Origin of the sequence: Bradyrhizobium sp. dw_78 (genome assembly GCF_018449525.1) — a bacterium.
GTDB lineage: Bacteria > Pseudomonadota > Alphaproteobacteria > Rhizobiales > Xanthobacteraceae > Bradyrhizobium.
Genome location: NZ_JAAVUS010000001.1, coordinates 169,896 through 400,581, shown reverse-complemented (window position 1 = coordinate 400,581; position 230,686 = coordinate 169,896). Strand labels below are relative to the sequence as shown.

At 63.1% G+C, this 230,686-nt stretch carries 203 protein-coding genes, 2 other RNA genes, 5 pseudogenes and 1 riboswitch (1 of these 211 running past the window's edge); of the genes and pseudogenes, 97 read left to right on the top strand and 113 right to left on the bottom strand.

All coding sequences use genetic code 11. The features are described from left to right. Positions 1–58: 58 nt before the first annotated feature. The 3 genes from HB630_RS01835 to HB630_RS01825 form a co-directional block, all read right to left on the bottom strand. Positions 59–847, bottom strand: coding sequence for an ABC transporter permease (locus HB630_RS01835; RefSeq protein WP_213769687.1), 789 nt, complete (start codon positions 845–847; stop codon positions 59–61). 196 nt (positions 848–1,043) lie between these two features. Continuing rightward, on the bottom strand, positions 1,044–1,610 hold the full coding sequence (locus tag HB630_RS01830; protein ID WP_213769686.1) for a YbhB/YbcL family Raf kinase inhibitor-like protein: 567 nt from the start codon (positions 1,608–1,610) through the stop codon (positions 1,044–1,046). A gap of 83 nt (positions 1,611–1,693) precedes the next feature. After that, positions 1,694–2,512, bottom strand: coding sequence for an ATP-binding cassette domain-containing protein (locus HB630_RS01825; RefSeq protein ID WP_213769685.1), 819 nt, complete (start codon positions 2,510–2,512; stop codon positions 1,694–1,696). A 129-nt stretch (positions 2,513–2,641) separates the two neighbouring features. On the opposite strand from HB630_RS01825, the gene HB630_RS01820 reads away from it, so the two are divergent. Further along, positions 2,642–3,451, top strand: coding sequence for an ATP-binding cassette domain-containing protein (locus HB630_RS01820; RefSeq protein WP_213769684.1), 810 nt, complete (start codon positions 2,642–2,644; stop codon positions 3,449–3,451). After that, positions 3,448–5,010 carry an ABC transporter permease/substrate-binding protein gene (locus HB630_RS01815; protein ID WP_213769682.1) on the top strand — a complete coding sequence of 521 codons (1,563 nt, stop codon included), beginning with the start codon at positions 3,448–3,450 and terminating at the stop codon, positions 5,008–5,010. Before HB630_RS01820 ends, HB630_RS01815 begins: the two co-directional genes overlap by 4 nt. Before the next feature lie 454 nt (positions 5,011–5,464). Here the strand turns inward: HB630_RS01815 and ilvC are convergent, their stop codons facing one another. From ilvC to miaA, 6 genes are all read right to left on the bottom strand, one after another. Continuing rightward, entirely contained in the window at positions 5,465–6,484 is a 1,020-nt protein-coding gene (gene ilvC / locus HB630_RS01810; protein WP_213769680.1) for a ketol-acid reductoisomerase, read from the bottom strand. Between the two features lie 201 nt (positions 6,485–6,685). Next, complete coding sequence (locus tag HB630_RS01805) at positions 6,686–7,381, bottom strand: class I SAM-dependent methyltransferase (RefSeq protein ID WP_213769679.1); 696 nt, start codon at positions 7,379–7,381, stop codon at positions 6,686–6,688. 3 nt (positions 7,382–7,384) lie between these two features. After that, positions 7,385–7,927, bottom strand: coding sequence for an acetolactate synthase small subunit (gene ilvN / locus HB630_RS01800; RefSeq protein ID WP_213769678.1), 543 nt, complete (start codon positions 7,925–7,927; stop codon positions 7,385–7,387). 168 nt (positions 7,928–8,095) lie between these two features. Then, complete coding sequence (locus HB630_RS01795) at positions 8,096–9,085, bottom strand: threonine dehydratase (RefSeq protein ID WP_213769677.1); 990 nt, start codon at positions 9,083–9,085, stop codon at positions 8,096–8,098. A gap of 14 nt (positions 9,086–9,099) precedes the next feature. Beyond that, a complete protein-coding gene (locus HB630_RS01790; RefSeq protein ID WP_213769676.1) occupies positions 9,100–10,875 on the bottom strand; it encodes an acetolactate synthase 3 large subunit in 1,776 nt (591 codons plus the stop codon). 451 nt (positions 10,876–11,326) lie between these two features. After that, on the bottom strand, positions 11,327–12,292 hold the full coding sequence (miaA, locus tag HB630_RS01785; protein WP_249780597.1) for a tRNA (adenosine(37)-N6)-dimethylallyltransferase MiaA: 966 nt from the start codon (positions 12,290–12,292) through the stop codon (positions 11,327–11,329). Here miaA and serB point away from each other — a divergent pair. Then, a complete protein-coding gene (gene serB, locus HB630_RS01780; RefSeq protein WP_213769675.1) occupies positions 12,270–13,163 on the top strand; it encodes a phosphoserine phosphatase SerB in 894 nt (297 codons plus the stop codon). The genes miaA and serB overlap by 23 nt on opposite strands. A gap of 203 nt (positions 13,164–13,366) precedes the next feature. Here the strand turns inward: serB and HB630_RS01775 are convergent, their stop codons facing one another. From HB630_RS01775 to HB630_RS01735, 9 genes are all read right to left on the bottom strand, one after another. Next, a complete protein-coding gene (locus HB630_RS01775) occupies positions 13,367–14,869 on the bottom strand; it encodes a Do family serine endopeptidase (protein ID WP_213769673.1) in 1,503 nt (500 codons plus the stop codon). 222 nt (positions 14,870–15,091) lie between these two features. Then, complete coding sequence (locus HB630_RS01770; RefSeq protein ID WP_213769672.1) at positions 15,092–15,292, bottom strand: DUF2065 domain-containing protein; 201 nt, start codon at positions 15,290–15,292, stop codon at positions 15,092–15,094. Between the two features lie 237 nt (positions 15,293–15,529). Continuing rightward, positions 15,530–16,453, bottom strand: coding sequence for a protease modulator HflC (gene hflC, locus HB630_RS01765; protein ID WP_213769671.1), 924 nt, complete (start codon positions 16,451–16,453; stop codon positions 15,530–15,532). After that, positions 16,450–17,613 (bottom strand): FtsH protease activity modulator HflK, encoded by a 1,164-nt coding sequence (gene hflK, locus HB630_RS01760; protein WP_213769670.1) that lies wholly within the window; start codon positions 17,611–17,613, stop codon positions 16,450–16,452. The genes hflC and hflK overlap by 4 nt, the downstream gene beginning before the upstream one ends. A 170-nt stretch (positions 17,614–17,783) precedes the next feature. Continuing rightward, positions 17,784–18,320 (bottom strand): dihydrofolate reductase, encoded by a 537-nt coding sequence (locus HB630_RS01755; RefSeq protein ID WP_213769669.1) that lies wholly within the window; start codon positions 18,318–18,320, stop codon positions 17,784–17,786. Beyond that, on the bottom strand, positions 18,317–19,111 hold the full coding sequence (locus tag HB630_RS01750; protein ID WP_213769668.1) for a thymidylate synthase: 795 nt from the start codon (positions 19,109–19,111) through the stop codon (positions 18,317–18,319). The genes HB630_RS01755 and HB630_RS01750 overlap by 4 nt, the downstream gene beginning before the upstream one ends. A gap of 137 nt (positions 19,112–19,248) precedes the next feature. Further along, positions 19,249–19,785, bottom strand: a complete 537-nt coding sequence (locus HB630_RS01745) for a chromate transporter (RefSeq protein WP_213769666.1) — start codon at positions 19,783–19,785, stop codon at positions 19,249–19,251. Then, positions 19,782–20,384, bottom strand: coding sequence for a chromate transporter (locus tag HB630_RS01740; RefSeq protein WP_213769665.1), 603 nt, complete (start codon positions 20,382–20,384; stop codon positions 19,782–19,784). Before HB630_RS01740 ends, HB630_RS01745 begins: the two co-directional genes overlap by 4 nt. A 102-nt stretch (positions 20,385–20,486) precedes the next feature. Beyond that, positions 20,487–21,989, bottom strand: a complete 1,503-nt coding sequence (locus HB630_RS01735; RefSeq protein ID WP_213769663.1) for an FAD-dependent oxidoreductase — start codon at positions 21,987–21,989, stop codon at positions 20,487–20,489. Positions 21,990–22,033: 44 nt separating this feature from the next. Here HB630_RS01735 and HB630_RS01730 point away from each other — a divergent pair, with 44 nt between their 5' ends. The 8 genes from HB630_RS01730 to feoB all read left to right on the top strand — a co-directional run bounded on the left by HB630_RS01730 (position 22,034) and on the right by feoB (position 28,420). Continuing rightward, positions 22,034–22,534 carry a MarR family winged helix-turn-helix transcriptional regulator gene (locus HB630_RS01730; protein ID WP_213769662.1) on the top strand — a complete coding sequence of 167 codons (501 nt, stop codon included), beginning with the start codon at positions 22,034–22,036 and terminating at the stop codon, positions 22,532–22,534. A gap of 67 nt (positions 22,535–22,601) precedes the next feature. Continuing rightward, positions 22,602–22,960: a transfer-messenger RNA gene (gene ssrA / locus HB630_RS01725) on the top strand. 219 nt (positions 22,961–23,179) lie between these two features. Further along, positions 23,180–23,704 carry a ClpXP protease specificity-enhancing factor SspB gene (locus HB630_RS01720; protein WP_213769660.1) on the top strand — a complete coding sequence of 175 codons (525 nt, stop codon included), beginning with the start codon at positions 23,180–23,182 and terminating at the stop codon, positions 23,702–23,704. Positions 23,705–23,834: 130 nt separating this feature from the next. Beyond that, positions 23,835–25,247 (top strand): class II fumarate hydratase, encoded by a 1,413-nt coding sequence (fumC, locus tag HB630_RS01715; RefSeq protein ID WP_213769659.1) that lies wholly within the window; start codon positions 23,835–23,837, stop codon positions 25,245–25,247. A 281-nt stretch (positions 25,248–25,528) separates the two neighbouring features. Beyond that, the gene (locus tag HB630_RS01710) at positions 25,529–25,717 is read left to right on the top strand and encodes a DUF4169 family protein (RefSeq protein WP_213769658.1); all 189 of its coding nucleotides are present in this window, start codon (positions 25,529–25,531) and stop codon (positions 25,715–25,717) included. Then, a complete protein-coding gene (locus HB630_RS01705; RefSeq protein ID WP_213769656.1) occupies positions 25,714–25,980 on the top strand; it encodes a ribbon-helix-helix domain-containing protein in 267 nt (88 codons plus the stop codon). Before HB630_RS01710 ends, HB630_RS01705 begins: the two co-directional genes overlap by 4 nt. A 270-nt stretch (positions 25,981–26,250) precedes the next feature. Next, positions 26,251–26,529 (top strand): FeoA family protein, encoded by a 279-nt coding sequence (locus HB630_RS01700; protein ID WP_213769655.1) that lies wholly within the window; start codon positions 26,251–26,253, stop codon positions 26,527–26,529. Positions 26,530–26,545: 16 nt separating this feature from the next. Next, positions 26,546–28,420: a ferrous iron transport protein B gene (gene feoB, locus HB630_RS01695; RefSeq protein WP_213769654.1), complete on the top strand. Its 1,875-nt coding sequence runs from the start codon at positions 26,546–26,548 to the stop codon at positions 28,418–28,420. 22 nt (positions 28,421–28,442) lie between these two features. Here the strand turns inward: feoB and HB630_RS01690 are convergent, their stop codons facing one another. Then, complete coding sequence (locus HB630_RS01690; protein ID WP_346656017.1) at positions 28,443–29,711, bottom strand: arsenic transporter; 1,269 nt, start codon at positions 29,709–29,711, stop codon at positions 28,443–28,445. A gap of 11 nt (positions 29,712–29,722) precedes the next feature. Then, entirely contained in the window at positions 29,723–33,361 is a 3,639-nt protein-coding gene (locus HB630_RS01685) for an AsmA-like C-terminal region-containing protein (RefSeq protein ID WP_213769653.1), read from the bottom strand. Between the two features lie 787 nt (positions 33,362–34,148). Here HB630_RS01685 and HB630_RS01680 point away from each other — a divergent pair. Beyond that, complete coding sequence (locus tag HB630_RS01680; RefSeq protein ID WP_213769652.1) at positions 34,149–35,459, top strand: OpgC domain-containing protein; 1,311 nt, start codon at positions 34,149–34,151, stop codon at positions 35,457–35,459. 38 nt (positions 35,460–35,497) lie between these two features. Here HB630_RS01680 and HB630_RS01675 read toward each other — a convergent pair whose 3' ends face one another. Continuing rightward, positions 35,498–35,809, bottom strand: coding sequence for a hypothetical protein (locus tag HB630_RS01675; RefSeq protein WP_213769651.1), 312 nt, complete (start codon positions 35,807–35,809; stop codon positions 35,498–35,500). A 525-nt stretch (positions 35,810–36,334) separates the two neighbouring features. On the opposite strand from HB630_RS01675, the gene HB630_RS01670 reads away from it, so the two are divergent. The 6 genes from HB630_RS01670 (at position 36,335) to HB630_RS01645 (ending at position 43,667) form a co-directional block, all read left to right on the top strand. Then, positions 36,335–37,258 carry an ABC transporter substrate-binding protein gene (locus HB630_RS01670; RefSeq protein WP_213769649.1) on the top strand — a complete coding sequence of 308 codons (924 nt, stop codon included), beginning with the start codon at positions 36,335–36,337 and terminating at the stop codon, positions 37,256–37,258. Beyond that, complete coding sequence (locus tag HB630_RS01665; RefSeq protein ID WP_213770676.1) at positions 37,258–38,877, top strand: amino acid ABC transporter permease/ATP-binding protein; 1,620 nt, start codon at positions 37,258–37,260, stop codon at positions 38,875–38,877. The genes HB630_RS01670 and HB630_RS01665 overlap by 1 nt, the downstream gene beginning before the upstream one ends. 102 nt (positions 38,878–38,979) lie before the next feature. Next, positions 38,980–40,221: an acetamidase/formamidase family protein gene (locus HB630_RS01660; RefSeq protein ID WP_213769647.1), complete on the top strand. Its 1,242-nt coding sequence runs from the start codon at positions 38,980–38,982 to the stop codon at positions 40,219–40,221. 99 nt (positions 40,222–40,320) lie between these two features. Then, positions 40,321–42,648 carry an acetamidase/formamidase family protein gene (locus tag HB630_RS01655; protein ID WP_213769645.1) on the top strand — a complete coding sequence of 776 codons (2,328 nt, stop codon included), beginning with the start codon at positions 40,321–40,323 and terminating at the stop codon, positions 42,646–42,648. 11 nt (positions 42,649–42,659) lie between these two features. Further along, a complete protein-coding gene (locus HB630_RS01650) occupies positions 42,660–43,049 on the top strand; it encodes a RidA family protein (RefSeq protein WP_213769643.1) in 390 nt (129 codons plus the stop codon). Positions 43,050–43,217: 168 nt separating this feature from the next. Further along, positions 43,218–43,667, top strand: coding sequence for a hypothetical protein (locus HB630_RS01645; protein ID WP_213769642.1), 450 nt, complete (start codon positions 43,218–43,220; stop codon positions 43,665–43,667). Positions 43,668–43,731: 64 nt separating this feature from the next. On the opposite strand, the gene HB630_RS01640 is transcribed toward HB630_RS01645, so the two are convergent. Next, on the bottom strand, positions 43,732–45,150 hold the full coding sequence (locus HB630_RS01640; protein ID WP_213769641.1) for an FAD-linked oxidase C-terminal domain-containing protein: 1,419 nt from the start codon (positions 45,148–45,150) through the stop codon (positions 43,732–43,734). An 84-nt stretch (positions 45,151–45,234) separates the two neighbouring features. Between HB630_RS01640 and HB630_RS01635 the strand changes: the two genes are divergently transcribed. Continuing rightward, positions 45,235–45,747 carry a thioesterase family protein gene (locus HB630_RS01635; protein WP_213769640.1) on the top strand — a complete coding sequence of 171 codons (513 nt, stop codon included), beginning with the start codon at positions 45,235–45,237 and terminating at the stop codon, positions 45,745–45,747. An 83-nt stretch (positions 45,748–45,830) separates the two neighbouring features. Here the strand turns inward: HB630_RS01635 and HB630_RS01630 are convergent, their stop codons facing one another. Continuing rightward, positions 45,831–46,004 carry a DUF1328 domain-containing protein gene (locus HB630_RS01630; RefSeq protein ID WP_213769639.1) on the bottom strand — a complete coding sequence of 58 codons (174 nt, stop codon included), beginning with the start codon at positions 46,002–46,004 and terminating at the stop codon, positions 45,831–45,833. 289 nt (positions 46,005–46,293) lie between these two features. Here HB630_RS01630 and HB630_RS01625 point away from each other — a divergent pair, with 289 nt between their 5' ends. The 5 genes from HB630_RS01625 to HB630_RS01605 all read left to right on the top strand — a co-directional run bounded on the left by HB630_RS01625 (position 46,294) and on the right by HB630_RS01605 (position 52,916). Further along, entirely contained in the window at positions 46,294–48,924 is a 2,631-nt protein-coding gene (locus HB630_RS01625; protein WP_213769638.1) for a UvrD-helicase domain-containing protein, read from the top strand. Positions 48,925–49,277: 353 nt separating this feature from the next. Next, positions 49,278–50,402, top strand: a complete 1,125-nt coding sequence (locus tag HB630_RS01620) for a DUF2336 domain-containing protein (RefSeq protein WP_213769637.1) — start codon at positions 49,278–49,280, stop codon at positions 50,400–50,402. Positions 50,403–50,430: 28 nt separating this feature from the next. Next, positions 50,431–50,652 (top strand): hypothetical protein, encoded by a 222-nt coding sequence (locus tag HB630_RS01615; RefSeq protein WP_218625985.1) that lies wholly within the window; start codon positions 50,431–50,433, stop codon positions 50,650–50,652. Between the two features lie 567 nt (positions 50,653–51,219). Further along, positions 51,220–52,143, top strand: coding sequence for an ABC transporter ATP-binding protein (locus HB630_RS01610; protein WP_213769635.1), 924 nt, complete (start codon positions 51,220–51,222; stop codon positions 52,141–52,143). A gap of 11 nt (positions 52,144–52,154) precedes the next feature. Next, positions 52,155–52,916: an ABC transporter permease gene (locus HB630_RS01605; protein WP_213770672.1), complete on the top strand. Its 762-nt coding sequence runs from the start codon at positions 52,155–52,157 to the stop codon at positions 52,914–52,916. Between the two features lie 83 nt (positions 52,917–52,999). Here the strand turns inward: HB630_RS01605 and HB630_RS01600 are convergent, their stop codons facing one another. Beyond that, positions 53,000–53,323: a hypothetical protein gene (locus HB630_RS01600; protein WP_213769634.1), complete on the bottom strand. Its 324-nt coding sequence runs from the start codon at positions 53,321–53,323 to the stop codon at positions 53,000–53,002. 324 nt (positions 53,324–53,647) lie between these two features. On the opposite strand from HB630_RS01600, the gene HB630_RS01595 reads away from it, so the two are divergent. Continuing rightward, entirely contained in the window at positions 53,648–54,421 is a 774-nt protein-coding gene (locus tag HB630_RS01595) for a L,D-transpeptidase (protein WP_213769633.1), read from the top strand. Positions 54,422–54,502: 81 nt separating this feature from the next. Here HB630_RS01595 and HB630_RS01590 read toward each other — a convergent pair whose 3' ends face one another. Next, positions 54,503–54,751: a hypothetical protein gene (locus HB630_RS01590; RefSeq protein WP_213769632.1), complete on the bottom strand. Its 249-nt coding sequence runs from the start codon at positions 54,749–54,751 to the stop codon at positions 54,503–54,505. A gap of 340 nt (positions 54,752–55,091) precedes the next feature. Here HB630_RS01590 and HB630_RS01585 point away from each other — a divergent pair, with 340 nt between their 5' ends. Then, a complete protein-coding gene (locus HB630_RS01585) occupies positions 55,092–57,500 on the top strand; it encodes an EAL domain-containing protein (RefSeq protein WP_213769631.1) in 2,409 nt (802 codons plus the stop codon). 153 nt (positions 57,501–57,653) lie between these two features. On the opposite strand, the gene HB630_RS01580 is transcribed toward HB630_RS01585, so the two are convergent. After that, the gene (locus tag HB630_RS01580; RefSeq protein WP_213769630.1) at positions 57,654–59,933 is read right to left on the bottom strand and encodes a fused MFS/spermidine synthase; all 2,280 of its coding nucleotides are present in this window, start codon (positions 59,931–59,933) and stop codon (positions 57,654–57,656) included. A gap of 305 nt (positions 59,934–60,238) precedes the next feature. On the opposite strand from HB630_RS01580, the gene HB630_RS01575 reads away from it, so the two are divergent. Continuing rightward, a complete protein-coding gene (locus HB630_RS01575) occupies positions 60,239–61,846 on the top strand; it encodes an NAD(P)/FAD-dependent oxidoreductase (protein ID WP_213769629.1) in 1,608 nt (535 codons plus the stop codon). A gap of 225 nt (positions 61,847–62,071) precedes the next feature. Here HB630_RS01575 and HB630_RS01570 read toward each other — a convergent pair whose 3' ends face one another. Continuing rightward, complete coding sequence (locus tag HB630_RS01570; RefSeq protein WP_213769628.1) at positions 62,072–62,494, bottom strand: GFA family protein; 423 nt, start codon at positions 62,492–62,494, stop codon at positions 62,072–62,074. A gap of 231 nt (positions 62,495–62,725) precedes the next feature. Here HB630_RS01570 and HB630_RS01565 point away from each other — a divergent pair, with 231 nt between their 5' ends. Together HB630_RS01565 and HB630_RS01560 are read left to right on the top strand one after the other, a co-directional pair. Further along, positions 62,726–63,256: a hypothetical protein gene (locus HB630_RS01565; RefSeq protein ID WP_213769626.1), complete on the top strand. Its 531-nt coding sequence runs from the start codon at positions 62,726–62,728 to the stop codon at positions 63,254–63,256. A gap of 59 nt (positions 63,257–63,315) precedes the next feature. Beyond that, entirely contained in the window at positions 63,316–64,206 is an 891-nt protein-coding gene (locus HB630_RS01560; RefSeq protein WP_213770671.1) for a 50S ribosomal protein L11 methyltransferase, read from the top strand. 33 nt (positions 64,207–64,239) lie between these two features. On the opposite strand, the gene HB630_RS01555 is transcribed toward HB630_RS01560, so the two are convergent. Further along, the gene (locus tag HB630_RS01555) at positions 64,240–64,428 is read right to left on the bottom strand and encodes a hypothetical protein (protein WP_213769625.1); all 189 of its coding nucleotides are present in this window, start codon (positions 64,426–64,428) and stop codon (positions 64,240–64,242) included. 397 nt (positions 64,429–64,825) lie between these two features. On the opposite strand from HB630_RS01555, the gene HB630_RS01550 reads away from it, so the two are divergent. Further along, positions 64,826–66,652: an aminopeptidase P family protein gene (locus HB630_RS01550; protein ID WP_213769624.1), complete on the top strand. Its 1,827-nt coding sequence runs from the start codon at positions 64,826–64,828 to the stop codon at positions 66,650–66,652. A 143-nt stretch (positions 66,653–66,795) separates the two neighbouring features. On the opposite strand, the gene ligA is transcribed toward HB630_RS01550, so the two are convergent. The 9 genes from ligA to murB form a co-directional block, all read right to left on the bottom strand. Beyond that, a complete protein-coding gene (gene ligA, locus HB630_RS01545) occupies positions 66,796–68,943 on the bottom strand; it encodes an NAD-dependent DNA ligase LigA (RefSeq protein WP_213769623.1) in 2,148 nt (715 codons plus the stop codon). Between the two features lie 55 nt (positions 68,944–68,998). After that, entirely contained in the window at positions 68,999–70,672 is a 1,674-nt protein-coding gene (recN, locus tag HB630_RS01540; RefSeq protein ID WP_213769621.1) for a DNA repair protein RecN, read from the bottom strand. A gap of 13 nt (positions 70,673–70,685) precedes the next feature. Beyond that, positions 70,686–71,597, bottom strand: coding sequence for an outer membrane protein assembly factor BamD (locus HB630_RS01535; protein WP_213769620.1), 912 nt, complete (start codon positions 71,595–71,597; stop codon positions 70,686–70,688). A 267-nt stretch (positions 71,598–71,864) separates the two neighbouring features. Further along, positions 71,865–72,821: a UDP-3-O-acyl-N-acetylglucosamine deacetylase gene (lpxC, locus tag HB630_RS01530; protein ID WP_213769619.1), complete on the bottom strand. Its 957-nt coding sequence runs from the start codon at positions 72,819–72,821 to the stop codon at positions 71,865–71,867. A 352-nt stretch (positions 72,822–73,173) separates the two neighbouring features. Then, positions 73,174–74,994: a cell division protein FtsZ gene (gene ftsZ, locus HB630_RS01525; RefSeq protein ID WP_213769618.1), complete on the bottom strand. Its 1,821-nt coding sequence runs from the start codon at positions 74,992–74,994 to the stop codon at positions 73,174–73,176. Positions 74,995–75,075: 81 nt separating this feature from the next. Continuing rightward, a complete protein-coding gene (gene ftsA, locus HB630_RS01520; RefSeq protein WP_213769617.1) occupies positions 75,076–76,398 on the bottom strand; it encodes a cell division protein FtsA in 1,323 nt (440 codons plus the stop codon). Beyond that, positions 76,395–77,387, bottom strand: coding sequence for a cell division protein FtsQ/DivIB (locus HB630_RS01515; protein WP_213769616.1), 993 nt, complete (start codon positions 77,385–77,387; stop codon positions 76,395–76,397). The genes ftsA and HB630_RS01515 overlap by 4 nt, the downstream gene beginning before the upstream one ends. A 356-nt stretch (positions 77,388–77,743) precedes the next feature. Continuing rightward, positions 77,744–78,733, bottom strand: a complete 990-nt coding sequence (locus HB630_RS01510) for a D-alanine--D-alanine ligase (RefSeq protein ID WP_213770670.1) — start codon at positions 78,731–78,733, stop codon at positions 77,744–77,746. A gap of 126 nt (positions 78,734–78,859) precedes the next feature. Then, the gene (murB, locus tag HB630_RS01505) at positions 78,860–79,780 is read right to left on the bottom strand and encodes a UDP-N-acetylmuramate dehydrogenase (protein WP_213769615.1); all 921 of its coding nucleotides are present in this window, start codon (positions 79,778–79,780) and stop codon (positions 78,860–78,862) included. A 20-nt stretch (positions 79,781–79,800) separates the two neighbouring features. On the opposite strand from murB, the pseudogene HB630_RS01500 reads away from it, so the two are divergent. After that, positions 79,801–79,929: pseudogene (locus HB630_RS01500) on the top strand (GIY-YIG nuclease family protein); the annotation flags it as partial. Positions 79,930–79,976: 47 nt separating this feature from the next. Here HB630_RS01500 and murC read toward each other — a convergent pair. From murC to rsmH, 10 genes are all read right to left on the bottom strand, one after another. Continuing rightward, on the bottom strand, positions 79,977–81,380 hold the full coding sequence (gene murC, locus HB630_RS01495; protein ID WP_213769612.1) for a UDP-N-acetylmuramate--L-alanine ligase: 1,404 nt from the start codon (positions 81,378–81,380) through the stop codon (positions 79,977–79,979). A 178-nt stretch (positions 81,381–81,558) separates the two neighbouring features. Further along, a complete protein-coding gene (gene murG / locus HB630_RS01490) occupies positions 81,559–82,674 on the bottom strand; it encodes an undecaprenyldiphospho-muramoylpentapeptide beta-N-acetylglucosaminyltransferase (RefSeq protein WP_213769611.1) in 1,116 nt (371 codons plus the stop codon). A 30-nt stretch (positions 82,675–82,704) separates the two neighbouring features. Next, positions 82,705–83,856 carry a putative lipid II flippase FtsW gene (gene ftsW / locus HB630_RS01485; protein WP_213769610.1) on the bottom strand — a complete coding sequence of 384 codons (1,152 nt, stop codon included), beginning with the start codon at positions 83,854–83,856 and terminating at the stop codon, positions 82,705–82,707. Between the two features lie 237 nt (positions 83,857–84,093). Further along, on the bottom strand, positions 84,094–85,494 hold the full coding sequence (murD, locus tag HB630_RS01480) for a UDP-N-acetylmuramoyl-L-alanine--D-glutamate ligase (RefSeq protein WP_213769609.1): 1,401 nt from the start codon (positions 85,492–85,494) through the stop codon (positions 84,094–84,096). 145 nt (positions 85,495–85,639) lie between these two features. Then, the gene (gene mraY, locus HB630_RS01475; protein ID WP_213769608.1) at positions 85,640–86,746 is read right to left on the bottom strand and encodes a phospho-N-acetylmuramoyl-pentapeptide-transferase; all 1,107 of its coding nucleotides are present in this window, start codon (positions 86,744–86,746) and stop codon (positions 85,640–85,642) included. Between the two features lie 9 nt (positions 86,747–86,755). Then, positions 86,756–88,195: a UDP-N-acetylmuramoylalanyl-D-glutamyl-2,6-diaminopimelate--D-alanyl-D-alanine ligase gene (locus HB630_RS01470; protein ID WP_213769607.1), complete on the bottom strand. Its 1,440-nt coding sequence runs from the start codon at positions 88,193–88,195 to the stop codon at positions 86,756–86,758. Then, positions 88,192–89,667 carry a UDP-N-acetylmuramoyl-L-alanyl-D-glutamate--2,6-diaminopimelate ligase gene (locus tag HB630_RS01465; protein ID WP_213769606.1) on the bottom strand — a complete coding sequence of 492 codons (1,476 nt, stop codon included), beginning with the start codon at positions 89,665–89,667 and terminating at the stop codon, positions 88,192–88,194. The genes HB630_RS01470 and HB630_RS01465 overlap by 4 nt, the downstream gene beginning before the upstream one ends. 170 nt (positions 89,668–89,837) lie before the next feature. After that, a complete protein-coding gene (locus tag HB630_RS01460; RefSeq protein WP_213770669.1) occupies positions 89,838–91,574 on the bottom strand; it encodes a penicillin-binding protein 2 in 1,737 nt (578 codons plus the stop codon). 17 nt (positions 91,575–91,591) lie between these two features. After that, the gene (locus tag HB630_RS01455; protein ID WP_213769604.1) at positions 91,592–92,020 is read right to left on the bottom strand and encodes a hypothetical protein; all 429 of its coding nucleotides are present in this window, start codon (positions 92,018–92,020) and stop codon (positions 91,592–91,594) included. A 2-nt stretch (positions 92,021–92,022) separates the two neighbouring features. Then, entirely contained in the window at positions 92,023–93,018 is a 996-nt protein-coding gene (rsmH, locus tag HB630_RS01450; protein WP_213769603.1) for a 16S rRNA (cytosine(1402)-N(4))-methyltransferase RsmH, read from the bottom strand. A 575-nt stretch (positions 93,019–93,593) separates the two neighbouring features. Between rsmH and HB630_RS01445 the strand changes: the two genes are divergently transcribed. The 3 genes from HB630_RS01445 (at position 93,594) to HB630_RS01435 (ending at position 96,515) form a co-directional block, all read left to right on the top strand. Continuing rightward, positions 93,594–94,376, top strand: a complete 783-nt coding sequence (locus HB630_RS01445) for an N-acetylmuramoyl-L-alanine amidase (RefSeq protein WP_249780654.1) — start codon at positions 93,594–93,596, stop codon at positions 94,374–94,376. A gap of 188 nt (positions 94,377–94,564) precedes the next feature. After that, positions 94,565–94,993: RNase P RNA component class A (gene rnpB, locus HB630_RS01440), an RNA gene on the top strand. 268 nt (positions 94,994–95,261) lie between these two features. Further along, positions 95,262–96,515, top strand: a complete 1,254-nt coding sequence (locus tag HB630_RS01435; RefSeq protein WP_213769601.1) for an ABC transporter substrate-binding protein — start codon at positions 95,262–95,264, stop codon at positions 96,513–96,515. Positions 96,516–96,623: 108 nt separating this feature from the next. On the opposite strand, the gene HB630_RS01430 is transcribed toward HB630_RS01435, so the two are convergent. From HB630_RS01430 to HB630_RS01420, 3 genes and pseudogenes are all read right to left on the bottom strand, one after another. Next, on the bottom strand, positions 96,624–96,914 hold the full coding sequence (locus HB630_RS01430) for a hypothetical protein (RefSeq protein WP_213769600.1): 291 nt from the start codon (positions 96,912–96,914) through the stop codon (positions 96,624–96,626). Between the two features lie 305 nt (positions 96,915–97,219). Next, positions 97,220–98,800 carry a DHA2 family efflux MFS transporter permease subunit gene (locus HB630_RS01425; RefSeq protein WP_213769599.1) on the bottom strand — a complete coding sequence of 527 codons (1,581 nt, stop codon included), beginning with the start codon at positions 98,798–98,800 and terminating at the stop codon, positions 97,220–97,222. 46 nt (positions 98,801–98,846) lie between these two features. After that, positions 98,847–100,159: pseudogene (locus HB630_RS01420) on the bottom strand (HlyD family secretion protein). Between the two features lie 187 nt (positions 100,160–100,346). On the opposite strand from HB630_RS01420, the gene HB630_RS01415 reads away from it, so the two are divergent. Next, complete coding sequence (locus HB630_RS01415) at positions 100,347–100,994, top strand: TetR/AcrR family transcriptional regulator (protein ID WP_213769597.1); 648 nt, start codon at positions 100,347–100,349, stop codon at positions 100,992–100,994. A 2-nt stretch (positions 100,995–100,996) separates the two neighbouring features. On the opposite strand, the gene HB630_RS01410 is transcribed toward HB630_RS01415, so the two are convergent. Continuing rightward, positions 100,997–102,259, bottom strand: coding sequence for an extensin family protein (locus tag HB630_RS01410; RefSeq protein ID WP_213769595.1), 1,263 nt, complete (start codon positions 102,257–102,259; stop codon positions 100,997–100,999). A gap of 576 nt (positions 102,260–102,835) precedes the next feature. Here HB630_RS01410 and HB630_RS01405 point away from each other — a divergent pair. Then, positions 102,836–103,873 (top strand): FecR domain-containing protein, encoded by a 1,038-nt coding sequence (locus HB630_RS01405; RefSeq protein ID WP_213769594.1) that lies wholly within the window; start codon positions 102,836–102,838, stop codon positions 103,871–103,873. Between the two features lie 165 nt (positions 103,874–104,038). Here HB630_RS01405 and HB630_RS01400 read toward each other — a convergent pair whose 3' ends face one another. Both HB630_RS01400 and asd read right to left on the bottom strand, forming a co-directional pair. Then, the gene (locus HB630_RS01400) at positions 104,039–104,836 is read right to left on the bottom strand and encodes an NUDIX hydrolase (RefSeq protein WP_213769593.1); all 798 of its coding nucleotides are present in this window, start codon (positions 104,834–104,836) and stop codon (positions 104,039–104,041) included. A gap of 86 nt (positions 104,837–104,922) precedes the next feature. Further along, positions 104,923–105,792, bottom strand: coding sequence for an archaetidylserine decarboxylase (asd, locus tag HB630_RS01395; RefSeq protein WP_213769592.1), 870 nt, complete (start codon positions 105,790–105,792; stop codon positions 104,923–104,925). A 34-nt stretch (positions 105,793–105,826) separates the two neighbouring features. On the opposite strand from asd, the gene HB630_RS01390 reads away from it, so the two are divergent. Beyond that, positions 105,827–107,491, top strand: coding sequence for an aminotransferase class III-fold pyridoxal phosphate-dependent enzyme (locus HB630_RS01390; RefSeq protein ID WP_213769591.1), 1,665 nt, complete (start codon positions 105,827–105,829; stop codon positions 107,489–107,491). 138 nt (positions 107,492–107,629) lie between these two features. On the opposite strand, the gene HB630_RS01385 is transcribed toward HB630_RS01390, so the two are convergent. The 3 genes from HB630_RS01385 to HB630_RS01375 form a co-directional block, all read right to left on the bottom strand. Next, the gene (locus HB630_RS01385) at positions 107,630–108,262 is read right to left on the bottom strand and encodes a hypothetical protein (protein ID WP_213769590.1); all 633 of its coding nucleotides are present in this window, start codon (positions 108,260–108,262) and stop codon (positions 107,630–107,632) included. Positions 108,263–108,391: 129 nt separating this feature from the next. Continuing rightward, the gene (locus HB630_RS01380) at positions 108,392–109,081 is read right to left on the bottom strand and encodes a methyltransferase domain-containing protein (RefSeq protein ID WP_213769589.1); all 690 of its coding nucleotides are present in this window, start codon (positions 109,079–109,081) and stop codon (positions 108,392–108,394) included. 32 nt (positions 109,082–109,113) lie between these two features. Continuing rightward, on the bottom strand, positions 109,114–110,169 hold the full coding sequence (locus HB630_RS01375; RefSeq protein ID WP_213769588.1) for a glycosyltransferase family 1 protein: 1,056 nt from the start codon (positions 110,167–110,169) through the stop codon (positions 109,114–109,116). A 273-nt stretch (positions 110,170–110,442) separates the two neighbouring features. Between HB630_RS01375 and HB630_RS01370 the strand changes: the two genes are divergently transcribed. Continuing rightward, positions 110,443–111,144 (top strand): L,D-transpeptidase, encoded by a 702-nt coding sequence (locus tag HB630_RS01370; protein WP_213769586.1) that lies wholly within the window; start codon positions 110,443–110,445, stop codon positions 111,142–111,144. 264 nt (positions 111,145–111,408) lie between these two features. Continuing rightward, positions 111,409–112,974 (top strand): DUF4403 family protein, encoded by a 1,566-nt coding sequence (locus tag HB630_RS01365; RefSeq protein WP_213769584.1) that lies wholly within the window; start codon positions 111,409–111,411, stop codon positions 112,972–112,974. Here the strand turns inward: HB630_RS01365 and HB630_RS01360 are convergent. Next, a complete protein-coding gene (locus HB630_RS01360; protein ID WP_213769583.1) occupies positions 112,947–114,023 on the bottom strand; it encodes a helix-turn-helix domain-containing protein in 1,077 nt (358 codons plus the stop codon). The two genes, HB630_RS01365 and HB630_RS01360, sit on opposite strands and share 28 nt — an antisense overlap. Positions 114,024–114,275: 252 nt before the next feature. On the opposite strand from HB630_RS01360, the gene HB630_RS01355 reads away from it, so the two are divergent. After that, the gene (locus HB630_RS01355; RefSeq protein ID WP_213769582.1) at positions 114,276–115,748 is read left to right on the top strand and encodes an aldehyde dehydrogenase family protein; all 1,473 of its coding nucleotides are present in this window, start codon (positions 114,276–114,278) and stop codon (positions 115,746–115,748) included. Positions 115,749–115,975: 227 nt separating this feature from the next. Here HB630_RS01355 and HB630_RS01350 read toward each other — a convergent pair whose 3' ends face one another. Further along, complete coding sequence (locus HB630_RS01350; protein ID WP_213770668.1) at positions 115,976–116,707, bottom strand: SDR family NAD(P)-dependent oxidoreductase; 732 nt, start codon at positions 116,705–116,707, stop codon at positions 115,976–115,978. Positions 116,708–116,914: 207 nt separating this feature from the next. Here HB630_RS01350 and HB630_RS01345 point away from each other — a divergent pair, with 207 nt between their 5' ends. From HB630_RS01345 to HB630_RS01335, 3 genes are all read left to right on the top strand, one after another. Further along, positions 116,915–117,421, top strand: a complete 507-nt coding sequence (locus HB630_RS01345; protein ID WP_213769581.1) for a DUF1543 domain-containing protein — start codon at positions 116,915–116,917, stop codon at positions 117,419–117,421. Between the two features lie 67 nt (positions 117,422–117,488). Next, positions 117,489–118,466 (top strand): aldo/keto reductase, encoded by a 978-nt coding sequence (locus HB630_RS01340; RefSeq protein ID WP_213769580.1) that lies wholly within the window; start codon positions 117,489–117,491, stop codon positions 118,464–118,466. Between the two features lie 303 nt (positions 118,467–118,769). Further along, complete coding sequence (locus tag HB630_RS01335) at positions 118,770–119,984, top strand: ABC transporter substrate-binding protein (RefSeq protein WP_213769579.1); 1,215 nt, start codon at positions 118,770–118,772, stop codon at positions 119,982–119,984. 101 nt (positions 119,985–120,085) lie between these two features. On the opposite strand, the gene HB630_RS01330 is transcribed toward HB630_RS01335, so the two are convergent. Both HB630_RS01330 and HB630_RS01325 read right to left on the bottom strand, forming a co-directional pair. Then, positions 120,086–120,607, bottom strand: coding sequence for a PRC-barrel domain-containing protein (locus HB630_RS01330; RefSeq protein WP_213769578.1), 522 nt, complete (start codon positions 120,605–120,607; stop codon positions 120,086–120,088). A 356-nt stretch (positions 120,608–120,963) separates the two neighbouring features. Next, entirely contained in the window at positions 120,964–121,656 is a 693-nt protein-coding gene (locus HB630_RS01325) for a hypothetical protein (RefSeq protein ID WP_213769577.1), read from the bottom strand. A 172-nt stretch (positions 121,657–121,828) separates the two neighbouring features. On the opposite strand from HB630_RS01325, the gene HB630_RS01320 reads away from it, so the two are divergent. Beyond that, positions 121,829–122,575: a response regulator gene (locus tag HB630_RS01320; protein ID WP_213769575.1), complete on the top strand. Its 747-nt coding sequence runs from the start codon at positions 121,829–121,831 to the stop codon at positions 122,573–122,575. Further along, entirely contained in the window at positions 122,572–123,903 is a 1,332-nt protein-coding gene (locus HB630_RS01315; RefSeq protein ID WP_213769574.1) for an ATP-binding protein, read from the top strand. The genes HB630_RS01320 and HB630_RS01315 overlap by 4 nt, the downstream gene beginning before the upstream one ends. 15 nt (positions 123,904–123,918) lie before the next feature. On the opposite strand, the gene HB630_RS01310 is transcribed toward HB630_RS01315, so the two are convergent. Next, a complete protein-coding gene (locus tag HB630_RS01310) occupies positions 123,919–124,110 on the bottom strand; it encodes a hypothetical protein (protein ID WP_213769572.1) in 192 nt (63 codons plus the stop codon). A 217-nt stretch (positions 124,111–124,327) separates the two neighbouring features. Continuing rightward, positions 124,328–125,827: a hypothetical protein gene (locus HB630_RS01305; protein ID WP_213769570.1), complete on the bottom strand. Its 1,500-nt coding sequence runs from the start codon at positions 125,825–125,827 to the stop codon at positions 124,328–124,330. Positions 125,828–126,010: 183 nt separating this feature from the next. Between HB630_RS01305 and HB630_RS01300 the strand changes: the two genes are divergently transcribed. The 7 genes from HB630_RS01300 (at position 126,011) to HB630_RS01270 (ending at position 132,330) form a co-directional block, all read left to right on the top strand. Further along, positions 126,011–126,562 carry a lytic transglycosylase domain-containing protein gene (locus tag HB630_RS01300; RefSeq protein WP_213769569.1) on the top strand — a complete coding sequence of 184 codons (552 nt, stop codon included), beginning with the start codon at positions 126,011–126,013 and terminating at the stop codon, positions 126,560–126,562. Between the two features lie 26 nt (positions 126,563–126,588). Next, positions 126,589–126,723: riboswitch (TPP riboswitch) on the top strand. After that, positions 126,711–127,727, top strand: coding sequence for an FAD-dependent oxidoreductase (locus tag HB630_RS01295; protein WP_213769567.1), 1,017 nt, complete (start codon positions 126,711–126,713; stop codon positions 127,725–127,727). Its footprint overlaps the riboswitch before it by 13 nt. Positions 127,728–127,734: 7 nt before the next feature. Continuing rightward, a complete protein-coding gene (thiS, locus tag HB630_RS01290; RefSeq protein ID WP_213769565.1) occupies positions 127,735–127,932 on the top strand; it encodes a sulfur carrier protein ThiS in 198 nt (65 codons plus the stop codon). Between the two features lie 301 nt (positions 127,933–128,233). Beyond that, positions 128,234–129,016 (top strand): thiazole synthase, encoded by a 783-nt coding sequence (locus HB630_RS01285; protein ID WP_213769564.1) that lies wholly within the window; start codon positions 128,234–128,236, stop codon positions 129,014–129,016. Continuing rightward, positions 129,003–129,611, top strand: coding sequence for a thiamine phosphate synthase (locus HB630_RS01280; protein WP_213769563.1), 609 nt, complete (start codon positions 129,003–129,005; stop codon positions 129,609–129,611). The genes HB630_RS01285 and HB630_RS01280 overlap by 14 nt, the downstream gene beginning before the upstream one ends. 257 nt (positions 129,612–129,868) lie before the next feature. Next, positions 129,869–131,767: a phosphomethylpyrimidine synthase ThiC gene (gene thiC / locus HB630_RS01275; RefSeq protein WP_213769562.1), complete on the top strand. Its 1,899-nt coding sequence runs from the start codon at positions 129,869–129,871 to the stop codon at positions 131,765–131,767. Between the two features lie 8 nt (positions 131,768–131,775). Continuing rightward, positions 131,776–132,330 carry a hypothetical protein gene (locus tag HB630_RS01270; RefSeq protein ID WP_213769561.1) on the top strand — a complete coding sequence of 185 codons (555 nt, stop codon included), beginning with the start codon at positions 131,776–131,778 and terminating at the stop codon, positions 132,328–132,330. 88 nt (positions 132,331–132,418) lie between these two features. On the opposite strand, the gene HB630_RS01265 is transcribed toward HB630_RS01270, so the two are convergent. The 5 genes from HB630_RS01265 to HB630_RS01245 all read right to left on the bottom strand — a co-directional run bounded on the left by HB630_RS01265 (position 132,419) and on the right by HB630_RS01245 (position 135,373). Beyond that, the gene (locus HB630_RS01265) at positions 132,419–132,991 is read right to left on the bottom strand and encodes a Swt1 family HEPN domain-containing protein (RefSeq protein ID WP_213769560.1); all 573 of its coding nucleotides are present in this window, start codon (positions 132,989–132,991) and stop codon (positions 132,419–132,421) included. 2 nt (positions 132,992–132,993) lie between these two features. After that, complete coding sequence (locus tag HB630_RS01260; RefSeq protein WP_213769559.1) at positions 132,994–133,608, bottom strand: DUF5343 domain-containing protein; 615 nt, start codon at positions 133,606–133,608, stop codon at positions 132,994–132,996. A gap of 250 nt (positions 133,609–133,858) precedes the next feature. Then, the gene (locus tag HB630_RS01255) at positions 133,859–134,107 is read right to left on the bottom strand and encodes a hypothetical protein (protein WP_249780596.1); all 249 of its coding nucleotides are present in this window, start codon (positions 134,105–134,107) and stop codon (positions 133,859–133,861) included. A 78-nt stretch (positions 134,108–134,185) separates the two neighbouring features. Then, positions 134,186–134,671, bottom strand: a complete 486-nt coding sequence (locus HB630_RS01250; RefSeq protein WP_213769558.1) for a DUF4262 domain-containing protein — start codon at positions 134,669–134,671, stop codon at positions 134,186–134,188. 261 nt (positions 134,672–134,932) lie between these two features. Then, entirely contained in the window at positions 134,933–135,373 is a 441-nt protein-coding gene (locus HB630_RS01245; RefSeq protein ID WP_213769557.1) for a hypothetical protein, read from the bottom strand. A gap of 32 nt (positions 135,374–135,405) precedes the next feature. On the opposite strand from HB630_RS01245, the gene HB630_RS28230 reads away from it, so the two are divergent. From HB630_RS28230 to HB630_RS01230, 4 genes and pseudogenes are all read left to right on the top strand, one after another. After that, a complete protein-coding gene (locus HB630_RS28230; RefSeq protein WP_249780595.1) occupies positions 135,406–135,606 on the top strand; it encodes a hypothetical protein in 201 nt (66 codons plus the stop codon). A 6-nt stretch (positions 135,607–135,612) separates the two neighbouring features. Continuing rightward, positions 135,613–135,712 (top strand): annotated as a pseudogene (locus HB630_RS28225) (RidA family protein); the annotation flags it as partial. Between the two features lie 173 nt (positions 135,713–135,885). Further along, positions 135,886–136,143 (top strand): hypothetical protein, encoded by a 258-nt coding sequence (locus HB630_RS01235; protein WP_213769553.1) that lies wholly within the window; start codon positions 135,886–135,888, stop codon positions 136,141–136,143. 726 nt (positions 136,144–136,869) lie between these two features. Then, the gene (locus HB630_RS01230) at positions 136,870–137,568 is read left to right on the top strand and encodes a glutathione S-transferase family protein (RefSeq protein ID WP_213769552.1); all 699 of its coding nucleotides are present in this window, start codon (positions 136,870–136,872) and stop codon (positions 137,566–137,568) included. A 13-nt stretch (positions 137,569–137,581) separates the two neighbouring features. On the opposite strand, the gene HB630_RS01225 is transcribed toward HB630_RS01230, so the two are convergent. Then, the gene (locus tag HB630_RS01225) at positions 137,582–138,052 is read right to left on the bottom strand and encodes a hypothetical protein (RefSeq protein ID WP_213769550.1); all 471 of its coding nucleotides are present in this window, start codon (positions 138,050–138,052) and stop codon (positions 137,582–137,584) included. Positions 138,053–138,224: 172 nt separating this feature from the next. Here HB630_RS01225 and HB630_RS01220 point away from each other — a divergent pair. The 5 genes and pseudogenes from HB630_RS01220 to HB630_RS01205 all read left to right on the top strand — a co-directional run. Next, positions 138,225–138,443, top strand: a pseudogene (locus HB630_RS01220) (glutathione S-transferase C-terminal domain-containing protein); the annotation flags it as partial. After that, a complete protein-coding gene (locus HB630_RS01215) occupies positions 138,440–139,066 on the top strand; it encodes a hypothetical protein (protein WP_213769548.1) in 627 nt (208 codons plus the stop codon). The pseudogene HB630_RS01220 and the gene HB630_RS01215, both read left to right, overlap by 4 nt. Positions 139,067–139,093: 27 nt before the next feature. Then, a pseudogene (locus tag HB630_RS28725) lies at positions 139,094–139,159 on the top strand (3-oxoacyl-ACP reductase); the annotation flags it as partial. Positions 139,160–139,419: 260 nt separating this feature from the next. Next, a complete protein-coding gene (locus tag HB630_RS01210; RefSeq protein WP_249780594.1) occupies positions 139,420–139,686 on the top strand; it encodes a helix-turn-helix domain-containing protein in 267 nt (88 codons plus the stop codon). Between the two features lie 316 nt (positions 139,687–140,002). Next, positions 140,003–140,509 carry a collagen-like protein gene (locus HB630_RS01205; protein ID WP_213769547.1) on the top strand — a complete coding sequence of 169 codons (507 nt, stop codon included), beginning with the start codon at positions 140,003–140,005 and terminating at the stop codon, positions 140,507–140,509. A gap of 33 nt (positions 140,510–140,542) precedes the next feature. Here the strand turns inward: HB630_RS01205 and HB630_RS01200 are convergent, their stop codons facing one another. Both HB630_RS01200 and HB630_RS01195 read right to left on the bottom strand, forming a co-directional pair. Further along, the gene (locus HB630_RS01200; RefSeq protein WP_213769545.1) at positions 140,543–140,914 is read right to left on the bottom strand and encodes a hypothetical protein; all 372 of its coding nucleotides are present in this window, start codon (positions 140,912–140,914) and stop codon (positions 140,543–140,545) included. Positions 140,915–141,135: 221 nt separating this feature from the next. After that, the gene (locus tag HB630_RS01195; RefSeq protein WP_213769544.1) at positions 141,136–141,402 is read right to left on the bottom strand and encodes a DUF2277 domain-containing protein; all 267 of its coding nucleotides are present in this window, start codon (positions 141,400–141,402) and stop codon (positions 141,136–141,138) included. Positions 141,403–141,564: 162 nt separating this feature from the next. Here HB630_RS01195 and HB630_RS01190 point away from each other — a divergent pair, with 162 nt between their 5' ends. The 4 genes from HB630_RS01190 to HB630_RS01175 all read left to right on the top strand — a co-directional run bounded on the left by HB630_RS01190 (position 141,565) and on the right by HB630_RS01175 (position 144,282). Further along, complete coding sequence (locus HB630_RS01190; protein ID WP_213769543.1) at positions 141,565–141,810, top strand: DUF2188 domain-containing protein; 246 nt, start codon at positions 141,565–141,567, stop codon at positions 141,808–141,810. Positions 141,811–141,966: 156 nt separating this feature from the next. After that, positions 141,967–143,028 (top strand): alpha/beta fold hydrolase, encoded by a 1,062-nt coding sequence (locus HB630_RS01185; protein WP_213769542.1) that lies wholly within the window; start codon positions 141,967–141,969, stop codon positions 143,026–143,028. A gap of 216 nt (positions 143,029–143,244) precedes the next feature. Then, on the top strand, positions 143,245–143,598 hold the full coding sequence (locus tag HB630_RS01180; RefSeq protein WP_213769541.1) for a hypothetical protein: 354 nt from the start codon (positions 143,245–143,247) through the stop codon (positions 143,596–143,598). Positions 143,599–143,676: 78 nt separating this feature from the next. Beyond that, a complete protein-coding gene (locus HB630_RS01175) occupies positions 143,677–144,282 on the top strand; it encodes an MSMEG_1061 family FMN-dependent PPOX-type flavoprotein (RefSeq protein WP_213769540.1) in 606 nt (201 codons plus the stop codon). A 47-nt stretch (positions 144,283–144,329) separates the two neighbouring features. Here the strand turns inward: HB630_RS01175 and bfr are convergent, their stop codons facing one another. From bfr to HB630_RS28585, 3 genes are all read right to left on the bottom strand, one after another. Next, positions 144,330–144,827 (bottom strand): bacterioferritin, encoded by a 498-nt coding sequence (gene bfr, locus HB630_RS01170; protein ID WP_213769539.1) that lies wholly within the window; start codon positions 144,825–144,827, stop codon positions 144,330–144,332. Positions 144,828–144,976: 149 nt separating this feature from the next. After that, a complete protein-coding gene (locus tag HB630_RS01165; RefSeq protein WP_213769538.1) occupies positions 144,977–145,237 on the bottom strand; it encodes a (2Fe-2S)-binding protein in 261 nt (86 codons plus the stop codon). Between the two features lie 260 nt (positions 145,238–145,497). After that, entirely contained in the window at positions 145,498–145,623 is a 126-nt protein-coding gene (locus HB630_RS28585) for a hypothetical protein (protein WP_276571575.1), read from the bottom strand. 191 nt (positions 145,624–145,814) lie between these two features. Between HB630_RS28585 and HB630_RS01160 the strand changes: the two genes are divergently transcribed. Together HB630_RS01160 and HB630_RS01155 are read left to right on the top strand one after the other, a co-directional pair. Beyond that, a complete protein-coding gene (locus tag HB630_RS01160) occupies positions 145,815–146,129 on the top strand; it encodes a hypothetical protein (RefSeq protein ID WP_213769537.1) in 315 nt (104 codons plus the stop codon). A gap of 235 nt (positions 146,130–146,364) precedes the next feature. Further along, positions 146,365–146,640 carry a hypothetical protein gene (locus tag HB630_RS01155; RefSeq protein ID WP_213769536.1) on the top strand — a complete coding sequence of 92 codons (276 nt, stop codon included), beginning with the start codon at positions 146,365–146,367 and terminating at the stop codon, positions 146,638–146,640. Between the two features lie 71 nt (positions 146,641–146,711). Here the strand turns inward: HB630_RS01155 and HB630_RS01150 are convergent, their stop codons facing one another. The 3 genes from HB630_RS01150 to ettA are packed head-to-tail and all read right to left on the bottom strand — an operon-like array spanning position 146,712 to position 150,450. After that, entirely contained in the window at positions 146,712–147,965 is a 1,254-nt protein-coding gene (locus HB630_RS01150) for a lytic murein transglycosylase (RefSeq protein ID WP_213769535.1), read from the bottom strand. A 48-nt stretch (positions 147,966–148,013) separates the two neighbouring features. Then, the gene (tam, locus tag HB630_RS01145) at positions 148,014–148,784 is read right to left on the bottom strand and encodes a trans-aconitate 2-methyltransferase (RefSeq protein WP_213769534.1); all 771 of its coding nucleotides are present in this window, start codon (positions 148,782–148,784) and stop codon (positions 148,014–148,016) included. Between the two features lie 13 nt (positions 148,785–148,797). After that, a complete protein-coding gene (gene ettA, locus HB630_RS01140) occupies positions 148,798–150,450 on the bottom strand; it encodes an energy-dependent translational throttle protein EttA (RefSeq protein ID WP_213770665.1) in 1,653 nt (550 codons plus the stop codon). A gap of 251 nt (positions 150,451–150,701) precedes the next feature. Between ettA and HB630_RS01135 the strand changes: the two genes are divergently transcribed. Beyond that, positions 150,702–150,956: a hypothetical protein gene (locus HB630_RS01135; RefSeq protein WP_213769532.1), complete on the top strand. Its 255-nt coding sequence runs from the start codon at positions 150,702–150,704 to the stop codon at positions 150,954–150,956. A 134-nt stretch (positions 150,957–151,090) separates the two neighbouring features. After that, positions 151,091–152,050 carry a D-2-hydroxyacid dehydrogenase family protein gene (locus HB630_RS01130; protein WP_213769531.1) on the top strand — a complete coding sequence of 320 codons (960 nt, stop codon included), beginning with the start codon at positions 151,091–151,093 and terminating at the stop codon, positions 152,048–152,050. A 95-nt stretch (positions 152,051–152,145) separates the two neighbouring features. Here HB630_RS01130 and HB630_RS01125 read toward each other — a convergent pair whose 3' ends face one another. Then, complete coding sequence (locus tag HB630_RS01125; protein ID WP_249780593.1) at positions 152,146–153,387, bottom strand: L,D-transpeptidase; 1,242 nt, start codon at positions 153,385–153,387, stop codon at positions 152,146–152,148. Between the two features lie 452 nt (positions 153,388–153,839). Here HB630_RS01125 and HB630_RS01120 point away from each other — a divergent pair, with 452 nt between their 5' ends. Further along, positions 153,840–154,739 (top strand): hypothetical protein, encoded by a 900-nt coding sequence (locus HB630_RS01120; protein ID WP_213769529.1) that lies wholly within the window; start codon positions 153,840–153,842, stop codon positions 154,737–154,739. Here the strand turns inward: HB630_RS01120 and sseA are convergent. The 3 genes from sseA to HB630_RS01105 form a co-directional block, all read right to left on the bottom strand. Then, positions 154,736–155,596, bottom strand: a complete 861-nt coding sequence (gene sseA, locus HB630_RS01115) for a 3-mercaptopyruvate sulfurtransferase (protein ID WP_213769527.1) — start codon at positions 155,594–155,596, stop codon at positions 154,736–154,738. The genes HB630_RS01120 and sseA overlap by 4 nt on opposite strands. 143 nt (positions 155,597–155,739) lie before the next feature. Continuing rightward, complete coding sequence (locus HB630_RS01110; RefSeq protein WP_213769526.1) at positions 155,740–156,156, bottom strand: rhodanese-like domain-containing protein; 417 nt, start codon at positions 156,154–156,156, stop codon at positions 155,740–155,742. A 135-nt stretch (positions 156,157–156,291) separates the two neighbouring features. After that, the gene (locus tag HB630_RS01105) at positions 156,292–157,467 is read right to left on the bottom strand and encodes a VWA domain-containing protein (RefSeq protein WP_213769525.1); all 1,176 of its coding nucleotides are present in this window, start codon (positions 157,465–157,467) and stop codon (positions 156,292–156,294) included. A gap of 204 nt (positions 157,468–157,671) precedes the next feature. On the opposite strand from HB630_RS01105, the gene HB630_RS01100 reads away from it, so the two are divergent. Beyond that, positions 157,672–158,514 (top strand): MoxR family ATPase, encoded by an 843-nt coding sequence (locus HB630_RS01100; protein ID WP_213769523.1) that lies wholly within the window; start codon positions 157,672–157,674, stop codon positions 158,512–158,514. 43 nt (positions 158,515–158,557) lie between these two features. Here HB630_RS01100 and HB630_RS01095 read toward each other — a convergent pair whose 3' ends face one another. The 3 genes from HB630_RS01095 to HB630_RS01085 all read right to left on the bottom strand — a co-directional run bounded on the left by HB630_RS01095 (position 158,558) and on the right by HB630_RS01085 (position 160,721). Then, the gene (locus HB630_RS01095) at positions 158,558–159,151 is read right to left on the bottom strand and encodes a GNAT family N-acetyltransferase (protein ID WP_213769522.1); all 594 of its coding nucleotides are present in this window, start codon (positions 159,149–159,151) and stop codon (positions 158,558–158,560) included. A gap of 86 nt (positions 159,152–159,237) precedes the next feature. After that, complete coding sequence (locus tag HB630_RS01090; protein WP_213769521.1) at positions 159,238–160,164, bottom strand: SMP-30/gluconolactonase/LRE family protein; 927 nt, start codon at positions 160,162–160,164, stop codon at positions 159,238–159,240. 203 nt (positions 160,165–160,367) lie between these two features. After that, positions 160,368–160,721, bottom strand: a complete 354-nt coding sequence (locus tag HB630_RS01085) for a hypothetical protein (RefSeq protein WP_213769519.1) — start codon at positions 160,719–160,721, stop codon at positions 160,368–160,370. Positions 160,722–160,970: 249 nt separating this feature from the next. On the opposite strand from HB630_RS01085, the gene HB630_RS01080 reads away from it, so the two are divergent. Then, a complete protein-coding gene (locus HB630_RS01080) occupies positions 160,971–161,177 on the top strand; it encodes a hypothetical protein (protein WP_213769518.1) in 207 nt (68 codons plus the stop codon). A gap of 355 nt (positions 161,178–161,532) precedes the next feature. On the opposite strand, the gene HB630_RS01075 is transcribed toward HB630_RS01080, so the two are convergent. Next, the gene (locus HB630_RS01075) at positions 161,533–161,967 is read right to left on the bottom strand and encodes a cupin domain-containing protein (protein WP_213769517.1); all 435 of its coding nucleotides are present in this window, start codon (positions 161,965–161,967) and stop codon (positions 161,533–161,535) included. A 323-nt stretch (positions 161,968–162,290) separates the two neighbouring features. Then, positions 162,291–162,944, bottom strand: a complete 654-nt coding sequence (locus HB630_RS01070; protein WP_213769515.1) for a glutathione S-transferase family protein — start codon at positions 162,942–162,944, stop codon at positions 162,291–162,293. A gap of 171 nt (positions 162,945–163,115) precedes the next feature. On the opposite strand from HB630_RS01070, the gene phaZ reads away from it, so the two are divergent. The 3 genes from phaZ to HB630_RS01055 all read left to right on the top strand — a co-directional run bounded on the left by phaZ (position 163,116) and on the right by HB630_RS01055 (position 169,037). Continuing rightward, a complete protein-coding gene (gene phaZ, locus HB630_RS01065; RefSeq protein ID WP_213769514.1) occupies positions 163,116–164,339 on the top strand; it encodes a polyhydroxyalkanoate depolymerase in 1,224 nt (407 codons plus the stop codon). Positions 164,340–165,551: 1,212 nt separating this feature from the next. Next, positions 165,552–166,373 carry a helix-turn-helix transcriptional regulator gene (locus HB630_RS01060; RefSeq protein ID WP_213769513.1) on the top strand — a complete coding sequence of 274 codons (822 nt, stop codon included), beginning with the start codon at positions 165,552–165,554 and terminating at the stop codon, positions 166,371–166,373. A gap of 294 nt (positions 166,374–166,667) precedes the next feature. Then, the gene (locus HB630_RS01055; protein ID WP_213769511.1) at positions 166,668–169,037 is read left to right on the top strand and encodes a TonB-dependent siderophore receptor; all 2,370 of its coding nucleotides are present in this window, start codon (positions 166,668–166,670) and stop codon (positions 169,035–169,037) included. Between the two features lie 232 nt (positions 169,038–169,269). On the opposite strand, the gene HB630_RS01050 is transcribed toward HB630_RS01055, so the two are convergent. Beyond that, the gene (locus tag HB630_RS01050; RefSeq protein ID WP_213769510.1) at positions 169,270–170,169 is read right to left on the bottom strand and encodes an alpha/beta hydrolase; all 900 of its coding nucleotides are present in this window, start codon (positions 170,167–170,169) and stop codon (positions 169,270–169,272) included. A 139-nt stretch (positions 170,170–170,308) separates the two neighbouring features. On the opposite strand from HB630_RS01050, the gene HB630_RS01045 reads away from it, so the two are divergent. Further along, positions 170,309–171,175 carry a LysR family transcriptional regulator gene (locus HB630_RS01045; RefSeq protein ID WP_213769509.1) on the top strand — a complete coding sequence of 289 codons (867 nt, stop codon included), beginning with the start codon at positions 170,309–170,311 and terminating at the stop codon, positions 171,173–171,175. A 1,269-nt stretch (positions 171,176–172,444) separates the two neighbouring features. Here the strand turns inward: HB630_RS01045 and HB630_RS01040 are convergent. The 13 genes from HB630_RS01040 to HB630_RS00980 all read right to left on the bottom strand — a co-directional run bounded on the left by HB630_RS01040 (position 172,445) and on the right by HB630_RS00980 (position 183,842). Next, positions 172,445–172,834: a hypothetical protein gene (locus HB630_RS01040; protein WP_213769508.1), complete on the bottom strand. Its 390-nt coding sequence runs from the start codon at positions 172,832–172,834 to the stop codon at positions 172,445–172,447. A gap of 496 nt (positions 172,835–173,330) precedes the next feature. Beyond that, positions 173,331–173,756 carry a GFA family protein gene (locus tag HB630_RS01035; protein WP_213769506.1) on the bottom strand — a complete coding sequence of 142 codons (426 nt, stop codon included), beginning with the start codon at positions 173,754–173,756 and terminating at the stop codon, positions 173,331–173,333. A gap of 77 nt (positions 173,757–173,833) precedes the next feature. Continuing rightward, positions 173,834–174,646 carry a family 1 encapsulin nanocompartment shell protein gene (locus HB630_RS01030; RefSeq protein WP_213769505.1) on the bottom strand — a complete coding sequence of 271 codons (813 nt, stop codon included), beginning with the start codon at positions 174,644–174,646 and terminating at the stop codon, positions 173,834–173,836. Further along, positions 174,643–175,695, bottom strand: a complete 1,053-nt coding sequence (locus HB630_RS01025) for a Dyp-type peroxidase (RefSeq protein WP_213770663.1) — start codon at positions 175,693–175,695, stop codon at positions 174,643–174,645. The genes HB630_RS01030 and HB630_RS01025 overlap by 4 nt, the downstream gene beginning before the upstream one ends. A gap of 270 nt (positions 175,696–175,965) precedes the next feature. Further along, positions 175,966–176,763, bottom strand: coding sequence for a transporter substrate-binding domain-containing protein (locus HB630_RS01020; RefSeq protein ID WP_213769503.1), 798 nt, complete (start codon positions 176,761–176,763; stop codon positions 175,966–175,968). Positions 176,764–176,896: 133 nt separating this feature from the next. Further along, on the bottom strand, positions 176,897–178,189 hold the full coding sequence (locus tag HB630_RS01015; protein ID WP_213769502.1) for an MSMEG_0569 family flavin-dependent oxidoreductase: 1,293 nt from the start codon (positions 178,187–178,189) through the stop codon (positions 176,897–176,899). 14 nt (positions 178,190–178,203) lie between these two features. After that, the gene (locus tag HB630_RS01010; protein WP_213769501.1) at positions 178,204–178,491 is read right to left on the bottom strand and encodes an MSMEG_0570 family nitrogen starvation response protein; all 288 of its coding nucleotides are present in this window, start codon (positions 178,489–178,491) and stop codon (positions 178,204–178,206) included. Further along, a complete protein-coding gene (locus HB630_RS01005) occupies positions 178,484–179,650 on the bottom strand; it encodes an MSMEG_0565 family glycosyltransferase (protein ID WP_213769500.1) in 1,167 nt (388 codons plus the stop codon). Before HB630_RS01005 ends, HB630_RS01010 begins: the two co-directional genes overlap by 8 nt. After that, positions 179,647–180,648, bottom strand: coding sequence for a sll0787 family AIR synthase-like protein (locus tag HB630_RS01000; protein ID WP_213769499.1), 1,002 nt, complete (start codon positions 180,646–180,648; stop codon positions 179,647–179,649). The genes HB630_RS01005 and HB630_RS01000 overlap by 4 nt, the downstream gene beginning before the upstream one ends. Further along, entirely contained in the window at positions 180,645–181,193 is a 549-nt protein-coding gene (locus HB630_RS00995; protein ID WP_213769498.1) for an MSMEG_0567/Sll0786 family nitrogen starvation N-acetyltransferase, read from the bottom strand. Before HB630_RS00995 ends, HB630_RS01000 begins: the two co-directional genes overlap by 4 nt. Then, positions 181,190–182,326, bottom strand: coding sequence for an MSMEG_0568 family radical SAM protein (locus tag HB630_RS00990; RefSeq protein WP_346656016.1), 1,137 nt, complete (start codon positions 182,324–182,326; stop codon positions 181,190–181,192). Before HB630_RS00990 ends, HB630_RS00995 begins: the two co-directional genes overlap by 4 nt. Next, positions 182,235–183,296, bottom strand: a complete 1,062-nt coding sequence (locus tag HB630_RS00985) for a Nit6803 family nitrilase (protein WP_213769497.1) — start codon at positions 183,294–183,296, stop codon at positions 182,235–182,237. Before HB630_RS00985 ends, HB630_RS00990 begins: the two co-directional genes overlap by 92 nt. Positions 183,297–183,359: 63 nt before the next feature. Further along, a complete protein-coding gene (locus tag HB630_RS00980) occupies positions 183,360–183,842 on the bottom strand; it encodes an MSMEG_0572/Sll0783 family nitrogen starvation response protein (RefSeq protein ID WP_213769496.1) in 483 nt (160 codons plus the stop codon). 343 nt (positions 183,843–184,185) lie between these two features. On the opposite strand from HB630_RS00980, the gene HB630_RS00975 reads away from it, so the two are divergent. Then, a complete protein-coding gene (locus HB630_RS00975) occupies positions 184,186–185,568 on the top strand; it encodes a PLP-dependent aminotransferase family protein (RefSeq protein ID WP_213769495.1) in 1,383 nt (460 codons plus the stop codon). Between the two features lie 292 nt (positions 185,569–185,860). Here HB630_RS00975 and HB630_RS00970 read toward each other — a convergent pair whose 3' ends face one another. From HB630_RS00970 to HB630_RS00960, 3 genes are all read right to left on the bottom strand, one after another. Next, on the bottom strand, positions 185,861–186,505 hold the full coding sequence (locus tag HB630_RS00970) for a DJ-1/PfpI family protein (protein ID WP_213769494.1): 645 nt from the start codon (positions 186,503–186,505) through the stop codon (positions 185,861–185,863). A 3-nt stretch (positions 186,506–186,508) separates the two neighbouring features. Continuing rightward, positions 186,509–187,816, bottom strand: coding sequence for an MFS transporter (locus tag HB630_RS00965; RefSeq protein ID WP_213769493.1), 1,308 nt, complete (start codon positions 187,814–187,816; stop codon positions 186,509–186,511). 118 nt (positions 187,817–187,934) lie between these two features. Further along, entirely contained in the window at positions 187,935–189,113 is a 1,179-nt protein-coding gene (locus tag HB630_RS00960) for an MFS transporter (protein ID WP_213769492.1), read from the bottom strand. Positions 189,114–189,186: 73 nt separating this feature from the next. Here HB630_RS00960 and HB630_RS00955 point away from each other — a divergent pair, with 73 nt between their 5' ends. Beyond that, positions 189,187–189,999 carry a helix-turn-helix transcriptional regulator gene (locus HB630_RS00955; protein ID WP_249780592.1) on the top strand — a complete coding sequence of 271 codons (813 nt, stop codon included), beginning with the start codon at positions 189,187–189,189 and terminating at the stop codon, positions 189,997–189,999. Between the two features lie 241 nt (positions 190,000–190,240). After that, entirely contained in the window at positions 190,241–191,593 is a 1,353-nt protein-coding gene (locus HB630_RS00950; RefSeq protein WP_213769490.1) for a malonyl-CoA decarboxylase, read from the top strand. 233 nt (positions 191,594–191,826) lie between these two features. Here HB630_RS00950 and HB630_RS00945 read toward each other — a convergent pair whose 3' ends face one another. The 6 genes from HB630_RS00945 to HB630_RS00920 all read right to left on the bottom strand — a co-directional run bounded on the left by HB630_RS00945 (position 191,827) and on the right by HB630_RS00920 (position 196,606). Then, positions 191,827–192,087 (bottom strand): DUF3297 family protein, encoded by a 261-nt coding sequence (locus HB630_RS00945; protein ID WP_213770661.1) that lies wholly within the window; start codon positions 192,085–192,087, stop codon positions 191,827–191,829. A gap of 17 nt (positions 192,088–192,104) precedes the next feature. Beyond that, positions 192,105–192,581, bottom strand: a complete 477-nt coding sequence (locus tag HB630_RS00940; RefSeq protein ID WP_213769489.1) for a glutathione peroxidase — start codon at positions 192,579–192,581, stop codon at positions 192,105–192,107. A gap of 28 nt (positions 192,582–192,609) precedes the next feature. Further along, the gene (locus HB630_RS00935; protein ID WP_213769488.1) at positions 192,610–194,007 is read right to left on the bottom strand and encodes an amidase family protein; all 1,398 of its coding nucleotides are present in this window, start codon (positions 194,005–194,007) and stop codon (positions 192,610–192,612) included. Positions 194,008–194,118: 111 nt separating this feature from the next. Beyond that, positions 194,119–194,685, bottom strand: coding sequence for a c-type cytochrome (locus tag HB630_RS00930; protein ID WP_213769487.1), 567 nt, complete (start codon positions 194,683–194,685; stop codon positions 194,119–194,121). 135 nt (positions 194,686–194,820) lie between these two features. Next, on the bottom strand, positions 194,821–196,110 hold the full coding sequence (locus HB630_RS00925; RefSeq protein WP_213769486.1) for a PQQ-dependent sugar dehydrogenase: 1,290 nt from the start codon (positions 196,108–196,110) through the stop codon (positions 194,821–194,823). Positions 196,111–196,348: 238 nt separating this feature from the next. Beyond that, positions 196,349–196,606, bottom strand: coding sequence for a hypothetical protein (locus HB630_RS00920; protein ID WP_213769485.1), 258 nt, complete (start codon positions 196,604–196,606; stop codon positions 196,349–196,351). A gap of 302 nt (positions 196,607–196,908) precedes the next feature. Between HB630_RS00920 and pqqA the strand changes: the two genes are divergently transcribed. From pqqA to HB630_RS00885, 7 genes are all read left to right on the top strand, one after another. After that, entirely contained in the window at positions 196,909–196,989 is an 81-nt protein-coding gene (gene pqqA / locus HB630_RS00915) for a pyrroloquinoline quinone precursor peptide PqqA (protein ID WP_035721241.1), read from the top strand. Between the two features lie 133 nt (positions 196,990–197,122). After that, a complete protein-coding gene (gene pqqB, locus HB630_RS00910) occupies positions 197,123–198,052 on the top strand; it encodes a pyrroloquinoline quinone biosynthesis protein PqqB (RefSeq protein ID WP_213769484.1) in 930 nt (309 codons plus the stop codon). Positions 198,053–198,117: 65 nt separating this feature from the next. Next, entirely contained in the window at positions 198,118–198,873 is a 756-nt protein-coding gene (gene pqqC, locus HB630_RS00905; RefSeq protein WP_213770660.1) for a pyrroloquinoline-quinone synthase PqqC, read from the top strand. Positions 198,874–198,984: 111 nt separating this feature from the next. Next, positions 198,985–199,293: a pyrroloquinoline quinone biosynthesis peptide chaperone PqqD gene (gene pqqD / locus HB630_RS00900; RefSeq protein ID WP_213770659.1), complete on the top strand. Its 309-nt coding sequence runs from the start codon at positions 198,985–198,987 to the stop codon at positions 199,291–199,293. After that, positions 199,290–200,498 carry a pyrroloquinoline quinone biosynthesis protein PqqE gene (gene pqqE, locus HB630_RS00895; protein WP_213769483.1) on the top strand — a complete coding sequence of 403 codons (1,209 nt, stop codon included), beginning with the start codon at positions 199,290–199,292 and terminating at the stop codon, positions 200,496–200,498. Before pqqD ends, pqqE begins: the two co-directional genes overlap by 4 nt. Next, on the top strand, positions 200,488–201,483 hold the full coding sequence (pip, locus tag HB630_RS00890; RefSeq protein WP_213769482.1) for a prolyl aminopeptidase: 996 nt from the start codon (positions 200,488–200,490) through the stop codon (positions 201,481–201,483). The genes pqqE and pip overlap by 11 nt, the downstream gene beginning before the upstream one ends. Positions 201,484–201,488: 5 nt before the next feature. After that, positions 201,489–202,154 carry a DUF4286 family protein gene (locus HB630_RS00885; protein ID WP_213769481.1) on the top strand — a complete coding sequence of 222 codons (666 nt, stop codon included), beginning with the start codon at positions 201,489–201,491 and terminating at the stop codon, positions 202,152–202,154. A 127-nt stretch (positions 202,155–202,281) separates the two neighbouring features. On the opposite strand, the gene HB630_RS00880 is transcribed toward HB630_RS00885, so the two are convergent. Genes HB630_RS00880 through HB630_RS00870 form a run of 3 tightly spaced genes read right to left on the bottom strand, consistent with a single transcriptional unit; the run spans position 202,282 to position 207,063 of the window. Further along, positions 202,282–203,826: a SpoVR family protein gene (locus tag HB630_RS00880; protein ID WP_213769480.1), complete on the bottom strand. Its 1,545-nt coding sequence runs from the start codon at positions 203,824–203,826 to the stop codon at positions 202,282–202,284. Then, positions 203,823–205,106, bottom strand: coding sequence for a YeaH/YhbH family protein (locus HB630_RS00875; protein ID WP_346656015.1), 1,284 nt, complete (start codon positions 205,104–205,106; stop codon positions 203,823–203,825). Before HB630_RS00875 ends, HB630_RS00880 begins: the two co-directional genes overlap by 4 nt. A 13-nt stretch (positions 205,107–205,119) precedes the next feature. Further along, positions 205,120–207,063 (bottom strand): PrkA family serine protein kinase, encoded by a 1,944-nt coding sequence (locus HB630_RS00870; protein WP_213769479.1) that lies wholly within the window; start codon positions 207,061–207,063, stop codon positions 205,120–205,122. 1,099 nt (positions 207,064–208,162) lie between these two features. On the opposite strand from HB630_RS00870, the gene HB630_RS00865 reads away from it, so the two are divergent. The 6 genes from HB630_RS00865 (at position 208,163) to HB630_RS00840 (ending at position 215,754) form a co-directional block, all read left to right on the top strand. Next, positions 208,163–211,009 (top strand): bifunctional transaldolase/phosoglucose isomerase, encoded by a 2,847-nt coding sequence (locus tag HB630_RS00865; RefSeq protein ID WP_213769478.1) that lies wholly within the window; start codon positions 208,163–208,165, stop codon positions 211,007–211,009. 37 nt (positions 211,010–211,046) lie between these two features. After that, positions 211,047–212,024, top strand: coding sequence for a phosphogluconate dehydrogenase (NAD(+)-dependent, decarboxylating) (gene gnd / locus HB630_RS00860; protein WP_213769477.1), 978 nt, complete (start codon positions 211,047–211,049; stop codon positions 212,022–212,024). A 105-nt stretch (positions 212,025–212,129) separates the two neighbouring features. Continuing rightward, complete coding sequence (zwf, locus tag HB630_RS00855; RefSeq protein ID WP_213769476.1) at positions 212,130–213,653, top strand: glucose-6-phosphate dehydrogenase; 1,524 nt, start codon at positions 212,130–212,132, stop codon at positions 213,651–213,653. Beyond that, positions 213,646–214,395, top strand: a complete 750-nt coding sequence (pgl, locus tag HB630_RS00850) for a 6-phosphogluconolactonase (protein ID WP_213769475.1) — start codon at positions 213,646–213,648, stop codon at positions 214,393–214,395. The genes zwf and pgl overlap by 8 nt, the downstream gene beginning before the upstream one ends. Before the next feature lie 31 nt (positions 214,396–214,426). After that, the gene (locus HB630_RS00845; protein WP_213770657.1) at positions 214,427–214,945 is read left to right on the top strand and encodes a gluconokinase; all 519 of its coding nucleotides are present in this window, start codon (positions 214,427–214,429) and stop codon (positions 214,943–214,945) included. Beyond that, the gene (locus HB630_RS00840) at positions 214,942–215,754 is read left to right on the top strand and encodes an HAD family hydrolase (protein ID WP_213769474.1); all 813 of its coding nucleotides are present in this window, start codon (positions 214,942–214,944) and stop codon (positions 215,752–215,754) included. The genes HB630_RS00845 and HB630_RS00840 overlap by 4 nt, the downstream gene beginning before the upstream one ends. Positions 215,755–215,851: 97 nt before the next feature. On the opposite strand, the gene HB630_RS00835 is transcribed toward HB630_RS00840, so the two are convergent. Continuing rightward, complete coding sequence (locus HB630_RS00835; protein ID WP_213769473.1) at positions 215,852–217,657, bottom strand: glycoside hydrolase family 15 protein; 1,806 nt, start codon at positions 217,655–217,657, stop codon at positions 215,852–215,854. 29 nt (positions 217,658–217,686) lie between these two features. Further along, positions 217,687–219,633, bottom strand: coding sequence for a 4-alpha-glucanotransferase (gene malQ, locus HB630_RS00830; protein WP_213769472.1), 1,947 nt, complete (start codon positions 219,631–219,633; stop codon positions 217,687–217,689). Positions 219,634–219,829: 196 nt separating this feature from the next. Here malQ and HB630_RS00825 point away from each other — a divergent pair, with 196 nt between their 5' ends. The 5 genes in view from HB630_RS00825 to treZ are tightly spaced (at most 11 nt apart) and all read left to right on the top strand, a layout consistent with a single transcriptional unit that may run on beyond the window. Further along, a complete protein-coding gene (locus tag HB630_RS00825; protein WP_346656014.1) occupies positions 219,830–221,785 on the top strand; it encodes an alpha-1,4-glucan--maltose-1-phosphate maltosyltransferase in 1,956 nt (651 codons plus the stop codon). Positions 221,786–221,796: 11 nt separating this feature from the next. Beyond that, positions 221,797–225,096, top strand: coding sequence for a maltose alpha-D-glucosyltransferase (gene treS, locus HB630_RS00820; protein WP_213769470.1), 3,300 nt, complete (start codon positions 221,797–221,799; stop codon positions 225,094–225,096). Then, a complete protein-coding gene (gene glgB, locus HB630_RS00815) occupies positions 225,093–227,240 on the top strand; it encodes a 1,4-alpha-glucan branching protein GlgB (RefSeq protein WP_213769469.1) in 2,148 nt (715 codons plus the stop codon). Before treS ends, glgB begins: the two co-directional genes overlap by 4 nt. Position 227,241: 1 nt before the next feature. Beyond that, on the top strand, positions 227,242–229,317 hold the full coding sequence (gene glgX / locus HB630_RS00810; RefSeq protein WP_213769468.1) for a glycogen debranching protein GlgX: 2,076 nt from the start codon (positions 227,242–227,244) through the stop codon (positions 229,315–229,317). Further along, positions 229,314–230,686 carry the 5' portion of a malto-oligosyltrehalose trehalohydrolase gene (gene treZ / locus HB630_RS00805; protein ID WP_213769467.1) on the top strand. Its footprint extends 394 nt past the window's final position, so only the first 1,373 of its 1,767 coding nucleotides appear in the window; its start codon is at positions 229,314–229,316; its stop codon lies off the right edge, out of view. Before glgX ends, treZ begins: the two co-directional genes overlap by 4 nt.

Below are 230,686 nucleotides of genomic sequence, written 5' to 3'. Positions count from 1 at the left end.
CGCTGAACCATGGATTCCGGGTTCGCGTCTTCGACGCGCCCCGGAATGACGTGGGGCCCTACCCCCGCCCGTCCGCGGCCGCCGGCCGCCACACCAGAAGCCGCCGCTCCACCAGCGTCACGCCGATATCGATCAAAATGACGAAAGCCGACAGCACGAACATGCCGGCAAAGACACCGGCCACGTCGAACACGCCTTCGGCCTGCTGGATCAGATAGCCGAGACCGGCGGCGGAGCCGAGATATTCGCCGACCACGGCGCCGACGACGGCGAAGCCGACCGAGGTGTGCAGCGAGGAGAACATCCAGGACAGCGCCGACGGCCAATAGACATGCCGCATCAGTTGCCGCTCGTTCATGCCGAGCATGCGGCCGTTATCGCGCAACGTGGCGCTGACCTCGCGGACGCCCTGATAGACGTTGAAGAACACAATGAAGAACACCAGCGTCACGCCAAGCGCGACCTTGGACCAGATGCCGAGCCCGAGCCATAGCGTGAAGATCGGCGCCAGCACGACGCGCGGCAGCGCGTTGGCCATCTTGACATAGGGGTCGAACACCGCGGCGACGCGGGGCTGGCGCGCGAACCAGAAGCCGATGGCCACGCCGCCGAGCGAGCCGATCACGAAGGCGAGGATCGACTCCCACAGCGTGATCAGCAGATGCTTCCAGATGATGCCGGTCGAGAACCAGTTGACGATCTGGCCGCCGACATCGACCGGATTGGAAAAGAAGAACGGCGGCAGCAGGATGCGGCCAAAGATTGAGACGGTGGCCAGCCCCTGCCACAGCGCGATGCAGACCACCGCGACCAGCACTTGCAGCGACAGAAGCGTCAGGCGCGACATGGTTCGCGCTCTTTCTGCTCCCCTCCCCCTTGCGGGGAGGGATCAGGGGTGGGGGTTACACACGCACCGTGCCGAACGGACCCCCCTCCCCAACCCTCCCCCGCAAGGAGGGAGGGAGTGAGCTGTGCTCGCAGCGCGATCTCGCTTACGAACAATGAAAGCAACACCACCGAATCTTTTGAAATGTCACCAACAATCACGGCTTGGCGAATGTCCCGATCAGGCCGGTCGCGACCTTGGCGTGTCCCTCCAGCGCCTTGATCAGTTCTTCGCGGGTCAGGCCGGGCTTCAGCGCCGACGGATCGAGATCGGTTGCGATCAGGGTGAACGTATAATGATGCGGCGCACCGGCCGGCGTGCATGGGCCGGAATAGCTCGGCAGTTTCTGGGTGCTCTCGCCGCCGACATATTTGTCGCTGGTTTTCGAGACCTCACCCTCGGCAAAGCCGGTGACGGAAGGCGCGATGCCGTAGGCGACCCAGTGGCTGACGCCGTTGGGCGGACGTCCCTCGGGATCGAACATCATCAGCGCGAAACTCTTGGTGCCCTCCGGCGGGTTGCTCCAGGAAAACGCCGGCGAGATATTTTCGCCGACACAATTCGGATTGGACTTGTTGTTGCCGGCATTCTTCACGGCCAGCCGTTCGCCGTCCTTGAAGTCCGGCGACGTCAGCGTGAACGCGCCTTGCGCCTTCGCCGCATGGGAAGCGCTCAAAGCGGCCAGCGCCGCCGCAAGAGCCAGAAATGAACCGCGTCGCAACATGACATCTCCCTGTAACATTTCGTGGGTTGATCCAGGTTCAGCTTTCGATGCATCGGGATCAGGGCCGACGCTGACACGTCGGATCACCCGTCTGCCGATTGCGCATAGCCCTTTAGCACTTGCTCTTTAAGAACGCCCCATATCTCACGATGAAGTGAGTGAAATTTCTGATCGAGCCGCACCTCGAAAATATCGCGCGGGCGCGGCAGCGGCACGCGCCAGTCGCCGATGATGCGCGCGCCGGGCCCCGCCGACATGATCACGACACGGTCGGCCAGCGCGATCGCTTCCTCGAGGTCGTGGGTGACGAACAGCACCGCCTTGCGGTCGGCGGTCCATAATTCCAGCAGCAGATTGCCCATGATCTGCCGGGTCTGGGCATCGAGCGGGCCGAACGGCTCGTCCATCAAAAGGATCTTGGGATCGCGGATCAGGACTTGCGCAAGGCCGATGCGCTTGCGCTGCCCGCCCGACAGCATATGCGGATATCGGCCCGCGAAGGCGCCGAGGCCGACCGTATCCAGCCATTTCCGCGCCCTCACCAAAGCTTCGCCACGGCCGACGCCAGCGACCTCGAGCCCGATCGCGACATTGTCGATCGCGGTCTTCCACGGAAACAGCGCGTCGGCCTGAAACAGATAGCCGGCCTGCCGGTTGAGCCCGGTCAGCGGCGCATCGAAGATCCGCACCGTGCCCGACGCCGGCCGGAGCAGCCCGGCCGCGAGGTTCAACAAGGTCGATTTTCCGCAGCCGGTCGGGCCAACGATGGCGACGAATTCGCCCTGCGCCACCTTGAGTCGCGCCTTCTCGACCGCGGTGTAGACGCGCGCACCGGCGAGACGGAACGCCACCGTCGCATCTTCCAGCACGACCGCCGCTTCCGCGGCATCACCTGCCTGCACGCATTTCCCCCGAACCGATCTAAGTTGGCGCGTGGATAACGCCCCCGTCCCGACAATTCAACCGATGTCAGCCGCGGGCGCGTCGACGCCGGCTTGGTGGCTTCGCCGCGGTGTGATAGTCGAAACGACATGAGCGCCCCGCCCGTGATCGCCTTCGCGCATGTCGGCAAGAGCTTCGACGGCGGCCGGGTAAAGGCCGTCGACGACGTCTCGCTCGAGGTCCATGCCGGCGAATTCCTTACCATCGTCGGCGGCTCCGGCTCCGGCAAGACCACCTTGCTTCGCCTCGCCAACCGGCTGATCGACGCCGACCAGGGCCGCATCAGCATCGAAGGCGAGGACGTACGCGCGGTGGATCCGGTGCAGCTGCGCCGCCGCATCGGCTATGTGTTCCAGAACGGCGGGCTGTTTCCGCATATGAGCGTCGCCGGCAATATCGGGATCACGCCGAAACTCCTGGGCACGCCGGCCGCGGAGATTGCAGCGCGGGTGGACGAGTTGCTCGACCTGGTCCGGCTCGACCGCGCGCAGCATCGCGACCGGCTGCCGCAGGAGCTCTCCGGCGGCCAGCGCCAGCGGGTCGGCGTGGCGCGGGCGCTCGCGGCCAAGCCGCGCATCGTGCTGATGGACGAGCCGTTCGGCGCGCTCGATCCCCTCACCCGCGACGCGCTGAGCCAGGACTACCGCGCCCTGCATGACAGGCTCGGGCTGACCACGATCATGATCACCCACGACATGGCCGAGGCCCTCCTGCTCGCCGACCGCATCGCGGTGATGCACGCCGGCAAACTGCTGGCGCAAGGCACGGCGGCCGAGCTCTCCGGCAGCGGCGATGCCTATGTCGGACAATTGCTGCGCACGCCGCGGCGGCAGGCCGAACGGCTCAATGCGCTGCTGCCCGCGAATCCATCCAGGGATGGCAAGGATGGCGCGGCATGAATCTGTTGTCCGATCCGCGCTGGAGCGACGCGGTTTCGCATCTGCCGGACTATCTCGGCAATCATGTCCGGGTCAGCGTCACGGCGCTGGCGCTCGGGCTCCTGATCAGCCTGCCGCTCGCGATCGCCGCGCGCAACCGCCCGCTGCTGCGCGGCGCGTTGCTCGGATTGGCCAGTGTCGTGCAGACGGTGCCGGGGCTGGCGCTATTGGCGCTGTTCTATCCGCTGCTGCTGGCACTGGCCTCATTGTCGCTGGCCTGGTTCGGATTCGACTTCTCGGCCTTCGGCTTCCTGCCTTCCGTGCTGGCGCTGGCGCTCTATTCGATGCTGCCGGTGCTGCGCAACACCATCACCGGCCTTCGGGGCGTCGATCCCGCGCTGATCGAGGCCGCGCAGGGCGTCGGCATGACGCCGCGCCAGTCGCTGTTCACGGTGGAACTGCCGCTGGCGCTGCCGGTGATGATGGCCGGCATCCGCACCGCGGCGGTCTGGGTGATCGGCACCGCCACGCTGTCGACGCCGATCGGCCAGACCAGCCTCGGCAACTACATCTTCGCCGGATTGCAGACCCAGAACTGGGTGTTCGTGCTGTTCGGCTGCGCGGCGGCGGCGCTGCTGGCGCTGGTCGTCGACCAATTGCTGGCGCTGATCGAGACCGGCATCCGCCTCCGCAGCCGGCTCCGCGTCGCGCTCGGCGCCCTCGGCATCGTGGCGCTGCTGGCGGCCACCCTGGTACCGGCGCTGGCGCGCCCGCCATCAAGCTATATCGTCGGCGCCAAGACCTTCGCCGAGCAATATGTGCTGGCCGCGCTGATCGCCGAGCGGCTGCAGGCGGCGAACCTGTCCGCGGCCTCGCGCGAGGGACTCGGCTCCAACGTGATCTTCGACGCGCTGGTGTCGGGCGATATCGACGTCTATGTCGATTATTCCGGCACCCTCTGGGCCAACCAGTTCCACCATAGCGATATCAGGCCCCGCGAGGTTTTACTCAGCGAATTGAAGACGATACTGGCGCAGCAGAAGGTCACGCTGCTGGGCGAGCTCGGCTTCGAAAACGCCTATGCGCTGGTGATGCCGCGAAAGCGCGCCGAACAGCTCGGGATCCGCACGATCTCCGATCTCGTTCCCTATGCCGGCACGATGTCGATGGCGGCGGACTACGAGTTCTTCTCCCGTCCCGAATGGGCCGGCATCCAGAAGGCCTATGGCCTGAAATTCCGCACGCAGCGGCAGATGCAGCCGGACTTCATGTACGCCGCGGTCGCCTCCGGCGAGGTCGATGTGATCGCGGGCTACACCAGCGACGGACTGATCGCCAAATACGATCTGGTCGTGCTCAACGACGACAGGCACGCCATCCCACCCTACGACGCGATCGTCCTGCTGGCGCCGAAACGCGCCGACGATCAGGCCTTGCGGTCGGCCTTGCAGCCGCTGCTCGGCCGGATCGATATCGCCACGATGCGGGCCGCGAATTTGCGCGCCGCCGGCGGCAACGCCGCCGCGTCCCCGAACGAGGTCGCGCGCTGGCTGTGGAACAGGATCGCCAAACAACCCTAGCTCCGGCCACAACATCCGGGCCATTTCGATCCCTCGATGACATCTGCAAGCGGCCGCTCTCAAGAGTCCGGATGAGATCTCAATCCTTGACGCAGAAGCCTGCCGGGCGACGGTCTCGGCGGCACGATCGAAAGCAAAAGTTTGGATGAGGGATTGTCTGCTTGGCCTTGAGCCTGCAAGACTTTCCCGACCTAAGAATTCACTTGAAGGGCTTCAGATGAAGAATGTGAATGAACTGTCAGTTCTTCGCGCCAGCTCTGCGCTGCGACCGCTTTTCGCGGCACGCCTTCGGCCTAAGAAGATGGATTAAATCGCAGTTCTTCGGCCGGCAAAAACAGCGAGACCGCTTGCGCGATCCCGCTTTGCAATATGCCGATCAGGACTTAATTTTCCGTGTGCCGTCCCGGCGAGATCGCGCCTCGCGCGACCCCGCTATTCCCGGACGAGACCAAGCCTAGTTCTTCGACTTGTCGACCAGGGCGCCCTTCTTGATCCACGGCATCATGTCGCGGAGCTTGGCGCCGACGTCCTCGATCGGATGCGCGGCGAGCTTGGCGCGGGTCGCCTTGAACGAGGTCTGGTTGACCTTGTTCTCCAGCATCCAGTCGCGGGCGAACTTGCCGGACTGGATGTCGTCGAGGACGCGCTTCATCTCCTTCTTGGTCTCTTCGGTCACGATGCGCGGGCCGGTGACGTATTCGCCATATTCGGCGGTGTTGGAGATCGAATAGTTCATGTTGGCGATGCCGCCTTCATAGATCAGGTCGACGATCAGCTTCACCTCATGCAGGCACTCGAAATAGGCCATCTCCGGGGCGTAGCCGGCTTCGACCAGGGTCTCGAACCCGCCCTTGATCAGCTCGACCAGGCCGCCGCACAGCACCACCTGCTCGCCGAACAGGTCGGTTTCGCATTCTTCCTTGAACGAGGTCTCGATGATGCCGGCGCGGCCTCCGCCGATCGCCGAGGCGTAGCTCAAGCCGAGGTCATGGGCGTTACCCGAGACGTCCTTGGCGATCGCGATCAGGCAGGGCACGCCGCCGCCGCGCTGATATTCGGAACGCACGGTATGGCCGGGGCCTTTGGGGGCGATCATCAGCACGTCGAGGTCCGGCCGGGGATCGAGCAGGTTGAAGTGGACGTTGAGGCCGTGCGCGAACACCAGGGCCGCGCCCTTCTTCATATTGTCATGCAGATGGTCGCGGTAGATGTCGCCCTGCAACTCGTCCGGGGTCAGCATCATGACGAGGTCGGCCCATTTCGCGGCGTCGACGACCTCCATCACCTTGAAGCCGGCGGCTTCCGCCTTCTTGACGGAACCGGAGTCCTTGCGCAGCGCGATGGCAACTTCCTTGACGCCGGAATCCTTCAGGTTCAGCGCATGGGCGTGGCCCTGGCTGCCATAGCCGACGATGGCGACCTTCTTGCCCTTGATCAGGTTCAGGTCGGCGTCGCGATCGTAATAAACACGCATAGTCGTTTCCTCTTCGATGGCCGGAAGCGGCCGATTAAGTCAGGCTTTGGGGGGTGGCTTGCTGATTTCGGGGGTTGTCTAGTCCATTTTCGACCTCGTGGAAAACCGGTTTCTGCATCGCTCGGGCGGTCTCCGGCCGCGCTTGCGGCCGCTTCGACAGCATCATGACGGCGAGGCAAAAATCGGCTGGCTTCATCCGATTTAACTTTGCCCGGCCGGGTTGGGCTTGCGCAGCACGTAAGTGCCGTGCAGCGGCGCGTGATAATCGGCGGAGACGAGCGTGAAGCCGACATCGGTCAACATGCGCTCGATCACCCAGCCGAAGGTCGAATGCTCGTCGCGCATATGGGTGACGACGCTGTCGCGCGGGAAACCGTGGTTCTTGATGTTGAAATCCGCCCATTGTTCGATGTCGCGATCGCGGCCGTCGGGCATGCCGACAAAGACGATATCGCGCAGGAAGAAACAGGCGCCCGGCTTCAGCGCGCGGTAGATCCGCGCCATCGCCACCGCCTTCCAGAAATCCGGCAAATGGTGCAGCGTGAACTCGCTGACGATCAGATCGTAGGAATTCGGCTGATAGGCAAAACTCAACAGCCCCGCCGGCCGGGTCCGGATCGCAAGCTTGCGGTCGCGGGCCTGCAGATCCGCCAGCGCCAGCATCGCCGGCGAGATATCGATGGCGTCGACCTCGGCGCCGAGTTCTGCGGCTTCACAGGCCAGCACGCCGTTGCCGCAGCCGATATCGGCCACCCGCCAGCCGCGCTGCACCCCCAGCATGGTCAGCGCCGCGCGGGCGCGAACGTCGCGATCGTCGTCGACGTCGTAGATCGAAGCGACCGCGGAATCGAGACCGATCCGGCGGCGTTCATTATAGTACCAGTCGCGTGCCAGCATGGTTCACATCCCCTCGGGCCCGCGCCCGATCGCGGCAACGCCGGTGCGTGACACCTCGACGAGGCCGAGCGGGCGCATCAGGTCGATGAATTGATTGATCTTGGCGGAATTGCCGGTGATCTCGAACACAAAGCTTTCGACGGTGGCGTCGATCACCCGGGCCCGGAAGGCGTCCGCCAGCCGCAGCGCCTCGACGCGGTTGTCGCCGCCGCCGCGCACCTTGACCATGGCAAGCTCCCGCTCGATCGAACGGCCGCCCAGCGTCATGTCGACGACGCGATAGACCGGAACCATGCGGTCGAGCTGGTGCTTGATCTGCTCGATCACCATCGGCGTGCCGGTGGTGACGATGGTGATGCGGGAGAGATGTTTCTGGTTCTCGGTCTCGGAGACGGTGAGGCTTTCGATGTTGTAGCCGCGCCCCGAAAACAGCCCGATCACGCGCGCGAGCACGCCCGGCTCGTTCTGCACCAGCACGGACAGCGTGTGCGCTTCGGTCGGATCATGGCGGTCGTCCATGAAATAGGCGGATGCGGGCTGGGTCATTGCTTGATTCTCAGGTTGTCGCCATGACTTGATGGTTGTCATTGCCGGGCTTGACCCGGCAATCCATCGTGTTTGTGAAAAGCACTTCATGAAGCGCGATGGATGCGCAGATCAAGTCCGCGCATGACATCCCGAACGTGGTGAGATCCTGGCTGCATCGCTCCGTCATCACGCCGGCTCCCTTTCTCCAGTGCCAGCCGCAACGTCCGATCCGACCCATCTGCGGAACAGGTCGAAGTCGATATTGCCGCCGCTCAGGATCAGGCCGACGCGCTTGCCCTGAATCCTGTGCTTTTCCTGCAAGGCGGCCGCGAGCGGCGCGGCGCCGGCACCTTCGGCGAGATTATGCGTGTCGGTCCAGTAGGCGCGGATGGCGGCGCCGACTTCATCGTCGCTCACCTGCACGATATGCGAGGCGCCCTTGCAGACGATGGCGAGCGCATCAGGATCGGGAATGCGGGTCGCCATGCCGTCCGCCAGCGTGTCGCAGGTCGCGGTCGTCATCACCTTGCCTGCGGCAAAGGACAGCGCGTAGGATGGCGCCAGCGTCGACTGCACGCCGACGATCTCGGTTTTCAATCCGAGCAGATCGCGCGCCAGGATGCAGCCGCAAATGCCGGAACCGAGCCCGATCGGCACATAGATCACGTCAAGGTCCGGCGCCTTGCGCAGCAATTCGAGCGCATAGGTGGCGACGCCCAGCACCAGATCGGGATGGAACGACGGCACCATTTCGAACCCCAGCGCTGCGGCGCGGCGGGCGGCTTCTTCGCGGGCGTCCTGAAAATCGTCGCCATGCTCGACCAGATCGGCGCCGAAGGCCCGCATCGCCCGGTTCTTCTCGACCGAATTGCCGTGCGGCACCACGATCGTCACCGACAGGCCATAGCGGCCCGCCGCAAAGGCGATGCTCTGGCCGTGATTGCCGCGCGTCGCCGAGATCAGGCCGGCGACGCCTGCCCGCTCGCGCTTGAGGCGATCGACATAAACGAGCCCGCCGCGCACCTTGAAGGCGCCGGTCGGGGTGTGGTTCTCATGCTTGACGACAATGGAAGCGCCCAGCCGCTGCGACAACAGCGGCCAGCCATGCGCCGGCGTCGGCGGCATCGCATGGCCGACGACCGCTAGCGCCCGCTCCAATTGTCCGAGGTCAAACATGGCGCGATCTCACCTCACACCAGCGCCTTGCCGCCGGCGAAGGCGGTCGCGGTCGCCTCGTCATTGGCGTCGGCCGGCAGCAGCATTTCGTTATGCGCCTTGCCGGAGGGAATCATCGGGAAGCAATTCTCCAGCGCCGCCACCCGGCAGTCGAACAGCACCGGGCGCTTGACCGCGATCATTTCCTTGATCGCGCCGTCGAGATCGGAAGGCTTGATCACCTGGAAGCCGACGCCGCCATAGGCTTCCGCCAGCTTGACGAAATCCGGCAGCGCTTCGGAATAGCTGTGCGACAGCCGGTTGCCGTGCAGGAGCTGCTGCCACTGCCGCACCATGCCCATGTACTGGTTGTTGAGGATGAAGATCTTGACCGGCAGTTCGTGCTGTACCGCCGTCGCCATCTCCTGCATCGTCATCTGCACCGAGGCGTCGCCGGCGATATCGATCACCAGGCTGTCGGGATGCGCGACCTGGACGCCGATCGCCGCCGGCAGGCCGTAGCCCATGGTGCCGAGGCCGCCCGAGGTCATCCAGTGGTGCGGCTCCTCGAAGCCGAAGAACTGCGCCGCCCACATCTGGTGCTGGCCGACTTCGGTGGTGATGTAGGTGTCCTTGCCGCGCGTCAGTTCGAACAGCCGCTGGATCGCATATTGCGGCAGGATGATATCGTTGTTCTTCCTGTAGGACAGCGAATTGCGCGCGCGCCATTTCGCGATCTGCTGCCACCACGGCTTGATGTCGGGCTTCTTCGCTTCCGCCTTCAACACCTGCAACAGATCGCCAAGAATGTTGCCGGCGTCGCCGATGATCGGCACGTCGACGCGGATGTTCTTGTTGATCGACGAAGGGTCGATGTCGATATGGATCTTCTTCGAGCCCGGCGAGAACGCGTCGGTGCGGCCGGTGATGCGGTCATCGAACCGCGCCCCGACGCACAGCATGACGTCGCAGCCATGCATGGTCATGTTGGCTTCGTAAGTGCCGTGCATGCCGAGCATGCCGAGCCAGTTCTTGCCCGACGCCGGATAAGCGCCCAGCCCCATCAGGGTCGAGGTGATGGGAAAGCCGGTAAATTCCACCAGCTCACGCAGCAGCCTTGACGCCTCGGGCCCCGAATTGATGACGCCGCCGCCGCTATAGATCACCGGGCGCCTGGCCGAGGCGAGCAGCGCCACCGCCTTGCGGATCTGCGCCGCGTCGCCCTTGACCCGCGGCGTGTAGGAAACATGCACGTCGGATTTGCGCGGCGGATGATAGGTGCCGACCGCGAACTGCACGTCCTTCGGCACGTCGACCACGACCGGCCCCGGCCGTCCGGTGGTCGCGACATAGAACGCCTCGTGCAACACCTTGGCCAGATCGTTGACGTCGCGCACCAGCCAGTTGTGCTTGGTGCAGGGCCGCGTGATGCCGATGGTGTCGCATTCCTGGAACGCGTCGTTGCCGATCAGATGGGTGGGAACCTGCCCGGTGATGCATACCAGCGGAATCGAATCCATCAGCGCGTCGGCGAGCGGCGTCACCATGTTGGTGGCGCCCGGCCCCGACGTCACCAGCACCACGCCGGGCTTGCCGGTGGAGCGGGCATAGCCTTCCGCGGCATGGCCGGCACCCTGCTCGTGCCGGACCAGGATGTGCTCGACCTCACTCTGCTGGAAGATCTCGTCATAGATCGGCAGCACCGCGCCGCCGGGATAGCCGAACATGTGCTGGACGCCATGATCGATCAGCGCCCGCACGATCATGGCGGCTCCCGTCATCTGGTTCGGGTCGTGGCTGTTGTCGCTCATGGCTGGCTCCGGATTTCGCTATCGTCTGCTGCTTGGTGGTTGGGAAAATAAAAAGGGGCCTCAAGAGGCCCCATGCGCACCGCCCGAATGTGGATGGCCCTAGCCATCCCCGGCGATGCGCCTGGGTACGACCACGATAATAAGGAGTTTGGTAATAATATTACGCATGTGAGCACTCAGGCTTCCCAAAGGTTGCGCGCGGACCATACCCAGCAGCCCCGAAAAGTCAAGGGAAACTGGCCAAGCCGCGCTATCCGATAAGCTAGCGGGGTTCCGGACATTCGGCGAGGGTAAAATTATTGCTTCCTGCCATGCGTACCGCTGTTACCGCCGTCATTCCGGGATGGCTCCACCGGGTCGGCACTCCGCGCCGCCCGATGACAGGCTCCGAGCCAGACCCGGAATCTCGAGATTCCGGGCTCGCGCCTACGTGCGCCCTCAGCGACAAGCGCTACGCGCTTGCGCGGGGAATGACGGCCGAGAGCCACTCCCTCGCCGCTTCCGGCGCTACCCACTCGAATTCCGGCAATTGATGCCGGAACCAGGTGAATTGCCGCTTTGCATAGTGGCGGGTATCGGCGCGGCCGATTTCGGCGGCCTGCTGCAGCGTGAGTTCGCCGTTGAGATGCCGGATCAGCGCCGGCACGCCATGCGCCTTCATCGCCGGCAGCAGCGGATCGAGACGCCGCGCCGCCAGGGCTATGACTTCTTGCAAGGCGCTTGCGGCCAGCATCGCCTCGAAGCGCGCGTCGATCCGCGCATAGAGCGCCTCGCGTTCCGGCGCCAGGAACAGCGCGGTGAATTCACCGGGCGGCAACAGCGGCGGCAGGCCGTCGCGATGCCAGTCGGTCAGCGAACGCCCGGTGGCCTCGACCACTTCGAGCGCGCGGGCGATGCGGGTGCGGTCGCGCGGCTTCAATCGCTCGGCGGATTCCGGATCGCGCTTTCTGAGTTCGGCATGCAGGGCCTCGACGCCGTTTTGTTCCAGCCGCGCCCGCACGCCGTCGCGGATGTCGGCCGGGATCGGCGGCACCGCCGACAGCCCGCGCGTCAGCGCCTTAAAATAGAGGCCGGAACCACCGACAAAAATCGGCAAGCGGTTTTCCGCGCACGCTTCCGACAACGCCGCCGCCGCGTCGCTCACCCAGCTTCCGGCGGAAAAATTGACGGCCGCATCGACATGGCCGTAGAGCCGGTGCGACACCCGCGCTTCCTCATCCGCGGTCGGCCGCGCCGTGATGATGCGGAGGTCGCGGTACACCTGCATGGAATCGGTATTGATGACGACGCCGCCGACCTGTTCCGCAAGCGCGAGCGCCAGCGCCGACTTGCCGCTGGCGGTCGGCCCTGCGATAAGCAGGGCTTGGTTCCCTGATCGAGGCGAATGCACCGCCATGTCTCTCGTCGCCACGCTCATCTGTAATCCTGCCGATCCTGCGCTCGATAGCACGGTGGTCGACGGCGCGCGCGCCATTCTTCCCTCGCCCGGCCCTGCGCAATGGCTGTTCGACGAGGTCGCCGTCGACATTCCCTTTACCGGCAGCGAGGACATCGCCGCCATCACCGCCCGGTTGCGCGAAGCCAGGGGCGATCTGCCGATCGACGTCGTGGTGCAGCCGCAACTCGACCGCCGCAAGAAGCTTTTTCTCGCCGACATGGATTCCACCATGATCAGCCAGGAATGCGTCGACGAACTGGCCGATTTCGCCGGCCTGAAGGCGCATGTCGCCGGGATCACCGAGCGCGCGATGCGCGGCGAGATCGCGTTCGAACCGGCGCTGCGCGAGCGCGTCGCGCTGCTGAAGGGCCTGCCGGTCGGTGTCATCGACGAGGTCCTGAAAACGCGCATCACGCCGACGCCGGGCGGCCGCGAACTGGTCGCGACCATGCGCGCGCATGGCGCCTATACCTGCCTGATCTCGGGCGGCTTCACGCTGTTCACCAACGCGGTCGCGACCATGATCGGATTTCACGAAAGCCGCGCCAATGAACTCAAGGTCGAGGACGGCAAGCTGAGCGGCGAAGTCGCCGAGCCGATTCTGGGCCGCGCCGCCAAGCTCGCCGCGCTGATCGAACTGCGCGAATCCTTCGACCTCGACAATCTCGACACGCTCGTGGTCGGCGATGGCGCCAACGATCTCGGCATGATCGGGGCGGCGGGCTTAGGCATAGCCTACCACGCCAAGCCCGCAGTCGCCGCCGCCGCGCATGTGCGGATCGACCATGGCGACCTCACCGCGCTGCTGTACCTGCAGGGCTACCGGCGGGACGAGTTCGTGGGCAACTGAATAATCATCAACTCGTCATTCCGGGATGCGCCTCTCGGCGCAGGCCCGGAATCCATACTCCCGGCGAGGGTTATAGATTCCGGGTTCGCGCTAACGCGCGCCCCGGAATGACGGGCAATGATCCAGATTGCCGGATCGTCAGCTGTAAAGACGCGCTTCGTGCTTTTGCCGGGCAATGACGCGTTGGTTGCGGCGATGCGGACCTACTGCAGACTCAGCGCCACGAAGCGCAGTTCGCCATCGGAATTGGCGACCAGCAGCAGCACGGATTTCTTGCCGTCCTTCTTGAGCTGATCGACGCGCTTCTTGATGTCGGCGGCGTTGCTCACCGCCTCCTGCGCCACTTCGACGATGACCTCGCCGGCGCTCAGGCGCTTGTCGGCGGCGTCGGAACTGTCATCGACATTGGTGATGACGACGCCCTTGACGCTGTCCTTGACCTTGTAGCGGCTGCGCAGATCCTTGCTGAGGGCCGCAAGATCGAGGCCGAGCATCTTCTGCGTCACCGTTTTCTCAGCCGGCTCCGGCGCCTTGTTGTTGGAAACCTGCACCGGCTTGTCGCCGTCGTCGAGCCGGCCGAGCGTGACTTTCTTGGTCTGCTCCTCGCCCTTGCGGATGACGACGACATCGACCTCCTTGCCAACAGCGGTATCGGCGACGATGCGCGACAGGTCCTTCGGCTCCTTGATGTCCTTGCCGTCGAATTTGACGACGACGTCGCCGGGCTCGATGCCGGCCGGCTTGGCCGGGCCCTTGTCGTCGACGCCCGCGACCAGCGCGCCGCGCGCGGGCTTGATGTTGAGGCTCTCGGCGATTTCGTCGGTGACCTGCTGGATCCGGACGCCGAGCCAGCCGCGATGCAGTTCGCCGAACTGCCGGAGCTGGTCGACCACGCCGGCCACGGTCTTCGAGGGCACCGCAAAGCCGATACCGATCGAGCCGCCGGTCGGCGAGATGATCAGCGTGTTGACGCCGATCACTTCGCCGTCGAGGTTGAACAGCGGACCGCCGGAATTGCCGCGGTTGATGGCGGCGTCGGTCTGGATGTAGTTGTCGTAGGGGCCGGAAGCGAAGTCGCGGTTCTTGGCCGAAACGATGCCGGCGGTGACGGTGCCGCCGAGGCTGAACGGGTTGCCGATCGCGACCACCCATTCGCCGAGCCGCAGCTTGTCGGAGTCACCGAACTTGACCGACGTCAGCGGCTTGGAGGGCGTGAACTTCAGGACCGCGAGATCGGTCTTCTTGTCGACGCCGACCAGATCGGCCTTGAACTTGCTGCCGTCGTTCATGATCACGTTGATCTCGTCGGCGCCGTCGATGACGTGATTGTTGGTCACGACGATGCCGGCGGTGTCGATGATGAAGCCGGAACCGAGCGAGACCGTCTTGTGCGGCGTCAGGTCGAGGCCCTTGTCGCCGCCGTGACGGTTCTTGAAATCGTCGAAGAACTCCTCGAACGGCGAGCCCGGCGGCAATTTCGGCGCAGCCCCCTTGCTGTCGCCGGCGGCAGGACCGCCCTTGGCCTCGACGGTCTGCGAGGTCGAAATGTTGACCACGGCATCGATCACCTTTTCGGCAACATCGGCAATCGCCTCGGGGCCGCGCGCGAAAGCGGGCTGGGCCATGACAACACTGGTGGCGCCGAGGCAGATGGCGGCCACCAAGGGGCGCAGCCGGCTGCTCAAGGCTGGGATCGCGCTGGTCATGTCAAATCTCTCTCTTAAGAACGGATCAATTGCATCTACAGTGCGCCCGAACGGGGCAATGGCGCAAGCAGATGCAGTACATTTCGTCGTTATGAGCGCCAGTCAAATACGGCGAAAGACCGTCGCCACTCAATTTGGCGTTGGTCCGCCGCACGGCCCGGCAAGTGCCGCCGATCGTCATTCCGGGATGGAGCATCAGCACTAGACCGGCGTGGCCGAGGATCAGCGCCGGACGATCCAGATCAGGATCAGGCCGCCAATTGCCGATCCGATGCCGACGGCGCGCAGGACATTGTCGGGCGTCGCCAACGCGCTTTTCATCGCCCGGCGCATCCAGGCCGGGCTCGCCGCGAACAACAGGCCTTCCAGAAAAAACAGGATGCCCACACCGATGAGGAAGTCGGCGAACGCTATGGACCTCATCGGATCGGAACCTCCCGTTTGACGTTGTTCTGCTTCGGCATCGGAACCACGGCGAAACGCCGCCGGGGCCCTTGGTGACGGTTCAATCCAGACGCGCCTTCCAGAGCATGACTCAACTGAGTTGAATCATGCCCGTCGTTCATCTTCCTGTTTGAGCATGATCTCCGCGCAAACGCGTTCCGCGTTTGTCGCAAAGGAAAACCGGTACCCACTTTTCCGGATCATGCTCTGGGACCTTTAGGGCTTCGGCGCCGCCGGAGAGGCGGCCGCTATTCCGGGCGCGGCCTGCGGCTTGCCGGACGGACTGCCGAAATATTTGAAGAAATCGGAGTCCGGCTGCAACAGGAACCTGGTGTCGCCGTTCTTCAGCCCGTTCTCATAGGCCGTCATCGAGCGGTAGAACGCGAAGAAGTCCGGATCCTTGCCATAGGCCTCGGCGAACAGCCGGTTGCGCTCGCCGTCGCCCTCGCCGCGCACCTGCTCGGCGGTCGAGTTGGCTTCGGCGACGATCACGGTGGATTCGCGATCGGCGTTGGATTTGATCTCCTGCGCCTTCTGCGCGCCCTGGGCACGGAACTCGGCGGCCTCGCGCTGCCGCTCGGTCTGCATCCGCTGATAGACCGCCTGGCTGTTCTGCTCCGGCAGGTCGGCGCGGCGGATCCTGACATCGACCACCTGGATGCCGTAGGCGTCGGCCTCCTTGTCGAGCTGATCGCGAATCCGCGCCATCAAGGCCTCGCGCTCGTCGCGCACCACCTGGATGAAGGTGACTTCGCCGAGCACGCGGCGCAGCGACGCGTTCAACAGCGTCGTCAACTGGATGTTGGCGGCCTGGATCGAACCGACGCTCTGGTAGAACCGCAGCGCGTTCTTGATGCGGTAACGCGCGAAGGCGTCGACCACGAGCCGCTTCTGGTCCGAGGCGATGACTTCCTGCGACGGATTTTCCAGATCGAGAATGCGCTTGTCGACCGGGATCACGGTGTCGATGAAGGGCGCCTTGAAATGCAGACCGGCGTCGGTGACGACATCGACGGGATCGCCGAGCCGCACCACCAGCGCCTGTTCGGTCTGATCGACCGTGAACACCGAACTATAGGCGATGACGGCCGCGATCAGCAGCAGGATCAGCGTGACGATGCCTGTAACGGGGGATCTCATCGCGTGCTCCCGTTCTGCGGTTGCGCCTGGCTCGTTGTCGGCCCCGGCGCGCGCCGCGGCGCCAGTTCGTTCAAGGGCAGATAGGGCACGACGCCCTGGCCCGAGGAACCGCCGCTATAAATCAGCTTTTCCGAGCCGCCGAGAACGCGCTCCATCGTCTCCAGATAAATCCGCTCCCGCGTCACTTCGGGCGCCTTCTTGTATTCGTCGTAGACCTGGAGGAAGCGCGCGCTCTGGCCCTTGGCCTCGGCGACGGCCTGCTGCTTGTAGCCTTCGGCGGCCTGAATGATCTGCGAGGCGCGTCCGCGCGCCTCGGGAACGACGCGATTGGCGTAGGTCTGCGCCTCGTTCTGCAACCGTTCGAGATCGGCGCGCGCGGCCTGCACATCGCGGAACGAGTCGATCACCTGCGACGGCGGATCGACCTTCTGCATCTGCACCTGCTGGACCAGGATGCCCGAGCCGTAGCTGTCGAGCGTCTTCTGCATCGTTTCCTGCACCCCCTGTTCGATCGAGGTGCGAGCGCCGGTGAGGATCGGCTGGATGCTGGAGCGGCCGACGACTTCGCGCATCGCGCTTTCGGCGACCGCTTTCACGGTGCCCTCCGGGTTCTGGATATTGAACAGGAAGTTGGCGACGCCCTTGGGGTCGACGGAGTTCGGCTTGATGCGCCACAATACCGTGAAATCGACGTCGACGATGTTCTCGTCGCCGGTCAGCATCAGGCTTTCCTCGGGCACGTCGCGCATGGTCCGGCCACGTCGCGCCGGATCGTCGATCAGCGTCATGCCGATGCTCAAGGTCGACACGCGCAGAGCTTTCGGCAACAGCACCGTCTCGATCGGATAAGGCCAGTGATATCGGAGGCCGGGCTCGGCGTCGCGAACATATTTGCCGAAGCGCAGCACCACGCCGACCTCTTCGGATTGCACGCGAAAGAATCCCGACATCAGCCAGATCAGCGCGACGGCGACCAGCACCAGCACGATGCCGGCGCTGCTGAAATGACCGCCCGGCAGCAATTGCTGCAGCCGGTCCTGCGCGCGGCGCAGAAGGTCTTCAAGATCGGGCGGCCTCGGTCCCACCGGTTGCGGACCTGAGCCCCAGGGTCCTTTCGGACCCGAGCCCCAAGGGCCTCCGCCTTGATTCTTCCACGGCATCAACAATCTCCTCTGCGGGCTCAAGGGGCCAAGAACTCAACGACCAGGACGCCCAGCCTCGCAATCCGTCGGCTTTATAGGCGACGGCTCAAGCGCTTACAACGCGGCTTATGGCTCGAAGCAGCTAAGCCTGAGGCCACATTTGTCAATGTGAACATCGGATAATGCGGTTAATGCGGCTTTCGCCGTATATAAGTCACATAGGAAAAGCTGGCGCTGTCGTCCGGACCGGCCGGATTCCGCACCCGCGCCGCTTCCTGCCAGTGAGCCGCATCGATGGCAGGAAAACAGGTATCGCCTTCAGGACGGGCATGGACTTCGGTCACTTCCAGACGATCGGCATGATCGATCCATTGCATATAAATGTCCGCACCGCCGATCACCGCGATCGCGGTGGCGAAACGCCGCAGCGCGTCGCCGGTCGCAACCGCGCGGGCATCGTCGAGCGACGTCGTCACCACCGCACCGGCCGCGGAAAAATCCGCATCGCGCGTCAGCACGATATTGGTCCGGCCGGGCAGCGGCCGGCGCAGCGAGACAAAGGTCTTGCGGCCCATCACCACGGGCTTTGCCATCGTCATCGCCTTGAAGCGCTGCATGTCGGATTTCAGCCGCCACGGAATCGCGCCGCCGGCGCCGATCACGCCATTGTCGGCGATCGCGACGATGAGGACGATTTCAGGACGCGCGTTGAGGGCAGCGGTCACACCGCGACCTCAGCCTTGATATGCGGGTGCGGGTCGTAGCCTTCGAGCGCGAAATCCTCGTAGCGGAAGCCGAAAATATCCTTCACCTCGGAATTGATCTTCATCACCGGCAACGGGCGCGTCGGCCGCGTCAATTGCAGCCGCGCCTGTTCGAGGTGGTTCGAATAAAGGTGCGCGTCGCCGAGCGAATGCACGAAATCGCCGGGCTTCAATCCCGTCACCTGCGCGACCATCATCGTCAGCAGCGCATAGGAGGCGATGTTGAAGGGCACGCCGAGGAACACATCGCCCGAGCGCTGATAGAGCTGGCACGACAATTTGCCGTTGGCGACATAGAACTGGAACAGACAGTGGCAGGGCGGCAGCGCCATCCGATCGACATCGGCCGGGTTCCAGGCGCTGACGATCAGGCGCCGCGAATCCGGATTGCGCCTAATCATGTCGACGACATTGGCAATCTGGTCGATGCTGCGTCCGTCCGGCGCCGGCCAGGAACGCCATTGCGATCCATAGACCGGGCCGAGATCGCCATTGGCGTCGGCCCATTCGTCCCAGATCGTGACGCCATTGTCCCTGAGATATTTGACGTTGGTGTCGCCCTTCAGGAACCACAACAGCTCATGCACGATCGCCTTCAGCGGCAGGCGCTTGGTCGTCAGCATCGGGAATCCGGCCGACAGGTTGAAGCGCATCTGATGGCCGAAGATCGACAGCGTGCCGGTGCCGGTACGGTCGTGCTTCTCCGCGCCGTCGGAGAGAATCCGTTCGAGCAGATCGTGATATTGATTCATGACGTGCAGTCCTCAAGAGGACAATCTCTTAACGGCCGGACCGGGCAACCGGCACAATGATTCGGCCGCAAACCGTAATTATACCCGGAAAAATGAGCATCCGCCCCGCTTCCGGCAAGGCCGGATCACGCATGGCCTCATCCCAAAAGGCCGGCGAAACCGACGCATCCTCCGGCCAGCAGCAGCCAGAGCGGATTAAGCCGGGTGGTGGCGGCCAGCACCGCGGCGCCGGCCGTCACCAGGATCGCGGCCCAGGTCCGGTCCGAGGTCTGCGCCAGAATGAAACCGCTCGCGGCCATCAGCCCGATCGACAACGGAACCAGCGCGGCCTGGATGATCGAGGGCCAGCGCGAGCGGGTTGAGCGGGTGAGAAAGCGGCTGACGCAATAAGCCAGCACCGCGGTCGGAAGGCACATCGCAACCGTTGCGACCAGCGCGCCGCCGAGGCCGGCGACGGCATAACCGATCAGCGTCACGATCAAGACGTTCGGCCCAGGCGAGAGCTGCGAGATCGCGAACAAATCGGTGAACTGCTTGTCGCTCATCCAGTGATGAACGTCGACCGCGACCCGGTGCATTTCGGGAATCGCCGAATTCGCCCCGCCGACCGCGAACAGCGACATCACGGCGAAGGTCCACGCCAGTGTCAGGATCGGACTGCCCTGCGGATTCATATGGCTGCCCGCCGGCGCATGACGAGGGTGACGGCGATGCTGGCCGGCACAGCCACCAGCAGCACCGCCGGCAACGGCAACCGCACCAGCCCGATCGCGACGAACACCGCCAGCAGGACGATGAGCCCCACGGCATCGCGCCGCTTGAACAGCGGCAGCATCATCCTGAACATCACCGAGAACAAAAGGCCCACGGCGGCGCAGGACACGCCGGCCAGAATCCGCCGCAGCGCATCGACATCGCCGAACCGTGAATACAGCGTCGCCAGAGTCGTCATGATCACGAGCGGAGGGCCCAGCAGCCCGGCAAAGGCCGCGATGCCGCCGGCGATCCCGCGAAACCGCGAACCGAACACCATCGACAGGTTGACGATGTTGGGACCCGGCAGGAAATGACACAGCGCGAAGGTCTCGTTGAATTCGTCCGCCGTCATCCAGCGATGCTGTTCGACGATGGCGCGCCGCGCGAACACCAGCACGCCGCCGAACCCCGCCAGCGACATTTTGGCGAACGCGACAAACAGCGCGATCAGGCTGGGAGGCGGCGATGTCAAATGATCCGGCGCCGGAACGGCGGCCAGGGAGGAATCCGCAGGCATGGTTTGAGGTGTAGAATGGCGACCGCCCGAGGCCAACCCATATTCCGCTCTATCCACCCATGCGGCTATTTCCGACCGGAACCGTCTCGCGCCGCTCCCGGTTCAAGACCCCGGTTCAAGACCGATGTCCCGAAAATATCTCTCCAGGGCGCCGGTCTCGCCGGCCGAGACGATCGCCCCGACATAGCCGTCGGGACGCACCAGCACCCAATCACCGGATGCCAAAGCATAGGCCTGGCGCAGATAGCCGCCCTCATCAGACATATCGCCGCGCGGACCGAACATATGGATGTGCAGTCCCGGGCGCGGCGGCACGGCATCGCGCACGGCCTCATAGCCCAACAGCGTCCAGTGTGGACCCTTGAACAGTTCGAACAGGCGTATTGGCTGTCCGGCAGCGCCGCGAAGCGGCGCGTCGGGCGCGCGATCGCCCGCGAGCAGGCCGCCGCTGCGTTCCGGCTGTTCCAGCGCAAGCGATGAATCGGGATAACCGAGGTCGAGCTGGTGGACTTCGCGGCCGCGCCGCATCTCGCCTTGTCTGGCGGCATCGAGCAGTTTGGTGGCGAGACCAAGCATGCCCGCCGCAACCGGCCGGCGTTCTTCCTCGTAGCTGTCGAGCAGTGCGCCGGGGGCGCCGGCGAGGACCGCCGCCAGTTTCCAGCCGAGATTATAGGCGTCCTGAACGCTGGTGTTGAGACCCTGGCCGCCGGTCGGCGGATGGATATGGGCGGCGTCACCGACCAGGAACACGCGGCCGACGCGGTAGCGATCCGCCAGCCGCGCGTTCATGGTGAAGGCCGATGCCCAGGACACCGATTGGATGCGAATATCATCGCGGCCGGTGCGCTCGGCCACCATGGTCGAAAGCCCTTCGGCGGAGAGATCGACCTCGCCTTCGAGCGCAACCGGCGCCTGCAGCTGGAACAGTTCGGTTCCGGCCAGCGGGCATAGCGACATCTGCCGGTCCATCGCGCCTTCGTTGAAGCGGTGCCATGCATCGCGTCCCAACCCGGTCAGGACGACATCGGCCACCACGGCGCGGACACCGAGCGTCTTGCCCGGAAAGCCGATGCCGAGCGCGTGGCGCACGAAGCTGCGGCCGCCATCGGCGCCGGCCAGATAGCGCACGCGAACGACCTCCTCGCCGGCAGGGCCGACCAGCCGCGCCGTCACGCCATCCTGGTCCTGCTCTATTCCGACCAGTTCGCATCCGAACTCCGGCCGGTGCCCGAGTTCGACAAGGCGTTCGCGCATCACGCGTTCGGTCAGGAACTGCGGCACCATCAGCGGGATTTGAAAGGGCTCGGCCGATGTCGGATCCTGGCGCTCGACGACATCGGACTCAGCGAAGCTGCCGTCCGCGCGGTATTCCCGTTGCGGCGGATAGAAACCTCCGGCCGCGACAACCCGGTCGAGAATGCCGAGATCCTCGAACACCTCCTGGGTGCGCGGCTGGATGCCCTTGCCCCGCGAGCCGCGGAAGGGATCGTCCATCTTCTCGATCAGGCGGAAGGAAACGCCCCGCCGCGCCAGATCTATCGCCAGCGTCAAGCCCGCGGCTCCGGCGCCGCAGACCAATACGTCGCATGCGAAATCCTCTGTCATCGCCATCTCCATATGTGTATTATGCACATAATTGGAGATAAGGCATGCCGTCAAGGAAAAATGTGCAAAATACACATATATCGGAACAGATCCGGGCGCTTCACGAGGCGTTGATCGATATCGTCAGTGTCATGAACCGCCCCCAGCGCGACGAGATGATGGTCCGGGAAGCCGGCATATCGCTCGACCGCGCCCTGTTTCCGCTGCTTGTCGGCATCGAACGGCTCGGCCCGATCGGAATCGTCGATCTCGCCGACCGGGTCGGGCGCGACTACACCACCGTCAGCCGGCAGGTCTCGAAATTGGAGGGTCTCGGCCTTGTCGAACGCCAGGCCGGCGCCGCCGATCGTCGTGTCCGGGAAGCGATCGTGACGCCAAAGGGCAAGGCCATGACCGACGCCGTCGATACGGCACGGGAACGGATCGGCAGCGCTATTTTCGCGACCTGGGATGAACGCGACGTCGAGGAGTTGATACGGCTGATGCGAAAATTCGCCGACGCCGTGACCGCCGACCCGCCCAGCGATCCGGCAAGCCCCCCGTGACCTGTAATTAAAGGCAGCAAATCAGAGGCGGCCCATCGCAGATAGGCCGGCCCCTGCCCGCATTCAGGCTCTATTTTTCCCGATCTTTGCACCCTATATTGAGGGTGCCGGCTTGCCGGCTATGGAAATAAATGGCCGTCGCAATAAACCATTCGGACCCGGGGGCAGCACCCGGCGCCTCCACCAAAGCCCGCGATCAGTCCTGGCGGGTTTTGGCGGGGGCGAAACAGGATCGACGAGGGCGTAAAGGGCGTGTTTTTTCTCGGTATGGTTCCGCCGTTATCGGGCTATGCAATAGTTGCAAACGACAACTATGCTCCGGTTGCTCAGGCTGCGTAACGCAGTTTGAAAAACCACTTTAAAGCCCTGGCGGGTTAAGCTCCGTCAGGCGGGGTTCGGAGGCACCTGGCAACAGAAGCCTCCACTTTATCCGCCTTGTTCCGGTCCGTTTCCGCCGTCATTTACACCGGCCTTGGCTGCTGACCTCGGCCCGTGGCAGGAGTAATATGCAGGCGAGTCGGACGTTCGGCGCCGCGGCTGACCAGCCGGCGGCCCTTGATGGGATGCGGCCCTGACGGGACTTCCCGGGGGCAGGATCGCAATCGAGGATCAACGTACGGGATCAAAGGACAGGATCGAAACGACATGCCGACCGATCACATCCGATATGACGTGCTGGCGCGCGACGCGCTGCGTGGCGTGCTGCGCCGCGTCCTGACCGACGCCGCCGAGCATGGCCTGCCCGGAGAACATCATTTCTTCATTACCTTCGTTTCCACCGCCGACGGCGTGAAGATCTCGCCGCGGCTGCTGGCGCAATATCCCGAAGAGATGACCATCATCCTGCAACATCAGTTCTGGGATCTTGCGGTGCTCGAGGATCGCTTCGAAGTCGGCCTGTCATTCGGCGGCATTCCCGAACGTCTGGTGGTCCCTTTCAATGCCATCAAGAACTTCTTCGATCCGTCGGTGAAGTTCGGCTTGACGTTCGAAACCTCCGATGAGCCGGAAGAAGAAGGCTCGGCAGAAAAACTGCCTGCGATCGCCACACCCGCGCCGGTCCCGGCACCGATTTCGGCCTCTGAAACCGATGCCGAACAAGAGGACGAGCCCGCAAAGCCGAGCGAAGGCGCCGAGGTCGTCCGGCTGGACCGTTTTCGCAAGAAATAGTTCCGCGAAACAATCTGCGCGCAAAGAAAAAGCATCAAAACAAAATGTGAGAGCCCGGTTCTGATTCAATCGGAACCGATAAGGTTCTAGGATATCCGCTCGCCACTCACGGCGCGACGGATATTCACGCATGGCTCGATCATCAACTTCAGCACCATCCACCCGGTCGGAGACCGACAGCTTCGGCCCGATCGACGTTCCCGCCGACCGTTACTGGGGCGCGCAGACCGAACGGTCGCGGCGAAACTTTCGCATCGGGCAGGACCGGATGCCGCTGCCGATCATTCGCGCGCTCGGCATCGTCAAGCTGGCTGCGGCTGAAACCAATCGCGAACTAGGGCTGCTCGACCAGCGCCGCGCCCGCGCCATCATCCGCGCCGCGCGCGAGGTGATCGACGGCGAACTCGACGATCATTTTCCGCTGGTCGTATGGCAGACCGGATCCGGCACCCAGAGCAACATGAATCTCAACGAGGTGATCGCCAACCGCGCCAATGAACTGCTCGGCGGCAAACTGGGCGCCAAACAGCCGGTTCATCCCAACGACCACGTCAATATGAGCCAGTCCTCGAACGACTCATTTCCGACCGCGATGCATATTGCGGCGGCCACGCATATTCTCGGCGATCTTGTTCCCGCGCTCGATATGCTTCGCCGCACCCTGCGCCAGAAGGAAAAGGCCTTCGCCGCAATCGTCAAAATCGGCCGGACCCATACCCAGGACGCGACGCCGCTCACGCTCGGGCAGGAGTTTTCCGGCTATGCCGCGCAGGTCGAAAGCGCCATCGCGCGGCTCAACGCCGCCGTGAAAGATTTATATCCGCTGGCGCAAGGCGGCACCGCGGTGGGAACCGGGCTCAATTCGAAGCCGAAATTCGCAAGATCGTTCGCAAAGCATGCCGCCGCGATCACCAAACTGCCGTTCACCAGCGCCGCCAACAAATTCGAGGCGCTGGCCTCCAATGACGCCTATGTTTTCGTCCACGGCGCCATCAATTCGGCGGCGACCGGCCTGTTCAAGATCGCCAACGACATTCGCCTGCTCGGGTCGGGCCCGCGTTCCGGCCTTGGCGAACTAATTCTGCCCGAAAACGAGCCGGGTTCCTCGATCATGCCTGGTAAGGTCAATCCGACTCAGTGCGAAGCGATGACCATGGTATGCTGTCAGGTATTCGGCAATCACACCGCCATCACGGTGGCCGGCAGCCAGGGACATTTCGAACTTAATGTCTATAAGCCGGTACTGGCATATTGTATGATGCATTCCATACAATTGCTGTCCGACGTCGTCCGTTCGTTTACGGAGAACTGCGTCAAAGGAATACGCGCCGACGAAAAACGCATCCGGGAACTCATGGAGCGTTCGCTGATGCTGGTGACCGCGCTTGCGCCCAAAATTGGCTACGACAACGCAGCAAAAGTCGCCAAATCCGCCCACACCCGCGGAACCACCTTGAAAGAAGAGGCGGTGCGCCTCGGATTCGTCTCCGAAGCGGAGTTCGACCGGCTGGTCCAGCCGAGCAAAATGACGCACCCCGGCTGATCACGGTACGGCGATCTCCGGGAAACTACCGGTACTAAGATAAGTATGATGCATAATACCTAAAGACTGAGGCGCATCCCGCTGTTAGCACCGCGCTTTCGCATGTTAGAGCACAACTTATTTTGGTTTTCGCAGAGCGAAGCTTATTCTTTGATGCTATCAGAGAGTCATCATGGGGATTTCCTTAAATGACAATTGAACAGGCCCTTGCCCAAGGCGAAAGCTCACGCCTTCGTGAAAAGATCACACGCCTGCCATTTGCTGGATGATGGAGGGCGAGCATGGGGGATGTGGTCAATCTGAAGCGATTTAAGAAACGAAGCGAACGCGAGCAGACGGCGAAGCAAGCCGAAACCAACAGGATGCGGTTCGGCCGAACCAAATCCGAACGCGCGCGCGACGAACAGCATGCCAGCCGCGCCAGCGATTTTCTCGACCGACACCATATCGACGGCGAGGACGCTTCATGAAATCGCCCGTCGTCAAACGATCAATCGTGGTCGCAGGCCACAAGACCAGCGTCAGCCTCGAAGAAGCGTTCTGGAACGGCATGAAAGAAATTTCAGGCCTTCGCGACATGACGCTGTCGGAACTGGTGGGCGAGATCGACAGCAACCGCCAGCAAGGCAACCTGTCTTCGGCGATTAGGCTTTTCGTGCTCGACTATTTCCGCACGCGGGCGCTTGCCGTGACGCCACCCGCCGCCATGGCGGAGTCCAAACCGCAAGCCTGAGCGGGATGACTTTTCTTCGAATCTTCATCCGGCTCCGGCTCTGACTCCATTTGAGCATGATCTTCCGCGCAAACGCGTTCCGCGTTTGTCAGGAGGAAAAACCGATCCCCGGTTTTCCGGATCATGCCTGGCCGCCTCCCATCGCTTCGATCACGGTGCGAGCGGCCTGTTTGTCCCCGCTTTATCCCTACAGTTTATAATCGCTCTAAGGTAAAGCCTCATTGCGGTCGCTGCGCTTGACCTATCAGCCGCCCGCGGGAAAGACAGAGCATGGCCAATAACGGACATGATGATCGCCCTCACCTGCCGCTAGGGTTGGCCAAGCGCGGCTATGCGGGCGTGATCCACCATATCGCCGCCGGTGACGCCAGCTCCGCTTTGTCGGCCGTTGAACTCGAAAGCCGGTTGATCGAACTCGGCTTCGTCGAGGGCGCCAGGGTCCAGGTGCTGCACGAGGGCGTGATCGGGCGCGATCCCATCGCGGTCCGCGTCGAGAACGTTACCATCGCGGTGCGCCGGCGCGAGGCGATGGCCATCATCGTGGCCTGACGAACGGTAAAGTGCGATGGAAGCCCCGTTGATGCATCTTGCCCTGGTGGGCACGCCGAACAGCGGCAAGACCTCGCTTTTCAACGCCCTCACCGGCAGCCGTCAGAAGGTCGCGAACTATCCCGGCGTCACCGTCGAGCGCAAGGAAGGCTCGTTCGTCACCCCGCTGGGACGCCAGATTTCGCTGGTCGATTTGCCCGGCACCTACTCGTTGCGCGGCCGCAGCCCGGATGAAGAGATCACCCGCGATGTCGTGCTCGGCCGCACCGCCGGCGAAGCCATGCCGGACCTCGTGCTCTGCGTGGCCGACTCCACCAATCTGCGGCTGACGATTCGCCTCGTGCTCGAGCTCAAGAGCACCGGCCGGCCGCTGATGCTGGTGCTCAACATGTTCGACATCGCCACCCGCCGCGGCGTCACGGTGGATGTGGCGAAACTGTCCGAGGCGCTCGGCGTGCCGGTCGTCACCTCGATCGCGGTGCGCAAGGGCGGCACCGCCGATCTGTTGCGCCGGACCGACGAGATCATCGCCGCGCAGGCGCCGGTCGCGTTCCAGCAAAATCGCTGGCAGCCGCTGACGGTCGCGCAATTGCGCGCCACCCAGCGCGAGGCCGACCGCATCATCGCGGCGACCATCAGCCTGCCGACCAAACCCGATACCTGGACGGCGCGGGTCGATGCCTGGGTGCTGCACCCCATCGCCGGACTTCTGATCCTGCTGCTGCTGCTGTTCGTGATGTTCCAGGCGGTGTTTGCATGGGCCCAGCCGCTGATGGACCTGCTGCAAGCGGCCTTCGACGCCGTAGGCCAACTGGTCCAGGACACGCTGCCCGCGGGCCTGCTGCAAAGCTTCCTGCAAAACGGCGTGATCTCCGGCGTCGGCAGCGTCATCGTGTTCCTGCCGCAGATCGTCATCATCTTCCTGTTCATCCTGCTCCTGGAAGATTTCGGCTACATGGCGCGGGCGGCGTTCCTGATGGACCGCATCATGGGCGGCGCCGGCCTGCACGGCCGCGCCTTCATTCCGCTGCTCTCCAGTTTCGCCTGCGCCATCCCCGGCATCATGGCGACGCGGGTGATCGACAACCGCCGCGACCGGCTGACCACGATCCTGATCGCGCCGCTGATGACCTGTTCGGCGCGCATTCCGGTCTATACGCTGATCATCTCGGCCTTCATTCCATCCAGACTGATCTGGGGCTGGATCAATCTGCAAGGTCTGGTGATGTTCGGCCTCTACGCGGTCGGCATCGCCAGCGCCTTGGGGGTGTCGTTCCTGATCAAATTCTTCATGCTGCGCGACTACGCGCCGGCGCCGTTCATGCTGGAATTGCCGGACTACAAATTGCCGCGCGCACGCAGCGTCGCGATCGGCGTCTACACCCGCGCGAAGATGTTCCTGCAGCGCGCCGGCACCACGATCTTCTCGATGATGGTACTGATCTGGTTCCTGGCGTCGTTTCCGACCGCCCCGGCCAGCGCGACCGATCCGGCCATCAACTACAGTTTCGCCGCCATGATCGGCAAGGCGATCGCGCCGCTGCTGGCGCCGATCGGCTTCAACTGGCAGATCGCGGTGGCGCTGATCCCGGGCATGGCGGCGCGGGAAGTCGCGGTCGCAGCCCTCGGCACCGTCTATGCCATCGAGGGCGGCAAGGAAGCGGCCGACCAGATCGGACAGGTGCTCGCCACCAAATGGAGCCTGGCGACGGCGCTGTCGCTGTTGGCCTGGTATATCTTCGCGCCGCAATGCGCCTCCACGCTGGCCGTCATCCGCCGCGAGACCGGAAGCTCGAAATGGATGGCGGTGACGTTCGCCTATATGCTCGTCCTCGCCTACCTTGCGAGCCTCTCCACCTACAACATCGCCTGCGCCCTCGGCGCCGGGTGAAGTGTTCGTTCGCGTAATCCGTTTACGGCGACACGGCCGATAGCGCGAGCAGCGACAGCAACAGCGCCGGCGGCATCACCACCAGGCCGAGCCTGAGAAATTGCACGGCGCCGACATGCTCGCCCTCGCGCCGCAACACGATCAGCCAGAGAATGGTGGCGAGCGACCCCGTCACCGACAGGTTCGGGCCGAGATCGACGCCGATCAGGATCGCGCCGGTGACATGCGCCGGCACCTGCGCGGCCTGGCTGGTGGTCGCGGCGATCAATCCCATCGGCAGATTGTTCAGGACGTTGGAGGCGACCGCGACCAGCACGCCTGACAGCCACGGCGTCAGCTGCGGCGCCGCGGCCGCGGCCTGTTTCAGGATCGTGGCCAAGGCCGGCAGCACGCCGGTCCGGTTCAGGCCCTCGACCAGGATGAACAGGCCGGCGACCAGCGGCAGCACCGACCACGAAATATCCTGCAAGACCGGAACGGGCGACCGGCGGCCGATCAGCAGCACCAGCGCCGCCACCGCGACGCCGGCGACGAAGGTCGGCAGTCCGAGATCCCGATCCATCGCCGAGGCCGCGATCAGCACCGCCGCCGTCAGCAGGATGCCAAACGCCGCCAATTTTCCGGCCGGCGCCAGCGGGGAAATCTCACCGATCCCGGCGACGGACGCCTTGAGCGCACCGCGCTGCGTCCATCTCAGCGCCAGGTAAGTTACGACGATCGCCGCCACCGACGGCAACCCAAAGAGGCGCAGCCAAGTCAGGAGCGGCGGCATCTGTTGGCCGAACACGACGAGGTTGGCGGGATTGGAGATCGGCAGCACGAAGCTTGCGGCATTGGCGATGAAAGCGCAGACGAACAGATAGGGCAGCGGCTCGACCTTCGCGGCGCGCGCCGCCGCATAGACCGCCGGCGTCAGCACCACCGCGGTGGCGTCGTTCGACAGCAGAACCGTCACCAGGATGCCGACGGCATAGACGATCAGAAACAGCCGTTTCGCCTGACCATGCGCATGCCGCACCGCCTGCGCCGCAAGCCAGTCGAACAGGCCTTCCTGGCGCGCCACTTCGGCCAGCATCATCGTGCCGATCAGGAACAGATAGACATCGGTGCCCTTGCCGGCGGCGGCCAGCGCGTCGCGCCAGGGCAGCAGATCGAACAGCACCAGCAACACGGCCCCAGTGACCGCCCAGATGAATTCCGGCAGGCGCCAGGGACGCGCGATCACGCCGAAGGTGGCGAGCGCGGCGATGCCCCAGGTCGCGGCGTCGGTCTCCGATATCGTCGCCGTCACGCCAAATCCGGTCACTGCGAAACGGCGGCCGGGGGCGTCAAGGGCAGCGGCGGACGCAGTTTCGGCGGGTGCGCCGCACCGGGCGCGGGGCGGATCTCGATCGGCGGCGGCAGCGGCGCGACCTGCTGACTGACAACCGGCGGAGGCGGAGCAGGCGGTGCCGGACGCGGCGCGGTGATCCTGGGCCGCAACGGAATCCGATGCGGCTCGCGGCCGGGCGAGGGCACGACGGAGGTCTGATCCGGCGGGTTCGCTGCAGCCGGCGGCCGCTCGCCGCGCTCGATCGCATCGAGCCGCCGGGTTTCGCGATCGATCGTGCGCACCGCGAGCCAGGACGACAGCGCCGAGACATCGATCGTGCGATCGAGCCTGTCAGGCGAGCCGGCGGCGAACAACTGGATTTCCGGATGACCGGTGGCGAAGCCCGCCGCCGTCGGCGCGAGGCTGGCGCGGATGTCGGCCTGGTCGGCGGGAATATCATAGCCGCCCGAAATGATCGCGCGCGCCCCCGGGGTGTCGAGCGTGGTGGCTTCGACGCGAAGCCGGCCGTCCCGGATCGTGAACGGAATTTGCGCCGAGTGGACCGGCAACGCGCCGCTCGACAGGATGGGATCGACGATCGGCCGCAGCCGGGCATCGTCGGTCGCCTGCCCGCTATCGCTGGCGCGGGCGGCGGCATCGAAGACGCGCGGATCCAGACCTGCGATGGTGGCGGAATCCAGCGTCACGGTGCCGTTGCCCGATAGCGCGCTCGCCAGCGCCGCGGCGCTGCGCCCCTGGGCCATCAGCGCCATCTGTAACGACACGCGGCCTGCCGGCATCGCCAACCCGCGGTAATGCAGCGCCGCGCCGTCGACGCCGTTGAGTTGGACCCGTGCGTTCAGCGCAATGCCGTCCGCGCCCGGTCTGGCGTCGATGGCGGCGGTCGCATCGCCGCCGCCGATCTTGCCTTTGATGGCATCGACGGTCAGCGACTGGCCATCGCTCTTGACGGTGCCGCTGACGGGACGCAACTCACCGCCACCGGGAAGCACGCCGCGCAACACCTCGAACGCGACGCGGCCTTGCCAGCCCTTCAGCAATCCGGCACCGAGCGGATCGGCGGCATCGCGCCCCTCGCTCCCGATCGCAAGCCGGAAGACCGGCACGAGATCGAGCGTGTCGAGGCCGAGCTCGCCGTCCACGTTCCTGGCATCGCCAAAGGTCACGGCCAGATGGCCACGCCACCGGGCTCCCGCAAGCGCGCCGTCGAGATCGTCGAAACTCAATCTGCGGCCGACGAGCGAGACCCGCGACGACAGGCTGGCGTTCTGCGCCAGCGGATCCGACGGCTTGAGGTCGAACAGCGGCGTCAGATTGACATGGCGGACCGTCAGGTTGACAGCGGCCCTGGCGTCCTTCCCGGGCTCTTGGGCCCAAGGTTCGGCGGTGCCCTGGGCTTCGGCATCGAGCCCTGAACCCGACAGCTTCGCCTTGAGCCGCAACGGCGCACCGAAAGTGCCCGCGATCGAGCCTTGGAATTGCAGCGGGCCATCGCCGGCCGCGACCGCACGATCGAGCCCCAACAGCGCCAGCAAGTCGCCGCCCCGCTGCGACGACAATTTCGATTCCAGACCAAACTCGCTCTGTTCGATCTGATCGAGATTCATCCCGCGCAAGGCTGCGACGGCGGGCGCGGCATTGAAGGTGATGGTGCCGCCGAACTGTGGCGCATCGAGATCGAGAACGGCACGCGCGCTGGCGCGGTCGGCGTGGCCGGTGTCCTTATCGAGATCGAGCGCAAGCTTCAGATGCGCGGCGCCATTGCCGCCCATCGCATCGAGTCGCGAGGCCAGCGCCGGCGCGAATGGCTTGATCGCTTCCGTGATCTGGCCGAGCGACGCCGCCGTCGAATTGAGCGCCAGCCGTCCGGTTGCGTTGACGCGATCGAAGCTGCCGGCGCCTTCCAGCAGCAGATGGCTCTCATCGCCGATCTTCAATCGATCGAGCGAGAACGTCTTCGGGCCGTAGCTGAACTTGGCCAGCAGCGGATGCAATTCCTGCCCGGCCGACACGGCGCGATCGATATCGAGCGAGATCGCGGCCTGGTCAGGCCACTCGCCTTGCGGTCCTGCGATCGAACGCAGCAAGGCGGTCGCGGCATCGAGGTCGAGACGGTCGGCCTTCAGCTCCGCCTCGAACCGCGAGCCGCCGCCTGCCGACGGGTTTGAGAACGCGGCCCGTCCTTCGACGGCGCCGCCGTCGATCTCGGCCTTCATGGCTTCGATGGCGATGCGGTCGGCGGCCGCGCTGACCTCGCCGTGCAGGCGCAGCGGCTTCTGGCTGCGGAAGGCGATGTCGCTGCGGCCTTGCAGCCAGGCCGCCAGCGTATCCGGATCGGACGATTCGACATCGAGCTGTTCCCTGAAGCCGCCGGCCGCACCGGCCGGCGCATCGATGCCGCTCAGCGAAACCTGGGTCGCGCCGGGCGCGCGGAAATTCAGCCGGTCGATGGTCCAGGAATCCGCTCCGGCGTCGGCATGCACTTCGCCGGTGATATTCTGCAACGGCCGTCCGCTCAGCATGATCTGCTCGGCGCTGAACTCGATCTGCGCCGGAATCGGCAGTTGCGGGACGGCGGCGACCAGCGCGCGCAGCCCGGGAAGCAGACGGAGCGGCGCGGCGGCCTTGTCGCTGTCCTTGTCTTTCGCCATCAGCCTGTCGGCGTCGAGCTGCCGCGCCGACAGCGAGACGTGCAGCAGAGGCGAGGCGCCGAAACGGATGTCGCCGAGGCCGATCAGTTTCAGCGCGCGATCCTCGGTGCCGTAGCCGGCCTCGATCTGCTCCAGCGTCGCGCCGGCCGGATCGGCCTTGACCTTGGCGACGATGCGCCAGGGCGTCTGCGACGATTCAGAGCCGGCAGGTTTCGCATCGGGTTTGGCGACGGCGGGCGTCGACAGCGTGAGCGCGCCGTCAAATTTCGGCGCGCGCGCGTCGAACCCCAATACGCCTTCGAGGTCGGCGGCGATGGCGCGGGCGCCGGGATCGATATTGAGATGAATGCGGGTGCCGTTGCCGTCCGGCGTCAGGCCGGACGACACCCGGAACGGATAGCGATCGCCATTGATCGTGACATTGCCGTCGCCGCGCACTGAACCGGCCAGCGAGCGCACATCGCCGCTGAAGGCGATATCGTTCAATTCGAGGGTGCTGCGGCTTGCGGCGTCATGCAGCGCGGCGCGGCCGGTGAGGTTCAAGCGGTCGATCGACAGCGCGCCCAAGCTGAACGCGCCGGTCGAGGCCGGCCAGTCGATCCGCCCCTGCCGGTCGAGCCCGAGATCGAGCGCCACGCCGTCGATGGTCAGTTCGGTCGCGCGCCATTGCCCGCGCATCAGATCGCCAAGGCTGAACTCGACGTCGAGCTTGTCGGCGCGAACCTTGCCGAGATCATTGGCGCCGCCGACCGTCACCGAGCGCAGCCGCAGCGACGGCGCCGGCAGCAGGCGTGCATCAAGCTCGCCGCCGACCCGTACCGGCGCGCCGATCACCCGCGTGGCCTCCGCCTCGAATTGCGGCCGGAACCTGTTCCAGTCGATGAAAAACGGCCCGACCAGGGCCGCCACCAGCGCAATGATCAAGGCAATCGCCAGTCCGAGCAGCGTCGTCTGCACGGCTTCTCCCCTTCCGCACGCTCCAGCGTTGTATCGCGTTTTCAAGCGAAGCGGGTACCGGTTCGCATGAAGAAAACGCGCCGAAACAAACCGAGGGCCGGTCTGGCCCCGCTCCTGCCCGGCGCCGCCCACCCGCCAGAGACTGTACGGCATAGTGCGCGGTCCCGCGCAGGATCATCCATCCGCGGCCACGCCGAAATCAATGCCGGAACACCGTTATATATAGAGATAAGTGTGGCGAAGTCACAGCCATGTGGCGTGACCGCTTGCCGCTGTCACCGGCGTACCGGCTGCGCCTTGAGGCTGCGAAGCGCGAAAGCCGGCCGCCATTCCGGATGGTCGGGATGCTCCAGCCGCAGGTCCGGAAGCCGCCGCAGCAGGGTCGCATTCGGGGGCCGACCGGAGACCTCCCGAATGCGTGACTGCCAAAATGCGTAACCGCTATCGGCAGATCGACCGGACAGAAACAACACTCTTTTTCACGATATTTCTATTTCCCCTGCTCGGCATATCGCCATACCTTCAAATGCAAACTATATGATTGCTGATTCCAGCCTGGTCTGGCCTTTTACGATTTTAATCAACGGAAAGCCTCTCAGTCTCCCAGCCTGTAATTCTCTTGGCCTGTCATTTTCCGGCTTGTGAGAGCGGTTCGGGAATCGATGACGTGATTGGTTATCGGAACAGTCCATCACGCGGTAACCGGCCGGGGCAATCCGCGTAACGCCTGCTCCGATAGCGAACAGGACAGCCGCGTGACGCGCCGCCGCAACAACATAAAAAGATCATGAACATCGACGCGAAGCGTGTGGCCGACAGCCACGACATCCGGCTCAATCTGTTTCTGGGATTGGCAAACTGGTCCCTCTTCCTCGATCACATCCCCAACGATGTGGTGAACCGGATCACGGCGAGGAATTACGGATTCAGCGGCGCGTCCGATCTGTTCATCTTTATCTCGGGCTATACCGCGGCAATCATCTACGCAAAGATCATGCTGGAGCGCGGCTTCATTATCGGCGCGACGCGGATCATCAAGCAGCTCGCGCATCTCTATGCCGCCTATATCGTGCTGTTCGTCACCTACATCGCCGCGATCGGATATGTCGCGGCCCAGTATTCTGCGCCAGACATCCTCAACGAATTCAACATCGCCGGCATCGTCGACCAGCCGATCCGGATCCTGGCGCACGGCCTGTTGCTGCAAGCCAAGCCGCTCAATCTCGACGTGCTTCAGCTATACGTCATGATGACGGCGATCCTCGTGCCGGTGATGTGGCTGCTGCTGCGCGCGCCCGACCTGACGATGGCCGAATCGGTCGCGCTCTATCTCGCCGCGCGCTGGTTCGAGTGGAATTTGTCGTCGTTTCCGGACGGAGACTGGTACTTCAACCCGTTCTGCTGGCAGTTGCTGTTCGTGCTCGGCGGCTGGCTCGCGCTGGGCGGCGCAAGGCGGCTGGCCCCCATGCTGAAATCGCCGTTCTTTCTTTATGCGGGGGTCGCGTATCTGATATTTGCGCTGGCCATGACGATGGCGGCGCGTTTTCCGGATTTCGGACGGATATTCCCGGCATGGCTGGTTGACGCGTTCAACCCGAACGACAAGGTCAATCTCGCGCCGTATCGCCTGCTGCACTTCCTGGTGCTGGCCTTCATCGTCACCCGCTTCGTCCGTAAGGACTCCCCGGCGTTGAAATCGCCGATCTTCAACCCGTTGATCAAATGCGGCGAGCAATCGCTGGCAGTGTTCTGCGTCGGCGTGCTTCTGTCCTTCCTCGGCAATTTTGCCTTGACGCTCAGCGCGGGCTCGTTGATCGAGCAGATCCTGGTGAGCATCAGCGGCATCGCGTGCATGACCTTTGTCGCCTATTATGTTTCCTGGTCCAAACAGCAGGACGTCTGGAAAGCAGCGGCCGCGCCTCACCCGCAGGCAGGTCCGCACCGCGGGCTGGATACGAGAGTTCCCGATGCGGGCGTTGCCGTTGGGGTTGTCTCCCACGGCGTTTTCGAACCAAAACCCGTCCCGGACCCGATCGAAGTCGATGCCGGTTCGCTCAACGAAACCGCGACAAAGCAAAACAGGAGGGCCCGGCTCTGATTCCATCAGAACCGGCAAGCCCGTTCCCGGCCTCAGCCTTAGTACACGCCGCCGAAGCAATGCAGCTCGATCCACGGCCCGCCATAATAGGTGCTGCCATTGATGTCGCCGATGCCGCCCCCGGTATAGGGGCCGTTGCAATAAGGCGGATTATAGAGCCGGGAATAGCGATAAGAGCGGTGGTGGTGTGCGCTTCGATAGGGCCGGGCCTGAAGGTCGAGATCGGCGGCCTCGGCGGAGGTGACGGATACGGATAATGGCATGCCGTTGCCCTGCGACCCATGCAGCGAGAATGGCGCCGTACACAGCAAGGCCGCAATCGCAAAGGTACCGATGCTCGAAATTTTCATGACTTTCTCCGTGTCAGGGCAACATCGTCAGGTTCTGGAATAGATCGGATCATCCCACCCATAGCATCCGACCGCAAGCGGCGGCGTCCCGGACGATCAGCAGGGCGCAAGCCCGAGTAACTTCACGACATTTTGGCGTGCAGGCGCATCCAGGGCGCAATGGTCCCGATACGCCATCTCATCCAGGCGGGCCCGGCACAAGACCTGCTAGAGCCTCGGTTCTGATGGAATCAGAACCGAGGCTCTATGTTTTTGTTTTGACGCGTTTTCTTCACGCGAACCGGAAGCCACTTCGCTCGAAAACGCTATCAGCGCAGATCGCAGCAGCCGCTGCGGCGCGAACCAATGATCGCCCTTTATGCATGCAGCCTATGAAAGGCGCGACCGATGCCCAAAAATTGGAGCGCTGACGGCAAGGGTTTGTGCGCCCCCAGACAAGCTTTCCTGTCCCGCCCATCCTAGCGTTGAATACCCGTCAGCTCTTGTCGAGCGCGTCTGCTCGTCAGCAACAGAGGAGTCCGTTCCATGATAGCAAGAAATCCGTTCGGTCACGTGGGCAACTTCCGAAGCACAATCGGATGGGCCCGCTGGTCCCGCAACATCGCGTTCATCGCGGCCTGTTTGATCGCCATTGGCCTTCCGGGATACGCGAAAGCGGCAGCCCCGGCCGGATGCACGGAGTTGCAGGCGAAATACCCGGCCTGGAAAGGCAAGACGCTGGTCAACGCGATCAATCCGCACACGCCCGGCTATGAAGCGATCGATCCGAAGGACCCGGACAAATATGTCGGCTTCGACATCGATCTCGGCGAGGCGATCGGCGAATGCCTCGGCTTCAAGCTGACCTACAAGCCGGTGACGTTCGCCGCCTTGCTGACGACGCTGGCCAGCGGACAGGCCGATATCGTGATCTCGGATATCTACGCCACCGAAGAACGCGCCAAGGCGGCCGACTTCATCACCTATTCGAAAGTGTTCGACGGCGTTCTGGTCGCCAAGGGCAATCCGAAGAAGATCGACGGCATCAACATGTCGATGTGCGGCGCTGCGGCCGCAGAAAATACCGGCTTCGTCGAAGTGCCTCTGGTCCAGGACCTCGCGCCGAAATGCAAGGCCGCCGGCAAGCCCGAACCGACGCTCCAGCTCTACGACAACAACGCCAACTGCATCCAGGCGATCCTCGCCGGCCGCGCCGACACCTATGTCAACGACGTCAACACCGTCGACCAGGCGGTGAAGGCCAATCCCGACAAACTGGAAAAGGCGATCGCGGTGACGATCCCCTATTCGGTCGGCATCGGCGTGCCAAAGGACAAGCCTGAATTCCGCGACGCGGTGCTGGCGGCGCTGATCCTGGTGCAGAAGGCCGGCACGCATATGGCCCTGCTCAAGAAGTGGGATCTCGACGTCAACAACTTCAAGGAACCGGACATTCTCTCGGTCAAATGATGTCGCTGTTTCTTCACTATCTCAGCCTGCCGTACCTGATCACGGGCATCTGGTTCACCCTCGCGGTGACGGCCCTCGGTCTGGCCGGCGGGCTGATCCTCGGCGTGTTCCTCGCGGCGATGCAGCTCAGCCGGTTCTGGATGCTGGCTGCCTTCGCTCGGGGCTACACCGTAATCTTCCGCGGCACGCCGCTGATCCTGCAAATGGTGTTCGCTTATGACGCGCTGCCGCAGATCGGCCTCAAGCTAAGCGCCATCGGCGCCGCCGGTCTGGCGCTCGCCGCCAACGAAGCGCCCTTCATCGCCGAAATGCTTCGCGCCGGCGTGCTCGGCGTCGACCGCGGACAGATCCTGGCCGGACAGGCGCTCGGCATGACGCCTTCTCTGCTGATGCGGCGCGTGATCGCGCCCCAGGCCATCCGCACCATGATTCCGGCGTTCGGCAACGAGACCGTCAGCGCCCTGAAGAACTCCTCGCTGGCGAGCGTGATCTCGGTGCAGGAGCTGACGCTGCGCAGCACACAGCTCGCCTCCTCGACCTTCGATTTCTTCTCAATCTTCTTTGCCTCCGGCCTGATCTATCTGCTGCTGACCACGGCTGTCAGCCTGATCCAGCTTGCCGTCGAGCGGATGCTCGATCTCGACCGGCCGCCGAGCGAGGACCGCCTGAGCCGGCTGATGCCCTGGTATCGCGCGCCGCTCACGCCGGAGCCGATCGGGCCAAAAGCCGCCGAGGCGAAATCAGGGCCTGCGCAGGCCGACAACATCATTCCTTACGCCGCCTCGAAGGACTCCAGGTCGACGCGGGCGGACCGGACCAAGCGGGCCGAAACGCTGGCGCACAACAATGTCGTCGTGAAGGTCGACGGCCTCTACAAGGCCTATGGTAAGCAGGCGGTTCTGGCCGGCGTCGATCTGACCGTGCGGGTCGGCGAAGTCATCGCCCTGCTCGGCCCGAGCGGGTCGGGCAAGAGCACGCTGCTCCGCTGCATCAATCATCTGGAGGGCTGGGATGCCGGCATCGTCATGGTCGGCGGCCGCCGGATGGGATTCAACGGCGACGGCAAGCTGCTGTCGCCGCGGGCCATCGCCGAAGAGCGCGCCAGCGTCGGCGTCGGCATGGTGTTCCAGCAATTCAATCTGTTTGCTCATTTGACCGCGCTGGAGAATGTCGCGGGCCCCCTGCGCTGGGTCCACGGCCTGTCGCGGATTGATGCAGAGCGCCGCGCACGCGAACTGCTCGAACGTGTCGGCCTCGGCCATCGCATGCAGGCATTGCCGCGGCACATGTCCGGCGGACAGCAGCAGCGGGTTGCGATCGCGCGCGCGATCGCGCCGAGCCCGTCCGTGCTGCTGCTCGACGAGCCGACCTCCGCGCTCGATCCGGAACTCGTCAACGAGGTGCTGGAAGTGATCCGCCGGCTTGCTGTCGAGGACGGCTTGACCATGATCATCTCCACGCATCAGTTGCGTTTCGCCGACGAGGTCGCCGACCGCGTGGTGTTTCTCAGCGACGGAACCGTCATCGAGGAAGGCCCCGCGCACGAAGTCCTCACCAATCCCCGCCATCCGGTCACGGCGCGTTTTCTCAGCGTGATGGAGGCCGACAAGCCCGTCTGAAGCGGACGCGTCAAGCCTTCGATACCAAGTCTTAGATACCGAGTCTTCGACAGAAGCCCGTTCTCAATTCAGCAAATTTACGTCAGTCATCCGAGGCCCTGCATGAAGCACCATCTCCTTCCCGTTTCGCCCGCCAACATTCACTGGGGCTATTTCAGCAAGAAGGTCGCGCCGGCCCTGACGTTGAAATCGGGAGATCGCGCCACCATCGAAACGCTGACGCATCACGCCAATGACGATTATGAGCGGATGATCGCCAACGATCCCGGCGCCGAGAGCGTGTTCCACTGGACCCGCGAGCACAAGGCGGTCGCCCGCCGCGGCGCCGGCCCGACCGAAGGACCGTTCCAGCGCGGCTCCGGCGAAGGCATCGGCGTGCATCTTCTGACCGGACCGGTCGCGATCGAGAACGCCGAGCCCGGCGACATTCTCGAGGTCCGCATTCTCGACATCCGGCCACGCCCGAGCTGCAACGCCTGCCACGCCGGAAAATGTTTCGGCTCCAACGTCGCCGCGTCGTGGGGATTTCACTATCATGATTTAATCGAGGAGCCGAAGCCGCGCGAGGTCGTCACGATCTTCGAGCTCGATACCTCCGGCGAGCCCTACGCCAAGGCGGTCTATAATTACATCTGGACGCCGCAGACCGATCCCGACGGCATCGTTCACCCGACCATCGATTATCCCGGCGTGCGCGTCGATCACACGCGGGTCAAGAAGCGCGAGAACATCCTGCCCAATGTCAGGGTGCCCGCCCGCCTGCATTTCGGCACCATGGGACTGGCGCCGGCGGAATCCGATTTCGTCAGCTCGATTCCGCCCGGCTATACCGGCGGCAATATCGACGACTGGCGCATCGGCAAGGGCGCGCGGATGTATTATCCGGTCGCGGTGCCGGGCGCGTTCTTCTCGGTCGGCGATCCCCACGCGGCGCAGGGCGACAGCGAGCTTGGCGGCACCGCGATCGAAACCTCGCTGACCGGCGATTTCGAATTCATCCTGCACAAGAACCGCGACCTCGGCGGCACGGTGCTGGAAGGACTGAGCCATCCGATGCTGGAAACCGACCAGCAATGGTCGATGTACGGCTTCACCTTTCCGAACTATCTGGCCGAACTGGGCCAGGACGCCCAGACCGACATCGTCAACCATTCAAGCCTGGACAAGGCGATGCGCGACGCCTTCCGCAAGCTGCGCCGCTTCCTGATGACCGTCCATCACATGAGCGAGGACGAGGCGATCGCGCTGATGTCGGTCGCCGCCGATTTCGGCGTGACCCAGGTGGTCGACGCCAATTGGGGCGTACACGGCTCGATCCGCAAAAACGTCTTCATGTGTACCTGACAAGAGCCGTATTCGGCCGCTGACGGCGATCCGGCGGCTTCCGGCTTGATTCTGGCACGGCCGTTGCTTCGAAATAAGCCCGTTTGCCTTGGCCGAAGCATGAGTATTCACGCCTTCACCAGCGAATCCTACCCGGAAAACGACCGAATCGAAGCCTGGCAGGACGTGCTGGGCGGATTCGGGCTGCGCTCTTCGCCGCTGTCGGCCCAGTATGGCGAATATGCCACGGCATTGTCGCGGGCCTCGCTGGACGGGGTCGGGCTGATGCGCTTTGCCGCAGGGCCGCAGGTGTTCTCGCCGCTGCCGCGGCGGGCCGACCTGCCGGTCGCGCTGGTGCCGGCCGAAGACGGCGCCGTGCTCAAGGCCGGCGGCTCGCCGCAGGCCGTTCCAGCCGGCCGCATCATCCTGCTCCCGCGCCAGAACGACTGGAACGTGACCTTTCATCGCGACATGCGCGCCATCGTGCTGTCGGTGACGGCCGAGAGTTTCGGCGGCCGCAAGATCAGCCTGCCGGAATGCCGGGACGCCGTCATCGTCGCACCGGGCGGGCTGGCCGACATTCTTCGCCACACGCTCGAGACCACCTCCGAAGCCCTGGAAAATCTGTCGTCGGACGACTGGAATACGATCCGGCTCGCGCTCGCCGAAATGCTGCTGACGCTGTCGCGCCAGAAGCTGTCGGCCACCGCGGACAGCGCCGGCATCGGCGCGCAGCCGGCGCTGCTGCATCGCATCTACGAGGCGATCGAACGCAAGCTCGGCGATCCCGACATCACGCCGGCGCGCATCGCGCAGATGGAAGGGATTTCGGAACGATACCTTCAGAAGCTGTTCGAAAGCACCGGCGACAATTTCACGCATTATCTGCGCGAGCGCCGGTTGCAGCGCTGCTGGGCCGATCTCGCCAACGCCGCCGAGGCGCATCGGTCGGTGTCCGACATCGCCTTCAGTTGCGGCTTCAGCGACGCGGCGCATTTCAGCCGCTCGTTCCGCGACCGCTTCGGCTTGTCGCCGCGGGCATTCCGGCAGCAGGAGATCGAACGGCTGTCGGACCGGGGCGTGCGCGCCGAACGGCGCGGCTGGCCGCAGGACGCCATCGCGCAATTGCGCCCGCACCGCCAGTCGCCGGTGATCGCGCCGGCCGAGCTTGAACCGGCGGCATCGACCCTGCCGCAGGGCGGCGCGCCGGCCCATCATCATCTGCCCGCCGACGCCGCGCATGTACATTGGGGATTTTTCAGCCGCGCGCTGAAGCCGCTGATCGAGATTGCCTCCGGCGACACCGTCACGGTCGAAACCCTGACCCAGCACGCCTCCGACGACCCAGAACTGATGATCAAGAACGATCCCGGCGCCGAAAGCGTGTTCCGCTGGACCGCGGAGGGCAAGGGCGTCGAGCGCCGCGGCGCAGGCCCGATGGACGCCTCGATCTACGGCCGCGGCGCCGGGGAAGGTTTCGGGGTCCACATCTGCACCGGACCGATCGCGGTCAAGGGCGCCGAACCCGGCGACGTGCTGGAAGTCCGCGTGCTCGACATCGTGCCGCGCCCGAGCCGCAATCCGGAATTCGAGGGACGGGTGTTCGGCAGCAGCGTCGCCGCCTGGTGGGGCTACCATTACGACGAGTTTCTCTCCGAGCCGAAGCCGCGCGAAGCCGTGACCATCTACGAGATCTTCAGCGGCGACGAACCGTATGCGCAGGCGCTCTATTCCTATCGCTGGCAGCCGCAGCGCGACCCGTCGGGCGTCCTGCATCAGACCTATGATTATCCCGGCGTGCCCGTCGCCGCCGGGACCATCCGGCGGCGGCACAACGTGCTCGACGGCGTCCGGATTCCGCTGCGGCTGCATTTCGGCGTCATTGGAGTGGCGCCGCGCGAGGCGGGCCTGGTCGATTCCGTGCCGCCGGCCTATTTCGGCGGCAACCTCGACAATTGGCGCCTGGGCAAGGACGCGGCGGTCTATCTTCCGGTTTCCGCGCCCGAAGCCCTGCTCTCGATCGGCGATCCGCACGCCGCGCAAGGCGATGGCGAACTGAGCGGCACCGCGATCGAATGTTCGATGACCGGGACGTTTCGCGTGGTGCTGCACAAGAAGGCCGATCTCGCCGGGCGGCCTTTCGCCGACCTGACCTATCCCCTGATCGAGACCGAGACCGACTGGGTGCTGACCGGATTCAGCCATCCGAATTACCTCGCCGAATTCGGCGAGAGGGGTCAAAGCGAAGTCTACGCGAAATCCTCGCTCGATCTCGCGATGAAGGACGCGTTCCGCAAGGTGCGGCGCTTCCTCATGAACACAAGGGGGCTGAGCGAGGACGAGGCGATCGCGCTGATCTCGGCGGCGGTGGATTTCGGCGTCACCCAGGTTGTCGACGGCAATTGGGGCGTCCATGCCATTTTGAGCAAGCGCCTGTTCACGAACTGAAAGAAAGCCAGATGAAATTTCACATGATTGCCGGCGGCCCGAAGCCGGTCGCGCCCTTCAGCCACGCGGTCGAGAGCGACGGCTTTGTGCTGATTACCGGCCAGATGCCGGATACGCCGGAGGCGCCCGGCGTTTTGCCCGGCGGCATCGTGGCCCAGACCCATGCCGTCATGGCCAATCTGAAAAAGGTGCTGAACGGCCTCGGACTCGATTTCGAGCATGTCGCGATGGCGCGGATCTATCTGACCCGTTTCAAGGAAGATTACCTCGCGATGAACGAGACCTATCGCAGCTATTTCGCGCCAGATCGCCTGCCCGCGCGCACCTGCGTCGGCGTCACCGGCCTCGCCTATGACGCCTTGATCGAGATCGACCTGATCGCACGACGCCCCTCAAGCTGACGCCGGGGCGGCTTCCCGGACGGCGCCGGCATCGTCCTTCAACAAGCGACGGAAAATTGCGCCTTAAGCCCATTCGGCGAAGTGTCGGTTCAGGGTTAATCAACCATTAATTTTGTTCTGCCAGTAGTTCCTCACCGCCCCTTCATCCGGCCCCCGCGGAGAACACCGATGGCATCGACATCGTCAACGATCAACATCTTCAGCATTCTGCAATCGGCCTATACGGCCCCGACGCAGGCCTCGATCCCGCCCGGCTCGAAGTTTGCCAATGTCGATCCGACGCAATGGCAGGGCACCTGGAGCGGAACGGATTCCAACGGCAAGGCGGTTACGCTCACCATTTCCAATATCAACGGCTACCGCGCCAATGTCCGCTTTCAGACCGCGGATAGCGGCCTGCAAACCGGGCGCGTCTACATCAACACCAATGGCGTCTTCCGCATCGGCGATTCCCAGATGCAGCTCTCCAGCGCCGGCAAAATGACCATCAACACCGTGATCATCGATCCCACGACCGGCAATCAGTCAATGGAAACGGATTACGTCACGCTGCAGGGCAATGGCAGCAGCTCGACAAGCAGCAGCTCAGCAACAAGCAACGGCTCAATAACAGCATAAAAAACCGGGCTCTGAAGCGATCAGAGCCCGACTTTTTTGCCGGTGAGAATTCTTCGTCGAGCGTTCACGCCGCCGGCACGATCTTTCCGGGATTGAAGATATTCTGCGGATCGAGCGCCTGCTTCAGCGCCCGCATGGTCTCGATCGCTTCCGGGCCGAGTTCGGCCTCAAGGTATTTCTGCTTGCCCTGCCCGATGCCATGTTCGCCGGTGCAGGTGCCGCCCATCGCCTGCGCGCGCTCGACCAGCCGATGCATGAAGTCCTCGCCCCGCGCCATCTCGTCGGCATCGTCGACGTCGCACAACAGCGAGCAGTGGAAATTGCCGTCGCCGACATGGCCGACGATCGGCGATTGCAGCCGCAGCCTTTTCAAATCTTCTTCCGTCTCGGTGACGCAATCGGCGAGCCGCGAAATCGGCACGCAGACATCGGTCGCCACCACGCCGGCGCCGGGACGCAGCGCCTTCACCGACCAATAGGCATCGTGCCGTGCCTGCCACAATTTGGTGCGGTCCTCGGGCCGCGTGGTCCAGGTGAAATCCCCGCCGCCGCATTCGCCGGCGATCTCGGCGAAATTCTTCGACTGCTCGGCGACATCGTTCTCGCTGCCGTGGAATTCCAGCAGCAATAGCGGCGTCTCCGGCAGCGACAATTTCGAATAGGAATTGCAGGCGCGCACCTGCTCGGCATTGAGCAGTTCGATGCGCGCGACCGGAATGCCGGTCTGGATCGCCAGGATGGTCGCCTGGCAGGCACCGCGCACGGTCTCGAACGAACAGGCGGCGGCCGCGATGGTTTCGGGAATGCCGCGCAGCTTGATCGTGAGTTCGGAGATGATGCCGAGCGTGCCTTCGGCGCCGACGAACAGATGCGTCAGATCGTAACCGGCGGAGGATTTCTTGGCACGGGTGCCGGTGGTGATGATCTCGCCGTCGCCGCGCACCACTTTCAGCGCCAGCACGTTCTCGCGCATGGTGCCGTAGCGCACCGCATTGGTGCCCGACGCCCGGGTCGACGCCATGCCACCGAGCGAGGCATCGGCGCCGGGATCGATCGGAAAGAACACGCCCTGGTCGCGCAGATGCTCGTTCAGGGTCTTGCGGGTGATGCCGGGCTGGATCACGCAATCCAGATCCTCCGGATGTACCGCGAGCACCCGGTTCATATCGCGCAGGTCGATGCAGATGCCGCCGGCCGCCGCGTTGACCTGGCCTTCCAGCGAGGTGCCGGCGCCGAACGCGATCACCGGCACGCTGTGCCTGGCGCAGATCCGCACCACGTCCTGGATGTCCGCCGTCTCCTGCGCCATCACCACGGCGTCCGGCGGCTGCGATTTCAGCCATGTCGTGGTGTGGGCATGCTGGTCGCGCACCGCCTGCGAGGTGATCAGCCGGTTGCCGAACCGCGCCGCCAGCGCTTCCACCGCGCCGGCCAGGGCCTGCGGCTCCGGCCGCTTGGGATGATTGGTAATTGTCGTTGCCACGTAACTTCCTCCCGGACTTAACCGACCGTGACAAAGGATATATAGCGGGTCAATAGTTCATGGGTCGAACGAACGGGAAACAGAATGACCAGCACCGCCAGCGCCGACGAAGCCCTGCTCCGGCCCGCCCCGTTCCTGTCGTCGGTGATGCAGATCGAGCCGCAATGGATCGATTACAACGGCCATCTCAACATGGCCTATTACAACGTGATGTTCGACCGCGCCATCGACGAGTTATGGCTCCGGCTTGGGATAGGTCCCACCTATATGAAGGAGCGTCACGGCTCGACCTTCACCGCCGAATGTCATGTGCGCTATCTGCGCGAAATTCATTTGGGCGATCCGGTGCAGGTATCGATCCTGCTGGTCGACGCCGACGAAAAGCGCCTGCATACGTTTAAGGAATTGCGCCATGCCGAAGAAGGCTGGCTGTCGGCGACGTCGGAAAACATGTCGCTCCATATCGACATGGCGGCGCGCAAGACCGCGCCGTTTCCCGCCGATATCCGCGCCCGCATCACGGCCGTCGCCAACGCCCATGCCGGCGTGCCGCGCCCCGAGGGCATCGGACGCAGGATCGCGATGCCTTCGAAGTGACCCGCATGAGGCCTTGATGGTCACTCCGGCCTCATCCTTCGAGACGCTTGCCAGCGCAAGCTCCTCAGGATGAGGGATCAGCGCTAAACGCGGTTGCGTCCGCGCGCGAAGCCAATCACGGCCGAGACCAGAAACAGCACGATGGCGACAAAGAAGATGATCTTGGCGATTTCGATCGAGGCACCGGCGAGACCGCCGAAGCCCAGAATGCCGGCGATCAGCGCGATAATCAGGAAAGTAACGACCCAGCTCAGCATGTCAGGACCCCTGTTTTTTCATATTCCGTTTCGATCTCGGCGCGCCTTGGAAGCATCGCCGCATCGGCTGCGGGACCAATCCACCGCAAGAACGAAGGTTCCGCGCTATTCAAGGGGCTGAAACCGCAAAAAACCGCCGTTTTGCCGGAACGAAATCAGGGCGCAGGCGGAAACGGCGCCGGGATAACTCCTGTCAAAACGGCCGCAAATCCCTATATGCCGTTCATTCCTGCTATGAAGGCTCCCCTTCACGCCCTCACGGTGCCATCGTGGGGAAAAGACGATTCGCATGACCGAGCCCAACAGACTGACACCTCGCAGCGTCCCCGATCACCAGCCCGTTTCCGGCGGCATTGCCGCGCGCGCGCGGGCGGCCTCGACGCCGCCCTATCTCGCGGGCCTCAATCCGGAACAGCGCGAGGCGGTGGAGACGCTGGACGGACCGGTGCTGGTGCTGGCGGGCGCCGGCACCGGCAAGACCCGCGTGCTGACCTGCCGGATCGCCCATATCCTGAGCCAGGGCCGCGCCCGTCCCGGCGAAATCCTCTCGGTCACCTTCACCAACAAGGCCGCGCGCGAGATGAAGCTGCGGCTCGGCCAGATGCTGGGCCAGGCGGTCGAAGGCATGCCGTGGCTCGGCACCTTCCATTCGATCGGCGGCCGCATCCTGCGCAGCCATGCCGAGCTGGCGCAGCTGAAATCCAATTTCACCGTGCTCGATGTCGACGATCAGGTGCGGCTGCTGAAGCAATTGTTGCAGGCCGAAAATATCGACGAGAAGCGCTGGCCGGCCCGCATGCTGGCCGGCCTGATCGACGGCTGGAAGAACCGCGGCCTGACGCCCTCGCAAGTGCCGGCGGGCGAAGCCATCGTGTTCGGCAACGGCAAGGGCGGCAAGCTCTACAGCAGTTATCAGGAGCGGCTGAAGATCCTCAACGCCGCCGATTTCGGCGATCTGCTGCTGGAGAACATCCGGATCTTCCGCGAGCACCCGGACGTGCTGCGGCAATACCAGAGCCGCTTCAAGTTCATTCTGGTGGACGAATATCAGGACACCAACGTCGCGCAATATCTCTGGCTACGGCTATTGTCGCAGGCGCCTTCGAAACCGGGCGCGCCCCTGTCTTCCATTATTCCGGGATACACCGGTTCTGCCGTCGTTCCGACACACGCTGAAGGCGTGAACCCCGATGTGCCATTGCACATCAAAGAATCTGAAGATGAGGACAAACAATCCCAAGATTCCGGGTCTGCGCTTCCTGCGCATCCCGGAATGACCCCATCCACTCAGGCCGCCCCGTCCGCACCGCCCAAGAACATCTGCTGCGTCGGTGACGACGACCAGTCGATCTATGGCTGGCGCGGCGCGGAGGTCGACAACATCCTGCGCTTCGAGCACGATTTCCCCGGCGCCAAGGTGATCCGGCTGGAGCGCAATTACCGCTCCACCGGCCACATCCTGGCCGCCGCCTCGCATCTGATCGCGCATAACGAAAGCCGGCTCGGCAAGACGCTGCGTACCGAGGACGTCGACGGCGAAAAAGTCACCGTCACCGGCGCCTGGGATTCGGAAGAGGAAGCCCGCGCCATCGGCGAGGAGATCGAGGAACTGCAGCGCAGCGGCGAGAATCTCAACGAGATCGCGATCCTGGTGCGCGCCTCGTTCCAGATGCGCGAATTCGAAGACCGTTTCGTCACGCTCGGACTGTCCTATCGGGTGATCGGCGGCCCGCGCTTCTATGAGCGCGCGGAAATCCGCGACGCGCTGGCTTACTTACGCACCATCAACTCGCCGGCCGACGACCTCGCCTTCGAGCGCATCATCAACGTGCCGAAGCGCGGGCTCGGCGACGCCAGCGTGCAGATGCTGCACGACCACGCCCGCAAGCGCCGCATTCCGCTGTTCGAGGCCGCGCGCGCCGTGGTCGAGACCGACGAATTGAAGCCGAAGGCGCGCGGCGCGCTGCGCGATCTCATTGCGAGCTTCGACCGCTGGCGCGCCCAGCGCGAAGTGACCTCGCACACCGAACTGGCCGAAATCGTGCTCGACGAGAGCGGCTACACCGAGATGTGGCAGAAGGACCGTTCCGCCGACGCAGCCGGCCGGCTCGACAACCTGAAAGAGCTGGTGCGCTCGATGGAGGAGTTCGAGAACCTGCAAGGCTTCCTCGAACATATCTCGCTGGTGATGGACCGCGACGGCGGCGCCGACGAGCAGGCGGTATCCTTGATGACGCTGCATTCGGCCAAGGGGCTCGAATTCGGCAACGTCTTCCTGCCCGGCTGGGAGGAGGGCCTGTTTCCGAGCCAGCGCACGCTCGACGAACAGGGCCGCGCAGGGCTCGAGGAAGAGCGCCGCCTCGCCCATGTCGGCCTGACCCGCGCGCGGCGCCGCGCCAAGCTCTATTTCGCCACCAACCGGCGGATCCACGGCACCTGGTCGACCACGATCCCGTCGCGCTTTCTCGACGAATTGCCGGCCCACAACGTCGAAATCACGGAATCCAAGGGCGGCTCGGGCTGGGGCGGCGCCGGCGGCTACGGCCCCTCGCGCTTCGACAATGTGGAATCCTTTGGCTCCAGCTACACGACGCCGGGCTGGCAGCGGGCGCAGGCCAATCGCGCGCGCGGCCAGGAAAATCGGCAAGGCCAGGCGCGCGGCGGCTTCGACGAAAATCAGTCGCCCTTCTCAAGCCCGCGCGACGATTTTTCCCGCAACAAGCGCGGTCCGATGGTGATCGAAGGCGAACTGGTCGCGAAATCCACCGGCACGACCTCGGAATTCTCGCTGGATGACCGGGTCTTTCACCAGAAATTCGGCTACGGCCATGTGGTGAAGATCGACGGCAACAAGCTCACCATCGCCTTCGAAAAGGCCGGCGAGAAAAAGGTGGTCGATAGTTTCGTGGAGCGGATTTAGAGCATGATCCGGAAAAGTGGAAACCGGTTTTCCGAAAAGATCATGCTCAAAACACAGAGCGGGATGACTCATCGGTTCTGACTGCATCAGGACCGGGCTCTCATATTTTGTTTTGACTTTTGTTTTGACGCGTTCTCTTCACGCGAACCGCAATCCACTTCGCTCGAAAACGCGATAGCAGCGGCAACCCGCAAGGTTAAGAAATTCGGAATCCCCCGCGAACTCATTCTAATTTTAGCGAATTTTTAGAAACAATACTTAGCCACCAGCTTTACCAAAAACTTGTGCATGTGCGGTAGGGTTATCTCCGATACGGCTGTTGCGTATTTTACTGCGTTTTGAGGCCAGTCAAAATGAACGACGACATAAAATCCTTTCTAAGGGATCTCGACGATGCCATTTTGCGGGGCACCCCGGAACGGCGCAAGCGGGCATTGTGGCACGCGACCGATCTGTTGATCGCCGGCCGCTACAGCAACGAGGAGATCTCGACCTTCGGCGCCATCATCGAGCGGCTCGCCGACGAGATCGAAGTCAACGCCCGCGCCGAACTTTCCAGCCGGCTCGCCCGTTTCGACCAGGCGCCCATCAACGTCATCCACAAGCTTGCCTTCGATGATTCCATCGAAGTCGCCGGCCCCGTGCTTCGGGAGTCCGAGCAGCTCGATTCCGCAACGCTGGTCGCCAGCGCCAGCACCAAGGGCCAGCCATATCTGCTCGCGATCTCGGAGCGAAAATCGCTCGACGAGGACGTCACCGACGTGCTGGTCACGCGCGGCAATACCGGCGTGGTTAACACCGTCGTAAATAACAGCGGCGCACGGTTCTCGGATTTCGGCTTTCTGCACATGGTCAAGCGGGCCGAGGGCGATTCCATTCTCGCCGAGAATCTCGGCCTCCGTCATGACATCCCGCGGCAACTTTTCCAGCAATTGATCGCAAAGGCCTCGGACGACGTCAAAAGGCGGCTCAAAGACGAGCGCCCCGACATGGTCGACCAGATTCAGTCTTCGGTGACCGATGTCGCAGGCGAGTTGCAATCCAAATTCGGTCCCGCGTCGCGCAGTTATTACGTCGCGAAGCGGGTGGTGACGGCGCAGCACCGGCAGGGCAACCTGAACCAGGACAGCATATTCGAATACGCCCGTCTCCACAGGATCGACGAGGTCACGATCGGAATTTCCCTGCTGTGCTCGCTGCCCGGCGATGTGATCGAACGCGCTTTGTTCGACAGGAACCGGGAAACGCTGCTGATCCTGGCCAAGTCCCTCGACTTTTCTTGGGCGACGACGATGTCGCTGCTGTTCCTCGGCGCAAAGGATCACCGCCTGACGGCGCAGGAGCTGAACGACGCGGAGCGCGAGTTCAATCGCCTCACCGTCGAGACTTCCCGGATCGTTCTGGAATTCTATCAATCGCGCAAGAGCCCGGCGGGGTACGATTCCGACGCCAAGCGCCAGCCGGTTGTCATGCAGTAACGGCCGATCCGGAATCGGGGATATCACCATGAACATCATCGCATCCGATAAAGCCGCGCCTAACGGCCAGGGCCTCGAAGAACGAAGGCCCGAGGCAGCCCTCGATGCCGCCTGGAACACGCTCGAAGCCGCCTATGATCTCGGGGACGATGCGACCGTCCAGGCCTGCCGCCGGGTCATCGATGCGAGCCTGAACGGGACGGCCGCCTCCCCGTCCGACCTGCACATCGTCCAGCATTATTTCCGGTAAGGCCCGCCCCGGCGGGGCTTCGTTGCTATGGCGTTTCCGAGCGAAGCGGAATCCGGCTGGCAAGGAAAATACATCAAGGCAAAAACACCGGAGCCCAGCCTCGATTCCATCGAGACCGGGCTTTAGCGCATTTTGCAATTCTATGGCTTCATCCTTCGAGACGGCGCATTCGCGCCTCCTCAGGATGAGGTCCGCCTGGACCCTCATGGTGAGGAGCGCGGCAACGCGGCGCGTCTCCGGACGATGCGGAGCCCGTCATCGGGCGCGCATTCGCGACCCGTTGGCATCGCCTGGAAAACCACGAGGTCGCGGATATCCGGCCACGATTCAACCCAGCTACGATATGCTCTAAATATATTTCCGGAAAAAGTCCTGGCCTCGACGACCCGGGCCGCCATCGTTGCGAAATATTCCGGACGCAAACTTCGTCGATAAATACGCACGGCCCGCTCCGAAAACAATTGCGCAGCGGCCTTGCTATCCCCATCTAGGCATACCTGCCCCAAAAGCCGGCCGAACCGCCGCTTTACCCCTTCCCCATTTCCGACCCGGACTAACAAGCCCGCCATGTCTCCCATCATATCCGTCTCCAACCTGTCGAAGACCTACGCTTCCGGCTTCAGGGCTTTGAAGGGCATCAATCTCGAGATCCGGCGCGGCGAGATCTTTGCGCTGCTGGGGCCGAACGGCGCCGGCAAGACCACGCTGATCAGCATCATCTGCGGCATCGCCAACCCAAGCGAGGGCCGCGTATCGGTCGAAGGCCATGACATCGTCAAATCCTATCGCGCCGCGCGCGCGCTGATCGGGCTGGTGCCGCAGGAATTGCACACCGACGCCTTCGAGTCGGTGTGGGCGACCGTCAGCTTCAGCCGCGGCCTGTTCGGCAAGCCGAAAAATCCCGGCCATATCGAGAAGGTGCTGAAAGACCTGTCGCTATGGGACAAGAAGGACAGCAAGATCGTCACCTTGTCCGGCGGCATGAAGCGCCGGGTGATGATCGCCAAGGCGCTGTCGCACGAACCGCGGATCCTGTTCCTCGACGAGCCGACCGCGGGCGTCGACGTCGAATTGCGCAAGGGCATGTGGGAAGTGGTGCGGACGCTGCAAGCCTCCGGCGTCACCATCATCCTGACCACGCATTACATCGAGGAAGCCGAGCAGATGGCCGACCGGATCGGCGTCATCAACCATGGCGAGATCATCCTGGTCGAGGAAAAAGCGAGCCTGATGCAGAAGCTCGGCAAGAAACAGTTGAAGCTGCATCTGCAGGACGGCATCGACGCCGTGCCGGCGGCGCTTGCGGCCTATCATCTCGAACTGTCGAATGGAGGCACCGAACTGACCTACCATTACGACACCAAGGGCGACCGCACCGGCATTACCAGTCTGCTTGGCGATCTTCGCAACGCCGGCATCCGCTTCTACGATCTCGACACCACGCAGAGTTCGCTGGAAGACATCTTTGTCAGCCTGGTGAGGACGCCATGAATTCCGCCAGCCTGAATTTTCGTGCGATCCGCGCCATCTATCTGTTCGAAATGGCGCGGACCTGGCGCACGCTGCTGCAGAGCATCGTCTCGCCGGTGGTTTCGACCTCACTTTATTTCGTGGTGTTCGGCTCAGCGATCGGCTCGCGCATCACCCAGGTCGAGGGCGTCAGCTACGGCACCTTCATCGTGCCCGGCCTGGTGATGCTGTCGGTGCTGACGCAGAGCATCGCCAACGCGTCCTTCGGCATCTATTTTCCCAAATTCGTCGGCACGATCTACGAAATCCTGTCGGCGCCGATCTCGCATTTCGAAATCGTGCTGGGTTATGTCGGCGCCGCCGCCACCAAATCGATCGTGCTCGGCCTGATCATTCTCGTCACCGCCGGCCTGTTCGTGCCGCTGAAGATCCACCATCCGCTGTTCATGCTGCTGTTCCTGGTGCTGACGGCCGTGACCTTCAGCCTGTTCGGCTTCATCATCGGCATCTGGGCCGATGGCTTCGAGAAGCTGCAAATGATCCCGATGCTGGTGGTGACGCCGCTGACCTTCCTCGGCGGCAGCTTCTATTCTGTGAACATGCTGCCGCCGGTCTGGCGCACCATCACGCTGCTCAATCCCGTGGTCTATCTGATCTCCGGCTTCCGCTGGAGTTTTTACGATATCGCCGACGTCAGCGTCGGCTTGAGCATCGGCATGACGACGGCGTTCCTCGTCGTCTGCATGATCCTGGTGTGGTGGATCTTCAAGACCGGCTATCGGCTGAAGAACTGAGGCGTAGCGTCATTCGTTAATCGACGTCATTCCGGGGCGATGCAAAGCACCAACCCGGAATGACAATGCGCTATAAACAGAAACTACCGATAGCAGTGGAAGTGGCCGTAGCGGTCGTGAAAACCGTGGCAGCCGTGGCGCCAATGGCGATGCGGAATGCCGAGAACGCCGTCCACGGCGCCCACCGCGCCGCCGACACCCGCGCCGAGCGCACCGCCGACGACAGCGCCGACCGGGCCGGCCGCGCGGCCACCTTCACGCACACCTTCCTGGGCGCCGCCGACAATGCCCTGGGCGTGGCCGGGATGGGGCATCACCAACAAGGCCAGCGTAAGCGCGGCGGCCGCAAAATAGAGCCGCTGAGAGGGGCGGCTCGGCCGCGTCAGTGCCTTGATATTCATTTTCATCTTATGTCTTTCTTTGTACGTGACTGTCTCTGTGCGTGACGGTGTCGTGCCCAATTTGGGGCCTACTTGGCTGTACTAGAGTAACGTAGATGCGGCTAAAAAGTTGCGCTGGTATGACGAAGTAACGACCAAGTACATGCAGACCTCTCGAAAAATTAACCCGGCCCACCTCATCTACGCCTTGCTTGTGCCCGGAGACCGATTAACGATGGAGCCGGCAGGCCACTGGAACCAAAACCGGCTTCAGCGCATATTGATGCGGGGACGGTGAGAGCGGCGCTGAAATCGAGACGCTGCGATCGGGTCCCGGAGGCTGAAAGTAAAATGCGTTCCTTCCTTGTTGCGTTTGCCGGTCTGCTGCTGGCTGTCACGGCCGCGCAGGCCAAAGTCGAAATCACCGTCGACAAGAACAACCAGATGATGACCGTCGCGGTCGACGGCGTCGAGCGCTATCAGTGGCCGGTCTCGACCGGCAACCCGTCGCACGAAACGCCGAACGGCAGCTTCCGGACTTTCCGCATGGAGGCGGACCACTTCTCCAAGGAATTCGACGACGCGCCGATGCCGCATTCGATCTTTTTCACCCGGGTCGGTCACGCGATCCACGGCACGGAATCCGAAGGCAAGCTCGGCGTTCCGGTGTCGCATGGCTGCGTCCGTCTTTCCCGCGCCAACGCCACGACGCTCTATGCACTGGTGGAAAAGGAAGGCGTACTCAACACCACCGTGACGCTGACCGGTTCATCGCAGATCGCGCTGGCGCGGGTCGGGCGCAACCGGACCGCGGTCGCCCGCCGCGACATCGACTCCCAGGATGAGGGTTCGGCCGGCGAGCCCACAGCGCTGGTGCCGCAGCAGCCGGCAGCCGGTCAATACGCGCAGCATCCGGACGACGGCTACATCTATCCGGCTGATGGAAGTTCGGACGGGGCGCGCTATCCGGCGCCGCGCAGCAACCGGCGCCTCTACGACGCGCAACAGGTCTATCCGCAGCAACAGCCTTATTACGGCAATCGAGGCTATGCGCCTCAATACGCACCGCCGCCGCAGGTCTATGCGCCCCGGCCCGCTTATCAGCCGCGCGGCTTCTTCGACTGATCCAATTCGACTGGTCTAATTTGGACGCCGGATTTATGGGGCGGTCACAGCCTGACCGCCCCATATGATTTCAGTCGCGTCTCAAGCGCCTTTTTCGCACTTCTTCATGAAGCTGTTCTTGGCGGCGCCGGCCAGCGGCTTACCCTCCGAGCTCACCGCCTTGGTGGCGCAGGCATCGGCCGTGCATTTCTTCATGAACGACGTCTTCGCCGCACCCGCAAGCGCCTTGCCGTCTTTTCCGACCGCCTTGCTCTCGCAGGTCTCCTGCGCCATCGCCGTACCCGCGGCGAAGACCGCAATCATGGCTGCCAGAAACACACCTCTGAACATATTTCTCTCCTTTGCCGACGAGGATCGAGATTCGAATGGCCGGATTTGACAGCAAGTTCCGCACCCGATCAAGGGCCGGTTCGGTGTTGCGAAGATGAACGCGTTGCTTCGCGACGCTGAATCTGAGGTCTATACGCCGCGCGCAGGATTACCGCCGATAAATTAGCATGTGCTGTATCCATTCGGTTGACGCGCAGGTAACCAAGACGGCCGCGTCCAATGACGTGTCGGCATTTCTGCCCTGCACAACCCCGTCAAACCTGCAGCTTTTACCCCTTCTTACATAATTACGCCCTAGCCCTGCCTATCATCGCGACATCTCCACCATTGCGGTTCAATCATGTTGAAAGTCTACACTTACGTCGCTGAAGCGCTCGATCTCAGGCTGGTCGGCCTCGCCGTCTTTATCGGCATCCTGGCATCGCTCGCCGCCATTAACCTGCTTCGCCACGCACGCAAATCGGCCGGCCGCATCCGGCTGGTCTGGCTCGCCGTGTCGGCGATATCGACAGGCTTCGGCATTTGGGCGACCCACTTTGTGGCCATGCTCGCATTCACGCCGGGAATTCCCAGCGGCTACGATATCCCGCTGACGCTGCTGTCCCTGGTCGCGGCCATCGTGCTCACCGGCGCCGGACTTTTCGTCGCGTTGCTTCCGGATTGGCGTCACGGCCCCTGGATCGGCGGCGCGATCGTCGGAGGCAGCATCGCCTCCATGCATTATCTCGGCATGGCGGCGTTCGATATCGCCGGCGTCATCTGGTGGGATCCGATCCTCGTGGTGTCCTCGATCCTGATTGCCGTGGGCATCGGCGCGATCGCGCTGCCCGTCGGCCTTCATGGCATCGAAGAGAGATGGAAGCTCGGCGGCGCCGCGCTGCTGACGCTCGCGATCTGCTGCCATCACTTCACGGCGATGGCCGCGGTCTCGATCGTTCCGGACTCCGCCATCGAGATTCCGCAGTCGACGCTTCCCGCCGGATGGCTCGCGCTGGCGGTGGCCTGCGCCAGCTTCGTGATCATCGGCCTCGGACTGGCGGCGATCGTGCTCGACATCCGCGACGAGCGCCGCTCCGAACTCGAGGCCGACCGCATGCGCGATCTCGCCAACGCTTCCGTGGAGGGGCTGCTGGTGTGCGACGGCGAGACGATCGTCTCGGTCAATACCAGCTTCGCCCATCTCGCCGGCGTTTCCGCGCCGGCCCTTGTCGGCGCCGGACTTGAAAGCTGTTTCCCGGACAAGGCGGCGCGGGCCAGGCTATTGAACGGATCGAAGCAGGCGGTCGAGACCAGTCTGCGTCATTCCGACGGCGCGATGACGCCGGTCGAATTGCTGTTGCGGCCGATCGTGTTTGCGGGAAAGCCTCACCATGTCGTCGCGGTGCGCGATCTGCAGGCGCGCAAGGAGGCCGAGCAGCATATCCATTATCTCGCGCATCACGACGCGCTGACGTCGCTCCCCAACCGCGGCTATTTCAACGCGCGGACCGATCAGGAAATCGCCAACCTTGGCGCCGGCGGCAGTCTCGCCGTGCTGTGCCTCGATCTCGACCGCTTCAAGGAAGTCAACGATCTGTTCGGTCACGCGGCCGGCGATACGGTGCTACGAACCGTCGCCGCGCGCGTCACCGCGGTGCTCGCCGAAAACCAGATGATGGCGCGCCTGGGCGGCGATGAATTCGCCATCCTGATGCCCCGCCTCAGGAGCCCGGCGCAGGCGGGCCAGCTCGCCGACACCATTCTGGAAGCCCTGCGCGCGCCCGGCGATACGCCCGAGACCAACAGCATCTCGACCAGTATCGGCATTGCGATCTGCCCCAATGACGCGATGGATCGCGAAGCCCTGCTCAGCCACGCCGACACCGCGCTTTATCGCGCCAAGACCGACGGCCGCAACACCTACCGCTTCTATGAAGCAAGCATGGGCGCCGCGGTCCGCGAACGGCGGATGCTGGAGCACGATTTGCGGCTGGCGATCGCGCGCAACGAATTGCGGCTGGTGTATCAGCCGCAGCGCGGCGTGCGCAGCGAGGTCATGACCGGCTTCGAGGCGCTGCTGCGCTGGAAGCATCCCGCGCGCGGCGAGATTTCGCCGACGGTGTTCATCCCGATCGCCGAGGAGACCGGCACGATCCTGGAAATCGGCGACTGGGTGATCCGGATGGCGTGCCGCGAAGCCGCGAGCTGGGAGCAGCCGCTGATGGTCGCCGTCAACGTTTCGGCGGTGCAGCTCTACAATTCGGATTTCGTCCAGGAGCTCCATCAGACCTTGCTGGAGACCGGATTGCCGCCGAAGCGACTCGAGATCGAGATCACCGAGACGGCGCTGGTGCGCGATTTCAACCGGGCGCTGACGACGCTGCGCCAGGTCAAGGCGCTCGGCGTGCGCATCGCCATGGATGATTTCGGCACCGGCTATTCATCGCTCTCGAACCTGCGCGCGTTTCCGTTCGACAAGATCAAGATCGACGGCTCGTTCATCAAATCGGTCAATTCCAATGGCCAGGCCGCAACCATCGTCCGCGCCGTGCTAGGGCTCGGCCGCGGGCTCGGGCTGCCGGTGCTGGCTGAAGGCGTCGAGACCGATGCCGAACTCCAGTTCCTGCGTGACGAATCCTGCGACGAAGTGCAGGGCTATCTGCTCGGGCGCCCGGCCGAGATCGGCAGCTTCCGCAATTTCACCCACACCGAAAGCGCTGACGACGACATGCCGGAGCAAGCGCCGGCGCGGCGCGCCAAATTGGCCTGAGCCGGTTGCGGCCTGAGAGCTATTTGCCAGAGCGTGATGAGTAAAACGGTTGGCATCGGAGGTTCACCTCTCCCCGCCGGGGAGAGGTGAACGGAGCATGCGGCCAAATCGATTCAACCAAACCTCATCCCGCTCTAACCTGCCGAGGCATCCCTACTCGCCGTCGCGCAGCCGCCGGTAGACCGCGCCCAGCACGTTGGAATAATCGTCGGTCCAGATCCGCTGATTCGGGTCGGCGTCGGTCTCTTCCCACAGGTCGGAGGACGCGAGCTTGCCGACATCGGCATCCTCTCGCGCCGAGACCACGACCTCGGTCGGGAAGATGTATTCGCTGTCGCGGTTGGAATCCTCGCTATAGACCCAGCTCTTGAGATCGTTGGCTTTCGCGATGCCGACGACGACGCTCGCCAGTTCCAGATTGCGGTTGGAGACATGCATCACCACCGCCCCCTGCGGCGTAAGCTTGTCCTTGTAGATCTTCATCGCCTCCTGGGTGGCGAGGTGGATCGGGATCGCGTCCGACGAATAGGCGTCGACGATGATCAGGTCGTAGACGCCGTCAGGCTCCCTGGCGAAGGTCAGCCGCGCATCGCCCATCACCGGCTTCAGGTCCGGCGCGCAATTCTTCACGAAGCTGAAATATTTCGGGTCGCGCGCGGTGTCGACCATCGACTGGTCGATCTCGAAGAATTTCCAGGTCTCGCCGGGCTCGGAGGCGCAGGTCAGCGTGCCGGCGCCAAGCCCGATCACGGCGACGCGCAGCGGTACACCCTTGCGTTCGCGGATCGCCGTGATCGCCCGGCCGATGCCGCCGTCCTTGTGGTAATAGGAGATCGGCTCGGGCCGCCCGGTAACGGGGGTGCCGTCGTTGTTCAGAAATTTCTGGGCGCCGTGCGTCGTGGTGCCGTGCATCAGTACATGGTACTGGCCGTTCGGCGTCACCACGATCTTGTGGACGCCGAAAAAGCTGCGCACCGTTTCCACCCGTCCCTGGTCCGGCGGATAGACCCGCGCCAGGACCAGAGCCAGCGCAATCGCGGCGGCGAATTTCCAGCGCCCGAGCTTGCACAGGACGGCCAGGATCATCGCGACGACGGCGACGGCGCTGGCAATATAGATCCTCTGCTCGTCCAGCCAGCCGATCACTTTGCCGGTGCTGTAGGACGGCGCGATCAACACCACAGCCAGGACGGCAAGAAGCGGCCAGTACCAACGCCGCCAGCGCTTGTTCAGTCCGTCACCCGGCGGCCGGCACAACGCCGCCAGTGCGACCAGGATCGGATATTCCGCAACCCAGGAGAACGCAAACGGCGCAATCAGGCCTGCGAACAATCCGCCGATCATGCCGCCGAACGACAATGCGACGTAGAAACCGGTGAGATATTTCGCGGCCGGCCGGGTCCGCGCCAGTTCGCCGTGGCAGGTCATCGCGATGATGAAGAAACAAAGCAGATGTCCACCGAGCGTCAGCAGCAGGTTCTGTTCGCCGCCGACCGCCAGCAGCACGACGATGCCCATGATCGCCAGCGGCTGCACCATCAGCATCCAGCGATGCGGCAGCAGCGGGCGCGACTGGAACACCAGCACCCAGGTCAACAGATACAGCGACAGCGGCAACACCCATAGCAACGGCGCCGAGGCGACGTCGGTGGCAATATGCGCGGTCACCGCGATCAAGAGGCCCGAGGGGACCGCGGCCAGGAAAATCCAGCGCGCGCGCAAGCCCCAGGCCGGCGCCGGGGTGTCGGCATCCGCCGCGAGCGTATCCACCGCCGCCATCGCCGGCGAACGCAGCAACAGCGCGCCGCAGCCCGCGATCAGGACGATCAGCAACCCGTAGCCGCCGGTCCAGAGCAGATTCTGCGTGCGCAGCGTGAACATCGGCTCCAGCAGCACCGGATAGGACAACAGCGCCAGGAAACTTCCGATATTCGAGGAGGCGTAGAGGAAGTAGGGATCGGGTCCGTCCGGATGGCCGGTTCGGACGAACCAGGCCTGCAGCAGCGGGTTGTTGGCGGCGAGCGCGAAGAACGGCAGCCCGATCGAGACCGCGAACAGGCCGAGCAGCCAGAACGCATAGCCGCTCGACGGCGGCTCGCCCCAGCCGCCGGCAATCGACAGCGGCAGCGTCAACAGCGCGACCAGCAGCAGCAGCAGATGCACCACGACCGGGATGAGGCGGTTTTTGACCTGCATCAGGTAATGCGCGTAGGCATAGCCCGCGAGCAGCAGCGACTGGAAGAACACCATCGCCACCGACCACACCGCCGGCGAGCCGCCGAGCCGCGGCAGCACCATCTTGGTGAACAGCGGCTGCACCGAGAACAACAACAGCGCGCTGACGAAGATCGCCGAGGTGTAGACCACCAATATAAGCCGGTTGCGCGAGACGGAGGACGGGGTCGTGACGGCAGGCGTAGCAAGCGAGGTCATGAAAACTCCGGCAGGCACCCGGTGACGGGATTCGGTGGCAATGGACCATATCACGCCATCGCGGGCAATGCGGGCGAGACGGCGGGATTGTCACTTATCGCTGTGCTCGCCTGCGCCTCTCGGATAGAAAACATCGGAAACACTGGTATGACGACTTGAGCCGTCATTCCGGGGCGATGCAAGCCTCGAACTACAATGTGCCATTGCACATCGGAGAATCTCGAGATTCCCCGATGCGCTATTGCGCATCTGAGGTCTGGTGCTAATGCACCATCCCGGAGTGACAGTCCAAACATGAAACGCATATGACGGAAACCGACGTTCTCATTATCGGCGCGGGGCATAACGGCCTCACCTGTGCGGCCTATCTGGCGGCGGCGGGCTTGCGCGTGAAAATGGTCGAGCGGCGCAAGGCGGTGGGGGGCGCCGCGGTCACCGAGGAATTCCATCCGGGATTCCGCAATTCGGTCGCGGCCTATACCGTCAGCCTGCTCAATCCGAAAGTCGTCGCCGACCTGAAGCTCGCCGATCACGGCCTGCGCCTCGTCGAACGCCGCGCGCAGAATTTCCTGCCCGCGCCCGACGGCCGCTATCTCCTCACCGGCGAAGGCCGCACGCTGCCGTCGGTCGCCAAACTCAGCGAACGCGACGCTGCCCGGATCGAGGCGTTTTCGCGCGAGCTGGAAGCGATCGCCGACGTGCTGCGGCAATTCGTGTTGCGCGCGCCGCCGAACCTCGTCGAGGGTTTTGGCGTCGGCGCCGTCCGCGAAAGCTTTAATGCGCTCGGCACCGCGAACATCCTGCGGCGGCTGACGCTGGAGCAGCAGCGCAGCCTGCTCGATTTGTTCACGCGCTCGGCCGGCGAGATGCTGGACGAGCGATTCGAGAACGATCTGGTCAAGGCGGTGTTCGGCTTCGACGCCATCGTCGGCAATTACGCCAGCCCTTATGCCGCGGGCTCGGCCTATGTGATGCTGCACCACGCGTTCGGCGAGGTGAACGGCAAGAAAAGCGTCTGGGGCCACGCCATCGGCGGCATGGGCGCGATCACACAGGCGATGGCGAGCGCGGCCCGCGGGCGCGGCGTGGAGATCCGGACCGAGACCGGCGTGCGCGAGGTCATCGTCGAACGCGGCCGTGCGGCGGGCGTCGTCCTCGACAATGGCGAGGCCATCCGCGCGAGATATGTCGTCTCCGGCGTCAACCCGAAACTGCTGTATACGCGGCTGATACCGTCAGGCGCGCTGCCGCCGGCATTCCTCGAACGCATCTCGCACTGGCGCAACGGCTCCGGCACGTTCCGGATCAATGTCGCGCTGAACGCCCTGCCCTCGTTCACGGCACAGCCCGGCGCGGGCGATCATCTCACCGCCGGCATCATCATCGCCCCGAGCCTGGATTACATGGACCGCGCCTGGCAGGACGCGCGCGACCACGGCTGGAGCCGCCAGCCGGTGGTCGAGGTGCTGATCCCCTCGACGCTCGACGAGACGCTGGCCCCTCCGGGCCAGCATGTCGCGAGCCTGTTCTGCCAGCACGTTGCGCCGCAATTGCCCGGCGGCCAATCCTGGGACGACCATCGCGAGGCGGTCGCCGACCTCATGATCGCAACCGTGGATCAATACGCGCCCGGCTTCGCGGCCAGCGTCATCGGCCGGCAGGCGCTGTCGCCGCTCGATCTGGAGCGCCAGTTCGGCCTGTTGGGCGGGGATATCTTCCACGGCGCGCTAACGCTGAATCAGCTGTTCTCGGCCCGCCCGATGCTGGGCCACGCCGATTACCGCGGGCCCTTGAAAGGCCTCTACCATTGCGGCTCCGGCGCCCATCCCGGCGGTGGCGTCACCGGCGCCCCCGGCCACAACGCCGCGCGGGTCATTTTGGCCGATCACCGCTCGCTGTTCGCAACCCGTTGACAAGCCGGTGGACAGGTTGTGGAAAAGCTGTCGATAGGCCTGTGGAAAAGCCTGTGCGATCGCTGTTGAGATATTCCGCTGAAGCCTGTTGAAAACGGAGGTCTGGTCCGGTGTACGGCACGTGCGTAACACGGTGCATAAGTCCTGCGCCAAACCCGAACAAGCTGTGCCCTCGGGGTAGTGTCCCAGTTTGGCTTTCGCCTTAGCGGCAATCCTCGTCAGTAATCATTGCGAAGCCGCACTTTGGCCAATGAGCCGGGGCTCCCGCACATAGCCGAAGTCAGCCCCGCCCGACCAAGCCCGTCCGTCAGGGTAACGAAGTTCGATTCCGACGAGATCGCGTTCATCTGCCAGCGACATATTAATGCCCGTCTGGACATTGCCAAATTTCGATATGGCGCTCTCCGTCAGCGTGAAATGCGTCGTCGAACCACATCGGCCGCAGAAGTGGATTGCTGCGGCCGGATCTTCTTTGTCTTCCCGGCTATATTCTCTGGTCGCGCCCTCGATGCTGACTTCGGAGGGATGGAAATAGGACCAGCGAGCGCCAGACTTGCTGCATAGCGTGCAATTGCACTCGTTGATGAAGTCCGGTCGCTTTGCCACTTCGATGCGGACTTGACCGCAGAGACAGGTAAGTTTCAGCATTCCCGTCTTATATCAGGAGACCCACCCGCCTGATAGTTGCCGTTGACTCCCACGCAGAGCTGAAATTCAAACTGAGACACGCCCCCCGGCGACAGCCCGGTTTTATGAATTTACCTGCCCTTCCTGCAAGGCTCCAGCAGCGGTATGAAGGCTTGTTCCCGCCCCAATTTCGGACGAATTTGCCAATTCCTGATGCCGTTAATTTTGCGTCCGAATATTAAGAGCAGACCGATGCGCTGTTGCCGGAGACTGTTTGCGATTGCCATCCTTTGCCTTGCCGGTCAGGCTGCCGCCGAGCCGCCACAGGAGCCGGATACGGTTGCCTTCGCGCTGATGTCGGGGAAATGCAGCACGCTCAAAATCGCTGGAAGTGTGTTCGCGTGCAAGGCGGTTTCGTTCTACCAGACCGAACTTGGCCGGGCGAATTTCACGATCGTACTCGACGACCCCGCGGACGATCGCCACATCGTCACCTTCTCGGGCGACAACGGCCGGCGGCAGGACGAATTGTACGAACTGCCGATCGACCGGATGCTGCTGAAGTCCAGGGAAAGGCCCACCGCCGATGGCTTGCCGGTGGCCGCCGTGGAATTATCGACCGGAAAATGCAGGCAGTCCGGAAGCTTCGTCACCGGACAGATTTCCCGTGTTTCCTGCAGCGCGACGGATCAGAACGGCAAGACCTATGAGCTGGAGTTCGAATCGGATGGCTCACCGACGATGATGTGGCATGTCCGGCAGTCTCAGCCGACGATCCAGTAGGCTTCGTATCGGACACCTGCGTGTCAGGCGCTTCCGGCTGTGCTAAGCCTCGCCCCATGATGACCCCGACCCCCGCCACCTGTCGCGCGAGCTTTGCCATCGGCGACGAACAGGCCGCCAAGACCGTCGTTGACGTTCTCACCGAGATCTTCTTCGAGGGCCAGGCCGCGATCGCCGCGTTCGAGCGACCGGACGGGCGCTGGGATGTCACCGTGCATTTCGCCGAGCCGCCCGATCAGGCGCTGGTCCGCGAACTCGTGGGCAGCGCGGCCGGCGCCGACGTCGCGCAAGCCATCACCTTCGACACGGTGGAGGCCAAGGACTGGGTCAAGGCCAGCCTCGAGGATCTGGTGCCGGTCCCCGCCGGGCGCTTCGTCGTGCATGGCCAGCACGACCGTTCGCGCGTGCCGCCCAACAAGATCGGCATCGAGATCGAGGCGGCGCTGGCGTTCGGCACCGGCCATCACGGCACAACGCGCGGCTGCCTGCTGCTGCTCGATCATGTCCTGAAGAAATATGATCCGCGGCGCGTGCTTGATCTCGGCACCGGCACCGGCGTGCTCGGGATCGCCGCGGCGAAGGCGCTGCATCGTGAGGTGCTGGCCAGCGACATCGATCCGTCCTCGGTTGCGGTGGCGCGCGAAAACGCCCGCCTCAACGAAACCGGCCATCTCGTCAAAGCCATCTGCGCGACCGGTTTCTCGGCGCCGCAATTCGCGGAAGCCGGCCCGTTCGACCTGGTGCTGGCGAACATCCTCGCCAATCCGTTGCGGCAATTGGCGACGCCGATGGCGCGGCATCTGGCGCCTTCTGCGCTGGTGGTCCTGTCGGGCCTGTTGACGCATCAGGCCGCAAGCGTGATTGCCGCCTATCGTGTACGCGGGCTGGTGCCGCTACGGCATGTCAGGATCGAAGGCTGGAGCAGCCTTCTGTTGCGCTACATAAGCTGAAAACTAATGGACTGAGAATTAACAGGCTGAGAATTAATCCTGCGTTTTCTGCTCACCGAGCGCGCTGACGCCCTTATCCGCACGCAGCCTGCGCCTGACGCGCACGTCGGCAAAACGCTCCAGCATCTGAACGACGATGCCACGCTGCTTCTTGTTCGCGACGGGCGCGGCCGGTACGCGACGGACCGGCGGCGAAATCTTCTCAAACGTGAAAGCTGGCATTGCCTATCCCTCGTCGTTGAGTTGAGACACTGCTGAGAGCCCCAGTTGATCTTAGACGAACAGCTTGCGGTGTAAACTGTTTGTCATGTCCAATATTCGAGCACAAGTCATGCTAAGGGATAGTAGGCTTCGCTGCAAACCTGTGATCGCTTACCGCAAACCTGTGGTCGCAAGACCGGCTCATGATCCGATCAGATTGAATTGGGTCATCACATTCCCTCTTGTTCGAGCCCGATTTCCGTGCAGGGCTTCGCGCCCGCCGCCGGGAAAACCGGTTCCCAATTTGGGTCAGCGCGGCGCTGCCGGGTCCGGATCATGCCCGGTCCGTTTCCCGACGCGTTTTCTTCATGCGAACCGGTACCCACTTCGCTCGAAAACGCGATAGAATGATTGAATCATGTTCGAAGCCCGTTTCCAGACATTCGAAGAACCCGAGAGCGGCGTGGCGCTGACGGCGCGGCTGGCTGCTGTTCGCGAGGAACTGACACGACGGAAGCTCACCGGCTTCGTGGTTCCGCGCGCCGACCAGCAGCAGAATGAATATGTCGCGCCGTCGGAAGAACGGCTGGCATGGCTGACCGGGTTCACCGGATCGGCCGGAATGGCAATCGTGCTGACGCATCAGGCCGCGCTGTTTGTCGACGGGCGCTATACGCTGCAGGCCGCCAAGCAGGTCGACACCAAGGCCTGGAGCGTCGAATCCCTGATCGATCCGCCGCCGGAAAGCTGGCTGACCAAGCATCTCGCTGCCGGCGATCGCGTCGGCTTCGATCCCTGGTTGCATACATCCGCGGCGGCCGAACGGCTGGCTGCGGCCTGCGCCAAGGCCGGTGCGGAACTGATCGCGGTCGAAACCAACCCGGTCGATTCGGTCTGGACCGAACGTCCCGCGCCGCCGCTCGGCCCGGTCAGCATTCATGATGCGCAATTCTCTGGCGAGACCGAACACGACAAGCTGGCGCGGATTCAGGAAGAAATCGGCAAGCTCGGCGTCGATGCGCTGGTGCTGTCGGATTCGCACGCGGTGGCCTGGACCTTCAACATCCGCGGCGCCGATGTCTCGCATACGCCGTTACCGCTATCCTACGCGCTGGTACCGAAAGACGGCAGGCCGACGATTTTCATCGACCACCGCAAGCTCTCCAACCGCGCGCGCGATCATCTGGAGCAATCCGCCGATGTCGCCGAGCCCGGCGCGCTGACGGGCGAACTTACCGCGCTGGCGCAACGCGGCGCTTCCATCGCGCTCGACAGCGCCACCGCCGCCGATGCCTTGAGCCGGCTGATCAGCGCCGCCGGCGGCAAGGCCGTGCGCGGCAGCGATCCGGTCGCCCTGCTCAAGGCCTGCAAGAACGCAACCGAGATCGAGGGCACGCGGAAAGCGCACCGGCGCGACGCGGTGGCACTGGCGCGATTCCTCGCCTGGGTGGACCGCGAAGCGCCGTCGGGCGCGCTGACCGAGATCGACGCGGTTGAGGCGCTGGAAACCTTCCGCCGCGACACCGGCGCACTCAAGGACGTATCGTTTCCGACCATCGCCGGCACCGGGCCGAACGGCGCCATCGTGCATTATCGCGTCACCCGCAAGACCAACCGGCGCATTGCGCCCGGCGATCTCCTGCTGATCGATTCCGGTGCGCAATATCAGGACGGCACCACCGACGTCACCCGCACCATCGCGATCGGCGAGCCGACCGCGGAGATGCGCGACCGCTTTATCCGCGTACTGCGCGGCCATATCGCGATCGCGCGCGCGGTGTTTCCGGACGGCGCCACCGGCGCGCAGCTCGACACGCTGGCGCGACAATTCCTGTGGCAGGCCGGCATCGATTTCGAGCACGGCACCGGCCACGGCGTCGGCAGCTACCTCTCGGTGCATGAAGGCCCGGCGCGGATTTCAAAACTCGGCACCACGCCGCTCCGGCGCGGCATGATCCTGTCCAACGAACCTGGCTACTACAAGACCGACGCCTTCGGCATCCGGATCGAGAATCTCGAACTGGTGGTCGCAGCCGATATCGCCGGCGCCGAAAAGCCGATGAATGCGTTCGAGACGCTGACGCTGGCGCCGATCGACCGGCGTTTGATCGACGTGAAGATGCTGAGCGCGAAGGAACTGGCCTGGCTCAATGATTATCATGCCAAAGTGCGCGATCAGGTCCGTCCGCATCTGGACGAGGCCGCCCAGGCCTGGCTCGACGCCGCGACGGCGCCGTTGAAGTAGGGCGCACCGTCACAAAGCCCGCCGTCACCGGACCTGTCCCGGTGATCCATCTCTTTCTTACCCCCGCGAGCCAGAAGACGTGGATAGCCGGACGAGCCCGGCCATGACGGAAAAAGTAATGACGGACAAAGAAAGCCGCCCGCTCATTCGCCGATCAGCTTCAGCCATTCGTCTTCGGTCAGCACGGTGACGCCGTGCTTTTGGGCTTCCGCCAGTTTCGAACCGGCGCCGGGCCCCGCGACCACGTAATCCGTCTTCTTCGATACCGAACCCGCTGCCTTGGCTCCCAGCCGCTCGGCCGTGGCCTTGGCCTCGTCGCGCGTCATCTTCTCCAGTGAGCCGGTGAAGACCACGGTCTTGCCGGCCACGGCCGAATTGCTTTTCGGTTTTTCGGCATCGAGGATAATGACCTCCCTGGTCAGCCGCTCGACGATGCCGCGGTTGTGGCTTTCGCCGAAATAGGCCGCGATGCTTTGAATGACGGTATCGCCGATCTGGTCGAGCGCGTCCATCTCGGCCATCGCTTCCTCGTCAGCCTTGGCGACCTTGAGGCAGGCGTCGTGGAACGCGGCCCAGGAGCCGTAGCCGCGCGCCAGCGCCAGCGCCGTGGTCTCGCCGACCTGGCGGATGCCAAGCGCGTAGATGAAACGCTCCAGCGAAATCCGGCGGCGCTCCTCGATGGCGTTGAACAGATTACGCACCGAGGTCTCGCCATAGCCTTCGTGCTCGCCGAGCTTGATCTTGTCGTTGCGCGCCGCCAGCGTGAAGATATCGGCGGGCTCCTTGACCCAGCCCTGCTCGAAAAAGAATTCGATCTGCTTCTCGCCAAGCCCGTCGATGTCGAAGGCGCGGCGCGAGGCGAATAGTTTCAGGTGTTCGATCTTCTGAAACGGACAGGCGAACTCGCCGGTGCAGCGGGCGCGGGCGCCCTCTTCGCCGGCCGCGGTCTCCTCGCGCACCACGTCGGTATGCAGCGGACACGGACATTTTTTCGGGAAATGAAATTCCTTCGCGTGATTTGGCCGCTTGTCGATGACGACATCGACCACTTGCGGAATCACATCGCCGGCCCGCTGGATGATGACGGTGTCGCCGATCCGGATATCGCGCCCCTCACGCAACGGCTCGCCGTCGCCGCCGATGCCCTTGATGTAATCCTCATTGTGCAGGGTCACGTTCTGCACGATGACGCCGCCGACGCCGACCGGATCAAGTTTTCCGACCGGCGTGAGGGAGCCGGTGCGCCCGACCTGAATCACAATATCCCTGAGCACGGTCATGGCCTGCTCGGCCGGGAATTTATGCGCGATCGCCCAGCGCGGCGTGCGCGACACGAAACCGAGCCGCTCCTGCCAGTCGAGACGGTCGACCTTGTAGACGACGCCATCGATGTCGTAATCGAGTTCGGCGCGCTGCTCCTCGATCAGGCGATGGAACGCGAGCAGTTCCTCGACCGCGTGACAGAGTTTTGTCAGCGGATTGGTCCTGAAACCGCAGCGCTCGAACCAGTGGATCATGCCGGACTGCGTATCTTCCGGCATCGCGCTCATCTCGCCCCAGGCATAGGCGAAGAAACCCAGCGGCCGCGACGCGGTGATGCCCGGGTCCTTCTGGCGCAGCGAGCCGGCGGCTGAATTGCGCGGATTGGCGAACGGGGCTTCTCCCGCCTCGACCTGCTTCTTGTTCAGCGCCAGGAACGCCTTCTTGGTCATGTAGACTTCGCCGCGGACCTCGCAGACTTCAGGCACGTTGCGGCCTTTCAGCCTGTGCGGCACATCCTCGAGCGTGCGGATATTGGCGGTGACGTCCTCGCCCTCGGTGCCGTCGCCGCGCGTTGCCGCAGTCGTGAGCTCGCCGCCCTCGTAGCGCAGCGACATCGACAGCCCGTCGATTTTCGGCTCGGCACTGAATGCGATCTTGTCGTCGCTCAATTTGAGGAAGCGCTCGATGCGGCCGACGAAATCGCGCACGTCCTGTTCGGCAAACGCGTTGTCGAGCGACAGCATCGGTACCGCGTGGCGGACCTTCTTGAAGCGACCGGACGGCGCCGCGCCGACTTTTTGCGACGGTGAATCCGCAGTGACGAATTCCGGAAACCTGGCCTCGATCGCGTTGAAGCGCCGTCGCAGCGCGTCATATTCGGCATCGGTAACCGTCGGCGCATCTTCCTGGTAATAGCGCCTGTCGTGCCCCTCCAGCGCCAGCGCCAGCCGTTTCCACTCGACCTTGGCCTGCGCCTTGGTGAGCTTTGCAACGTCGGGAAGTGGCTTCGATTTTGGTTTGGTCGCCATGATGCAAATTATAATACGTCATTCCAGAATGACGGCAAAAACTCGCACCATGTCGTCACGCCGTCGCGGCACGCAGCAGGCGTTCAGCGGCGGCCCTGGCCTCGGCGGTGATCTCGGCGCCGGCCAGCATGCGGGCGATTTCCTCGCGACGGTGATCGGCGGCGAGCGCATTGACGCGGGTGGCGACGCGCTTGCCCTTGTCGAGTGCGTCCTTTGAGATCAACAGATGCTGGTCGGCGCGTGCGGCGACCTGCGGCGCGTGCGTCACCGCCATCACCTGCACCTTGGAGGCCAGGCGCGCTAGCCGGGCCCCGATCGCGTCCGCCACCGCGCCGCCGACCCCGGTATCGATTTCGTCGAACACCAGCGTCGGCGCCGAACCGCGGTCGGACAGCACCACCTTGAGCGCCAACAGGAACCGCGACAACTCGCCGCCGGAGGCGACCTTCATCAGCGGCCCCGGCCGGGTGCCGGGATTGGTTTGTACCCAGAATTCGACGCGGTCGATGCCCTGCGGGCCGGGCGCAGCCGGGTCCGATTCCACCTGCGTCATGAATTTGGCGCGCTCGAGTTTCAGCGGCGCAAGCTCGGCATTGACGGCCTTGTTGAGCTTTTCCGCCGATCTGGCGCGCGCCGCCGAGAGTTTCGTGGCGGCGGCGCTATAGTGCTTGTCGGCTTCCGCAGCCTCGGCTTCCAGCTTCTTCAACTCGCCGGCGCCGGCGTCGATCAGCGCGACATCGGCGGCATATTTCGCGGCCAGCGCCGCCAGGCCGTCGACCGGGGTCGAATATTTGCGCGCGGCCGCGCGCAAGGCGAACAGCCGTTCCTCGATCCGCTCCAGCTCGGCCGGGTCGAAATCGGCCGCGATCAGCGCCGCGGTAAGGTGCTGGTCGGCCTCCTCCAGCGCGTTGATGGCGGCATCGATCGCCTTCACCGCGGGTTCGACCAGCGACGGTGAATTGGCGGCCCGGCGTTCCAGACGCCGCACCGCCGCCGACAGCGCCGCGACCGGCGACTGGTTGCCGCTCACGGCCTCCTGCGCCTCGCGCAGATCGGTCGCGATCTTCTCGCCCTGCATCATCGTGGTGCGGCGTCCGGCCAGCGCCGCCTCCTCGCCGTCCTTGGGCGCCAGCGCCTTCAATTCATCGGCGGCATGGCGCAGATAATCGGCCTCGCGGGCCGCGCGCTCCATGGCCGCGCGATGGCCCTCGAGCGCCGTGTTCGCCGCGCGCCGCGCCTCCCACAGCTTTTCCAGCGCCGCGACCTCCTTCTCGAGGCCCGCGAAGGCGTCGAGCAGGCGGCGGTGGGTGGCGGCGTCGACCAGCGCGCGCTCGTCGTGCTGGCCGTGAATTTCGACCAGCGTGGCGCCGACCGCTTTCAGGGTCTGCACGCTGATCGCCTGATCGTTGATGAAGGCCCGGGTGCGGCCGTCGGCGAACTGCACGCGGCGCAGGATCATTTCACCGGTGTCGTCGAGCCCGTTGTCGCTGAGGATCACGGACGCCGGATGTCCTTTCGGCACATCGAACACGGCCGTGACCTGCCCCTGCTCGGCGCCGTGGCGAACCAGGCCGGCGTCGCCGCGGCCGCCGAGCGCCAGAGCGAAAGCATCGAGCAGGATGGATTTGCCCGCGCCGGTTTCGCCGGTCAGCACCGCAAGCCCGCGCGAAAACTCGATATCGAGCCGTTCGATCAGGACGATGTCACGGATCGACAGACGCGCCAGCATGCCGGATGAATTCCTAGCCGAGGCCAACTTTCTTGAAGGCCCTGCTGATCCAGGACCCCTGATTCTCGCTCGGCTCGAGACCGCCGGACTTTACAAGATTATAGGCGTCCTTGTACCAGCGGCTGTCCGGAAAATTGTGGCCAAGCACGGCGGCGGCGGTTTGCGCCTCGCCGACGATGCCGATCGCCATATAGGCCTCGGTGAGCCGCTCCAGCGCTTCCTCGACATGCCGCGTGGTCTGATACTGGGTGACCACGGTCTTGAAGCGGTTGATGGCCGCGGTGTAGTTGCGCTTTTCCATGTAATAGCGGCCGACGCTCATTTCCTTGCCGGCGAGCTGGTCGCGGGCGGCCTCCATCTTGGCCTTGGCGCTGACGGCATATTCCGAGGTCGGATATTTGCGGACCACCTCGTCGAGCGCGGCAATGGCCTTTTCGGTGCGGCCCTGGTCGCGCGAAATGTCCGGGATCTGATCGTAATTCGACGCCGCGATCAGATATTGCGCATAGGCGGCGTCCGGACTGCCCGGATGCAGGGTGACGTAGCGGGTCGCGGCCCCGATGCAGCTGTCGTAATCGCCCGCGTCATAATAGGCATAGGCCGACATCAGCAGCGATTTGCGCGCCCAGTCGGAATAAGGATGCTCGCGGTCGACCTCCTCGAACTTCTTCGAGGCGCCCTTGGCGTCCTTTTTCTCGTTCAGCAGGTACAGGCCCTCATTATAGAGCTTGTCCGCCGGATCGTCGTTGAAGGTCTCGTCCTTGGCGAAAAACTTGTCCCACAGGGCGCCGGTGCCGCAGCCGCTCAGCGGGATCGCGAGAACAACAAGGCTTGCGGCCACGCGCAACCGCCGGCCAAGCCCGTGCAGAAGACCTGAACCGGAAGGTGATGTGCGTAATTCGTGCGTCATACGCCGTGCCGACATGGATTTAAGACCTGACGCCTTGCTGCGGTGCCCATTACGCGCCGATAAAACCCGACGCGATGATTCCCACCCGCGGCGCCCTGCCGTGCGACCGCTGGCCTGTGTAACCGAAAAAGGTCCGGTGACCAACCGGGTACGCAGGCATTTCGCCCGGATTAAGGCGGCCCGAAGGCATCGCGACCAATCTTGGTTACTGTGGAAGGAGGCTTCCGTGCAAGGAAGCCTCTGTGAAAGCCGGAGCGTTGCCCGTGGAAACGCCGGAGGTGCTCAGGATACGTCCGGCCCGTAGGCTGCGACCATGCCGCCCACCGTGCCGCTTCCGGCTTCGGCATAAGCGCGCGACCGGCGCGCCGCCTCGGCTTCGACCACGCGCCAAGCGCTGCGATCGGCCAGCATCGTCGTCAGTACCGCATGGTTGAGCTTATGGCCGCCGCGCACCGAGCGATAGGCGCCGAGCAACGGCAGGCCGGCCAAAGCCAGATCGCCGACGACGTCGAGCACCTTGTGGCGCACGCATTCGTCCGCGTAGCGCAACCCTTCGGGGTTAAGCAGGCGTTCTTCGTCGAACACCACCGAATTCTCGAACGACGCTCCGAGCGCGAAGCCTGCACTCCACAGCCGGGCCACATCGCTCATGCAGCCGAAGGTCCGGGCGCGGGCAACCTCGCGGCGGAACCGCTCGGGGCTGAGATCGAGCATATAGCTCTGGCGTCCGATCACGGGATTGGCGAAGTCGATCTCGACCTCGGCGCGGAACCCCGCCGCATAGGGACGCAGTTCGCCAAAGGAATCGCCGATGGCGGCCTGGACCGGTTTCAAAACCTGAATGAAGCGGCGCGACGCCGGTTGCGTCACAATGCCGGCCTGATCGATCGCGGCAACAAAGGCCGCGGCGCTGCCGTCCATGATCGGAACTTCGGGGCCGTCGATTTCGATCATGGCGTTGTCGACGCCCATGCCGCGCAACGCCGCGAGCACATGTTCGGCGGTCGAGACCAGCGAACCGTCGCGGTCACCCAGAACGGTGGCGAATTCGGTTGCGGTGACGGATTCGGCGACCGCCTGAACCTCGCGGTCGGCGCCATCGAGCCCGGTGCGGACAAAAACAAAACCTGCATCGACGGATGTAGGTCCAATGGTCAGATTTACGGTTAACCCGGAATGAACGCCGACACCCGTCACGGTAGCGCGCGACCGAAGCGTTGTTTGCCGGCTTAATTTCATTCCGATACCGCCCACTGCTGACTTTGCTAAAGTGTGGGATCGGCCCGATGGCTTAAGCCGACTCACTTCAGCATCCCCAAGTCACCGCAGACCATAAACTTTGCCTTAAACAGCGCCAACTCACGCTTTTTTACGGATTGTTACCCAACCTCTGCCGTATTGGCGCCCAAGGTTGACCAAATTCCGCCGCCGGCAACGCCGCCTCCAGCCTCGTCACCTTACTGCAAAATACATAATTAATCATTTAATATCAGTCGCTTGGTAACCAAGCCGGTGGCGCTGACGGCGCCAAGAAAAAGGCCCCGGCTGACACAGCCGGGGCCTTTTTCGATAGGTTGAATTGTAACAATCGTCAGTTCACCTGCCGACGCAGGAAGGCGGGGATATCCAGATGATCGTCGCCTTGTGGCGGCGGCGCAACAGGTATCGGGCGGCCGTGGGCGTCCAATCCCTGTGGCGGTGGCCGGCGAGCATATTCGGATACCGGCTCGTTGGAGGCGATTTGCTGGGCCACGGTGCGCGGCGGCTTTCGCTCCGGAACCGGTGGCAACGGCATGGCTGGACCCGCAGCGCGCGCCGAAATCGGCGGTTCGGTCTCCTCGTCGCGGCGGCCGAGGCCGACATTGGCAAGGCGCTGCAACAATGACATCCGGTTCTTTTGCGGATGCTCATCCTCGAGTTCCCCCTTGGCCTGCCGGATCTCGTTCTGCGCCGGCATCGGCAGGTCCTCGAATTTCGGCATCCGAGGCGCGCGGGCCGGTCCACGCTCGGCTTGCTGCGGAATGAAGTTTTCCGGAGTCGGAACCTCCTGCACCTCGGCTTTCACGGCCTCATGGTCCGGAAACAGCGACGGCTTCTGCGCGATCGGGCGCACCGTGACGTCGCCATAGGATGCGGGTTGCATCGGCGCCTGCGCAAACCGGGGCGCGGGCTCCGGCGAGACCGCCGCGGCGATCGCCGCGAGCGCGGCGCGTTCGACATTGCCTCCGCCCGGACGCTGTGGCTGCGGCGCGGCGGCGGGCGCCGCCGGGGCCGGAGCCGCCTGTGCCGGCATCGATGTTTCCAGCTTCTGGGCGCGTTCGGCCAGCCGCGCATTGTCGGCACGCAAGCGGGCCGTCAGATCCGCCAGCCGCGAATCGGGCGCGGCGGCCGGCGTTACGACATTGGCCGTCGTCGGAACTGGTCCACCCGCATTGCGCGAGATCGACGCCTGCTCGATACCGGTGGCGACGACAGAGACGCGGATGATGCCGTCGAGCGTTTCGTCGAAGGTGGCTCCGACGATGATGTTGGCGTCCTGATCGACTTCCTCGCGAATCCGGGTCGCGGCTTCGTCGACCTCGAACAGGGTCAGGTCCTTGCCGCCGGTGATCGAGATCAACAGGCCGCGGGCGCCCTTCATCGAGGAATCGTCGATCAGCGGGTTGGCGATCGCGGCCTCGGCCGCGGTCAGCGCGCGCTTGTCGCCGGAGGCTTCGCCGGTGCCCATCATCGCCTTGCCCATTTCGCGCATCACGGCGCGAACGTCGGCAAAATCGAGATTGATCAGGCCTTCCTTGACCATCAGGTCGGTGATGCAGGCGACACCCGAATAGAGCACCTGGTCGGCCATCGCGAAGGCGTCGGCGAAGGTGGTCTTTTCGTTGGCGACCCGGAACAGGTTCTGGTTCGGGATGATCAGCAGCGTATCGACCACCTTGTGCAGTTCGAGGATACCGGCCTCGGCGGTGCGCATGCGGCGCTGGCCCTCGAAATGGAACGGCTTGGTGACGACGCCGACGGTCAGGATCCCCATGTCGCGAGCGGTCTTGGCGATAACGGGCGCAGCACCGGTGCCGGTGCCGCCGCCCATGCCGGCGGTGACGAACACCATGTTGGCGCCCGTGAGGTGATCGCGGAGCTCGTCGAGGACTTCCTGCGCGGCGGCCGCGCCGACGTCGGGCTGCGAACCCGCACCGAGACCCTGGGTCGCCTGCGTCCCCATCTGCACGATGCGCTGCGCCTTTGACATGGTGAGCGCCTGCGCATCGGTGTTGGCGACGACGAAATCGACCCCCTGCAATCCCGCGGTGATCATGTTGTTGACGGCATTGCCGCCGGCGCCGCCGACGCCGAACACGGTAATCCGCGGCTTCAACTCGCGAATATCAGGGACGTTGAGATTGATGGTCATGGTTGCCTCTCGATCACGCGCGCGTGGGTTCGCCCCGGCCGGCGGCCGCGGGAGTTGGTGAAATGGGTCGGAAAAGATTCATCAGAAGCCCTCGCGAAGCCATCGTCCGACCTTTCCGAAATAGCCGTCGGTCCCTGTCTTGAGCTGCCGCGTATGCCGCGGTTCGACATGTTCAAGATGAGCGTATTGCGGATAGACCAGCAGGCCCGTGGGAACGGCGAACGACGCGCCCTTCGCCTCGCTGGGCAGCCGGCTGAAGCCGAGCGGACGGCCGATGCGCACCGGCCGGCCGAGAATCCGGGTGGCAAGCTCGAGGGTGCCGGTGAGCTGCGAAGCGCCCCCGCTCAACACGACACGCGCTTTCGGCTCCGCCGCAAAGGGAGAATCCGCCAGCCGGTCCCTGACCATTTCAAAAATCTCCTCGGCGCGATGCCGGACGATATTCGCAATCGTGGCGCGGGAGACGATCTGCGGAATATCGCGCTCGCTGTCGCCGGCCGTCGGCACGGACATCAATTCGCGCGAGTCGGACCCGCCGGGCAGCACGGTGCTGTATAACGTCTTGATTCGCTCGGCATCCGCAATGCATGCGCTGATGCCGCGCGCCAGATCCATGGTGACGTGCTGGCCGCCGAGCGCGAAGCCCGAGGCATGGACGAAGCGGCCGCCGGAATAGGTCGCGATCGTGGTGGTTCCCGCCCCCATCTCGACCACGGCGGCGCCGATATCGGCCTCGTCATCGGTCAGGACCGAGAGGCCGGCGACATAGGGAGCCGCCGCCATGGCCTCGACATTGAGATGGCAGCGTTCGACCACCAGCATCAGGTTCTTGGCGACCGTCGCGTCCGAGGTGACGACGTTCATGTCGACGCCGAACTGCCGCGCCACCATGCCGCGCGGATCGCGGACGCCCTTGACGCCGTCGAGCGCGTAGCTGACCGGCAGCGCATGCAGAACGGTACGGCCCACGCCGGTGGCGTGGCGCATGCCCGCCGAGGTGATGCGGCTGATGTCGGCGGCCGTGACCGCGCCGCCCTGGATGTCGGAGGCGGCCTCGACCAGCTGGCCCTGCAGCCTTCCCGCCGAAACCGACAGCAATACCGACTCGACGCGGACCTTGGCCATGCGCTCGGCCAGCGCCACGGCCTGGCGCACCGCCTGTTCGCATTCGCCGGGATCGACCACCGCCCCGGCCTTGACGCCGCGCGACTGGATCTGGCTGTAGCCGATCAGCTCCGCCGCATGGGTCCGGCCGCGCAGGGCTTCGTTCGGCGGGCACGGCCTCAGCCGCGCGATCATGCAGGCGATCTTGCTGGTGCCGATGTCGAGCGACGCCACCATCGCGGTACGCTTGTGCGGCATCGGCCGGGTCTTCGGCGTCTGGCTGCGGTCAAGGCCGGTCATGCGTCACCGGCCTTCTTCTTCGGCTTCTTGTCCTTGAACAGATCTTCGCGGGCCTTGGCCGCGTCATCGGACAATTGCACGCTGAACCGGTCCGGCAGCCGCATATCGACGGCGACGATGTCGCGCGAGAACAGCTTGTCCTCCCGGTCGAGCTTGCTCAATTCGGCCAGCGCGTTACCGACGTCGTTTTCCGGCAGCTTGATGTCGAGACCGTCATTGAGCCGCAGGTTCCAGCGCCGTTCGCCGACGAAAATCGCGGCCTTGGTCGCTGCGCTCACCTGCGGGTAGCGGGCGAGCAGCGCCAGGAAATCCCTGGCGCGGGTTTCGGCCCCCTTGCCGACCACCAGCGGCAGCGAGACGAAGCGGCGCATCACATATGGCTCCAGCACCGCGCCGTCATCGGCAATCACCGACAGATGGCCGTCGAGCTGCCACAGCGCGAACGCCGATCGCTCGACGATCGTGATCTGGAGCTGGCTGGGATAGAGCTTCAGGATCGTGGCGTCGGCAATCCAGGGATTGGCTTTCAACTTGTCGCGAACCGCTTCGGCGTCGAGAAACAACAGCGACGAGCGGCCATTGACGCCGCCGGTCGCCAGCACCTCATCCTGGGTCAGCTGCTTGCGGCCATTGATGACGACCGTCTTGATGCGGAAGCCCGCGGAATTCGCCAGCGCGTTGCGGGTGTCGCTCAACGCCGCGCTGAACTCCTCGACATGACCGCCCCGGACGATGCCGAAGCCGGTGCTGGCAAGCAGGATCAGCACGGTCGCGGTAATGCCGACGCGGTTCGGCACATAACGCTCGATGAATGCGATCAGACGATGCGGTTGTTGCTCGCGTTCGAAACGGGGATTCGCAGGCGCGCGCCGGCGCCGGCGGCCAAGCCACTCGCGCAGCAGCACGGCCGCGCCAATGGCGGCCGCCCTCAGGTCAGCTTGAGGCCTCTGCGATCTCGGTGATCGGGCGAGGCGTCCTGCATCATCCATTGCACGAGCTCGTCAAATGTTTTCCCGCAAAATTTGCGGGTCTGGCACAGATGACGTCTCGGTCATGCCGGGTCGGGTGTCGACTTCAAGGCCAAAAGGCCCCCCTATCCCTCGATGCGTCGTCGAAGCGGAAATCCGCGACAGCTCACGCCCCGGCAGCCAAGCGCCACATGCGCCGCCAGCGTTAACCTTCGGGCTTACTGGTAAACAAAAGGTAAAAACCGCTTGGACAGGATACGATTTGATCCGTCCCGTGAGGAGCTTGCTTCATATTCGTGAAGTTTTTAGCAATCGAGCCCGGCAGGCCGTTCCGCGGCCTTCGCTTCCACAATTTATAAGATCAATCCCATCAGACGCTACTTTTGCGCGCGCCGGGCCGCCAGCGTGATCTGGTCACGCAGGAAATCGACGAATTCGATTCCTTCCGCCTTCAGCGCCTTGGGATAAAGCGAAGCCTTGGTCAGGCCGGGCAGCGTATTGGTCTCCAGATAGACCGGACCCTTGGCCGAGACCACGAAGTCGGAACGGGAGTAGCCGCGGCAGGACAGCGCGGTGTGGGCTTTGAGCGCCTGCTGCATGATTTGCGCCGATATCTCGGGCGCAAAACGCCCCGGGCAGATTTCCTGGGTGGCTTTGGCGAGATATTTGGCGGTGTAGTCGAACCCGCCTTCGGCCGGGATGATCTCGATCGGCGGCAGCGTCACCACCGAACCGTCCAGCCTTTCCAGCACGCCGCAGGTCGCTTCCACGCCGGCGACGAACGGTTCGATCAGATATTCCTCGTCCCTCGCCGCGTTGCGCACGGCGGCGAGATCCTGCCTGGCGTTGACGAAGATCAGGCCGTAGCTCGAACCGTCCTTGACCGGCTTGGCGATCAGCCTGCCGTGTTCGGCGAGCGCTTTTTCGGCGTCTTCCAGCGCGATGCCAGCCGGCGATGTCACGCCGGCAATGGCGGCGAAGCGCTTGGCGGCGACCTTGTCGAAGGCGAGATGCGAGGCGGCCGAACCGGAGCCGGTGAAGGGAATCCCGCGCGTTTCGCACATCGCCTGCAGTTCGCCGTTTTCCGCCAGGCCGCCGTGCAGGCCGAGCACCAGCAGGCGATTTTCGGATTGCGCCCGGTCGAGTGCATGCTCGATCGCGCCGATAGCAGGCGTGCCGGCCTTGAACGGCTCCTCGAACGGCCGCGCATGACCGAGCAGCGTCGCGGGCTGCGTTTCATGGACGCTGTCGTCGGCATCCCAGAACCACAGATCGGCTTCCGGCAAGGCTTGATGCAGCGCTTGAGCGCTCGCCACCGAGACCAGGCGCTCTTTGTTGGTGCCGCCGAAAAGAATGGTGATCCGCATCATGCCGTTCCGCTGATTTTCTTCTTTCGTCATTCCGGGGCGATGCAAAGCATCGAACCCGGAATCTTCTCTCCACATCACTTCGAGATTCCGGGTTCGCGTCTTCGCCGCGCCCCGAAATGACGACTATAGCGGAATCCCGATCCGCTTGATTTCCCAGTGTAGCTCAATTCCGGAATTTTCCTTCACCCGCGCGCGAACCGTCTCGCCCAGCGTTTCGATATCATGGCCGGTCGCGGCTCCGGTATTGATCAGGAAATTGCAGTGCATCTCCGACACCTGCGCGCCACCGACGCGCAGGCCGCGGCAGCCGGCGGCGTCGATCAGTTTCCAGGCGCTGTGTCCGGGCGGATTCTTGAAGGTCGAACCGCCGGTCTTTTCGCGGATCGGCTGCGCGGTCTCGCGATGGTGCTGCACCTCGGCCATCCGGGCCCGGATCGCTTCCGGCGCGGTGGGCAGACCACGAAACCGTGCGCCGGTGAAGATGACCGAGGGATCGACGCCGCTGTTGCGATAGTCGAATTGCATCCCAGCATTCGTAAACCTGTGTTTCGTGCCATCGCGGCCGATGCCGGACGCCTCGATCAGAACATCCCTGGTCTCGCCGCCATTGGCGCCGGCATTCATGCGCAGCGCGCCGCCGATGGTGCCGGGAATGCCGAAGAAGAATTCCAGCCCGCCAATTCCGGCGGTGGCGGCTGCCTCGGCCACGCGCTTGTCGAGCGCCGCCGTACCGGCGCCGACGATATCGCCCTCCGCGTGAATTTCGCCGAAGACGCGCGGCGACAGCCGGATCACCACCCCCGGCATGCCGCCATCGCGCACAATCAGATTGGAGCCGACGCCGACCACATAGACCGGCAGCTCACTCGGCAGATGCGCGAGGAAATAAGCCAGATCGTCTTCGTCCGACGGCGTGAACAGCACCTGCGCCGGACCGCCGACCCGAAACCATGTCAGTTCGGCCAGCGACTGGTTCGCCAGCAGCCGCCCGCGCAATTCCGGCATCGCGGCTTTGAGCTCGGGCGTGATGTCGGGGAAGGTCATGTCGGATCGCTCGCCTCGTCATGGCCGGGTTTGTCCCGGCCATCCACGTCTCGCGGAATGTCAATATGGCAGGCGGGTACGTTTATATTCTGACCAATCGTCCGAATGGCATTCTTTACGTCGGCGTGACAAACGATCTCGTCCGCCGGCCGGAACAAGCCCGGCCATGACGAACTTGACTGCAGCACCGGCGCCCTCATCCCAGCGCCTTCAGTTCGGCCGGCAGCGCGTAGGCCCATTGCGTGATGTTGCCGGCGCCGAGGCAGACGACGAGATCGCCGCGGCCGGCGATGCCATGCACCACCTTGGCCAGTTCAGCGGAGCTTGGCAGCGGAATGACGTCGCGATGGCCGTGCGCACGCAGGCCCAGCACGAAATGGTCGCGGTCGATGCCTGGGATCGGCGCCTCGCCGGCCGGATAGACGTCGGCGACGACAACCGCATCCGCATCGTTGAAGCAGGTGCAGAATTCCTCGAACAGCGATTGCAGGCGGGTGAAGCGATGCGGCTGCACCACGGCGATGATCTTGCCGTCGGCGGATTCGCGCGCCGCCTTCAGCACGGCCGCGATCTCGACCGGATGATGGCCGTAGTCGTCGATCACGGTGACGCCGTTCCATTCGCCGGTTTTGGTGAAACGCCGCTTCACGCCGCCGAAGCCCGCGATCGCCTTGCGGATGACATCGTCGGACAGCCCGAGTTCATGCGCGACCGCGATCGCCGCGGTGGCGTTGAGCGCGTTGTGGCGGCCCGGCATCGGCAGCGCAATATCGGCGATCTCATGCGTGGCGTCGGTCTTGCGGTTGCGGAACACGACCTTGAAGCGCGAGCCGCCGCCGCCCGGAGCGAGATCGACCAGCCGCGCATCGGCCTGCGGATTCTCGCCATAGGTGATGATGCGGCGGTCCTCGATCTTGCCGACGAGGGTCTGCACCACGGGATGATCGATGCACATCACCGCGAAACCGTAGAACGGCACGTTCTCGACGAAATGGCGGAACGCGTCCTGCACGGCCTCGAACGTCTTGAAGTGATCGAGATGCTCGGGATCGACATTGGTGACGATGGCGACATCGGCCGGCAGTTTCAGGAACGTGCCGTCGCTCTCGTCGGCCTCCACCACCATCCAGTCGCCGGCGCCCAGCCGCGCATTGGTGCCGTAGGCATTGATGATGCCGCCATTGATCACGGTCGGATCGAGATCTCCGGCGTCGAGCAGGGCCGCGACCATCGAGGTCGTGGTGGTCTTGCCGTGGGTGCCGGCGATGGCGACGCAGCTTTTCAGCCGCATCAGTTCCGCCAGCATTTCGGCGCGGCGCACCACCGGAATGCGCTGCGCGCGCGCCGCCATCAATTCGGGATTATCGCGCTTGATCGCGGTCGACACCACGACGACATCGGCGCCATCGACATGCTCCGCCTTGTGTCCAATCGACACCTTGACGCCCTTCTCGCGCAGCCGCGCGACATTGGCGTTTTCGGACGCGTCGGAGCCCTGCACGCTATAGCCGAGATTGCACAGCACTTCGGCGATACCGCTCATGCCGATACCGCCGATCCCGACGAAGTGGATGGGTCCGATCTCGCGCGGCAGTCTCATGCGTGTTTCCTTAAAAGACATGGCTATCCGCAATTGGACAGGCATTTGCGGCGCAAATCAGCCGCTGCAGTCAACTGGATGCCCCGCTTTCGCGTGGCCTGACAAGCCTTTTTCCCGTCATTCCGGATCAGCCTGCTTCGCAGGCTGTCCGGAATGACCAGTCTTCCGTTTGGCGCGTCTACACGCGAACCGGTGAGATTCTGGCGACTTTTTCCACCAGATCGGCCAGCCGCTCGGCGGCATCGAGCCGGCCGACGGTGCGCGCTTTCGCCGCCATCGCCGTCAGCCGCGCAGGTTCCGCGGCGAGCGCGGAGATTTCGGCAGCCAGCCGCTCCGGCGTGAATTCCTTCTGCACGATGCGGATGGCCCCGCCCGCCTCCGCCAGCACGCCGGCATTGGCGAATTGGTCCTGGTCGATCGAACCCGGCAGCGGCACCAGAATCGAGGGCCGGCCGATCGCGGCGAGTTCGGCCACCGTGCCGGCGCCGGAACGAGAAATCACCAGATAGTTCGACGCCAGCCGCGCCGGCAGATCGCCGAAGAAGGGCGCCAGTTCCACATTGATCCTGAGCCGGTCGTAGACCGCGCGAACCCGCGCCATGTCTTCCTCCCGCACCTGCTGGGTGAGGACCAGCCGGCTCCACAGCGATGGCGGCAGACGCTCGATCGCGCCGGGCACGATATCGCTCATCACCCGAGCGCCCTGGCTGCCGCCGACCACCAGCAGGCGCAGCGGCCCGTCCGGTTCGGGCGAAGCGTAATTCGAGGCAGCGGCGGCCAGGATCGCGGGACGCATCGGCGTGCCGACGGTGGTGGTCTTGCCCGCCAGTGCCGGATCGCGATCGAGCACGCCCGGCAGCGAGGTCGCGATCGCGCTGACGCGACTGGCGAGAAAGCGGTTGGCGCGGCCGAGCACCGCATTGGCGTCATGGACGATGCCGGGCACGCCGAGCAACCGCGCCGCGATCAGCGGCGGCACCGTCGGATAGCCGCCGAAGCCGACCACGGCCACGGGCTTCAGCCGCCGCACCAGATTGAGCGCCACCAGGGCCCCGTAGCCGAGCATCAACCCGGTATAGGCCAGCGACCACGGCGCGCGGCTGCGCACGGTCTCGCTCGGCACCACGTCGATCATGTCCTTGGAGAACAGGCCGCTATAGCGCAGCGCGCGGGAATCGGTGGCGAGGCGCACGCGATAGCCGCGCCGGACCAGTTCGACGCCGAGCGCCTCGGCGGGAAACAGATGACCGCCGGTGCCGCCCGCCGCCAGCAGGATGAGAGGCGCGTTGTCCATGACTTCCAATCGTCGACAGCGCGGCGTTCGTCAAGCGTAGCTGCGCAACGCGTTGGCGTCGCTGATCGATTCCATTTCGGTGCGGGGCCGGTGCCGGGTCAAGGCGAGCATCATGCCGACGCCATAGGCCAGCGAGACGATCGACGAGCCGCCATAGGAGATGAACGGCAGCGTCATGCCCTTGGCCGGAATCAGTTGCAGATTGACCGACATGTTGATCGCGGCCTGCACGCCGAACAGCACCGCAAGGCCGGAAGCCGCGAACCGCGCGAACATGTCCTCGGTCGCATACGCCCGCGACAGCGCGCGGATCACGATGAAGGCGAACAGCGAGAGCAATATCAGACAGAGCACGATGCCGAATTCCTCCGCCGCCACCGCGAACACGAAATCGGTATGGCTGTCCGGCAGGCTGCGCTTGGCGATGCCCTCGCCCGGCCCGAGCCCGAACCAGCCGCCATTGTAGAAGGCTTCGAGCGCGGTATCGACCTGAAACGTATCGCCCGATGCCGGGTTCATGAAGCGCTGGATGCGCCCGGCGACGTGCGGCACCAGCAGATAGGCGATGAACAGCCCGGCGCTCGCGACGCCCGCGAGCCCCATCACCCAGACCATCCGCATGCCGGCGATGAAGAACAAGACGCCCCACACCATCGAGATCAGCATGGTCTGGCCGAAATCGGGCTCCATCACCAACAGCGACACCAGCGTCAGCAGCAGCACCAGCGCCATCGAGGTCGCCGGCATTTCCGGCCGCTTGGTCGATTCCGCGAACAGCCATGCCGCCAGCACCACGAAGGCGGGCTTGGCGGATTCGGAGGCCTGGATGTTGACGCCGAGCAGCGTGATCCAGCGCCGCGAGCCCTTGACCTCGGGGCCGATCAGCAGCGTCACCGCGATCAGCGTGATCGAGACCGCGAACACGATCAGCGCGCTGCGGCGAATCTGCTGCGGCGACAGGAACGAGACGGCGATCATCACCATGAAGGCCGGCGCCAGGAACATCACGTGATGATTGAAGAAGTGAAATGGATCGAGCCCGATCCGGACCGCGACCGGCGGACTCGCCGCCAGCGACAGGATGATCCCGGCCAGCATCAGCGCGATGATCGCCGCCAGTTGCAGCCGGTCGACGGTCCACCACCATTCGCTCAGGGGGGTGCGTTCTTCACGGGAGATCATGGGCGTTCCCACAGGGCAAGGGACTGCCATTGGTCGCCGATGATGGTTTCGAAGGGGTTAATGGAATGGATAACTTTTGCGATAGGGCTTCGTGCCATACCGTCTGTTGACGGTCATCACCCGCGAAGGCGGGTGATCCAGTATTCCACGACTCTCGCCATGCAACATCCCGCGGCCGCGGCGTACTGGATACCCCGCTTTCGCGGAGTATGACGACTTTCCATGCCGCAGCCGTCTTCACACAACCGGCTTGACGCCCGGCATGGCTGTGACGAGGTCACGAAACTTCGCGCCGCGGATCTCGAAATTGCGGTACTGGTCGAACGAGGCGCAGGCCGGCGACAGCAGCACCACGGGATCGGCTATCCCGGAGGCTTCCGCATCGCGCGCGGCATGTGCGACCGCGACATCGAGCGTCCCGCTGATTTCATGCGCCACATGGTCGCCAAGCGTGCCGGAAAATTCCTGCGCCGCTTCCCCGATCAGATAGGCGTTTCGGATGCGCGGGAAATATCCGGTCAGGCTGCTGATGCCGCCGGCCTTCGGCTTGCCGCCGGCGATCCAGAAAATATCGGGGAATGACGCCAGCGCGTGCGAGGTGGCGTCGGCGTTGGTGGCCTTGGAGTCGTTGACGAACAACACGCGGCCGAGCCGCCCGACCTGCTCCATGCGGTGCGCAAGGCCCGGAAAGCTGCGCAAGCCGTTTTGCAGAACGTCAGCGCCGACACCCAGCGCCAGCGCGCAGGCCGACGCACACGCCGCGTTCTGCGCATTATGCAGGCCGCGCAGCGAACCGATGCCGCCGATCCGCGCGATCTCGCTCTGCGCGCCGCCGGCGGCGCGCAGGATGGTTTCATGCTCGACATAGACGCCGTCGGGCAGCGGATTTTTCACGGAGATGCGGACCACGCGCCTGCCGGCGCGCCCGAGGCGGTCGGCGATGTCGCGGCACCAGCCGTCATCGACACCGACGATCGAGGTGCCTTGCGGCTGCACACCGGCGACCAGGCGCTCCTTCACCGCGGCATAATGTTCGAGCGTGCCGTGCCGGTCGATATGATCCTCGCTGACATTGATCAGGATGCCGACCGAAGGATCGAGCGACGGCGCCAGATCGATCTGGTAGGACGACATCTCGATCACATGCACGCGCCCCATCCGCGGCGGCTCCAGCGACAGGATCGCGGTGCCGATATTGCCCCCCATCTGGGTGTCGTGGCCGGCGACCCGCATCAGATGCGCGATCAGCGCGGTGGTGGTCGATTTGCCGTTGGTGCCGGTGATCGCGACGAATGGCGCGTCCGGCGCATGACGCTGCCGCTCGCGGCAGAACAATTCGACATCGCCGATGACTTCGACGCCGGCCTGTTGCGCCATCACGACGCTCCAATGCGGCGCGGGATGGGTGAGCGGCACGCCCGGCGTCAGCACCAGGGCTGCGAAATTCGCCCACGACACCGTGCGCAGATCGGCGGTGATGAAACCGGCCTTGGCGGCCTCCGCCAGCCGCTCGGCGCTGTCGTCGCCGGCGATCACTTCCGCGCCGCCCGCTTTCAAGGCGTGGCAGCTTGCCAGCCCGGAGCCGCCGAGACCGAACACCGCGACCGTCTTGCCGGCGAATGAGGTGACGGGAATCATGACTTGGTATCCGTCATTCCGGGGCGTGCGGAACGCACGAACCCGGAATCCATCGCGCCACAATACGCTGCGAGGAATGGATTCCGGGTTCGTCGCTGACGCGATGCCCCGGAATGACGACGATGGGAATATCGGCGCACCGTCATCACCGCAGCTTCAGCGTGGAGAGGCCGGCCAGCGCCAGCATCACCGAGATGATCCAGAACCGGATCACGATCTGCGGCTCGGTCCAGCCCATCTGCTCGAAATGATGATGCAGCGGCGCCATCCGGAACACGCGCTTGCCGGTGAGCTTGAACGAGGCCACCTGCACGATCACCGAGACCGCTTCCAGCACGAACAATCCGCCGATCACCGCGAGCACGATCTCGTGCTTCACCGCGACCGCGATCGAACCCAGCATGCCGCCGAGCGCGAGCGAACCGGTATCGCCCATGAAGATCGATGCCGGCGGCGCGTTGAACCACAGGAATCCCAGCCCCGCGCCGATCACCGCCCCGCACAGCACCGCGAGTTCGCCGGTGCCGGCGACGTAATTGATTTGCAGATAGTCCGCGAACACCGCGTTGCCGGCGAGATAGGCGATCATGCCGAAGCTTGCCGCCGCGATCATGACCGGCACGATGGCGAGGCCGTCGAGGCCGTCGGTGAGGTTCACCGCATTGCCGGCGCCGACCATAACGAACGCGCCGAACACGACGAAGAACCAGCCGAAATTCAGCGCCACATCCTTGAAGAACGGGATCACCAGCGAGGTCGAGAACGGTTGCCGCCCGAGCCGCACCAGTGCGTAGCAGGCCGCCAGCGCAATCACCGCCTCGATCGCAAGGCGGACACGGCCGGCGAAGCCGTTATGGGTCTGCTTGGTCACTTTCAGATAATCGTCGTAGAAACCGACGAAGCCGAAGCCGAGCGTCACCGCCAGCACGATCCAGACATAGGGGTTGAGCGGATTGGCCCACAGCACCGTCGAGACCAGAAGGCCGGACAGGATCATCAGGCCGCCCATGGTCGGCGTGCCCTTCTTGGTCACGAGATGCGATTGCGGGCCGTCGGTGCGGATCGGCTGGCCCTTGCCCTGGCGCAGCCGCAAATGATCGATGATCCAGGGACCGAACAGGAAAACGAACAGCGCGCCCGTCACCATCGCCCCGCCGGTGCGGAAGGTGATGTAGCGAAACACATTCAGAACCGTTCGGAACATGCCCAGCCCGGGAACGGTGTTGGACAGATCAATCAGCCAGTAAAACATTCAATTGTCCTATACCGCGGCTTCATCGAGCGCGGTCCTGCCCGGAAAGCGCTTTTCCAGCGCCGTCACAATCGTTTTCATCCTGGAGCCCAGCGACCCCTTGACCATGATGGCGTCGCCGGCGCGAACGGCCCTGACCGCCTGTGTTTCCAGCGCCGCCGCATCCTCGGCATAGCCGCCCCGCCTGCCCGTGGGAAGGGCGTCCCACACATGACGCATCAGCGGCCCGCAGCAATAGACCAGGTCGATGTGATCGGCCTTGATGGCCTCGATCAGGCCGCGATGCAGCGCGGGGCTGGTCGGCCCCAGTTCGAGCATGTCGCCGAGCATCGCAATGCGGCGGCCGCGCGGACCGACCGGGGCCTGGCCCAGCACGTTCAGCGCCGCCGCCATCGATGCCGGATTGGCGTTGTAGCTCTCGTCGATCAGCAGCGCCTCGCCGCCGGGCACTTCGAGCAGCCGGCGGACGCCGCGGCCCGCCGCCGGTTCGAGCTCGGACAGCGACAGCGCGGACAGCGCGAGGTCGGCCCCCGCCAGCACGGCGGCGGCCAGCACCGCGAGCGAGTTCATAACCATGTGACGGCCGGGCACGCCGAGCTTGTAGGTCACGTCCTGGCCAAGGATATCGGCGCGCACCGCCGAGCAGGTCGCGTGTAGCGCGAGGTCGATCAGCCGCGCATCGGATTTCGTATCGCTGCCGAACGACACGATGCGCGAAACGCCGAGCGCTTCGGCGCGGCTCGCCAGCCGGGCGAATTGCGAATTGTCGCGGTTGAGCACCGCCGTGCCGCCGGGCTCGATGCCGGCAAAAATCTCCGCCTTGGCGTCGGCGATCGCCTCGATGCCGGCGAAGAATTCCAGATGCACCGGCTCGACCGTGGTGACGATCGCGACATGCGGCCGCACCATCCTGACCAAGGGCTCGATTTCGCCGGCGTGATTCATGCCGATCTCGAAGATCGCAAATTTCGCCGTCGCGGGACACCGCGCCAGCGACAGCGGCACGCCCCAATGATTGTTGAACGACGCGACCGAGGCGTGGGTCTCGCCCTGGCCGCCGAACACGCGCCGCAACGCCTCCTTGGTCGAAGTCTTGCCGACCGAACCGGTCACCGCGATCACCCGCGCCCCGAGGCGCGCGCGCGCCGCATGCGCGAGATCGACCAGGCCGGCGAGCACGTCGTCGACCACCAGAAGCGGCGCGTCGGCCGCGAATTTATCGCGCTGCGCCGCTTCGACCACCGCCAGCGCCGCCCCCGCTTTCAGCGCCGCGGCGACAAAATCGTGCCCGTCATGGACATCGCCCTTGATCGCGAAATAGGCCTCGCCCGACGCGATGGTGCGGCTGTCGATCGAAATGCCGGTGACGCTTTCCTGCGGCGCACCCTGGACCGCGGCGCGCATCGCCGCGGCCATCGCGCCCGACGTCCATAGCGGCGCCGGGCTCATGCGACCCTCGCCGCAAGCGCGGAAGCAACCGCATCGTGATCGCTGAACGGCAACACCCGGTCGCCGACGATTTGCCCGGTCTCGTGGCCCTTGCCGGCGATCAGCAGCGCATCGCCGGATTCAAGACCCGCGATCGCGGTACGTATCGCCTCGGCGCGGTCGCCGATTTCGCGCGCGCCTTTGGCAGCGGCGAGGATGGCCGAGCGGATCACAGCCGGATTCTCGCTGCGCGGATTGTCGTCGGTGACGATGATGCGGTCGGCATTCTCGGCCGCGATCGCGCCCATCAGCGGGCGCTTGCCGGCATCGCGGTCGCCGCCGGCGCCGAACACCACGACCAGCTTTCGTGTGGCGTAAGGCCGCAACGCCTGCAACGCTTTCGCCAGCGCATCCGGCTTGTGCGCGTAATCGACGAAGATCGGCGCGCCGTTGCGTTCGCCGACGCGCTCGAGCCGCCCCTTGGCGCCTTCGAGATGTTCGAGCGCGGCAAACACGGCCTCGGGCTCGCCGCCGGTGCCGATCGCAAGGGCCGCCGCCACCAGCGCATTCTCGATCTGGAATTCGCCGACCAGCGGCAGCCGCGTCGCATAGCGGCGGCCACGATGTTCGAGCGAAAGTTTTTGCGCCAGGCCGTCGATAGCGGCGCCAGCCAGACGAATGCCCTCGCCCGCGCCATCGCCCCGGCTGCCGACCGTGATGATCCGCAGGCCGCGCGCCCGCGCCGCGCCGATCACGGCCTGAGAGCAATCATGATCGGCCGAGATCACCGCCGCGCCGCCGGTTGCGACCAGATCGCGGAACAGCCGCAGCTTGGCGTTGAGATAATGCGCGACGTCGGGATGATAATCCATGTGGTCGCGCGACAGGTTGGTGAAGCCGCCGGCCGCGATATGCACGCCGTCGAGACGAAACTGGTCGAGCCCGTGAGACGATGCCTCCAGCGCCAGATGGGTGACGCCGTCGCGCGCGATCTCGTCGAGCTGACGGTGCAGAGCGACCGGATCCGGCGTCGTCAGCGAGCCGTAGATCGTGCGTTTCGGCGACACCAGACCGATGGTGCCGATGCTGGCCGCGGCATGGCCGAGCCGCAGCCAGATCTGCCGCGTGAAGGCGGCGACGGACGTTTTGCCGCTGGTCCCGGTCACGGCCGCGATCGTCTGCGGCTGCCGCGGATAAAATTTCGCCGCGGCCAGCGCCAGCGCGCGGCGCGGATTGGGCGTGACGACAAACGGCACGCGACGATCACCCTCCAGACGATGACCGTGGGGCGGATGGTTGCCCGCTACCGCGACGGCGCCCGCGGCAATGGCGGCCTCGACGAACCGCGAGCCATCGGTCTTGCTGCCCGCGAGCGCGAAGAACAGATCGCCCGGCTTCACGATACGGCTGTCCACGGCAAGGCCGGTGACCGCAAGCGCTTCCGCCTGAGGATCCATCGTGGCCTCGTCGCTGAACAGGTCGCGAAGTCTCATGGTCTTCCAGTCCGGGTTAAAGCCAGGTTCTGATTAAATCAGAACCTGGCTTTGGATTGCTGCTTTGACGCGTTTTCTTCACGCGAACCGGTCTCCACTTCGCTTGAAAACGCCATCGCGCGCCGGCGGATCTTCAAAAAACGGAATGATATTGCGGTCGTTACGACTTACTAGTTCGTCCTGGATGCCGCAAGAATAAGGCGCTCGGGCGGCGGCAAATCGAAGCGCGGCTCGATTCCCAGCAAGGGCGCGATCCGGGCGATCACGGCGCCGCCGGTCGGCACCGCGTTCCAGCCCGAGGTGATGAAGCCGTAGGTCTCCTTGGTCGGCTGCGGCTCGTCCAGCATCACCAGAAGCTGATATTGCGGCTTGTCGGCCGGCAGGATCGCGGTGAAGGCGGTGAGCACGCGCTTCTTGGCATAGCGGCCGCCGACGACCTTTTCCGCGGTGCCGGTCTTGCCGCCGATATAATAGCCGTTCACATCGGCCTTTCGCGCGGTGCCGATCTCGGCGTTCAGCCGCATCAGATAGCGCATTTTTTCCGACGTATCGGGCTTGATGACGCGCTTGGCCAGCGCCATCGCGTCGCTCTCGCTGCGTTTCAGGAAAGTCGGCGGGATCAGGTAGCCGCCATTGACCAGCGCATCGATGCCCATCACCGCCTGCAACGGCGCCACCGCGATGCCGTGGCCGAACGCGATGGTGATCGTGTTCAACTCGCCCCAGTGCCGCGGCACGATCGGCGCGGCGCTTTCCGGCAATTCGGTGCGCAGCCGTTCGAGCTGCCCCATCTTGCGCAGGAAGGCCTTGTGCGCGTCGACGCCCTGCGCCAGCGCGATGCGCGCCGCGCCGATGTTCGACGAAAAGGTGAAGACCTCCTTCATGCTGATGAAACGGCCCTTCGGCTCGTCGTCATGAATCGTGAACTTGCCATAGTGCAACGACGCGCGGGCATCCCACATCGAATTGAGATCGTATTTGCCGGTATCCAGCGCCATCGCCAGCGTGAACGCCTTGAAGGTCGAGCCCAATTCATACACGCCGGTGGTCAGCCGATTGATGCGGTCGGGATCGTGTGCCTCCTTGGGATTGTTGGGATCGAAATCCGGCAGCGACACCATCGCCACGATCTCGCCGGTCCTGACATTGGAGACGATGCCGGAAGCCGCCTTGGCGTGGAACTTGTCCTTGGCCTTGAGCAGTTCGTCACGCAGCGCATGCTCGACGCGCAGATCGACCGACAATTCCACCGGCTGCTGCAGCCGATCGGTGGCGAAGCCGGCGCGATGCAGATCGGCAAGACCGTTATTGTCGAGCCATTTCTCCATCCCGGCGATGCCCTGGTTGTCGATATTGACCAGGCCGATCAGGTGCGCGACCTCGTTGCCGGTCGGATAGACGCGCTTGTTCTCGCGCAGGAAGCCGATGCCGGGAACGCCGAGGCGATGGATCTCCTGCTGCTGTTGCGGCGTGATTTCGCGCTTGAGCCAGACGAAACCTTTTTTCGACGACAGGCGGTCGCGCACTTCGGCGCTGTCGAGATCGGGCAGCGTCGCGGTCAGAAGCTCGACCGCCTCGTCCTTGTCGATGATGCGGCGCGGTTCGGCGAACAGGCTCGGCGCCTTGACGTCGGTTGCGAGGATCTCGCCGTTGCGGTCGACGAGATCGGGGCGCGCGGTCGCGATCGCGTCCTGCGACGCGGTCCGGCGCCCGCCATGACTGTCGCCGATGGTGGCGTACATGATCAGCCGGCCGCCGATCACCGCATAGATCGCCGCGAACGCCACGATCGCCAGTCCGACACGGGCGCGCGCCTTCGCGACGCGATCGACGTTGCGTCCGTACAAGAGGCTGCGGATCAGCCGCCGCCGCCACGGCTCCGCCGGCCTCGATGTCACGACGGTCATTGCCTTGCCCTTGCCGGTCATTGCCTGTCCTCCGGCGCCGGCACCGAACCGGTCACGGCCGGATCGTCGGCCTTGTCACCGTCAAATTTGGCGCCGTCATCCTTGCCGTCAGCCGCCGCTTGGATGGTGCCGAGCATCGCGCCGATCGGATCGGGCGCGCGGTTGAAGTTAGGCGGCCGCTCCGGCAGGTTCTTGAGTGAATCATATTGCGTGGCGTTGATCGGCTTCAGAGGCAGATGCCGCTCGACCAGGCCTTGCAGCCGCAGCGGCGCATCGAGTTTGGTCCATTCCGCGTGAAGCGCAGCGATCGCGTCGCGCTGCTCGTGAATATCAGCCTGCAATTTCAGCACCCGCTCGGTGCGCACGGTGGACGCCATCTTGATCCGGTAGACATAGGCGGCCGCGAACACGAGAACGCCGATCACGAGCAAATGGAGGATGCGCATGGTCAGCCTCCCCTCATCACGTCGGCGAGCGACGGCCACGCCGGAAGCGCGCCGGCCGCATGCGCCGGCGCGGCGGTGCGCTCCGCCGCGCGCAGTTTGGCCGAGCGCGCACGCGGATTGGCCGCGATCTCGTTGTCGCCGGGCGTGACCGGGCGCTTGGTCAGAACGGAAAAACTCGGCGGAGCGGACTCGATCTCCGGCAAATGACGCGATCCGCCGCCGGCCTTGCTGCGTTCGACGAAAAAATTCTTGACGATGCGGTCTTCGAGCGAGTGGAACGAGACCACCGCGAGACGGCCGCCGGGCTTCAGCACGCGCTCCGCCGCCGACAGCGCCAGATGCAATTCGTCGAGTTCCTCGTTGACGAAGATCCGCAACGCCTGGAAGGTCCGCGTCGCCGGGTGGATGTCGCCCGGCTTCGACCACACGACCTTGGCAACGAGTTCGGCCAGCGCGCGCGTGGTCGTGATCGGCGCTTCCTTGCGCGCGGCGACGATGGCGCGCGCCACACTGCGGGAATGGCGCTCCTCGCCGAAGATGTAGATGATGTTGGCGAGATCCGCCTCCGAGGCCCTGGCGACCACGTCGGCCGCCGTCGGGCCGTCGTGGCCCATCCGCATGTCGAGCGGGCCATCGAGACGAAACGAAAAGCCGCGCCCGGCCTGGTCGAGCTGCATCGACGACACGCCGACATCCATCACGACGCCGTCGACCAATGGGACGCCTTCGCCGGCGCACACCTCGGCAAGCCGCGAAAAACGGTCTTCAACCAAGGTGAGCCGGCCGCCGGATTGATCGACCAGCGCGAATCCGCCGGCGACCGCATTGCGGTCGCGGTCGATGCCGATGATTCGGGTTCCCGCGACCTCGAGCATCATCCGGCTGTAGCCGCCGGCGCCAAAGGTGGCGTCGACATAGATCCCGCCGGACCGGAGCGACAACCATTCGACGGCTTCGCGGCCAAGGACCGGGATGTGGCGGCTGCCGGACGCGCTCATGCCCCGGCTCCTGGCACGCACCGGGTCTGGGGAACGAAACTGGACGCGAACGGACCCATTGCGCCTCAAATCTCTACGCTTCACGCGGCGGTTCCAACCGAAACGCCGATTCTGTTCAAGCGAGGCCCATGTTCCGGTTCCGCATGGCCCAAATCGCAGACGCGGGATTCCGCACGGGATTTGGTGGGCTGCCATCGAAGTTCGAGCGTGAAATAGGGCCTCGGCCGTCCCCAAAACCGGTTCGGCTGTTCACCACTTAGTAACGGCAGTTAGCCTTAAGAAAGCGTTGACGATCACATTAAGGATTGCAGCAGATTTTTAGCGGGATGGCCCCGTGCAAATGCGCTAACAGCGCATAGATGCTGCCTTACATGTGGCCGATTGCGCGGCGAGAGATACGCCCGGATTGAGCTGAGGATATCCTAAAGGAACGGTAAACAAGGTCCGGCCCGGATCGTATTGTTGCTGTCTCTTGCCTGGTTTGAGTTGTTGATATGTCGATTGGTTCGTCCGTGTCTGCTGGTGTTGATTCGAAACGTCAGCATGCCCTTCCGCTTCCCAGGGCCAGCGCGATGATGAAAACGTTCACGCCGGACTCCTCGATCGCCTCGGACGTGATTCCGTCGGCCAATTACGGCGAGCGGAACCGGGGCCGTTTGCCCGACATGATCGTGCTGCACTACACCGGCATGCCGGACGTCGAAGCCGCGATCGCGAAATTATGCACGGCCGGAACCGACGTTTCCGCGCACTACATCGTGCTGGAAGACGGCCGCATCGTGCAATCCGTTCCGGAAGCCAAACGCGCCTGGCATGCCGGCGTGTCGTATTGGGCCGGCGAGGAAGACATCAATTCCTGCTCGATCGGCGTCGAGATCATCAATCGCGGCCATGACTGGGGCTATCCGGACTTTCCGCTGCGCCAGATCGCCGCCGTGATTGCGCTGTGCCGCGGCATCATGCTGCGCCGCGGAATTCCGTCGCATCGCGTGCTCGCCCATTCGGATATCGCGCCTTCGCGCAAGAAAGATCCCGGCGAAAAATTTCCGTGGCACTCGCTGGCCAATTCGGGCGTCGGCCATTGGGTGCAACCGGCGCCGATCGTGCGCGCCGAAACGCTCAGGCTCGGCTCCATCAGCGACGACGTGCTGAAGTTGCAGCAGGCGTTCGCCAAATATGGCTACGGCATCCCGGTTAGCGGAAGATATGACGGGCCGACCATGGACGTGGTCACCGCCTTCCAGCGCCATTTCCGGCCGGCGCGCGTCGATGGAATCGCCGACGTTTCGACACTGTCCACGCTGCATGCGCTGCTGACGAATCTGCCGAACGACGATGACCAGGCAGGCGCAGGCTAGAGCTTTCTGTTTGAGCATGATCTTTTCGGAAAGCCGGTTTCCACTTTTCCGGATCATGCTCTAGCTGCGCTTCAGCGGTCATTGCCGGGCGCGCAAGCGACGGCATCTTCAGGATAATTTATTCATGGCCGCTGCTATCGGGCGTTACCGGCTTGACGCGGCGGCCTTCAACCCCCATGCCTGAGACGTCAGTCGGCCGGACGGCCGCTCCTGCAATCGCCGAAAGGCCGCGGGGGAGGAAAGTCCGGGCTCCATCGACATACGGTGCCGGATAACGTCCGGCGGGGGCGACCCCAGGGAAAGTGCCACAGAGAACGAACCGCCTCCCCACCCGCAAGGGCGCGGGCGGCAAGGGTGAAAAGGTGCGGTAAGAGCGCACCGCGGGTCCGGCAACGGAACCGGCATGGTAAACCACACCGGGAGCAAGACCGAATAGGGACGGCAACGCGGGCTGTTCGCCGCAAGGCGATAACGCCGCAAGGGCGATGTCAAGCTCGCCGTCCGGGTAGGTTGCTCGAGGCCATGTGCAAACATGGTCCCAGAGGAATGGCCGTCACGTACCGTTCGCGCAAGCGGGCGGTGCCCTACAGAACCCGGCTTACAGGCCGGCTGATGTCTTTTTATGCGAAAGCGTTTTCGTGCGAAGCGAAATTCCGGTTCGCAGAAAACGCGTCTTGGTAGAATGAGGGGTCCGGCGCAAACACGCCGGACCCCTCGCCATTTTTGGCCGCTCCGCTTGTCCGGCCGGCCGCAGCTTTGCGACCCCGTCCATCCCCCCGCCGGTTTTGTTTGATTTGCGCAAAGGCCTGTGTTCGACTTCTCCCAAGCCGTCAACAAGACGGATCATGCCGCCGGCAAGGCGGACATACAGGGAGAGGAAACGTCATGGCTCAAGCCAGCGTGAAGTTATCGTATTTTCTGAAAGCGACATCCGCGCTCGTGGCGCTCGCCGCCTGCCCGGCCCCATCGGCATTTGCGCAATCCAGTGAACCGATCAAGATCGGCGTGATCGCCGAGGTGCAGTCGATCGCCGGCGCCGCGACGCCGGGCGGCGCGCAGATCGCGGCGGACGAAATCAACGCCAAGGGCGGCGTCAACGGCCGCAAGATCGAAATCGTCTCCTACGACAACAAGAGCTCGTCGGCGGATTCGGTGCGCGCGTTCCAGCGCGCCGTTTCCGACGACAAGGTCAGCGCGGTCATCGCCAGCTATATCAGCGAGGTGGTGCTGGCGCTCGAGCCGTGGTCGGCGCGGCTGCACATGCCGCTGATCACGCCGGGCGCAGCCTCCAACGAAATCACCAAGCCGGTTCACACCGACTATGAGAAGAACAAATACATCTTCCACGGCTACCTGACCTCGGCGGCGCAATCGCAGGCGGTCTGCGACGCCGCCAAGGATCTTCTGGTCGACGGCATGAAGATGAAAACCGCCGCGATCATGAGCGAGGACGCGGCGTGGACCAAGCCGCTCGATGCCGGCTACGAGGAATGCTTGCCGAAGGCGGGATTGCAGGTGGTCGATCACATCCGCTTCTCGCCGGATACGACGGACTTCACGCCGATCTTCAACCAGCTCGAAGGCAAGAAGCCGGACGTGATCGTGACCGGCATCTCGCATGTCGGCGTGCAGCCCACGGTGCAATGGAAGAACCAGCAGGTGCCGGTCCCGATGTTCGGCGTCAGCGCGCAGGCGCTGAGCCCGACCTTCTGGGGCGACACCAACGGCGCGGCCGAAGGCATTCCGTCGCTGGCGGTCGCGACCGCCACCACGGCGGTGACGCCGAAGACCAAGCCGTTCGCCGCGGCCTTCAAGGCGAAGTTCGGCACCGACCCGGCCTATACCGGCTACACCGCCTATGACGAGGTCTACATCATCGCCGACGCGATCAAGCGCGCCGGCTCGACCGATCCGGACAAGATGGTCGCCGAGCTGGAGAAAACCGATTACGTCGGAACCATCGGGCGGGTGCAGTTCTACGGACGCGACGATCAGTTCACCCACGGCCTCAAATACGGACCCGACGCCGTGAGCGGCATGATCTTCCAGTGGCAGGATGGCAAGCAGGTCACGGTGTGGCCGGCCAAGATCGCCGACGGCAAGCTGAAATATCCGAGCTTCGCGCGGCCGACCAACTGAGCGATCAACTCACCTGCGACGAATAATATCCGGGATCACGGCATGCGGCGCACCCGATCGGGGCGCGCCGCCATGTTTTGGTTGGGTACCTGAGTCACGGATGCAGACTCAATGTTTCGCTTCGAGGACGATGACCACGCCTGTCAGTTCGGGTTCATGTGGCTTCAGGCTGGTCAGCGTCGCATCGCTCCAATCGGCGAGACTTACAATTTCACCGGTTTGAGCTTCCATCTCCGGCGCATCGGCGGGTTCCAGGACCTTGAGGCCGCTGCGATCGAGAAAGAACGTGTGATCTCCGAACAAATTGTTCAGTTGGGTGACCGCCGGATGATCATCGGGAAGAACCTGGGCGTCGAACTGGTTCAAGGTTTGTTTCACCTGTGTCGAATTCAGCTTCATGGGCTGCTCCTTGACTTCAGTGCTTGTCACTTCAGCCGGTTTGGGTGCTCTCCCCGCGGACGCGAAAGCCAGCCTGGCGCTCGGTCGGCCATTCCCACTACCGTCGAATGGCGACGTCTCCAGGCGATACCCGCGAGCAACGGATGGCGGGCCCAATCGAATCGCTTGCCCGCTCCGTCTTCAGATCGAATGAATCCGCTGCGGAAACGTTCCCGTGCATCGCGGTAAACTTCGGGGCCGCCATCAAATCAATCATGGCGCAACCGTGACGTTCGAAGCCCGCCAGTCGCCTTGCAATACCCGACTTAATGCGCTGGCGCTGCCGAAAGCGCCGCGGGCTTTTTCAGCAGCATCACCAGCAGGCTGAGGCCGAAATAAAACACCGCCAGCATGAAGAAGGTATCGCCATATCCCATCACCACCGCCTGGCGGTGAACGATCATGGACAATTCCTTCAGCGCCATCAGCGAGGCGTCGCCCATGCCCTGAAGGCGCTGGGTCAGCATGTTGAGCAGTTCGGTCGCGGTCGCATTGCCCCAGTTCACGCGGTCCTGCAACCGCGAGATATGCAGATCGGTACGGTCGTTCAGCGCCTCGTTGATCAGGGCGAGCCCGACGGCGCCGCCGAGATTGCGCGTCAGGTTGAACAGTCCGGAGGCGTTCTTGACGCGATCCGGCGACAGCGTGCCGAGCGCGATGTTGTTGGTCGGCACCATCGCGCACATCATGCCGATGCCGCGCAGGATCTGCGGCAGCATCAGCTCGTAGAAATCATAGTCGCGGGTGATCCATGTCATCTGGTAGGAGCCGAGCGCAAAGATGACCAGGCCCGCCGCGATGATGAAGCGCATGTCGACCTTGAGCATCAGCCGGCCCACCACCGGCGCCATCAGGAACATGGTGACGCCGGAGACGAACATGGTCTCGCCGATCATCAGCGCGCTGTAGCCGCGCACCTCCGCGAGGTAGCGCGGATAGATATAGGTCATGCCGTAAAGGCCGATGCCGACGCAGAACGAGATCGCGCAGCCGACGGCGAAGTTGCGGTTGGTAAAGGCGCCGATATCGACGATCGGCTCCTTCGCGGTCAGCACACGGTAGAAAAAGGCGATCGCCGAAACCACGCAGACCGCGGCGCAGATCGCCACCGACGTGTCCTGCAGCCATTCATATTGCGGGCCCTCCTCCAGCACATATTCGAGCGAGCCGAGAAATCCCGCCATGAAGGTCAGGCCGAACCAGTCGAAATGATCGAGCAGCCCGAAATTCGGCTGGTCGAAATCGACCAGCATCAGCACGCCGATGGTAATGCCTATGCCGGGGACGACATTGACGAAGAACAGCCAGTGCCACGACATGATATCGGTGATGTAGCCGCCGACCGTCGGGCCGATGGTCGGCGCCAGCGTGGCGACGAGGCCGATGATCGGGCTGACGATATAAAGTTTCGAGCGCGGAAACACCGTATAGGCGGAGGCGAACACGGTCGGGATCATGCCCGCGCCGAGGAATCCCTGCAGCGCGCGCCACAGGATCATCTGCTCGATCGAAGAGGCAAATCCGCAGAGGAAGCTCGCGGCGGTGAAACCGCAGGCCGAGATCGCAAACAGCAGGCGGGTGCCGAGCGCACGCGACAGGAAACCCGACAAGGGAATCGCGATCACTTCCGCGATCAGATAGGCGGTCTGCACCCACGACACTTCGGTCGAGCTTGCCGAAAGGCCGGCCTGGATGTCGGTCAGCGACGCCGAGACGATCTGGATATCCAGGATCGACATGAACATCCCGAACACCATGATGAGAAAGGCGAACAACCGCTTCGGCGCGATCCGCTCCGAGGGCGGGACCTTCATCATCTGGGGCGTGGCGGCTGTGGCGTCGGCCATGATCGGTTCGGGTCCGGGCGGCACGGACGCGCCGCCGCTGCGCGGGTTATTGCGGATGGATCATTTCGCCGGCGAGTCGAGGTCGGCGCTGCTGTCGGCATCCCCAGCGCCGGCGGTGGTATCGACTGTGGTGTAAACCGACATGCCGGCGCGCAACAGGTTTTGCCGCGCGACATCCTTCGGCACCCGGATGCGAACCGGCAGCCGCTGCACGATCTTGGTGAAGTTGCCGGTGGCGTTGTCGGGCGGCAGCAGCGTGAACACCGAACCCGCCGCCGGCGAGACGCTGTCGACGACGCCTTCGAATTTGCGATGGTCGTAGGCGTCCACCGAGATCGCCACCGGCTGGCCGGGACGGATGCGGTTGAGCTGGGTTTCCTTGTAATTGGCATCGATGAAGACATCGTCGAGCGGCACCACATTGCCGAGCCGCTGCCCCACCACGACATAGTCGCCGGTGGAAACGAGGCGATTGGAGAAGGTGCCGTCGACCGGCGCACGCACCGCGGTGAAATCGAGATCGCGCGCGGCCTTGTCGAGCGTGGTCTGCAATTCGGCGAGCTGGGCGCGGGCCTCGGCCTGCTGCGCTTTGGTGACGTCGACATTGGTACGCGCCGCGTCATAGGCCGCCTGCGCCGCCTTCACCGCCGCGATGCCCTGGTCGCGCCCGGCTTCCGACACCTCGAACGTGGCGCGCGAGGCGAATCCCTTGTTGCTCAGATCCTGCTGGCGGTCGAAGTCGAGCCCGGCGCGTTTCAGGCCCGCTTCCGCCGAAGCCAACTGCGCCTTGGCCTGCTCGACCGCGCTTTCGAGCGCGATCACCTGGCGGCCGATCCGCTCGATGGTGGCCTGCTGGGTCGCGATCCTGGTCCGCGCCGCCTCCACCGCGATCCGATAGTCGCCGTCGTCGATCCTGAACACGACGTCGCCGGCACGAACCAGGGCGTTGTCGCCGGGAAGGATCTGCGCGATGTGACCCGACACCCGCGCCCCGAGCGTGGTGCTGTTGGCGCGCACATAGGCGTCGTCCGTGCTGATGAAAAAACGGCCGACCAGGAAATAATGCACGCCATAGCCCGCAACCGCGAGCGCCAATGCCGCAGCGATGCCCGTCAGCACCAGCTTGCGCTTGCCGGGTTTTGGCGCGGCGGGCGCGGTGGCGATGGCCGGCGCGGCTGCCGGTTTCTCCGTTGCCGGCTGGCCGGGCGATTGCGCGGGATGGCGTGCGACGGCGTCCCCGGCCGATGGCCCATGAAGCGGTTCGGCGACCACCGCCGCGGTATCGCGCGGTGATTCATCCCCTGCCGTGTCTTGCTCGACACGAAGGACTCGCGCGGCCTGATCTCTCGCTGCGGCCATCACGGCCTCCCGATGCAATGTTACGGACATGCGGAGCCCTATCGGCCCTGCCATACCACCTGATTTCAGGCAGCAACTACCATTGACCGAACGGTTCGGTCAAGATATATTTGATTAGCTGCACGATAGAGCGCCGGCCGCCGCCGGGATATCGCCGCGGCGGGAATTCCCTGAAGAAGATAAATCAATGGTTGCAATCCATTCCAACACACCCCGCGCCGCGAGCGACGAGGACGGCTCAAAGCGCCGCCAGATTCTTAACGGCGCCAGCAAGGTCTTCATGGAGCTCGGCTTTGACGGCGCCAGCATGGGCGAGATCGCCCGCGCCGCCGGGGTCTCGAAGGGAACGCTTTACGTTTATTTCGCCGACAAGAGCCGGCTGTTCGAGGCCATCGTCGAAGAGGAAACCCTCGAACAGGGCAGACTGGCGTTCAATTTCGATCCCACGCGCGACGCGGCCACGACGCTGCGGGAGTTCGGCTACGCCTATATCGCATTGCTGTGCCGGCCGGGCGGCGGATCGGCGATCCGCACGGTGATGGCGATTGCCGAGCGGATGCCCGAGGTCGGTCGCCGCTATTACGGAAACGTGCTGGAGAAGACCATCGGCCGCCTCGCCGACTATCTCGAGGCGCGCGTGAAAGCGAAGGATGTCGCGATCGACAATTGCCAATTGGCGGCATCCCAATTCATGATGTTGTGCCAGGCCTCGCTGTTCCTGCCGTTTATCTTCCAGGCCGAGCCGCCGCCGTCAGCGGAGCGCATCACCGAAGTGATCGAGAGCGCGACGCAGATGTTTCTGGCCGCCTATCAAGCGAAGCCCAGCTCCAACTGACGCTATTCGTCTTCGAACTCGTCGTCCTCGCCGGCCTTCGATGTACGCGGCGATGCCTTGCCGCCGAGCGATCCCGTGACCGTCGGCTCACGTGACGCATAGGGATTGCGCCGCGCCGCCCGTGCGGCAACCTCCTCGCCCGACATCGCGGAAGGCTCGCAGATAACGGGCCGGCGGGCGCGGCGCATCAGATCGACGTGGATGTGGTTGTAGTGATAGACGTTGGATCCCGGCGCCAGCACAGTGGTGAACTGCTGGCAGGCCGCGGCCTGCACGTCGCGCAGGAACCCCTGCTCTTCCGGCAAACCTTTCCAGCCGTCCTGCACCGAGATGCGCCGTCCATCGGCAAGCGTGAAGGCCGCGATATCGAGCGCATTGCCGAAGGCGTGTTCGGAAACATGCGCATGCGGATTGCCGTTCATGCCGCGGCAGGAATAGGCGGAGATCTGCTTGATCTCGACGACGCGCGCGCCGAACCAGCGCTGCGCGGCGGGCTGCACGGAATCGGTCAGCCAGCGGTCGAGCGCCGAGACGATCGGACAGGCGAGCGTCGCTGACGGCTTCAGCGCCACCGGCCCGAACGCGGCCACCGAGTAAGGCTGCGAGGCCCCCAGCCGCGGCGGGCTTTCGGCTTGCGGCGACGGCGGATAGGGCACGGCATAACGGTCGCGCGGGGGATAGGTTTGCGCATCCGGATAAGACGGCCGTGCCGCCCCGGTTGGCGCGCCGTCGGGCGGCAGATCGATCTCGTCCTGCTGCGGCGCGAGGCCGGGTGCGGTCAATGAAATCGGGCCGTTTCCCGGCGCATTATTATAAGGCGCGTTGTAAGATGGCGGCGGCGCGGCGTTGCCGGAGTATGGCGCGGATTGATAGGTCTGCGCCGGATAAGGCGACGAGCGATATGTCGATGCGGGATAGGGCGAGGCCTGCGGCGGCGGAGGCGGTTGCGAGATCGGCCAGCGCGGCTGGTTGCCGATCGGCGCCGGCGGCCGCAGATCGTCATCGGCAAAACCGAAATGGCTGTCGCCCTCGCCGAGCGCCGAGACCTTGAGCGGGAATTCCGCGCCGCAGACGCCGGGACCGGAGATCGGGTCGATCCGGACGATATCGGCGTTCTCTTTCACCGCGCCGGACTTCAGGCATGCGACTTCAGCCTCGGCCCGCCACGGTTCGCGTTCCTCGACCTGAAAAAAGCCGCGGCCACACCCCGCCAACGAAACGAGGACCAGGGAGCCGACGAGATACAAACGAACTCCGCGCGTCATCGGCGCAACTTCGGCGAATATATTTAAAGACTCTTCAACGTTTTGATTTCACCACTTCTTAACCACGTTGCCGCAGCCCATATCGCGGCCCCGTCGTGATGGAACAGCACTGCTGACTTTTTTACACCGGGAACGGATCGCAAGCCCCGGCGTTGCCGCGCTAACAACGTGCAGCAGGGAGGTTTCCCATGACTCTCGCCGGCAAATTGAGCGTTGTCACCGCGTATCTTGCACTGGCCTTCGTCGGCGCGATCGTGTGCGGCGTGATCTGACGCACCCCTCCTTCACGAACTTGTGCAGCGAGAACCTGTGCGGCGGACAGACCTGGAAACGCGCGGGCTGAACAGAACAAGCCTCCAAACGGAATAAGCCGTCCAAACATCAAAGCGCCGTATTCCGTTGATCCGGAAGACGGCGCTTGAACGTTCTTCCGGCGCGCGACACCAATATTCATCCGGCATTCAGCCGGACAAGACTGATATCACCATCCCTTCCTTGCTGTTCCATCGACATGCCCGGTACATCCTCGTGACTCAGCGCCGCCTTGCTTTCGCAATCTGGCTTTTCACCTGCTTGATGTCGGGGGGAGCCGCAAATGGTTTTGCAGCGCCGCAGACGGCAGGCGAAAGCGTCGGCGCGGCGCGCCCACAGCCCGATGTCGCGCAGGTCGCGCAGGCGCAGCCCGCAGCGCAGGCGCAGGCGCCGGCGGCTTCCGCCGCCATCGCGCCTTCGTCTGCCGCAGCCGATGAACCGATCGGCAACGTCGCGACCCTGACCGGCAGCGCCACCGTCACCCGCAACAACATTTCAGCGCCGCTCAAGCTGCAGGACGATATTTTCCAGAACGACGTGCTGCAAACGTCGGCGAATTCGACACTCGGCGTCACCTTCAACGACGCCACCACATTCAACCTCACCGCCAACGCGCGGATCACCGTCGACAGCTACATCTATGAAGACGGCGGCACGCGGAACGGCGCACTGTTCGACATCGCCAAAGGCACCGTGGCCTTTGTCGCCGCCTCCGTCGCCAAGACTGGGGATATGAGAATTGCGACTCCGACCGCGACGCTCGGCATCCGCGGCACCACCGGCCTGATCGAAGTGCCGCAAGGTGCGTCCGACAACAACGCGAACAATGTAGCGATCAAGCTTTATCCCGACGCCGACGGCAGGGTCGGACGGATCGAGGTCAACGACCGTTCCGGCGCGCGGCTTGGCTTCCTCACCCAGGGCGCGAGCGGATTTACGATCCGGCCCGGCGCCGGCGGCCGCTTCGGCGCGGTGCCGCTGATGATTTCGCCGCAGCAGGCGCTGCGCGACCAGGGTATCGTGCGCCAGGTCCACGCTGCGCAGAATGTCGGCCGCCAGATCGTCAGCCGGCAGCGGGCCTTGCGGCAAGCCAACCCCAACCGGAACAATTTGCGCAACAACCCGCGTAACAATCCCGCGCGGCAGCCTGGCTTGCAGCAGCGGAATGGCCAGCAGCAGCAAGGTCTGCCGCAACAGCGGGGCTTGCAGAACCGTCCGGGACAATTGCAACAGCCCGGCGCACAGCGGCCCGCGTTGCAGCGGCGTGCGCTACCCCGGGAAAGAAGGGAAGATAGGCGCTAGAGCATGACCCGGAAAAGTGGGAACCGGTTTTCTGAAAAGATCATGCTCAAACAGAGAGATGAGATCATGATCCGATCGACCTAATCGGATCATGTGATCTAGGTACCACTTCTTCCTCTCCCGCAAGCGGGAGAGGAAGTATCACGGCGCCGGATCACCGAAAGCTCAGGCCGCGCGCCGCAGCCAGCCGCGCATTTTCTGCACCAGGCTTCCGATCGGACTCGCCGCGCCATCGTCGGTTGATTCCGGCGCCTCGATGGAAGCGACATTGTCCGGTTCGGCGAGTTCGGTGATGAACTCCGTTTCCATCGCATCGACCGGCGTTTCCACTTCCGGCGTTTCGAACTTCACGGCATCGGCCGCGATCGACGCCACCGCTTCCTGCATCGGCTCCGGCATGGGCGCGGCGGAATCGGGAGGCGGCGCCGCCGGCGCCGGTTCGAATGTCACCGGCACCGGTTCCGAAACCGCGGGCGGCGGCGCGACACGGCGGCTGCGGCGCTTTTCGGGCGCAGCCGGCTTGACCTTGGACCGCGGCGCGGCTTTGACAACTGTCGCCGCCTTGAGCGCGATCGGCCCGACATTGGCGAGAAACGCGCGTTCATGGCCGCGCGACAGCCGCTCAACCGCGGTATTCAGCGGCAGCCAATCGACGGCCCGCACGTCCTGCATCAATTCGCGGGTCGGCTTGTTGCCGGCCGCCATCCGCCAATAATGCACGACCTTGGAACGGCCGCCGGATTCATAGACCAGCGTTCCCAGGAATTCATGCACGGAAACCTCATGTCCGGTTTCTTCCAGCACTTCGCGTTTCGCGGCGGCGCGCGGCGTCTCGCCGTCATCGAGCTTGCCCTTGGGCAGCACCCATTCGTCCCGCTTGCGCAGGCGCACGACCGCGATCAGCGGCGTTTTTTCCTGCCGCAGCACAATGCCACCCGCCGCCAGAACAGGCGTTCGCGCCATCTTTCACCCTTGTTAGCGATTTCGAGTTTGCGATTTCGAATCGGATTCAAACGTCGATGTATAAACGCACGCGGCGGCAAAGCCAATTACACGATTGACTTTCGCATCAACGGCTCGCCGGCGCGGATGCGCGCCGATTCCGACACGTTGTCGCAAAATTCAAAATGTTCCGGCGCCAGCATGATGATGGTCGATCCATGCTCGAACCAGCCAAGCTCGTCGCCCTTATGCACATTCGCGTCGCAGGCAAAGACCGTCGGTCCCTCGGTCTGGGCGTTGAGCATGACATCGAGGCAGTGCAGGCGGATGCTGGCCACCAGGATGGCCGCCACCGGAACCAGGGTCAGCGCCTCGCCGGTCGCAAGACGGGTCTCGATCACGGCCCGCTCGTTCTTGCAGAACAGGCGCTCGATCCGCTTCAGCGTGATCGGATTGACGTTCCAGGTGTCGCCGTGAATGAACGTCACCCGCTCGATGTGACAATCATATGGCGCGTGAAAGCGGTGATACATGCTCGAGGTCAACCGCAAGGTGATGAAGCGGCCGTTGCGGTGGGTGTCGACCAGCGCCGGGTCGCCAAGCAGATCCGTCAGCGAGTAAGGCGCACCCTTGATCTGGAACAATTCGGTATCGGCGATCGCGCCATGCGCGCCGATGATGGCGTCGCAGGGACTGCACACGATCGACGGATCCGGGTCGTATGGGCGCAGGCCGGGCTTGAGCTCGCGCGTGAAGCAATCATGCAGGCTCTTGAAATCGGTCTTGCGCGCCTCGGACAGATCGAGATCGGAAAACAACCGCCAGCCGGCGATCGAGAGGTCGCGGATCAGGGGCTGCTCGATCTTGCTGAACCAGCCGATGAAGCGGGTCGCCGCCGCCCGCGGGATGCGGTTGGTGAGCAGGAAGTTAAGGTTTTCCTGCTGCGTCAGCGAGGCGATCAGGTTCCGGATTGTCATGAATCTGTCAGCAGATGACATTAGCGCTGGTGGCATGGATTCGTCGCTCCCGATTCTTTCGCTGTCCGCCGCCGCGGTCGCCGGCGCCGCCATAGCCGTCCCCAAATTGCACGCCCGGCTGGCGCTGTCGCGGGCCAAGCATCGCTCGCTCTCCGGCCACTCCAAGATGTCGCGCAGGGTGGCACGGCTGCTCCCCTATTACGAATTCGACATCAACGACTTCTTCCGTTCCGACGGCGCGCCGGCCGAAATCGCCACGCAGCGCCAGGACGGCTTCTTCCGCCTCGCCGCTCTTTACCAGGAACGCTTCGCGCGCAGCCGGCAGACGACCGCGGAGGCCGCCCGGCAGATTTCCGACTTGCAATTCACGCAAGCTTACCGGGTGCCGTTTCAATACAGCCGCCTGGTCCGCGAACATCTCGGCGCCGGCAGCTTCGTGCAGTCCTCGGCGGGCGTCACCATTACCGACCTCGACGGCAACGTCTTCTACGATTTGACCGGCTCCTACGGCGTCAACATTTTCGGCAACGACTTCTACAAGGAATGCATCGAGAACGCCGAGAAGCGCGCCCGCCCGCTCGGCCCGGTGCTCGGCGCCTATCATCCCGTCGTCGCCGACAATGTCAGGCGATTGTGCGAGATTTCCGGGCTCGACGAAGTCTCGTTCCACATGTCCGGCACCGAAGCGGTGATGCAGGCGGTGCGGCTCGCCCGCTATCACACCCGCCGCACCCATCTGGTGCGTTTCGCCGGTTCCTATCACGGCTGGTGGGGCGACGTGCAGCCCGGCGTCGGCAATCCGGTTTCGCCGCACGAGACCTATACGCTGGCCGAGATGTCCGAACGCACGCTTCACGTGCTGAAGACCCGGCGCGACATCGCCTGCGTCCTGGTCAACCCGTTGCAGGCGCTGCATCCCAATGCCAATGCGCCCGGCGATTCCTCGCTGGTCGACAGTTCCCGCCGTGCCAATTTCGATCGCGCTGCCTATACGGCGTGGCTGAAATCGCTGCGCGAGATCTGCACCGAGCGCGGCATCGCGCTGATCTTCGACGAGGTCTTTGTCGGCTTCAGGCTGGCGGCCGGCGGCGCGCAGGAATATTTCGGCGTCCGCGCCGACATGGTGACCTATGGCAAGAGCCTTGCCGGTGGCCTGCCGATCGGCGTGGTCTGCGGGCGCAAGGAGCTGATGCGCCGCTTCCGCGACGATCGCCCCGCCGACGTCTGCTTCGCCCGCGGCACCTTCAATTCGCATCCCTATGTCATGACGGCGATGGACGAGTTCCTGAGCCGGCTCGCCAGCCCCAATTTTTCCTCGGTTTATAACGGGCTCGATGAGCTCTGGAACGAGCGGGCGCGGCAGCTGAACGAACGGCTGACCAGCGAGGGCCTGCCGGTCGGGGTCGACAATTTGTCCTCGATCTGGACGGTTCATTACACCGAACCGTCGCGCTACAACTGGATGCTGCAATATTATCTGCGCGCCGAAGGGCTGGCGCTGAGCTGGGTCGGCACCGGCCGTTTCATTTTCAGCCTGAACTATACCGACGCCGACTTTGCCGAGGTCGCCGACCGCTTCGTCGCCGCGGCCGGGAAGATGAAGCGGGACGGCTGGTGGTGGCACGACGCCTCGCTCACCAACAAGAAAATCCGCCGCCAGATTCTCAAAGAGATGCTCGCGAGCAAATTCAAGCGATAACGTCAGGCCCCCTCTCCCTCCGGGAGAGAGTGAGATGATGGCTGTCGCGGCAGATCGTTCCAATTTCATGACAGCCCTAAAACGTGGATGGCCGGGACGAGCCCGGCCATGACGCGTGTTGAAGCGATTCTTCGGCGTTCAGGCGTGCTGCTCTTCCAGCCCCTGGTGCTCGAGGATATCGAGACCCGGATCGATCAGCTCGCCGCGCAGCAACGCAAGCGGCGCCTTGTAGTAGAGTTTGAAGTCGTTGAAGGGATCGGTAAGGATCTTGGTCATCCAGACCAGGCCGGTCTCGACGTCGCGGATGAAGAACAGGTGAACGGTACGGAACAATAGCCCGCCTATGCCGACTGCCAGCCAGATCTTGGCGACCTGCCGTATGAAATCGGCCGGCGAGACCCAGGGCGTGAAGAGGCCGAACATGGTCGGATCGGCATAGAGGACCAGCGGCGACAGCGCCCAGATTGTCATCAGCACCACCTTGCGGCGCAGATTGTAGCCGACCTTGATCTCTTCCTTGTGCTCGTGGGTCGTCTGGTTGATGTGATCATAACCGCGGGGCTCGAAGAAGAAATGGCCGGCCTGACGCGACGTCATTGAAACCAGCCAGCCGATCAGCGCAGACATCATCGGATCGAAGAACATCATGACATAGCCGACCATGAAGCTGATGGCGCTGACGAAGTGCAGGCTCTGGTTGATGCGGCTGTGGTGATAATAGCGATGATCGTCCCAACGCTGGATGTGCAACTCTTCCAGAAAGTTCTTCATCGTTGTTTCCCCTGAATTTAAACCCTGCATTCACGCTAGTGGGATTCGATGTACGGGATATGACATCATCATGATGACATATGACAGTTTGCAATCGACACATTCGCGGCCGAAGGCCGGCCGCGTGAGCTACGCGGCGGCCGCCACTTCGATCTTGCGGAGACGGACCAGCGAGAAATGACCGAGCGGCGGAATCAGCCGGCGTTCCACCAGTTCCATGCTCTTCGCGCCCGCCAGCCATTTTGTGTAGCGCGACCAGGCGAATTCGGCGGTCCGGAAGCCGAGCCGGCGCACCACCGGCTGCAATTTCTGCTCGATGAAGCGGCGCATGCCGTCATCGGCGCTGACGCGGGTGAGGATGATCAACTCGCCGCCGGGCCGCAGCACACGGGCGAATTCGTCGAGCGCCGCTTCCGGATTCGGCACCGCGGTGACGACATATTGCGCCATCACCACGTCGAAGGAATTGTCGGGAAATTCGAGCTGCTCGGCGTCCATCACCGCAAGCCCCTCGATATTCTTCAACCGGCCTTCGGTGACGCGCTGCTTCGCCTTCTTCAGCATCGCTTCCGAAATATCGGTGCCGAAGATGCGGACGTTCGGCGCATAGAGCGGCAGCGAAATGCCGGTGCCGACGCCGACTTCGAGGACGCGGCCGCCGAGCTTGTTGGTCGCCTGGATCGCGGCGGAGCGGCCCTTGCTGAATACGCCGCCGAACACGAGGTCGTAGATTGGAGCCCAGCGGTCATAGGCCTGCTCGACCATCTCGCGGTTGATATCCAGCGGCCGAGGGTCTTCGAGTTTGATGATTTCCGCCATGGTGTCTTTCACTCGCTGTCGTGAGGGGTTGGTCAGCCGCGCGCTGCGGTTCTGCGCGCCATACGGCGGGCAGGTTGCAGAGAACGGCTCGGATGCAACGCGGTTAAATTGCCGATGAACTGTCTTGCGCTGTTTTCCCAGGAACGCTCCAGCGCGAAGCTGCGGCATGTCTCGCGCGACATGCCGAGCGCGCGCAGGCAGGCGTCGCGCAGATTGGTGTCCAGCGCGCCGATCGGATGATCCGCGATCACGTCCAGCGGGCCGGTGACCGGAAACGCCGCGACCGGGGTGCCGCAGGCCAATGCTTCGAGCTGAACCACGCCGAACGTGTCGGTGAGGCTCGGAAACACGAAGACATCCGCGGCCGCCAGATGCGATGACAAATCCTTGCCCGTCTTCTCGCCCAGGAATTTCACGTCGGGATAGCGGCGCTCCAGTTCGGTGCGCTGCGGCCCGTCTCCGATAACGACCTTGGACCCCGGAAGGTCCAGCGACAAAAACGCGTCGAGGTTCTTTTCGACCGCCACCCGGCCCATGGTCATGAAGATCGGCCGCGGCAAATCGAGCGTCGCCGGCTCGTCGGGCCTGAACAGGTCGGTATCGACGCCGCGGGTCCAGAAGCCGAGCTTCCTGAACCCGCGCGCGGCAAGCTCCTGCTTCAGCGAGGCGGTCGCGACCATCGTCATGGCGGCGGCGTCATGAAAGTGGCGCAGCACCGCATAGCCGACGCTGACCGGAAGCAGCGTGCGGACCTGGATATATTCCGGAAACCGCGTCGTATAGGAGGTGGTGAAGGCAAGCTTGCGGCGGCGGCAATAGGCCCGGACCGACCAGCCGACCGGGCCTTCGGTCGCGATATGGACCGCATCCGGCGCGGCCGCCTCGATCCGCCGGGCGATCTCGCGGCGGTTGGGCCACGCCACCCGCAGCCCCGGATAGGTCGGGACGGTGACGGAAGGAAAACCCTCTGGAGTCAGAAATTCGATCTCGGCGCCCAGCGCCGACGCGCTGCGCGCCAGCGAGGTCAAGGTACGGACCACGCCGTTCACCTGCGGATGCCAAGCATCGGTCGCAATTAAAATCCGCATCGTCGGGGCCTGAACGCTTCCTGATTCCTCGATCCCCCGCACGTTTAACCAAGGATATTTCAGGCGTATGACGTCATCGAACTGTTAGACAGTTTTTTCATTAACCCTGCGGCGCCCAAATCCCGGCAGCCCTCATCAAACTGTCATGAAACAATTCCTTACGCGGATCGGACCGTTTTGCTGTTTTGACGCAAACGTCCGGCAACCCGTATCCGCTATGAATAGCCTCCGGCCGCGCGCTTGCAGACGCGTGGAATCGAACAGGGGCGACCAATGTTTGAGTTCAATCAATCGCCGGCTTCCCGCCATGTCGCTTTCGCCGCCTTCGCCATGCTGGCCGCCGGGGCCGTTGCCCTTTGCGCTCCGGCCGGTGCGGCGCCGCTTCCGTTCTCTCCCTTCATGATCGTGCCGCAAGTAGCGGCTCCGTCGGCACAGGCCGTGCCCGACGAAAGCGAAAACAACGAACATGCCGGCAGCGCGCCCGAGCTGCCGGCGCAGCTGAAGCGCCAGATCGTGAGCTACCCCACCCGCGAGGCGCGCGGCACCGTCATCATCGATACGCCCCACACCTATCTCTATTATGTGCTCGGCGGCGGACAGGCGATCCGTTACGGCATCGGCATCGGCCGCGAAGGCTTCACCTGGTCCGGCGTGCAGTCGGTGACCCGGAAAGCCGAATGGCCGGACTGGATCCCGCCCCGGGAAATGATCGCGCGCCAACCCTATCTGCCGCGCTACATGGCCGGCGGACCGGGCAATCCGCTCGGCGCCCGCGCGATGTATCTCGGCGACACCGTGTATCGCATCCACGGCACCAGCCAGCCGTCGACGATCGGAACGCGGGTTTCGTCGGGCTGCATCCGCCTCACCAACCAGGACGTCACCGACCTCTATTCTCGGGTCACGATCGGCACCAAGGTCATCGTGCTGCCCGCGAACCGGCAGGCGCTGAACCCGGACGGCAAGCGGATCTGATCCAGCCCCCCGACGGACTCGTTCCCGCCTGGAAAATGGCGCGGTATTCGCGCCATTTCTGCTTGCAGCCGGCCATCAAGCCAGCCAACTGGCCCGCTTCCCCCACTCTGGCGCCAGCAGAATCCACCCTGTAGACTCGGCGGTTCAGGAGATCATGATCCGATAGGGCCGAATTGAATCATGATCTCATCGCTTTGTTTGAGCATGATTTTCCCGGAAAGCCGGTTGCCGCTTTTCCGGATCATGCCCTAATCCGGGGGAATGATGCGTCTACCGTTCAGTCTCAGGACGATCCTGCTTGCGGTCGCGGTGATCGCGGTCTCGTTCTACGCCAGCCTGAAGATCATGGACTGGCTATCGCCGGGCGCCGCGCTGCGCGGACCAACCTTGACCGAATTGCCGCCGCTGCCGCCGGTGACGCGAAGTTCCGTGATCCTGGCGCCGGTCTCGATCTCGCTCAACGCCATCCGCGACGCCGCCGACCGCAGCGTGCCGCGCAACTTCCAGGGCAAGGCCGACAACCCGGTGTCGCAGATCCTGCAAAACGCCGATATCGGCTGGACCGCCGCGCGCGGCCCGATCGCAGCGACCGGCGCGCAGGACGTGCTGTCGCTGGCGACGGCGCTGACGGGAACGCTCAACGTGACGGGCTCGCTGTCGTCGAAAGCGACCAGCGCGGTCAGCGCGCTCGGCAGCCTGCTCGGCGACAAGGCAGCCAAGGAAATCGGCGGCATCAGCATCAAGGCGCTCACCGCCAATGCGGAAATAAAGGGCAGCGTCACCATCACCTCGCGGCCGAAGCTCGCGGCGAGCTGGCATTTCGAGCCGAATTTCGGCGCGCAGGTGAATCTCGGCGACACCAACCTTTCGGTGGCCGGCGCGCGCGTCAGCGTCCCCGCCCAGGTCAAGCCGCTGATCGACAAGACCGTGACCGATCAGCTCGAGGCGGCGGCGGAGCGGATCCGCAAGGATTCGACGCTGCAACGGAGCGCGCAGCAGCAATGGGCGAAGATGTGCCGCTCGATTCCGCTGCAGGGCGCCGACGCCGCGGCGTCATTGCCGCCGCTCTGGCTCGAACTACGGCCCATTCGGGCCATCGCGGTGCAGCCGACCGTGGATGCTTCCGCGGTCACGGTGACGATGGGCATCGAGGCCGAGACCCGTATCACCTCGCAGCAAACCAAGCCGGACTGCCCGTTCCCCGACCAGATCTCGATCATTCCGCCGACGCCGGGAGGCGTCAGCATCGACATGCCGATCGACATGCCCTTCACCGACATCAACAGAATCGTGGACGCGGAGTTCGTCGGCAAGACGTTTCCCGAAGACGGCTCCGGCGCGGTCGACGTCACCGTGAAGCACGCCACCGTCGCGCCGTCCGGCGACCGGCTGCTGATTTCGCTGCTGGTACACGCCAAGGAAAAGAAGAGCTGGTTCGGATTCGGCGCCGACGCCACCGTGCAGATCTGGGGCCGGCCCACGCTCGATCCGGCGCAGCAGACGCTGCGGCTGACCGATGTCCGGCTTGCCGTCGAATCCGAGGCGGCGTTCGGCCTGCTTGGGGCCGCGGCGCGCGAGGCCATGCCGCATCTGCAACAGGTGCTGGCGGACAAGGCCGTCATCGACCTCAAGCCGTTCACGGCGAACGCCCAGCAGAAGATCAACACGGCGCTGGCGGATTTTCGGAAGAGCGGCGACGGCATGCAGGTGACGTCGGAGATCACCAGCGCGCGGCTGGCCTATATCGCCTTCGATTCCAAAACACTGCGTTTGATCACCGAGGCCAACGGCACGATCAATGTCTACGTCACGTCACTGCAAGGATTATGAGCCGAGCGATCCTGTCGGCAGCCATCGCGGTATCGGCGCGGGCTTGTTTGAAAAGCATTGCGAAACGCCCGGCTGAAGCTGCTCGATTCCGAAAAGCCCCAGCGGAACGCGATCGACGTAATGCTCTGGTGAGCAAGGCTCGCATCGGCAAGGTCGCGCCGGCAGCACGCCAGGCGCCGCTCCCGCACATATTCACCCACCGTGGCTCCCGAGCTTTGCCGGAACACCTGCTGGAGATGGCCGCTGGAGAGCCCGACGGCCGCGGCGATTTGCTCGACGGATAGAGACGGGTCGCCCAGCGAACCCGAGATGTAAGCGCAGGCGCGCGCAAAGGCGGACGCGGACGCGTTATGCCCGTGCCGCCCGATCCGGCCTTCGAACAGAGACCGCGCCGCCAAAGCGAGGTGTTCCAGCGTGCGGTTGGCGGCGGCGGGCAACAGCACCGGATCGATCGCGGAAACGAAGCGTTCGAGAAGGACGATGTTCTGGCGGGCGATCGCCGTCAGCGCATCGTCGCCGGACAGCGCCATGCCGGCGACGTCGCAATTTCTGGGGACGATGTCGTAGAACAGCGGCGTCGGCATCTTCAGGATGCTTTGCCTGAAGGCGTGCGGGAACATCACTTCATAGGGACGAACCGTATCGAGAAAACCGATGTCTCCCGGTTCGAGCGTCGCCTCCTGCCCGCCCTGGCGTATGGTGCAGGTGCCTTCGCCCTGCACCATCAGCAGCCAGGTTGGTTCGGTCTGGAGGCCGATCAATTTGCGGGTGCGGTTGATCCGTTGCGGATCGGCTTCGACCCGAACCAGATCGAAGCTCGGCATGTGTACCAGCGGAATCGAACGGGCATGGATGGCGCCGGCGTAAGGCTGCTCTTCCGCCAGCGCGGTCGCTTCAACACCGGCGATGGTGTGGCAAACAACTTCACGCCAGAAGTCGAGACGCTTGGCCGCGGGGACGCTGGCCGTGGTGAGCAGGCCGGCAATTTCCCGATAAGGCGGCGGCGGGGCGTCTTTGCCCTGCCCTGTCGTGCCAGGCAGCGAAGTCACGGCGGGACCTCGGTGAAACTGTATTGCAGCGAACGAGAAAGCTAATCACAGGGCGTCCGGACTGTCGACGAGAAATCTGAGTTTAAGTCAAATCGGGACCGCAAACTGTCAAGACCCCATTCCAGAACCGATCCAGCCTGACGCCGGAAGCAAGCCCCCTCCGTCAGGTCCGGCGGCTTGTGAGGTCGTGCCCAAGAACTGTCCAGCAATGAACCGTCCAACAATATCGTGTCCCGAAACAAGGAGAGTTGCATGCCCGCATCGTTCGAGATGATCAACGAAGTACCACATTACAACCTCTATATCGGAGGCCAGTGGACGCGCTCGTCGCGCAACGACTCCACCGAAAGCATGAACCCCGCGACCGGCGAGTTGTTCGCGCGGGTCCAGCAGGCGGGTGCCGCCGAAACCGAAAAGGCCATCACCGCCGCGCACACCTCCTACAAGGCCTGGTTCGCGACACCGATCTCGGCGCGGGAAAGCATCTTCCTGAAGGCGGCCGACGTGCTCGCGGCCAAGGCCCAGGACATCACCGATGTCCTGATCGCGGAGTCCGGGTCGGTTGCCGGCAAGGCAGGCTTCGAGGTCGGTTATTGCTTCGACCTGCTGCGGACCGCGGCCGCGGAAATGCGCCGGTCGCCCGGCGAGACCATGCCGCTGACCGCGCCGGGTCAGTTCGGTTTCACCATCCGCCAGCCGCTCGGCGTCATCGCCGGCATCGCGCCGTTCAATGCGCCGTTCCTGCTCGCCATGAAGAAGGTGGTGATGGCGCTCGCCGCCGGCAACGGGTTTGTGCTGAAGCCCTCCGAACTCACGCCGGTCACGGGCCTGAAGATCGCGGAAGTGTTCGACGAGGCCGGCCTGCCGCCGGGCCTGCTAAGCGTCATTCCGGGACCGGCCGCCGAAATCGGCAAGACCCTCTTCGCCGATCCCCGGGTGCGGATGATCACCTTCACCGGTTCGACCGGCACCGGCCGCCATCTCGCGGTCGAAGCCGCCAAGACCCTGAAGCGCTTTACGCTGGAGATGGGCGGCAAGAGCCCGTTGATCGTGCTGGGCGACGCGGACGTGGATTACGCCGTCAAGGCCGCTGCGTTCGGCATCTTCTTTCATCAGGGCCAGGTCTGCATGGCGAATTCGCGCATCCTGGTCGAAGAGCCGATCTTCGATGCGTTCTGCGAGCGTTTCGCCGCCGTCGCCGGGAGCCTCAAGGTCGGCGACCCGCGCGATCCCGACACCGTGATCGGCCCGCTGATTCGCGGCACCCAATGCGCCGTGATCGACGGCCATGTCGAGGACGCCGTCGCCAAGGGCGCCAGGCTGATGTGCGGGGCGACCCACAAGGACCAGTATTACTGGCCGACCGTGCTCAGCGGCGTCACGCCCGACATGCGGATCTTCCACGAGGAGAGTTTTGGGCCGGTGACCTCGATCATCAAGGTCAAGGACCATGAAGAAGCGCTCGAACTGGCAAACGCGACCGACTACGGCCTGTCATCGGGCGTGATCACCAACGACATGCAGAAGGCGCTTGACCTCGCCTTCGGGCTCGAAGCCGGCATGGTGCATCTCAACGATTGCACGGTTTCGGACGAACCGCACGTGCCGTTCGGCGGCGTCAAGAACAGCGGCTACGGCCGCGAAGGCGGCCGCTTCTCGATGGAAGAAATGACCGAGCTCAAATGGATCACGATGCAGCGCGGCCAGCGCGCCTTCCCGATCTAAGGCGAGCATAGCTCTCGGGATCGGTTCTCGCTGGCTTCATGGTTCGAGACGCGCGGCGTTGCCGCGCTCCTCACCATGAGGTTGTACCCGTTTTGAAACCTCCTCCAGGGAAGACCTCATCCTGAGGAGGCGCGAAGTGCCGTCTCGAAGGATGGCTTCACCGGAAATGCTTCAGGAAAGTTGATCGGAGCGGCCCACGTCGCGTGACAACAATCAAACGAACGCAGTCAATTGAACGCCATGCCGCCATTGAGGGGAACGGTCTGACCGGTCATGTAATCGTTGCCGAGCACCATCAGCACCGCCTGGGCGACTTCATCGGCCCGGCCGAGACGTCCGAGCGGGATGTTGCGCGCCAGTTCGGGCCGGCCGCGCATCATGTCGGTCTCGATCAGCGTCGGCGCCACCGCGTTGACGGTGATGCCCTCCTTGACCAGCCGCGCCGCATAGCCGCGGGTCAATCCCTCCATCCCCGCCTTCGAGGCGTTGTAGTGCATGCCGATCACGCCCGCCCCGCGCGCGGCGCCGGACGAGATGTTGACGATCCGTCCCCATTTTTTCGCGCGCATCGCGGGCACCACCGCCTGGGTGCAGAGGAATGCCGATTTCAGGTTCACGGCGATGGTCTGGTCGAACTCGGCTTCGGTCAGGTCGTCGATGCCGCGCACGATCGCGATGCCGGCATTGTTGATGAGGATGTCGATCGGGCCGAGCGCCGCGGCGACCTGCCCGACCATCGCCGCGACCGCCTCGCCTTGCGAGACATCGGCGGCGACGGCGATCGCGCGGCCGCCTTTATCCTTGATCTTCGCCACCACCGCCTCGGCGTCGGCGGCGCGCTCCCGGTAATTGACGGCAATGGCGGCGCCCGCCTCGGCCAGCGCCACGGCGACAGCGGCGCCGATGCCGCGCGAGCCACCCGTCACCAGCGCGATATGGCCTTTCAAGTCCGGCGTGATGGTCATGATTCCTCAATCGCGTATTTTGATACCGCCGTTCCATCCGTTATATATCAACGAACACAGTGATGCGGCGGATTGATCCGTCAACGCCCGCGCGCGGATGCGTGCTCCGCGCCGGGCGTCGTTCCGGCACGATGTTATCAAGTCCGATCTCTGATAGATAGACGGACGCAGAGGGGCCGACTTTTCGGACATGGGACGACGATGAAGCTGTTCATGTTCTACATTGGCGGCAATTGCGGCAACTCGAATATCGAATTGCACGATGTCCGCTTCTCGATCGGAAACGCGCCCGAGGATTGCTATGACGATCTGCGCCGGCAATGGTGGGGCGATCCCCAAAGCCTGCACCTGGACAGCTGGGGCAGCGTCGAACAGGCCGACGGCTTCGACGTTTCACTGACAAGCGCACCGCAGTGCGATCCCCCGGCCAAGCTGTTTTTCGTCAATCTCGGCGGCTACAATCCGCAGGAATTCGGCGAGCTTCACAAAAATGTGTTGGTCGTTGCGACCGACATCAATGCCGCCAAGCAGAAAGCGCTGCAACAAATCAACGATTGGGTACAACCGCACAAGGATCGGATTTTCGAGATCGAGAAAGCCGTCGACCTGACCGCGCTGACGGAGAGCTACGGATGCGTGTTGTCGCTTACGCCCGCCGCCGCGGCGAAGCCGTTCGTCTTCAGTTGCCTCTATCTGCCGCTTGGATAGCGCACGCCCGATCCATCTTGTGAGAACCGCACCGCGCCATTCGCCACACCATCGAAGGAGTGAAAACATGGACTATGTGAAATTCGGCAAGACCGGTCTCGGCGTGTCGCCGCTGTGCATCGGCTGCATGACCTATGGCGTTCCCGATCGCGGACCGCATCCATGGACGCTGGACGAGGAAAAGAGCCGGCCGCTGATCAAGCAGGCGCTCGAACTCGGGATCAACTTCTTCGACACCGCCAATGTCTATTCGGACGGCACGTCGGAAGAAATCGTCGGCCGGGCGCTGAAAGACTTCGCGCGCCGCGAGGACGTCGTGATCGCCACCAAGGTCAACGGCCGGATGCGGCCGGGCCCGAACGGCGCAGGACTGTCGCGCAAGGCGATCCTCGGCGAGATCGACAACAGCCTGCGCCGGCTCGGCACCGACTTCGTCGACCTCTACCAGATCCATCGCGCCGATCCGACCGTGCCGATCGAGGAGACGATGGAAGCGCTGCACGACGTGGTCAAGGCCGGCAAGGCCCGCTATATCGGCGCTTCCAGCATGTACGCTTGGCAGTTTGCCAAGTCGCTCTATACGTCCCGGTTGAACGGCTGGACCGAATTCGTCAGCATGCAGGACCACATCAACCTGCTGAGCCGCGAAGAAGAGCGCGAAATGCTGCCGCTCTGCATCGACCAGGGCATTGCGGTGATGCCGTGGAGCCCGTTGGCGCGCGGACGGCTGACGCGGGCATGGAACGAGACCAGCTCCCGCGAGGAGACCGACGAATTCGGCAAGACGCTCTACACGGAATTTCCGCAATCCGATCGCCAGATCATCGATCAGGTCGGCGCAGACGCCGCAGCCCGCGGCGTGCCGCGGGCGCAGGTCGCGCTGGCCTGGCTGGTGCAGAAAAAAGGCGTGACCTCTCCGATCGTCGGAGCCTCGAAGCCTGAGCATTTGAAGGACGCGGTTGCGGCGCTGTCCTTGAAACTCACCACCGAAGAAATCGCCTCTCTCGAAAAGCCTTACCTGCCGCGCCACGTCTCGGGATTCTGACCGGCACAACGTTGGAGCCCGGTTCTGATTGAATCAGAACCGGGCTCTCCTGTTTTGATTTGACGCGTTTACTTCACGCAAGCAAACCGCTGTCCACCCGATGGAATCTGGCGCGATATCATCGCGCGAGCGGACAGGCCATCCAGCACGAAAAACATGATCTTCACGGCGGCCACGCCAGCCGGGTGAGGCCTGTTGCCTAAAAGTCGGCTTTGCGGGCGCGCCGAACACGGCTAGAACAGGCGCTATAAAAACAATTCCAACGAAACTTCCAAAAACGAAACCCCAAGGGAGATAGACGCCATGAAGTCACTTGCAGCCGCTTTTGCGGCCGGACTTGCTTTCGCGATATCTGGCACCGCAGCAAACGCGCAGATTTCCGACGACGTCGTCAAGATCGGCGTCCTCACCGACATGTCCAGCCTCTATGCCGACGCCACCGGCAAGGGTTCGCTTGCCGCCGTGCAGATGGCCGTCGCCGATTACGGCGGCAAGGTCAAAGACAAGCCGGTTGAAGTGGTCGCCGCCGACCATCAGAACAAACCCGATGTCGGCGTCAACATCGCCCGCAACTGGTACGACAACGAGAAGGTCGACGCGATCTTCGACGTGCCGACCTCTTCGGTCGCGCTGCCCATTTCCGCGCTGACCCGCGAGAAGAACAGGATCCACATCAATTCGGGCGGCGGCAGTTCCGACCTTACCGGCCCCGCCTGCTCGCCCAATACCGTACACTGGACCTATGACACCTATGCGCTGTCCAACGTCGCCGGCAAGGCAATGGTCAAGCGCGGCGAGGATACCTGGTTCTTCGTCACCGCCGACTATGCCTTCGGCATGGCGCTGGAGCGCGATGCGGCGGCCATCGTCAAGGAGAACGGCGGCAAGGTGCTGGGCGATGTCCGCCATCCTCTGAACTCCTCGGACTTCTCGTCCTTCCTGCTGCAGGCGCAGGCGTCCAAGGCCAAGGTGGTGGCGCTCGCCAACGCCGGCGGCGATACCACCAACGCGCTGAAGCAGGCGTCGGAATTCGGCCTGACCCAGGGCGGCCAGAAGATGATCGCGCTGTTGCAGGAAATCACCGACACCCACGCGCTCGGCATCAAGGCCACCCAGGGACTGATCGTCACCGACGCCTTCTATTGGGACCTCGATGACCAGACCCGCGCCTTCTCGAAACGCTTCTACGACAAGGTCGGCCACATGCCGACCATGATCCAGGCCGGGCTTTATTCGGCGACGATGCATTACCTGAAGGCGATCGACGCCATCGGCACCGACGAAGCGCCTAAGGTGATGGCGCAAATGCGGGCGACGCCGATCCATGATTTCTTCGCCCATGACGGCAAGATCCGCATCGACGGCCGCATGGTCCATGAGATGCATCTGTTCGAGGTGAAGAAGCCCGAGGAATCCAAGGGCGAGTGGGATCTTTACAAGCTGATCGCCACCGTGCCCGGCGACGAAGCGTTCCGCCCGCTTGACAAGGGCGGCTGTCCGCTGGTCAAGACTAACTGAAACAATGGTTCACGGCGCTATTTTGTATCATTGTCATTCCGGGATGGTGCGACAGCACCAGACCCGGAATGACAAACAATGTTGAGTGCAACGCGAACGCCTTACTCGGCCGAGTATTTGAACTCGGGCATCGCCCTCAGTTCATCCTTGCTTGCGTTAAACACGGCGTGGTCCGGATACCACGAATGGGAATTCGAGGTCGCCATGCCTGTTCCGGTGGCCGCCCCAGTGGTCATTGTCGAGTTGCTGGCGGCATTGTTCTGCCCGCTGGCGACGCCGGTATAGGCGACCGGCTCGTTGACAAATTTGATCTTGTCGAAGGGAATGGCGACCAGGCGCGAACCGACGCCAAGGACGCCGCCGACACTGATCACGGCCGCCTTGATGTTCCCGCTGCTGTCGGTCAGGAGATCGTTGATCGAGCCGACATTCTCATTGTTGTCGTTGTAGACATTGAGGCCGACCACCTTGGAAGCGCGCCAATCGCCGTGAATCGAGGAGTCCGATGCCGCCGTCGGCGCCATGTTGGCGCGATCGCCCGTCGCCGTGGGCGTTTGTGCAAATGCAACAGACGCGAACATTGCCGATGCGGCCAAACCAGCCGCCATATGTTTCACGAACATGTGGTTTCTCCCTGGGTAAGAAATTAGTGAGGGGAGAACACTCCAATCCATCCGCCGTTCCAGCGGCCGTCTGCATTTTCGGTCATGCAAACTGGCGATGATCGGATCCGCTTTTGGAACCGCGCGACCCGTTGCCGCACGTGACGGCTATGTGTCGTTCATGCCGATTCTGATTCAGACAATCGTCAAAAGCGGCGCATGCACCGGCCGGAACAAGCGGACCCGTCGGTCGCAACCGGTCCGAAAAAATAGCATCCCGATCCAGCCGCCACTCATCCGCCGAAATACAACGATCACCCCTCCCGTTCTGGGAAGGGTGATCGCCGCGTGCGCGGTGTGTGTGCGTCGCCCGGCGATCAGGTTCGGTAATTGATCAAAAGCGATGAGGCCGACGAACTGCTGTCGGCGGCCGAAGCGGCGTTGCCGCTCGCATCATAAGCCGTCGCCGATGAGGTCGAATTCTGCAGCGACTGCAGAAACTGCTGCAGGATCTGCGCGGCCGAGCTGGTGTCCGACGAGCCGCTGCTGCCGTCGGTCGACGACGAACCGTTGGCGGATGATGCGCCGCCATGGCCGCCCCCGCCATGACCGTGGTGAACGCCGCCCGCGCCTCCCGGCGCACCGCCGCCTCCGGGCGCCGCGACCGCGACAACAGCGGCGCCGCTGTCTGGAGCGCCCGCAGCGACGCCCGATGCTGAATTGCTGGGACCGCCGGCGAAGGCGGACTGGAATACGCCTTGCAGCTCGGTCGCCTGCTGCGTGGTGAGGTTGCCGCTCGACACCTCGCCGGCGATCAGGCTGCTGATCTTGGACTGGATGTCACCGGGAGCGGCACTGCTTCCGCCGGTGCTGCCACCGCTCGAGCCGCTGCTGCTGCCGCCGCTTTGCAGCGAGGAACTGATGTCGTTCAGCGCCGAAGAAAGCGCGCTCTGATCGGATGAGCTGATGGCACCCGAACTGACTTCCGATTGCAGTTCGGCCTGGAGTTGCTGAAGCGGTGTCAGGTACGCATTATTGGAGGTACTGGAGGTCGCGGAGATCGAGGTCATGGGCGCTCCAAAGGTTCCTGGAAGACCTCGAAACGTTAAGTTTAATTATCTTAACGAGAGCTTTTTGTTGTTCTAGGAACATGTTGCCCGGAGTTACGCGGGCCGCTTCAGAAATATCAGGAAACAAAAATCTTTCGTCGGTTCTTCCGAATCCAAGTCAAAGGTTCTCCGCATGACCACGCCGATGCCCAACATCCTTGTCGTCGAAGACGATCGCGAGACGCGGTCGCTGATCGCAAAATACCTGCGCGACAATGGCTGCAACGTCACAGCGGCGACCGACGGACGCGAGATGGCGCGCGCGATGACCGACCATCGCGTCGACCTTCTGATCCTCGACGTCATGCTGCCGGGCGAAGACGGGCTCAGCCTGTGCCGCAAGGTGCGCGCGGAATCGCAGGTGCCGATCATCATGCTCACCGCGCGCGGCGAGGACGTCGACCGCATTCTCGGCCTGGAGATGGGCGCGGACGACTACCTCGCCAAGCCGTTCAATCCGCGCGAACTGCTGGCCCGGATCAACGCGGTGCTGCGCCGCCAGGCCGCGGCCCAGACCGCCAGCGCCACCAACGGCGCGACCAGCCTCACCTTTCTCGGATGGCGGATCGATTTCAGACTGCGCGAGCTGCGCAATCCGGCCGGCGCGCGGGTGGCGATGACCAGCGCCGAGTTCGACCTGCTGCGGACCTTCTGCGAGCGTCCGGGCCGCGTGCTGTCGCGCGACAGCCTGCTCGACCTCACCCAGGGACGCAACGCCGGCTCGTTCGAACGCAGCATCGACGTGCTGGTGAGCCGCATCCGGCGCAAGATCGAACCCGATCCGCAGGAGGCCACCATGATCAAGACGGTGCGCTCCGGCGGCTACATGTTCACCCCGACGGTGGACCCGCTTCCGGCCGCGGCCAGCGTTCAGCCATGAAGCCGCTCGGCTTTCTGAATCTCAAGGGGATCAGCGGACAGATCACCGCCTTGGTGGTGGTGTCGATCATCGCGATCCACCTGATTATCACCGCGATCTTTCTGATCCACCGGCCGGACCAGGCCGATCCGTCGACCGATCGCGGCCACAGCCAGCTGGCCGCCTCCGTCCAGTTGCTCGGCGCCGCGGCGACGGAACAGCGGCCGCGATTGCTCGCCGATATCACGCGGGCGTTCCCGCAACTCGACATCGAGAACCTTGCCGCGGGCGCGCCCGAGGCAGCCGACGATGCCTCGAACTTCGACCTGCGCATGCTGCATCACCGCCTCGGCCGCAATTACCGGATTTTCTCGCTGGCGCAGGACGGCGACACGCACAGGGTCGGCATCGTGCTGCCGGACGGCGCGACGATTTCAGCCAGGCTCGTCGCGGAGGAGCCGCACCAGCGCCCGCTCTGGGGCGGCCCGTGGATAACGACGTTGCTGTCCGCCGTTATCATTCTCACGCTGCTCGGCCTGTGGGCGGCGCGCGCGCTGACGGCGCCCCTGTCGGCCTTCGCGAAGGCGGCCGAGGATTTCAGCCTGAACGGCGCCGCCGCGCCGCTGCCCGAGCGCGGGCCGGAAGAAATCCGTTCGGTGGCGAAGGCGCTCAACCGGATGCGCCGGCGCATCACCGCCCTGATCGACGATCGCACCAAGATGCTGGCCGCCATCAGCCACGATTTGCGCACGCCGATCACCCGGATGCGGCTGCGCTCCGAATTCATCGAGGACGACGGACATCGCAGCCGCATGCTGCACGATCTCGACCAGATGCGCTCGATGCTGGAATCCGTGCTTTCCTTCCTGCGCAACGACCACAAGCTCGAATCCATGACGCTGGTCGACATCGCGTCGACGCTTCAGCTCGTCACCGATCAATACGCCGACATCGGACACAAGGTCGTCTATGAGGGCCCGGAACACGCGATGGCCACCGTGCGGCCCGACGACCTGCACCGCTGCGTCACCAATCTGGTCGAGAACGCGGTCAAGTTCGGCGCGGAGACCTCGATCCGTCTGATTACATCGCCGGACATGATGACGATCGAGGTCGAGGACGACGGCCCCGGCATTTCCGATGCGCGCAAGGAGACCATGCTGGAGCCGTTCGTGCGCGGCGACGACGCGCGGAACATGGATGAAGCCTCGGGCTTCGGCCTCGGCCTTTCCATCGCGCGCGCCATCGCGCTCGCGCATGGCGGTGAATTCTCCCTGAACGACCGCAGGCCTCACGGCTTGATCGTTCGCATTCAACTGCCGGTTCGGCAGCGGCAGGCGGCCGCCTGAAAACGCCTCTGCCCGTCAGACCGCGAGCGGCTCGCGATCCGGCGATGGCCCGTCGAAAACAGCGATCGCTTCGAACCTGTAGTCGCAGGCGAGACAATGCCAGAGATAGGACGTGCGATACGGGCCGGCTTCGATCCAGTCGGGAAAGGTAATCGGCCGGCCGCATTGGGCACAGGGATTTTCGCGGGGCATATCCAAGCGAACCATGGCGCACTCCCTCTCTGCAGGCTTTGCAACGCCTGGCCTTTGCAAGCTCTGGCGTTTGAAGGCGAACCGGACAGCCTTGCTGTCGCACCGGCGCCTCCTGATCATCACCATGCATTGCGCCTTTAAAGCGGCGATGACAGAACGCCGGACGCAGCACATTGTCCCGCGACGATGCACCGCGCATCTTGAAACTAATTTGTGATTTTATGTCGCAATCTTAGTTGGTGTTCGGATCGACCGCCGGCGCGACGGCGTGCATCGCTCCGGACTCGCGGACATGTATCGTCGCGATGTCGTCGGAATAGACCTTGCGCCAGCCGTCCATATGATCGAGCAGCTTGGCCGCCGGGTCCTCCGTGCGCAACAGGGTCGCCTCGACCCTGTATTCGTCGAGCATCCGGAACAGGTTATCCGGCCTGCTCAAGGTGACAGCGGTGTGTTGATCGACAAAGAATTTCTCGCCATAGAGCTCGGTGCGGCCGTCGATGAACGGCGCAACGCCGTTCGCGATCAGGAAGCCGCCGAAATCGTAATTGTTGAACACCCGGGTGAGGTTGAATTTCTTCAGCTCGGCCACCGCCGCCACCGGCGCACTGTGGGGATGCGGCCGGAACGGATGCACGGCGGCGTAAGCCACCGTTCCCGCCACCAGGAAGGCCGCGACGCTTGCAACCAGCAGACCGCGCATCGGCGATGCAGCCGCAGCTTCGGCATCATTGCCTTCATTGCCGCCGATCTGTTTCGCCAGCGGCGCTGCCAGCAGGAGCGGCGCGATCAGCGCGAGAATTTCAGCCGAGCGGGTTTGCGCGAGCGCCATATGCACCAGCCCCAACAGCAGCACGATGCGCATCGGCGGCAACCTTACGCCGCGCAGCAACGCCAGCCCGAGGCCGAGCAACAGGCAGATCTCGAGCGGCCCGATGCTGTCGAACTGCGCAGCCCGCCATTCATACAGCAGCGGCAACGTGCCGCCGAGGTCGAGAATCTTCTTCGATGCGAGCAGCGAATTCCAGCCATAAGGCGTGCAACAGCTTGCTGCCAGCGCAGCAGCGGCGAACGCCGTCCACCACAGCACCAGTGATTTTCGCGCCTTCGTATCGGCGTTGAGGACGGCGTCGAACCCGATCGGCGCGATCAGCGCCAGGCCGAAGACAAAACCGCCGTGCAAATTACCCCACAGCGCCATCAACGGCAGCAGCCAGAACGACGGCGCGGCGCGACGGTCGGCGGCGTCGATCAGCCCGCCGACCCACATCACCATGACCGGCATCGCCAGCACATGCGGCCGCGCCAGCAGATGCGGCACCATCAGCGCCAGCGCCGCAGCCACGAACACCAGCGTCGTCCCCTCGGCCAGACGCCGGCTCAGGATGCGCGCCAGCAGCACGAACGTAGCGGCGATGGCGCCGTCCGCGAGCACGACCGGTCCGCTCCAGCCCGCGACGGCATAGGCTTTGGCGTAGGCGATCTGCGCCAGCCACTGCGTCGAGATCCAGGGCTGGCCGCGCATGGTAAACGAATAGATATCGGTCTCGGGGACCGCGCGATGATCGATGATCCACTGACCGACAGTGACCTGCCACAGCGTGTCGGGATCGATCAGCAGCCGGTTTCCGGCCACGAGAAACAGCGCATAGACGCCGACCCCGACCCACAATGGCAGCAGGCCGCGCATCGGGCTTGCGGCTTCCGTGGGGTGGGCGATGGACAGGGTCATCGGCGCGTCCAGATTTTCCGGGATCTAGAAATTCAAGGAAGCAGCTCAGGGCATAATTTTCGGTGAATCCATCTCACTGCGGCGCCGCCGACGTAAATTGGCCACATCCGTGACCGTTGTTGGCAACAATTAGGGTATGGGAAAGGTTACCCGCGCCTTCCGCGCTCACCTGAGGCATCGTTAATGAAACGTCTGCTCTGGCTCGTCTGTCTCGCCGTCCTCACGGCGGCGCAATGGCCGCCCTCGGCGCAGGCCCAGCGCGCCCAATACGAAGAGTTGATCGCGACCCATGCCAGGGCCAATCTGGTGCCGGAGGCGCTGGTGCATCGCGTGATCGTGCGCGAAAGCAAATATCAGGCGTCGCTGGTCGGGCGCGGCGGCACCATCGGCCTGATGCAGATCAAGCTCGGCACCGCGCGCAGCCTCGGCTATGGCGGCACGGCGGAGGGGCTGCGCGATCCCGACACCAACCTCAGATACGGCGTGAAATACCTGGCGGGCGCCTATCGCGCCGCCAAAGGCGATCACGGTCGCGCCGTGCATTACTACGCCGCCGGCTATTATGAAGTGGCCAAGCAGCAGCGGAGCACCCGCCTCAGGGAGGCCCAATCGACGGCCCCGAGTGCGCCGCCGAAACAGCCGCCCCAGGACCCCGCCAGCGGCGTCCCGCAGGAGGTCAAGGCCGACCCGGTTGCTGCGCCGCAAGAAGGTGCAAATGAGGCAAACGCGCGTTGACACACCCAACCATCGGCCTACATTAGAGTCGTTCCGAGGGGAGCTCCGACGAGGAGCTGAGAGGCCGCACGTTCATGCCCCATGATGGGGTACGAGACCGCGGTGACCCTTTGAACCTGATCCGGGTCATGCCGGCGAAGGGACAGGGATGCATCAGAGTTCGAAGTCTTCGCGGAGCGAATCCGCTGTATCGGTCATCGGCGCAGGCATTGCCGGCGCTTGGCAGGCCTTGTTGTTTGCGCAGGCCGGCCACGCCGTCACGCTGCACGAACGCAGTGACGCCACGCTGACGCAATCCACAAGCCATTGGGCCGGCGGCATGCTGGCGCCCTATTGCGAAGCCGAAGTGTCGGAGCCCGTGATCGTCCGGCTCGGCCTGCGCTCGCTGGATCTGTGGCGCGAGAATTTGCCGGAGACACCGTTCAACGGCTCGCTGGTGGTGGCGCATCCGCGCGACCGCTCCGACTTCGAGCGCTTCGCCCGCCTGACGACTGGCCATCGGCGGCTCGATGCGCAGGCCCTCGCCAGGATCGAGCCCTCGCTCGAAGACCGCTTCCGCGAGGCGCTGTTTTATCCCGACGAAGGCCATGTCGAGCCGCGGCGGGTGCTGCCGCAACTGCACGCCCGCATCAGGGCAGCCGGCGGCACCGTTCAATTCAACAGCGAAGCGACCCCTGAGGATTGCGACGGCATCGTGATCGATTGCCGCGGGCTGTTCGCGCGCGACACCCAACCCGAGCTGCGCGGCGTCAAGGGCGAGATGATTCTGGTCGAGACCGCCGAGGTCGAACTGTCGCGTCCGGTGCGGCTGATGCACCCGCGCTGGCCGCTCTACGTGATCCCGCGCGCGGATCACCTGTTCATGCTGGGCGCGACCTCGCTCGAGTCGGAGGCCACCGGCGTCAGCCTGCGCTCGGCGCTGGAACTGCTGAGCGCGGCCTACACGGTGCATCCGGCCTTCGCCGAGGCGCGCGTCGTCGAATTCGGCTCCGGCCTGCGCCCGGCCTTCCCCGATCATCTGCCGCGCATCGCGATCGACAAGGAACGGATTGCCGTCAACGGGCTTTACCGCCACGGCTTCCTGCTGGCGCCGGCGCTGGCGGAGTTGACGCTCTCTTATGTCGAGCGCGGCACGATCGACAATGAGGTGATGCAATGCGCGTGACCGTCCGATGCGGGTAACCGTCAATGGCGAGCCGGTCGAGATCACCTCGCAGCGCATCGACGCGCTGCTCGGCGAGCTCGACTATGAGGGCACGCATTTTGCGATCGCGCTGAATTACGACGTGGTGCCGAAGAGCCGCTGGGCCGAAACGGCGCTGAAGAGCGGCGACGAGATCGAGATCATCACGCCGCGGCAGGGAGGGTGAGGATGCGAAGAAACTCTCTCCATACGTCGTCCCGGCGAATGCCGCGACCTATAACCACCGGCCTTTGTTATAACCGAAGGCGTCTGTCACTCTGCCCAAAAGAAAGATCACGCGGTATGGCTCGCGGCATTCGCTGGGACGAGGAAGTGAGAGGGAGCGGCGCGCATCAACAAAGCGTTCGTCATTCCGGGGCGCGCGTGGAACGCGCGAACCCGGAATCTCGCGGAAACGGGTGCGCCTATCACCTCGGGATTCCGGATCGGTTCGCGTTGCGAGCCGTTCGGAATGACGGAGTAGCCTCATGCTGAATTTCTACGGCCGCGAATTTGCCTCCCGCCTGCTGATCGGCAGCGCGCTGTATCCGTCGCCTTCGATCATGCAGACGGCGATCCGCGCCTCGGGCGCCGGGATCGTCACGGTAGCGTTGCGGCGCGAGGTTGCCGGCGGCAAGACCGGCGATGCGTTCTGGTCGCTGATCCGCGAACTCGACGTCACGGTGCTGCCGAACACCGCCGGCTGCCGCAGCGTGCGCGAGGCCGTGACCACGGCAAAGCTCGCGCGCGAATTATTTGCGACCTCGTGGATCAAGCTGGAGGTGATCGCCGACAACGACACGCTGCAGCCCGACGTGGTCGGCCTGGTCGAAGCCGCGACCATCCTGATCAAGGATGGTTTTGACGTGTTCCCCTATTGCACCGAAGACCTTTCCGTTGCGATGCGGCTGGTCGAAGCCGGCTGCAAGGTGGTGATGCCGTGGGCGGCGCCGATCGGCAGCGCCAAAGGTATCGTCAACCGCGACGCGCTGAAGCTGCTGCGCGACCGGCTGCCCGATATCACGCTGGTGGTCGATGCTGGCCTGGGCGCGCCGTCGCATGCGGCGCAAGCGCTCGAGCTCGGCTACGACGCGGTGCTGCTCAACACCGCGATCGCCAAGGCCGCCGATCCGGTCGCGATGGCCAGCGCGTTCAAATCCGGCGTCGAGGCCGGACGCGCGGCCTATGAGGCCGGGCTGATGGAAGCCCGCGACTTCGCCTCCCCTTCCACTCCAGTCATCGGGACCCCGTTCTGGCATGCCGTATCCTGATCGATTTTATCCCGTCGTCGACAGCGTCGCGTGGGTCGCGCGGCTCGCCGCGCTCGGCGTCGGCACGGTGCAGTTGCGCGCCAAGGACCTCGACGATGGCCAGGCGCTGCAGATCGTGACCGACGCGCTCGCCGCAACCGCCGGCACCAACACCAAGCTCGTGGTCAACGACTACTGGCGCGCGGCGATCGTCGCCGGCGCCAGGCATCTGCATCTCGGCCAGGAAGACCTGGTCGACGCCGACCTCAAGGCGATCCACGATGCCGGCCTGACGCTCGGTATCTCGACCCATGACGACGCCGAACTCGAAACCGCCTTGCAGGCCAATCCCGACTATGTCGCGCTGGGGCCGATCTTCCCGACCACGCTGAAGTCGATGCGGTTCGCGCCGCAGGGCATCCCGAAGATCACCGAATGGAAGAAGCGCGTCGGCGGTATCCCGCTGGTCGCGATCGGCGGCATCAAGCTTGAACAGGCCGCCGAGATTTACGCCGCGGGCGCGGACTCGATCGCCGTCGTCAGCGACGTCACCCAGAACGCCGACCCCGACGCCCGCGTGCGCGCCTGGCTCGGCCAGAACGCGGAGGCCGCGTGAAACACTCTACCACCGTCATTGCGAGCCAACGGGTCGGCGCAAGGCGCCGCCCGATGAAAGGCTCCGCGAAGCAATCCATAAGTCTCGCCGCGAAACCGGTGAGAATGGATTGCTTGGTCGCTGACGCTCCTCGCAATGACGAAACAAAAATCACCATCGTCATTCCAGGGCGATGCGAAGCATCGAACCCGGAATCTCGCGATTCCGGATCGGTCATACGGACCGTCCGGAACGACAACATTTAAAAGGAGGATCCCATGAACATCCGCTCCAACCCCGACACCACGCTTCCCGCCGTCACCACCGGCCCCCTCACTTCGTCGCGCAAGATCTTCGTCACGCCCGACGAGGCCGCCGATGTCCGCGTGCCCTTGCGCGAGATCATGCTCAGCGAAGGCGCCGGTGAGCCGAACCTGCCGGTCTACGACACGTCCGGTCCCTACACCGATCCGGCTGTCACCATCGACGTCAACGCCGGCCTGTCGCGCATCCGCGCCGCCTGGGTCAAGGAACGCGGCGGCGTCGAGGAATATCAGGGCCGCGACGTCAGGCCCGAGGACAACGGCAATGTCGGCGCCAAGCATGCCGCGCGCGCCTTCAAGGCCTATCACAAGCCGATGCGCGGGCTCGACGGCCACAAGATCACCCAGCTCGAATTCGCCCGAGCCGGGATCATCACCAAGGAGATGATCTATGTCGCGACCCGCGAAAACCTCGGCCGCAAGCAGCAGCTAGAGCGCGCGGAAGCCGCACTCGCCGCCGGCGAAAGCTTTGGCGCCGAGATCCCCCCCTTCATCACCCCGGAATTCGTGCGCTCGGAAATCGCGCGCGGCCGCGCCATCATCCCCTCCAACATCAACCATGCCGAACTGGAGCCGATGATCATCGGCCGCAACTTCCTGACCAAGATCAACGCCAATATCGGCAACAGCGCCGTGACTTCGTCCGTCGAGGAAGAAGTCGACAAGATGGTGTGGGCGATCCGCTGGGGCGCCGACACCGTGATGGACCTCTCGACCGGGCGCAACATCCACACCACCCGCGAATGGATCCTGCGCAACTCGCCGGTGCCGATCGGCACCGTTCCGATCTATCAGGCGCTGGAGAAATGCGACGGCGATCCGGTCAAGCTGACCTGGGAACTCTACAAGGACACGCTGATCGAGCAGTGCGAACAGGGCGTCGACTACTTCACCATCCATGCCGGTGTCCGGCTGTCCTACATCCACCTCACCGCCAGCCGCGTCACCGGCATCGTCTCCCGCGGCGGCTCGATCATGGCCAAGTGGTGCCTGGCGCATCACAAGGAAAGCTTCCTCTACACCCATTTCGACGAGATCTGCGACCTGATGCGCAAATACGACGTCTCGTTCTCGCTCGGCGACGGGCTGCGTCCGGGCTCGATCGCCGACGCCAACGACCGCGCGCAATTCGCCGAACTGGAAACGCTCGGCGAACTGACGAAGATCGCGTGGGACAAGGGTTGCCAGGTGATGATCGAGGGCCCCGGCCATGTGCCGATGCACAAGATCAAGATCAACATGGACAAGCAGCTCCGGGAATGCGGCGAGGCGCCGTTCTACACGCTGGGACCGCTGACCACCGACATCGCGCCGGGCTACGACCATATCACGTCAGGCATTGGCGCTGCCATGATCGGCTGGTTCGGCTGCGCGATGCTGTGTTACGTCACGCCGAAGGAGCATCTCGGCCTGCCCGACCGCAACGACGTCAAGACCGGCGTCATCACCTACAAGATCGCGGCGCACGCCGCTGATCTCGCCAAGGGCCACCCGGCGGCGCAGCTGCGCGACGACGCGCTGTCCCGCGCCCGTTTCGATTTCCGCTGGGAGGACCAGTTCAACCTCGGCCTCGATCCCGACACCGCGCGCACCTACCATGACGAGACCTTGCCGAAGGAAGCGCACAAGGTCGCGCATTTCTGTTCAATGTGCGGCCCGAAATTCTGCTCGATGAAGATCACGCAGGATGTCCGCGACTACGCCGCCACGCTGAACGACCCGGCCGGCGTCGGCCTGTCGATCTCCGGCACCATCGAAGACGGCATGGCCAGCATGAGCGCCAAGTTCAAGGAGATGGGCGCGAGCGTGTATCTCGATGCGGAGAAGGTGAAGGAGAGCAACAAGGCGTTGTGAGGAAGGTGATGATACCCATTGAACTTCCCGATTGGTGGAAAGCGACTGAAATTCCTCTGATTGAGAACGATTGGAGAAACATAAAGCTCTATTGTTCATCGCCCGAAACACCCTTGAGTTGGGCAGATGCTGTTTACCTGATCCGACTATCGCCTCCGTTTGCTATACGATATTCGGAGGCGATATCGAGCCCGCTCATCTATGTAGGGTCTGGGTCAATTCAGCAACGGTGGGCATATCATAGATGGTGGCTCCAACGGCTTGCCTATTATTTGCCAGGCGCAAGATACGAGGTTTGGGTTTCCCACCATTCAGAATATCGCCGAATCGAGGCAGACGCGCTGTTCTTATTCCGACAAGATACAAAGCGCCTGCCTCTTGTGAATCGGAAAACAGAGGAACATCAACGCGGCGACGTAGAGGGATACGTTTCCGACTACTACCGCACCATTGTTGGGGTCGACCGTCGCTATTTCTGGAAAATTGAACCATTACAAAAGGACGTTTTGGAATATTTCGATAAAGGGAAACTCGAAGAACCTCCGCCCGGCCTTGAACGGTAGCAGCTGCAGTCGAATATTAATTCATTTGAAAGAAGGCGCAAGCCAAGCCCTGCCAATAGAGCGCCACAATGACGTGCGAATTACAAATTCATCCAACCTGCCTGATCCAGTCTCTAGCCATCATCTCTAGGCGTTCGATCTCGAACGTGGGTAAAATACCAGTATGCATTATTATATTTCTCGACATTTCGATGTCGCGAAACCGCGAAGAAATCCAGGCTTGGTTGGGGAAAACATCCGAAAAATCTTCCCAGTTAAAAATTATGACTTGCTCAAGCTGACCGAAGGTCGTGTATCCAATTAACTCCGAAGACCGAGGGGTATGATACCGATGTATTTGTTCAGTCGATCGGAACTTCTCTACCGCCTCGCGAATTTTGTTCGGAACTTTTTTGTCCCACCAATCCACCCCGTGCTTTTCAGTAAGCCGTTGAGTAATTAGTTCCCGGGCAGAATTTTCGACGCAAAAGAAAATAACAAATACGGACGCCATCTTACCCGCTTCGGACACGATCCGTAACGGAAAGTCCATTTGTTCTGCTCGAGAGACCACGCTTTTCTCGGAAATAACATCAACGTTAATGCCTTCGCGGGAAAGGCCAGAAAGGTTTTCCTTAACTAGCATTCCGTTAAAAACGAATTTTTTGAGATCTTCTATCACACTCAAATATCCAGATTATCTCTGAGGCTTTTGAAGATAGCGTTGTAAACGGCAATTTCCGTCGTTGCAGGAAGAATAATCTGAACGTTGTAATGAAATGCTGTCGGCCTTCTCTCTTTCGCGCCCGCATTCGAGATTTCGTCCGCCTTGGGAGGCGTTTCTGGCACCTCATCGACAGCTACCGACAAGCTTGGCTTTTTGTCGAAGTTGGCCTGTTGGACTAATGCCTTAAATGTTCGAAAATTACGGTCGACGGCTGTCTCGTCCTTCCCTGTAACCCTCGCTATTGCACCCTTAATATCCTGATCTGCGGCACGATAGATGCTTGTATTGATCGCAAAGAGATCAGAGTAAGTCTCACGTATTCTTTCAGCGAGGATTCCAGGCCGTTCGTTCGCATCGCGCAATAAATCATAATAGGCTGTCGGCTGGTTGCTATCATTAAGGAAGCCGAGTCTACGGAGCAACGGAATAAAGGCTCTATCATTCGAACTCGTAAGACCAAGTTTTTCTATGAACTCCTGTGAAAATCTTTCCGGCTTGGCTGCCGCACTAATTCTTTCTAAAAGAGTTGGAATTCGTCCATTTGCTAATATCCAAGGATATTCGACGCTCATTCTGAGTCTCTCAAGCTGATCAAAAAAAACAACCAGTGATAGAATGTGCTTATAAAAGGACTGGAGTCGATACTTCTTTAGTGTCGTTCACAGCTTTCGCCGAATGCGCAACGCTTCTCGCGGGCGCAGCATTACACTGACTGAAGAGTCTAGCCCGAACGGGCGAAACGACATCCGGGTTAACAGCTTTCCCGCATATCGCTGCGCTCATGCGGGCTACATCAAATTCGAAAAGGGTCTGACCGTGTGTTCAGTGCGTTTCGAAGTCGGAGCAGATACCGATCAATAATTTGGCGGTGCATTGGCTGCGCTCGGCGAGTCGATCGCGGTCTGATAATCCCATGTGCTCCGTCGCGATGTTGAACAGATACGCAGCGATTTCTGTTTCGGTCGCCCGTTCGTCCATCAACATCACATATGCCTTGTCGGCGTAAGCGTCATATTCGTCATCCGCATCGCTGCCGACGATTCCAATCGGGTCCCACTTATGCAGCAGCATCTGCCGAACGCGACGTCGGTTCTCCCTAGACTGATATTTATTCCGTCCGTGCGCCATTTATATCAAGCCGACCTGTCCTCAAGAACCCGTTTTCTTCAACAGCGGCTGGTCCGCTTTCACCTCGGGCGAACATTCCGCTTCCCAGGGAAACCGCCGGTTGCGGTCCTGCCAGATGAGCTGGAGGCAGGGGAACGGCCTCGGCGACTTCCCGTAGAACCAGATCGCCATGCCCAGATATTCGGGATAGGCCATGAGCGGCACGTGCCAGAACGCGAGCTTGTAGCCGTCCAACAGGAAGTCATCGGAGATATCGCCGTCGACGAATGTGTGACCGGCGGCAGCGCGATCGCGGACGTCGTTGATGATGAGCTGTGCGCTCTCGGGACGCATGCCGAAGATGATGAGTTCGGGATGGCCATAGTTCAGGAACAGGCCGATCGAAAATGCGAAGGGCGGATCGCCATCGCCGATAGTGGCGATGTGGCAGCCATGCTTGCGAACGTTGCGGAAAATGATCTCGTCAGCTTCATGATCGGCCTTGGGCCATTCGAAGTTGTCTTGCATTCATGGATCCCTGATGGCACTCTCGGCAAGCGAGCAGGCGAACGTAACACAACCTGCGCCATGCAGCAACCAACTGCGGTCCGGAGAAGCGAAGCGACATCCGGGATCTCTGAGCATACCGCTACGCTGATGCGGGCTATGAAAATCGTATGGTGGGTTAGCCGCAGGCGTAATCCTGCCACTTTACTCCGACCTTCCATCCGTCAATTTTTTCGCGGCGGCAATGGTGGGTTACGGCTTCGCCTACCCCACCCTACAGCCTTACTTCATCGTGATCGCGAGCCCGCTCAGATCCGCGTTCGCCATCAGTCCGACTTGACGGCCGGTCAGCTCCAGCACCGCGCCCTTCTGGTTGGACAGCACGATCGCCCGAGCGCCGCCGCCGATCGCAAGGCCTGCGCCAGCCGCGCCGTAGACGCCGGCGACATCCGACGGCCGGAAGATGTTATGCACCCGGCCGCGCAGCACCGTCTTCGATCCGCCGAACACCAGGCCATAATCCAGTCCGCCGGCCGAGAGCGGGTAGCTGCGCCCGTGGAAAGTCAGCACACCGCCGCCGCCGGAGCCGCCGATGAACCAGCCTGCCTTGTAGATCGTGAGCGTCACGGTGCCGTCATCGGCATAGGAAGCGGACGGCAGCGCGGCGCCGGCGAAAGCCAGCAGCGCGACCGCGGCGGCACGAAAGGCGGATGGCATCTTCATCTCATGATCTCCTGGAGATTGATTATAGGCTGATGGATCTGGTGGGCGGGCGGCAGCGGATCGAATCGTGCCGCTCCAATGTAGCCGATGGGAGGGACCGGCAAAACCTGCAGCCAGGCAAAACTGGTTCGCGGGCCGCGATCAGCGAGGTACAATCCGCACGCTTTCACGTTGCAATGGCGGGTTACGCCATCGGCCTGCGCCGCCGGCATCGCCGCATGAACGAGCTGTAACCTGCCGCGTTCGGGCCTGCGCCCTATCCCGCCCGCACCACCTGCGTGGTCCAATCCGGCGATGCCGATCGAAATCGAATGTGTCGCTTCGCTTGAAAGGCGGTGATTGTGTCGGAGCATTGCTGGCGCCCGCGCGATCACGGTCTTGCGATTTGAAACCTGCGCACAGTTTTGCTGCATCACTTGCATGTCCACCCACCATCGCGAAAGATGGACATCACCCCGGCCTGCGATCGCCTGCCGGGGCCCGACCTAAATTTTCCAACAGGAGATCCTTACATGCGTCGCGCTACCGCCCTTTGTGCCGCCGCCGGCATCGCTGTTTCGGCCCTTGCCGTCATCAGCCCCGCTCAGGCCGGCTATTACGTGATCCGTTACGACAACACCGGCTCCTGCCAATACTGGAACGACGGCCTGACCTTGAAGCCGTTGAAGTGGCCATCGGATTACAAGGTGGTCAGCAAGACGGTGCCGACCTTCGCCGAGGCGCTGGCGATCAAGGCGAAGCTGCGCCAGGAAGGTCACTGCACCTATTGAGAGTTTCGCGAGGAGCGGAGATGGCGGTGATTCCGGCTGTCCAGTGCCGTTTCCAAAAATTTCCAGGTTTCTTTCCAGATAGAAACACCTCCATATCCCCGCCGTCCCGCGCCCTCTCGGAGGGGCGTATCGCGATCGTCACGGACGTTGAGCGCGGGATGCGGTGGACGCGGGCGGCGTCGGGTGCGCTGATATCGCAGGGCGGGCTCGCATGAGCCTGTGAGCGATCGAGCGGCGCACGGACGAACGGCGCTGTTGCGGACGGTGAAGCCGTGTGGTCCTGGCACCCGTTGCCGGTGTCAAGTTGGCGGAGGCGATGTCGGTTCGACCGAACTGACAAAACCTTCAATCCGCCGATGACGGTGACAAGACGAATTCGTCGCCGGGGAGAGCGCGGAATAAGCCGTTAAAACCATTGCGTGCGGGAATGCCGGGTATTCCGGTGGACTCGTGGTGACTACTCGTGTGCTTATCTATTTTGCGCACGAGGCTGCGGGTGCAACGGGCACCCGGCATTCCCCACACCCTCACGGGTCGGCGGATCATTCCCACATCTCCCGGGCGTTTTCACACCGCGGGATCGCGGGCGCATGGCCGGAATTGCAGGGCTGTTTGAAATTGAATCCGGGCCGTCATCCATCCGGCGCCTCCCAGCGCCGCCGCGGGGCTCGCTTGTACGGAACTCACAGGTTAATGTTGCATATCTCCGGCTGGAGTTGATTGCCGATGCTCGCACTTTATTCCTACCCGACGCTGTTCGGCGTCGCCGACAACAACGGCTACGGCTTGAAGGTCTATGCGTTCCTGAAGCTTGCCGGCGTGCCGTTCCGGCACGAGCATATTTTCGACGCCTCGAAAGCGCCGCGCGGCCAGTTGCCCTATATCGTCGACGGCGGCGACACAGTCGGCGACAGCGGGACCATCCTTGACTATGTCACGAAGAAATACGGCGTGCGGCTCGACGCCGCGCTGACCCCGGCGCAATACACCACGAGCCTGCTGATCACGCGGATGCTCGACGATCTCTATTGGGTGATGTCGTATTCGCGCTGGAAGGACGAACGCTACTGGCAGGCGTTCCGCGACGCCCTGATGCGCGAGCATCCGAGCCTGACCGAAGAAGGCCTCGCCAAGGCAAAGGAGTTCAACGCCCAGCGCTATTATTACCAGGGCATCGGCCGCTTCGATCCGGATGCGGCGATGGCGCGCGGGCTCGCCGATCTTTCAGCGCTGGCCGACCTGATCCCGGCGCGGGGCTATGTGCATGGCGACAGGCCCACCAGCATCGACGCCGGCATCTACGGCTTCATCGCCAATATCCATTTCTACGATATCGATACGCCGCTGAAGCAGTTCGTGACCGCGCATGACAACATCGTCCGGCACTGCCGCGCGATTCATGAAGCGGTGAGCAAGCCGGCCTGATCCTTGCGCAGCTTTACGGATGCTTCATCAACGCGTCCCGCGCCTTGGCAAGGTCGCAAAACGCCTGCACATTGCCGCCGCCATCCGGGTGAAGGTTCTTGGCGGTCTGCTTGTAGGCATGATGGATTTCGGTCGCAGCAAGACGGCGGCCGAACGGCAGCCCGAGCATCTGGCGATAGCGCTCCTCGGGCGTCAGCACTTTTGGTACCACGCTGCGCTTGCCGAACCGCGGTATGGTGAGCGCATGCAGCGCGTCGTGAACCAGGCCAAGGCGCCGCCGCGCGATTCCCCTGGCGATCCGCTCGGCCTTGCGCACCGCCGCATTGCGCAGGCTCGGCAACGCCTGGATCGCAGCCTGCCGGAGCGTGACTTCATCGCTCGCCGCCATCTCCTCGACCAGCCGCACCATCTCGCGATAGTCCGGCGCGGGATCCTGCCGGAACCGTTCGACACCGAGTTTCCATTTGCTGAGCTTCTGATCCATTGAATTTCAAATCCTGGCGAATACTGGAACGGCATGGATGCAACGCACGACAGCGGCCGGCGTTTCGGATCGCGCGATTTTGAACTAGCTTGTCTCGAATATTCAGAAAGCAAAAACAGAGGAAACCACCATGCCGCCGCTGCAAAACCACGTCGTCACCGGCTCGGCCTCGGGCATCGGCCGCTTCGATCCGGATGCGGCGATGGCGCGCGGGCTCGCCGGTCTTTCAGCGCTGGCCGACCTGATCCCGGCGAGTGGCTATGTGCATGGCGACAGGCCGACCGCCATCGATGCCGGCATCTACGGCTTCATCGCCAATATCCATTTCTGCAACACCATGCGGCACTGCCGTGCGATTCACGCGGCAATCTGGAGAAGGGGTGGAAAATGAACATTTTTGTAAGAGCGGCACTCCTGTTCGCCGCTCTGGGACTGTCCGGTGCGACGTATGCCGAAAGCTCTCCATCCTTCAAAGTGATTTCGCCGATCTTTGATCAACTCGTGGCCTTCTCGATGCCGACAAATTTTGTTGCGGCGTTCGAGAACACCCGTGGCACCCACTACATCCGCGAAGCCGTGTTGAAGGGCGAGACCACCGAGCACTGGACCCAGATGATCACCGTCACTGGCGAGAAGGGTCTTTCAAACACCCCTGCCGCCACACCGGAAAAATTCGCCGGCGGCATGGCCGCCGGATTCAAGCGGGCCTGCCCTGACAATTTTGCTGCCAAGGGGCTCGGCGAGACCAAATTTGGCACCGTGAGCGGTTTTGTCGCGGTAGTCGGTTGCGGCAAGGTCGGCGATCACAGCGAGACCGCTCTGATCGCGGTCATGAAGGGGTCAGCCGACTTCTACACGATCCAGTGGGCCGAACGCGGCGCGCCCGTGAACCAGCCGCCAGTCGAAGATCCAAGATGGACGGAACGGCTGCGCGCGCTGCAGCCGATTGTGCTCTGTACAATTGTTCCCGGCGAGACCGCGCCTTACCCGAGTTGCATCGGAAAGTCTTCATAGAACCGGAAGCAGATGAGCAAAGCCGGTCGCGCCGGCAAGCCGGAGGATATCGCCGGGCCCGCGCTGTTCCTCGCGTCCGATCTCTCGAGCTAGGTGACGGGTTCCATCGTGATGGACGATGGCGGGTATCGGACGACCTAACGCCATGCACATGCGTCATGGAACCAGGCGGGAGTCCTCTACAATCGGAAGTAGCAAATATCGCAAAATTCGACCAAAGCCACCTTTAGTTGGGATGATTCATGCCCTGTTAGGGATTTGTTAACCGACTCCGCACACCGTCGAGTTGGGTGGGGGTTTGTTTCTCGATGTTTCCGCTCATGGTTCGAGCGGGCGTTGATCGGGAGGTGTTGATGACCCATGAATTCGCTGTCCCCGGGTTCGCTGTCCCCGTGCCGGATGTTCCGGCGTCTTCGCTGGCTCTAAATGAAATCGTGCCGTTGCTGATCGGGTCCACCGTGGACGAGATCGAGCGGGAGCTGGTGTTGCAAACCCTTGCGCGTTGCGACGGGAACCGGACCCGCGCCGCGCGTGTGCTCGGTGTGTCGGTTCGCACCCTGCGCAACAAGATCCGGATCTATTCGGCCCGCGGCATCGATGTGCCGGCGCATGCGGACTAAGGTCCGGTTTCAGCTCAGCTGAATTGGGCTCGCTCTGTCTTGCTGCCTGATCGTTCGCGAAAACCGGCTTCCGGTTTCGCAAACGGTTGCGTTCGGGCTGGAATCAGTGGCTTGGAAAGACCGGTTCTGATTCAATCAGAACCGGTCTCCAATATTTTGTTTAGCGCGGTTTCCTTGCGCGAACCGGAATCCCGCTGGCCTATCGCGCGTCACCCTGCTGTTTGCTGTTGATGAACTCCTGCGCGCCCGGCTTCATCGTTGCGGCCGGCGAACGTCTGCTAAAAAATCTGCCGGAATTATCGGGAGGAGCGCAAGCGTGGCGGACGAATCGACCATCCGGCAGGGAAAACCGGGCCCGCAGGGCCCGCGCGGACGTCAGGGCGAACCCGGACGTCCCGGACCGCAGGGTCATCCCGGCCGGCGCGGAGCCGACGGCGCACGCGGCAAGCCGGGACCACAGGGCAAGGCCGGCGCTCAAGGCAAGCCCGGTCCGCAAGGGCCTCGCGGTACACAGGGAGCGCGTGGCGAAGCTGGCCTGCGTGGCGAACCGGGACCGCGTGGCGAGCCCGGCCCGCCCGGCCAATTGCCTTCGATCGAACAGGTGATGCCGTGGCTGCATCTGGTCTTCGATGCCTGGGAAGATCACAGGCGCATGCGCGAACGCGAAGCGCGGGAAGCTGCCGAGCAGGAAGCCGTGGAGCAGGAAACCGGGGCGGCGCTCAACGACACGGTATTCAACGAACCGGAATTCGGCGATGCGGATGATGACGACGGCCACCGCGAGAAGAAAAAGAAGAAGCACAAGCACAAGGACAAGAAATGATCCGGAACCCGGCAGGCATGGCCGCCTCAAACCTCACGGGCGCGGCGCGGCGCTGCGTACCTTGCCGAAGTGCTTGGCGAGCCAGAAAGCCATCACCAGCGCGCCGGCAAAGCCTGCGATGCACAGCGGCCACGGCGGCGGCAATTCCGGCGGAAAGAAAACGTGCAGCAGCATGCCACCGATGGCGAGATTGAACAGGCCCCAGAGCACGTTCATGACCGCGGAGGATTCGCCGATGCCGGGCGGCGAAGCAAAGGGCGTCTGAAACCGGTTTCCGCAGATACCCTGTATGGTGTGCGGAATGGCGTTGGCGAGGAAAGCTCCCGCGAAGAACCAGGCGACATAGGTGTACCAGCCCATCGGACTCCCCCCCTTTTCCCGCACCGCGATTGCCGCGGCCAACATCAAAAGGCGGCCGGGCGCGTGGTCCCGACCGCGGCTCCCAGCGCCGGGGCGAAGGAAGCGGTTCCAATCTCCGGTTGCATCAAAAATATAGAATTACCTTGGAGGGCGGCCGAACGCAACGACGCGCGGGCCGGAAAGCGCGTGACGCGGCTGCGGCCTGTTGTCCGGCCAGCGCCGTACGCTAGGCGCCCAGCATCCGCTGCGTCGCCAATTGCGATTGGCTATCCAAACCGCAGCCTCGAGCGTTCCCTTGCCTTCTCCGCTTCGATTACGCGGTCGCGCACCGGCGCATGGGTGTGCAGCGAGGTTAGCAGCCTCCGGGCAGCTTCCGAGACCTCAGCGACAGCGCGATCGAATGCCGCTTCATTGGGCTGCGATGGCTTGTTGAAGCCCGATAGCTTGCGCACGAATTGCAAGGCCGAAGCCTTGATTTCGTCCTCGGTCGCGGGCGGTTCGAAATTGAACAGCGTCTTGATGTTGCGGCACATGGATTTCTCCTCTGCCTGGCCGGGTGGACCTGATCGCCCTGCCCGAGGACGATCGGCCGGCGTAAAATTCTACACCGCCGCCGATTTTGTCATAGAATGGACAGTGCGTTCAGCCCTGTTTCCCGCCAGCACAAAGCGGGTATTGAAAAGCGAGTTCCGGAAATGTCCCATGTGATCTACAAGATCGTTCGGCACGACAGCGGCTGGGCCTATACCGTCAACGGCGTATTCTCGGAAACCTTCGCGACCCATGCCGCCGCGCTTGCCGCGGCCAGGCACGCCGCCGCCGAGCAACGAACGCCGGGACGCACCGAGGCGATCGAATATGAGACGGCCGACGGCCAATGGCACACCGAAACGGCCGCCGGGAACGACCGCCCCGAAACCGACATCGAGGACAAGGCGTAACGATTTCCTCACGCCGTCGGCATCCGTCAAAAAATTTTGCAGCGATCCGCATGATCTCGAGTCTCGGCTCGTCTCACGCGGCGTGATAGATTTTTGCCCTAACGGCCCGCGTCACGAGGCCGTGGCTCTTGGAGAAACGGCGTTGAGAGAAACATCATGGGGTTTTCGCGCGCAGCACTATCGGCGGTGTTTGCCATGACGTCATTGGCCGCCGTCGCGGCGGACTATCCGGCACCGAAACAAGGCGACTGGACCGCAAGGGATTTCAAGTTCCACAGCGGCAAGATGATGGCGGAGCTCAGGCTTCACTACATCACCATCGGCGAGCCGGCCGGCCAGCCGGTGCTGGTACTGCACGGCTCGGGCGGGTCGGCGGCGAACATGCTGACGCCGGCTTTCGCGGGTCAACTGTTCGGCCCCGGCCAGCCGCTCGACGCCTCGAAATATTACATCATTCTTCCCGACGGCCTCGGTCACGGCAAATCGTCAAAGCCTTCCGATGGCCTAAAGACGAAATTTCCGAAATATGATTACGCCGACATGGTCGACGCGCAATATCGGCTGGTCACCGAAGGTCTCGGCATCAAGCATCTGCGGCTCGTGATCGGCAATTCGATGGGCGGCATGCATGCCTGGATCTGGGCCACGCGCTATCCGAAAGCAATGGACGCGGTGGTGCCGATGGCATCGCAGCCGACCGCGATGGCGGCGCGCAACTGGATGCTGCGGCGGATGATGCTGGAGACCATCCGCAACGATCCCGATTACGACGGCGGCAATTACGCGGTGCAGCCGCGCATGATGAAATATGCCGTCAACATGTTCCAGATCGCGGCCAGCGGCGGCACGCTCGGCTACCAGACACTGGCGCCGACCACCGCCAGGGCCGACCAGCTGGTGGACGATCGGCTGGCAACCCCGGTCACGGCCGATGCCAACGACTTCGTCTATCAATGGGAAGCTTCGCATGATTACGATCCGTCCGGCGGCATGGAGCGGATCGAAGCCACGCTGCTGGCGATCAACGCCGCCGATGACGAGCGCAATCCGCCGGAGACCGGCGTTACCGAGGCCGCGATCAAGCGCATCAGCAACGGCCGGCTCTATCTGATCCCGGCAAGCACCGAGACGCGCGGCCATCTCACCACCGGCAACGCCGGATTTTATGCGCAGCAATTGCGCGAATTGCTGCAAACGACGCCGCAGCGCGGGACGTGATATCGCGTCGAATTCTCTCGAATGATAGTCGATCGAATTGTCGGAAAAAAGGAGCATTGATTTTCGCATCGCATCCATCGGCGATGGCGCGCTATCGCTCATTTTTTGAGCGTGCATCCGCGCGGCGGCTCGGGCCTAATTCACCGGATCGCTGGATTCGCTTGAGCGCCGGGAAAGCGCGGGGCCAGGCGAGGAGGAAGCAACGTGGAGGATCGCATGCGACGGTTCACGCAGATCGCTTTGCTCACGTGTTGGTCCGCGCTGGCGGGCGCGGCGTTCGCCTTTGACAACGGGCAATATGCGAACGTGCCTCCGGAAATCCGGGCCTGGTTCAAGGGCGTGGTCGCGCCGAACGGCGTGCCCTGCTGCGATATGGCCGATGGCCATCGCACCGAATATGATTTTCGCAACGGCGCCTATTGGGTGCCGATCGAAGGTCAGTGGATGGCGGTGCCCGACCATGCCATCGTGCGCGACCGTGGCAATCCGGTCGGCCAGGCCGTGGTCTGGTACGTACATCACGGCGGCGGTATCGTCATCAGTTGCTTCGTGCCGGCCGATGCGGTCTGACCCGATGGCCGCACAGCGCGCCCCGCAAAAAACGCAAAACCGCTGATAATTTCTGTGAGATCATTTCGGAGAAAGCCATTGACCGACCTCCTCGCCAGTGACCTTGCCAAGATCTATCCGACGCCGACGCAACGCGTGATCGAGAAGGCGCGGCCGCAACTCGACATCCACTCGACAAACTTTATCGAGATGTCGCCGTTTTGCGTGCTGGCGACATCGGGCTCCGACGGCAGCGTCGACGCCTCGCCGCGCGGCGGCAATCCCGGCTTTGTGCATGTCGCAGGTCCCGACCGGCTATTGATGCCGGATCGCTCCGGCAACAACCGGATCGACAGTTTCAGGAATATCGTTGAGGGCTCGGGTTTCGTGCAGCTGATCTTCTTCGTGCCGGGCATCGACGAGACGCTACGCGTCGGCGGCAGGGGCTCGCTCTCGGCCGATCCGGACCTGCTGGCATCGATGGTGGAGTTCGGCAAACCACCACGTGCGGTGCTGAGCGTCACCGTACAGGAGGCCTATTTCCATTGCGGCAAGGCCTTGATGCGCTCGAAACTGTGGTCGCCGGACATTCGTGTGAAGCGCGAAGTATTTCCCAGCATCAGCACGGTGATCCACGACCAGACCAGTCTCGGCGAACCGGAAAACCAGGACGTGGTCGAAGCGCGCTACAAAACGCAGCTTTAAAGGCAGCGGCCCCTCGAAGCGTTCCGGGCCAGAGGTCGACGGCCGAACTAACCTTCCTTCGAAAACTCGCTCTCGAGCCCGCCGACGTGCTTCTGCGTGTAAAGCTCGATCCCGATCCGCGTGATCAAATCGAGCTGGGTTTCGAGGAAATCTATGTGGTGCTCCTCGTCCTTCATCAGATCCTCGAACAGGTCGCGCGAGACGTAATCCTTGACGCCGTGGCAGTAGGTCGCGGCCTCCTGGTACAGATTGCGCGCGCTGATCTCGGCCGCCAGATCGCACTCGATGATTTCCTTGACGTTCTGGCCGATCCGCAAGGGATCGAGCACCTGCATGTTGGGAAATCCATCGAGGAACAGAATGCGATCGGTGAAGCGGTCGGCGTGCTGCATCTCCTCGATGGATTCCTTGCGCCAGACCTTGGCCATCTCCAGCAAGCCCCAGTTGTTCAGCACCCGGAAATGCAGCCAATACTGGTTGATGGCGGTGAGTTCGTGCCGCAGACCCTTATTGAGATAATCGATGACCTTTAGGTCGCCCTGCATGATGAACTCCGCTTGAAAGGCCCGAATCGGCCTTATGAACACTATTTAGAACGTTTCTAAATGAGTTTAAGGGCGGGAGCAACCCATTTTGCGGGCAGCAAAATGGAGGGGACGCAAAAGCGACCAAAATTCAATAAATCGGGAAAATCTCAGACGGCGCCGGCCAGAGCGGTCCCGGCATGGCCGTGCATGCCCGTCTCGCTGTGGGCGCAGCCTGCCCAACAGCCTTCGGCGCAACCACCCAGGGCCTCGTCCAGAATGGACTTGAGCGTGCGCGCGCAGCGACCGCACTCGGCGCTGCAGCCGAGGCATCCGTAGAGTTGCTTGGCATTGCGGGGAATATCTTCCGAGCCACTGACCGCGTTGCGGACGTCGTGATCGGTCAGAACATTGCAGGAGCAAACAATCATGAAAATGCCAAGGCTCGCGGGATCTCTTCAAGTTCTGACTTTCTCGATATTGAAGACCGGGACCGGATGCAAAAGGAAAAGCCGCGTTTTTAAGCTATTCCAAACTAGCCATTTACGAACTCTGGAACGACTCTAAAGTGCCTGTGGTACAGGCACAAAACGCACGCAGCTGATTTTCCATATCGCTCGTTGCAATCGTTTCCAGCGGCGCTGTGTTCACCTTCATCGCCGCAGCATTTCCGCGTCCACCGTCGCCGCGATCATGTCACCACGCGCGGCAAACCCGCGCTGTCATACCGCACCATCACGATAGCGTTTTCGAGCAAAGCGGCTTCCGGTTCGTGTGAAGAAAACGCGTCGAAACAGAAGAGCAGAGCCTGCGTCATGATCGCAGCCGGCATGGACTGACCGGGACGGACGGCTGGTGCCGCGCAAGGGCCGTCACACTGATGGCGGTTCGTTACCGAATATGACGGCCCCGTTCATTGATCGTTCAAGCGGAATATGGAAGCTTTGCTGTGACAGATCGCTTTCTGTCCCCGTCCATTGAGACTTGCCCATTGAGAAAGGTGAAGCCATGAGGAAAATTTTGATGGCGCTTGCGGCCGTCTCCACCCTCGCCATTTCGGCTGTGGCGCCCGCGCCGGCCCACGCCCAGCGTGGCGTTGGCGCTGCGATCGCCGGCGGCCTCATCGGCGGCGCCATCATTGGCGGCGCGCTGGCCGGCCCCCGCTACTATGGACCCGGCTATTACTACGGACCCGGCTATGGCTATTACGGTCCAGGCCCGGCTTATGTCGCCGGCCCCGGCTACGGCCCATGCTACTGGCAGCGGCAGCGTTTCTGGGACGGCTATGGCTGGCGGATTCGCCGCGTAAGGGTTTGCGGTTGAAGCCCGTTCACCTTCATTAAATCGGCGCCATACTCCCCGGAAACCGGGCGTTCCCGGGGATGTCATTGGAAATTGGCCTGAAAAAACCGTTTTTTCGGCCCAAGGGCTTAACCACGTTTACTTTCGATTGACTGTTGTGCGCTTTTTAGCGAGACGGCCACTTTCGAATACGGCGTGTGAGTTGATCCTAAACCCGGCGCTGACTGAAGGCGCCATCTCCAGGAGAGCACAAGACATGAAGAAGACCTTTGCTGCCCTCGCCGCGGTTGCGACCCTCGCGGGTTCGCTCGCGACGACTCCCGCGAGCGCACAGCGTGGCCTCGGCGCTGCTGTCGCCGGCGGCCTCATCGGCGGCGCGATTGTCGGTGGCGCGATCGCCGCCAGCCGTCCGGCCTATGGCGGCCCGGTATATGTGGAAGACGCCCCTCCCCCGCCGCCGTGCCACTGGGTTCGCGAGCGCTTCTGGGATGGATACGCTTGGCGCTTCCGCCGCGTCGAGGTCTGCAACTGATCTGATCGCGCTGTGATTTCGAAAGACCCGGCTGAGATTTCAGCCGGGTTTTTTATTGTACATTCTATCGCTCAACGGCTGGAGCTGATCGAACGCAGCACGGCCTCGCTAGGCCAGCAATCCACTTTCAGCCCGGCCGATTTCTGATAAGCGCCCAGCGCCGCGCGTGTCTGCATCCCGGCCTTGCCGTCGAGCTTGTCCTTGTAAAGACCAAGGCGCGTCAGCTCGCGCTGCATCGCCTCGACATCGGCCGTGCGCAATTGCGTCGAGGCGGACCACGGCGTTGCGAACGGCTCCGGGCTCGTCATGCGGTCGCTGAGGTGGCCGACGAACAGCACATACAGATCCGAAAAATTATATTGCTTGATGACGAAATAGTTCTGCGTGGTCAGAAATGCCGGGCCGTGGATGCCCTCGGGCTGCAACAAGGATGCGGGTTGCGCGCGCTCGGCCGCGCTGAGCTTTTGCCCGCGCACCGGCACGAATCCGTCGCGCAACCATTCGCCGATCGGCTTTGTGATCTCGGGCACGCCCATCGTGCAGTCGACATTGACGGGCGCCTGAACTTCATAGGCCCAGCGCACGCCGCTCTGCCAGCCCTTGTTGACGAGCTGCTGGGCCGCGGAAGCAAGCGCGTCGGGCACCGAATGCCAGATGTCCTTGCGGCCGTCGCCGTCGAAATCGACCGCATGCTGATAGAACTCCGACGGGAGAAACTGGGTAAGACCAGTGGCGCCGGCCCAGGACGAACGCAAATCCTTGCGCGTCACGTCGCCCTCGCCGATCATCTTCAAGGCCAGGATGAATTCATTGCGGTAGGTGTCCTTGCGGCGGCCCACATAGGCCTGCGTCGCCAGCACGCGCAGCCCGTCATCAGGCAGCGTGTAGCGGCCGAAATCGGTTTCGCGGCCCCAGATCGCGAGCACCACGGTTGCGGGCACGCCGAAACGCGCCTCGATCCCGGAAAGCGCGCCCTGGTACTTCCGCAGCAGCCGCTGGCCCTCTTCCGCGAGCCGCGCGATGCTGGCTTCCCTGACATAATCCGCCGGCACCTGCACGAATTCGGCCTGCGCCGGCGCGCCGGTCGGGGGACGTCCCGGCAAGATCAGGTCGGGCAGTTTGTAATCGGGCTCGAGCCCGCGCGTTTCCGCATCGAATGTCGCGCGCGACACGCCCGCCGCCTTCGCCTCGGGCCACAGCGAGGCGATGAATTGCGTGAAGCCGGCATCGGCGGCGCGGGCGGACGACGAGCCTGCCATCATCGCCACGACCGAAAGAACAAGCAGGATGCGATGGACGGCGTTCACAGACCCGGTATCTTTCATGGTGGCCTGTCGCTGGTGGCCGCCGTTGGTGGACGCGGAAGGCGGCCTCTACTTCACCGCCACGATGAAGAGCCGCGGAAAGCGCAGCAGCACCTTGCCATCCGCCTGCGGCACATAGCTGGCGGCGAGGCGCGCGGTGTATTCGGCGAGATATTGCTTGCGCTCGGGCGCTTCCAGCGGATCGACGAACGGCCGCAGGCCCGTTCCCTTGACCCATTCCACGACCGCGGCGGCATCCGGCAGCACGTGATTATAGATCGTGTGCCAGATCTCGAGCCGCGTGCAGAATGGCTTCAAGGCATCATAATAAACCCCGGGCGCCGGAAGCGTGTCGCGCGACCGCGCCTTGTCGGCGAGTTTTTCCCGGAACGGCTCCAGCCGTGCGATCTCGCGCATCAGGACATGCGTGGGCTCGTCGAGATTGTCGGGCATTTGCACCGCGAGCACGCCCCCCAAAGGCAGCGCCCCAATCAGCCGCTGCAACTGCTTGAGATGGTTGGGCACCCATTGAAAGATCGCATTGGCGAACAGAACGTCGGTTTTTTCCGGCGGCACCCAATGAGCGACATTGGCCTCGACAAATGTCTGCTGCGGCAGACGTTCGCGCGCTTGCCGCAGCATGTCGGCGGAAGTATCGATACCGGTGACCGTGGCTTGCGGCCAGCGCTTGACCAAAAGCTCGGTCGAATTCCCCGGCCCGCAGCCGATATCGACGACCCTGCGCGCATCGGCAATCGGGATCTGCGCCAGCAAATCGCGCGACGGGCGCGTCCGCTCGCTCTCGAACTTAAGATACTGCCCTGCGCTCCAGTCCGCCATCGCAGTTCCCGGTTTATCGCGTCAGCTTCTTGTACTTGACCCGGTGCGGGATGACGGCGTCCTGCCCGAGCCGCCGCATCTTGTCCTTTTCATAATCCTGGAAATTGCCTTCGAACCATTCGACATGGCTGTCGCCCTCGAAGGCCAGGATATGCGTGGCGATGCGGTCGAGGAACCAGCGGTCATGGCTGATGATCACGGCGCAGCCGGCGAAATCCTCCAGCGCCTCTTCCAGCGCACGCAACGTATCAACGTCGAGATCGTTGGTCGGTTCGTCGAGCAGCAGCACGTTGGCGCCCGATTTGAGCATCTTGGCCAAATGCACGCGGTTGCGCTCACCGCCGGACAGCGAGCCGACCTTCTTCTGCTGATCGGCGCCTTTGAAATTGAACGCCGAGCAATAGCCGCGCGAGTTCACTTCCTTCTTGCCGAGCAGGATCAGTTCGTTGCCGCCGGATATTTCCTCCCAAACGCTCTTGCTGCCGTCGAGCGCGTCGCGCGACTGGTCGACATAGCCGAGATGCACGCTCTCGCCGACGGTGATGGAGCCCTTGTCCGGCGTCTCCTGCTTGGTGATCATCCGGAACAGCGTGGTCTTGCCGGCGCCGTTGGGGCCGATCACGCCGACGATACCGCCGGGCGGCAGCTTGAAGGTGAGATTGTCGATCAGCTCGCGATCGCCGAAGCCTTTGCTGAGGCCTTCGAAATCGACCACATTGTTGCCGAGCCGCTCGGCGACGGGAATGACGATCTGCGCGGTCTGGGACTGCTTTTCATTGGCCTGCTTCAACAGATCTTCGTAACGCTGGTAGCGCGCCTTGGATTTGGCCTGGCGCGCCTTGGGCGAGGACGCAATCCATTCCTGCTCGCGCGCCAGCGTCTTCTGGTGGGCGGCATCCTCGCGGCCCTCCTGCTCGAGCCGCTTCTGTTTCTGCTGCAGCCAGGAGGAGTAATTGCCCTCGTACGGGATGCCCTTGCCGCGGTCGAGTTCCAGGATCCAGCTTGTGACATTGTCGAGAAAATAGCGGTCATGGGTGACGATCAGGATCGCGCCGGGATAATTGCGAAGATGCCCTTCGAGCCAGGACACCGATTCGGCATCGAGATGGTTGGTCGGCTCGTCCAGCAGCAGCAGTTCCGGCTGGTCCAGCAACAGCCGGCACAGCGCCACGCGGCGGCGCTCGCCGCCGGAGAGTTTGGTCACGTCGGCATCGTCGGGAGGACAGCGCAGCGCGTCCATCGCCTGATCGACCTTGCTGTCGAGATCCCACAGGCCCTGGGCCTCGATCTCGTCCTGCAGCTTCGTCATCTCATCGGCGGTCTCGTCGGAATAGTTCATCGCGAGTTCGTTGTAACGGTCGAGGATCGCCTTCTGCTTGGCGACGCCCAGCATCACGTTTTCGCGGACGCTTAGTTTGGGGTCGAGTTGCGGCTCCTGCTCGAGATAGCCGACCCGCGCGCCTTCGGCGACCCAGGCCTCGCCATTATAGTCCTTGTCGATGCCGGCCATGATCCGCAGCAGCGTCGATTTTCCGGAGCCGTTGACGCCGAGCACGCCGATCTTGGCGTCGGGATAAAACGACAAATGGACGTTATCGAGCACCTTGCGGTTGCCCGGATAGGTCTTGGACAGACCTTGCATGAAATAGACGAACTGGCGGGCCATCGCGATCCCTTGAAACCGTTGCATTTATGGAAATTTGCTGCCGGTGATGTAGCGGCGCCACCCCCAAAGGGCAACCGCAGCGGCTGCGTTTTCCATTCATTCACTACGGATCATTACCGGGCCGAAACCATGTGCGCGCCAGATCATGACAATTGAAAGCTTGTTTTAACAGATTGGGCCAAAGCTCGTTCCCGGCGCCGAAAGCGCCCGTCATACGGCAGGAGCCGCAGGCGAGTAGCAGGGCCCGCGTCATGGCAAACGTCACCCCCGCATCCCTCCCCTCCCGGGAAGAGAACGCCCCCAAATCCGGTCTGCTCAGTGAATTCAGGGCATTTTTGTACCTGTTCTTCGTCAAGGCGTTCGATCCCTACCGGCCGGAACTATACTATATGCGAGGTCCCGGACCTGCCTGCCGCGCCAAGGAGACGGCGCTATCGCCCGCGGTCCGGTCGATGCTCGCCGAGATCCGGGCCGCCAAGGGACTCAAATCGCAGGCGCCCTCGTAACCTATCCCCTCCCTTACAGCCGTTCCTGCTGTTGCGGGCCGTTCCATGCTTGCGCGCCCGCAAATTGCGCGCGACCATGCCGTTCCCCGACGGTTCATTTGCGGCCGTCTTCATCGCCATGAACGGGCTTTTCCATGACGCGGTTGCGCTGTGCAATTCTCGACGATTATTTCGACATCACCCTGGCGATCGCGGACTGGTCGAAGATCGGGGACCGTGTCGACGTCACGGCGTTCACCGAGCCATTTGTCTCGACGGAAGCCGCCGCCAGCGCCTTGAAGGATTTCGACATCGTCTGCGCGATGCGCGAGCGCACGCCATTCCCGCGCCAATTGCTTGAAGCACTGCCCAAGCTGAAACTCCTGATCACCTCGGGCATGCGCAACGCGGCGATCGACACGGAAGCCGCAAGAGAACGCGGCGTCGTGCTGTGCGGCACGCTGTGGAAGCAGGATCCCACCGCGCCGCTGACGATGGGCCTGATCCTGGAATTGACCCGGGGTATCGGCCGCGAGAACGCGCGCATGCATGCGGGCGAGCCCTGGCAGAAATTCTGCGGCATCGAGATCGAGGGCCGGACGCTCGGCATCGTCGGCCTCGGCAAGCTGGGCAGCAAGATGGCCGGTCTCGGCAAGGCGTTCGGCATGAACGTGATCGCCTGGAGCCCCAACCTGACGCCGGAACGCTGCAAGGAAGTCGGGGTCGGTTACGCGACCAAGGAGCAATTATTCGCGACCGCCGATGTCATCACGATCCACGTGGTGCTGAGCCCGCGCTCGCGCGGCCTGGTCGGACGCGAGGATCTGGCCCGCATGAAGCCGACGTCCTATCTCGTCAATACCTCGCGAGGTCCGATCGTCGACGAGGCGGCCCTGCTGGAGACCTTGCAGCAGCGCAAGATCGCGGGCGCCGGGATCGACGTGTTCTCGGTCGAGCCGCTGCCGGTCGGTCATCCCTTCCGCAAGCTCGACAACATCGTGCTGACGCCGCATCTCGGCTACGTGTCGGAAGACGCATTCCGCGCCCATTATGGCCAAATGGTCGAAAACATCGACGGCTGGCTCAAAGGCACGCCACTGCGGACGCTGCCGTAAAAAAGAAGCTCCCGTCCCCGGCAGGGGATCGAGAGCTTCTTACCACTTCAATCGAACGGAACCGGGCCCGATAAGGGCCAATTTATAAGGGCCGCTTACCGCACCGTGACCGGCGCGCCCAGCGGCGGCACCACGGTCGGCTGGGTTCCGCCCGGAACGGCCGAGGCCTGGGCAGGCGAAGCCGGACCGGCATTCGGTCCGGGAACCGGCTGCGCCGATGCGATCGCGGCCGGATTGCCGGGCCACACCACCACGCGGGTGCCAACCTTGACCCGGTCGAACAGGTCCTCGACGTCCTCATTCAGCATGCCGATGCAGCCCGACGAGACGAACTTGCCGATCGTCGACGGCTGATTGGTGCCGTGGATGCGATAGACGGTCGATCCGAGATACATCGCGCGCGCGCCCAACGGGTTGCCGGGACCGCCCGCCATGAAACGCGGCAGATAGGGCTGGCGATCGATCATTTCCGTCGGCGGGTGCCAATCCGGCCACTCAGCCTTACGGGTAATCTTCTGCACGCCGTTCCAGGTGAAACCGTCGCGGCCGACGCGGACGCCGTAACGCATCGCACGGCCGCCACCCAGCACGTAATAAAGGTAGGTATTGGGGGTATCGACGATGATCGTTCCCGCCGGCTCCTTGGTGACGAAAGAGACCTCCTGCCGGCGCAGGTTGGGCGCGAGATCCGCGGAGCCGGATTCTGGCTGATCTTCGGGTGGCAGCACTGCCACCGACACCGGTCGGTCGCCGGCCGCCGCGGATGGCTGCCGAGCGGGGGCGGAATAGTCCGGATTCCCGACGGCTTCGGGCGGACGCAAGCCCGTGTTGCCATCGGCCGGAGCATTGCGGTCGGAATAGATCACCGGCGGCGGGCCGGCAGGACGGCCGTAACGCGGGTCGTCCGGCGACATCACAGGACCGGTTGGCGCCGACGCGCTGCGATTGGAATAGGCCGGCGGAGCGGCCATCGGCTGGCCATAGCGCGGATCGTCCGGCGACATGACCGGGCCAGACGGCGCGGCACGGTCGGAATAAGCCGGCGGCGGAGCCATCGGGCGACCGTAACGGGGATCCTCGGGCGACATCACGGGTCCCGGAGGCGGCAGCGCGGTCGAGCCCTCGCCATCATCCGACGCCTCGTCGTCTCCGAGCGAATCGAAATTCGGCGAGTTGGAGCCGCGGCGATAATCTGCCGGATCACCGCCCGGCGGATAAGGCGAATAGACGGCGCCCCGGGGCGGCGGATAGCCGTCCTGCTGCGCGTGCGCAATCGAGATACCCGCCGCGCCAGCCGTCACGGCAGCACAAATCGTCAGAATGCGTTTGATCATCATCGCCCTTGCATAGTCCCCGAGTCGACACCGGATCACTAAGGGCAGATGACCGAAGATAGCGGCGCATTCAAGACAAATCGGCCGTTTCGGACCGGGTTCCGGCATTTGTGATGGTCAACAGCGTTTTCACGCAAAGCGGTACCGTTTCGCGTCAAGAAAGCGCATCAAAATAAAAGGATAGAGCCTCGATCCTGATTTCCACCAGAACCGGGAAAGGCCCCGGATCGGAGCGTTGCCGCCAAGCCTCACCGGGCCAGGAAACGATCGCCGGCCCCGATGGAGCATCGGCCGCGGACATTTTTAACAAGCGCCGCGCGAAAACCTTGCGCTATTCTCGTTTCAGCCTGATTCGCTGCGCGCCGGGTGATTTCCCGTGCCGTGGCTATTGTCCTCACCGCGTTCCTGGCAATTCATATACCTTCGCATCGCTCGCGAAGCGGAATTTGGCGTCCATGCTTCCCGGTTTTCGCTTTCTGTTCGCCGCGATCGTCCTGTCGACGTCGATCCTGGTCTTCGGCCTCGGCGCCGCGGCGCTGTTTCGCACCGCCCACGAGGAATTCGCCAGCGCTCCGGGCTGGCAACCACCGCCCGAAACCAGACTCGCGCAGGAGCTCACCGCCACCAAGCCGGTTCTGGCGATGCTGCGCGTGGACGACGCGCCGAAATCCGATGCTCCGGCTCCGAGGGCAGAGCCGCAGCCCGCGGTGAAAGCCGAGCCGCCGGCGCCGGATCATGTTCCGGCGGTGGCGGAGCAAGGGATAGCCGCAACGGACGAATCACCGCCGACGGCCTCCACCGGGCCGCAGCCTCCATCCGAGAAGATCGCCGTGTTGCAGCCGGCGGATTTGCCGCCGCCCGCCCCCGCAAAGGCCGAGCCGATAAAGCCCGAAGTGGCAAGCCCCGAAAACCCGCCTCAGACTCAGGCGACGTCAGGCGATACGCCCATCGCCCCCGCCGAGGCGGTAAAGGCCGCCGCAGCCACGCTGGCCCCGCTGCCAATCATCGCCGAATCGACTCCGGCTACCTCCGTCGAAGCGGCCCCGGCGGCCTCTCCTGCGCCCGCGGCCGAGGCTTCGTCTCACCCTTCCGCGCAACCGGGCTCACCCGACGCCGACGGCACCTCGGCCAAAATCGCCACGCTGGGCGGCCCCCCGGTCAACATCACGGCAGAGAAAGCAAAGGCCGCCGGCGCAAAACCAGAAAAGGCCGACAAGAGCCTGGAGGAAAAACGCCAGGAGGCGCAGCGCAAGGCCAAGCGCCGCAAGATTGAGGCGGAGCGTGCCCGCCTTGCGCAACAGGCGGCGCAGCAGTTCGCCGATCCGTTCGCCCAGCCAGCCTTCGCCGCACACTAAGTCGCAGGCCCGGTGGCGACCGGCGGCCCGTCGGGCAGCCCCCATTCGGCCCACGAGCCGTCATAGAGTCCCATGCCGCGGACGCCGAGACAATAGAGCGCCAGCGTCAACACCAACGCGGAAACGCCCGAGCCGCAGGTCGTCACGATCGGCTTGGCCGTATCGACGCCGGCGCCCGTGAATGCCTTGCGCAGTTCGTCGAGCGGTTTCATGGCGCCGGTCCTGGGGTCGAACAGATCGGCGTAAGGCACGTTGCGGCTGCCGGGGATGTGGCCGGAGCGGCGGCCGGGCCAAGCTTCGGCGACCGCGCCCTCAAAACGCGGGCGCGGCCGCGCGTCGACCAGTTGCTCTTGCTTCGTTTCGAGATTACCGACCACCTGCTGCTGGCTTCGGATGAAGTTCGGATCGAGCTTGGCCTGGAACTGTCCCGGCTTCGGCGTCACCGGCCCGGACTGCACGGGACGGCCTTCGGCGCGCCATTTCAGCAAGCCGCCGTCCAGCACTTTCACGTTCGGATGACCGAACGACAAAAACATCCACCATGCCCGGGGCGCCGCGACCCAGCCACCGGAATCATAGGCCACCACGGTATCGTCAGAAGAAATGCCGAGCGCCGCGACATCGCGGGCGAACTGCCCGGCGTCCGGAAACATATGCGGCCGCGGATCGCCGGGAGCAGCGATGGTGTTGACGTCGAAAAACACCGCACCCGGAATATGCGCGGCCAGATAATCCTCCGCCGGCAGCGGCGTCACGCCAGGCATCTTGTAGGACGCGTCGATGATCCTGACCTTTCCGTCGTCGAGATGCGCGGCGAGCCAGTCGGTCGAGACAAGCGGATCGTCGGTCGTGGTCATGATGCTACCTTGTTGTCATTCCGGGATGCGTGTGCAGCACATAGACCCGGGATCCAGAAGTTATTGAAAAGAGATTCACCGATGTGCCATCGTACATCGTAGTTCGCGCTTTACGCGCCCCGGAATGACGCAAGAGAGAATTTTCAATCCTTCGGTTTCTTCGGTTCATATTTCTCCACCGGCCCGCCGGCGTCGCGCCAGGCGGCAAAACCGCCGCCGATATGCGCCACCGGCTTCAGGCCCATGTCCTGCGCGGTCTTGGCCGCAAGCACCGAACGCAGGCCGCCGGCGCAGTGAAAGATGAACTTTTTGTCCTGCTGGAAGATCGGCTTGGCGTAAGGGCTTGCCGGATCGATCCAGAATTCCAGCATGCCGCGGGTGCAGGAGAACGCGCCGGGAATCCGGCCGTCGCGCTCGATCTCGCGGGGATCGCGGATATCGACGATCACGACATCCTCGCCCTGCGCGGCCTTGATCGCCTCCGGCGCGCTGAGCGTTTCGATCTCGGCATTAGCCTCGTCGATCAGGGCCTTGATACCGCGGTGAATGGTCTGGGGCATTTATTGTCTCTCCCTTCTGCGTTCTTGCCGTCATTCCGGGGCGCGTCGAAGACGCGAACCCGGAATCTTATCGATTTTCGCAACATCGAGATTCCGGATCGCCGCCTCGCGTCGTCCGGAATGACGGCCGCGTTGTTACCGCACCAATTCCCTCATCGCATTCTCCAGGCCTTCGATCGTGATCGGGAACATCCGATCCGAAAACAGCCGGCGAATGATGGTGGTCGATTCCGAATAATCCCAGTGCCGCTGCGCCACTGGATTGAGCCATATCGCGTGCGGATAGGTGCGCGTGATGCGCTCTAGCCAGACCGATCCCGCCTCTTCATTGACATGCTCGACCGATCCGCCGGGCACCATGACCTCGTAGGGCGACATCGAAGCGTCGCCGACGAACACCACCTTGTAGTCGTGCGGATATTTGTGCAGCACCTCCCAGGTCGGGGTGCGGTCGGTGAAGCGGCGCTTGTTCTGCTTCCACACGCCTTCATAGAGGCAATTGTGGAAGTAGAAATATTCCATGTGCTTGAATTCTGATTTCGCCGCAGAGAACAGTTCCTCGACCTGCTCGACATGCGAATCCATCGAGCCGCCGATATCGAAGAACACCAGCACCTTGACCGCGTTGCGCCGCTCGGGACGCATATGCACGTCGAGATAGCCGTGATTGGCGGTCTCCTTGATCGTGGTGTCGAGATCGAGTTCATCCGGCGCGCCGGTGCGGGCGAATTTGCGCAACCGCCGCAGCGCGACCTTGATGTTGCGAATACCGAGCTCGACATTGCCGTCGAGATCCTTGAACTCGCGGCGATCCCACACCTTCACCGCGCGATTGTTGCGGTTCTTTTCCTGGCCGATACGGATGCCTTCGGGATTGTAGCCATGCGCGCCGAACGGCGAGGTGCCGGCGGTGCCGATCCACTTGTTGCCACCCTGATGCCGGCCCTGCTGTTCTTTGAGGCGCTGGCGCAGCGTCTCCATGAGCTTGTCCCAGCCCATGGCCTCGATCTGCTTCTTCTCTTCCTCGGTGAGATATTTTTCCGCAAGCTTCTTCAGCCATTCGGCCGGAATGTCCGCCTTCTCCATCGCATCGAGCAGGTTCTCCAGCCCCTTGAACACGGTGCCGAACACGCGATCGAACTTGTCGAGGTTGCGCTCGTCCTTCACCAGCGCCGCGCGCGACAGATAGTAGAAATTCTCCACCGACTGCCCGGCGAGGTCGGCGTCGAGCGCCTCCATCAGCGTCAGATATTCGCGCAGGGACACCGGCACCTGGGCATCGCGCAGAGATGTGAAGAATTGCAGGAACATGGCTTACAGATTGCCCGCCGGCCCCTGTCCGTCAAGGGGCCTCCGCACGTCCGGGGCCTAGACCTCCGGGCTAATTCAATTACTATCGGGCCAGAAGGCTTCAATCCCGCAACGACCGCCGATCTACGGCTGGGACGCAGGCTGCCGTTCCAGACACGTCAAAGCGCGCATATTCCGCGCCAAAGAAAACAAGGCAAGGATTCGATGAAATTTACCGGTACAAAGGATTACGTCGCGACCGATGACCTCAAGGTCGCCGTCAATGCCGCGATCGTGCTGGAGCGCCCGCTTCTGGTCAAGGGCGAGCCCGGCACCGGCAAGACCGTGCTGGCGGAGGAAGTCGCCAAGGCGCTCGGTGCGCCGCTCCTGACCTGGCACATCAAATCGACCACCAAGGCGCAGCAGGGACTCTACGAATACGACGCGGTGTCGCGCCTGCGCGACAGCCAGCTCGGCGACTCCCGCGTCACCGACATCGGCAATTACATCAAGCGCGGCAAGCTGTGGGAGGCGTTCACCGCCGAACAACGGCCGGTGCTTTTGATCGACGAGATCGACAAGGCCGATATCGAATTCCCCAACGACCTTTTGCTTGAACTCGATCGCATGGAGTTCTTCGTCTACGAGACCGGCGAGATGATCAAGGCCAAGCTGCGTCCGATCGTGATGATTACCTCGAACAACGAAAAGGAATTGCCCGACGCCTTCCTGCGCCGCTGCTTTTTCCACTACATCAAGTTTCCCGAAATCGACACCATGAACAAAATCGTCGAGGTGCATTTCCCCGGCATCAAGAAGCGGCTGGTGGAAGAAGCGTTGCGGATTTTCTTCGAGGTGCGCGAAGTGCCGGGACTGAAAAAGAAGCCGTCGACCTCGGAGCTGCTGGACTGGCTGAAATTGCTGCTGAATGAAGACATCACGCCGGAAATGCTACGGGAGCGCGATCCGCGCAAGCTGATCCCGCCGCTGCACGGCGCGCTCCTGAAAAACGAGCAGGATGTACACTTGTTCGAACGGCTGGCGTTTCTCAGCCGCCGGGAAGTGTAGCGCATGATTCAACTCCGTTGAACCATGCCCAATCCAATGATGCTTATCGCGCCTTTTCATTCAGTTGATAGGTGAGATGCGCCTTCACCGTCGGCCACTCGCCGGCGATGATGCTGTAGACGACTGTATCGCGCAGCGTGCCGTTGGGCGCGATCTGATGGCTGCGCAGGATACCGTCCTGCTTGGCGCCGAGCCGCTCGATGCCGCGCCGGCTCTGGTGATTGAAAAAATGGGTGCGGAATTCGACCGCGATGCAATCGAGTTTTTCAAAAGCATGCGCGAGCAGCAGCAATTTGCACTGCGTATTGACCCCGCTGCGCTGCACGCGCGCGGCATACCAAGTCGAGCCGATCTCGACGCGCCGGTTCGGCGCATCGACGTTCATATAGGTCGTCATGCCAGCGATCCTGCCCTCGGCGTCGAACACCGTGAATGGCAGCATCGCCCCCGCCGCCTGCAAGCCGAGCCGGCGATCGATTTCCTTGCGCATGTCCTCGGGGCGCGGAATGAACGTGTACCAGAGCTTCCACAGCTCGCCGTCCTGCACCGCCTCGGTCAGGCCGCCCCAATGGTCCGGCGACAGCGGCTCAAGCCGCGCCTGCGCGCCGTTCAAGGTAATCGGTTCAAGCCAGGGCATTGTTATCATCTCTCCTCATCCTGAGGAGCACACCATATCCGTCATTGCCGTGCAATGACGAGGCCCTCATGCTTTTTGTCATCAGATCACTTGTTCAGGAAATTCAGCGGCAGGCCGGGCCGCGTCCAATCCATCGCAATCAACTCGCCCTTGCCGGACAGCGTGATGTAGGCGGTCTTCAGTTCGGGTCCGCCAAAGGCGATGTTGGTGGTGACGCGGTCACCGGTCGGGACCTGCTCGACGAGCGTGCCGTCGGGCGCGATCACCGAGATGCAGCCCGAGACCAGCGTCGCCACGCAGACATTGCCGGAAGCTTCCACCGCGAGCGAATCGAACATCTGGTAGCCGCCGAGGCCGGCGACCGGCCTGCCGCGCTCGCCGCGATAGATCACGTCGTGCGGCCGGACCGTGCCCGGCGCCGACAGATCGTACGCCCAGAGCCGCGCCGTCGGCGTCTCCGCGACATAGACGGTGTTTTCGTCCGGCGACAATCCGATGCCGTTGGCGGGCAGCATGCCCAGCACGGCCTCGACGATCTCGTTGGCGACCGGCTTGACGTAATAAACCGCGCCGACATCCATGTCGCGGGCGCGGCGCTTGCCAAGGTCGCTGAACCAGAGCCCGCCATGTTTGTCGAACACGAGGTCGTTCGGCCCCCTCAAGGGATGCTCGCCGCATGTGTGGACGACGGTCTCGATCTTGCCGCTCTGCAGGTCGACGCGCTGGATCGAACCGCCGATATAATCATCGGGCTGCGGGCCCGGCATGATGGTGTTGCGCGTCGGAATCCAGCTGAAGCCGCCATTGTTGCAGATGTACATCTTGCCGTCGGGCCCGAGCGCCGCGCCGTTGGGGCCGCCGGGAATTTCCACGATCACTTCCTTGCGCCCGTCCGGCCAGATCCGCGTCAGCCGCCGGCCGCGGATTTCGACCAGCACCACCGATCCATCCGGCATCGCCACCGGGCCTTCGGGAAATTCGAGACCTGTGGCGAGCACGCGAATATTGGGCATCAAAATCCTCCCGCTTGTTGTTGGTCGCAGGCGGATTTCAGGCTCGATTCCGCTGGCACAACCTTTTGTTGCGCCAAGTTATGACAAACTCGATATGGCTTGCCAAGCGAGCCCGGCCGGCGGGACCGCGCAGGGCAGCGTTGCCGATGCGCTGGTCTTCAATCAGCAATCAGCCCCCATCTCGCCCCGCTATCGCCGCTCAGTTACTTCGCGCCGTCCTTCGCGGGCGTCGGCGCATTATCCTTTGCTGCCGGCGCCTCGGCTTTCTTCTGTGCCGCCTGCAAGTCCTCCACCGCCTTCTGCAAACTGACGACAGCCGCCTTCAGGCCATCGATCTGCCGGCTCGCGGCGTCGAGCTTTTGCTGATGATCGGCGGCCATCCTGTTGATGGTCTTTTGCAGGAAATCGACATTGCTTTGCAGGCAACTGGTGCGCCGTTCCATGGTCTTTTCGACGGTGCAGATTTCGATGCCGGGAACGTCCTGGGCGGCGGCTTTACCCGATGTCATCAGGCAAGGCGCCACAACGAGCAGCGCGAGAACGATCCGGTCCATCATTGAAAAATCCTTATCCGGCCGCGCCGGGGCCTCGGTTCCGACCGTATCGGAACCGAGGCCCGATCCATTGTACTGGCGCATTTTGTTAACGCGAACCGGCACTTGGCTCGCTCGAAAATGCCGTGGCGTGGTAAATTTGTCGCGAGTCGGGTGTGGGAAGCCAAAGATTATCACAGTGCTACCTCATTCGCGCCTTGAGGTTTGCGGACATATGCCAAGGGGCGGGGCGCTGCCACAGGGGATCGTGAAATGGTAACGCGCGAACGTCGTCTGGCCGAGTTCAACGGCCTCGGCGCACCGCCGCCGGATCAGCCGGTCGAGGTGCTGTGCGAGGATCACAGCGGAACATACCGACTGCCATTCGCCTGCCGGTTTATCGCGGGCCAATGGCGTAACGATGAATCCGGCAGTGCGCTGGAAGCGACCGTGGTCGGCTGGCGCTTACCCCGCTTCTAGCGCCGCATTGGCTCCGATTGATATTTGCTTTTGACGCGTTTTCCTCATGCGAACCGATGCCCGTCCCACTCACCGGACGCGGGCTGGTTTCCGCTCGAAACCGCGACGGCGGCCCGCATGCGGCCGGATGCGCCGCCGCTGTGCCATAATGCGACGCGCGCCGGTGGCTTTTTAAGATTCGGAACGCCGGTGGAACGAACGGCGTCCGAATCAGCCGCCGGGCCCCGTACTCCGTTGTTCACGGCTAGATGTCGGCGCCGGTCTCATGCGGCGCACCATATCCAGCACGCGAACGATCGGCAGCAGCCAGCGGCCGAAGACAAAGGTTAACTCCTCAGGCGACGACATCTTCGGGCTACTTCCAAGGCGTAACAGGCGGCACGTTGTCGGTCGCCGGCGGCATTTCGACGGTCTTGAAGTCCGCCGGACTGACGATTTCGAGATATTCCATGTCCGGCGAGTAATCGAACAGGTAATGCACGATACCCGGCCGCTGATGCACGACGTCGCCGGCCTTAACCAGCGTCGGCTTGTCCTCGTACATGAAACGCGCCCAGCCCTTCATCATGATCACGATCTGGAAGTCGCAATCGTGGCGGTGCCAGCCGGTGCCGTCTTCCGGCGGCATGTCGGCATTGGCCTTGACCAGATGGCAGATCACCTGGCCGCCGGTGGCGTCGGCGATGCCGAGGTCGCGGTACAGGAAGAAGTCGCGAAGACCGCCTCCCTTGAATTCGGTATCGCCGGGTTTGACGTGGGAGAATTTGCTGACGACTGCATGCTGGTTCATGACGGCCTCCACCGTTTGCGCGTGCGGTCGCGACCAGAATCGGCGTCCAATTTTTTGGCAGCGCCGGATCGCGGCGTTCACAGCTGCATGAGGCTATGCGAAAATCGCGCCAGCCGGGTTGCAGCGCGGCAATTGCAACGGGAAGGCGAGCCGGGGGCGATGAAGCCGCTGGACGCCATCCGAAATTTTGAACGAGCTAATTTCCACCCGCACCGCCGCGAGGTCGGGTCCACCGTTCCGGCCGGGCCTTTCGTGGCATCAAGGTAAGCACCGCCTGCCCTGCGCTTGGGCCGTTGGAACGGGCAGCCCGGCGCGCAGCCTGCCTAATATTCAACCTCGAGCTCCTCGATCTCGGCGGGCTCGGCCTTGGCGGCTTCGATCCATTCCTGCATCTCGGGCATCGCCATGATCGTGCCGGCGTAGGCCGCAAGACCCGGCTCCAGCGTCACGTCATAGGTCATGAAGCGCGTCACCACCGGCGCGTACATGGCGTCCGCCATGCTGCGTTCGCCGAACAGGAACGGCCCGCCGGATGTGGCCAGGCACTCGCGCCAGATGGCGCAGACCCGGTCGATATCGGCCTGCGCGCGCGACCAGATCTTAAACTTGGGAAAGTGGCCTTTCAGATTGACCGGCAACGAGGCGCGCAGCGTCGTGAAACCCGAATGAATCTCGCCGCAGATCGAGCGGCAATGCGCCCGCTGGATACGGTCCGCCGGCAACAGCCCGGCCTGCGGCATGGTCTCATTGAGATATTCGGCGATCGCCAGCGTATCCCAGACGGTGGCGCCGTCGTGCCGCAAGCACGGCACCAGGATCGATGAGGACAGCAACAGGATCTCGGCCCGCGCGGAAGCGTCGTCGGGCGCGGTGACGATCTCGTCGAACTCCAGGCCGGAGAATTTGGTCAGCAGCCAGCCACGCAGCGACCACGACGAATAATTCTTGCTGCTGATGGTCAGTGTCGCTTTCGCCATTGGGCCTTTCCCTCACGCTGAACGCCTGCCGGGCCATGCGCGGACACCCGGCAAATGCCCATAGTTTATGCTTCACATGTTTTATTCAGCAAGCGACGTGCCAGTTTGCAAGGCTGATTGACTCTGCTTTGGCTTCGATATTGCATAGCAATAAAGCGCGGGGGCAGTTGGATGGCGTCGATGTTGTATCAGGCCTATCAGAACCATATGGATCTGACCGCGCCGTGGCGGAGCAGTGCGGCGGCGGCGCTGAAATATCTCAACCTCGTTCCACAGGGCCTTTCCGACAAATTGTTTGGACGGCTCGCGGCCGCGCTGGAGTTGATCTCCCGCTCCTCCCTCACCTATAGCCGTCCGCCTTACGGCATCGACACGGTCATGGTCGGCAACCGCGAACTGAAGGTGACCGAGGAAGTCGCCTACGCGACGCCGTTCGGTTCGCTGCTGCATTTCAAGAAAGAAGGTGCGCCGGAACAGCCGAGCATGCTGCTGGTGGCGCCGATGTCCGGTCACTTCGCGACGCTGCTGCGCGGCACCGTGAAGACGCTGCTGCAGGACCACGACGTCTACATCACCGACTGGCACAATCCGCGCGATATCCCGCTCGACCGGGGCAAGTTCGGCCTCGACGAATATACCGAACATCTCATCACCTTCCTGGATCAGCTCGGCCCGCGCGCGCATATGGTGGCGATCTGCCAGCCCTCGGTGTCCGCGCTGGCGGCGGCGGCGATCATGTCGGAGGACGATCATCCGGCGCGGCCGGCGACGCTGACGCTGATGGCCGGTCCGATCGACACCCGCATCCAGCCGACCAAGGTCAACGAGTTCGCCAAGAGCAAGCCGCTGACATGGTTCGAAGACAACATGATCAATTACGTGCCGTTTCAGTGCAAGGGCGCGTTTCGCCAGGTCTATCCCGGCTTCGTGCAGCTCACTGCCTTCGTGTCGATGAATCTCGAACGCCACATCAAGCAGCATATCGAACTCGCCGATCTTCTCGCCAAGGGCGAGAAGGAGAAGGCCGATGTGATCAAGACCTTCTACGATGAATATTTCGCGGTGATGGATCTGCCGGCGGATTTCTACATCGAGACCATCCGAGACGTGTTCCAGGAACATCTGCTGCCGCAGGGCAAATTGACCTATCGCGGCCGCCCGGTGAATCCGGCCTCGATCAAGCGCATGGGCCTGATGACGGTCGAGGGCGAAAAGGACGACATCTGCTCGATCGGCCAGACGCTGGCGGCGCAGGACCTCTGCACCGGCGTGCGCGCCTATCGCAAGGTGCATCACATGCAGGCCGGCGTCGGCCATTACGGCGTGTTCAGCGGCAAGCGCTGGAACAACGAGATCTATCCGCTGCTGCGGGATTTCGTGCATGTCAATTCGTGAAGCCACGTCATTCCGGAACGCCTGAAGGGTGAACTCCGATGTGCAATTGCACATCGGAGAATCCCGAGGAAACAGGCTCCCCGTATCATTTCGAGATTCCGGATCGGTCCGCGTCGCGGACCGTCCGGAATGACAAATCCTGGCCGGCAAATGCCGCATCGACTGTGCCGTGGCTTTTCACTTTTTCATGACTTGCGCCACCGATCCCAGACCGTCATTGCGAAGCAATCCATCCTCGGTTCGTCATTCCGGACGGAGCGAAGCTCCGATCCGGAACCTCGAAATGGTCGCGCGCAATTCCCCGATGCACCATCGCGCAACTAAGGTTTCGCGCTGACGCGTAATCGCGCAATGACGGGACCAACTGAGAACGCGCATCCGCATTCCCGCGGCGCAGATAGCGCCCGAGCCGGTGCAATATCCTCTCCCTCAATGACAGAGGGCGCAGGGAAAGCCGGGTGCAGCCTGCACCCGCGGCCCCGTGCAACTAAAAAAGCACACGAGTAAGTCACCACAGGTTCAGACCGATCATCCGGCCTTCCCTGCGCAATGGTTTTAACGGCTTACTCCGCGCTCTCCCCGGCGACCGGGCTTTCTTGCCACCGTCATCCGCCAGACGCGGCAACGCGTCTTCGCGAATTTGATGCCAGCGTCGGGACATCAGGACCACACGGCTTCGCCGTCCGCGTCAGCGCGCTTCGTCTTGCGCGCCGCCGCGTCCATCGCATCCCGCGCCCAACGTCCGTGACGATCGCGATACGCCCCTCTTGCGGGAACGGGATGGCGGAGGACATGGAAGTGATTTGGCCTGGCTGTGAAGCAAAATGTTTTCGCAGAGAGGACTGGACAGGTCCCAAATCAGCGGGCGGAGCCAGCCTTGGAGCGTCAACTCATAAATTCAGAATGGCCGGCGAAGGTCTGCTTCGGTACGCACTCCGGACTCGAGTCAGAGATCACGCAAGGCCTGAAAAGTTCCAACAGCGGAAGTCACGAGCGGCGCTTACTGACATTTCATCGCTTAGTGGTCAGCATGTTCGCCTCGCTCTCATCGACGCTGATTCTCACCCAATCAAAGCGTCAAACATCTCCCAAACCGTTTCAAAAGTGAGCCATAGCCGAATTTGAACGCCGATTGACACTTGTGTTGAAAGTCGCAATCGCGGACTGATATGTCTGATCTGTCAATCGCACTCGGATCGATCATCACCAGCCATGCCGTTCTATCATCCCGCGGAAAACGAGATCGGCTCCCCTGATCGTGGCACGTTTTCTCTTGAGGATGTGCCCCGCGCCATCGTCGCCGGCGGCGCCGCTATCGTCACCAAGGGCATAGAGCTCGCCGTCCATAGCCATCGTAGGGCGCAGCTTCTCCTGACCGTACGCGGTATCATCACTTGCGAAGCCGACAAAGGCGTCTGGATCGTACCGCCACGCTGCGCGGTCTGGATTCCCGGCAATCTTCCCCACAGTATGACCGCCTCCGGCGAAGTCGAGGTGTATTGGCTGTTCGTCGAACCGGATGCGGCGTCAGCGCTGCCGAGGCAGTGCTGTACCCTATCGATCTCGCCGTTGCTGGAGCATTTGCTGCTGCACGTCACCCAGATGCCTGTCCTGTACGATGTCGACGGCACCGATGGCCGGATCGCCACGGTGCTGCTCGACCAACTGTCGCTGGCACCTGTCGACAAGCTGAACTTCCCGATGCCGGCCGACACCAAGCTGCGTAAGATCGCGGCTGCGTTGATGGCCGATCCTTCGGATCGCGCGACGATGGATGAGTGGAGCCAGCGCACATCCATCGCCCCGCGGACCTTGGCTCGTATCCTGCAACGCGAGACCGGCATGAGCTTCGGCCGCTGGCGCCAGCAGCTCCACATCCTCTTCGCGCTGCGGCGCCTGACCCAAGGAGCGTCAGTCCGGGCCGTGGCGGTCGAACTCGGCTATGAGGACGCTAGTGCCTTTGTCACCATGTTCCGCAAGGCCATGGGCAAGCCGCCTGCCCGTTATCTGGCAGGACGCCAGATCGATTCGTGATCTCATTACGCCTTGCGCATTTCGCGCGCGCAATTTGCGGAATGTACGCCATGCATCCTTTCGCGTGGTTTGGCAGGATTGAACAACGCGCTGGCAGCTTCTCATAACTGCGCGCGTTCTATCTGCAACACTTTCGCATTCCAAAAGCAGTCTAGAGCGATTCAATCGACCGATTGGATGTACGACGCGCGGTGGCGCGCTACACGGGCTTTGGGCTGATGCTTTTTCGCGGCGGAGCGAGTGCGCAAAGTTGGCGAGAGCGAATTCAATCGGCTCTAAATCCGTGATGGTGAAGTGAACGCCATCCCGCGAGTGACAGAGGCAGAACGAATTTGTTTGGGGGTGTTTGTGTTCTGGGGAAAGAAATCGTTTCGTTGCGTAAATCTCAGCCTGGTGAGTTATCTCTCTCTTTCGTGCAATCCATATCTTCGCGCGAATGCACAGTCGGCTCTGCCGCCGGTTACCGTAGAGGCGCCTTCTGCGCAGAAAAGGCTGATACCGGCACCAGCTGCGCATTCGCAGTCACGGCGCGCCGCCAATATGAACCGACAGCGAGAGCAGCAGCATAGTCTTCCCGTCGCACCAGCTCCCGCTCCATCGCCATCTTCCGCCCAACGGGCTAACAGCGCGGTTTCGGGGTACGTTGCCACGAGAAGCGTCGCTGGAACGAAGACAGATACGCCACTGCTCGAAACTCCGCAGGCCATCTCAGTCGTAACACGTCAGCAGCTTGATGATCAGCAGCCGCAGACCGTGAATGAGGCATTTCGGTATTCGTCTGGCGTCGTGCCCGAGCCGTTTGGCACGGCTGCCCACTATACCGATCAATATATGAAGATACGGGGCTTCGCGCCGGACATTTATCTTGATGGATTAAAGCTACCGCCGTTTAGCTCAACCGATCCTTATTTTCTGGAGCGTGCCGAAATCGTTCATGGCCCCGCTTCAGTGCTCTATGGCCAATCCAGTCCCGGAGGCCTTGTCGACCTTGCCAGTAAGTTGCCGACCGACAAGCCGATTAACGAAATAAACTTCGGTGGCGGAACATTTGATCGCCTGCAGACATCGTTCGATTTGGGAGGCGTACTCGACAAGGACGGACAGCTACTCTACCGCCTCACCGGCATCGGCCTCACCGATAACACGCAGATGGATTACACCAAAGATCAACGCATCGGCATAGCTCCTGCCATTACCTGGCGACCGGATGCGTCGACGAGTTTCACCGTTCTGGCGAACTACATTAATGATCCAGGATTGGGAATTTATGCCGGATTGCCCTCGCTCGGCACGGTGTTACCGAACCCCCACGGTCAAATACCGACCAATTTCTTCGTTGGCGACCCCAACTATAATACGTGGAAACGTGAGCAGACTTCGGTCGGCTATTCCTTCGAGCATAAATTTGATCAGGTGCTGACCATCCGGCAGAACGTCCGGTATTCAGAGAACACCATGGAAGAGCAACACCTGTATGTTCCGGGCAGCAATCTTGCTCTATCGGCAGACCAGAGCACGGTCCTTCGCTATGCATATCTGGACAATATTAATCGGAAGGCCTTCCAGACCGACAATCAGGCTCAGCTGGATTTTGGGATCGGTCCGATCCAGCACAAGGTCGTCGCGGGAATTGATTATCTCAACCTGGACATCCACGAAACCACGGGTAACAGCCTTGCACTTGGGTTGGGCGCCGAACCCTCTATCAATATGTTCAGCCCAGTATATGGGCAGGCCATCACCGTCCCACCGATACAGAACGCTCCCGTGACAAGATCTGATCAGGTCGGGGGTTACGTTCAGGATCAGATGAAATGGAATCAGACGACCTTCGTGATCGGAGGCCGTTACGATGCGCTGAGCAGCGCTTCTAACGATATGGTCGCAAAAACCAATAGCAGCCAGGACGATCACGCTTTCACTTGGCGCACTGGATTAATACATAACTTTGACAACGGAATCGCGCCCTACGTGAGCTATTCGACATCGTTTCAACCGCAGATCGGCTTGTCGCATGCTGCAACACAGTTTGCTCCAACCACAGGACAGCAGTACGAAGCTGGCGTGAAGTTTCAGCCGGTTGGCCTCGACAGTTTTGTCACGGCTTCAATTTTCAATTTGACCCAACAAAACGTGCTGACTCCCGATCCGAACTTTGCCGGATACAGCGTTCAGACCGGCGAGATCCGTTCGCGCGGCGCTGAGCTGGAACTCCATGCCAATGTCACGAAAAGTTTGAGCATGATTGCTGCTTACACTCATCTTGAAAACGTCGTGACAGCGGCAAACCCCACGACTGACACGGTTGGAAAAGTTCCAGTCGGCGTACCGGCCGACAGCGCTTCACTATGGGTCAATTATACCTTCAACGAAGGGAAGCTGACCGGCCTTGGACTGAGCGGCGGCGTGCGGTATGTCGGCGAAACTTATGGCACTGCCACGAACGTCTGGGGCGTTCCGGGTTTTCTCAACACGCCGTCGATCGTGCCGTCGGCCACCCTGTTCGATGCAGCGGTGCGGTATGATTTCGACAAGCACTGGCGGGTTTCGCTCAATGCAACAAATCTGTTCGACAAAATCTACGTCTCATCATGCACCAGCGGTATCAATTGCTATTACGGGTTCAGGAGAACCATCCTAGCGAACCTGCGATACGCTTGGTGAAATAGCGGCAATGCAGATGAACGGAAATCGCTGAGCACCAGCCAGCCCGCAGGATGGCTGGTGCGCAGCGATACCCATCACCTCGCCGGGCCATCGCGATCATGCCGACATCTCCGCATGACCGAAGATCCTCGTAACGTCATTGCCCGGAGACAGCGTCTTCTTCACCGGCGGCCATTTCGGCGAACGCGGCAAGGCGATCGTTTCGCAAGGGCTCAGCCTATCCCACGAACTACGACCTGATGAACGCCAGCAGATCGGCGTTCAGCCGGTCTTTCTGCGTGATCAGCAGGCCGTGCGAGCCGCCCTCGTAAACGATGAGTTCTGCGTTCTTCACGATCTTCGCCGTCAGGTTTCCGGAAATTTCGACCGGGACGATCTGGTCGTCGCTGCCGTGGACAACCAATGTCGGCACGCTAATCTTGCCGAGGTCTTGCCTGAAATCCGTTGCCGAAAAGGCCCCGATGGCCTCGTATGCGGCCAGGATTCCGGTCGCCATGCCCTGACGCCAGTATTCGTCGCGCACGCCCTCGGAAACCGCGGCGCCGGGACGGTTGTAGTTGTAATAGGGCATCGTCACGTCCTTGTTCCACTGCGAACGGTCGGCCTGTACGGCGGCGCGCATGCCGTCGAACACTTCAATCGGCGCGCCATCGGGATTGGTTGCGGTTTTCAGGAGAAACGGGGTGACGGAGCCGACCAACGCGACCTTTGCAATTCGCTTCTCGCCATGCCGCGCGATGTAGCGGGCAACTTCGCCACCGCCCATTGAATGGCCGACAAGGGTAGCTTCCTTCAGGTCGAGCGTGTCCATCAGCTCCGCCAGATCATCGGCGAAGGTGTCGTAGTCGTAGCCGCGGCCAGGTTGGCTGGAACGCCCGAAGCCACGCCGGTCATGCGCGATCACGCGATAGCCATGCCGCAGCAGGAACATCATCTGATATTCCCAGGCATCCGATGACAACGGATAGCCGTGGCTCAGGACAACGGCTGGGCCGGCGCCCCAATCCTTGTAATAGAGAACGACGCCGTCCCGGACGGTGATGCTGTTCGCGGTCAACCGGCCAGCGACGGCGTTGGCGACCGGCAGGTCGCGGCGGGTCTTGGTCACCAGGTTTTCGACTGTCGACATGACAATGCTCCACTTTGTGAGCGCGCCATGCCCGCACGGACATGACGCGAGATGGCTCGGGTTTGCCAACTGAACATGGCTTCGACTTCCAGAAGGAAAATGCGGTATCCTTTCACAGCCCTTGTGAGAAAATGCGCATATGTTCGACTGGGAAGACATGCGGCACTTCATTGCCTTGGCCGAGTCGGGAACTTTGTCGAGCGCCGCGCGGGCTTTGAAAGTGGATCACGCCACCGTCGGCCGGCGGGTTGCCGCTCTGGAGCAGGCGCTTGGCAGCCCGCTGATCGAGCGGTTGCCGAAACGCTGGGTGCTGACGGAATCGGGCCGTCGCGTCGCCGAGCTTGCTCAGGGGATGCAGGGTCAGGCCCACGGTCTGGAGCGCGCCGTGAGGGCGCAACATGTGCCCCTGTCGGGCATGGTGACGGTCAGTGCGCCTCCGCTGTTTGCCAGCCAGTTCCTTGCACCAAGGCTCGGCGTTCTGCGCCGGCTCTATCCGAACCTGCACCTTACCCTGCTTGGCGATAAGGCGGTGGCCTCGTTAAGCCAGCAGGAGGCCGACCTCGCCGTGCGGATCAGCCGGCCGCGCGAAGCCAGCAGCGTTGCGCGCAAGATCGGCACAATGGAGTTCTGGCTTTATGCAGCCCCCGGCTATGAGGACAAACCCCAGGCCGAATGGGAGTTCATCGCCTACGACGCCTCGATGGATCAGGCGCTGGAACAGGCTTGGCTGCGCGATTTTGCCGGCGACCGGCCGATCGTGTTGCGCGCCAACGATCTGGCTTCCCAAATTGCCGCGGCCAGGGCCGGCGTCGGCATCGCCGCCTTGCCGTGTTTCGTTGCGTCTCGGGATCCGGGACTCGCGGCCCTCTCCGTCGATCTGAAACGGGCGGCGCGCGATATCTATCTCATCGTCCACGCCGATCTTCGCCGTGTGCCGGCGGTGCGAGCCGTGCTGGAGTTTATCGCGGCGCAAGTGGCGGAGAGCATGCCCCTGCCAGGCGCATGATCCGGGATATTGGCCGGGACCATCGCCTACAGCGTGATGAGTTTGGGTTGAAAGTGGCTGGCATCGGAAGTTCACCTCTCCCATCGAAGTCGGATCTATCCGACTTCGACAATATGAAATGCCCAACTCAGGTTACCCGAGTTGGGTGGGAGAGGTGAACTTGCATCATCAGATGCGAGCCGGGTGAAGGGTTAAGCTCGTAGGGCGAATTAGCGAAGCGTCATCCGCCCTACAGCTGGACGAGACCCAAATCAGCGGGCGGAGCCGGCCTGGGACGTGAACTCTTGAATTTAGAGCTGCCGGCGAACGTCCGCTTCGGTACGCATTCCGGACTGAAGTCGGAGATCACGTGAGGTCCAAAAAGGGTCGTATGTGGACGCGCCGTTGGAGCGTGCCGTAAGCTTGGGCGTTTCAGACAGTCGTGTTTGACCGTAGGAGCCGCCAAACCCGCTCGTCTGGAGGTTGGCTCGCCGGTCCCAAACTATACGATCCGTCTTCGCGGTAGCTGAAAACATCGCCGGACCGCATGTAGAGCATCCACTGGGTATCGCCGCCTGTGCCATAAGGCCGCGTCTGGAGGGTCGCGGCCCCATGTTCGAACTCGAAAACCGACGTTCCTTGAGCCGGGTCGGCCTCGGCGACCGTCAGCATTTGTCCATCGAGTTCTTTGGCCGCCGCAGCGATATCTCTGTCGGGGGCCTCGCTGCAGGCGATCTCTTTCCGGCCAGAGACCACACGCCAGTGACAGCAATAAATCCAAAGATGCCACTCCCCCAGTGGCGTAACCGTCCTGCGCTGGAGGCATGCTGCAACCTTCTCGTCCCCGCCCGGCGTTACGGCTTTTGGCTCTCGGATTTCTAGGTGGGGTGCCCCAAACTCAAGCGTCAGAAAACTCCCATGACCACGCCGAACGAGCCAAGCTGGCAAGCCAATAAGGGGGGCGATGGCGCGGCAGAGCGGATCGGACTGGGTGGGCTCTGGTCGAATGCTCATGTCGCTGGTTTTTTCCTGCAGTTTTCTCGTTTGGAATATAACCCGGCGAGCTTGGGGGGTGATTTACTTCATCTCACGAATAGAAGGAGCATAGCCGAAAAAGTAAGACTTGTCGTTCGAACGGAGACCTCCTCAGCGGAGGAGTCTATTTCAACTATTGTCTTACCAATTTTCTCACTGCATCAGGGGGACAGGCAACAAGCGGGAACGTCATGTCGGAAGGCGCCAAAATCACTTCTTCGCGGCAAATCACCGAGGTGGATTAAAGGCCGTATCTTAGCGCAACGCGCCCACGCAGTACCCCAGCAGCAGGGGTATAACAACGACCAGGACTGCGAAGACCACCGTAACTAGCGTTCGTTTTTTCTGTTTATTTTCTTTCGGAACCGGCTTGCTGTCTTTCTCGATGACTTCACCGAATGTAGCGAGCCAAGGAAGATTCATCTGTTGAACAACAAAGAGCCCCATTAGGCCGCCAAGGCATAGGCCGAACAGAAGGACGATCTTCACCACCACGGTGACTGAGGGACGATAAACCAAGATACCGGGGACCATTGCGACCGAAATAGTAATCGCGCCCAGTACAGCCATCCAGATTGGGTAAGGCACTGGCTTCGTTTTCAAAAGCATGCGCCTTAAGAAAGGCTCTTGGAAGCTTTCGGTCATTTATAGCACACGCTATCTGTGGTTGAATGTCTGGCCAATATAGCGCAACTAGTGATAGTGTCTCCGACGCCGTAAGAACGAGGTCAACAATCTATTACTCTACGTAGCGGATACCGACCGAATATCTTCTCGGATCCAGTAGCGGAGCTCCGCGCGGTCCTAAACTGTATTCGCTGCACTCGATGAACGGACATCGCCGGGCGTCAGTTGCAGAGTCCGAAAAGCGCCAAAAGCGGAAATCAGGATTTGGCTTTTCTGTTATTGGCAGCCTATAGGATGGGTGGAGCGCAGCGATACCCATCACCCGGCGTGCCATCGTGATCATGCCAACATTTCCGCATGACCGGCTATCCTCGTAACTTCATTGCCCCGGGGGCAGTTTCTTCTTCACCGGCGTCCATTTCGGCGAATGGCCGCAAGATCGCGGAAAGGTGATGGGTTTCGCAAGAGCTCAATCCATCCCACGGACCGAGCAGTCGTCCGCTGACGGCGATAGTCAGTTAGCCGGGATGAAGCGGAGTGTGCCGGCGCGACGCGTTGGCCTGCCGGTGTCGTTCGTATGATTGACACCATCCATGACAGGCACCTCGGAGAAATCGAACGGGCTCACCCCGTCCAGGCAAGCCACGTTCACGGCATACAGATTCTGGTCAGATCGTCGTTGATGATGTGTGTATATTCCGCAGCGAGAACAGAAGAAGTGCTGCACCGATCCGGTATGGAAGCGGTAGCTTGTTAACGCATCCTCGCCTTGCAGGATCTTGATCCCACCCATTTCCGCCATGACAACGACGGCGCCTCGCATTCGGCAGTAAGAGCAAGTGCAGCGGCGGATCGAATTGAAGCCGTCGCTGAGCGTCACCTCGAAACGCACCGCACCGCAATGGCACCGGCCAGCCCGAACGTTCGTGTCGTCCACCATGTTGCCTGTGTCTCCTGTCCGGATCACTTCCACGCCCGGTCCTGGCGGCCGAGACCGATCTCAATACGAATGTATTCTTATTTGGCTTTGCTGCTGGCCGTCACCGCAACGGAGGCCTCCGTCGTCAGCAGCAGGAACGTAAATGTCTCCTGAAGATAGAGGCGGACGGTTTTATCGTCATGGCTCAGATAGCCGATCGATACATCCTCTCCGAGGTAAAACCCGAAATCGCCGCCGCGCGTCGTCAGCACATAGGCGTCGTTGATCGCCGGCGCCCAGATGATTTCGCCGTCCACGAGGGCCTTGATGTGCTGCAGGACGGGATAGCCGTGATCGCTGGTCTCGCTCAAAGCCGTGTAGGCATCGGCGCCCAGCAACACCGAATAGGGACCGTTGACACCCTCGAGCCGCAATTTGGCCAGCGCCTGGGCGATGACATCCGGATAGGCGCGCACATCGGGCGGCAGCGTCAGGATCGGATTGCTGGTGCCCTCGCGGATGCCGCCGATGCCCGCGGCGGCGTAGCCCTCGAAGATCGCCCGGTCCTCCGCAAAGGCCAAAAGCCGTGCGGCGTCCTTGGCGGGCTGCCAATCCGAATCGTTGGCGCCGCGCTCGACATCATCGATCTGCTGGCGATCGAGTTCGAAGGGTACGCGGAGTTCGACCAGCGGCTTGACCTCACGCTGTCGCGCCAGGATTCCGTTTCCCGGCGCCGCGACATTGCGCAAATGGCCGGTGCCGACGGCGGACAGAGCAATTCCTCCCGGCCCCTGCACATCGACGACCCGGCGCCCGGCCAGGTAGCGCTTGATGGTGCGTGAGGTTTCTTCCTCGATCTCCGACCAGGCCGCGTCGGATATCGGGGCGAGCTCGCGGTGCAGGTTATTCATGAGGCAGGATCTCCTTTAAGCGAACCAATGGCGAGCGAACCCCGGCGTTTCGGTGCCGGCTGCGGCTCTGGAATGTCGGGCTTGTCCGAAAGTGCCGTAACCGGATCGCCGTCCGGGATATTTTCCAGGAAAGTCGCGGACGGCACGAAGAACAGATTGCCGGTTTTGGCGACGCTGAAATCGAGCAAACGATCATAGTTGCCGGGGGGCTGGCCGACGAACATGTTTTCGAGCATCTGCTCGGTCGTTCGCGGCGAACGCGCGTAACCGATGAAATAGGTGCCGAACTCCTTCTCGGCCGCGCGGCCGAACGGCATGTTGTCGCGGATGATCTTGATTTCCTTGCCATCCACCACGACCTTGGCGAGCGCGTTGTGGGCGTAAGCCGGCTTCACGGCGTCATCGAGTTCGATGTCCGAAAGCTTGGTGCGGCCGACGATGCGCTCCTGGGTTTCCGTGGACAGTGCGTTCCAGCCCGCCATATCGTGCAGGTATTTTTGCACGATCACATAGGTGCCACCGGCAAAGACGGAATCTTCGGCCCCTACATAGGCGGCATCAATCGCAGCCTGCCCCGTCGGGTTTTCCGTTCCGTCGACAAAGCCCATCAGGTCGCGGTCGTCGAAATAGCGAAAGCCGTGTACTTCCTCGACCGGCGCAACGGCTTCGCCAAGCCGGGCCATGATCTGCGTCTCCAGCTCGAAACAGAGGTCCATGCGTTTGGCGCGAATGTGAAACAAGAGATCGCCGGGTGTCGCCACGGCGTGACGCGAGCCGGCCTTGATTTCCCGAAAGGGATGCAGTTCTGCCGGCCGCGGCTGGCCAAAGAGCCGGTCCCAGGCGTCGGATCCGAACCCCATCACGCAGGAGAGGTTTCCCTCGATGTCGCGGAAGCCGACCGCGCGCACCAGCGCCGGTAGGTCGCCGCAAAACGACCGGATCGCCGCCCGATGGGCCGTGCCAGGGTTGATCGTGACGACCAGAAAGATCGCGGCACGGGTCAGATCCTGAACCACCAGCTGAGCAACAGGCGGCAGATTGGATGGCATGCCGGACGCGGTCATTGGACCGAGTCCGCTGGTCGAACCCCGTTAAAAGAAACCATTCGTCATGTGCCTGATTTATGCCGGATTACTCACGAACCAACCTTGCGGCCGGGTGCCGCCTCTCACCACCACCGGTTTGAGGCCGACGGTGCCGCGACACTCTATCGGCAGTCCGGTCCGAGTTCAAATACGGGAACGTTACCCGCTGCCGGGTGGGAGCGATGCGCGGGCCGCCCGAAATGACGAACGCATGTCCGCGGAATATTATTGCGACTACTTCGTCCGCACCGGCGCGTCCTTCAGGCCGTTATTGTCGTAGGCCCGGCGCACGGTGCCGTTCGACAGCGCCTCGGTCATGAATTTGGCGGCGAAGGCCAGCGATTGCGGATGATCGAGCGGCACCGCGACCGCGGTGATGGTCTGTTTGAAGGTTTCATCCAGCACCCGCGTTCCCGGAATTTTCTTGGCGAGCGCATTGAGCTGGTCGCGCGACAGCGCGAAGGCATCGACCTCGCCGTCCTTCAGGACATTGAAGACCTCGTCATAGGTCTGATAGCCCGTGACACTGGCGTTCTTCAGATGCGCGACCGCGCCGCGCATGGTGGTGGTGTTGCTGACCGCCGCGACCTTGACGCCGGGCTGGTCGAGCGACTTGAAATCACTGATCGATGAGCCCGCCTTCACGATGTAGGTCGCATCGGCGACCTCATAGACCGGCCCGAACGACATCTTCGTCGCGCGCTCAGGATCCTCGGGCAGGAAAGCCACATCCCAAGCCCCCTTCGAGGCGGCGTCGGTGATCTGGCCGGAGTTCTGATAGACGACATAATCGACGGGTACGCCGAGCTGCGCCGCCATCTCCTTGCCGAGATCGACCGGAACGCCGGCATAGCCGCCGCTTTCGGTCCTCGTGGACCAGAACGCGCCGCCGGCCGGGCTGATCGCAATCGCCACCCGCAGCTTGCCGGTCGGCGCGATTTCATCCTTCAGGCTTTCGGCGCTCACCGGCGCCATCATCATCGAGACCGCCACAACGAGACCGGCGATAGAAAGCGCGGATCGAACAAGCATCGGTTTCTCCACCCATCGGCTCGTTATCTTGTTCGAGCCTTCGCCTTCTATTGTGGTCGATTGGCGAAGAGGTTGAAACCCAAATTACCGGGCCGGGCCAATAAATTCGCCGCGATGCAAAGGCCGCACCGGATCACGCCGCGTTAAAGACCGGCTGGGCGGACGGCGCCGCGGCTTGCGATAAAACCCTACTCGCCGCGATGTGTTTCGCGACGAATTCGGCATCGCGGCCGACGCCGACGAAGCGCCCCGAACCCCACGTATAGAGCCAGGGCAGGCCCAGCACATAGACGCCCTCCATCGAGGTGACGCCGCGCCGATGGGTCGGATAGCCGGCGCCGTCAAAGATCGGCAATTCGACCCACGACCAGTCGGAGCGGAAACCGGTGGTCCAGATCACCGTGCTGATGCCGGCCTTGACCGGATCGAGCGACGCCGCGGGATTGGCCGGCTGCCAGACCGGCTCGTAATGCGGCGATGCCGGCGCGTCGATGTTGTTGCGCGCGATGTAGTCGTCGATCAGGCCGCAGATGCCGTTATAGACGCGATCGGCGTTGTCGAGATTCTTCGCAAGGTCATCGGCGAATTCGAGCCGGCCATTCCGGATCTCGTTCAGGCGCCCGTAAAGCGTCATGCCTTCGAGCGCGAATTTGCGCAGGTCGATATCGCGGCCGCCGTCACGGCCGGTCAGATAATGGTTGGCGTTCTTGCGCACCTTCTCTTTCAAACTGTGCTGATCGACCGGCAGATCGTACTGGCCGAGATCATCCAGCCATTCCACCGCGTCGCGGCCGCGATAGACCCGCGGGCAGCGCGGCGCGCTGCCGACCGCCAGATGCACCTTGCGGCCCGCCAGATGCAGATCCTCGGCGATCTGGCAGCCGGACTGGCCGCTGCCGATCACCAGCACCTCGCCCGGCGGCAACGCATCCGGATTCCGGTAGGCCGACGAATGCAATTGCATCACCGAACCATCCAGCCGCTGCGCCATCAGCGGCACGTTCGGCACATGATAGCCGCTGACGGCGAGCACGACCGTATCCGCCGTGATCCCGCCCGCGCTGGTCTCGAGAACAAAACCGCCGCCCGCGCCTCGCGTCAAACGCGTCACCGCAACGCCTTCGCTGACCGGGGCCGAGATGTGTTTGGCGTAGCCCTCGACATAGTCGATGATCTCGTCGCGCAGCATGAAGCCCTTGGGGTCGCTGCCCTGATAGGGATAGCCGGGAAGCTGGCATTGCCAGTTCGGCGTCACCAGGCAGAACGCGTCCCAGCGCTGCGTCTTCCAGGAATGCGCGATTTGGTTCTTCTCGAGGATGACGTGATCGATGCCGCGCTCTTTCAGGTGATAGCTCATGGCAAGGCCGGCCTGGCCGCCGCCGATCACGACGACGCTGGCGTGAGAGGGAATCGAGGCTGTTGTCATTGTTGTTCTCCTTGTCATTCCTCAAAGGATGTAACGGTAACGCCTGCGGCCGGCGCGGCATCGAAACGCCGGGCGGAGCTTTCGAGCCTGGCGAGCTGGGCCATCGCGCGCGAGCAGGCAAAGCCGTATTTCTCGCGCACGCGATCGCTGGCGATCGTCAGCGCCAGACGGCTGCGCCGCATGAATTCGGCGACATCGTAGGTCGCGCCGACCGCCAGATGATCCTTAATGACCAGCGACGGCGAATAGCATTGCTCGGTGGTGCCATCCGGCCAGCGGATGTGGAACAGCATCTCAGGCATGTTGCAGCTCCGCGAGCCGTTCATAGACCGGCAGATGGGCGCGCGCGGTGTTGCTCCAGTCGTACTGCCGCGCCACCAGCACGCCACGCTGGGCCAGCCTCGCATGCAACGGTTCGGTCAGGACGGTCGCGGCCGCATTGGCGATCGAGGCGACGTTCAACGGATCGCACCAGACCACATCGTTCTCGTGAAGATATTCGGTGAACGGCGCGATCCGCGACGTCACCACCGGGGTGCCGCTCGCCATCGCTTCCAGAACGGCCAAGCCGAACCCTTCCTTCACCGATGGAAAGATCAGCGCGTCCGCCAATCGGTAGAGCGAGGGCATGTCCGAATCCGGAACCGGACCGAGATAGCGCACGGCGCGGTCGAGCACATCATTGGCGGAGAGCAACGTGTCGAACTGCCGGCGATAGGAGACATGATCGAGCAACGAGGCGCCGCCGGCGATCACCAGCTGGGCGTCGCGGTACACGTTCAGCACCTGCTCGAACGCTTGCAGGATCCGGACGCTGTTCTTGCGCGCCTCGATGCCGCCGACCGCGAGCAGAATCCGGCTGCCGTTGAGGCCGTATCTCACCCGCACTTCCTGGTCGATGGCGCGCGGCGCGCTGCTAAAACGTTCGGTATCGACGCCGTTTCCGATGACGACCGACGGCCGGTCGAACGCCGACATGATCTGCGTCCGCCACAGCGCGCTGACGACGAGCAGTTCGTCGGCCGCCGCAATCGAGCGCGTCTGCCAGTCGACGAGGCGCGGATCGGCAAAACTGTCGATATGATGGACGGTGCGCGCGAAGCCTCCGATCAGCCTGCGCTGCTTCAACACCGCCAGCGCATTGCCGGAAATCGAATCCTGCGCGTGGAACACGTCGAAGCGCCGGTTGGCGCGCGTCTCGAAATGCCGGACATAATCGTCGATCCGGACCCGCACCATCTCGGCGACATCCTTGGCCGCAGGCGAAGCCATCACCATCACCGCGGGCGACGACGGCGCGCGGAAAAGCCCCTTGCCGTTCGGATCCGGCGCATGCACCACCGCCTCGTGGCCGAGCCGCGCCAGCGCGTCGGCGAGTTCGATCGCATGCACCACGCCGCCGCGCGGATTGGTCGAATGCGCGAGGATGGCAATCCGCAACGGCCGGACGTTCCCGATCATGCAACCGCCTCCATCGTCGACGGTGTCCTGCTCCGGCCGGCGCCGATCAGCGGCTTCTGCGCAAAATCCCAGATCGTCTCGCTCGAGGTTCCGTCACCGATGCTGACCCGGCTGCCGCGCGAGACGGCTCCGATCCTCGCCGCCGCAATGCCGCGGCCCGCGAAACACGCGATCGTCTCGGCAGCATTCCCCGGTTTCACCGACAGCAGATAGCCGAAGCTCGGGAAGGTGAGCAGCCAACGTTCCAGCGGCGCGCCGGCCGGCTTCGGAATCGAACGCAGGTCGATATCGATGGCGACGCCGGAGCACTCGGCCAGCATCGCGGCGGTGCCAACGATGCCGCCCTGGCTGATGTCCTTGGCGGCGCGGCAAAGTGCGGCTTCGGCGATCATGGGCAAGAGTTCAAGATCGCCGCGCAGCCGTGCCGGCGGCGCTTCGGTCGCGGCTTCCCAGTTCGAGAACGGCTCGCGGTAGCGGCCGCGCAGATCGACCGCGGCGATCAATTCATCGCCGGGCTCGGCGTCGAAACTGGTCAGCAATTTTTTAGCGCGGCCAAGGATCGCGACCGACAATTGGCCGCGATCGGTCCGGATGTTGGTGTGGCCGCCGACGACCGGAACATGGTAGGCCTTCGCCGCCTCTTTCAATCCCTTCAGCACCGGCGCGGCATTGGCTTCGCCATTGGCCCAGATCGCGTTAACGATGGCGATCGGCCGCCCGCCCATCGCGGCGATGTCGGAGATATTGACCATCGCCCCGCACCAGCCGGCGAACCAGGGATCGCCGGCGACGAATTCGTTCATGAAGCCTTCGATGGCGAACAGCAGGTAGCCATCACCGTCGGGGATCGCGGCGCAATCATCGCCGACGGCAATGACATCATCGCCGGACAGCCCCAGCGATGTGGCGACCAGCGCGATATCGCCCTTGGCCGCGATGCCGCCGGAGCGGCGCAGCCGCTCGGCAAGCGCGGTTATGGCGAACTGGCCGGGCATCATGCGGCCAGCTTCGGCAGCGAGAGGAACCCGATCTCGGGCTCGGCGAACGGCGGGTAGAAATCCAGGTCCGCCTGCATCCGGTGATGCGGCTTGCCGTGCAACTCGATCTCATCCAGCGTGCTCCAATGCATGCGGTGAAAGAGATCGGCATTCTGGCTCTGGATGTTGCCGAGGAAGGTATGGCAGCCGCGCGCATGGGCCGAGGCGACCGCCAGGCGAATAAGCCCGCTGCCGACCGCGCCCAGCCGGCGATATTGCGCTGAAACCGCCAGCCGCGAACCCCACCAGATACCGGGATCCTCGGGCTGTCGATGGATGCGGACCGTGCCGACCACCGCGTCGGGCGCGATGCCGAACAGTGAAATCGCGACGATCGAAATCGCCGTGTCATCGATGGCGTCACGGTCGTCAGCCTCGAACAACCCCTGCTCGGTGCAGAACACCTGGCGCCGCAGCGCCGCGGCGCCGCGCTTTTCCCAGGCTTCCGTGGCGAACTTGATCTGATAGGCGCTGGCCAGAAACGGCTTGTAGGGTTCGAAGATCATGCGCCGATCCTTCTCTCGTAGCTCGATAACGCCGAGCACGCGCCGCATTTGCCGCAGCCGGCCTTGATCTGGCTCGATTGCAGGCCGGCCTTGACCAGCATGTCGGCGAGCGGCGCGAGGATGCCGTGCATGAAGGACGGCGGTGGCGTCGGATGGCTCTCCAGCGGCGTGCCCGAGATCGGCACGAACGGCACCACGAAGGGATAGACGCCGACAGCGACCAGCCGCGCGCAAACGCCAAGAATCTCTTCGCTGCTGTCGCCGAGGCCAGCGAGAATATAGGTCGAGACCTGGCCGCGGCCGAACACCGGCACCGCGGCCTCAAACGCGCTGAAATAGCGTTCGACCGACACCTGCGCCTTGCCCGGCATGATGCGGGCGCGGACTTGTTCGGTGACCGCTTCCAGATGCATGCCGAGCGTATCGATGCCGGCCTCGCGCATCCGCGTGAACCAGATGTCGTCGTCGGGCGGCTCGCATTGGCCCTGGATCGGGAGATCGACCGCGGCTTTGACGCCGATCGCACTCTCGCACAGGATCCTGGCGCCGCGGTCGCGGCCGGGCGGCGTGCCGGTCGTCATCACCATATGCGTGACGCCGTCGAGTTCGACGGCGGCTTTTGCGACCTCGCCGAGCTGTTCGGGTGTCTTGCGCTCGATGGTGCGGCCGGCGGCGAGCGACTGGCCGATGGCGCAGAACTGGCACGTCTTAGTCCGGCTCTGGTAGCGGATGCAGGTCTGCAGGATCGTCGTCGCCAGCACGTCGCGGCCATGCAGCGTGGCGATCTTGGAATAGGGAATGCCATCGGTGGTCGAGCGCTCGTAGAAGCGCGGCCGCAGCTGGAATTTCACCTCGCCGATCACGGCGCCGTCGCGGCTGACCCGGCTGTGGCCAAGCCCGTCGGGCCTGTCGACGACATAGGGGCTCTCGAACGCCGGCGCGTTATGCACCGGGATCATCACCGTCGCGCCGCCGATCGTCATCGGCATGTGATCGGAAGGACCGGCCCCGCCGCGGCGGCTGTCGCCGCCGGCCTTGGGATCAACGAGACGAACCCCGAACGACTGCAACTCGTTGATCAGCTGCTCGGTCGGCATCGGCCTCGGTTGCTCGGAAGCCAGGATCGGTTTCATCGGAATATCCTCCTGAGGTGGAGAAAGACGGTATCGGGTGCGATAGGTGCATCGGCGCAGTGGCGCGGTCGTCCCACAGCAGCGACAGCAGTTCGGGCCTCGCATAATGGCCGACCGAATCCATCATCCGCTTGCGCTTGACGATCAGCGCCATGTCGAGATCGGCGAGCAGAATGCCTTCGCCCGAAATCAGCGGCGGAACGATGTGGTTGCCTTCCGGCGAGATGATCGCCGTCATGCAGCCGCCGCGAAGGCCGCGGCGCGGGCCTTCCTCGGGCGAGATCTTGGCGATCTGCTCCTCGGTCAGCCAACCGGTGGCATTGACGACGAAACAGCCACTTTCCAGCGCGTGATGCCGGATCGTCACCTCGATCTGGTCGGCGAAGATCTGCCCGACCAGCGAGCCCGGAAACTGCGCGACGTGGATTTCCTCGTGCTGCGCCATCAGCGCGTAGCGGGCGAGCGGATTGTAATGCTCCCAGCAGGCCAGCGCGCCGATCCGCCCCACCGATGTATCGACGACCTTCAGCCCGGAGCCGTCGCCCTGCCCCCAGATCATGCGCTCATGGAATGTCGGCGTGATCTTGCGGCGCTTGAGAACAAGACCGCCGTCGGCGTTGAAAATCAGTTGCGCATTGTAGAGCGTACCGTGGTCGCGCTCGTTGACGCCGAGCACGACCACGATGTTGTGCCGCCGCGCCGCCGCCGCCACCGCTTCCGTGACCGGACCGGGGACGGCGACTGCGTTGTCGTAGAGATCGATATGCTCGGCGCCGGAGAGCATCGGCGGACGGATGAACGAGAAGTACGGATACCAGGGCACGAAGGTCTCGGGAAACACGACGAGACGCGCGCCCTTGCCCGCCGCTTCGGCGGTCGCGGCGAGGACGCGGTCAAGCGTCCCCGTCGGCGTATCGAGATCGGGCGCGATCTGCACCGCGGCGACCCTGATTTTCGGTTTCTCAGCCATGCGCGCCTCGTCTTTTCCGGCGTTGCCCGTCAGGGCGTCCAGATCCTCAGAGAGTCCGGAAGCTCAGAGAGTCCAGGTGTTCAATATGAAAGCGTTTTCGTTACGATGGATCAGCATCAGATCCAGCACATCGAGCGGACTGATCGGGGTGATGCCGGGGATCAGCGACGGCTCTCCGTGGCCATACAGCGCCTGCAGCGCGAAGCGGCACGCATAGACCTTGCCGCCCTCGGTCATGAACTTGGTCAGCGTGTTGTTGAAATTCTGGTGGCCGGGAAAGGCTTCGTCGCCGAGCTTCGGAAAGCCGCGCTGCACGCCGAGCGTGACGCCGGGGCCGTAAAGCAGGATCGAGGTCTCGAAGCCTTTGCGCATCAGGCGCGTGGCTTGCAGCATGTTGACGAAACCGATCGAGCCTTCGAACGCGACCGTGTGAAAGGTGACAAGCGCCTTTTCGCCGGGCTTGGCCTTGATGTCTTCGAAAACCTTCTGCTCGTAATCGACGAGATAATCGCCCTTCTGGTGCGCGGGCTTGGTGACGGCTGGCATGTTGCACTCCTTGCTTTGGCCCCGGAGCGTTGGCCGGGCGCACCAGCAAATATTGCAACGGACGTGCCAATTGATGTTTTGCACAACCCGTCATCAAAACAGTCAATTTACATTCAATTACACATTCAATCTTGAATGGATTTCTGACGGGAGCGAAAACCCTGCCGCAAAAAAATGCGTAGAAATCTTGTGCGGCCTGCATTTCAAGTGTGCAACGGTCGGCTGAGGGAACCGGTCAAAACGCGCCGGCGCCGCCTTTACAACCTCGGTAAAAAGACGCATTGGAAATCGATGTGTGCAACAATATACAGTCAATAATCGACGCTCCGAATGTTGAGAAATTATGGCCGACTGGACTCCTGACATCGCGACCAGCGACAAGCCGCGTTACCTCGCCATCGCCGACGCCATTGCCGACGATATCGGCGCCGGGCGATTGGCGATCGGCGACCGGCTGCCGCCGCAGCGCAAGCTCGCCAAACGCCTCGACGTCGATTTCACCACGGTCGCCCGCGGCTATGTCGAGGCGCAGAAACGCGGCCTGATCGAATCCAGAGTCGGACAAGGAACCTTCGTTCGCGACCGGCCGAAGCCGCGCCGCGGCCAGCCGGCGCTGCCGCCGCGTCCGGTCGATTTTTCGATGAACCTGCCGCCGGAGCCTGACGATCCCGAACTGATCGAACGCATGCAGGCCGGCGTCGAATATGTGTCGCGCGATATCGTCTCGCTGCTGCGCTACCAGGGGCTCGGCGGCACCCAGGCCGACAAGGATGCGGCCTCAAGCTGGCTCGGCCGCCGCGCGCTGGTGCCGGCGCAGGAACGCATCTTCGTGTCGCCCGGCGCGCATCCGGCGCTGCTCGCGATCCTGACCATTCTCGCCAAGACCGGCGACACGGTGCTGTGCGAAGCCCTCACCTATCCCGGCATCCGGTCGATCGCGGCCCAGCTCGGGCTGAAGCTGGTCGGGCTGCCGATGGACGACGAAGGCATCGAGGTCGATGCGCTGGCCGACGCCTGCAAGAAGATCAAGCCCAAGGCGCTCTACCTCAACCCGACCTTGCAGAACCCGACGACGCTGACCATCAGCGATCAGCGGCGGCGCGATATCGCGGCGACGGCGCGCCGCTTCAAGCTGCCGCTGATCGAGGACGACGCCTACGGTTTCATCCCGGCCCACGGTCACGCCCCCTTTGCCTCGATCGCGCCCGACCAGACCTGGCATGTCGCGGGACTTGCCAAATGCATCGGCGCCGGGCTTCGCGCCGCTTACGTCGTCGCTCCCGACACCCGCTCGACCTGGCCGTTCGCGGCGGCGCTGCGCGCCGCGACCGTGATGGCCTCGCCGTTCACGGTCGCGCTGGTGACACGATGGATCGAGGATGGCACCGCCGACACGCTGCTGCGCTTCATCCGCCACGAGACCACCGCGCGGCAGAAGCTGGTCTCGGAGATCCTGCCGAAGGGGATTTATCGAAGCGACCCGCTGAGCTTCAACATCTGGCTCGAACTGCCAAGCCTGTGGAATCGCGCGGCCTTCGTCGAGCATATGCGCTCGACCGCGATCGGCGTCGTCGCCAGCGACGCGTTCACGGCCGCCGGGCCACCGCCGGAAGCGGTGCGCGTGTGTCTCGGCGGCCCGATCACCCGCCCGCGGCTGGCGGCCGGGCTGGAATATATGACGCACGCGCTGGAGGAAGCGCCGGCGCTGGCATCGGCGTTTCTTTAGTACGCGATGATTGCTAGAGCATGATCCGGAAAAGTGGAAACCGGTTTTCCGAAAAGATCATGCTCAAACAGAAAGTTAGAGCTGGAAGACGATTCGGAAGAAAAAGTCATCCCGCTCTAGACCAATCAGATCAGCCTATCCGAACGTTTCCTTCACCTCTCCCATTGGGAGAGGTCAGATCGCATCGAGAGATGCGATCTCGGTGAGGTGTTACGGACAACGATAGACCGTACGCCCTCACCCTACCCCTCTCCCCACGGGAGAGGGAGCAGACTTGCGCGGACGATCCAACTTAACCCTCATCTGGCTTCTCGATCGCACTCTGAATGAGCGGAAAGCCTTCGCGATTGGCTTTCCATGCGCGCTGGTATTCCATGATCCGCGCGGTCTCGTCGGCGACGTGCAGGCCGAGCAGGGCCGCCAGCAGATGAAGCGTGGTGTCGATGCAGAGCGAAACGCCGCCGCCGGTGACGACCGCGCCGCGGTCCACCAGCATCGCCGCGCGCGCCTCGATCCGCGGATAGGACGCGCGCATCACCTCGAGCGGCGATGTTTCCGGCGGCACCACTTCGCGCTTGGTGGTCGCGGGGCCGCCGTCGAGTATGCCGCTCGCCGCCAGGATCATGCCGCCGGTGCAGACCGATGCGATGCGACCGGAGGCATGAACGCGCCTGATATAATCGAGCGTCTCGGTGGCGCCCGCCTGCGCGGACCAGCCGGGGCCACCGGTGACGATGACGAGATCGCAAGCTGGCGCCTCGCCGATCCCGAAATCGGCGGTGACCTGCAGCCCGTTGGCGAGCGCGACCGCGCCCGCCCGCGGCGCGATGGTGCAGATCTCGATTTCCGGCGCGATGCGGCGCGCCATCGAGAGCACGCCGAACGTCGCCAGATCGATCGGCTCGACACCGTCATAGATGAAGATGCCGAACAGCATGGGCTATTCGGTCAGCGACCCCCCTAAGGTCTCGCGCGCCGCGAGCGCGGCCGCCAGCGTGATCAGCCCGAGCACGACCAGCATGATCGAGACGCCGGTGGTGCCGCCGATATAGCCGGCCATCGCGGTGGCGACGATCGGCGCAAAGCCGCCGCCGATCGCCGCGGAAAGCTGAAAGCCGAAGGTCGCGCCGCTGTAGCGTACCCGCGGGCCGAACAATTCGGGGAAGTAGGCGGATTCGGTCGCGAACATCAGGCCGTGGCCCAAATTCATCGCGATGATCATGGCAGTGAAGACGATCGCGGCGCTCTTGCTTTCCATCATCCAGAACAGCGGGAAGGCGAACAGGATCGTGAACAGCGCGCCGAGAATGAACAGCGGCCGTCGGCCGATCTGGTCGGACAGCCAGCCGAACAGCGGCAGCGTAATCAATTCCAGCAACGCCGCGTATAAAACCGCATCGAGCATCATCGGCTTGGACAGGCCGAGCTTGGTGGTGGCGTAGACCACGACGAACACCGTGAGCATATAGACCCACGACACCTCGGAGAGCTTCAATCCGACCGCGATCAAAAACGGCTTGGTGTTCTTGCCGACAGCCTCGGCAAAGGGATTGGCGGAAAGATTGTCGCGGGTCTTGAGGCCCTCGAACACCGGCGTCTCGGGCACGCGCGAGCGCACGAAGGTGCCGATCGCCAACAGGATGATGCTGACCAGGAACGGAATGCGCCAGCCATAGGCGGCGACGTCGGCGTCGGACAGCCTGGTGACCAGCGAGAACACCAGGGTCGCCAGCACCAGCCCGATCGGAAACCCGACCTGCACGAAGCTGGTGTAGAAGCCGCGCTTCTCGGCCGGCGCATGTTCGAGCACCATCAGCGAAGCGCCGCCCCATTCGCCGCCGAGGCCGATGCCCTGGACGACGCGCAGCAGGATCAGAAGGATCGGCGCGAAGATCCCGACGGAAGCGTAAGTCGGCAGCAGGCCGATGCAGAAGGTGCTCAGCCCCATGACGAACAGCGTCAGCACCAGCATCGATTTGCGGCCGAGCCGGTCGCCGAAATGACCGAACAGCGCAGCACCCAGCGGCCGCGCCACAAAGCCCACCGCATAGCTGCCGAGCGCGGCAAGCGTACCGGCAAGCGGATCGAAGGTCGGGAAGAACGCCTTGTTGAAAACCAGCGCCGCCGCGGTGGCGTAGATCAGGAAATCATACCATTCGATGATGGTCCCGATGCTGCTGGCGAACACGATGGCGTTCATGTTCGTCCGCTCCATGCCGACGACCGGCGCCGTTGCCGTGATGGTCATTTGGATCTCCACTCAAAGCACAATCCTCCTCTCAAGGGAGGATATCCGGCTTTAAGCGAATGCAAGCGGCATGCCGGATTGCGCCCGTTCCGGAACGGACGCCCGGTGACGGCGGCGATCAGTTCGGCTGCGCCGCCGGCACCTTGATTTCCTGCGGCAGGATCAGCGCGGCCGCGACCGTCAGCAGGCAAAGCGCCGCGAAGGCATGCAGCATGGTGACGAAGCCACCGCGCTGGTACAGCCACGCCACCAGACCGACGGAAGCGCCCGCCGCGGTGAAGCCGACGAAATAGCGCACCGCATAGGCGCGCGAACGCCACTCCTCGCTGGTATATTTGCCGACCATGGCATCGTTGACGGTGACCTGCCCGAACGCGCCCATCACGATGCCGATCGAAACCAGGATCAGCGGCAGGTCCGACAAGGTGGCCGCGAAATAGAGGAACGGCGCCAGCACAAAGGACAGCGGCAGCGAGACCGCTTTCAGCGAATGCCGGTCGAGCAGCTTGCCGATGGTGTATTGCGTCATCGCGCCGAACACATAGACGCAGGCCGCGATCACCCCCAGCAGCGCCGGGCTTCTGGTGAGATCAGCCAGGCGTTCCGCGAACAGTTTCGGCAGCGCCACCGTCACTGCATTGAAGGTGGTGGAGATCGCAATCACCACGATCAGGAGCGCCACGATCACCCGCCACATATCCTGCTTGGCGACGCGCGCCTGCGCAGCCGCCTGCCGTGAACCGGTGCGGTCCTCGTGGACCACCATCCGCGCAAAGGCCGCGCCGACCAGGATCGTGACGATGCCGGGAACGATGAAGGCCCAGCGCCAGCCGAGATATTGGCCGATCACGCCGGTCGCCAGCGCCGACGACGCCACGCCGAGATTGCCCCAGACGCCGTTGATTCCCATCTCGCGGCCGAGCCTGTCGGCGTAGGAGACGATCATGGCGGTTCCGACCGGATGATAGATCGAGGCGAAAATGCCGATCGAGAGCAGCGCCGCGCCGAGTTGCAACGGCGTCTGCACCAGCCCGACCGAGATCATCGAGGCGCCGATGCCGACAAAGAAGATCACCATCATGTGCCGGCGGCTCCAGCGGTCGCCGAGCCATCCGGTGAGCAGGGAGCCGGCGCCGAACGCGATGAAGCCGGGGGTCGCGTAAGGCAGCAATTCGGAATAGGCCATGCCGAGCGCCGGTCCCATGACGATGACGGCGGCGGCGAAGATCAGCATCGAGTAATGGTCGATGAAATGGGCGGCGTTGACGAAACCGATCACCCGGCTGGGGCTGTTCATGATGCTATCCTGGGTCGTATCCTGCGATGTCGTGGGATAGGTTATAGGGTCTTGCCCTGACGGGATGTGGCCAATGATTATCGCTGAAAAGCCAATCGCGACCCCGGAGGGGATCCAGCCCCGGATCGCCGATGGCGTCCATCTGGTGGCGCGCCGCTACAAAAAAGGCGTCCGGCTCGACACCCATATGCACCGCGAGGCACAACTGGTCTATGCCGCCCGCGGGATGATGCAGGTCACCACGCCCAAGGGACGCTGGCTGGTGCCGCCCGATCGCGCGGTCTGGGTGCCCGCCCGCCTTGAACATGCCATCGACGTGCTGGCCGACATCGAGATGCGGACGCTCTATTTCGACGTGGCGTGGCTGCGGCGGCAAGACCGCAGCGACAGCCTGCGCACGGAATATGTGGTGCGGGTATCGCGGCTGTTGCATGAGGCGATCCTGGCGCTGTTCGACGGCCGCAGCGATGGCGAACGCGCCAGGGTTCTGGTCAGGCTGGCTTTGCTCGAACTGCACGAAGCCGACGATTCCGCCACCTTCGTGCCGCTGCCGCAGGAGCCGCGCTGCCGCCGCGCCGCCGACATCGTGCTCGCCGACCCCACCGGTCTGCATGAGATCGAGACACTGGCGCGCGCGGTCGGCAGCTCGGCCCGAACGCTGTCGCGGCTGTTCGCCTCCGAGACCCGGCTGAGCTTCAAGAGCTGGTGCCAGCGCGCGCGCATCGCGGCGGCGATCGAGCGGCTGTCGATGGAGGCCGATGTCCCGGTCAAGCAGCTGGCGTCCGATCTCGGCTATGCCAGCGTGCCGGCGTTTTCGCATGCGTTCCGGCAGGTCACCGGCAAGACCCCGACCGCGTTCGCGGCCAAGGAGACCACCAAGGAATAAAACAAGCCGGTTCCGTCACAACCGGGTTCGGCCCTGAGCCCCCATCGCGCTTTGCCGGATCATAGCTTGCCGGGCACGGCCGTCCGAACGGGAGGGACGGCGATGACGGGTCAAGCCCGGCCGCGACGAATTCCGCCCTTCGCGGCTACGTCAAATTGCCGTACTATGGTCGCGTTTCATTGTAACCGACTTTGCCATAATCTCCTGCAAGGTTCGGCACTGTCTGGATTCGACTGACCCCATGGCCAACGCCTTCTTCACCGACCTCCTCGCCACGATTTCGGAGCGCAGCCGCACCTTGCTGCGCCGCGGCGTTTCCAACGAGACCAAGCAGGATGCGTCGGACCTGCTCGAATTGTGCCACGCCTTGCTATCCAGCCGCGGCGAGGCCTCGGGCACCGCGATGGCGCGCGAAGTGCTCGACCGCTATCACCATCTCGACGACGAGGGCCGGCTGGCGTTTTTCGGAGCGCTGGCGCGCGATTACGGACCGGACCGCGAAAAGCTCATCCAGGCGATCGAGACCTGGCGCGCGCAGCCGGACAATGGCGATGCCAGCGACCTGCATTTCGCGTCCGAGCCGCGCCGGCAGGAACTGATCCGCCGGCTCAACCGGGCGCCGGGAGGCACCAGCGAATTGGTGGCGATGCGCGTCGACCTGCTTCGCGTCATGAAAGGCAGCAGGGATCTCGCCACGCTCGACCGCGACATCACGCATCTGCTGTCTTCATGGTTCAACAGGGGATTTCTCGTGCTGCGCAGGATAGATTGGTCGAGCCCCGCCAACATCCTCGAAAAGATCATTCGCTACGAGGCGGTGCATGAAATCCGCGACTGGGACGATCTGCGCCGCCGCATCGATCCCGTCGACAGGCGCTGCTACGCCTTCTTTCATCCCGCGCTGGTCGACGAGCCGCTGATTTTCGTCGAGGTGGCGCTGACCGAGACCATCCCCGGCGCCATCGCGCCGCTGCTTGCCGAAGACCGCCAGCCGGTGCCGGCCGAGCGGGCGCGGACCGCCGTGTTCTATTCGATCTCGAACACCCAGCGCGGGCTCGGCGGCATTTCCTTCGGCAGCTTCCTGATCAAGCAGGTGGTCGAGGAACTGCAACGCGAACTGCCGAAGCTCGACACCTTCGTAACGCTGTCGCCGGTGCCGGGCTTCATGCAATGGCTGAAGCAGGCCAACGACCTTCCGGTATCCGACGAGGGCCGCGCGCTGCTCGAACAGCTCGACCGGCCGGACTGGCACGAGAACGCCGATCTCTCGGCGCAGCTGCGCACCGTGATCGAGCCGCTCGCAGCCTATTATTTCCTGAAGGCGCGGACGCCGAAAGGCCGCCTGATCGATTCGGTGGCGCGATTCCACCTCGGCAACGGCGCGCGGCTGGAACGGATCGATTGGCTCGGCGACCTCTCGCCGAAGGGACTGCGCGAATCCGCCGGCATCATGGTCAATTATCTCTATCGTCTCGAGGATATCGAGAAGAACCACGAGGCCTATGTCAACCAGGGCGAGGTCGCGGCTTCCAGCGCGGTGAAGAAATTGTTGAAGAGCGAAGGCCGCAGGCTGCTAGACATGCGGCTGTCGTAGCGTTTTTCGTCGCTGTCATTGCGAGCGCCATCGGGGCGCGCGAAGCGCGCCCGATGACAAGCTCCGCGAAGCAATTCCAACACGGGTTCGTCATTCCGGACGGAGCGAAGCGACGATCCGGAATCTCGAAATTGTAGCGCGAGATTCCAGGTCCGGTGCTGACGCACCATCCCGGAATGACTGGAATTGGATTGCTTCGTCGCTAACGCTCCTCGCAGTGACGAAGTATCACTTCAAGATTGAGCTTTGTCCCGGAAATACGGCTCGACCGGACCGTGGACCTTGATCGTGAGCGGGTTGCCGTAACGATCCCTGGCATTGCCTGCCGTCACGCGGATCCAGCCCTCGCTGATGCAATATTCCTCGACATTGGTTTTCTCGGCGCCCTTGAAGCGAATGCCGACGTCCCGCGCCAGCACGTCGGCGTTGTAATACGGGCTCTTCGGATCGGTCGAAAGCCGGTCGGGCAGTTGGTCACCCGATTGATCGCCCATCACTTCGTTTTTCTCGTTCACAACAGCGCCTCGATTTCTTTGGTGAGCCCTTCCGGCCTGGCCGTCGGCGCATGCCGCGCGACCACCTGCCCCGTACGATCGACCAGGAATTTGGTGAAATTCCACTTGATCGCGGAACCCAGCAGGCCGGACTTCTCGTCCTTCAGATATTGATAGAGCGGATGGGCGTTGCTGCCGTTGACGTCGATCTTGGCGAACATCGGAAAGGTCACGGCATAATTGGTGGTGCAGAACTGCTCGATCTCGCGGGCGTCGCCCGGCTCCTGATGCCCGAACTGATTGCACGGGAATCCCAGCACCGAAAAGCCGCGCGGGGCAAATTCCTGCTGCAATTCCTGCAGGCCTTTATATTGCGGCGTGAATCCGCATTGGCTTGCGGTGTTGACGATCAGCAAAATCTGACCCTCGAACCGCTTCAACGGAATCTCTTCGCCGGCAAGCGAGGTTGCCGTGAAATCGTAAACGCTGGGCATCGTACCCTCAGCCTGAATCGTGATCCGGTCAGCCGGCGGGATCGATCGGCGCCGATGGCGTTCCTCCGGCCTCGATCGCCTCGCCCGCGAGCAGGCACAGATCCTCGCGGTAGCGGCTCGAAACCAGTTGGACGCCGACGGGAACGCGCCCCACCAGTCCGGTAGAGACGGTTAGCGCAGGCAGGCCCATGAAGGGAATAGCAATTTGCGGCATCTGCGCCTGCCAGACCCGCGCAAAGGACGCATCGTCCTTGCAGTCGAGCTGATCGGGAAACGGCAGTTCGCCGGAAACCGGCAGCAGCAGGACGGCATATTTCTCGAAAAATTGCAGCCATTCCCGCGTCAGGGTCGCCCGGCGCGTCAGGGTTTTGGAGAGCGCGGCCCCGTCGAACGGAAACACCTTGGACTTGTTGCCGCGCAGGCAGGCCAGCGCGCCGGGATCGCCTTCGCGTTCGGCGGCGTCGAGCTGAGCCTCATAGCCGTCCCCGAGCCACAATTTGGTCTGCAGCTCGGCCGCTTCGCGCAGCGGCGGTGTCGCGACCTCCTCGACCGTCCATCCGGCGCGCTCCAGACGCCTGGCCGCATCGGCAAGGGCCGCCTTCACCTCGGCGACGGTCTCGAGCCCGTCCGGATTGAAACACAGCGCGGCGCGCTTCGGTATCGCAGGCCCTTCCGGCGGCGCCGGAACCCACCAGGGATCGCGCGCGTCGAAGCCGGACATCGCAGCCAGCGCGATCCGGAGATCGCCGATGCTGCGCGCCAGCGGGCCGGACACCGCGCTGATCTGCGGCCCGATCATGCGCTCGGGCCCCGAAGCGTTGAAGGCCGCGATCCGACCGATCGTCGGCCGCAGGCCATGCACGCCACAGGCGTAAGCCGGATAGCGGATCGAGCCGGCGATGTCGGTGCCATGCGCGATATGCCCGATGCCGACTGCCACCGCTGCGGCCGCGCCGCCGGACGAACCGCCCGGCGTAATGCCGGGATCGCGCGGATTTTTGGTGTCGCCGTGGATCAGATTGGTGGTGAACCAGCGATAGGAAAAGGCCGGGCAATTGGTGCGGCCGAGGATGACGGCGCCGTCCTTGCGTAGATTGTCGATCACCGGGCTGTTGCTGCGCGCGATGTTGTCGCGCTGCAATTTGAGGCCGTTGGTGGTGGCAAATCCCTGCTGGTCGATATTGACCTTGACCGTCACCGGCACACCGGCGAGCCGGCCCGGATCTTCGCCGCGCGCGATCGCCGCATCGACCGCGGCGGCCTGCGCCAGCACGTCCTCGAGGCGATGGTCGATCACGGCGTTGATTTTGGGGTTGGCCGCGTCAAGCCGCGCCAGCGCCGACAGCGCAGCCTCTTTGGCCGATATTGTCTTTGACTTTACCGCGGCGGCAACATCGGCAGCCGACAAACGCCAGATATCTTGCATGGACAACTCCGTTCGATCGTCCATCCTTGTAGCGCCGCCCTCACCGCAGCGCCATCGCGAACGCACATGAAATATGCCTTCCCCGCAGGCAGCGGCTGATGACTTATTAGCTCAGCGCACCCGGGAGATGTAATAGGCGAGATCGTCGATCTGGTCGGCGGTCACGGGCTGGAGCACTTCGGCCATGGTGTCGTCATAGCCGTGGCGGCTGTTGTCCTTGTATTCCCGCATGGTCTTGGCGAGATAGTCCTCGCGCTGATCGGCGATGCGCGGGATGTTATCGCCGCCGGAGAAATCCGGCTGGTGGCAGGAATTGCAGTGGTTCTGCTGAACCAGCGCCGCTGCGCGCGCCATCCGTGCCGGATCTCCGGCGTCGGCCGGCGGCGCTGGTTTCGGCAAGGTGGCGATGAAATCGGAAAAGGCGTGCAAATCGTCATCGGTGAACGACTTGGTCATGTCGTTCATCGGCTCGAACACCCGCAGCTTCTCGCGGAACATGAAAAGCTGGATCAGCGCATAAGCCGCCTGCTGGCCGCCGAGCGAGGGAATGTTTTCGGTCTGGGATTGGCCATTGTCGCCGTGGCAGGCCAGGCAAGGCGCGGCGCGCTCCTCGATGGTTTGGGCGCTCGCCGAGAAAACGATCGACGCCAAGGCCAGCGCCGCAATTATTTTATGCATCAGCAATCCCGGCGTTTTGTCATTCAGGGGTAAAAACAGTTTTTCGTCATTCCGGGGCGATGTGAAACATCGAACCCGGAATCTCGAGTTTCCGGGTCCGGTGCTGACGCACCAGCCCGGAATGACGAACTCTCGCTACTTCGAAGCGACCTTCTTGCCGTAGCTGACGCGATAGACGGCGCCGTTCCAGTCGTCGGAGACCAGCAGCGAGCCGTCCTTCATCTGCATCACGTCGACCGGACGGCCGACATATTTGTTGTCCTCGAGAAAGCCGGTCAAAAACGGCTCGACCGATTTCACCGTGCCATCCTTGTTCAGCTTGACGACGGCGACGTCGCCACCGGCCTTGTGGGTCCTGTTCCAGGAGCCGTGCCGGGCGACGAAGATGGCGTCCTTGTAGCTCTTCGGGAACATGTTGCCGGTATAGAACCGCATCCCGAGCGACGCGACGTGCGGCCCCATCAGGCCGACCGGCGGGGTGTAGTCGGAACAGGAATGTCCCCAGCCGAAATCGGGATCCGAGATGTTGCCCTGATAGCAATAGGGCGCGCCGAAATCCTCGCCGACCTTGGTGACGCGATTGAGTTCGTCCTGCGGAACATCCTCCGACATCCAGTCGCGGCCATTGTCGGTGAAATACATCTGCTTGGTTTCCGGATCCCAATCGAAGCCGACGCTGTTGCGAACGCCATAGGCGACCACTTCCGCGCCGGTGCCATCGAGATTGATGCGGCGGATCTGGCCGTGCGCGTCGTCATGCAGCACGTTGTTGCCGGGCTGACCGACCGGAACGTAGAGCTTATTGTCCGGACCGACCGCGATGAACTTCCAGCCGTGGGCCTCGTCCTTTGGCAGATTGTCGTAGATCGTGGTCGGCTTCGGCGGGTTGTCGATGACGTCCTCGATCTTGTCGATCTTGTCGATTTTCGAGAGCTCGGCGATGAAGAGCGTGCCGTCATGGAACGCGACGCCGTTGGGCCGGTAGAGGCCGGAGGCGATGATTTTCACCGACCGCTTGCCGTCCTTGTCGACGATGGCATAGACCTTGTCGACGAGACGGCTGCCGACGAACACCGTGCCCTTGTCGCTCTGGGCCAGTGAACGCGCATTCGCCATGCCGGCGGCGTAGACCTCGACATTGAAGCCGGCCGGCACCTTGAGCTTGGTGACCGGCAGCTTGTCGGCGGCGGTGGCGATCGGCGGACCGTTGACGGGCGCGAGCTTGGCGGCGGCCTCGCTGCCCGGCCGGCCGATCAAAGGTGAGCCTGCCGGAAGCGCTGGCGCCGCGGCAGGAGTTGCAGCTGGCGCCGGCGTGGCGGATGGTCCTGGCTCGGCCGGCTGCTGCGCGGCGGCGCCCAGTGTCAATGCACCGATAAAAGCACCGGCGAGCCACAGGCTGCACGGCGCGGATAAATGAATTCTCATAGATGTTCTCCCTGAATGGAAGCCTTGATTCCCGCGCAGGTGAAAGCACGATGCCGGCGCGGCTGGCGTTCCTGACGGGCAGTCTCCGATATCTGTCCGCCGGAGTGCAATCGCAAACATCCTTGCAAGGCTCGATGACGAAACCGAGACGCGGAAGGATGCGGGGCCACCGATATCGCGCAGTGTTGATCGCTTAACCGGAAAGAGTGATCATATATCGAACAAGCGGAACGACCGGCTAGTGCCTGGTGACCGGATCGTCCGGCGTCTCGATGATGGCTTCGGCAAACGGAAATTCCAGCACGACCTCGCCATCTTCACCGGTCACTTCGATGGTCGCATTCAGCAGTGCGGTCTGCGCGCCTTCCACCCCCAGCACTTCCCGGATCATGGCGCGCGCGACTTCCCACGCGCGATCGGGATCGCGCAGATCCTCGCCGTCGGGATCGGTGATCAATTCGCCGCCGATCCGTGTGTTGAAAAAATATCGTGGCATGGACTCAAGACCTGCTTTCCGATGCGGCCTTCACAGGCCCCCCAAGGAAACTCACGCGTTGTTTATCCTGCACTGCAGGTCTTGCTCAACCATCGCCGGTTCACCGGCTGGCATGAATGATATTGAACCCGCTGATCCCTCACTGGTTTGAAATCATCCTTGCACAAATCGGTGAAATTCTTTTGCGTCGCAACATAAAAACACCAATTCGCGAGACAAAGATTTCACTGGCGAACTTTTCTTTCCGCATTACTTTAGCCCGTGAGGGTGGAGATCACCCTGCTCGGGCAAGGAGAGCCAAAATGACCTGGAAAACCCCCAAGATCGTTGAAGTGCCGGTCGGCATGGAAATCAACATGTATGCGTGCGCCGCCCGCAAATAAGCGGCAGCGATAACTTCACGTTTTATGCAGGTGGGCTTCCGGCCGCGGCGTGTTCCTGATCAGAACGCCCGTGAACCGGGGTCCACCTTCAAAACATCAGGATACGAAACGTCATAATACCGGGAGACGGATCATGCTTCGGGTCGTCGTCCTGGGCGCCGCGGCCGGTGGCGGTGTTCCGCAGTGGAATTGCGGATGTCCGGTGTGCCGGATGGCTCGAACCGAGCAACCTGAACTTCGGCGCACCCAGGCCTCAATTGCGGTCAGCGCCGATGGCGATCACTGGTTCTTGATCAACGCGTCGCCCGATCTGCGCCAGCAGGTGATCGCGACGCCGCAGCTTCATCCCGCCAACGGCAAGCTTCGCCATAGCCCGATATCCGGCGTCATCCTGACCAATGGCGAAATCGATGCCATCACGGGCTTGTTATCGATGCGCGAAGGCTGGCCATTCACGATCTATGCGCATCCCCGTGTGCTCTCGATCCTGAACAGCAACAGCATCTTCAATGTGCTGAGCGAGAAGAACGTGCGGCGGCAGCCGATCGGGCTCGATGAAGCATTCGTGCCCAGCCTGCCCGACGGTTCGCCGTCCGGGATCGAGATTTTACCGTTTGCCGTTCCCGGCAAGGGCGCGTGGTATCTGGAAGGCAGGGCCCATCCCACCGGAGGGGAAGAGGCAGGCGACACGCTCGGACTGCGGATCGGCGACAGGGCGAGCGGCAAATATTTCTATTTCCTCGCCGCCTGCGCGCAGGTGACCGATGATCTCAGGGCGCGGCTCGCCGGCGCCTCAGCGGTTTTTTTCGACGGCACGGTGTGGCGCGACGATGAGTTGATCACCGCCGGCCTCGGCGACAAGACGGGACAAAGCATGGGACATATCGCGATGTCGGGCGAGCGCGGCGCGATCGATCGCCTCGCCGGCCTCGATATCGACGGGAAGCTGTTCCTGCATATCAACAACTCCAACCCGGTGCTGCTAAACGATTCCGCCGAACGCAAAACCGCCGAGCGCGCCGGCTGGCAAATTCCCGCTGATGGAACGGAGATTACGCTGTGAACGCCGCAACCGCGACCACCAATCCTTCAACTGCCAAGCCTTCAAATGGCAAGCTGTCGCCTGCAATGACCGCCTACTCCATCGGCAAAGGCATCTCACTCGACACGGCCGAGGAACTGGAAGCGACGCTTCGCCACATCGGCGCCACACGCTACCACAATCTGCACCCGTTCCATCGCCTGCTGCATGGCGGCAAGCTGAATAAGGGACAGGTGCAGGCCTGGGCGCTGAACCGCTATTATTACCAGAGCACGATCCCGATCAAGGACGCCGTCGTCATCTCGCGTTTCCGCGACCGTGCCACCCGGGTCGAATGGCGGCACCGGATCGAGGACCATGACGGCGATATCGGCAGCGAAGGCGGCATCGAGCGCTGGCTGAAACTGACCGAAGGGCTTGGGCTCGACAGCGCCTATGTGGAATCCACCGAAGGCATCCTGCCAGCGACGCGCTTTGCCGTCGAGGCCTATGTGCATTTCGTCCGCGACCGCACACCGCTCGAGGCCATCGCCTCCTCGCTCACCGAACTGTTCGCGCCCAGCCTGCACGAGGAACGCATCTCGGGAATGCTGGCGCATTACAACTTCGTGAACCCCGATATCATGAGCTATTTCAGCCGACGGCTGCAACAGGCGCCGCGCGACGCCGGCTTCGCGCTCGACTATGTCAGGACCCATGCCACAACTCCGGCGGAGCGCGAGGCGGTCTGCAACGCGCTGCTCTTCAAGACCAATGTGCTATGGGTCCAGCTCGACGCGCTGTACCATGCCTATGTCGATGGCCATATTCCGCCAGGGGCCTTCGTTCCGAAGGATGGCTAGAGCGTTTTCGAGCGAAGTGGATACCGGTTCGCGTGAAGAAAACCCGTCAAACAATCATCTAGAGCTTCGGAACCGAAGCTCCAAGAACCGAGAGACGTACCGATGGCAGCCCTGCGCAGCCGCAACATCAGTGTCAGCGAGACCAGCCGCCCGGTATTGCCGCGGCATGCCCGGCTGAAATTCGATGAAACACGGCAGGTCTGGGTCATCCTTGCACCCGAGCGCGTGCTGGCGCCGGATGAGATCGCGGTCGAGGTGCTGCAGCTCTGCGACGGCGTTCGCGACGTCGGCCAGATCGCCGATCAACTCGCGACAAAATATGCCGCCGAGCGCGCGGCGATCCTGAGCGACGTGATCGCCATGCTGCAGGACCTGGCCGACAAGGGCTTTCTCGCCGAAGCCCGCGAGAAAACGCCATGAGCGCGATCGATACCGGGGTGAAGGCTGTGGCGGCTGATCCGAGCGATGGGCTCGCGATACTGGAATCGCGCGGTTCGACCGCGGAAACCTACGGCATTCCGCTTGCGGTGCTCGCCGAATTGACGCACCGCTGTCCGTTGCAATGCCCCTATTGCTCCAATCCGGTGGAGCTCGACCGCGCCGGCACCGAATTGACCACGGCCGAATGGAAGAAGGTTCTGACCGAGCTCGCCGAAATCGGCGTGCTGCAAATCCATTTTTCCGGCGGCGAACCGACCGCGCGCAAGGATCTCGCTGAACTCGTGCAGCACGCGACCGATGTCGGGCTCTATTCCAACCTCATCACCTCCGCCGTGCTTCTCACCAAGGACAAGCTCTCGGCGCTGGCCGATTCCGAGCTCAATCACGTGCAGATCAGTTTCCAGGGCAACGAACCTGTTGTCGCCGACCGGGTTGCCGGATTCAAGCGGGCGCATGAGAAGAAGATCGAGGCCGCGAGATGGACGCGCGAGCTGGATCTGCCGCTGACCGTCAATGCGGTGATGCACCGCCAGAACCTGTTCCAGTTGCCCGACATCATCCAGATGGCGGTCGATCTCGACGCCGACCGGCTTGAGGTCGCCAATGTGCAATATTATGGCTGGGCGCTGAAGAACCGCGCCGCGCTGATGCCGACGATCGCGCAGATCGAGGAGGCCAGCCGCATCGTCGAGGAAGCGCAGACGCGCCTGAAGGGCATCCTTGCCATCGACTATGTGGTACCGGACTATTACGCGCTGCGGCCGAAGAAATGCATGGGCGGCTGGGGCCGGCAGTTCTTCAACATTTCGCCCGCCGGCAAGGTCCTGCCATGCCACGCCGCCGAGAGCATCACCGGGCTTGCATTCGAATCGGTGCGGTCGAACCATTCGATCGCCTGGATCTGGCAGAATTCCGAGGCTTTCAACCGCTATCGCGGCACCGGCTGGATGCCGGAGCCTTGCCAAAGCTGCGCGTTCAAGGAAGTCGATTTCGGCGGCTGCCGCTGCCAGGCTTTTGCGCTGACGGGCGATGCCGGCAATACCGATCCGGCCTGTACGCTGTCGCCGCTGCATGAGCAGATCTTCAAGCTGGCCGAAACGGAAGCCGCCGGTAACAACAATCATTTCATCTACCGCAATTTCGCCGGCGGCACGCCGGAGACGGAAAGCGAACATGGCGCCTGACGCCGAGGCCGGCCAAGTTTCCAGACGTTCCGATCCGTTCGCGCCGCTGACCTCGGAGCATCTCGCCGTCGGCGACGGACATGAGATCTATGTCGAGAGCGTCGGCAGGACCGGCGGCATTGCCGCTGTCTATCTGCATGGCGGCCCCGGCAGTGGCGGCCAGCCCGACCACCGGCGCTTGTTCGATCCCGAGCGTTTTCATGCCGTGTTGTTCGACCAGCGCGGCGCCGGGCGCAGCCTGCCCAAACGCAGCCGCGAGAACAATACGCTGCCGCATCTGATCGCGGACATGGAGATGATCCGCGAGAAGTTCGGATTCGAGCGCTGGATGGTGGTCGGCGGCTCCTGGGGCGCGACGCTGGCGCTGGCTTATGCGCAGGCGCATCCGCATCGCGTCAGCGGCCTGGTGCTGCGCGCGACCTTTCTCGGCACAAGGGCGGAACTGGAGTCGGCTTTTCGCGGGGTGCTTCCGCTGCTCTATCCCGCTCTCAGCGATGATTTCCTCAGCATCCTCCCCGCAAAGGAGCGCGGAAAGCCGCTCGACGCCTATTGGCGCCGCATCCTCGATACTGATCCCTCCGTATACGGACCCGCCGTCCGCGCCTGGCACGACACCGAACGCATCCTTTCCGAACACGCGCCCGGACGGGTCAGGCTCGACCTGACTTCGCTGCAATCCGGCAGCGCCCTGCCCACCTCGCCGTTCATGGAAGCGTATTACTTCCAGAACGACTGCTTCATGAGACCTGACCAGTTGATGACCGAAGCCGGCCGGCTGGCCGGCATTCCCGGCATCATCGTGCAGGGGCGTTATGATCTTTTATGTCCGCCCGCGACCTCGCACGCGCTTCATGCGGCATGGCCGGAATCGGAGATTCGCATGGTCGAGGGTGCCGGGCACACGCTCTATGACCCCGGCGTGCGCGACGCCGTGATGAAGGCGATCGCGGATATGGCGTCCAGCATCACCAAACAGGAAATCTAGCGACAATGCCGCTGGCCGGAAAAGGCATGCTGCTGACGTCGATGGATGTCGACGCTGCGGACGAGGCCGAGTTCAACCGCTGGTACGATCGCGAGCATCTCGAGGAGCGCGTCGCGATCGACGGCTTTCTCGAAGCCCGCCGCTATATCGCCCACGAGGCGAAGCCGAAATATCTCAGCCTCTATTCCACGGGGCGTTTCGAGGCGCTCGACAGCCCCGCCTATCGTGCCGCGCTCGCCAGCCAGACTGCTTGGTCGAAAGCCAACATCGCCCGTTTCAGGAATATGATCCGCGCGGTCGCCCGCATCACCCTGAGCCGGGGGATGGGCCGCGGCGCGGCGCTTGGCATCATCCGCCTGCGTCCCGTCGCAGGCAGCGAAGAGAAGCTTCGCGCCGCGCTCGACCAGCAATTCGAACCAAAGCAGTTCGACGGCATCCTCTCGATGCATTTGATCGAGAGCGATGCGAAACTGTCAAAACCGCTCACCGAGGATAGTCCCAATCCAGGCGCCGCGGACTGGTTCGTGCTGATCGACGCGACCGATGTAAGCGTGCTACCGGCGACGGCGACGCTGTTCAGCGACAATGCCGCGTTCAAACCTCTGGTGATTTCAAACGGCGTCTACAAGCTGATGTGGGATCTTGCGAAAAGCGACATTCCGGCGGCATGATCGCACCATGTCGCCATGCTGCATTGTCGCAAAACGATGACGATACGGCCTGCCTATGTGTTTCTACACATGACGGATCTGGACCGCGCAAAACTGCCTTCCTGCGTCGGCAGGAGTGCCGCGTCCCTTACGCTGCCGCGGCGAGCTTGCGCGGATTGAGGACGTATTCCCGTAGCACCTTGTCGGAAGGATCGGTCTCGACAAGCGAGACGTCATAGCTCCAGAGATCGGCCAAATGCTGAAGCACGCGCTTGGCGTCGCTCTCGTTGAGCTGCGCGCCCTTGACGACGGCATGGCGCAGCATCAGGCGACGGTCGCCGGCGAGATCGACATCCACCACCTCGATATTGGCATCGATGAAGCCGACATCATATTGCTTCGCCAGTTCGCGGCGAATGCGACGATAGCCTCTCGCATCATGGATCGCATCGACCCTGATGCCGGCGCGCTCCTCGGGATCGTCATGCAGATGGAACATGCGGAAATGCCGCATCAGCCGCGGACTCAAGAACTGGCTGATGAAGCTTTCGTCGCGGTAATTGGTCCAGATGTCGCGCAACACCGCCATCGCATCGCCTTTTCCGGCGATGTCCGGAAACCACTCCCGGTCCTCATCGTCGGGATTGGTGACGATGCGCTCGATATCCTGCATCATCGCAAAACCGAGCGCATAGGGGTTGAATCCGGAATAGCGCGGATCGTCAAAATCGGGCTGGAACACCACATTGGTGTGCGACTGCAGGAATTCGAGGAAATTGCCGTCGGAAATGCGGCCCTGCTGGTGCAGCCGGTTCATGATGCGATAATGAACGTAGGTCGCGGTGCCTTCGTTCATGACCTTGGTCTGGCTCTGCGGATAGAAATACTGCGCGATGTGCCTGACGATGCGGAGCAGTTCGCGCTGCCAGGGATGCAGGCGCGGCGCGGTCTTTTCCAGGAAGTACAACAGGTTTTCCTGCGGCAGCCCGAGCAGATTGCGACGGCGCTCGACATTCAGCACGGTTTCGCTCTTGGCCAATCCGGCAGGAACCGTGCGCCACAAATCGTTGAACTCGCGCTCCCGATGCTGCCGCCGCTCGCGCGAGCGCTTTTCCTCGGCGCGAAGATCGAGCTTCTTCTTGCCGGGATAGCGATCGATTCCGTGCGACATCAGCGCATGCGCCGCATCCAGCGTCTGCTCGACCGCCAGCCGGCCATGCCTCTCCTCGCACTGCGCGACATAGTTCTTGGCGAAATCGAGATAGTCGAGGATGCCGTCGGCGTCCGTCCATTGCTTGAAGAGATAGTTGTTCTTGAAGAAATGGTTGTGGCCGAAAGCCGCGTGCGCGACCACCAGCGTCTGCATGGTCGCGGTGTTCTCTTCCATCAGATAGGAGATACACGGCGAAGAGTTGATCACGATCTCATAGGCGAGGCCCATCAGCCCCTTGCGATAGGACGCTTCCTGATGAGCGAAGTGCTTGCCGAACGACCAGTGCTTGTAGAACAGCGGCATGCCGACCGAGGAATAGGCATCCAGCATCTGCTCCGCGGTGATCACCTCGATCTGGTTGGGATAGACATCGAGCCCGAGTTCGGTTCGGGCGATTTCCTCGCAGGCATCGTGGATGCGCTGCAAGGTCGCAAAATCCCAGTCCGCGCCCTCGAACAATGGCCCTGATGCCCCGGTCATGACGCGGCCCTCTCGTGCTTGCCCCGGCGCTGGAACAGGTCGTGAAACACCGGAAAGATCTGGCTGCGGTCGCTGACCTTGCGCATCGATAGCGGCGCGCCATCGGCGCGCAGGCGCTCATACAACGACCAAAGCGAGGAATCCGACATATCGAACGAATTGCTGCCGGCCTCGCCGACTTCCAGATAGGCGAAGAACTGGCTGGCCGGCAGGATCATCTCCGTCAGCAACCGGCCCGCGACTTCGCCGTCGGAAAAGGAATTATCGCCGTCGGACGCCTGCGCGGCGTAGATGTTCCAGTCGGACGGGCGGAAGCGCGACCGGACGATGTCATGCATGGTCTGCAGCGCGCTCGAGACCAGCGTGCCGCCGGTCGCCGGTCCGTGAAAGAAGGTCTCTTCGTCGACCTCTTCGGCCCGGTCGGTGTGCCGGATGAAAACGATCTCGACATGGCGGTAGCGCCGCTTCAGGAACACGTAGAGCAGCATGTAGAAACGCTTGGCCAGATCCTTCATGTGCTCGGTCATCGAGCCCGACACGTCCATCAGGCAAAACATCACCGCCTGCGCGACCGGCTTCGGCAGGGTTTCGAAGCGGCGGTACCGGATATCGATAGGATCGATGAAAGGAATCCGCCGGGCCTTCGCCTTCAGAGCCTCGATCTCCGCCATCAGCTCAGTGCGGCGGGTTTCATCCTCGCAAGCCGCAAGCTCCGCCTCCAGCTGCGCGATCGCTTCCGGCCGCGGCCGCCGCAACGCCACCCGCCGCGCCATCGCGCGGCTCACGGTGCGGCTCACCGAAATATTGGCGGGCGAGCCGGACGTCGCGTAACCGGCGCGCTGGATCCCCTCGCTTTCGGCTTCCGCCAGCTTTCGCTTGGCGAGATCCGGCAATTCCAGATCGTCGAGGAACAGATCGACGAATTCATCGCGGCTGAGCACGAAGCGGAAGGCGTCCTCGCCCTCGCCTTCACCGGGATCGGACGGCTTGCCGCGGCCCTCGCCGCCCGAACGCGGCAGCATATCGCCCTCGATGAACTTCTTGTTGCCGGGAAGCACCATGTCGCGGGTGCCGCCCTCGCGGCGAAAGCGCGGCTCGTCCATCCCGTCGAGCGGGATGGAGACCACGCCACCTTCCAGGACATCCTTGATGTCGCGGTCCTGCGACGACTTCTTGACGGCGCCCTGAACCAGGGCCTTTGCCCGGCGCAAGAAACGCTGACGGTTCTCGAGACTCTTACTACCGGGGTTCAGGCGCCGATCGACAATATGAATGACCACTGCTGCATCCGCCTCAACCAGCCTGTTTTACGCGCATGTACCATTCCACCAGCCGGCGAACCTGGCGCTCGGTGTAGCCGCGCTCCACCATGCGTGAGACAAACTCGCCATGCTTCTTCTCGGTTTCGCCGTCCTTCTTCGAACCGAACGAAATCACCGGCAACAAATCCTCGACCTGTGAGAATATCCGCTTCTCGATCACTTCGCGAATCTTCTCGTAGCTGGTCCAGTGCGGATTTTTGCCACCATTCTGTGCCCGCGCCCGCAGCGAGAACTTGACGACTTCGTTGCGGAAGTCCTTCGGATTGGCGATGCCGGCGGGCTTCTCGACCTTGGTCAGCTCCTGATTGAGAAGCTCGCGATCGAGCAGCTGGCCGGTATCAGGGTCCTTGAAGTCCTGATCCTCGATCCAGGCGTCGGCATAGTCCACATAACGGTCGAACAGGTTCTGGCCATAATCGGTATAGGATTCGAGATAGGCTTTCTGAATCTCGTGACCGATGAACTCGGCATAGCGCGGCGCGAGTTCCGCCTTGATGAATTCGAGATAACGCTTCTCGACTTCATCCGGGAGCTGCTCACGGCGGATCGCCTGCTCCAGCGCATACATCAGGTGAACCGCATCCGCGCCGACTTCCGCGGTATCGTGGTTGTAGGTCGCGGCCAGCACCTTGAACGCAAACCGCGTCGAGATGCCGTCCATGCCTTCGTCAACACCGGCGGCGTCCTTGTATTCCTGAACGCTGCGGGCCTTTGGATCCGATTCCTTCAGGCTTTCACCGTCATAGACACGCATTTTAGCAAACAGGGTCGAGTTTTCATGCTTGCGCAGGCGCGACATCACGGAGAAGCGCGCCAGCGTCTCCAGCGTGGCCGGCGCGCAGGGCGCGGAGGCAAGCTCCGATCCCTGGATCAGTTTCTCGTAGATCTTCTGCTCCTCGGTCACCCGCAGGCAGTACGGAACCTTGATCACGCAGATGCGATCAATGAAGGCTTCGTTGTTCTTGTTGGTCTTGAAGCTCTGCCATTCCGATTCATTCGAATGGGCAAGGATGACGCCGGTAAAGGGAATCGCGCCGATGTTCTCGGTTCCGATGTAATTGCCTTCCTGCGTCGCCGTCAGCAGCGGATGCAGCATCTTGATCGGCGCCTTGAACATCTCGACGAATTCGAGAACGCCCTGATTGGCGCGATTGAGGCCGCCGGAATAGCTGTAGGCGTCCGGATCGTTCTGGGCATAGGTCTCGAGCTTGCGGATATCAACCTTGCCGACCAGGGAAGAAATGTCCTGGTTGTTCTCGTCGCCGGGCTCGGTCTTGGCAATCGCGATCTGCCGCAGGCGCGAGGGCTGGATGCGCGCGACGCGGAATTGCGAGATGTCGCCGCCAAAGGCTTCGAGCCGCTTGTAACACCACGGGCTCATCAGTCCGCTCAGGCGGCGGCGCGGGATGCCGTATTTTTCCTCGATCATCGGCCCGAGCAGGTCCGGATCGAACAGGCTCAAGGGACTCTCGAACACCGGGCTGAGTTCGTCACCGGCCTTCAGCACATAGATCGGATGGACCTCCATCAGCGCCTTGAGGCGTTCGGCGAGCGACGATTTGCCGCCGCCCACCGGTCCCAGCAGATAGAGGATCTGCTTGCGCTCTTCGAGGCCTTGCGCGGCATGCCGGAAGAATCCGACGATGCGCTCGATCGTCTCTTCCATGCCGTGGAAGCCGGTGAAGGCCGGATACATGCGGATGGTGCGGTTCAAAAAAATACGGCCAAGGCGGGGGTCCTTGGCCGTGTCGATCATCTGAGGCTCACCGATCGCAGCTAGTAGCCGTTCGGCCGCATTGGCATATCGTAGCGGATCGCTTCGACACGATTCCAGATATTCCGCCATCGACATGTCGGTCTGGCTTCGAGCCTCAAAGGACCGGGCGAAAGCGTTGAATAGAGAATCGTTGTACATGATCCCTCTCCACAATATGGTCCACTGGTAATGCCGCAGTGGGCCGCAAAGTTGCTAGGTACCGGAGCGCTATCTGCGCTCACGTCTCGAATCAGCAATCAGCACATGAGACCGATTGGACATCTTGCCGACTCCTTAGCGCAATGCACAATGCAGGCACCATGTGGGTTATAAACAGGCACTTTGTTCGATTCTTGAGCAAAAGACCTATCGTTCCCATGATTTAAGGTCGATGTAGCCGACCCGCAACATCCGTGGATTTACGGCTTGACCTGATTTCGCGACTGATTTCGCCGGGAATGGAACCGGACATCGCCTCTTTCCGGGAACATCGGGAAAAAGAAATACTCCCGGCATCCCGAGGCCACGCGGCTTTGTGCTGAAGACGCCCGCGCGCGACCATTAATTTATTTATTTGTCGCCGGGGACATCTCCGAACAGCCCCCATGACTTTCCGTCCAACCAGTTTCCGTACCGTCTCCGTGACCTGCGCGGCGGTATGGCCCTGCACGTTGAAAACGTCGCCGGCGCTCGCATCCGGCGATATCATTTCATCCATGCTCAGGAGATGATGAAGAGTTACTGAAACTCTTTGCGGTGTTGCCGAACCCGCCGTATTGCCCCAAGCTCGATGCTCGTCTCAGCCGCAAGCAACGCGTCGATCAGCATCATCGGACGCACAGCGCCGATCAACAACCCGCAACAGGTTTGCATCGAATCGCCGCGGGCTTTTCCTTGTTCGTTTCCTTATTTTTTATTCGCCCTGTTTATTTCGCCGCGCCATCGCAATCGCCGGAAGAATTCCACCTTCCGGCGACGGCCGCTGCGAAGTGTCGCTAAAGCTTTATTCAATCGTCAATCGGCTCGCCGTCGGGATCGACAGGCGCGCCTTTGCCGCACGCCTGTTTTATGAAAAAACCAACCCGCGCCGCCAAACAGCCAATTTCCGGGATCGATATGTTGTGAATGGCGTTATGATGAGGGGATACTCATATTCCCTTTGTCATCACAGGCCCGGACGTTCCTGATAAAGATTGGCTTTCCGCCAGAAAAACTCACAACAACAGCAACTTGGCCAACCCGGACAGAAGCAGGCATCATGAATCCCGTCAAAGCACTCGAAAACCACGGTCAGGCGGTCTGGCTGGATTTCCTGGCCCGCGGCTTCGTCGCCAAGGGCGATCTGAAAAAGCTGATCGATACCGACGGTGTCAAAGGCGTCACGTCGAATCCCTCGATCTTCGAGAAAGCGATCGGCAGTTCGGACGAATATGACGCCCCCATCGGCCAGGCGCTGAAACGCGGCGACCGGCCGGTTGCCGAATTGTTCGAACATCTCGCCGTCGAGGACATCCAGCACGCCGCCGACGTGCTGCGCCCGGTCTATGATCATCTCAAGGGACATGACGGTTTCGTCAGCCTGGAAGTATCGCCTTATCTGGCGATGGATACCAAGGCGACGATCGCGGAAGCCGAACAGCTCTGGAAGGAAGTCGACCGCAAGAATCTGATGGTCAAGGTGCCGGCGACGGCACCAGGGCTGCCGGCGATCCAGCAATTGATCGGCGAAGGCATCAGCATCAACATCACGCTGTTGTTCTCGCAGCAGGTCTATGTCCAGGTCGCCGAAGCCTATCTTGCGGGCCTGGAAAAATACGTCGCCAAAGGCGGCGATCCCTCCCACGTCGCCAGCGTCGCCAGCTTCTTCGTCAGCCGCATCGACACCGCCGTCGACAAGCAGCTCGATGAAAAGATCGCACAGGCGAACGACCCGACCGAGAAGGAGCGGCTGGCGGCGCTGAAAGGCAAGGTCGCTATCGCCAACGCCAAACTGGCCTATCAGGAATACAAGCGCCTGTTCTCCGGCGCGCGCTGGGACAGGCTCGCGGCCAAGGGAGCCAAGCCGCAGCGGTTGCTGTGGGCCTCGACCGGCACCAAGAACAAGGACTATAGCGACGTGCTCTATGTCGAGGAGCTGATCGGCCCCAACACGGTCAACACCGTACCGCCGGCGACGCTCGACGCCTTCCGCGATCACGGCACGCCGCGCGACAGCCTCGAGGAAAATGTCGAGGAGGCCAGGCACGTCCTCGCCGAACTCGAGCGCTCCGGCATCTCGCTCGACGCCATCACGGCCGAACTGGTCAAGGACGGCGTCAAGCTGTTCGCCGATGCCGCCGACAAGCTCTACGGCGCGGTCGCCCACAAGCGTGCCACCGTACTCGGCGCCGACATCGGCCGGCAGCAGTTCGCGCTCGGCGGCAAGCTCGGCAAGGCGATCGAGGGCAGCACCGAAGACTGGCGCGCGTCGGGCAAGATCCGGCGGCTGTGGCGGCACGACAAATCGGTCTGGACCGGCGACGACGAAAACAAATGGCTGGGCTGGCTGACCAGCCCGGCGGCGGCCGATGTCAACGACTATGAGGATTTCGCACATCGGGTGAAGGGACAGAACTTCACCGACGCGGTGGTGCTCGGCATGGGCGGATCGAGCCTGGGGCCGGAAGTGCTGGCGCAGACTTTCCCGAAGAAGGCCGGTTTCCCGAAGCTGCATGTGCTGGATTCGACCGACCCGGCGCAGATCCGCACCATGCAGGCCTCGATCGATCTTGCCGACACGCTGTTCATCGTCTCCAGCAAGTCCGGCAGCACCACCGAACCGAACGTGATGAAGGATTATTTCTTCGAGCGCGTGTCGGAAACGATCGGCGCGGACAAGGCCGGCTACCGCTTCATCGCGGTCACCGATCCCGGCTCATCGTTGCAGAAGACCGCGGCCAAACAGGGTTTTGCCCGGACCTTTTACGGCGATCCCGCCATCGGCGGACGCTATTCCGTGCTTTCGCCGTTCGGGCTGGTGCCGGCGGCGGCGGCCGGCATCGACCTGCGCACTTTGCTCACGCACACTTTGGCGATGGTTCGCTCCTGCGGCCCGGACGTGCCGCCGCATGAAAATCCGGGCGTCCAGCTCGGACTTGCGATGGGGCTGGCCGGCCTCGAAGGCCGCGACAAGGTGACCATCCTGTCGTCGAAGAACATCGCCGATTTCGGCGCCTGGGCCGAACAGCTGATCGCCGAATCCACCGGCAAGGACGGCAAGGGCTTGATTCCGATCGCCGGCGAAACGCTGGGAGATCCGGAATCCTATGGCAACGACCGCTTCTTCATCGATATCCGCACCGAGGACGAACATGACGCGGCGCATGAGACCCGGCTAAGCGCGCTGGAAAAGGCCGGGCACCCGGTCGTCCGCATCGTGATGAAGTCGACCGATTATATCGGTCAGGAATTCTTCCGGTTCGAGATGGCGGTTGCGGTCGCGGGCTCAGTGCTCGGCATCAATCCGTTCAACCAGCCCGACGTCGAGGCCGCCAAGGTGAAGACACGGGAATTGACCGCGGCCTTCGAGAAGACGGGCTCGCTGCCCGAGGAGCGGCCGGTGGTGTCGACCTCCGAAATCGATATTTACACCGATGAAAAGAATGCCGCGGATTTGCGCAAGGCGGGCGCCAATGGCGATCTCGGCTCCTGGCTGAAGGCGCATCTCGGCCGCTCCGGCGCCGACGATTATGTGGCGCTGCTCGCCTATATCGAACGCAACGCCGCGCATATCGACGAATTGCAGCACATGCGGCTTGCGCTGCGCGACAAGCGCCGTGTCGCGACCTGCGCCGAATTCGGCCCGCGCTTCCTGCATTCCACCGGGCAGGCCTATAAGGGCGGCCCCGACAGCGGCGTCTTCCTGCAGATCACCGCCGACGATGCGAGGGACCTTCTGGTGCCGGGCCAGAAGGCCAGCTTCGGCGTCATCAAGACGGCACAGGCGCGCGGCGATTTCGGCGTGCTGACCGAGCGCGGCAGGCGCGCGCTCCGTGTGCATCTGAAGGGCGATCTCGCATCGGGGCTGAAGCTGCTCGACAGTGCGATCCAGACTGCGTTGAACTGATACAAGCATTCAATCCACGACAGGTTAGGAATCCCAGATGCAGCTCGGCATGATCGGTCTAGGCCGGATGGGCGGCAACATCGTCCGCCGATTGATGAAGCACGGCCACACCACGGTCGTTTACGACAAGGATCCGAAAGCGGTTGTCGCCCTTGGCGCCGACGGCGCGGTTGGCGCCAGCGCGCTGGAGGACTTCGTCAACAAGCTCGACAAGCCGCGCGCGATCTGGGTGATGCTGCCGGCCGGCAAGATCACGGAAACCACCATCGAGGCATTGTCCAAATTGATGCAGCAAGGCGACGTCATCATCGATGGCGGCAACACGTTCTGGCAGGACGACGTCCGCCGCGGCAAGGCGCTGAAAACGCGCGGCATCCATTATCTCGACGTCGGCACCTCGGGCGGCATATGGGGCATCGAGCGCGGCTATTGCATGATGATCGGCGGCGACAAAGCGGTGGTCGACCGCCTCAATCCGATCTTCAAGACGCTGGCGCCAGGGATCGGCGACATCCCCCGCACCGAGGGACGCGACGGGCGCGATCCCAGAATCGAGCAAGGCTATATTCACGCCGGCCCGGTCGGCGCCGGGCACTTCGTCAAGATGGTTCACAACGGCATCGAATATGGCCTGATGCAGGCCTATGCCGAGGGTTTCGATATCCTGAAGAACGCCAATATCGACGCCCTGCCCGAGGATCATCGCTTCGATCTGAACATCGCCGATATCGCCGAAGTCTGGCGCCGCGGCAGCGTGATCCCATCATGGCTGCTCGATCTCACCGCTTCCGCGCTCGCCAAAAACGATACGCTGGACCAGTATTCCGGCTTTGTCGAAGATTCCGGCGAAGGCCGCTGGACCGTCAATGCCGCGATCGACGAGGCGGTCCCGGCCGAGGTGCTGACGGCGGCGCTGTACACCCGCTTCCGTTCGCGCAAGGAGCATACTTTCGCCGAGAAAATTCTGTCCGCGATGCGTGCCGGATTCGGCGGCCATAAGGAGCCGAAGAAATAGCCCCCGCTCCGTCCCGGCGAAACACCCGACACCGTCAAGCCGCTGACATTTCTACGCCTAACATCTTCAAGCCCTGAACATCTTCAAGACAAAGGCCGGCCCTTCGTGACAGACAATCCTTCAAACGAGAAAAAGCCCGATCCCTGCGCCTTCGTCATCTTCGGCGCCACCGGCGACCTCGCGCATCGGCTGGTGATCCCATCACTTTATAACCTCGCCGCGAACGGCCTGTTACCCGACAACTTCTGCGTGGTCGGCGTCGCGCGCAACGGCATGCCGAACGACGAGCTGCGCGAAAGCCTGCTGAAGGGCCTTCGCCAATTTGCGACGCGCAAGGTCGATGAGGCGATTGCCAAGCGGCTGCTCGAATGCCTCACCTGCATCGAAGCCGATCCCAGCGACCCGGCCTCGTTCGACCGGATGCGCGCCCAGATCGACAAATTGGAGGCGGCGCGGAAGACCGGCGGCAACCGGCTGTTTTACCTGGCGACGCCGCCCAATGCCTTCGCGCCGATCGCCCGCGAACTCGGCCGCACCGGTCTTCTCGTCGAGGAAAACGGCGCGTGGCGGCGGCTGGTGGTGGAAAAACCGTTCGGAACCGATCTTGCTTCCGCCAGGGCGTTGAACGCCGAACTTCTGAAGATCGCCGAAGAGCACCAGATCTACCGGATCGATCATTATCTCGGCAAGGAAACCGTGCAGAACATCCTGGTGCTGCGCTTCGCCAACGGCATGTTCGAACCGATCTGGAACCGCAATCACATCGACCACATCCAGATCACTGTCGATGAGAAGATCGGCGTCGGCCGCCGCGGCAGTTTCTATGACGCCACGGGCGCCCTGCGCGACATGGTGCCGAACCATCTGTTTCAATTGTTGTCGCTGGTCGCGATGGAGCCGCCGTCGCGATTTGACGCCTTTGCGGTGCGATCGGAAAAGGCCGACGTTCTGGCCGCGATTCAGACCCAGAGCGAACAGGAGGCGCTTGAGAATTCGGTGCGCGGTCAATATCTGGGCAACCGGATCGGCGACACCGAGATCGAGGATTATCGCAAGACCGAGAATGTCAGTCCCGACAGCGCCACCGAGACCTATGCCGCGCTGAAACTGACCATCGACAACTGGCGCTGGGCCGGCGTTCCCTTTTACTTGCGCACCGGCAAGGCGCTCGGCGTCAAGCGAACCGAAGTGGCGATCAAGTTCAAGGAAGCTCCGTTCACGATGTTCAGTTGCACGGCGGTGGACCGGCTGTCGCAGAATTACCTCGTGGTCGGGGTCGAGCCGACCGAAGGCATCACGCTGCAGTTCAACACCAAGGTGCCCGGCCCGGCGGTCACGATCGACGGCGTCGAAATGAAATTCCGCTACAAGGATTACTTCAAGGCCGAGCCCAGCACCGGTTACGAGACACTGATCTACGACTGCATGATCGGCGACAACATTCTGTTCCAGCGCGCCGACAGCGTGGAAGCAGGCTGGCAGGCGGTGCAACCGTTCCTGGATGCCTGGAAGAAGGCGGGGGCGAAAGGCCTTGAAACCTACCAGGCCGGCAGCGAAGGCCCGGCCGGAGCGGAAGAATTGCTGAAACGCGACGGCCGAAGCTGGCGAAAGCTCGGTCCCAATGACTAGCAGCAGCCAGGCCGCCACGCAGGTGATCGCGGTCGCCGATCCGGCAGCGCTGGCACAGGCCGCCGCCGAACGCCTGATGGCGCGGATCGCGAAAAACAGCGGGCGGGTGGCGATCTGCCTGTCCGGCGGATCGAGCCCGAAACAGCTGTTTGAATTGCTCGCGACAGAGGCCTATCGCAGCCGGATTCCGTGGGACCGCGTACACTGGTTCAGCGGGGACGAACGCTTCGTTCCGGCGGACGATCCCTTGAGCAACATCAGGATGGCGCGGCTGGCCTTTCTGGATCGGTGCGCGCCATCAGCCAATGTCCATCCGATTTCGACCGCGGCCGCCAACCCTTTGGAGGCAGCGCGGCAATATGAGAGCGAACTGAAATCGTTCTATGGCGCGGGTGAACTTGACCCCGCCCGGCCGCTGTTCGATCTCGTGCTGCTCGGCATCGGGCCAGACGGCCATACCGCATCGCTGTTTCCCGGATATCCCGCCGTCGCGGAAACCCGGCACTGGGTGATCGACGTGCCCAAGGCCCATGTCGAACCGTTCGTGCCGCGGATCACGCTGACATTGCCGGCGCTGGCCTGTTGCCGCGAGATGCTGTTCGAAGCCAGCGGCTCCGCAAAACGTGCGATCCTGACCCGCGTGTTCGACGGCGAGGACCTGCCGGCGAACCGCGCCCGCTCCCAGGGCGAGACCATCTGGCTTCTGGACAAGGCGGCGCTGCCGGAGAATTTTCGTGCCTGAGGTCAGCCGAACGCCATGCGCCCTGATCGTGATGGGCGTTTCCGGATCAGGCAAAAGCACCATCGCCGACAAGCTGGCCGGGCGGATCGGCTGGCGCAGCGTCGACGGCGACAAATTTCATCCCGCCAGCAACGTCGCCAAGATGAGCGCCGGCCATCCCCTCACCGACGAGGATCGTTGGCCCTGGCTCAAGGCGATCGCAAGCGAGATCGATCGGACCTGCAAGGCAGGCGAGCGTGCCGTCATCGCCTGCTCGGCGCTCAAGCGTTCCTATCGCAAGGTTCTCGTGCATGGCCGAAGCGACGTCCGAATTGTCTATCTCGATGGCTCAAGGGAAGTGATCGCGGAAAGGCTCGCCAACCGCAAAGGCCATTTCATGCCGGCCGGCCTTCTCGATAGCCAGTTCAAGACGCTGGAGCCGCCGGACAGAGCCGAAAATCCCGTAACGGTCTCGATCGATGCGTCGCCTGATGCGATCGTCGACGACATCATGCGTCAGCTCGGAATATCTTTGGCCGACAACAGCGCCGCGCACAGGAACCAGCCATGACCAGGATCGCCCTCGTCGTTTCCGATATCGACGGCACCTTGCTGACCAAAAACAAGCTTCTGACCGAGAAGGCCGCGGCGGCGGCGCGGCGCCTGGAGGACAGCGGAGTCGGCTTCACCGTCACGTCGAGCCGGCCGACCATCGGCATGCGCTTCCTGATCGAGCCGCTTCGCCTCACGCTGCCATTCGGATCGTTCAACGGCAGTTCGATCTCCGATCCGCAGATGAACCCGATCGAGCAGCATCTGATTCCGGATTCGGCGGTCCGGCGCTGTCTCGATCTGCTGAACCAGTTCGGCGTCGATATCTGGCTGTTCACCAACGACCGCTGGCTTACCCGCAACGGCAACGGCGCCTACGTCCCGTTTGAACGGCGCACCATTCAATCCGATCCGACCATCGTGGAAGATTTCACGCCTTATCTTTCCGCCGCCTGCAAGATCGTCGGCTCCAGCGCCGATGCGGCGCTGCTGCAACGCTGCGAAATCGCGATGCAGGAAGCCTTGGGCGCAGAGGCGACGGCGGCCCGGTCGCAGAGCTATTATCTCGACATCACCCCGCCGGGTCACGACAAGGGCACGTTTGTGCAGGCGATGGCCAAACGGATCGGCATTTCGACCGGCGCGGTCGCCACCATCGGCGACATGCACAATGATGTCGCGATGTTCCGGGTCAGCGGCCTGTCGATCGCGATGGGCAATGCAACCGACGAGATCAAGCAGCAGGCGACCCATGTCACGACCTCGAACGAGGATGAGGGGTTTGCCGGCGCGATCGAGATGATCTTGAAGAATAACGAAGCAGGGTGACGCCCCAGGCCGTCCCGGCCTTGAGCCGGACCCATACGCCGCAGCCGTACCGATCAAGGACGATGGCTGACACCCTACTTCGACAATTCCGCTGTGGTTATTTCGAGCGCTGCATCACCGGCTTTTCGGCAGCTTTCTTCGCATCACCGAGGTTATGGGCGGTGTTGATCAGGGCGATGTGGGTCAGTGCCTGCGGGAAATTCCCGGTCTGGCGTCCCGCGTCGGAATCGAATTCCTCCGCCAATAGCCCCACATCGTTCGCCACCGCGACCACGCGATCGAACATGGCCTGCGCCTTGGCGATTTCGCCGGCCAGCACATAGGCGTCGGCCAGCCAGAGACTGCATGCCAGAAACGCGCCTTCGATCGGCTGCTTCTCCTCGGAGATTTCGCGCGGATCGTGCCGCAGCACGAAGCCGTCACGGATCATGTGGTTTTCCACGGCCTCGATCGTGCCGCGGATGCGCGGGTCCGAACCCGGCAGAAAGCCCACCGCCGGCAGCAGCAGGACGCTGGCGTCGAGCCGTTGCGATCCGTAGGATTCGACGAACGCATTCACGGCCGGGTCAAATCCCTTGTCGCAGACATCGCGATGGATCTCGTCGCGCAGGCTTCGCCAGCGGTCGAGCGGCGCCTTGAAGCCGAATTTTTCAGCGCTTTTGACGGCGCGGTCGAAGGCAACCCAGGTCATGACCTTCGAAAAGACATAGTGCCGGGCCGCGTCGCGGCGCTCCCATATGCCTTGATCGGGCTGATCCCAGACCTGCGCCAGGTGCTCGACCACCTCGACTTCCAGATCCCAGGTGCCGTCATCGAGCTTCAGGCTGGCGACGCGCGACTGGTGGAAAGCGTCGATCAGTTCGCCATAGACATCGAGCTGCAACTGCGCATGCGCGGCGTTGCCGATCCGGACCGGCTGCGCGCCCTCGTAACCCGGCAGCCAGCGCGCCTCCCATTCCAGCAGGCGGCGCTGCCCCATGATGCCGTACATGATCTGCATATTGGCCGGCGCGCCGGCGACCGCCCGCAGCAGCCAGCCATGCCAGCAGGAGGCCTCCTCGGTGTAGCCCGAGTTCATCAGCGCCAGCAGCGTGAAGGTGGCGTCCCGCAGCCAGCAATAGCGGTAATCCCAGTTGCGCGCGCCACCGAGCTTTTCCGGCAGCGACGTGGTGGGAGCGGCGACGATCCCGCCGCTCGGCGCGTAGGTCAGCGCCTTCAGCGTGATCAGAGACCGCATCACGAGGTCGCGGCTGTCGCCTTCATAGGTGCAGCGGCTGCACCATTCGATCCAGAAATCTTCGGTGTCCTGGAGAGCCTGCGCAGGATTGATCGGTTCGGGCACCTCGCGATGGGAAGGCCCGTAGGTGAGAACGAACGGGAGGGTCTCCCCCTCGCCCACCTCGAAATCGGCAATCGTGGTGAAGTGCTCGCCACGAGTCTGGACCGGCGTTCGCAACACAACCATGTCAGGTCCGCAAATCGCCAGCAGCGCCGAATCATCCTCGGTTTTCTTGACCCAGGGGATATCGGCGCCGAAGCCGAAACGGATGACGAGTTCCATCCGCAGCTTCACCCGGCCACTGACGCCGCGCACCAGCCTGACGATATCGGAAGCGTTGCCGCGCGGCGGCATGAAATCGATCACGGCAACGGTGCCGCTTTCGGTCTCGAAGCGGGTTTCCAGGATCAGCGTGTTGTCCCAATAGCGGCGCGAGGTTTCCCTGACCTGATCCGCGGGCGCGATCAGCCAGCGGCCGTGCTTTTCCGTGCCGAGGATCGCGGCAAAACACGCATCGGAATCGAAAGCGGGCCAGCACAGCCAGTCGATCGATCCGTCACGGCCAACCAATGCCGCGGTTTCGCAATCGCCGATCAGTCCATAATCTTCGATTTTACAAGACAAATTGGATCACCAGTGAGGATGCTTCAGATTCAGCTATTTGCATGGGTCCGCCCCTGCGTCGCCGCCTTGAGCGCGGCAATGTCGATGGCCGGTGCGATTTCGTCGATTGCCCGCGGCAGCCGCCGCCGCCAGTTCGGATGTTCATCAACGGTGCCGGGAATATTGGGCTGGTCGATCACGCCCAGAAGATCCTCCAGCGAGATCGTGAGCAGGCGGGATTTGGTCCGCGCCAGCAATCCCACCACCGCATAGAGATCATGGCCATCGATGCCGTTTTGACGCAGCAGTTCGGACAGCATGAACAAGGCGTGCCAGCGCGCGTCGTCGCTTTCGCCGGGATCGATGCCGAGCGATCGCTTCAGCTTGAGGTCGGCGAATGAACGCCATCCCGCATAGGTCGACAGGTCATGGGTGTTGAAGGTGACCAGCGCATTGGCCCGATAGTGATCGACGCCGTAGAACAAGCCGCGTTCGTCGCGCTCGAACATCATCACCAGATACGACCAGATGCCCCAGTCGGCCATCTGCTCGCGGAAGCCGTCCGGCACGGTGCCAAGATCCTCGCCGATCACCACGCAGCGATGCGCAACGCTCTCCTGCGCGGTGGCCGCCAATAGCGCCTCGAACGGCATCTGCGCATAGGCACCGTTGTCGGCCGCAAACCCATGCGGCACCAAGTAAAGCCGCTTCAGGCCCAGCACGTGATCGAGCCGGATCGCGCCGGCATAGCGCATCGACGCGCGCAGCATCTCCCGATAGGGCTCGAAGGATTTGATCTTGAGGCCGGCAGCGTTGAATCCGGCAAGGCCCCAGTTCTGGCCGGCGGTGTTCAAGGGATCCGGCGGCGCGCCGACGGAAAGATAACGCGAGATCGCGGCCTGTTCATTCCAGGCGTCAAATCCCCCCGCCTGCACGCCGACGGCCACATCGAGATAAAGGCCGACCTTCATGCCAAGCTTGCGCGCAAGCGTTTGACAGGCCAGCAATTGGCGGTCGGCGATCCACTGCACGAATTCGACAAACCCGATGTCGGCGGCGTCCGGCCCCTCGCGCAATCTGGCGCAGGTCGCATCATCGGGCTGCCGCCACGATTCCGGCCATTCCCACCATGCCGTGTTGAATGTGTGGCGCAACACCTCGAAGCAGGCAAAGCGCGACAGCAACGGACCGCGCTCGGCGCGAAATTTTTCGAAGTCCTGCCGGTCGGCGTCCTTCGCGCCCGTCCTGAATTTCTCGAACGCCGCACGCAACGCCTGCCATTTCAGCGCGGCGACGGCGGCGTAATCGACGAGATCGCCGGCTCGCAGCTTTGCGATCGCCTCGCCGCTTCCGGCCGGCGCGCCGTCGAGTTTTTCGACATCGATATAAAGTGCGTTGAGAAACAGCCGGCTGTTCGGCGAATAGGGGCTGCAATCGCCGGGACGATCGTCGAACAGAGCGTGCAGCGGATTGAGGCCGACCCCGTCGGCGCCCAGATCCGCCGCCAGCTTGATGAGGCCTTCAAGATCGGTGAAGTCCCCGATCCCCCAATTGCGTGCCGAACGCACGCCGTAGAGCTGGACCGCCAGCAGCCAGCAACGGTCGAAATCGCCGCCGAACGCCCTGGCGGGTGCGACAATCAGCGGCGCCTCGTCGGTCAATGACGCGGCGTCCGTCATGTGCAGCCGGTAGGAGCCAAGCGGCAGATCGCCTGGCCAGACGATCACGCCGTCCGCCGTCTGGCCTTCGGCGATAACCTTAACGCCGGCCAGGACTTTCCAGCGCACCGGCGCTTCGGCAGCCTGCGGAAGTTGGGTCCGCGAGGATTGGCCTGAACGAATCACGACCGGTTGGTTGAGAAACCGGTGCGGCGCCTCAATCGGCAGCGCGTCGAGAATGATTTTCAGGGCGGCTTCATCCGTCACATGCCGGTGACCGTGCCCGTCGATAAATTCGGTCTGAAGCCCGAGACCCGCAGCTTTGGTGAAAAGATTCATTCGACACGCTTGTTTGCACGCAACGGGATTAGGGATATCGCGAAATTCTCTAGACAGGTTAAGAGGATAGACGTGTTTAACTCAATATCATCCTCCGCGTTCCCCGGGAACCAATGCCTCACGAATGGCTTTTTATACAGGTTCAAGAGGTCTGTTATCCCGCGGGGGACGTTGTCTCCATATCTGTGGCATCACCGTGAACAAAACTGCTCAAACTGTCGAGAGCGCTGCGGTAGGCGGCACTTTCCATATCGAAGATGTTTACCCGTTGATCGATGGCGGCCGTTTCCCGGTCAAGCGCATCGTCGGCGAACGCGTCGAGGTCTGGGCGGATGTCTACCGCGACGGCCATGACGTAACCGCGGCGGCGCTGGTCTGGCGGCTCGAGCGCGAGCGGGAATGGCGCCGCGCGCCAATGACCCAACACGACAATGACCGCTGGAGCGGGTCGTTCGTGCCGGACGCGCCCGGGCGCTATGTCTATGCCATCGAGGCCTGGAGCGATGAATTCGCCACTTGGAAACACGGCTTTGAGCTGAAGCAGAAAGCTGGCGCCGATCTCGCCCTCGACGCGATCGAGGGAGCCGGCATGCTGACCAAGGCGCAATCCGGCGGCGACGCGGCGTCAGCCGTGATCCTGAGGCAATGCGAGCAGTTTCTGCGAACCGGCGACACCGCGCCGCTTTTGACCGATGAATTGCAGAGCGCGATGGCCGAGAGCCAGTCGCGGCCCGACCTGACGCGATCGCCGCTGTTTCCGTTCATGGCGGACCGGCCCCGGGCCAGAAACGGCGCATGGTACGAGATGGTGCCGCGCAGCCAGGGCCAGATACCCGGACAGCACGGCACATTCCAGGACTGCATCGCCCGGCTGCACGATGTCGCGGAGATGGGCTTTGACGTGGTCTATTTCACGCCGATCCACCCGATCGGGAAAACCAACCGCAAGGGCCGCAACAATGCGACAATGGCTGCCGAGGGCGACCCCGGAAGTCCGTATGCGATCGGCGCGGCGGAAGGCGGGCACGATGCGGTGCATCCGGAATTGGGCACGCTGGAGGATTTCCGCGAATTTGTCGCGGCCTGCCAGGCGCACGGCATGGAAGTCGCGCTCGATTTCGCCGTGCAATGTTCGCCGGACCATCCGTGGCTGACGCAGCACCCGCAATGGTTCAAGCGCCGGCCGGACGGATCGATGCGCTATGCGGAAAACCCGCCCAAGAAATACGAGGATATCGTCAACCCTGACTTCATGTCCGAAGACGCCGGCGCGCTGTGGAATGCACTCCGTGACGTGGTGCTGTTCTGGATCGACCAGGGCGTCAGGATTTTCCGGGTCGACAACCCCCACACCAAGCCGCTTCCGTTCTGGGAATGGCTGATCCATGAAGTCCAGCTTCGCCATCCCGATGTCATCTTCCTCGCCGAAGCGTTCACACGGCCGAAGCTGATGAAGGGGCTCGCCAAGCTCGGCTTCACGCAATCCTACACCTACTTCACCTGGCGGACCCAGAGGGGCGAACTGGAGCAATATCTGAACGAATTGACCGCCTATCCGGACCGCGATTTCTATCGCCCGAATTTCTTCGTCAATACACCCGACATCCTGCCCTTCCACCTGCAGGGCGGCGAGCCCTGGATGTTCAAATCCCGCGTCGCGCTGGCCGCCACGCTGTCGAGTTCCTACGGCATCTATAACGGCTTCGAACTGCTCGAACACGAGCCTCTTCCGGGGCGCGAGGAATATCTCGATTCCGATAAATACGAGATCAAGGTGCGCGACTGGGACAAGCCCGGCAACATCAAGCCCTATATTCGCGAGCTCAACCGCATCCGCCGCGAGAACACCGCGTTGCAGCAGACCAGCAACCTGCGTTTCCTGCCGATCGAGGACGGCAATGTGATCGGCTTTGTCAAGGAATCGGTCAACCAGACCAACAGCCTCGTCGTCGCGATTGCGCTCTCCCCTGATCCGCACGAATTCTGGCTTCCGCTCGGCGACATCCAGGTCGGCATGGCCGGCGACCGCCGCAACGTCGCGGCCGTCGAGAACGTGGTGACGGGGGAACGTCACCCGCTTGAATGGGGCGGCATTCACCTGCGGATCGATCCGATGCGCGATCCCGCCCTGCTGTTTCGCTGTCTGGCGTGAGAAGCCGCCTCATGAATGTGATGTCGTCCATCGACGCCAAGGATTCGCCCGCCAGCGAAACGGTGGACGAACTCTGGTACAAGGACGCCATCATCTATCAGCTTCACGTCAAGGCCTTTGCCGACAGCAATCATGACGGCATCGGCGATTTTGCAGGGCTGACCGAAAAGCTCGGCTATCTGCAGGATCTCGGCGTCACCGCGCTGTGGCTGCTGCCGTTCTATCCGTCGCCCGGGCGCGACGACGGTTACGACATCTCCGACTATGGCGATATCAATCCCGATTTCGGGACGATGAAGGATTTCAAGCGCTTCATCCAGGAGGCGAAGAAGCGCGGCCTCAAGGTCATCACCGAGCTTGTCATCAACCACACCTCCGACCAGCACGACTGGTTCAAGCGCGCGCGCCGCAGCGACCCGAAATCGAGCGCCCGCAACTGGTATGTGTGGAGCGACACCGACCAGAAATATCTGGGCACCCGGATCATCTTCACCGACACCGAAAAGTCGAACTGGACCTGGGATCCGGAAGCCGGGCAGTTCTACTGGCACCGCTTCTTCTCGCACCAGCCCGATCTCAATTTCGACAATCCGCGCGTCGTCAGCGCCATCATCCAGGTCATGAAGCGCTGGCTCGACGCCGGCGTCGACGGCTTCCGGCTCGACGCCATTCCCTATCTGTGCGAGCGCGACGGCACCAACAACGAGAATCTTCCCGAGACCCACACCATCATCAAGAAGCTGCGGGTCGCGCTCGACAAATATTCCAGGGGCAAGGTGCTGCTGGCCGAGGCCAATCAATGGCCGGAGGACGTGCAGGAATATTTCGGCCGCGGCGACGAATGCCACATGGCCTATCATTTCCCGCTGATGCCGCGGATCTACATGGCGATCGCCCAGGAAGACCGCTTTCCGATCACCGACATCCTGCGCCAGACCCCGGACATTCCGAACAACTGCCAGTGGGCGCTGTTCCTGCGCAACCATGACGAGCTGACGCTGGAAATGGTCACCGACGTCGAGCGCGACTATCTGTGGTCGACCTACGCCAACGATCCCCGCGCGCGCATCAATGTCGGCATTCGCCGCCGCCTGGCGCCGCTGATGGACAATGACCGGCGCAAGATCGAACTGATGGACTCGCTGTTGCTGTCGTTTCCGGGCACGCCGATCATCTATTACGGCGACGAGATCGGCATGGGCGACAATATCTATCTCGGCGACCGCAACGGCGTGCGCACGCCGATGCAATGGTCGCCGGACCGCAATGGCGGCTTCTCGCGGGCCGACCCGGCGCGGCTCTACGCCCCGACCATCATGGACCCGGTCTACGGCTATGAAGCGGTCAATGTGGAGGCTCAGTCGCGCAGCCTTTCTTCGCTGCTCAGCGCGACCAAGCGGCTGATCTCGGTGCGGAAATCGACGCTCGCTTTCGGCCGTGGCACCATGACGTTCATCCGTCCGCTGAATCGCGCGGTGCTCTCCTATGTCAGGCAGCATGGCGACGAAGTGATCCTGTGCGTCGCCAACCTCTCGCGCTCCGCCCAGGCCACCGAGCTCGACCTCTCCGCCTGGAAAGGCCGCATTCCGCTGGAAATGCTCGGGCGCAGCCGCTTTCCGGTGATCGGCGAACTGCCCTACATGATTACGCTGGCGCCCTACGGCTTCTACTGGTTCCAGCTTCAGGAGCCGGACAAGTCCGCGCCCGTCGTGCCGAGAGCCGTGCCCGAATTCGAGACGCTGGTGGTGCCGGTCAATTCGACCTGGGTATCGCTCGCCCGCACCCGCGGCGTGTTCGAGCGCGACGTGCTGCCGGGCCATCTCGCGCGCACCCGCTGGTATCCGGAACGCTCGCCCAAGGCGATCCATCCGACGCTGATCTCCGCCGTTCCGTTCTGCGACATCGGCGACAACCGGCCCTGGCTCGCCATTTTCGAGACCACGCAGCGCGGCACCACCGGCCGCTACATCGTGCCGATGCAGATCGAATGGGTGCGCTTCGATCGCGAGCGCTACAATCCGCATGCGCTGGCGGCGGTCCGACAGGGCGCGCGCGAAGGCACGCTGCTGGACGTTGCGACCGACCATATCTTCATCGCGCTGCTGCTGCGCAATCTGCGGGAATCCCTGACGGTCGAAGAGAACGATCTGCGGCTCGAATTCAGGCCGACCAGCAAATTCTCGGACCGGCCGGTCAGGCAGCCCGACCGCATCCGCGCCGTCGAGACCGAGCAATCCAACAGCACGGCGCTGGTGGACAGCGACTACGTCGTCAAGGTTTACCGCAAGCTCGAATCCGGCATCAATCCCGAGATCGAGATGGGGCACTTCCTCACCGAAGTCGCGGGCTTCGCCAACATGCCGGCCCTGCTCGGCAGCGTCGAACTCGTTCACGGCGCCACCAAGAGCGCGATCGCGATCGTCCATGCCTTCGTCGAGAATCAAGGCGACGGCTGGACCGTGACGGCGGCCTATCTCGATCGCTTCGTCGATGAACAGCGGTTGATCGGGGTAAGCGAGCAGCCGGGCGAAAGCGAGGAACAAACACCTTATCTGCGCTATGTGTCGCAGACCGGACGGCGTCTGGCGGAGATGCATGTCGCGCTTGCCAGCAACACCGATCTCCCTGACTTCACGCCGGAGCCGGTCAAACTCGAAGATGGGCGGCGATGGGTCGACGACATCATGGCGCGCGCCGATCGCGTGTTCGACATCCTGACGCAACGCCGCGCCTTGTTCAGGGAAGCGGATCGCTCCCTCATCGATGAGCTGCTGGCGCAGCGCTCGGCCCTGCCCGACCGGTTGAAGGCGCTGTTGCCGCGCGAGGGCGAGTGCCTGAATATCCGCCAACATGGCGACTTCCATCTCGGACAGATGCTGATCGCCAAGGACGATATCTTCATCATCGATTTCGAAGGCGAGCCACGCCGCTCCCACAATGAACGCCGGCGCAAGGCACCGGCGGCGCGCGACGTCGCGGGCCTGATCCGCTCGATCGATTATTCGGCAACCGCCGCGCTGGAGCGCGCATTGAAAGTGGCCCCCGACGAGAATGGCAAGCTCATGGCGGCCCTCGTCGAATGGCGCGATCGCGCGACCGCGGCGTTTTTGGCCGCCTATCGCGAGGCCATGACCAATCAGAACCTATGGCCGGCCGACCGCCGCGCCGCCAGGCAGATGCTGAACTTCTTCCTGCTCGAAAAAGCGTTCTACGAAATCGAATATGAACTGGCGCACCGGCCGGATTGGCTCCGCGTCCCGCTTACCGGTATGCTTCGGATATTATCCGAGCAACGCAACGAGGCCTCATGACCGAATTGTCCGCCGAGGCCTATGCTATCATCGAAGGCCGCCACTCCGATCCGTTCCACTATCTCGGACTGCACCCGGAGGGCAGCCATAACATCGTGCGCGCGTTCCTGCCCGAGGCCTCGAATGTCGAGGCGGTCGGCGAGCATGGCGAAGCCGCGCCGCTGGCGCGCATTCACGATTCCGGCCTGTTCGAGGGCGCGCTGCCGAACGGCTCCACGCGCTATCAATTGCGCGCCCGCTTTGGCGACCGCGTGGTGGACCTCGAAGACCCTTACCGCTTTCCGCCCATCCTGACCGATTTCGACCTGTATCTGCTCGGGGAAGGCACCCACCAGCGGCTTTATGACAGGCTCGGCGCCCATCCGGCGACGCTCGACGGCGTCGATGGCGTGACGTTCGTGGTGCTGGCGCCCAACGCGCGGCGGGTCAGCGTCGTCGGCGATTTCAATTTCTGGAATGCGCGGCGGCATCCGATGCGCCGGCGCGGCGTCGGCTATTGGGAACTGTTCATTCCGCGCGCGCGCGCCGGCGACCATTACAAGTTCGATATCATCGGGCCGCAGGGCCAGCATCTGCCGCTGAAGTCCGATCCGATGGCGTTCGCCGCGGAAGTGCGCCCGAGCACCGCCTCGATCGTTCTCGACGAGACCAAAATTCCGCATCCGCGGCCCGCGCCGGCGGACATCAACGCCTTGAGCGCGCCGATGTCGATCTATGAGGTCCATCTCGGCTCGTGGCGCCGCAAGGACGGCAATGAATGGCTGAGCTATCGCGAGCTGGCCGAGCAGCTTCCGCGCTATGCGCGCGATCTCGGCTTTACGCATGTCGAATTCCTTCCGGTCAGCGAACATCCCTTCGACGGCTCGTGGGGCTACCAGCCGACCGGCCTGTACGCGCCGACCAGCCGGTTCGGGCCGCCGGAAGATTTTGCCGAACTGGTCGATGCCTGCCACCGTGAAGGACTCGGCGTGTTGCTGGACTGGGTGCCCGGCCATTTTCCCGACGACCCGCACGGCCTCGGCGACTTCGACGGCACTGCGCTTTACGAACACGCCAATCCGATGCAGGGCCGCCACCTCGACTGGGGCACGCTGATCTATAATTACGGCCGCACCGAAGTGACCAATTTCCTGGTGTCGAACGCGCTGTTCTGGCTCGAGCGCTACGCCATCGACGGGCTGCGGGTCGATGCGGTCGCCTCCATGCTCTATCTGGATTACAGCCGGCCGGCCGGCGGCTGGATCCCGAACAAATATGGCGGACGGGAAAATCTCGAGGCCATCGATTTCCTGCGCCGCTTCAACACCGAAGTATACGCGCGTTTCCCGCAAGCCACCACCGCCGCGGAAGAATCGACCTCCTGGCCGCAAGTATCCCGCCCGGTCGAATTCGGCGGGCTCGGCTTCGGCTACAAATGGAACATGGGCTGGATGCATGACACGCTGAATTACATCAGCAAGGACCCGATTCACCGCAAACATCACCACGGCGACATCCTGTTCGGCCTGCATTACGCATTCTCGGAAAACTTCATCCTGCCGCTCTCGCATGATGAAGTCGTCCACGGCAAGCGTTCGATCCTCGGCCGCATGCCCGGCGACGAATGGCAGCGCTTCGCCAATTTGCGCGCCTATTACAGCTTCATGTTCGGACATCCCGGCAAGAAGCTGTTGTTCATGGGCGACGAATTCGCGCAGGAGCGCGAATGGAATCATGATCAATCGCTCGACTGGCATCTGCTCTCGCAGAGGAATTATGCCGGCGTCCAGGCGCTGGTCCGCGATCTCAATCGGCTTTATCGGGCATTGCCCGCGCTGCATGAGCTCGATTGCGATCCGGCGGGCTTTGAATGGATCATCACCGATGACGCCGGCGGCAACGTGTTCGCCTGGATCCGCAAGGGCAATGATGCGCGGGCGCGGTGCCTCGTCGCCGTCAATTTCTCGCCGAACGTCTATTACAATTATCGCGTCCGGGTGCCGTTCACCGGCAAATGGCGCGAAATATTCAATTCGGACTCATTACATTACGGCGGCAGCAATGTCGGGAACATCGGTGAAGTCCAAACACTGGAAGGCCTTGTCCCCGAGCTCAGCCTCACCATCCCGCCGCTGGCTGCCATCTTTCTCGTACCGGAAGGCTGAGATGCGAGTGTCCGCCGGAACGTCCTCACGCCTCGGCGCAAGCTGGGACGGCCGGGGCACCAATTTTGCGCTGTTTTCAGCCAATGCGCAGAAGATCGAACTTTGCCTGTTCGACAGCCAGGGCCGCCGCGAGCTCGACCGCATCGAGCTTCCCGAACGCAGCGAAGACGTCTGGCACGGCTATCTGAACGACGTCTCGCCGGGACAGCTCTATGGCTATCGGGTTTACGGCCCCTACGCGCCGGAGCATGGCCACCGTTTCAACCCCAACAAACTGCTGCTCGATCCCTATGCCAAGCGGCTGGCCGGACGGCTGGTCTGGAGCGATGCGCATTTCGCCTATCGCACCGGCAGCCCGCGCGAAGATCTTTCCTTCGACCGGCGCGACAACGCGCGTGGCGTGCCCAAGGCCGTCGTCGTCGACGAAACCTTCAACTGGGGACGCCGCGAGATCCGTCCCAACACTCCCTGGGAAGACACCATCGTTTACGAGGCGCACGTCAAGGGGCTGACCCAGAAGCGCGACGACATCCCGCCGAATCTGCGCGGCACCTTTGGCGGCCTGTCGTCGCCCGCCATGATCAACCACCTCAAGCGCCTCGGCGTGACCACGGTGGAATTGCTTCCCATTCACAGCTTCGTCGATGACCGGATACTGGTTGAGAAGAAACTGTCGAATTACTGGGGCTACAACACGCTGTCGTTTTTCGCCCCGGAGCCGCGCTATTCGCAGGACAATCCGCTCGATGCTTTCCGTACCACGGTGGCGCGGCTGCACGACGCCGGCATCGAGGTGATGCTCGACGTCGTCTACAACCACACCGCGGAAGGCAACCATCTGGGCCCGACGCTGTCGTTCCGCGGCATCGACAACGCGTCCTATTACTGGCTGCAACCGGACAACCCGCGCTATTATGACGACTTCACCGGCTGCGGCAGTTCGGTCAACCTGACCCATCCGCGCGTCTTGCAGATGGTGATGGACTCGCTGCGCTACTGGGTCGAGGTCTGCCATGTCGACGGCTTCCGGTTCGATCTCGCCACCACGCTGGCGCGCGGACCGAACGGCTTCGACCGCAACAGTTCGTTCCTCACCGCGGTCCGTCAGGATCCCGTTCTTGCCGCCGTGAAACTGGTGGCAGAGCCTTGGGACCTCGGCCTCGGCGGCTATCAGGTCGGCGCGTTCCCCTCGCAATGGTCGGAATGGAACGACCGCTATCGCAGCGCGATGCGGCGTTATTGGAGCGGCGAAGGCAGCCTGATCGGCGAGGTATCGCGCCGCATGACCGGCTCGTCCGACCTTTTCAATCACGACGGCCGGATGCATCGCGCCAGCGTCAATCACATCACCGTCCATGACGGTTTCACGCTGATGGATCTGTTCAGCTATAACGAGAAGCACAACGAGGCCAATGGCGAGGACAATCGCGACGGCTCCAGCGACAATCACAGCAATAATTGCGGCCATGAAGGCCCGACCGACGATCCCGCGATCGTCGCCCTCCGCCGCCAGCTTCGCAAAAACCAGCTTGCCTGCCTGTTGCTGGCGCAGGGCTTGCCGCTGATCCTGGCGGGCGACGAAGTCGGCAACTCGCAAGGCGGCAACAACAACGCCTATTGCCAGGACAACGAAACCGGCTGGGTCAATTGGGACGGCCTCAACCGCGAGGGCGAGGACCTGACCGACTTCGTCAGCCACATGACCGGCCTGCGCCGGCGATTTCCGCAAATCCGTTCGCCGCGCTGGCTCGACGGCCGGCGTCCGGACGGCTCTTACGGCGTGCTGTGGCTGACGCCATCCGCCGGAGAAATGACGGAAGCGGACTGGAATTTTCCGGAAGGCCGGTTCCTCGCCTATGTGCTCGGGCCGATGGAACAAGGACAGTCGCCGATCTTTATCGTCCTGAATGCGGCGCCCGAGGAGATTGCGTTCAAATTGCCCGCGATGCCCGAATATGAAAATTGGCAACAAGTCCTGAACACCACCGAAAGCCGGCAGACCGCGGTCGACTACGCCTCCGGCGCCGAAACCAAGGCCTCACCGCGCTCGGTGCTGGCCTTCGCGGGTTCGGCATGAATGAACCGCGGTTCGGCCCCAGGCTGACGGCGCATGGCGCGTCATTTCGTCTGTGGGCGCCGTCCGCCAAGCGGATCGATCTGCTCTTGGAACAACCTCATCCGCTTCGCCGCGGCGAGGATGGCTGGTTCTCCGCCGAGATCGCCGATGTGAAGCCCGGCGCGCTCTACAAATTCCGGATCGATGGCGAGATCGACGTGCCCGATCCGGCCTCCGCCTTTCAGCCCGATGATGTTTTTGGCCCGAGCGAGATAATCGATCACGCAACTTATCGCTGGCGCGCCGCCGGCTGGCGCGGGCGGCCGTGGCATGAGGCCGCCATTCTCGAAGCCCATGTCGGCACCTTCACGCCCGAAGGCACCTACCACGCCATGATCGGCAGGCTCGATCATCTCGCGGCGACCGGCGTCACCGCGCTGGAGCTGATGCCGCTGGCGGATTTCGCAGGCGCGCACAACTGGGGCTATGACGGCGTGCTGTGGTTTGCACCCGACAGCGCCTATGGCCGCCCCGACGATCTCAAGACCCTGATCGACGAAGCTCATCTGCGCGGGCTGATGGTGTTCCTCGACGTGGTCTATAATCATTTCGGTCCGGAAGGAAATTATCTCGGCCGCTATGCACCGGCGTTCTTCACGGACGCACAAACCCCCTGGGGCAGCGCGATCGACTATCGCGTGCGCGAGGTCCGCGATTTCGCCATCGAGAACGCGGTCTACTGGCTGCGTGACTATCGTTTCGACGGGCTGCGGCTGGACGCAGTGCATGCCATCACCGAACCCGGCGAAGTCTCGATACTGCATTCTCTCAGCCAAGCGGTCGGGGAACTGGCCACGGAGACCGGCCGCCATATCCATCTCGTGCTAGAGAATGACGACAACACCGCGCACCTGCTCGATGCCGTTGAAGACCCGCCGCGCGGCAAATATCGCGCGCAGTGGAACGACGATTACCATCACGCCTGGCACGTGCTGCTGTCAGGGGAAACCCAGGGCTATTACCGCGACTACCGGCGTTCGCCGCTTCAGGACATCGCCCGCGCGCTCGGCTCCGGCTTTGTCTATCAGAGCGAAACCTCCGAACATCGCGGCGGGCGCAAACGCGGCGAACCGAGCGGCCAGCTTTCGCCCAATGCCTTCATCAATTTCCTGCAAAACCACGACCAGATCGGCAACCGCCCGCTCGGCGACCGGCTCGAAAGCCTGGCGGACGCCAGAGCGATCGAAGCGGCGCTCACGATTACCCTGCTGGCGCCGATGATCCCGATGCTGTTCATGGGCGAGGAATGGGGTTCGACGGCGCCGTTTCCGTTCTTTTGCGATTTCCAGGGCGAGCTCGCCGATGCGGTACGCAACGGCCGCGGCGAGGA

Excerpts from the sequence above, each read along its gene's own strand:
- hflK (WP_213769670.1), bottom strand. The coding sequence starts at position 17,613 with ATGCCGTGGAAGAATCAAGGCGGAGGCCCTTGGGGCTCGGGTCCGAAA.
- HB630_RS00920 (WP_213769485.1), bottom strand. The coding sequence starts at position 196,606 with ATGCCACGATATTTTTTCAACACACGGATCGGCGGCGAATTGATCACC.
- HB630_RS01740 (WP_213769665.1), bottom strand. The coding sequence starts at position 20,384 with ATGCCTGCGGATTCCTCCCTGGCCGCCGTTCCGGCGCCGGATCATTTG.
- HB630_RS01680 (WP_213769652.1), top strand. The coding sequence starts at position 34,149 with ATGAACATCGACGCGAAGCGTGTGGCCGACAGCCACGACATCCGGCTC.
- HB630_RS01000 (WP_213769499.1), bottom strand. The coding sequence starts at position 180,648 with ATGATGCCCGGCCAGTTCGCCATAACCGCGCTTGCCGAGCGGCTGCGC.
- HB630_RS01365 (WP_213769584.1), top strand. The coding sequence starts at position 111,409 with ATGCGTCTACCGTTCAGTCTCAGGACGATCCTGCTTGCGGTCGCGGTG.
- murD (WP_213769609.1), bottom strand. The coding sequence starts at position 85,494 with ATGATTCCCGTCACCTCATTCGCCGGCAAGACGGTCGCGGTGTTCGGT.
- HB630_RS01575 (WP_213769629.1), top strand. The coding sequence starts at position 60,239 with ATGACGGAAACCGACGTTCTCATTATCGGCGCGGGGCATAACGGCCTC.
- ligA (WP_213769623.1), bottom strand. The coding sequence starts at position 68,943 with ATGGCGACCAAACCAAAATCGAAGCCACTTCCCGACGTTGCAAAGCTC.
- HB630_RS01355 (WP_213769582.1), top strand. The coding sequence starts at position 114,276 with ATGCCCGCATCGTTCGAGATGATCAACGAAGTACCACATTACAACCTC.
- HB630_RS01830 (WP_213769686.1), bottom strand. The coding sequence starts at position 1,610 with ATGTTGCGACGCGGTTCATTTCTGGCTCTTGCGGCGGCGCTGGCCGCT.
- pip (WP_213769482.1), top strand. The coding sequence starts at position 200,488 with ATGGCGCCTGACGCCGAGGCCGGCCAAGTTTCCAGACGTTCCGATCCG.
- serB (WP_213769675.1), top strand. The coding sequence starts at position 12,270 with ATGTCTCTCGTCGCCACGCTCATCTGTAATCCTGCCGATCCTGCGCTC.
- HB630_RS01410 (WP_213769595.1), bottom strand. The coding sequence starts at position 102,259 with ATGACGCGCGGAGTTCGTTTGTATCTCGTCGGCTCCCTGGTCCTCGTT.
- HB630_RS01100 (WP_213769523.1), top strand. The coding sequence starts at position 157,672 with ATGAAATTTACCGGTACAAAGGATTACGTCGCGACCGATGACCTCAAG.
- HB630_RS01075 (WP_213769517.1), bottom strand. The coding sequence starts at position 161,967 with ATGAACCAGCATGCAGTCGTCAGCAAATTCTCCCACGTCAAACCCGGC.
- HB630_RS01435 (WP_213769601.1), top strand. The coding sequence starts at position 95,262 with ATGGCTCAAGCCAGCGTGAAGTTATCGTATTTTCTGAAAGCGACATCC.
- HB630_RS01015 (WP_213769502.1), bottom strand. The coding sequence starts at position 178,189 with ATGACAACAGCCTCGATTCCCTCTCACGCCAGCGTCGTCGTGATCGGC.
- HB630_RS00880 (WP_213769480.1), bottom strand. The coding sequence starts at position 203,826 with ATGACCGGGGCATCAGGGCCATTGTTCGAGGGCGCGGACTGGGATTTT.
- phaZ (WP_213769514.1), top strand. The coding sequence starts at position 163,116 with ATGGCGTCGATGTTGTATCAGGCCTATCAGAACCATATGGATCTGACC.
- HB630_RS01060 (WP_213769513.1), top strand. The coding sequence starts at position 165,552 with ATGCCGTTCTATCATCCCGCGGAAAACGAGATCGGCTCCCCTGATCGT.
- HB630_RS01805 (WP_213769679.1), bottom strand. The coding sequence starts at position 7,381 with ATGCTGGCACGCGACTGGTACTATAATGAACGCCGCCGGATCGGTCTC.
- HB630_RS01040 (WP_213769508.1), bottom strand. The coding sequence starts at position 172,834 with ATGACCGAAAGCTTCCAAGAGCCTTTCTTAAGGCGCATGCTTTTGAAA.
- HB630_RS28230 (WP_249780595.1), top strand. The coding sequence starts at position 135,406 with ATGGATCTGGTGGGCGGGCGGCAGCGGATCGAATCGTGCCGCTCCAAT.
- HB630_RS01595 (WP_213769633.1), top strand. The coding sequence starts at position 53,648 with ATGCGTTCCTTCCTTGTTGCGTTTGCCGGTCTGCTGCTGGCTGTCACG.
- HB630_RS01375 (WP_213769588.1), bottom strand. The coding sequence starts at position 110,169 with ATGCGGATTTTAATTGCGACCGATGCTTGGCATCCGCAGGTGAACGGC.
- HB630_RS01790 (WP_213769676.1), bottom strand. The coding sequence starts at position 10,875 with ATGAGCGACAACAGCCACGACCCGAACCAGATGACGGGAGCCGCCATG.
- HB630_RS01330 (WP_213769578.1), bottom strand. The coding sequence starts at position 120,607 with ATGTTCGTGAAACATATGGCGGCTGGTTTGGCCGCATCGGCAATGTTC.
- HB630_RS00925 (WP_213769486.1), bottom strand. The coding sequence starts at position 196,110 with ATGAGAATTCATTTATCCGCGCCGTGCAGCCTGTGGCTCGCCGGTGCT.
- HB630_RS01615 (WP_218625985.1), top strand. The coding sequence starts at position 50,431 with ATGAACATCATCGCATCCGATAAAGCCGCGCCTAACGGCCAGGGCCTC.
- HB630_RS01085 (WP_213769519.1), bottom strand. The coding sequence starts at position 160,721 with ATGATGGACCGGATCGTTCTCGCGCTGCTCGTTGTGGCGCCTTGCCTG.
- HB630_RS01080 (WP_213769518.1), top strand. The coding sequence starts at position 160,971 with ATGGTAACGCGCGAACGTCGTCTGGCCGAGTTCAACGGCCTCGGCGCA.
- pqqA (WP_035721241.1), top strand. The coding sequence starts at position 196,909 with ATGACCTGGAAAACCCCCAAGATCGTTGAAGTGCCGGTCGGCATGGAA.
- HB630_RS01735 (WP_213769663.1), bottom strand. The coding sequence starts at position 21,989 with ATGACAGAGGATTTCGCATGCGACGTATTGGTCTGCGGCGCCGGAGCC.
- HB630_RS00845 (WP_213770657.1), top strand. The coding sequence starts at position 214,427 with ATGGGCGTTTCCGGATCAGGCAAAAGCACCATCGCCGACAAGCTGGCC.
- HB630_RS00935 (WP_213769488.1), bottom strand. The coding sequence starts at position 194,007 with ATGCAAGATATCTGGCGTTTGTCGGCTGCCGATGTTGCCGCCGCGGTA.
- HB630_RS01210 (WP_249780594.1), top strand. The coding sequence starts at position 139,420 with ATGACCCATGAATTCGCTGTCCCCGGGTTCGCTGTCCCCGTGCCGGAT.
- HB630_RS01070 (WP_213769515.1), bottom strand. The coding sequence starts at position 162,944 with ATGGCGAAAGCGACACTGACCATCAGCAGCAAGAATTATTCGTCGTGG.
- HB630_RS01620 (WP_213769637.1), top strand. The coding sequence starts at position 49,278 with ATGAACGACGACATAAAATCCTTTCTAAGGGATCTCGACGATGCCATT.
- lpxC (WP_213769619.1), bottom strand. The coding sequence starts at position 72,821 with ATGAAATTAAGCCGGCAAACAACGCTTCGGTCGCGCGCTACCGTGACG.
- HB630_RS00885 (WP_213769481.1), top strand. The coding sequence starts at position 201,489 with ATGCCGCTGGCCGGAAAAGGCATGCTGCTGACGTCGATGGATGTCGAC.
- ftsA (WP_213769617.1), bottom strand. The coding sequence starts at position 76,398 with ATGACCGGCCTTGACCGCAGCCAGACGCCGAAGACCCGGCCGATGCCG.
- HB630_RS00970 (WP_213769494.1), bottom strand. The coding sequence starts at position 186,505 with ATGCTGTTCGGCATCTTCATCTATGACGGTGTCGAGCCGATCGATCTG.
- malQ (WP_213769472.1), bottom strand. The coding sequence starts at position 219,633 with ATGAATCTTTTCACCAAAGCTGCGGGTCTCGGGCTTCAGACCGAATTT.
- HB630_RS01565 (WP_213769626.1), top strand. The coding sequence starts at position 62,726 with ATGCGCTGTTGCCGGAGACTGTTTGCGATTGCCATCCTTTGCCTTGCC.
- HB630_RS01225 (WP_213769550.1), bottom strand. The coding sequence starts at position 138,052 with ATGGATCAGAAGCTCAGCAAATGGAAACTCGGTGTCGAACGGTTCCGG.
- HB630_RS01400 (WP_213769593.1), bottom strand. The coding sequence starts at position 104,836 with ATGGCGCGAACGCCTGTTCTGGCGGCGGGTGGCATTGTGCTGCGGCAG.
- HB630_RS01010 (WP_213769501.1), bottom strand. The coding sequence starts at position 178,491 with ATGCCTGAGATGCTGTTCCACATCCGCTGGCCGGATGGCACCACCGAG.
- HB630_RS01165 (WP_213769538.1), bottom strand. The coding sequence starts at position 145,237 with ATGATTGTTTGCTCCTGCAATGTTCTGACCGATCACGACGTCCGCAAC.
- HB630_RS01510 (WP_213770670.1), bottom strand. The coding sequence starts at position 78,733 with ATGCGGATCACCATTCTTTTCGGCGGCACCAACAAAGAGCGCCTGGTC.
- HB630_RS01555 (WP_213769625.1), bottom strand. The coding sequence starts at position 64,428 with ATGCCAGCTTTCACGTTTGAGAAGATTTCGCCGCCGGTCCGTCGCGTA.
- bfr (WP_213769539.1), bottom strand. The coding sequence starts at position 144,827 with ATGCAGGGCGACCTAAAGGTCATCGATTATCTCAATAAGGGTCTGCGG.
- thiS (WP_213769565.1), top strand. The coding sequence starts at position 127,735 with ATGCGGGTAACCGTCAATGGCGAGCCGGTCGAGATCACCTCGCAGCGC.
- HB630_RS01390 (WP_213769591.1), top strand. The coding sequence starts at position 105,827 with ATGGATTCGTCGCTCCCGATTCTTTCGCTGTCCGCCGCCGCGGTCGCC.
- pqqB (WP_213769484.1), top strand. The coding sequence starts at position 197,123 with ATGCTTCGGGTCGTCGTCCTGGGCGCCGCGGCCGGTGGCGGTGTTCCG.
- HB630_RS01560 (WP_213770671.1), top strand. The coding sequence starts at position 63,316 with ATGACCCCGACCCCCGCCACCTGTCGCGCGAGCTTTGCCATCGGCGAC.
- HB630_RS00975 (WP_213769495.1), top strand. The coding sequence starts at position 184,186 with ATGGCCGACTGGACTCCTGACATCGCGACCAGCGACAAGCCGCGTTAC.
- HB630_RS01455 (WP_213769604.1), bottom strand. The coding sequence starts at position 92,020 with ATGCGCATCCTCCATTTGCTCGTGATCGGCGTTCTCGTGTTCGCGGCC.
- HB630_RS01415 (WP_213769597.1), top strand. The coding sequence starts at position 100,347 with ATGGTTGCAATCCATTCCAACACACCCCGCGCCGCGAGCGACGAGGAC.
- HB630_RS01235 (WP_213769553.1), top strand. The coding sequence starts at position 135,886 with ATGCGTCGCGCTACCGCCCTTTGTGCCGCCGCCGGCATCGCTGTTTCG.
- HB630_RS01260 (WP_213769559.1), bottom strand. The coding sequence starts at position 133,608 with ATGAGCGTCGAATATCCTTGGATATTAGCAAATGGACGAATTCCAACT.
- glgX (WP_213769468.1), top strand. The coding sequence starts at position 227,242 with ATGCGAGTGTCCGCCGGAACGTCCTCACGCCTCGGCGCAAGCTGGGAC.
- HB630_RS01670 (WP_213769649.1), top strand. The coding sequence starts at position 36,335 with ATGATAGCAAGAAATCCGTTCGGTCACGTGGGCAACTTCCGAAGCACA.
- HB630_RS01320 (WP_213769575.1), top strand. The coding sequence starts at position 121,829 with ATGACCACGCCGATGCCCAACATCCTTGTCGTCGAAGACGATCGCGAG.
- HB630_RS01045 (WP_213769509.1), top strand. The coding sequence starts at position 170,309 with ATGTTCGACTGGGAAGACATGCGGCACTTCATTGCCTTGGCCGAGTCG.
- HB630_RS01775 (WP_213769673.1), bottom strand. The coding sequence starts at position 14,869 with ATGACCAGCGCGATCCCAGCCTTGAGCAGCCGGCTGCGCCCCTTGGTG.
- HB630_RS00955 (WP_249780592.1), top strand. The coding sequence starts at position 189,187 with ATGATTATCGCTGAAAAGCCAATCGCGACCCCGGAGGGGATCCAGCCC.
- HB630_RS01050 (WP_213769510.1), bottom strand. The coding sequence starts at position 170,169 with ATGTCGACAGTCGAAAACCTGGTGACCAAGACCCGCCGCGACCTGCCG.
- HB630_RS01285 (WP_213769564.1), top strand. The coding sequence starts at position 128,234 with ATGCTGAATTTCTACGGCCGCGAATTTGCCTCCCGCCTGCTGATCGGC.
- HB630_RS01630 (WP_213769639.1), bottom strand. The coding sequence starts at position 46,004 with ATGCTGAGCTGGGTCGTTACTTTCCTGATTATCGCGCTGATCGCCGGC.
- HB630_RS01035 (WP_213769506.1), bottom strand. The coding sequence starts at position 173,756 with ATGGTGGACGACACGAACGTTCGGGCTGGCCGGTGCCATTGCGGTGCG.
- HB630_RS01425 (WP_213769599.1), bottom strand. The coding sequence starts at position 98,800 with ATGGCCGACGCCACAGCCGCCACGCCCCAGATGATGAAGGTCCCGCCC.
- feoB (WP_213769654.1), top strand. The coding sequence starts at position 26,546 with ATGGAAGCCCCGTTGATGCATCTTGCCCTGGTGGGCACGCCGAACAGC.
- HB630_RS01125 (WP_249780593.1), bottom strand. The coding sequence starts at position 153,387 with ATGATGATCAAACGCATTCTGACGATTTGTGCTGCCGTGACGGCTGGC.
- pqqE (WP_213769483.1), top strand. The coding sequence starts at position 199,290 with ATGAGCGCGATCGATACCGGGGTGAAGGCTGTGGCGGCTGATCCGAGC.
- HB630_RS01750 (WP_213769668.1), bottom strand. The coding sequence starts at position 19,111 with ATGAATCAATATCACGATCTGCTCGAACGGATTCTCTCCGACGGCGCG.
- HB630_RS01675 (WP_213769651.1), bottom strand. The coding sequence starts at position 35,809 with ATGAAAATTTCGAGCATCGGTACCTTTGCGATTGCGGCCTTGCTGTGT.
- HB630_RS01195 (WP_213769544.1), bottom strand. The coding sequence starts at position 141,402 with ATGTGCCGCAACATCAAGACGCTGTTCAATTTCGAACCGCCCGCGACC.
- HB630_RS01465 (WP_213769606.1), bottom strand. The coding sequence starts at position 89,667 with ATGAGACTTCGCGACCTGTTCAGCGACGAGGCCACGATGGATCCTCAG.
- HB630_RS01405 (WP_213769594.1), top strand. The coding sequence starts at position 102,836 with ATGTCGGGGGGAGCCGCAAATGGTTTTGCAGCGCCGCAGACGGCAGGC.
- HB630_RS01835 (WP_213769687.1), bottom strand. The coding sequence starts at position 847 with ATGTCGCGCCTGACGCTTCTGTCGCTGCAAGTGCTGGTCGCGGTGGTC.
- HB630_RS00980 (WP_213769496.1), bottom strand. The coding sequence starts at position 183,842 with ATGCCAGCCGTCACCAAGCCCGCGCACCAGAAGGGCGATTATCTCGTC.
- thiC (WP_213769562.1), top strand. The coding sequence starts at position 129,869 with ATGAACATCCGCTCCAACCCCGACACCACGCTTCCCGCCGTCACCACC.
- HB630_RS01300 (WP_213769569.1), top strand. The coding sequence starts at position 126,011 with ATGAAACGTCTGCTCTGGCTCGTCTGTCTCGCCGTCCTCACGGCGGCG.
- hflC (WP_213769671.1), bottom strand. The coding sequence starts at position 16,453 with ATGAGATCCCCCGTTACAGGCATCGTCACGCTGATCCTGCTGCTGATC.
- HB630_RS01580 (WP_213769630.1), bottom strand. The coding sequence starts at position 59,933 with ATGACCTCGCTTGCTACGCCTGCCGTCACGACCCCGTCCTCCGTCTCG.
- HB630_RS01025 (WP_213770663.1), bottom strand. The coding sequence starts at position 175,695 with ATGCCATCCAATCTGCCGCCTGTTGCTCAGCTGGTGGTTCAGGATCTG.
- HB630_RS01445 (WP_249780654.1), top strand. The coding sequence starts at position 93,594 with ATGAAAACGTTCACGCCGGACTCCTCGATCGCCTCGGACGTGATTCCG.
- ettA (WP_213770665.1), bottom strand. The coding sequence starts at position 150,450 with ATGGCCCGCCAGTTCGTCTATTTCATGCAAGGTCTGTCCAAGACCTAT.
- HB630_RS00960 (WP_213769492.1), bottom strand. The coding sequence starts at position 189,113 with ATGAACAGCCCCAGCCGGGTGATCGGTTTCGTCAACGCCGCCCATTTC.
- HB630_RS01635 (WP_213769640.1), top strand. The coding sequence starts at position 45,235 with ATGACCAGCACCGCCAGCGCCGACGAAGCCCTGCTCCGGCCCGCCCCG.
- HB630_RS01745 (WP_213769666.1), bottom strand. The coding sequence starts at position 19,785 with ATGAATCCGCAGGGCAGTCCGATCCTGACACTGGCGTGGACCTTCGCC.
- sseA (WP_213769527.1), bottom strand. The coding sequence starts at position 155,596 with ATGACCACGACCGACGATCCGCTTGTCTCGACCGACTGGCTCGCCGCG.
- HB630_RS01335 (WP_213769579.1), top strand. The coding sequence starts at position 118,770 with ATGAAGTCACTTGCAGCCGCTTTTGCGGCCGGACTTGCTTTCGCGATA.
- HB630_RS01370 (WP_213769586.1), top strand. The coding sequence starts at position 110,443 with ATGTTTGAGTTCAATCAATCGCCGGCTTCCCGCCATGTCGCTTTCGCC.
- HB630_RS01325 (WP_213769577.1), bottom strand. The coding sequence starts at position 121,656 with ATGACCTCGATCTCCGCGACCTCCAGTACCTCCAATAATGCGTACCTG.
- HB630_RS01730 (WP_213769662.1), top strand. The coding sequence starts at position 22,034 with ATGCCGTCAAGGAAAAATGTGCAAAATACACATATATCGGAACAGATC.
- HB630_RS01180 (WP_213769541.1), top strand. The coding sequence starts at position 143,245 with ATGCGACGGTTCACGCAGATCGCTTTGCTCACGTGTTGGTCCGCGCTG.
- ilvC (WP_213769680.1), bottom strand. The coding sequence starts at position 6,484 with ATGCGTGTTTATTACGATCGCGACGCCGACCTGAACCTGATCAAGGGC.
- pgl (WP_213769475.1), top strand. The coding sequence starts at position 213,646 with ATGACTAGCAGCAGCCAGGCCGCCACGCAGGTGATCGCGGTCGCCGAT.
- HB630_RS01150 (WP_213769535.1), bottom strand. The coding sequence starts at position 147,965 with ATGAAAGATACCGGGTCTGTGAACGCCGTCCATCGCATCCTGCTTGTT.
- HB630_RS01645 (WP_213769642.1), top strand. The coding sequence starts at position 43,218 with ATGGCATCGACATCGTCAACGATCAACATCTTCAGCATTCTGCAATCG.
- HB630_RS01280 (WP_213769563.1), top strand. The coding sequence starts at position 129,003 with ATGCCGTATCCTGATCGATTTTATCCCGTCGTCGACAGCGTCGCGTGG.
- HB630_RS01590 (WP_213769632.1), bottom strand. The coding sequence starts at position 54,751 with ATGTTCAGAGGTGTGTTTCTGGCAGCCATGATTGCGGTCTTCGCCGCG.
- HB630_RS01720 (WP_213769660.1), top strand. The coding sequence starts at position 23,180 with ATGCCGACCGATCACATCCGATATGACGTGCTGGCGCGCGACGCGCTG.
- HB630_RS01095 (WP_213769522.1), bottom strand. The coding sequence starts at position 159,151 with ATGCCCTGGCTTGAACCGATTACCTTGAACGGCGCGCAGGCGCGGCTT.
- HB630_RS01110 (WP_213769526.1), bottom strand. The coding sequence starts at position 156,156 with ATGCCCCAGACCATTCACCGCGGTATCAAGGCCCTGATCGACGAGGCT.
- HB630_RS01705 (WP_213769656.1), top strand. The coding sequence starts at position 25,714 with ATGAAATCGCCCGTCGTCAAACGATCAATCGTGGTCGCAGGCCACAAG.
- HB630_RS01340 (WP_213769580.1), top strand. The coding sequence starts at position 117,489 with ATGGACTATGTGAAATTCGGCAAGACCGGTCTCGGCGTGTCGCCGCTG.
- HB630_RS01600 (WP_213769634.1), bottom strand. The coding sequence starts at position 53,323 with ATGAAAATGAATATCAAGGCACTGACGCGGCCGAGCCGCCCCTCTCAG.
- HB630_RS01245 (WP_213769557.1), bottom strand. The coding sequence starts at position 135,373 with ATGAAGATGCCATCCGCCTTTCGTGCCGCCGCGGTCGCGCTGCTGGCT.
- HB630_RS01105 (WP_213769525.1), bottom strand. The coding sequence starts at position 157,467 with ATGTTCCTGCAATTCTTCACATCTCTGCGCGATGCCCAGGTGCCGGTG.
- HB630_RS01190 (WP_213769543.1), top strand. The coding sequence starts at position 141,565 with ATGTCCCATGTGATCTACAAGATCGTTCGGCACGACAGCGGCTGGGCC.
- HB630_RS00940 (WP_213769489.1), bottom strand. The coding sequence starts at position 192,581 with ATGCCCAGCGTTTACGATTTCACGGCAACCTCGCTTGCCGGCGAAGAG.
- treS (WP_213769470.1), top strand. The coding sequence starts at position 221,797 with ATGAATGTGATGTCGTCCATCGACGCCAAGGATTCGCCCGCCAGCGAA.
- mraY (WP_213769608.1), bottom strand. The coding sequence starts at position 86,746 with ATGTTTTACTGGCTGATTGATCTGTCCAACACCGTTCCCGGGCTGGGC.
- HB630_RS01665 (WP_213770676.1), top strand. The coding sequence starts at position 37,258 with ATGTCGCTGTTTCTTCACTATCTCAGCCTGCCGTACCTGATCACGGGC.
- HB630_RS01005 (WP_213769500.1), bottom strand. The coding sequence starts at position 179,650 with ATGATCGGGAACGTCCGGCCGTTGCGGATTGCCATCCTCGCGCATTCG.
- miaA (WP_249780597.1), bottom strand. The coding sequence starts at position 12,292 with ATGAGCGTGGCGACGAGAGACATGGCGGTGCATTCGCCTCGATCAGGG.
- HB630_RS00965 (WP_213769493.1), bottom strand. The coding sequence starts at position 187,816 with ATGACCATCACGGCAACGGCGCCGGTCGTCGGCATGGAGCGGACGAAC.
- ilvN (WP_213769678.1), bottom strand. The coding sequence starts at position 7,927 with ATGACCCAGCCCGCATCCGCCTATTTCATGGACGACCGCCATGATCCG.
- HB630_RS01385 (WP_213769590.1), bottom strand. The coding sequence starts at position 108,262 with ATGAAGAACTTTCTGGAAGAGTTGCACATCCAGCGTTGGGACGATCAT.
- HB630_RS00840 (WP_213769474.1), top strand. The coding sequence starts at position 214,942 with ATGACCAGGATCGCCCTCGTCGTTTCCGATATCGACGGCACCTTGCTG.
- pqqC (WP_213770660.1), top strand. The coding sequence starts at position 198,118 with ATGACCGCCTACTCCATCGGCAAAGGCATCTCACTCGACACGGCCGAG.
- fumC (WP_213769659.1), top strand. The coding sequence starts at position 23,835 with ATGGCTCGATCATCAACTTCAGCACCATCCACCCGGTCGGAGACCGAC.
- HB630_RS01295 (WP_213769567.1), top strand. The coding sequence starts at position 126,711 with ATGCATCAGAGTTCGAAGTCTTCGCGGAGCGAATCCGCTGTATCGGTC.
- HB630_RS00990 (WP_346656016.1), bottom strand. The coding sequence starts at position 182,326 with ATGAAACCGATCCTGGCTTCCGAGCAACCGAGGCCGATGCCGACCGAG.
- HB630_RS01700 (WP_213769655.1), top strand. The coding sequence starts at position 26,251 with ATGGCCAATAACGGACATGATGATCGCCCTCACCTGCCGCTAGGGTTG.
- HB630_RS01710 (WP_213769658.1), top strand. The coding sequence starts at position 25,529 with ATGGGGGATGTGGTCAATCTGAAGCGATTTAAGAAACGAAGCGAACGC.
- HB630_RS01650 (WP_213769643.1), top strand. The coding sequence starts at position 42,660 with ATGAAATTTCACATGATTGCCGGCGGCCCGAAGCCGGTCGCGCCCTTC.
- HB630_RS01230 (WP_213769552.1), top strand. The coding sequence starts at position 136,870 with ATGCTCGCACTTTATTCCTACCCGACGCTGTTCGGCGTCGCCGACAAC.
- HB630_RS01120 (WP_213769529.1), top strand. The coding sequence starts at position 153,840 with ATGCTTCCCGGTTTTCGCTTTCTGTTCGCCGCGATCGTCCTGTCGACG.
- recN (WP_213769621.1), bottom strand. The coding sequence starts at position 70,672 with ATGCTGGCGCGTCTGTCGATCCGTGACATCGTCCTGATCGAACGGCTC.
- HB630_RS01795 (WP_213769677.1), bottom strand. The coding sequence starts at position 9,085 with ATGTTTGACCTCGGACAATTGGAGCGGGCGCTAGCGGTCGTCGGCCAT.
- murB (WP_213769615.1), bottom strand. The coding sequence starts at position 79,780 with ATGACCTTCCCCGACATCACGCCCGAGCTCAAAGCCGCGATGCCGGAA.
- asd (WP_213769592.1), bottom strand. The coding sequence starts at position 105,792 with ATGACAATCCGGAACCTGATCGCCTCGCTGACGCAGCAGGAAAACCTT.
- HB630_RS01030 (WP_213769505.1), bottom strand. The coding sequence starts at position 174,646 with ATGAATAACCTGCACCGCGAGCTCGCCCCGATATCCGACGCGGCCTGG.
- HB630_RS01815 (WP_213769682.1), top strand. The coding sequence starts at position 3,448 with ATGAATCTGTTGTCCGATCCGCGCTGGAGCGACGCGGTTTCGCATCTG.
- ftsZ (WP_213769618.1), bottom strand. The coding sequence starts at position 74,994 with ATGACCATCAATCTCAACGTCCCTGATATTCGCGAGTTGAAGCCGCGG.
- HB630_RS01305 (WP_213769570.1), bottom strand. The coding sequence starts at position 125,827 with ATGACCCTGTCCATCGCCCACCCCACGGAAGCCGCAAGCCCGATGCGC.
- HB630_RS01625 (WP_213769638.1), top strand. The coding sequence starts at position 46,294 with ATGACCGAGCCCAACAGACTGACACCTCGCAGCGTCCCCGATCACCAG.
- HB630_RS01470 (WP_213769607.1), bottom strand. The coding sequence starts at position 88,195 with ATGAGCCCGGCGCCGCTATGGACGTCGGGCGCGATGGCCGCGGCGATG.
- HB630_RS01185 (WP_213769542.1), top strand. The coding sequence starts at position 141,967 with ATGGGGTTTTCGCGCGCAGCACTATCGGCGGTGTTTGCCATGACGTCA.
- HB630_RS01380 (WP_213769589.1), bottom strand. The coding sequence starts at position 109,081 with ATGGCGGAAATCATCAAACTCGAAGACCCTCGGCCGCTGGATATCAAC.
- HB630_RS01310 (WP_213769572.1), bottom strand. The coding sequence starts at position 124,110 with ATGGTTCGCTTGGATATGCCCCGCGAAAATCCCTGTGCCCAATGCGGC.
- HB630_RS01515 (WP_213769616.1), bottom strand. The coding sequence starts at position 77,387 with ATGGATGATGCAGGACGCCTCGCCCGATCACCGAGATCGCAGAGGCCT.
- HB630_RS01270 (WP_213769561.1), top strand. The coding sequence starts at position 131,776 with ATGATACCCATTGAACTTCCCGATTGGTGGAAAGCGACTGAAATTCCT.
- HB630_RS00985 (WP_213769497.1), bottom strand. The coding sequence starts at position 183,296 with ATGGCTGAGAAACCGAAAATCAGGGTCGCCGCGGTGCAGATCGCGCCC.
- HB630_RS01250 (WP_213769558.1), bottom strand. The coding sequence starts at position 134,671 with ATGCAAGACAACTTCGAATGGCCCAAGGCCGATCATGAAGCTGACGAG.
- HB630_RS01255 (WP_249780596.1), bottom strand. The coding sequence starts at position 134,107 with ATGCTGCTGCATAAGTGGGACCCGATTGGAATCGTCGGCAGCGATGCG.
- HB630_RS01155 (WP_213769536.1), top strand. The coding sequence starts at position 146,365 with ATGAAGAAGACCTTTGCTGCCCTCGCCGCGGTTGCGACCCTCGCGGGT.
- HB630_RS28585 (WP_276571575.1), bottom strand. The coding sequence starts at position 145,623 with ATGACGCAGGCTCTGCTCTTCTGTTTCGACGCGTTTTCTTCACACGAA.
- HB630_RS01200 (WP_213769545.1), bottom strand. The coding sequence starts at position 140,914 with ATGTTGGCCGCGGCAATCGCGGTGCGGGAAAAGGGGGGGAGTCCGATG.
- gnd (WP_213769477.1), top strand. The coding sequence starts at position 211,047 with ATGCAGCTCGGCATGATCGGTCTAGGCCGGATGGGCGGCAACATCGTC.
- HB630_RS01570 (WP_213769628.1), bottom strand. The coding sequence starts at position 62,494 with ATGCTGAAACTTACCTGTCTCTGCGGTCAAGTCCGCATCGAAGTGGCA.
- tam (WP_213769534.1), bottom strand. The coding sequence starts at position 148,784 with ATGGCGGACTGGAGCGCAGGGCAGTATCTTAAGTTCGAGAGCGAGCGG.
- murG (WP_213769611.1), bottom strand. The coding sequence starts at position 82,674 with ATGGACAACGCGCCTCTCATCCTGCTGGCGGCGGGCGGCACCGGCGGT.
- HB630_RS01655 (WP_213769645.1), top strand. The coding sequence starts at position 40,321 with ATGAGTATTCACGCCTTCACCAGCGAATCCTACCCGGAAAACGACCGA.
- HB630_RS01820 (WP_213769684.1), top strand. The coding sequence starts at position 2,642 with ATGAGCGCCCCGCCCGTGATCGCCTTCGCGCATGTCGGCAAGAGCTTC.
- HB630_RS01430 (WP_213769600.1), bottom strand. The coding sequence starts at position 96,914 with ATGAAGCTGAATTCGACACAGGTGAAACAAACCTTGAACCAGTTCGAC.
- HB630_RS01535 (WP_213769620.1), bottom strand. The coding sequence starts at position 71,597 with ATGTCGGCACGGCGTATGACGCACGAATTACGCACATCACCTTCCGGT.
- HB630_RS00865 (WP_213769478.1), top strand. The coding sequence starts at position 208,163 with ATGAATCCCGTCAAAGCACTCGAAAACCACGGTCAGGCGGTCTGGCTG.
- HB630_RS01770 (WP_213769672.1), bottom strand. The coding sequence starts at position 15,292 with ATGAGGTCCATAGCGTTCGCCGACTTCCTCATCGGTGTGGGCATCCTG.
- glgB (WP_213769469.1), top strand. The coding sequence starts at position 225,093 with ATGACCGAATTGTCCGCCGAGGCCTATGCTATCATCGAAGGCCGCCAC.
- HB630_RS01130 (WP_213769531.1), top strand. The coding sequence starts at position 151,091 with ATGACGCGGTTGCGCTGTGCAATTCTCGACGATTATTTCGACATCACC.
- HB630_RS01135 (WP_213769532.1), top strand. The coding sequence starts at position 150,702 with ATGGCAAACGTCACCCCCGCATCCCTCCCCTCCCGGGAAGAGAACGCC.
- HB630_RS01550 (WP_213769624.1), top strand. The coding sequence starts at position 64,826 with ATGTTCGAAGCCCGTTTCCAGACATTCGAAGAACCCGAGAGCGGCGTG.
- HB630_RS01585 (WP_213769631.1), top strand. The coding sequence starts at position 55,092 with ATGTTGAAAGTCTACACTTACGTCGCTGAAGCGCTCGATCTCAGGCTG.
- HB630_RS00870 (WP_213769479.1), bottom strand. The coding sequence starts at position 207,063 with ATGTACAACGATTCTCTATTCAACGCTTTCGCCCGGTCCTTTGAGGCT.
- HB630_RS01345 (WP_213769581.1), top strand. The coding sequence starts at position 116,915 with ATGAAGCTGTTCATGTTCTACATTGGCGGCAATTGCGGCAACTCGAAT.
- HB630_RS01610 (WP_213769635.1), top strand. The coding sequence starts at position 51,220 with ATGTCTCCCATCATATCCGTCTCCAACCTGTCGAAGACCTACGCTTCC.
- HB630_RS00945 (WP_213770661.1), bottom strand. The coding sequence starts at position 192,087 with ATGGGCGATCAATCGGGTGACCAACTGCCCGACCGGCTTTCGACCGAT.
- ftsW (WP_213769610.1), bottom strand. The coding sequence starts at position 83,856 with ATGATCTCCCGTGAAGAACGCACCCCCCTGAGCGAATGGTGGTGGACC.
- HB630_RS01160 (WP_213769537.1), top strand. The coding sequence starts at position 145,815 with ATGAGGAAAATTTTGATGGCGCTTGCGGCCGTCTCCACCCTCGCCATT.
- murC (WP_213769612.1), bottom strand. The coding sequence starts at position 81,380 with ATGAGACTGCCGCGCGAGATCGGACCCATCCACTTCGTCGGGATCGGC.
- HB630_RS00930 (WP_213769487.1), bottom strand. The coding sequence starts at position 194,685 with ATGCATAAAATAATTGCGGCGCTGGCCTTGGCGTCGATCGTTTTCTCG.
- rsmH (WP_213769603.1), bottom strand. The coding sequence starts at position 93,018 with ATGAGCGCGTCCGGCAGCCGCCACATCCCGGTCCTTGGCCGCGAAGCC.
- HB630_RS00995 (WP_213769498.1), bottom strand. The coding sequence starts at position 181,193 with ATGATCTTCGAACCCTACAAGCCGTTTCTGGCCAGCGCCTATCAGATC.
- HB630_RS01090 (WP_213769521.1), bottom strand. The coding sequence starts at position 160,164 with ATGCCCAATATTCGCGTGCTCGCCACAGGTCTCGAATTTCCCGAAGGC.
- HB630_RS01660 (WP_213769647.1), top strand. The coding sequence starts at position 38,980 with ATGAAGCACCATCTCCTTCCCGTTTCGCCCGCCAACATTCACTGGGGC.
- HB630_RS01020 (WP_213769503.1), bottom strand. The coding sequence starts at position 176,763 with ATGCTTGTTCGATCCGCGCTTTCTATCGCCGGTCTCGTTGTGGCGGTC.
- HB630_RS01215 (WP_213769548.1), top strand. The coding sequence starts at position 138,440 with ATGAACATTTTTGTAAGAGCGGCACTCCTGTTCGCCGCTCTGGGACTG.
- HB630_RS00950 (WP_213769490.1), top strand. The coding sequence starts at position 190,241 with ATGGCCAACGCCTTCTTCACCGACCTCCTCGCCACGATTTCGGAGCGC.
- HB630_RS01315 (WP_213769574.1), top strand. The coding sequence starts at position 122,572 with ATGAAGCCGCTCGGCTTTCTGAATCTCAAGGGGATCAGCGGACAGATC.
- HB630_RS01460 (WP_213770669.1), bottom strand. The coding sequence starts at position 91,574 with ATGACCGTCGTGACATCGAGGCCGGCGGAGCCGTGGCGGCGGCGGCTG.